The sequence below is a fragment of the Microbacterium sp. ARD31 genome, assembly GCF_031844425.1.
This window is the reverse complement of sequence record NZ_JAUZVE010000015.1, coordinates 1-171,027: the sequence shown is the minus strand read 5'-3', so window position 1 is coordinate 171,027 and position 171,027 is coordinate 1. Positions and strand designations below refer to the sequence as shown.

General features: G+C 68.5%; 129 protein-coding genes. 76 read left to right on the top strand and 53 right to left on the bottom strand.

What is annotated here, in order from left to right:
* Window positions 1-70: 70 nt before the first annotated feature.
* From Q9S36_RS27950 to Q9S36_RS27925, 6 genes are read left to right on the top strand one after another with little or no spacing between them, the layout of a single operon-like run.
* Window positions 71-1,786 (top strand): IlvD/Edd family dehydratase, encoded by a 1,716-nt coding sequence (locus Q9S36_RS27950; RefSeq protein ID WP_311288110.1) that lies wholly within the window; start codon window positions 71-73, stop codon window positions 1,784-1,786.
* Window positions 1,773-4,607 (top strand): FAD-binding and (Fe-S)-binding domain-containing protein, encoded by a 2,835-nt coding sequence (locus Q9S36_RS27945; protein WP_311288109.1) that lies wholly within the window; start codon window positions 1,773-1,775, stop codon window positions 4,605-4,607. Before Q9S36_RS27950 ends, Q9S36_RS27945 begins: the two co-directional genes overlap by 14 nt.
* Window positions 4,604-5,539, top strand: a complete 936-nt coding sequence (locus Q9S36_RS27940; protein WP_311288108.1) for an SMP-30/gluconolactonase/LRE family protein — start codon at window positions 4,604-4,606, stop codon at window positions 5,537-5,539. Before Q9S36_RS27945 ends, Q9S36_RS27940 begins: the two co-directional genes overlap by 4 nt.
* Window positions 5,536-6,396, top strand: a complete 861-nt coding sequence (locus Q9S36_RS27935) for a fumarylacetoacetate hydrolase family protein (protein ID WP_311288107.1) — start codon at window positions 5,536-5,538, stop codon at window positions 6,394-6,396. Before Q9S36_RS27940 ends, Q9S36_RS27935 begins: the two co-directional genes overlap by 4 nt.
* A complete protein-coding gene (locus Q9S36_RS27930; RefSeq protein ID WP_311288106.1) occupies window positions 6,393-7,400 on the top strand; it encodes an alcohol dehydrogenase catalytic domain-containing protein in 1,008 nt (335 codons plus the stop codon). The genes Q9S36_RS27935 and Q9S36_RS27930 overlap by 4 nt, the downstream gene beginning before the upstream one ends.
* A gap of 46 nt (window positions 7,401-7,446) precedes the next feature.
* Window positions 7,447-8,187: an SDR family oxidoreductase gene (locus Q9S36_RS27925; RefSeq protein ID WP_311288105.1), complete on the top strand. Its 741-nt coding sequence runs from the start codon at window positions 7,447-7,449 to the stop codon at window positions 8,185-8,187.
* A gap of 31 nt (window positions 8,188-8,218) precedes the next feature.
* On the opposite strand, the gene Q9S36_RS27920 is transcribed toward Q9S36_RS27925, so the two are convergent.
* Window positions 8,219-8,803, bottom strand: coding sequence for a TetR/AcrR family transcriptional regulator (locus Q9S36_RS27920; protein ID WP_311288104.1), 585 nt, complete (start codon window positions 8,801-8,803; stop codon window positions 8,219-8,221).
* Between the two features lie 109 nt (window positions 8,804-8,912).
* Here Q9S36_RS27920 and Q9S36_RS27915 point away from each other — a divergent pair, with 109 nt between their 5' ends.
* The 11 genes from Q9S36_RS27915 to Q9S36_RS27865 all read left to right on the top strand — a co-directional run bounded on the left by Q9S36_RS27915 (window position 8,913) and on the right by Q9S36_RS27865 (window position 28,478).
* Entirely contained in the window at window positions 8,913-10,208 is a 1,296-nt protein-coding gene (locus tag Q9S36_RS27915; RefSeq protein ID WP_311288103.1) for an MFS transporter, read from the top strand.
* Between the two features lie 4 nt (window positions 10,209-10,212).
* Window positions 10,213-12,660, top strand: coding sequence for a glycoside hydrolase family 2 TIM barrel-domain containing protein (locus Q9S36_RS27910; protein WP_311288102.1), 2,448 nt, complete (start codon window positions 10,213-10,215; stop codon window positions 12,658-12,660).
* Window positions 12,657-14,393 (top strand): family 43 glycosylhydrolase, encoded by a 1,737-nt coding sequence (locus tag Q9S36_RS27905; protein ID WP_311288101.1) that lies wholly within the window; start codon window positions 12,657-12,659, stop codon window positions 14,391-14,393. Before Q9S36_RS27910 ends, Q9S36_RS27905 begins: the two co-directional genes overlap by 4 nt.
* Before the next feature lie 86 nt (window positions 14,394-14,479).
* Window positions 14,480-16,150, top strand: a complete 1,671-nt coding sequence (locus tag Q9S36_RS27900) for a family 43 glycosylhydrolase (protein ID WP_311288100.1) — start codon at window positions 14,480-14,482, stop codon at window positions 16,148-16,150.
* Window positions 16,138-18,288, top strand: coding sequence for a glycoside hydrolase family 3 C-terminal domain-containing protein (locus Q9S36_RS27895; protein ID WP_311288099.1), 2,151 nt, complete (start codon window positions 16,138-16,140; stop codon window positions 18,286-18,288). The genes Q9S36_RS27900 and Q9S36_RS27895 overlap by 13 nt, the downstream gene beginning before the upstream one ends.
* Before the next feature lie 82 nt (window positions 18,289-18,370).
* Window positions 18,371-19,048 (top strand): GDSL-type esterase/lipase family protein, encoded by a 678-nt coding sequence (locus Q9S36_RS27890; protein WP_311288114.1) that lies wholly within the window; start codon window positions 18,371-18,373, stop codon window positions 19,046-19,048.
* Window positions 19,045-21,723, top strand: coding sequence for a family 78 glycoside hydrolase catalytic domain (locus Q9S36_RS27885; protein WP_311288098.1), 2,679 nt, complete (start codon window positions 19,045-19,047; stop codon window positions 21,721-21,723). The genes Q9S36_RS27890 and Q9S36_RS27885 overlap by 4 nt, the downstream gene beginning before the upstream one ends.
* Window positions 21,720-24,206 (top strand): glycoside hydrolase family 2 TIM barrel-domain containing protein, encoded by a 2,487-nt coding sequence (locus tag Q9S36_RS27880; protein ID WP_311288097.1) that lies wholly within the window; start codon window positions 21,720-21,722, stop codon window positions 24,204-24,206. Before Q9S36_RS27885 ends, Q9S36_RS27880 begins: the two co-directional genes overlap by 4 nt.
* Window positions 24,207-24,214: 8 nt before the next feature.
* Window positions 24,215-25,039 (top strand): SDR family oxidoreductase, encoded by an 825-nt coding sequence (locus Q9S36_RS27875; RefSeq protein WP_311288096.1) that lies wholly within the window; start codon window positions 24,215-24,217, stop codon window positions 25,037-25,039.
* Between the two features lie 57 nt (window positions 25,040-25,096).
* A complete protein-coding gene (locus Q9S36_RS27870) occupies window positions 25,097-25,855 on the top strand; it encodes an SDR family oxidoreductase (protein ID WP_311288095.1) in 759 nt (252 codons plus the stop codon).
* Between the two features lie 115 nt (window positions 25,856-25,970).
* Complete coding sequence (locus Q9S36_RS27865; protein ID WP_311288094.1) at window positions 25,971-28,478, top strand: glycoside hydrolase family 2 TIM barrel-domain containing protein; 2,508 nt, start codon at window positions 25,971-25,973, stop codon at window positions 28,476-28,478.
* Between the two features lie 120 nt (window positions 28,479-28,598).
* Here Q9S36_RS27865 and Q9S36_RS27860 read toward each other — a convergent pair whose 3' ends face one another.
* Together Q9S36_RS27860 and Q9S36_RS27855 are read right to left on the bottom strand one after the other, a co-directional pair.
* Window positions 28,599-29,279, bottom strand: a complete 681-nt coding sequence (locus tag Q9S36_RS27860; protein WP_311288093.1) for a TetR/AcrR family transcriptional regulator C-terminal domain-containing protein — start codon at window positions 29,277-29,279, stop codon at window positions 28,599-28,601.
* Between the two features lie 57 nt (window positions 29,280-29,336).
* A complete protein-coding gene (locus tag Q9S36_RS27855) occupies window positions 29,337-31,121 on the bottom strand; it encodes a glycoside hydrolase family 3 N-terminal domain-containing protein (RefSeq protein ID WP_311288092.1) in 1,785 nt (594 codons plus the stop codon).
* Window positions 31,122-31,239: 118 nt separating this feature from the next.
* On the opposite strand from Q9S36_RS27855, the gene Q9S36_RS27850 reads away from it, so the two are divergent.
* Window positions 31,240-32,529: an MFS transporter gene (locus Q9S36_RS27850; protein WP_311288091.1), complete on the top strand. Its 1,290-nt coding sequence runs from the start codon at window positions 31,240-31,242 to the stop codon at window positions 32,527-32,529.
* 34 nt (window positions 32,530-32,563) lie between these two features.
* Complete coding sequence (locus Q9S36_RS27845; RefSeq protein ID WP_311288090.1) at window positions 32,564-33,544, top strand: Gfo/Idh/MocA family oxidoreductase; 981 nt, start codon at window positions 32,564-32,566, stop codon at window positions 33,542-33,544.
* A gap of 141 nt (window positions 33,545-33,685) precedes the next feature.
* Here Q9S36_RS27845 and Q9S36_RS27840 read toward each other — a convergent pair whose 3' ends face one another.
* From Q9S36_RS27840 to Q9S36_RS27830, 3 genes are all read right to left on the bottom strand, one after another.
* The gene (locus Q9S36_RS27840; RefSeq protein WP_311288089.1) at window positions 33,686-34,507 is read right to left on the bottom strand and encodes an SDR family NAD(P)-dependent oxidoreductase; all 822 of its coding nucleotides are present in this window, start codon (window positions 34,505-34,507) and stop codon (window positions 33,686-33,688) included.
* A 56-nt stretch (window positions 34,508-34,563) separates the two neighbouring features.
* Window positions 34,564-35,652: a CE1758 family FMN-dependent luciferase-like monooxygenase gene (locus Q9S36_RS27835; protein ID WP_311288088.1), complete on the bottom strand. Its 1,089-nt coding sequence runs from the start codon at window positions 35,650-35,652 to the stop codon at window positions 34,564-34,566.
* Between the two features lie 74 nt (window positions 35,653-35,726).
* Window positions 35,727-36,236 carry a MarR family winged helix-turn-helix transcriptional regulator gene (locus Q9S36_RS27830; RefSeq protein ID WP_311288087.1) on the bottom strand — a complete coding sequence of 170 codons (510 nt, stop codon included), beginning with the start codon at window positions 36,234-36,236 and terminating at the stop codon, window positions 35,727-35,729.
* A gap of 192 nt (window positions 36,237-36,428) precedes the next feature.
* Here Q9S36_RS27830 and Q9S36_RS27825 point away from each other — a divergent pair, with 192 nt between their 5' ends.
* The 3 genes from Q9S36_RS27825 to ppsA all read left to right on the top strand — a co-directional run bounded on the left by Q9S36_RS27825 (window position 36,429) and on the right by ppsA (window position 41,078).
* Entirely contained in the window at window positions 36,429-37,499 is a 1,071-nt protein-coding gene (locus tag Q9S36_RS27825) for an alkene reductase (RefSeq protein ID WP_311288086.1), read from the top strand.
* A 306-nt stretch (window positions 37,500-37,805) separates the two neighbouring features.
* A complete protein-coding gene (locus Q9S36_RS27820) occupies window positions 37,806-38,648 on the top strand; it encodes a pyruvate, water dikinase regulatory protein (RefSeq protein WP_311288085.1) in 843 nt (280 codons plus the stop codon).
* Between the two features lie 48 nt (window positions 38,649-38,696).
* Complete coding sequence (ppsA, locus tag Q9S36_RS27815; protein ID WP_311288084.1) at window positions 38,697-41,078, top strand: phosphoenolpyruvate synthase; 2,382 nt, start codon at window positions 38,697-38,699, stop codon at window positions 41,076-41,078.
* 72 nt (window positions 41,079-41,150) lie between these two features.
* Here the strand turns inward: ppsA and Q9S36_RS27810 are convergent, their stop codons facing one another.
* From Q9S36_RS27810 to Q9S36_RS27795, 4 genes are all read right to left on the bottom strand, one after another.
* Entirely contained in the window at window positions 41,151-41,972 is an 822-nt protein-coding gene (locus tag Q9S36_RS27810) for an SDR family oxidoreductase (protein ID WP_311288083.1), read from the bottom strand.
* A 54-nt stretch (window positions 41,973-42,026) separates the two neighbouring features.
* On the bottom strand, window positions 42,027-42,512 hold the full coding sequence (locus Q9S36_RS27805) for a hypothetical protein (RefSeq protein WP_311288113.1): 486 nt from the start codon (window positions 42,510-42,512) through the stop codon (window positions 42,027-42,029).
* Window positions 42,513-42,615: 103 nt separating this feature from the next.
* Complete coding sequence (locus Q9S36_RS27800; RefSeq protein WP_311288082.1) at window positions 42,616-42,972, bottom strand: LLM class flavin-dependent oxidoreductase; 357 nt, start codon at window positions 42,970-42,972, stop codon at window positions 42,616-42,618.
* A gap of 82 nt (window positions 42,973-43,054) precedes the next feature.
* Window positions 43,055-43,681 carry an isochorismatase family protein gene (locus Q9S36_RS27795; protein WP_311288081.1) on the bottom strand — a complete coding sequence of 209 codons (627 nt, stop codon included), beginning with the start codon at window positions 43,679-43,681 and terminating at the stop codon, window positions 43,055-43,057.
* 93 nt (window positions 43,682-43,774) lie between these two features.
* Between Q9S36_RS27795 and Q9S36_RS27790 the strand changes: the two genes are divergently transcribed.
* The 7 genes from Q9S36_RS27790 to Q9S36_RS27760 all read left to right on the top strand — a co-directional run bounded on the left by Q9S36_RS27790 (window position 43,775) and on the right by Q9S36_RS27760 (window position 49,853).
* Window positions 43,775-44,137, top strand: coding sequence for a helix-turn-helix domain-containing protein (locus Q9S36_RS27790; protein ID WP_311288080.1), 363 nt, complete (start codon window positions 43,775-43,777; stop codon window positions 44,135-44,137).
* A gap of 226 nt (window positions 44,138-44,363) precedes the next feature.
* Window positions 44,364-45,380, top strand: coding sequence for a sugar ABC transporter substrate-binding protein (locus tag Q9S36_RS27785; RefSeq protein ID WP_311288079.1), 1,017 nt, complete (start codon window positions 44,364-44,366; stop codon window positions 45,378-45,380).
* Complete coding sequence (locus Q9S36_RS27780) at window positions 45,377-45,799, top strand: nuclear transport factor 2 family protein (protein WP_311288078.1); 423 nt, start codon at window positions 45,377-45,379, stop codon at window positions 45,797-45,799. The genes Q9S36_RS27785 and Q9S36_RS27780 overlap by 4 nt, the downstream gene beginning before the upstream one ends.
* Window positions 45,796-46,653: a nuclear transport factor 2 family protein gene (locus tag Q9S36_RS27775; RefSeq protein ID WP_311288077.1), complete on the top strand. Its 858-nt coding sequence runs from the start codon at window positions 45,796-45,798 to the stop codon at window positions 46,651-46,653. The genes Q9S36_RS27780 and Q9S36_RS27775 overlap by 4 nt, the downstream gene beginning before the upstream one ends.
* A gap of 62 nt (window positions 46,654-46,715) precedes the next feature.
* A complete protein-coding gene (locus Q9S36_RS27770; protein ID WP_311288076.1) occupies window positions 46,716-47,663 on the top strand; it encodes an ABC transporter permease in 948 nt (315 codons plus the stop codon).
* 11 nt (window positions 47,664-47,674) lie between these two features.
* Window positions 47,675-49,186 (top strand): sugar ABC transporter ATP-binding protein, encoded by a 1,512-nt coding sequence (locus tag Q9S36_RS27765; RefSeq protein ID WP_311288075.1) that lies wholly within the window; start codon window positions 47,675-47,677, stop codon window positions 49,184-49,186.
* 10 nt (window positions 49,187-49,196) lie between these two features.
* Window positions 49,197-49,853: a TetR/AcrR family transcriptional regulator gene (locus tag Q9S36_RS27760; RefSeq protein WP_311288074.1), complete on the top strand. Its 657-nt coding sequence runs from the start codon at window positions 49,197-49,199 to the stop codon at window positions 49,851-49,853.
* On the opposite strand, the gene Q9S36_RS27755 is transcribed toward Q9S36_RS27760, so the two are convergent.
* From Q9S36_RS27755 to Q9S36_RS27745, 3 genes are all read right to left on the bottom strand, one after another.
* Window positions 49,838-50,458 (bottom strand): TetR/AcrR family transcriptional regulator, encoded by a 621-nt coding sequence (locus tag Q9S36_RS27755; RefSeq protein WP_311288073.1) that lies wholly within the window; start codon window positions 50,456-50,458, stop codon window positions 49,838-49,840. The two genes, Q9S36_RS27760 and Q9S36_RS27755, sit on opposite strands and share 16 nt — an antisense overlap.
* Window positions 50,459-50,590: 132 nt before the next feature.
* Entirely contained in the window at window positions 50,591-50,959 is a 369-nt protein-coding gene (locus Q9S36_RS27750; protein WP_311288072.1) for a nuclear transport factor 2 family protein, read from the bottom strand.
* Between the two features lie 175 nt (window positions 50,960-51,134).
* Window positions 51,135-51,887 (bottom strand): GntR family transcriptional regulator, encoded by a 753-nt coding sequence (locus Q9S36_RS27745; protein ID WP_311288071.1) that lies wholly within the window; start codon window positions 51,885-51,887, stop codon window positions 51,135-51,137.
* A gap of 280 nt (window positions 51,888-52,167) precedes the next feature.
* On the opposite strand from Q9S36_RS27745, the gene Q9S36_RS27740 reads away from it, so the two are divergent.
* The 5 genes from Q9S36_RS27740 (at window position 52,168) to Q9S36_RS27720 (ending at window position 57,865) form a co-directional block, all read left to right on the top strand.
* Entirely contained in the window at window positions 52,168-53,187 is a 1,020-nt protein-coding gene (locus Q9S36_RS27740) for an ABC transporter permease (protein WP_311288070.1), read from the top strand.
* A gap of 73 nt (window positions 53,188-53,260) precedes the next feature.
* Window positions 53,261-54,379 (top strand): sugar ABC transporter substrate-binding protein, encoded by a 1,119-nt coding sequence (locus Q9S36_RS27735; RefSeq protein ID WP_311288069.1) that lies wholly within the window; start codon window positions 53,261-53,263, stop codon window positions 54,377-54,379.
* A gap of 38 nt (window positions 54,380-54,417) precedes the next feature.
* The gene (locus Q9S36_RS27730; protein WP_311288068.1) at window positions 54,418-55,527 is read left to right on the top strand and encodes a substrate-binding domain-containing protein; all 1,110 of its coding nucleotides are present in this window, start codon (window positions 54,418-54,420) and stop codon (window positions 55,525-55,527) included.
* Window positions 55,524-57,071 (top strand): sugar ABC transporter ATP-binding protein, encoded by a 1,548-nt coding sequence (locus Q9S36_RS27725; protein WP_311288067.1) that lies wholly within the window; start codon window positions 55,524-55,526, stop codon window positions 57,069-57,071. Before Q9S36_RS27730 ends, Q9S36_RS27725 begins: the two co-directional genes overlap by 4 nt.
* A gap of 44 nt (window positions 57,072-57,115) precedes the next feature.
* Window positions 57,116-57,865 carry an SDR family oxidoreductase gene (locus Q9S36_RS27720; RefSeq protein ID WP_311288066.1) on the top strand — a complete coding sequence of 250 codons (750 nt, stop codon included), beginning with the start codon at window positions 57,116-57,118 and terminating at the stop codon, window positions 57,863-57,865.
* Between the two features lie 52 nt (window positions 57,866-57,917).
* On the opposite strand, the gene Q9S36_RS27715 is transcribed toward Q9S36_RS27720, so the two are convergent.
* Window positions 57,918-58,733: a TIM barrel protein gene (locus Q9S36_RS27715; RefSeq protein ID WP_311288065.1), complete on the bottom strand. Its 816-nt coding sequence runs from the start codon at window positions 58,731-58,733 to the stop codon at window positions 57,918-57,920.
* Window positions 58,734-59,079: 346 nt separating this feature from the next.
* Here Q9S36_RS27715 and Q9S36_RS27710 point away from each other — a divergent pair, with 346 nt between their 5' ends.
* Genes Q9S36_RS27710 through Q9S36_RS27700 form a run of 3 tightly spaced genes read left to right on the top strand, consistent with a single transcriptional unit; the run spans window position 59,080 to window position 61,325 of the window.
* Window positions 59,080-59,892, top strand: a complete 813-nt coding sequence (locus Q9S36_RS27710; RefSeq protein ID WP_311288064.1) for an SDR family NAD(P)-dependent oxidoreductase — start codon at window positions 59,080-59,082, stop codon at window positions 59,890-59,892.
* Window positions 59,893-59,918: 26 nt separating this feature from the next.
* The gene (locus Q9S36_RS27705; protein ID WP_311288063.1) at window positions 59,919-60,809 is read left to right on the top strand and encodes a fumarylacetoacetate hydrolase family protein; all 891 of its coding nucleotides are present in this window, start codon (window positions 59,919-59,921) and stop codon (window positions 60,807-60,809) included.
* A gap of 57 nt (window positions 60,810-60,866) precedes the next feature.
* Entirely contained in the window at window positions 60,867-61,325 is a 459-nt protein-coding gene (locus Q9S36_RS27700; protein ID WP_311288062.1) for an SRPBCC family protein, read from the top strand.
* A gap of 14 nt (window positions 61,326-61,339) precedes the next feature.
* Here the strand turns inward: Q9S36_RS27700 and Q9S36_RS27695 are convergent, their stop codons facing one another.
* The 5 genes from Q9S36_RS27695 to Q9S36_RS27675 are packed head-to-tail and all read right to left on the bottom strand — an operon-like array spanning window position 61,340 to window position 65,085.
* Entirely contained in the window at window positions 61,340-61,957 is a 618-nt protein-coding gene (locus tag Q9S36_RS27695; protein WP_311288061.1) for a flavin reductase family protein, read from the bottom strand.
* Complete coding sequence (locus tag Q9S36_RS27690; RefSeq protein ID WP_311288060.1) at window positions 61,944-62,390, bottom strand: MarR family transcriptional regulator; 447 nt, start codon at window positions 62,388-62,390, stop codon at window positions 61,944-61,946. The genes Q9S36_RS27695 and Q9S36_RS27690 overlap by 14 nt, the downstream gene beginning before the upstream one ends.
* A 16-nt stretch (window positions 62,391-62,406) precedes the next feature.
* A complete protein-coding gene (locus Q9S36_RS27685) occupies window positions 62,407-63,162 on the bottom strand; it encodes a maleylpyruvate isomerase family mycothiol-dependent enzyme (RefSeq protein ID WP_311288059.1) in 756 nt (251 codons plus the stop codon).
* 4 nt (window positions 63,163-63,166) lie between these two features.
* Window positions 63,167-64,003, bottom strand: a complete 837-nt coding sequence (locus tag Q9S36_RS27680) for a fumarylacetoacetate hydrolase family protein (RefSeq protein WP_311288058.1) — start codon at window positions 64,001-64,003, stop codon at window positions 63,167-63,169.
* Entirely contained in the window at window positions 64,003-65,085 is a 1,083-nt protein-coding gene (locus Q9S36_RS27675; RefSeq protein ID WP_311288057.1) for a cupin domain-containing protein, read from the bottom strand. Before Q9S36_RS27675 ends, Q9S36_RS27680 begins: the two co-directional genes overlap by 1 nt.
* A gap of 182 nt (window positions 65,086-65,267) precedes the next feature.
* Between Q9S36_RS27675 and Q9S36_RS27670 the strand changes: the two genes are divergently transcribed.
* The 4 genes from Q9S36_RS27670 to Q9S36_RS27655 are packed head-to-tail and all read left to right on the top strand — an operon-like array spanning window position 65,268 to window position 71,386.
* Window positions 65,268-66,719: an FAD-dependent monooxygenase gene (locus Q9S36_RS27670; RefSeq protein WP_311288056.1), complete on the top strand. Its 1,452-nt coding sequence runs from the start codon at window positions 65,268-65,270 to the stop codon at window positions 66,717-66,719.
* Complete coding sequence (locus Q9S36_RS27665) at window positions 66,716-68,749, top strand: acetate--CoA ligase family protein (protein ID WP_311288055.1); 2,034 nt, start codon at window positions 66,716-66,718, stop codon at window positions 68,747-68,749. Before Q9S36_RS27670 ends, Q9S36_RS27665 begins: the two co-directional genes overlap by 4 nt.
* Window positions 68,746-70,428: an AMP-binding protein gene (locus tag Q9S36_RS27660; protein WP_311288054.1), complete on the top strand. Its 1,683-nt coding sequence runs from the start codon at window positions 68,746-68,748 to the stop codon at window positions 70,426-70,428. The genes Q9S36_RS27665 and Q9S36_RS27660 overlap by 4 nt, the downstream gene beginning before the upstream one ends.
* Window positions 70,429-70,471: 43 nt before the next feature.
* Complete coding sequence (locus tag Q9S36_RS27655) at window positions 70,472-71,386, top strand: VOC family protein (protein WP_311288053.1); 915 nt, start codon at window positions 70,472-70,474, stop codon at window positions 71,384-71,386.
* A 9-nt stretch (window positions 71,387-71,395) separates the two neighbouring features.
* Here the strand turns inward: Q9S36_RS27655 and Q9S36_RS27650 are convergent, their stop codons facing one another.
* Window positions 71,396-72,295 (bottom strand): GntR family transcriptional regulator, encoded by a 900-nt coding sequence (locus tag Q9S36_RS27650; RefSeq protein WP_311288052.1) that lies wholly within the window; start codon window positions 72,293-72,295, stop codon window positions 71,396-71,398.
* A gap of 56 nt (window positions 72,296-72,351) precedes the next feature.
* Here Q9S36_RS27650 and Q9S36_RS27645 point away from each other — a divergent pair, with 56 nt between their 5' ends.
* Window positions 72,352-73,098, top strand: coding sequence for a cupin domain-containing protein (locus tag Q9S36_RS27645; protein ID WP_311288051.1), 747 nt, complete (start codon window positions 72,352-72,354; stop codon window positions 73,096-73,098).
* A gap of 40 nt (window positions 73,099-73,138) precedes the next feature.
* Here the strand turns inward: Q9S36_RS27645 and Q9S36_RS27640 are convergent, their stop codons facing one another.
* Entirely contained in the window at window positions 73,139-73,921 is a 783-nt protein-coding gene (locus Q9S36_RS27640) for an IclR family transcriptional regulator (RefSeq protein WP_311288050.1), read from the bottom strand.
* Window positions 73,922-73,986: 65 nt separating this feature from the next.
* On the opposite strand from Q9S36_RS27640, the gene Q9S36_RS27635 reads away from it, so the two are divergent.
* The 6 genes from Q9S36_RS27635 to Q9S36_RS27610 all read left to right on the top strand — a co-directional run bounded on the left by Q9S36_RS27635 (window position 73,987) and on the right by Q9S36_RS27610 (window position 79,544).
* The gene (locus Q9S36_RS27635; protein ID WP_311288049.1) at window positions 73,987-74,787 is read left to right on the top strand and encodes a fumarylacetoacetate hydrolase family protein; all 801 of its coding nucleotides are present in this window, start codon (window positions 73,987-73,989) and stop codon (window positions 74,785-74,787) included.
* On the top strand, window positions 74,784-75,680 hold the full coding sequence (locus Q9S36_RS27630; RefSeq protein WP_311288048.1) for an acetaldehyde dehydrogenase (acetylating): 897 nt from the start codon (window positions 74,784-74,786) through the stop codon (window positions 75,678-75,680). The genes Q9S36_RS27635 and Q9S36_RS27630 overlap by 4 nt, the downstream gene beginning before the upstream one ends.
* Window positions 75,677-76,714, top strand: a complete 1,038-nt coding sequence (dmpG, locus tag Q9S36_RS27625) for a 4-hydroxy-2-oxovalerate aldolase (RefSeq protein ID WP_311288047.1) — start codon at window positions 75,677-75,679, stop codon at window positions 76,712-76,714. The genes Q9S36_RS27630 and dmpG overlap by 4 nt, the downstream gene beginning before the upstream one ends.
* On the top strand, window positions 76,711-77,511 hold the full coding sequence (locus tag Q9S36_RS27620; protein ID WP_311288046.1) for a fumarylacetoacetate hydrolase family protein: 801 nt from the start codon (window positions 76,711-76,713) through the stop codon (window positions 77,509-77,511). Before dmpG ends, Q9S36_RS27620 begins: the two co-directional genes overlap by 4 nt.
* Window positions 77,508-79,007, top strand: a complete 1,500-nt coding sequence (locus Q9S36_RS27615; protein WP_311288045.1) for an aldehyde dehydrogenase — start codon at window positions 77,508-77,510, stop codon at window positions 79,005-79,007. Before Q9S36_RS27620 ends, Q9S36_RS27615 begins: the two co-directional genes overlap by 4 nt.
* A 75-nt stretch (window positions 79,008-79,082) precedes the next feature.
* Entirely contained in the window at window positions 79,083-79,544 is a 462-nt protein-coding gene (locus Q9S36_RS27610) for an SRPBCC family protein (RefSeq protein ID WP_311288044.1), read from the top strand.
* 55 nt (window positions 79,545-79,599) lie between these two features.
* On the opposite strand, the gene Q9S36_RS27605 is transcribed toward Q9S36_RS27610, so the two are convergent.
* From Q9S36_RS27605 to Q9S36_RS27595, 3 genes are read right to left on the bottom strand one after another with little or no spacing between them, the layout of a single operon-like run.
* Complete coding sequence (locus Q9S36_RS27605) at window positions 79,600-79,797, bottom strand: tautomerase family protein (RefSeq protein WP_311288043.1); 198 nt, start codon at window positions 79,795-79,797, stop codon at window positions 79,600-79,602.
* On the bottom strand, window positions 79,797-80,702 hold the full coding sequence (locus Q9S36_RS27600) for a VOC family protein (RefSeq protein WP_311288042.1): 906 nt from the start codon (window positions 80,700-80,702) through the stop codon (window positions 79,797-79,799). Before Q9S36_RS27600 ends, Q9S36_RS27605 begins: the two co-directional genes overlap by 1 nt.
* Entirely contained in the window at window positions 80,699-81,400 is a 702-nt protein-coding gene (locus Q9S36_RS27595) for a class II aldolase/adducin family protein (RefSeq protein ID WP_311288041.1), read from the bottom strand. Before Q9S36_RS27595 ends, Q9S36_RS27600 begins: the two co-directional genes overlap by 4 nt.
* A 63-nt stretch (window positions 81,401-81,463) precedes the next feature.
* Here Q9S36_RS27595 and Q9S36_RS27590 point away from each other — a divergent pair, with 63 nt between their 5' ends.
* Window positions 81,464-82,069 carry a PadR family transcriptional regulator gene (locus Q9S36_RS27590; protein ID WP_311288040.1) on the top strand — a complete coding sequence of 202 codons (606 nt, stop codon included), beginning with the start codon at window positions 81,464-81,466 and terminating at the stop codon, window positions 82,067-82,069.
* Window positions 82,070-82,105: 36 nt separating this feature from the next.
* Here the strand turns inward: Q9S36_RS27590 and Q9S36_RS27585 are convergent, their stop codons facing one another.
* From Q9S36_RS27585 to Q9S36_RS27570, 4 genes are all read right to left on the bottom strand, one after another.
* Complete coding sequence (locus Q9S36_RS27585; protein WP_311288039.1) at window positions 82,106-82,864, bottom strand: SDR family NAD(P)-dependent oxidoreductase; 759 nt, start codon at window positions 82,862-82,864, stop codon at window positions 82,106-82,108.
* 40 nt (window positions 82,865-82,904) lie between these two features.
* Window positions 82,905-83,627: an SDR family oxidoreductase gene (locus Q9S36_RS27580; RefSeq protein ID WP_311288038.1), complete on the bottom strand. Its 723-nt coding sequence runs from the start codon at window positions 83,625-83,627 to the stop codon at window positions 82,905-82,907.
* A complete protein-coding gene (locus Q9S36_RS27575) occupies window positions 83,624-84,976 on the bottom strand; it encodes a nuclear transport factor 2 family protein (protein WP_311288037.1) in 1,353 nt (450 codons plus the stop codon). The genes Q9S36_RS27580 and Q9S36_RS27575 overlap by 4 nt, the downstream gene beginning before the upstream one ends.
* An 87-nt stretch (window positions 84,977-85,063) precedes the next feature.
* Window positions 85,064-85,384 carry an antibiotic biosynthesis monooxygenase gene (locus Q9S36_RS27570; RefSeq protein WP_311288036.1) on the bottom strand — a complete coding sequence of 107 codons (321 nt, stop codon included), beginning with the start codon at window positions 85,382-85,384 and terminating at the stop codon, window positions 85,064-85,066.
* Window positions 85,385-85,568: 184 nt separating this feature from the next.
* Here Q9S36_RS27570 and Q9S36_RS27565 point away from each other — a divergent pair, with 184 nt between their 5' ends.
* On the top strand, window positions 85,569-86,354 hold the full coding sequence (locus tag Q9S36_RS27565; RefSeq protein WP_311288035.1) for an IclR family transcriptional regulator: 786 nt from the start codon (window positions 85,569-85,571) through the stop codon (window positions 86,352-86,354).
* A 15-nt stretch (window positions 86,355-86,369) separates the two neighbouring features.
* Here the strand turns inward: Q9S36_RS27565 and Q9S36_RS27560 are convergent, their stop codons facing one another.
* The 4 genes from Q9S36_RS27560 to Q9S36_RS27545 are packed head-to-tail and all read right to left on the bottom strand — an operon-like array spanning window position 86,370 to window position 91,045.
* Window positions 86,370-87,290, bottom strand: a complete 921-nt coding sequence (locus tag Q9S36_RS27560) for a dioxygenase (protein WP_311288034.1) — start codon at window positions 87,288-87,290, stop codon at window positions 86,370-86,372.
* Complete coding sequence (locus tag Q9S36_RS27555; protein WP_311288033.1) at window positions 87,290-88,360, bottom strand: maleylacetate reductase; 1,071 nt, start codon at window positions 88,358-88,360, stop codon at window positions 87,290-87,292. The genes Q9S36_RS27560 and Q9S36_RS27555 overlap by 1 nt, the downstream gene beginning before the upstream one ends.
* 16 nt (window positions 88,361-88,376) lie before the next feature.
* Window positions 88,377-89,375, bottom strand: a complete 999-nt coding sequence (locus Q9S36_RS27550; protein WP_311288032.1) for an amidohydrolase family protein — start codon at window positions 89,373-89,375, stop codon at window positions 88,377-88,379.
* Window positions 89,372-91,045, bottom strand: coding sequence for a bifunctional 3-(3-hydroxy-phenyl)propionate/3-hydroxycinnamic acid hydroxylase (locus Q9S36_RS27545; RefSeq protein ID WP_311288031.1), 1,674 nt, complete (start codon window positions 91,043-91,045; stop codon window positions 89,372-89,374). Before Q9S36_RS27545 ends, Q9S36_RS27550 begins: the two co-directional genes overlap by 4 nt.
* A gap of 83 nt (window positions 91,046-91,128) precedes the next feature.
* On the opposite strand from Q9S36_RS27545, the gene Q9S36_RS27540 reads away from it, so the two are divergent.
* Entirely contained in the window at window positions 91,129-91,566 is a 438-nt protein-coding gene (locus Q9S36_RS27540) for a RidA family protein (protein WP_311288030.1), read from the top strand.
* A 15-nt stretch (window positions 91,567-91,581) separates the two neighbouring features.
* Here Q9S36_RS27540 and Q9S36_RS27535 read toward each other — a convergent pair whose 3' ends face one another.
* Together Q9S36_RS27535 and Q9S36_RS27530 are read right to left on the bottom strand one after the other, a co-directional pair.
* Complete coding sequence (locus Q9S36_RS27535; protein WP_311288029.1) at window positions 91,582-92,481, bottom strand: ABC transporter substrate-binding protein; 900 nt, start codon at window positions 92,479-92,481, stop codon at window positions 91,582-91,584.
* A complete protein-coding gene (locus Q9S36_RS27530; RefSeq protein ID WP_311288028.1) occupies window positions 92,478-93,389 on the bottom strand; it encodes a fumarylacetoacetate hydrolase family protein in 912 nt (303 codons plus the stop codon). Before Q9S36_RS27530 ends, Q9S36_RS27535 begins: the two co-directional genes overlap by 4 nt.
* Window positions 93,390-93,495: 106 nt before the next feature.
* Here Q9S36_RS27530 and Q9S36_RS27525 point away from each other — a divergent pair, with 106 nt between their 5' ends.
* Window positions 93,496-94,230, top strand: coding sequence for a GntR family transcriptional regulator (locus tag Q9S36_RS27525; protein ID WP_311288027.1), 735 nt, complete (start codon window positions 93,496-93,498; stop codon window positions 94,228-94,230).
* A 23-nt stretch (window positions 94,231-94,253) separates the two neighbouring features.
* On the opposite strand, the gene Q9S36_RS27520 is transcribed toward Q9S36_RS27525, so the two are convergent.
* The 5 genes from Q9S36_RS27520 to Q9S36_RS27500 form a co-directional block, all read right to left on the bottom strand.
* Entirely contained in the window at window positions 94,254-95,795 is a 1,542-nt protein-coding gene (locus tag Q9S36_RS27520) for an aldehyde dehydrogenase family protein (protein WP_311288026.1), read from the bottom strand.
* Between the two features lie 43 nt (window positions 95,796-95,838).
* Complete coding sequence (locus Q9S36_RS27515) at window positions 95,839-96,594, bottom strand: sulfite exporter TauE/SafE family protein (protein ID WP_311288025.1); 756 nt, start codon at window positions 96,592-96,594, stop codon at window positions 95,839-95,841.
* A gap of 2 nt (window positions 96,595-96,596) precedes the next feature.
* A complete protein-coding gene (locus Q9S36_RS27510; protein ID WP_311288023.1) occupies window positions 96,597-97,373 on the bottom strand; it encodes an ABC transporter ATP-binding protein in 777 nt (258 codons plus the stop codon).
* The gene (locus Q9S36_RS27505; RefSeq protein ID WP_311288022.1) at window positions 97,370-98,098 is read right to left on the bottom strand and encodes an ABC transporter permease subunit; all 729 of its coding nucleotides are present in this window, start codon (window positions 98,096-98,098) and stop codon (window positions 97,370-97,372) included. Before Q9S36_RS27505 ends, Q9S36_RS27510 begins: the two co-directional genes overlap by 4 nt.
* A 131-nt stretch (window positions 98,099-98,229) precedes the next feature.
* A complete protein-coding gene (locus Q9S36_RS27500) occupies window positions 98,230-99,123 on the bottom strand; it encodes an ABC transporter substrate-binding protein (protein WP_311288021.1) in 894 nt (297 codons plus the stop codon).
* A gap of 306 nt (window positions 99,124-99,429) precedes the next feature.
* On the opposite strand from Q9S36_RS27500, the gene Q9S36_RS27495 reads away from it, so the two are divergent.
* The 4 genes from Q9S36_RS27495 (at window position 99,430) to Q9S36_RS27480 (ending at window position 104,151) form a co-directional block, all read left to right on the top strand.
* The gene (locus tag Q9S36_RS27495) at window positions 99,430-101,196 is read left to right on the top strand and encodes a CocE/NonD family hydrolase (RefSeq protein ID WP_311288020.1); all 1,767 of its coding nucleotides are present in this window, start codon (window positions 99,430-99,432) and stop codon (window positions 101,194-101,196) included.
* Between the two features lie 99 nt (window positions 101,197-101,295).
* Entirely contained in the window at window positions 101,296-102,216 is a 921-nt protein-coding gene (locus Q9S36_RS27490; protein WP_311288019.1) for a VOC family protein, read from the top strand.
* A gap of 19 nt (window positions 102,217-102,235) precedes the next feature.
* Window positions 102,236-103,327, top strand: coding sequence for a zinc-binding dehydrogenase (locus Q9S36_RS27485; protein ID WP_311288018.1), 1,092 nt, complete (start codon window positions 102,236-102,238; stop codon window positions 103,325-103,327).
* Window positions 103,328-103,407: 80 nt separating this feature from the next.
* Window positions 103,408-104,151 (top strand): GntR family transcriptional regulator, encoded by a 744-nt coding sequence (locus Q9S36_RS27480; protein WP_311288017.1) that lies wholly within the window; start codon window positions 103,408-103,410, stop codon window positions 104,149-104,151.
* 11 nt (window positions 104,152-104,162) lie between these two features.
* Here the strand turns inward: Q9S36_RS27480 and Q9S36_RS27475 are convergent, their stop codons facing one another.
* The 3 genes from Q9S36_RS27475 to Q9S36_RS27465 are packed head-to-tail and all read right to left on the bottom strand — an operon-like array spanning window position 104,163 to window position 107,238.
* Entirely contained in the window at window positions 104,163-105,482 is a 1,320-nt protein-coding gene (locus Q9S36_RS27475; protein WP_311288016.1) for a sugar ABC transporter substrate-binding protein, read from the bottom strand.
* 18 nt (window positions 105,483-105,500) lie between these two features.
* Window positions 105,501-106,322: a carbohydrate ABC transporter permease gene (locus Q9S36_RS27470; protein WP_311288015.1), complete on the bottom strand. Its 822-nt coding sequence runs from the start codon at window positions 106,320-106,322 to the stop codon at window positions 105,501-105,503.
* Window positions 106,323-106,335: 13 nt separating this feature from the next.
* The gene (locus tag Q9S36_RS27465) at window positions 106,336-107,238 is read right to left on the bottom strand and encodes a sugar ABC transporter permease (protein ID WP_311288014.1); all 903 of its coding nucleotides are present in this window, start codon (window positions 107,236-107,238) and stop codon (window positions 106,336-106,338) included.
* A 1,042-nt stretch (window positions 107,239-108,280) separates the two neighbouring features.
* Between Q9S36_RS27465 and Q9S36_RS27460 the strand changes: the two genes are divergently transcribed.
* From Q9S36_RS27460 to Q9S36_RS27450, 3 genes are all read left to right on the top strand, one after another.
* Window positions 108,281-108,550, top strand: coding sequence for a hypothetical protein (locus tag Q9S36_RS27460; protein ID WP_251453674.1), 270 nt, complete (start codon window positions 108,281-108,283; stop codon window positions 108,548-108,550).
* Between the two features lie 65 nt (window positions 108,551-108,615).
* The gene (locus Q9S36_RS27455; RefSeq protein WP_311288013.1) at window positions 108,616-108,969 is read left to right on the top strand and encodes a TraR/DksA C4-type zinc finger protein; all 354 of its coding nucleotides are present in this window, start codon (window positions 108,616-108,618) and stop codon (window positions 108,967-108,969) included.
* Between the two features lie 154 nt (window positions 108,970-109,123).
* Window positions 109,124-109,396, top strand: coding sequence for a GlsB/YeaQ/YmgE family stress response membrane protein (locus Q9S36_RS27450; RefSeq protein WP_311288012.1), 273 nt, complete (start codon window positions 109,124-109,126; stop codon window positions 109,394-109,396).
* 22 nt (window positions 109,397-109,418) lie between these two features.
* Here the strand turns inward: Q9S36_RS27450 and Q9S36_RS27445 are convergent, their stop codons facing one another.
* From Q9S36_RS27445 to Q9S36_RS27440, 3 genes are read right to left on the bottom strand one after another with little or no spacing between them, the layout of a single operon-like run.
* Window positions 109,419-109,811: a DUF5996 family protein gene (locus Q9S36_RS27445; RefSeq protein WP_311288112.1), complete on the bottom strand. Its 393-nt coding sequence runs from the start codon at window positions 109,809-109,811 to the stop codon at window positions 109,419-109,421.
* Window positions 109,751-110,164, bottom strand: a complete 414-nt coding sequence (locus tag Q9S36_RS51670; RefSeq protein WP_396653856.1) for a DUF5996 family protein — start codon at window positions 110,162-110,164, stop codon at window positions 109,751-109,753. The genes Q9S36_RS27445 and Q9S36_RS51670 overlap by 61 nt, the downstream gene beginning before the upstream one ends.
* The gene (locus Q9S36_RS27440) at window positions 110,161-110,619 is read right to left on the bottom strand and encodes an NUDIX domain-containing protein (protein ID WP_311288011.1); all 459 of its coding nucleotides are present in this window, start codon (window positions 110,617-110,619) and stop codon (window positions 110,161-110,163) included. The genes Q9S36_RS51670 and Q9S36_RS27440 overlap by 4 nt, the downstream gene beginning before the upstream one ends.
* Window positions 110,620-110,737: 118 nt before the next feature.
* Between Q9S36_RS27440 and Q9S36_RS27435 the strand changes: the two genes are divergently transcribed.
* Both Q9S36_RS27435 and Q9S36_RS27430 read left to right on the top strand, forming a co-directional pair.
* Window positions 110,738-112,219 carry an SDR family NAD(P)-dependent oxidoreductase gene (locus tag Q9S36_RS27435; RefSeq protein WP_311288010.1) on the top strand — a complete coding sequence of 494 codons (1,482 nt, stop codon included), beginning with the start codon at window positions 110,738-110,740 and terminating at the stop codon, window positions 112,217-112,219.
* On the top strand, window positions 112,213-112,431 hold the full coding sequence (locus Q9S36_RS27430) for a hypothetical protein (protein WP_311288009.1): 219 nt from the start codon (window positions 112,213-112,215) through the stop codon (window positions 112,429-112,431). Before Q9S36_RS27435 ends, Q9S36_RS27430 begins: the two co-directional genes overlap by 7 nt.
* A gap of 9 nt (window positions 112,432-112,440) precedes the next feature.
* Here Q9S36_RS27430 and Q9S36_RS27425 read toward each other — a convergent pair whose 3' ends face one another.
* The 5 genes from Q9S36_RS27425 to Q9S36_RS27405 all read right to left on the bottom strand — a co-directional run bounded on the left by Q9S36_RS27425 (window position 112,441) and on the right by Q9S36_RS27405 (window position 118,199).
* Window positions 112,441-112,617 carry a hypothetical protein gene (locus tag Q9S36_RS27425; protein WP_251453663.1) on the bottom strand — a complete coding sequence of 59 codons (177 nt, stop codon included), beginning with the start codon at window positions 112,615-112,617 and terminating at the stop codon, window positions 112,441-112,443.
* A 71-nt stretch (window positions 112,618-112,688) separates the two neighbouring features.
* Window positions 112,689-114,932 (bottom strand): glycoside hydrolase family 3 N-terminal domain-containing protein, encoded by a 2,244-nt coding sequence (locus tag Q9S36_RS27420; RefSeq protein ID WP_311288111.1) that lies wholly within the window; start codon window positions 114,930-114,932, stop codon window positions 112,689-112,691.
* Window positions 114,933-114,995: 63 nt separating this feature from the next.
* The gene (locus Q9S36_RS27415; RefSeq protein ID WP_311288008.1) at window positions 114,996-115,889 is read right to left on the bottom strand and encodes a carbohydrate ABC transporter permease; all 894 of its coding nucleotides are present in this window, start codon (window positions 115,887-115,889) and stop codon (window positions 114,996-114,998) included.
* A complete protein-coding gene (locus Q9S36_RS27410) occupies window positions 115,886-116,905 on the bottom strand; it encodes a sugar ABC transporter permease (protein WP_311288007.1) in 1,020 nt (339 codons plus the stop codon). Before Q9S36_RS27410 ends, Q9S36_RS27415 begins: the two co-directional genes overlap by 4 nt.
* Window positions 116,906-116,915: 10 nt before the next feature.
* Entirely contained in the window at window positions 116,916-118,199 is a 1,284-nt protein-coding gene (locus tag Q9S36_RS27405; RefSeq protein WP_311288006.1) for an extracellular solute-binding protein, read from the bottom strand.
* Window positions 118,200-118,329: 130 nt separating this feature from the next.
* On the opposite strand from Q9S36_RS27405, the gene Q9S36_RS27400 reads away from it, so the two are divergent.
* The 4 genes from Q9S36_RS27400 (at window position 118,330) to Q9S36_RS27385 (ending at window position 122,440) form a co-directional block, all read left to right on the top strand.
* Window positions 118,330-119,334 carry a LacI family DNA-binding transcriptional regulator gene (locus tag Q9S36_RS27400; RefSeq protein ID WP_311288005.1) on the top strand — a complete coding sequence of 335 codons (1,005 nt, stop codon included), beginning with the start codon at window positions 118,330-118,332 and terminating at the stop codon, window positions 119,332-119,334.
* Window positions 119,335-119,475: 141 nt separating this feature from the next.
* On the top strand, window positions 119,476-120,675 hold the full coding sequence (locus tag Q9S36_RS27395) for a Gfo/Idh/MocA family oxidoreductase (protein WP_311288004.1): 1,200 nt from the start codon (window positions 119,476-119,478) through the stop codon (window positions 120,673-120,675).
* Entirely contained in the window at window positions 120,672-121,382 is a 711-nt protein-coding gene (locus Q9S36_RS27390; protein ID WP_311288003.1) for a ThuA domain-containing protein, read from the top strand. Before Q9S36_RS27395 ends, Q9S36_RS27390 begins: the two co-directional genes overlap by 4 nt.
* Entirely contained in the window at window positions 121,352-122,440 is a 1,089-nt protein-coding gene (locus Q9S36_RS27385) for a Gfo/Idh/MocA family oxidoreductase (RefSeq protein WP_311288002.1), read from the top strand. Before Q9S36_RS27390 ends, Q9S36_RS27385 begins: the two co-directional genes overlap by 31 nt.
* A 13-nt stretch (window positions 122,441-122,453) precedes the next feature.
* Here Q9S36_RS27385 and Q9S36_RS27380 read toward each other — a convergent pair whose 3' ends face one another.
* Complete coding sequence (locus tag Q9S36_RS27380) at window positions 122,454-122,969, bottom strand: O-acetyl-ADP-ribose deacetylase (RefSeq protein ID WP_311288001.1); 516 nt, start codon at window positions 122,967-122,969, stop codon at window positions 122,454-122,456.
* Between the two features lie 242 nt (window positions 122,970-123,211).
* Between Q9S36_RS27380 and Q9S36_RS27375 the strand changes: the two genes are divergently transcribed.
* The 4 genes from Q9S36_RS27375 to Q9S36_RS27360 all read left to right on the top strand — a co-directional run bounded on the left by Q9S36_RS27375 (window position 123,212) and on the right by Q9S36_RS27360 (window position 125,867).
* On the top strand, window positions 123,212-124,009 hold the full coding sequence (locus tag Q9S36_RS27375) for a sulfurtransferase (protein WP_396653857.1): 798 nt from the start codon (window positions 123,212-123,214) through the stop codon (window positions 124,007-124,009).
* 118 nt (window positions 124,010-124,127) lie between these two features.
* Complete coding sequence (locus tag Q9S36_RS27370) at window positions 124,128-124,901, top strand: hypothetical protein (RefSeq protein ID WP_311287999.1); 774 nt, start codon at window positions 124,128-124,130, stop codon at window positions 124,899-124,901.
* Window positions 124,882-125,295: a phage holin family protein gene (locus Q9S36_RS27365; protein ID WP_311287998.1), complete on the top strand. Its 414-nt coding sequence runs from the start codon at window positions 124,882-124,884 to the stop codon at window positions 125,293-125,295. Before Q9S36_RS27370 ends, Q9S36_RS27365 begins: the two co-directional genes overlap by 20 nt.
* Window positions 125,292-125,867, top strand: coding sequence for a DUF3618 domain-containing protein (locus Q9S36_RS27360; protein ID WP_311287997.1), 576 nt, complete (start codon window positions 125,292-125,294; stop codon window positions 125,865-125,867). The genes Q9S36_RS27365 and Q9S36_RS27360 overlap by 4 nt, the downstream gene beginning before the upstream one ends.
* A gap of 70 nt (window positions 125,868-125,937) precedes the next feature.
* Here Q9S36_RS27360 and Q9S36_RS27355 read toward each other — a convergent pair whose 3' ends face one another.
* Window positions 125,938-126,273, bottom strand: coding sequence for a hypothetical protein (locus Q9S36_RS27355; protein WP_311287996.1), 336 nt, complete (start codon window positions 126,271-126,273; stop codon window positions 125,938-125,940).
* 175 nt (window positions 126,274-126,448) lie between these two features.
* Between Q9S36_RS27355 and Q9S36_RS27350 the strand changes: the two genes are divergently transcribed.
* From Q9S36_RS27350 to Q9S36_RS27330, 5 genes are all read left to right on the top strand, one after another.
* Window positions 126,449-127,630, top strand: a complete 1,182-nt coding sequence (locus tag Q9S36_RS27350; RefSeq protein WP_311287995.1) for a zinc-dependent alcohol dehydrogenase — start codon at window positions 126,449-126,451, stop codon at window positions 127,628-127,630.
* 124 nt (window positions 127,631-127,754) lie between these two features.
* The gene (locus Q9S36_RS27345; protein ID WP_311287994.1) at window positions 127,755-128,081 is read left to right on the top strand and encodes an ATP-dependent DNA ligase; all 327 of its coding nucleotides are present in this window, start codon (window positions 127,755-127,757) and stop codon (window positions 128,079-128,081) included.
* Window positions 128,078-128,341, top strand: coding sequence for a hypothetical protein (locus Q9S36_RS27340; RefSeq protein ID WP_311287993.1), 264 nt, complete (start codon window positions 128,078-128,080; stop codon window positions 128,339-128,341). The genes Q9S36_RS27345 and Q9S36_RS27340 overlap by 4 nt, the downstream gene beginning before the upstream one ends.
* Window positions 128,342-128,360: 19 nt before the next feature.
* Window positions 128,361-129,644: a right-handed parallel beta-helix repeat-containing protein gene (locus tag Q9S36_RS27335; RefSeq protein ID WP_311287992.1), complete on the top strand. Its 1,284-nt coding sequence runs from the start codon at window positions 128,361-128,363 to the stop codon at window positions 129,642-129,644.
* A 159-nt stretch (window positions 129,645-129,803) separates the two neighbouring features.
* A complete protein-coding gene (locus Q9S36_RS27330; protein ID WP_311287991.1) occupies window positions 129,804-168,320 on the top strand; it encodes an FG-GAP-like repeat-containing protein in 38,517 nt (12,838 codons plus the stop codon).
* Window positions 168,321-168,402: 82 nt separating this feature from the next.
* On the opposite strand, the gene Q9S36_RS27325 is transcribed toward Q9S36_RS27330, so the two are convergent.
* A complete protein-coding gene (locus Q9S36_RS27325; RefSeq protein ID WP_311287989.1) occupies window positions 168,403-169,632 on the bottom strand; it encodes an aminotransferase class I/II-fold pyridoxal phosphate-dependent enzyme in 1,230 nt (409 codons plus the stop codon).
* A gap of 113 nt (window positions 169,633-169,745) precedes the next feature.
* Here Q9S36_RS27325 and Q9S36_RS27320 point away from each other — a divergent pair, with 113 nt between their 5' ends.
* Both Q9S36_RS27320 and Q9S36_RS27315 read left to right on the top strand, forming a co-directional pair.
* Window positions 169,746-170,237 carry an Lrp/AsnC family transcriptional regulator gene (locus Q9S36_RS27320; RefSeq protein WP_311287988.1) on the top strand — a complete coding sequence of 164 codons (492 nt, stop codon included), beginning with the start codon at window positions 169,746-169,748 and terminating at the stop codon, window positions 170,235-170,237.
* Window positions 170,238-170,325: 88 nt separating this feature from the next.
* Window positions 170,326-170,712: a PPOX class F420-dependent oxidoreductase gene (locus Q9S36_RS27315; protein ID WP_311287987.1), complete on the top strand. Its 387-nt coding sequence runs from the start codon at window positions 170,326-170,328 to the stop codon at window positions 170,710-170,712.
* Window positions 170,713-171,027: the final 315 nt, after the last annotated feature.

Below are 171,027 nucleotides of genomic sequence, written 5' to 3'. Positions count from 1 at the left end.
GTCGGTGCATTAAACCAGCGTATCCATTCGGCTCAGGGCCGCCGAAACCACTCCGATCGAGGGACCGACAATGACGACGCTCCGCAGTTCCGAGTGGTACGACGGTGACGATCGCAACGCCTACATCCACCGCGCATGGATGCGCCGAGGCGTCCCCGACTCGGCGTTCACCGGCCGCCCGCAGATCGCGATCGCCAACACGGCATCCGATCTCACGCCCTGCAACTCGCATCTGAACGAGGTCGCCCAGTCCGTGAAGAACGGCATCTACGAAGCGGGCGGCATCCCCCTCGAGCTGCCGGTGGTCTCACTGGGGGAGACGCAGGTCCGCCCGACGGCGATGCTGTGGCGCAACATGGCTGCGATGGCGACGGAGGAAATGCTCCGCGCCAATCCGATCGACGGCGTGGTGCTGCTCGGCGGGTGCGACAAGACGATCCCGTCCCTGCTGATGGCTGCGGCATCCGTCGACCTTCCCGCTGTCGTGGTGCCCGGGGGTCCGATGCTCACGGGACACTTCCGCAACGAAGCTCTCGGGTGCGGCACCGACGTGTGGCGCCTGAGTGAGGAGGTCCGCGCCGGCACGCTGAGCGAGGCGATGTTCCTGAAGTCGGAGTCGTCGATGATCCGCTCCAAGGGTCACTGCAACACGATGGGCACCGCGTCCACCATGGCGCTCGTCGCCGAGGCGCTGGGCACCGTCGTTCCAGGGCTGGCCGGAACGCCCGCTCCCGACGCACGCCTGCTCGAGGCGGCCCATGTCACCGGAGCACTCGCCGTGCAGCTGGTGGCCGACGACCGTCGGCCGTCGACGTTCCTGACGAAGGCGAACTTCCACAACGCGATCGTTGCGCTCGCCGCGATCGGCGGATCGACGAACGCCGTGGTGCACCTCCTGGCGATCGCCGGTCGCCTCGGCATCGACCTGACGATCGACGACTTCGACCGGATCGGTGCCGAGGTCCCACTGCTGGTGAACCTGCAACCGGCCGGCCGATATCTGATGGACGACCTCTTCCGCGCCGGCGGGTTCCTCGCCGTGATGCGCGAAGTGCGCGACCTCCTCGACCCGACCGCGTTGACGATCACGGGCAAGCCGTTCGTCGGCTACCTCGACGACGCCCGCATCTGGGATGCCGACGTGATCACTCCGCGCGACTCGCCGCTGCTGCCCGCGGCAGGAATCAGCGTCCTCCGCGGCTCGCTGGCGCCCGGAGGAGCGATCATCAAGCCGGCGGCCGCGTCACCGCACCTCCTCAAGCACCGAGGCCGGGCCGTGGTCTTCGACTCCATCGAGGACTTCCACGCCCGGATCGACGACCCCGACCTCGACATCGACGAGACCAGCATCCTGGTGCTGCGCGGCTGCGGGCCAAAGGGATACCCGGGGATGCCGGAAGTGTCGAACATGCCCCTGCCTACCAAGCTGCTCGAGCGCGGCGTGCGCGACATGGTCCGCATCTGCGACGGCCGCATGTCGGGGACCGCGTACGGGACCGTCATCCTGCACGTCACGCCGGAGGCGGCCGCGGGCGGCCCTCTCGCGCTGGTCCAGACCGGCGACTGGATCAGTGTCGACGTTCGCGCGGGCCGGCTGGACCTCGATGTCCCGGCAGACGAGCTCGCGACCCGCACCCCGAACGCGGCGACCGTCGACGGATATGCGAACCCGCGCCGCGGATGGGAGCGGCTCTACGTCGACCACGTCCTCCAGGCCGACCAGGGCGCCGACCTGGACTTCCTCGTCGGATCCACCGGATCGAAGGTCGCTCGTGAGTCCCACTGACACGCTGGTCGCGCCGGACGTGTCGCTGATCACCGCGCTCGAGCAGAGCGGAGCGCACGTCGGCACTCGCGCCACCGACCGTCTGGCCGGCGCCCACGACGCCTCCCACTACCTGCTGACCCCGCAGGCGGTCGCGACTGCTCGCGGCATCGACGACGTCTCTCGCATCATGGCGGCCACGCGGGCCGCAGGGGTGCCGATGACCTTCCGCTCGGGCGGAACGAGCCTCTCGGGACAGGCGGGCACCGACGGGATCCTGGTCGACACCCGGAAGGGCTTCCGGCGCATCGATGTGCTCGAAGGCGGGATGCTGGTGCGCAGTCAGCCCGGTGCAACCGTGCGCGCTGTCAACGTGCGCCTGGCACGGCACGGTCGCAAGCTCGGCCCGGACCCCGCCAGCGAGATCGCCTGCACCATCGGGGGAGTGGTGGCGAACAATTCCAGCGGGATGTCGTGCGGCACCCACGCGAACACGTACCGGACGCTCGAGTCCGCGCTGCTCGTCCTTCCCACCGGAACCGTCGTCGACACCGGAGCGCCGGGCGCCGACCAGTTTCTGCGCGAGCGGGAGCCCGCCCTCCACGAAGGGCTCGAGCGGCTGCGCGACCGTGTGCGCGGCAACCCCGACTCCGTCGCGACGCTGCACCGACTGCACGCCATCAAGAACACGATGGGGTACGGGCTGAACTCCTTCCTCGACCACACCGAGCCGGTGAAGATCCTCGAGCACCTCGTGGTCGGCTCCGAGGGCACCCTCGCGTTCGTCGCCGAAGCCACCTTCCGCACCCTCCCCCTGCTCACACACGTCGCCACGGGTCTGCTCGTGTTCGAGACCCTCGCCGACGCGACGGCATCACTGCCGGCGCTCGTCACGGCCGGGTTCGCGGCGATCGAATTGATGGATGCCGCATCCCTGCGCGTCGCTCAACGCGACCCAGAGGCGACCAGTGATCTCGTCGACCTCACCGTCGTCGGCCACGCAGCACTGCTCGTCGAGTATCAGGAGGAGTCGCTCGAAGCTCTCGACGCCCGGATCGCGGAAGCCCCCGGAGTGTTCGCGTCGCTTCCTCTTGCCAGTCCCGCCGTCCTCTCCACCGATGCCGCGATCCGTGCGCACCTGTGGCACATCCGAAAGGGCCTGTTCACGGCCGTCGCCGGCGCTCGTCCGTCCGGGACGACGGCACTGCTGGAAGACATCGCCGTGCCCGTGGACCGGCTCAATGAGACGTGCACGCGGCTGATCGCGCTCTTCGATCGGCACGGCTATGAGGGCAGCGTCATCTTCGGGCACGCCAAGGACGGCAACATCCACTTCCTCATCAACGAGCGCTTCGACGACACCGCCAACCTCACCCGCTATGAAGCCTTCACCGACGACATGGTCGATCTGGTGCTGTCGCAGGGCGGGACGCTCAAGGCCGAGCACGGCACGGGGCGCATCATGGCGCCGTTCGTGCAGCGGCAGTACGGGGCCGAGCTCTACGACGTGATGTGGGAGGTGAAGCGACTTCTCGATCCCGAGATGCTGCTCAACCCCGGCGTTCTTCTCACGGACGACCCGAAGGCGCACACCCGCAACCTCAAGACCGCGCCGACCGTCGAGTCCGAGGTGGACCGCTGCGTCGAATGCGGCTACTGCGAACCCGTCTGCCCGTCCAAGGACATCACGCTCACGCCGCGTGAGCGGATCGTGCTGCGGCGCGAGATGCAGTCCGCCCGCGATCGCGGAGATGAGGACCTCGCCCGCACGCTGGAGAAGGAGTACGGGTACGACGGGGTGCAGACCTGCGCCGTGGACGGCATGTGCCAGACCGCCTGCCCGGTGCTCATCAACACCGGCGACCTCGTCCGCCGACTCCGCGCCGAGAACCAGAACGCCATCATGCAAGCCGGCTGGAAGGCAGCCGCGCACGGGTGGGATGCCGTCAGCAGCATCGGCGGAGTCGCGCTGTCGCTCGCCGACGCCGTGCCGACCGCGCTGCCCGCGTTCGCGACAAAGGTCGGCCGCGGCATCCTCGGCACCGATACCGTGCCGCAGTACACCGCCGATCTTCCCGGCGGCGGCAAGCGTCGAAAGACCATCGCCGCCGCGGAACCTCGCGCGATCTACTTCTCCTCCTGCACCACCACCATGTTCGGGCCGGTGGAGGGCGACGGCGTCTCCGAGTCGTTCCTGCGGCTGTGCGAGCGCGCCGGGGTCGAGATCGCGACACCCGACGATCTGCCGTCGCTGTGCTGCGGAACCCCCTGGAAGTCCAAGGGCCTCACCGACGGATACGCGGTGATGAAAGCCAAAGTGACGGCATCGCTGCTCGGCGCGACCGACGGCGGCCGGCTCCCCGTCGTCTGCGATGCGTCCTCCTGCACGGAGGGCCTGGAGATCCTCCTGGACGCGGCGAAGGCCCACGAAATCCGGGTGGTCGACGCGGTCGCATTCGTCGACGAGCACGTCCTGCCGCATCTCCCGGTCGGCGAGAAGGCCCGGTCCGTGACGCTGCACCCCACCTGCTCGTCCACGCATCTCGGCATCAACCCGGCACTCAACCGCGTCGCCGCCGCCGCAGCCGAAACGGTCGTGATCCCCGAGGACTGGGGATGCTGCGCCTTCGCCGGCGACAGGGGAATGCTCCACCCCGAGTTGACTGCATCCGCCACCGCGAAAGAGGCGGCAGATGTCGCGGATGCCGCCTCCGACGCCCACGCCTCCGTCAACCGCACCTGCGAACTCGGGATGACCAGGGCGACCGGAAACGACTACCAGCACATCCTTCAGCTGCTGGACGCCGCAGTGAACCGCACGCCCACGAGAGGGACCCGATGAGACCGTTCGCACACATCCCGACGATCGGCACCCCCCGGGTGGCCACGGGCGTCCCGCACTTCCTCGGCGAAGGACCCACGTGGGATCCGGTCCGTGGAGAACTGCTCTGGGTGGACATCATGGCGGGCGACGTCTATCGCGGGCGATTCGCGTACGGCGGCGGCATCCAGATCGAAGAGCGCATCGCGTTCCCCGACACCGCGGGAGCCGTCGCGATCTCACGTGCGGGAGAAATGGTGGTGGCGGGCACCCACCGGCTCTACTTCCGCGCCGTCGACGGCACTGTCACCGCAGGGCCCGAAGTCATCGGCGGTGACGAGCGGCGGTTCAACGACGGCAAGCCCGACCCTGCCGGTCGCTTCGTCGTGGGGACCAAGGGGCCGACGTCCGAGGAACAGCTCGTCCGGTTCGAGACCGACTCCCGAGTCACCGTCCTCGACGACGACCTCAGTCTCTCGAACGGACTCGCCTGGACACGGGACGGGCGGCTCCTCTACAGCGTCGACACGCTCACCCGCCGCATCTTCGTGCGGGACTACGACCCGGAGAGCGGCAAGGCGGGCGCGCGGAGGCTCTTCAGCGAGCTGCCTGGCGACGGCTACCCCGATGGCATCACGACCGACGCCGACGATCACCTCTGGGTCGCCGTGTGGGGCGGGGGGTGCGTGGTGCGCTACTCGCCGGCCGGCGAACCGGTCGGACGCATCGACGTGCCCGCTCCGCATGTGTCGTGCGTCACGTTCGCAGGTCCCGACCTCGACACGCTCGTGATCACCACCGCCACCGAGAACCTCACCGACGAGCAGCTGGTCCAGTATCCGCTCGCGGGACTCCTGTTCACCATCAGACCCGGTGTCAGGGGCAACCACCCCCACCTCTGGGCGGGCGCCGCTTCGCGCCTGGCCCCCACCTCCCTGGAAGGAACAGAATGAAGCTTCTGCGAATCGGCGCACCCGGCGCCGAGAAGCCCGCCGCGCTCGTCGAGGACGGGCAGTACGTCGACCTGTCCGATGTCGTCACCGATTTCGACGAGGCATTCTTCGGATCGGGCGGCCTCGGACGCATCGCCCCGATCGTCGCCGAGCGCGCCGCGAACGGTGACGCCCGGCCCCTCGGCGACAAGCGGGTCGGGGCTCCCATCGCCCGTCCTCACCAGATCATCTGCGTCGGCCTGAACTACGCCGACCACGCCGCCGAGAGCGGACAGGCCGTCCCGGACGAGCCCATCCTCTTCACCAAGTCGCCCAACACCCTCATCGGCCCTGACGACGACGTCCGCATCCCGCGCGGCTCGACCAAGCCCGACTGGGAGGTCGAGCTCGGAATCGTGATCGGCGCCCGCACCAGCTACCTCGACTCGATCGAGGACGCCCGCGACCACATCGCCGGCTTCGTTCTCGTCAACGACGTCAGCGAACGGGCCTTCCAGATGGAGCGCGGCGGGCAGTGGCTCAAGGGCAAATCGGCCGAGACCTTCAACCCGGCCGGTCCGTGGCTCGTCACGCAGGATGAGATCGACGACGTCCTCGCGCTGGACATGTGGCTGGACGTCAACGGCGTCCGCCGGCAGACCGGCTCGACCTCGACGATGATCTTCGACCCCCACTTCCTCGTCCACTACATCAGCCAGTTCATGGTCCTCGAGCCCGGTGATCTGATCAACACCGGCACACCCCCCGGAGTCGGTCTCGGCTTCAAGCCGCCGATCTGGCTGCAGGAGGGTGACGTCATGACGCTGGGGATCACCGGGCTCGGCGAGCAGCGTCAGACGGTGATCGGTCCTCGATGAGAGCCCTGGTCATCACGGGTCCCCATCACGCGGAGGTCCAGGACGTCGCGCCGCCGCAGGCAGCCGCGGGCGAGGTCGTCATCGACGTCGGGCGCGCGGGCATCTGCGGCACCGACACCGAGTTCTTCACCGGCGAGATGCAGTATCTGCACACCCGTCACGCCGAGTATCCGATCCGGATCGGCCACGAGTGGATGGGGAGGGTCAGCGCGATCGGAGACGGCGTGGACCCGGGCTGGCTCGGCGCACGCGTCACCGGCGACACGATGCTCGGCTGCGGTGTGTGCAACCGGTGCCGTCAGGGGCTGCAGCACGTGTGCGAATTCCGCTTCGAGGTCGGGATCCGCGGCGGCAGGCCCGGCGCTCTGGCAGAGCAGCTCGCGATGCCGGTCACGGCGCTGCTCCGCCTCCCCGACAGTGTCGATGACGCCGCAGGTGCCATGGTCGAGCCCGGCGGAAACGCCTACCGGTCGGTCCAGGCGGCGAACCTGAAGCCGGGGGACAGATGCCTGGTCCTCGGTCCGGGAACCATCGGCCTGCTCTGCGCCATGTTCGCCCGAGCAGCCGGCGCCGAGGTGCATCTCCTCGGTCGCAGCGAACGCTCACTGGCCTTCGCCCGCACTCTCGGATTCGACGGTGTGTGGAGCGAGGCCGATCTCCCCGACCTCCCCTGGGACGCAGTGATCGAAGCCTCGAACGCCCCGCACCTCCCCGCGAAGGCGGTTGCCCTCGTCGAGCCCGGCAAGCGGGTCGTGTACGTGGGGCTGGCCGGCACTCCCAGCCTCGTGGACACTCGTGACATCGCGCTGAAGGATGTCACTGCCGTCGGCATCCTGAGCGCTTCGCCCGGTCTCGCGGGAACGGTCGCCACGTACGCGGACGGCCTGGTCGATCCGCGGCCGCTCGTCGCGGCGACGGTCTCGCTCGAGGAGCTTCCCGCCGTCCTCGCCGGGAGCCGGCCCGATGGTGCCGGACCCGGACCGAAGTTCCACGTCGCCCCCTGACCCCACCACCCCCGACACTCACACCCCGCAGATCTGAGGAGAACTGATGACCGACCTCACCGGCCTGACCGCCGTCGTCACCGGCGGAGCGAGCGGCATCGGCGCCGCCACCGCCCTGGAGCTCAAAGGACGGGGCGCGCGCGTCGCGATCGTCGACCGGAGCATCCCCGACTCCGTCGAGGGGATCTTCGCCGCGACGGCGGACATCACGAATGACGACGATGTCCGGGCCGCGATCGCCGAGATCGCCGCCGCCTACGGCGGCATCGACATCCTCATCAACAACGCCGGCATCGGCGCCGCCGGAGACATCGCCGAGAACGACGACGCCGAATGGCATCGCGTCTACGACGTCAACGTCGTCGGCATCGCCCGGATGACCCGCGCGGCACTGCCTCACCTGCGGGCATCCGACAACGCGGCCATCGTCAACACGGCATCCGTCGCGGGCACGTCGGGACTGCGGAACCGCGCCCTGTACAGCGCGACGAAGGGTGCCGTGGTCGCGCTGACCTACGCGATGGCCGCGGACCACCTCGCAGACGGCATCCGCGTCAACGCCATCGCGCCCGGTACCGCCGATACTCCGTGGGTGCAGCGACTCCTCGCCGCGTCCGACGCCCCGGAGGAGACGGCCGCGAACCTCCGCGCTCGGCAGCCGATGGGTCGCCTGGTCACCGCCGAGGAGATCGCCTTCGCGATCGCCAACCTCGCATCCCCCCGAGCGGCATCGACGACCGGCACCGTCCTCACCGTCGACGGCGGCCTGACGACCCTGCGGGTCTGACCCGCCTGCAACGGAGGCGTGTCGCGGCCGTTCAGACGAAGAAGCGGTCGCAGTAGCTCTCCCAGATCGCGAGCGGATCGAGGTCGGGATCGTGGCGCCAGCTCAGTTCCAGGCCGTCCCAGAACGCCAGGAACTCGGCGGCTGCCAACGCGGGATCGTCCTTCCATTCGAGGAAGCGCGCGACTTCCCCTCTCGCCACGCGCGACCTCATCGCGAAGTACTCGTGGGCAGGGTGGTCGGGGGAGAGTGCTTCGGCCGAGAGGATCGAGTAGAGCCGCACGAACTCGTGGCGCTCCAAGTTGTGCTGGAACACGCGAGTGAAGCGCTCGCGGGCCGCGCGAGGTCCCGTCGGGGCTTCCTGTGCGGGCTGCGCGGCGTAGAACTCGTAGTCCTGCTCCTCCCGCTTCTGGAGCACGGCGAACAGCAGGTCGTTCATCGACGGGAAATGGTGCAGCACCGAGGACTTCTGGATGCCGCATGCTTTCGCGATGTCGGACAGTGACACGGCATTGAATCCACCCACTGAGATCAGCTGGAACGCCTCGCTGAGGATCTGCTCGCGCCGATCCTCCGCCTTCATCCGGGGAATCGGTGCGCGTGTATCTGTCATCGCCATGCGTTCATTCTACCGATCGGTAGACAAATAGCCAGGATGTTGGTATCTTCTAATCGACCGAGTGGTCGAATAGCGCACGAAGCAGTCCGCTTCACCCGACGAAAGCTGGATGACGATGTCCACAGAGATCCCCGAGCCTGCAGCTCACCCCGGAATCCTCGACGAGCCCACGAGCACGATCGGAACCGTCCGGTCACGAACCGGGACGAAGCGCCTCGGGCTGGGCTTCATGATCATCGGACTCGTCTGGGTCTTCGCGAACAGCATCGCGAACGGCCTCCCCCTTCAAGCCAAGATCGCGATCCTCGCGCCTGACGACAAGGTCTTCGTCCTCGCGATCTTCACCGCTATCGGTGGTGTGCTGACGACACTCGCACTCTTCTTCTGGGGCGCGATCTCCGATCTCACGCGCAGCCGCCTCGGCAAGCGCACACCGTGGATCATCCTGGGCGCAGTGAGTGGGTCTGTCGGCCTGGTTCTCCTGGGTGTGGCCGACAACATCGGCACGTTGATCGTCGCCTTCATCGGCTATCAGCTGGTCTTCAGCGCCCTGCCCGCCGCGGTGCTCGCGATCTTCCCCGATCGAATCCCCCGCGAGAAGCGCGGAACCGCGTCGGCGATCTACGGCGGCGCGCAGGTGCTGGGCGGCGCGGTCGCCAACATCATCGCCTCGCAGTTCCTCTCGGCCCCGACCATCCTCTTCTACATCGCATCGGGGGTGCTGCTCGCGGGCGGACTCCTGTTCGTCGCGGTCGCCCCGGACTTCTCGAGCAAGGACGAACCGCGTGCCAAGCTCGACATGCGGGGCCTCGCGGACTCGTTCCGGTTCCCCAAGAACGCTCCTGACTTCTACTGGGCGTTCGCGGGGCGGTTCACGCTTCTGCTCGGGCTCTACATGGTGCAGAACTTCTCGCTCTACATCCTCACCGACTACATCGGGCTCACGACCGAGGAGGCAGAGCCCGTCGTCCTCTACTCCGGCCTGGCGAGCCTTGTCACGATCCTGATCGGCATCTCGCTGGCCGGCCCGATCTCCGACAAGATCAAGCGACGCCGGGTGCCCATCTTCGTCGCCTCGCTCTTCTTCGGTGTCGCCGTACTGCTGCCGCTGGTCTGGCCGACGCCGACGTCGATGGTCATCTTCGCAGCCCTTTCGGGCCTCGGTCTGGGCGCATTCCTCGCGGTGGACACCGCGCTCATGACGGAGGTTCTTCCCAACGAGGAGAGCCGAGGCAAGGACCTCGGCATCCTCAACACGGCCAACACCGTTCCCGGCATCATTGCTCCGCTCGCTACGGCCGGAATCATCGGCCTCGGCTTCGGGTACCCGCCCGTCTTCATCATCTCGCTCGTCGTGATCCTGTTCGGCGCGTTCAGCATCTTCAAGATCAAGTCGGTCCGATAGAGCAATGGCAACCGCACCTTTCACCCGCGGCTGGGAGCTTCGACGCGAGCGGGACGTCGAGTACACCCGCGTCGACCTCCCTCACGACGCGATGATCGGTGAGCGGCGCAGCGCCGGTGAATCGTCCTGGGCGCATGGCGCTTACTTTCCAGGAGGCACGTACCGATACCGCAAGGTGTGGACACCCGGATCTGAGATCACCGGCAAGGAGGTCGCGCTTCGCTTCGAGGGGATCTACCGTCGCTCCCGCGTGATGTTGGATGGCCGAGCGGTCGGCGGCTCGCCCAGCGGCTACCGCGAGTTCGAGGTCCGGCTCGATCCGCACCTGCGAGAGGGCGTCGAGCACACGATCGAGGTCGCGGTCGACAACGCCCAGACCCCCAATGCGCGGTGGTACACGGGATCGGGAATCTATCGGCCGGTCTGGCTGGAGGTGCGCGACCGCGTTCATCTCGTCGAAGGTGGACTGGCGGTACGCACCCGGCTCGCCGGGTCGACGGCGATCGTCGAGATCGACGCGGCGATCGCCAACCCTGACGGCGAGTCTGTCGACGTCGTCGTCACCCTCCGCCGCGACCGCGACGTGGTGGGAGAGCGCGGCGCGGTCACGGGTGGCGCGACGGCCGCAGTCGACCTGAGCGTTCCCGACGCCGCCGTGTGGTCAGCGGAGTCGCCGTCACTCTACGACTTGGAGGTCGTCCTCTCGGTCGACGGCGTCGAACGTGATCGGACTTCACGGCGGATCGGTCTGCGCACCGTCGTCGCCGATACGCGCCGTGGGCTCCTCGTCAACGGGACGTCCGTCATCCTGCGGGGGGCGAACATCCACCACGACAGCGGCGTGCTCGGGGCGGCGACGTTTCCGGCCGCCGAGCGCCGCCGCATCCGCATCCTGAAGGACGCCGGCTTCAACGCCATCCGCAGCGCGCACAACCCGGCGTCACGCGCTCTGCTCGACGCGTGCGACGAGCTCGGCATGTACGTCATGGACGAGGCCTTCGACGGCTGGTACGACCACAAGACAGAGCATGACGACGCCGACCTGTTCGAGGACAGCTGGCGTGACGACCTCGGCTCGATGGTCGCGAAGGATCGGTGCCATCCCAGCGTGATCATGTATTCGGTCGGCAACGAGAACGGCGAGGCGTTCTCGCCACGCGGTCGTCGCACGGCTGCGGCGATGGCTGCTGAGCTGCGTCGCCTCGATCCGTCGCGTCTGACAACGATCGGCGTCAACCTCGTCGGCGCGGCATTCGCTGGGCTGGCGAAAAGCCACGAGAAGGAGCTTGACGAGCGCGTCGCCAAAGCCGCACCCGACATGACGAGCACCGCTCTCAACGTCATCTCCAACCGCTTCGGCTTCCTCATGAGCCGCTTCCCCAAGCTGCGCGGCGCCGACCGAGCGACGAGCGAGCTGTTCACTCATTTCGACGTGGCCGGTTACAACTATGGAACAGCACGCTACGAGATCGACGCCGTCGCGCATCCCGACCGGCTCGTCATCGGCACCGAGACGATGCCGGGCGACCTCGCGCGCAACTACGCCCTCTCCAAGAGACTCCCGACGGTGATCGGCGACTTCGTCTGGGCGGGCTGGGACTACATGGGCGAGGCAGGAGGCGGCGCGTGGGCTTACGGCACGCGCACCGCGCCGTTCCTCAAGCCCTACCCGCAGCTGACATCGCAGATGGGCATCTTCGACATCACCGGCGTCCCGGGAGCTGCCATCCGACTCGCTCAGGCTGCCTGGGGGATGCTCGCCGCACCCGCCATCGCGGTGCGCCCGCTCGACGTGACCCCGGGGCCCATCGCGCGATCCTCGTGGCGATCGACCGACGCCATCGAAAGCTGGTCCTGGGCGGGTCACGAGGGCGAACGCGTCGAAATCGAGATCTACAGCGACGATGACGAGGTCGAGGTTCTCATCGAGGGACGCAGCCTTGGCAGGGTCGTCGCGGGAGAGACGAACGGCTTCCTTGCGCGGTTCCGCGGCTATTTCGAGCGCGGAACCATCGAGGCGATCGGCTACCGCGAAGGGAGGGGGGTATCGCGGTCGCAACTCCGTACCGCCGGTCCGGCTCGCCTGCGACTGATCGCCGAGAGCGAGCTCGAGATCGTCGGCGACGTGGTCTTCGTGCGGCTGGAGCTCGCCGATGACGACGGCGTCGTGGATGCCGCCGCATCCGACACCATCGTGGTCCGGGTCGACGGCCCGGCGGTCGTCGCGGGCTTCGGGAGCGGGGCGCCAGCCACCGAGGAGTCGTTCACCGATCTCGTCCACTCCACCTACCGCGGTCGCGCACTGCTCGCCCTGCGCAGCACCGGTGACACCGGAGCGGTGACGCTCACCGCGAGCACACGCACTCACGGCGACGCCCGCCTCACTCTCAGCCCCCTTGATTCCTCACGCGACCTGCGCGTCTTCGCCTACTCGGAAGGCTCCCACTCATGACTGCTGTCATCTGCAACCCGATCGACCTCCCGTACCGGTTCCAGGAGCTCACGATCGGTCCCTTCTATCGCCGCGTCGTCCGCGAAGGCGCCGACCCGTCCGTCATCCACTACCGGGGGCGGTTCTACCTGTTCGTGTCGATGTCGGGCGGGTTCTGGCACTCGACAGATCTGAAGAACTGGGACTTCGTCGCCACCCCGACCCTGCCGAACTACGACTACGCGCCCGACGTGCGCATCATCGACGATCAGATGGTCGTCTGCGCATCGCACCCGACGAAGACGGGCAACTTCTTCCGCACGAGCGATCCGCTGGGCGGGCAGTGGGAGGAGATCAAGGGCGCCCTCAAGATCTGGGACCCCAACCTCTTCCAGGACGACGACGGACGGGTCTACCTCTACTGGGGATGCTCCGACAAGACCCCGATCCAGGGCGTCGAACTCGACCGCACGACCTTCCAGCCCATCGGCGACCCGGTCGCGTTCATCCAAGGCGACAACAAGACCCACGGCTGGGAGCGCCGCGGCAGGGACTTCAACCCCGACAACGACAAGCGGTCGATCTTCCTCAAGCCGTTCGTCAGCGCGAACCCGTTCATCGAGGGCGCGTGGATGACCAAGCACAACGGCCGCTACTACCTGCAGTACTCCGCACCCGGCACCGAGCTGCACACCTACAGCGACGGCTACTACACCGCCGACTCGCCGCTCGGCCCCTTCACCTATGCCCCGAGCTCACCCTTCTCATCCAAGCCGGGCGGATTCATGCCCGCCGCCGGCCACGGCTCGACGTTCCAGGACGAGCACGGCAACTGGTGGCACATCGCGACGATGCGCATCTCGAAGGCGTTCATGTTCGAGCGCCGCATCGGCTTCTTCCCCGCCGGCTTCGACGACGACGGCGTGCTCTTCTGCAACCAGGAGTTCGCGGACTACCCGATGACGATCCCTGACGGACCGGCCGACCCGTGGTCGCTGTCGGCGAAGGCCATGCTGCTCAACCCGGGTGCGCCGACGATCGCCTCGTCATCCGATCCCGAGCACGGTCCCGAGCTCGCCGTCGACGAGGACGCCACGACCTGGTGGGTCGCGGCCGACGCGAACCCCGGTCAATGGGTGCAGACCGAACTGACCGCAGGCTCCACGATCAGCTCTATCCAGGTGAACATCGCCGAGCACGAGCTGCAGCCGACCGTGAAGCGGTCGCGCAAGGAGACGACGATGACGGCGCTGTGGCAGCGTCACATCAATCAGACCGAACCGGCGACCCCGTTCGTCGTACAGGTCTCGAACGACCGCAGCGACTGGACGACCCTGTACGATTCGCGAGCCACCGGCGAGAGCCGCTCGCACGTCTTCATCGAACTCGACGAACCCGCCGAGTACCGCTACGTCCGAGTGACGGGTTACGCCCAGCCCTACGGCGGTCGGTTCGCTGTCAGCGGCCTCCGGGTGTTCGGGCACGGCAACGGCGAGGCCCCTGCCGCCGTGACCGCGAAGGCACTGCGCACCGGTCCGATGGACGCGCGGGTCAGCTGGACGGCCGTCCCCGGCGTGCAGGGGTACAACCTGCGCTACGGGACCGCTGCCGACAAGCTCTACTCCAGCTGGCAGCTCGACGCGCGCACGTCGCACGACCTCGGCGCTCTGAATGCCGGCCAGGAGTACTGGGTCGCCGTCGACTCGTTCAACGAGAACGGCATCACACGCGGCGAGGCGGTGCGCGTGCAATGAGCGCCCTCGTAGGCAATCCGCTGGATCTTTCGTACCGCCTTCAGAGCCTCGGAGTCGGTCCGTTCCCCCGCACGATCATGCGGGAGATGGCTGACCCATCTCTGGTTGAGTTCAAGGGGCGCTACTACCTCTTCCCGTCGGTGTCGGGTGGGTTCTGGTATTCGGACGATCTGATCGGCTGGGAGTTCCACGCCACCCCCGAGCTGCCCGTCTACGACTACGCGCCGGACGTGCAGGAGATCGACGGGCACCTCGTCTTCTGCGCATCCCTCGTAAGGGGGACGTGCGACTTCTACCGCACCGCCGACCCGCTATCGGGCGTGTGGGAGCGAATCCCGGGCTCCTTCGCCTTCTTCGACCCGTGCCTCTTCCAAGACGACGACGGCCGCGTCTACCTTTACTGGGGCTCATCGGGCAAGAAGCCCGTCATGGGCCAGGAGCTCGACCGCGAGACCTTCCGCCCGATCGGCGAGCCGGTGGAGATCGTGCGCGGTCAGCCGAAGGTCCACGGCTGGGAGCGATTCGGCACCGATTGGGATCCGTCCGCGCAGGCCAAGGTCCAGACCCTCATCCAGGGTGACACCTATATGGAAGGCGCCTGGATGACGAAGCACGACGGGGTCTTCTACCTTCAGTACTCATCCACCGGCACCCAGATCAACACCTACAGCGACGGCTACTACACGGCTCGCTCGCCCCTCGGTCCCTTCGACTACTCGCCGTACTCGCCCTTCTCGTCCAACCCGGCGGGCTTCTTCACCGCCGCCGGACACGGGGCAACCGTCCAGGACCGCCACGGGAACTGGTGGCACACCGCGACCATGCGCATCTCGAAGAGGCACATGTTCGAGCGCCGGATCGGGCTGTGGCCGGCCGGATTCGACGAGGACGGGGTGCTCTTCTGCAATCAGGAGTTCGCCGACTACCCGCTCCACATGCCGGACGGTCCGGCCGACCCATGGTCGCTCACCGCACGCGAGATGCTGCTGTCGTGGCGTCGCCCTGTGGCGGCCTCGTCGTCGCATCCGAAGCATCCCGCAACTCTCGCCGTCGAAGAGGACGTCCGCACCTGCTGGGTACCGGCCACGAGCGCTCCCGGCCAGTGGATCTCCGTCGAGCTGGCAGAAGGATCGACGGTGTCGTCGATCCAGATCAATGTCGCCGACCACGATGTGAAGCCGCCTCGCCACGATCGCTCTGCGACGGGCAAGACTCTGATCTGGCGCCGGCACATCGACCTCGGCGAACCGCCTGTCGAGGTGCTGGTCGAGGGATCACTGGATGCCGTGACCTGGGAGACTCTCTACGACTCCCGCGCGACGAGCCTCAGCCGCACTCATCTCTTCGTCGAACTGGACTCCCCGCGAGTACTGCGGCACGTGCGGGTGACCGGCTTCGCCCAGCCCTACGGATCGACATTCGCCGTCAGCGGTTTGCGCGTCTTCGGTCAGGGAGACGGGACGCCCCCCGCAGCGGTCTTTCCGACGGCGCACCGGGTCGGTCCGATGAACGCGGACATCCGCTGGCAGGCGATCGCCGGCGCGGACGGCTACAACGTCCGATACGGCCTGGCTGCCGACAAGCTCTACCACAGCTGGCTCGTGCGCGACGCGCACGAACTCGACCTCGCTTCGCTCAACACCGGACACGAGTACTGGGTCGCTGTCGACTCATTCAACGCGAACGGCATCACGCGCGGCACGCCCGTGCAAGTGGCTGCCGAACCCTCAGAAAGGACACTGACATGGACCAGATGACGAAGGTTCGCACGTTCCCCGACGCCATCCGCGCGGTGCGTGCCAATGAGACCACCGTCGAGGCCGCCGTCGAGGAGCTGCTCGCCGAGCTCACCGACGGCGAGCTGCTCGGTCTGCTGGACGGAGACATCACCGTACGGTCGATGACAAAGCTCCCGGGCATGATCAAGTCCGGTGCGGTAGGGGCGGCACAGATCCCCCGGATCGGCTTCCCGGGCGTGCAATTCACGGACGGTCCCCGCGGCGTCGTGATCGAAGGCTCCACGGCGTTCCCCGTGAGCATGGCGCGCGCTGCGACGTGGGACCCCGACCTCGAGCGGGAGGTCGGCCACGCGATGGGACTTGAAGGTCGCGCGCAGGGCGCCAATTACTCGGGCGCGGTGTGCATCAACCTCCTTCGTCACCCCTCATGGGGCCGTGCGCAGGAATCCTACGGCGAAGATCCTGTCCTCACCGGGCGCATGGGAGTCGGCCTGACGCTGGGCCTTCGCCCGAACGTGATGGCGTGCGTGAAGCACTTCGCACTCAACTCCATGGAAAACGCCCGCTTCAGGGTCGACGTCCGGGTCGACGACCACGCACTGCACGAGGTCTACCTGCCGCACTTCAAGGCCGTGATCGATGCCGGCGCCGAAACGGTCATGAGCGCCTACAACTCCGTGAACGGCAAGTTCATGGATGTCAACAAGGTGCTCCTGACGGACGTCCTGCGCGACGAGTGGGGGTTCGAGGGCTTCGTGACGAGCGACTGGGTGTTCGGCACCCACGATGGACTCGAAAGCCTCGAAGCAGGTCTCGACATCGAGATGCCCCTTTCGCTGCTGCGTGCACGGGAGCTGCCCAAGGCGCTCAAGGACGGTCGGCTGGATCGCGAGACCGTCCTCACCTCGGCGCGCCGCATCGTCGGCACCATCCTCCGTCACGCCGCGACCCGTGACGAAGCCGAACCCAGCCGCAGCGTCGTCGCTTCGGCCGAGCATCGCGCGCTCGCCCGCAAGGTTGCGGAGCGCTCAATGGTGCTGTTGAAGAACGACCCGGTCGGAGGCGTCCCCGTACTCCCCTTCAGCCCGACCATCACACGGCTGGCCGTCATCGGCGCGCTCGCTGATCAGTCCAACATGGGCGACCGCGGCTCGTCGCTCGTTCACCCGCCGAGCAGTGTCACGCCGCTCGCCGGACTGCACGAGGCGCTCCCCGACATCGATATCGAGTACGCCGACGGCTCCGACCTGACCGCGGCCGCGGCGGCGGCGCGACGCGCAGACGCCGTTGTCGTGGTCGTCGGCATGGACCACGACGACGAGGGTGAACGTATCGAGAACGACGACATCGACATCAGCTTCCTCGGCTTCCCGTTCACCCTCGCGCCGGTCCGCTGGCTGCTGAAGAAGATGCCCCGCAAGAACACCAGTCAGTTCGGCCGCGGGGGCGACCGTGAGTCTCTCACGCTCCACCCCGGCGATGAGCGTCTTGTCGCGGCCATCGCAGCCGCGAACCCGCGCACGACAGTCGTCCTGATCGGCGGCAGCGCCATCATCGTCGAGGCATGGCGGCAGAAGGTGCCAGCGATCGTCCACGCCTGGTACCCGGGAATGGAGGGCGGCCGCGCCCTCGCCAACGTGCTGACCGGCGCGGTCGAGCCCGGCGGACGGCTCCCGGTGGCCGTTCCGACGGATGCCGCACACCTGCCGTTCTTCGACGCCGAAGCCCGCACGATCGTCTACGACGCGTCGTGGGGGCAGCGGAAGCTCGACCAGGACGGCCACGCCGCAGCCTTCCCCTTCGGGTTCGGACTCGGCTACACGACGTTCGAGATTGAGCTGATCGACCACTCCGCTGCCGAGGAGAACGGCACTGCCCGAGTACGGGTCCGCAACACCGGCGAACGGCTCGGCTCGACCGTCGCGCAGGTGTATGCGGTCGATACGGCCGCCAAGCGGGTCGTTCCGCAGCTCGTTGGCTTCCGCCGCGTCGAGCTCGCACCCGGCGCCGAAGCCGTCGTCGACGTGCACCTCGACCTGACACCCACGCGCGAGCGGGATCCGCAGACGCGGGTGTGGTCTCGCCGACCCGGGACCTGGGCGGTCGTCGCCGATGCACACAGCCCGAGCAGCACTGCCGGCGCACGGCGCCTGTGAACGGAGGAGAGAAATGTCGTCGTATCCCGTGAACTCCCGGAGAGTGGCATCCGTCGCCCGGTATCCCGCCCGCGTGAACCCCATGCGAAACGCCGGCCGTCGTCTTCTGCGCTCCGCGATCGGACCGCTCCTGAATCCCGTCCAGCGCGCCCGCCAGACACAGCTGGCGCTGCTGCCGAACCTGCCGGGGCGCGTCGTGATGCTCGGAGACAGCATCACGGAAGGCGGCGTGTGGAACGAGCTGCTTCCCGACGTGCCGGCGATCAACAGGGGAGTGGGCGGCGAGACTGCCGCGCAGGTGCTCGCGCGCCTCGACCTCGTCATCAATGCCCCGCGCGCGGTGTTCCTGCTCGTCGGGACCAACGACATCGCCTCCGGTCTGCCGACGGCGCGGATCCTCGACGACGTGTCGCGCATCCTGGCCGGGATCGAGACGCGGGCGCCCGGCACCCCTGTCGTCGTGCAGAGCATCATGCCCCGGGCTCTGTCATACCGAGAGGAAGTCCTCTTCGTCAACGCACGGCTCGTCGAGCTCGTCCGCCGCGCGGGCGCCCACATCAGCTACCTCGATCTGTGGCCCGCCCTGGCCGACGCCGACGGCGCGCTGCGCGCCGAGTTCACCGAAGACAGGCTTCACCTCAATGGCGACGGGTACGCCGCATGGCTCGACGTGCTCCGGCCGGCCGTCGAGCTGGCGATTGCCGACGTCACTCCCGCCGCAGGTCAGGGACGTTCAGCAAGGAGGCGCGGCACCGCATGAACCGACCGACCCCCCACTCCTTGAAGACCGACCTGCGCACGGCGCCGCTCGGCATCGACTCCGCGCAGCCTGAATTCTCTTGGCTCATCGACGATGAGGCGTCCGGGTTCGTCCAGGACGGCTACGAGCTGGAGCTGTCGGACTCGAGGCAGTTCTCCGCTGATTCCGTCCAGTGGCGATCCGGGCGAGTGAACTCGTCGCGTCCGTTCGGGGCACGGTACGAAGGCCCTGCGCTCGCGTCGGCGACGATGTACTCCTGGCGCGTGAAGGTCCACTCCGGCACCGCTGCGTCTGAGTGGAGCGCGCCCGCGACCTTCGAAACCGGCCTGCTCAAGGCATCCGACTGGACAGCCGGGTGGATCACGGAAGCGCCCCGCACCAAGAACAGCGCCCCGCGCACGCAGTACTTCCGTCGGCAGATCGAACTGCCAGGCGGCGTGACGCGCGCCAGAATCTACGCGAGCGCGCTCGGCTGGTACCGGCTGTACGTGAATGGCGCCGACCAGACCGGTCCGGACCTCGTTCCCCGATGGACGTCGCTGGACGACGTCGTCGAATACCAGGTCTACGACGTCACCGACGCCCTCGTCGAGGGACGCAATGTCCTGGGCGTTGTCGTTGCAGAGGGCAGATTTCGGGGAGCCCTCGGCACGTTCAACAAGGCCGCGGTCTACGGCGACCGCCTAGCGACGATCGTTCAGCTCGCCGTCGAGTACGCCGACGGCACGACCAGAACCTATGGCACCGACACCTCGTGGGATGTCGGCACCGGACGCATCGTGATCGCAGACCCGAAGAAGGGCGAGCGCATCGACACGACCATCCCCGAGATCGACTGGCTGGCTGATGACGCGCCAGCGGGATTTGCTCCCGCTCATCGCATGCCACCGCACCCTCGTCGGCTCATCGCGGAGGAGGTCGAGCGGGTGACCCAGGTCGGCACGTTCTCGGCCACCGTGTCGCGCACCCCCTCGGGCGCCCAGCTGCTGGACTTCGGACAGAACTTCAACGGATACGCCCGCATCCGTCTCACCGGCCCGGCAGGACGCACCGCCGTCATCCGCTACAGCGAAGTGCTCACCCCCGACGGCGAACTCGAGATGGACTACCTCGAGTACGCCGACTCGAAGGACTGGTTCCAGCGCGACGAGGTCATCCTCGACGGCCAGCCGTTCGACTACACGCCCTCGTTCACGATCCGCGGATTCCGCTACGCCACGGTCGAGGGCGTGGACGACGACCTGACGCCCGACGATGTCCTCGGCATCGAACTGTCCACCCCGCTGCCCGTGATCGGCGAATTCCGCGCATCCGACCCGCGGCTCGAGCAGATGGTCCGCACCACCATGGCATCGCTCCGCGCCAACTTCTCCGACACCGCCACCGACTGCCCCACGCGCGAGCGCACCGGATGGACGGGCGACGTCCAGGTATTCGCACCCACCGCCGCGATCATGGTCGACTCCGACGCATTCCTCCGCCGCTACCTGCGCAACCTCGCCCTCGAGCAGGACCCCGACGGTCGCCTGCCGAACTGGATCCCGAGCGAGACCTCCGACTTCAGCTGGGCCCTCCGGGACCGCGCCCTGAGCTTCGTGCGCTCGTCCGTGGGGTGGGGGGATGCCGCGGTCCTCGTGCCGTGGACGCTCTACCAGTACTACGGCGACGAAGAAGTGCTGCGCCGTCAATGGGACAGTGCAAAGGCCTGGGTCGAGCAACTTGAGCGCCGCGCACGCAAGAGCGGCCTCTCGCGCCGGTTCGGCAAGCGCGTCGGCCGCCTCGAGAAGTACATCGTCGACACCGGGTACCACTACGGCGAGTGGCTCCGGCCGGGGGAGAACCCCGCGAACACCTTCCGCGACAACGTCCTGCGGCCACCGGCGGCGCTCGCCACGGCGTACTACGCACTGTCGAGCGGAGTGCTCGCACAGATGGCCGACGTCCTCGGCGACGACAAGGAAGCGGTTCGCTGGACCGAGACCTCCCATCGCGTACGAGAAGCGTGGCGCGCAGCGTTCGTCACCCACAACGGCGGGCGGATCGCCGACGATCGCCAAGACGACTACGTTCGCGGACTCACGTTCGACCTTCTCCTCCCACAACAGAGGCCGGCGGCGGCTGCCCGGCTGGCGGAACTGGTCACCGAGGCGGACGACCACCTGGGCACCGGCTTCCTGAGCACCCCGCTGCTCCTGCAGGCGCTGTCCGAGAACGGTCACGCGGACGTCGCCTACCGACTCCTCCTCCAGGAGACGGCGCCATCCTGGCTCGGCCAGCTCAACCGGGGTGCGACCACCTGGTGGGAGACCTGGGAGGGCTACGAGGAGAACGGCCACGCGAAGGTCTCGCACGACCACTACACCTTCGGGTCCGTGACCCGCTGGCTTCACGAGCACGTCGCAGGATTGCGTCCGCTCGAACCCGCGTACCGCCGGTTCCTCGCCGCGCCGGTCATCGGCGGCGGGCTCACCTCCGCGTCGAGCGCCGTCGATACTCCCTACGGTCGAGCCGCCAGCTCCTGGAAGATCGCGCGTGGCCGGATTCACCTCGCGGTCACGGTGCCCGCAGGCACGACGGCGGAGGTGCGGATCGGTGACCGCGTCGAGCAGGTCGGGGCGGGACAGCACGAGTTCAGCGCGCTCGCCGACTCGCCTCTCATCGGAACGAAGCGGTGAAGGTCGAACTGAACGCGGGCTGGACCGTCGAGCGCGCGGGGGAGGAGCCCACCCCGGTCACCCTTCCGCACGACGCGATGATCCACGAGCGACGCGACCGGAAGGCCCCCGCAGGGCCGGCTTCGGGGTTCTACCCCGGCGGTGCCTACATTTACCGCACGACGATCACCGCGCCCGCTGAGTGGTCGGACAAGCACGTGTCAGTGGTGTTCGAGGGCGCCCAGCGCAACAGCACGGTGCACCTCAACGGCCACGTGGTCGGTGGACGCCCGTCCGGGTACGCCGAGTTCTCCGTCGATCTCGACAAGCACCTGAGATTCAGTGAGGACAACGATCTCGAAGTCGTCGTCGACAACTCCCTGCAGCCCAACACGCGCTGGTACAGCGGGTCGGGGCTCTACCGACGAGTGTGGCTGCAGGTCGAGGGGACGACACGCTTCGCGGAAGACGGCATCCGATTCCGTACGGTCTCGGCGGGCATCCCCGCTCGCGCCGAGGTGGAGATCACGGCCCTCGACGACGCCGGCCTTCCCTTCGCGGTCGAGGTCGAGCTCCGCGCAGGCGAAATGACGGTCGCACGCGGGGGCGCCGAGGCATCCTCCAACGATCCCGTCGTCGTCGCGATCGACGTCGAGTCCCCGAAGCTGTGGTCGGCCGAACATCCGCACCTCTACGACCTCGTCATCCGCGCGACCCGCGACGGCTCGACGCTCGCTGAGCATCGCGAACGCGTCGGCATCCGCATCGTGACAGCCGACGCTCGACGCGGACTGCTCGTGAACGGCGTATCGACACTGTTGCGCGGCGGCTGCCTCCACCACGACAACGGGGTGCTGGGAGCAGCGACGTTCCGCGACGCCGAGTTCCGGCGGGTGCGCATCCTTAAAGAGGTCGGCTTCAACGCCATCCGCGCCGGTCACACCCCACTCAGCCGCGACGTCCTCGACGCCTGCGACGAGCTCGGCATGTTCGTGATGGACGAGCTGACCGACGTGTGGTTCAAACCCAAGGGGCAGTTCGATTCGGGGCGGGACTTCCGCACCTGGTGGCGTCGCGACCTGGAATCCATGATCGCGAAAGACCGCAACCACGCGAGCGTCATCCTCTACTCGATCGGCAACGAGAACGGTGAGACCGCCACCGAGGAGGGCATCGCCGTCGGTCGAGAGATGGTCGCCGCATGTCACGACCTCGACCCCACCCGTCTGGTCACCGCAGGGGTCAATCCCTTCCTGAACGCGCTCGCCAGCGCGGGAATCGGTCTGTTGAACATGGGGGGCGACGAGGACCAGGATCCTTCGACGATCGAGGTGAAGACGGTCAATGATGCGCCGAAGCTCGCCAGCAGCACCCTGATCAACCAGCTCATGAACGTTCTGAACGAACGCATCCTCAGCTATCCCCGGCTGCCGCGATTCGATTCGTCGACGAAGGGCATCTTCGCCGAGTTGGATGTCGCCGGCTACAACTACGGCGTGGGCCAGTACGAACTGCACTCCCAGCGTTATCCGGATCGCGTGATGGTCGGGACGGAGACCAACCCGAAGGACGTCGTCCGCAATTGGAACCTCGTGCGCAAGCACCCGTATCTCATCGGCGACTTCATGTGGACGGGCTGGGACTACCTGGGCGAGGCCGGAATCGGCTCGTATACCTACGGCAAGGACCGCGTCGGGCTCATCAAGCCGTTCCCGTGGTTGACCGCCGACTGCGGCGCAGTCGACCTGATCGGAAACGTCACCGCCGCGGGCCTGCTCGCGCAAGCGGCGTGGGGGAGGACCGAGCCCGCCATCGTCTCGCGACCGCCGCAGTACGTCGGGCTCAAGAAGGTCCCGACCAACTGGCGCGGCACCGATGCCATCGCCACCTGGTCGTGGACGGGGTATGAGGGCAAGCCCACGGAAGTGCTGGTGTACTCAGCTGCCGAGTCTGTCGAGCTGTTCGTCAATGGGCGTTCGCTCGGCCGTCGGCCGGCTGGAGCAGAGCACGGATGTACCGCCGTCTTCCCGGTGACCTACGAGCCGGGCGAACTCGTCGCTGTCGCATATGAAGGCCACTTCGAAGTCGGGCGCACCGTCCTGCGCAGCGCTGGATCCGGCATCCGTCTCCGCCTTTCAACCGACCGCGAAGAGCTTCAGGGCGGCGAGCAGGATCTGGCATTCGTCCGAGTGCAGCTGACGGATGATGACGGCATCGTCGTGCCGTGGAGCGGCGTCGCACTGACAGCGACAGTGTCGGGGGTCGGTTCGCTCGCCGGATTCGGCAGCGCCGACCCCAAGCCGGCGTACGGCTTCGTCAGCGGATTCAACGCCACATTCCACGGCGAGGCGCTCGCGGTGGTGCGAGCCGGAGTCGACGCCGGTGAGGTGACGCTCACCGTGGCCTCGGACGGCTTCGGTGAGGAGACGATCACGCTCGCCGTGGACTCGCCGAGCGCTCAGCGATCACGTCCGCACGCACTCACATCGATCTCTGAACCTTAAGGAATCCCATGCAGACAGCAGTCATAACCGGCGGAGCCGGGGGAATGGGTCTGGCAACGGCCAAGATCCTCGGCCGTGATCACCGGGTCGTCCTCGCCGATCTCGGGCGGGAGCGCATCGACGCGGCGGTGGAGGAGTTGAAGGCGCTCGGACTGAGCGCGAGCGGGTTCGTCAGCGACATCACCGACCGCCGCTCCGTGGAGGCGATGCTCGATGCCGCAGAGGCGGGCGGCCACCATGTCCGCGCGCTGGTGCACACGGCGGGGATCAGCCCTCAGATGGGGACGGCCGACCGCGTGGCGCGGATCAACGGCACCGGCACCGTCAATGTGACTCAGGCCTACCTTGCCCGCGTCGAAGAGGGGGATGCGCTCGTGAACGTCGCGTCCGTCGCCGGCCACGGATTGCCCAAGCCGCTGGTGCCGTCTCGCGCGTTCCGCGTCGCCGAATCCGACCCCGCCGCGTTCGAACGAGCGATCGTCAGTCGGTCGCGCGTTCTGGGCAAGAAGCTGCACTCCGGACTGGCGTACTCGATGAGCAAGACGTTCGTGATCTGGTATTCGAAGCAGCAGGCGGGTGCGTTCGGTGCCCGCGGAGCGCGGATCCTGTCGGTCTCACCGGGCAGCTTCGACACCGCGATGGGGCGGCTGGAGTCCGACCACGGCGCGGCTGACCTGCTGAAGGTCTCGGCCATCAAACGTTTCGGCAAGCCTGAGGAGATCGCCGCGGTTCTCGCGTTCGCCGCGAGCGAGGCGCCCGGCTATCTCACCGGCACCGACATCCTCGTCGACGGCGGTACCCGCGCAGGCCAGGTGTTCGCCAAGCGTCGCTGACGACCACCGCGATCTCTTCTAGACGTACTTCACACGAACCAGGAAAAGGAACTCAAAATGGGAACTCTCAACGGCAAGTCTGCAATCGTCACCGGCGCGGGCGGAGGCATCGGTCGAGGCGTCGCTCTCGCCCTCGCCAAAGAAGGCGCGAACGTGACCGTGGTGGATCTCAATGGCGACGGCGCCGACGAGACGGTCGCCCTGCTCACAGGCCTGGGAGCGGACGCGCTGGCGGTTCACGCCGACATTCGCGATTCGGCTCAGGTGGACGCGGCGGTCTCTGCGGCTGTCGACCGGTTCGGGACCGTCGACATCCTCGTGAACAACGCGATGGGCGCCCGCGGGCAGGTCGCCTTCGAGGACATCACCGACGACGACCTCGACCTCGCTTTCGGCACCGGACCGATCGCCACGGTCTACTTCATGCGCGCGGCCTTCCCGTATCTGAAGAACGGCTACGGCCGCGTGATCAACTTCCGCTCCGGAGCGGAGATGATCCCGCTCGGCGGAATGGGCTCGTACATCGCAGCCAAGGGTGCGATCGGCGGCATCACTCGCGTCGCCGCGCGGGAGTGGGGCGTGCACGGCATCACGGTGAACAGCATCGCGCCTTCGGCCATGACTGCCGCGGCCAAGGGCTACTTCGATGCGAACCCCGACAAGCTCAAGGAGGTTCTGTCGACTCAGTCGTTGCAGCGCTTCGGCGACGGCGAAGCGGATGCCGGACGCGCAGTGGTCTATCTCGCCGGCCCCGACGCCTCGTACGTCACCGGGACGACCATCTCCGTCGACGGCGGCGGGGCGTTCTACTCCTGAGGAGGGCTCCGGCTGGGCCGGCGTGGTTCGGTCGGCGCGAGCACACTTCTCCGAAGTCGCCACCGTCTTCCGGCCGCCGACCGATGATCGGCTTCTCTCTAGCGAAAGCACCCTCATGTTGCGTGAACCCTTCAACGACGACTGGTATGTCGCGAAGCTGAGCCCTGAACCTACCGGCGTTCACATCGGACCTGTCTCCGTGCCCTACGACGCGATGATGTTCGAGCAGCGCGACCCCGACACTGTCGGTGGCCATACCACCGGATACTTCCCCGGAGGCGTCTACCGATACCTGAAGACCTTCCGGCCGACTGAGGGCTGGCGTGGCAAGTCAGTGCTGGTCGAATTCGAAGGCATCTTTCACCGATCCGAAGTTCGGCTGAACGGGCAACTGATCGGTGGGAGACCGTCCGGATACACGCTCTTCCACGTCGAACTCGCCGACCACCTCGAATTCGGTGTGGACAACATCCTCGAGGTCGTTGCCCGCAACGACGATCAGCCCAACTCACGCTGGTACACCGGTAGCGGCATCTATCGGCCGGTCAACCTCGTGATCGGCGGGCCCGTCCGCATCACGCCGACCGGGTTGAGGGTGTCAACCGTGTCCGTTGAGGCTGGGGCGGCCGTCGTGGAAATCTCCACGGAGGTCGTGAACTCCCAGTCCTCGTCGCGGACCGTGACGTTGTCCGCACGAGTGAACGACCCTCTCGGCGACGCCGTGACAATCGACGAGCGAGAGGTCGACCTTGCAGGTGGCGGAACGACTTCGGTGACGCAGACGATTCACGTCGCTGACGCGGACTTGTGGTCGCCCGACCACCCAGCCCTCTACCTCGCCCACATGGAAGTCCGCGCCGACGGCGAGGTGCTCGACACCGACACCGTGCTCTTCGGCATCCGCACCGTCTCGATCGACTCGAAGAAGGGGCTCTGCATCAACGGGGTCCCCACGAAACTGCGGGGCGCCGCCATCCACCACGACAACGGCGTCATCGGCGCGCACACGCTGGAAGCGGCCGAGGAACGACGCGTGCGGATTCTCAAGGAAAGCGGCTACAACGCGATTCGCAGCGCCCATAACCCGATCTCGACTGCACTGCTGCGCGCGTGCGACAGACACGGGATGCTGGTGATGGACGAACTCACCGACTCGTGGTGGCGGCCGATGATGCCGTACGACTACGGTCGCGACTTCCCGGAATGGTGGGAACGTGACCTCGCCGCGATGATCGCGAAGGACTTCAACCACCCATCGGTGATCCTGTACTCGCTCGGCAACGAGATCCCGGAGACGGGCAGTGCCGCCGGTGTCGAGCAGAGCAAGAAGATGGTCGCGCTCGTTCGCGAATTGGATGCCACTCGCTTCACAACGAACGCGATCAACGGCTTCGTCAATCTTCTCGCCCCGCAGAACGACAAGAAGCTCGCAGAGAAGGAGAAGAAGGCCGACGAGAAAGACAGAGACAAAGGCGAGGGCAACGCCGTCCTCATCGCCAACCTGCTCGTGGGCGCCATCGAGAAGGTGATGCACATGGTTGCGCGCTTGCCCGCTGTGGACAAGAAGACCCGCGATATCTTCGACACCCTCGACGTCGCCGGCTACAACTACATGCACCGCCGGTATGAAATGGACGGACGGGCCTATCCGGAGCGCGTCATCGTCGGTACGGAGACGCAGCCGTCGCAGACCGCCGAGATCTGGCGGGATATCGAGCACCTCCCGCACGTGATCGGTGACTTCGTATGGACCGGGTGGGACTACATCGGCGAAGTCGGAATCGCGTCCCCTCGTTACAACGACAGGCGTCGGCTCTACCTGCCCTACCCGGGGCTCCTCGCCGGTGAACCCATCATCGACATCACCGGACACCGGCAGACCCAGTCCTACGTCAACCAGATCATCTGGCACCAGACCCGAGGCCCACACATCGCCGTCCGCCCCGTCAACCACTCCGGCAAGAAGCGCGTCAAAGGTGGCTGGCGCGTCTCGGACTCCATCCGCAGCTGGAGTTGGGAAGGCCTGGAAGGCACACCCGCGACTGTCGAGGTCTACGCAGACGCCGCTCGCGTCGAGCTGCTCCTCAACGGTCAGCAGGTCGGATCGCACACGCTGGATATCCAAGACCACTGGCGCGCCACCTTCACCATCCCCTACATGCCTGGCCAGCTCACCTCTATCGCCTACGCCGCGGACGGATCGGAGATCGGCCGGGACACTCTCGCCAGCGCAGGAGACTCCCTGCAACTGAGAGCGAAGGCGGAAGTCAGTGACCTCCGGGCGGACGGCGCAGACCTGGCGTATATCCCGATCGAACTCACCGACGACGCCGGCACCATCCGACCCCTCGCCGACCGCGAAATCACCGTCACCGTGTCTGGTGCGGGCAGCCTGCTCGGCCTCGGAAGCGCCAACCCGACCACCGAGGAAGGATTCGCGAGCAACCGACACGCCACTTACTACGGACGTGCCCTTGCCGTCATCCGCGCAGCCCTCACGCCAGGGGACATCATTGTCGCCGTGCGCGCCGAAGGCTGCGAAGAAGTCATCGTGACCATCCCCGCGCGGAACGCGGGCACCCCCACAGCCAGCAGGGCGAGTGGGTTCCCCGTTCGACGGTGATCCGCACCCTCCGTCAACCAGCGTGCCCGGCCCCGGCCGGTGGGGTCAAGCGAACGGGTCACGATGGATGATGCACGTCTGCACCGGGGTCAGGCTCGACCGTGGCCGGCGAGCGAGGACTCAGGAACCGGCGAGCAGTCGCTCGAGCCCGTACACCAGGATCTTGAGGTCGAACTCGAACTGCTGCTCGCTGCCGAACTCGTCCCAGTCGACGTCATTGAGCTGCTTCAGCACCGTGTACTCGCCCTCGGCAGTCTGTTCGAGAAGCTCGCCCAGGAAGATCCGCTGCGGATGCGCGCCCTGCTCCTGACGGAGGATCGCGTCTCGCGCCGAGGACAGGCTGAATTCCGCGGCCAATCCGAGAGCCCGCGCAGCCGTCGGCACATCGAAGCCCGCCGCAACCAATGCTTCCAGCGCCGTCTCGGCGGGCCCGATGCTCAGCAGATCTTCTCGACCGTCGAAGGGAACGTAATTCATCCACGCTCCGGCTGCGATAACTGATCTGCGCGTGTGCGACGCAAAGGTGCGTACGGCTTCCCGCCAGTCTTCGGACCGCTCGAAGGGCGTGTCAGTCAGGTTCGACTTGAGCGTGTCGACGGCTGCAAGGCGGAGGAGCTCTTCGCGGTCGCCGACGTGATAGTGAAGGGTCTTCCTCGGGATGCCCAACTCGTCGGCCAGGCTCTGCATCGTGAGGGTCTCGGGATCGAGTCCGCGGGCGGCGGTGACGATCTGGTCGCGATCGATAACGCGAGGCCGCCCGCGCCCGCGACGCACTACGCCGCGCTCCTCAGTGTCCGTCACGATCATCCATTCCGCTGCGGGTGGAGTGCGCACAGCTGTGCGCACTCCACCCGCGCTTCAGTATCGCAGTCCGTGGCCGAACCGGAACGTCGGGTCGGCGGTGTCGAACGGCACGTCGGTGCGGCTGGCGAGGACCGCGTCCATGGAACTGGGAAGGTCGAACGGCAGGTTGCCTTCGGGCGCGCCGTCGCCGAACAGCACCTCGACAAGGGCCCGGTCGCCGATGCCGTAGTTCGCAATGACCGCGTTGGCCTCGGTCGCCAGCCGCCCGAGGACAGCCGGGCGCTCCAGATGGATGTCGATCACCGTCGGCACCGCCTGACAGATGACGGCGATCCGGTCCTGCTCGTCCTCGGTGAACTCCAGCGTGCCCTGGTGGAACGCGTCCTGCAGATCATCGCCGGTGGGGGTCCACGGCGTCTTCAGCCGGAGGATCGCGACATCGGCCTCTGCGGGCGTCCCCACAACGGCGCCGTAACCCTCGAGCGCATCCGCGCCGAGGCCCTCGACGTAGACGCGGACATCGCGGCGCAGGGGCAGCGTCGGGCTGCCATCGACTGTCGGCTCGTTGGTCAGCAGCGTCAGCGCGCGCTGCTGGGCCTGCCGCCCGGCCTCGACGAAGTCCGCGCGTCCCACGATGGAGGCCGCGGCATCCTCATCGACGAACGGGTTCTCGAACAGGCCCAGCGAGAACTTGACTCGCAGCACGCGGCGCACGGACTGGTCGATCCGGTCCTCGGTGATGCGGCCCTGTCGCACGAGGCCCACCAGGAGATCGGTGCAGTCCTCGCCGCCGAGCTGGTCCACGCCGGCGTCGAAGAGCTTGACGATGCGCTCCTCACGCGACAGGTGCTCGACACCCCAGCCCTTCGCCTTGCCGATCTCTCCCATTCCCGGGGTGTCCGTCAGCAGCGTGAAGTCGGTGCAGACGAGGCCGTCGTACCCGAGCTGGTTGCGCAGGATCCCCGTGATGACCGACTTGTTGAAGTTGAATCCGACCTCTTCGTGCTCCGTGCCGACCGGCATTCCGTAGTACGGCATGATCTGCGGCGCCCCGGCTGCGATCGCGGCGCGGAACGGCTCGAGGTGGTAGTCGAAGTTGTCGCCCGGGTAGACCTGCTCGCGACCGAACGGGAAGTGCGCGTCGATGCCGTCCTTCTGGGGGCCGCCGCCGGGGAAGTGCTTCGGCATGGTCGCCACCGAGGTCGACCCCAGGGACTCGCCCTGGAAGCCGCGGATGTAGGCGGCGACCAGCCGGGACGTGAGGTCGGCGTCCTCGCCGAAGGTCGAGCTGATGCGCCCCCACCGAGGCTCGGTCGACAGATCGATCTGCGGGTGCAGAGCCGAGCGGAGGCCTACCGCGGTGTACTCCTGGCGGGCGATGTCGCCGAACTTCTCGACGAGTTCCTCCGAGCCGATCGCCGCGAGACCGGTCGGTTCCGGCCAGACCGAGAACGCGCCGAGGAACAGAACCGCGAGAGGGTTGTCGGTGAAGTGGTTGCGCGGGTCGGTGGACAGCGTGACCGGAATTCCCAGAGGGCTCTCAGCAGCCATCCGCTGCAGGATGTTGGACCACTCGGCAAAAGCCCGGGGATCAGTGGCGCCGAACGCCGCGAAGTGATTCATACGGCGCTCCGTGATGAGCACGCGGGGGGCAGGCAGCGGCACATACGGGTTCGTGCCCTCGAGGTCGCCGGCAGACACCATCGTGTGGAACAGCACGCCGGCTTTGTCTTCCAAGGTCATCCGCGAGAGCAGGTCCTCGACCCGCCTCTCCACGGGTACCTGCACATCCTGATAGGGGAACGCGCTGGTGGCGGTGGTCGTGTCTTGAGTCGTCATTGTCTCTCCAGGTCCGGGTGCATACGCACGATCTTGCTTTTTCGCCGGGCGGCGGATACAGTTCTAGCACATTCTGGCCGCGCGGCCAATAAACTCCATCAAAGAAGATGAGGACCCGATGAGCACTCCTGTCATCCCTAACGAGCCGCCGCTTGCGGACGTGCCCACACCCGAGGCTGTGTCCCCACGTCAGACGCTGAAGGCCCTGCACCTGCGCGGACTCTTTGCGACCATGGCCACGACGACCCTGCTGCTGGGCACTTTCTGGGCTGCTTGCCAAGGCATCTTCATCGCTCTCCAGGTCCAGCGGATCGATCCCGAGAATCAGATCACCAACCTGGCGCTGGTCGTGGGAGTCTCATCCCTCGTCGCGATGGTCACAGCACCGATCGCCGGAACCCTCTCTGATAGGACTCGCACGCGCATCGGCGGACGCGCGCCCTGGATCCTGGCCGGCTCGGCAGCCACCGTGATCGCGGCGATCGTCCTCGCAAGTGCGCAATCCATCCCGCAGATCGTCCTCGGATGGTCGCTGGTGCAGCTGTCCACCAACTTCATCCTCACCCCCGTCAATGCCCACGTCCCCGATCGGGTACCTGTCGCGCGGAGAGGCATCTTCTCGGCCGCTCTCGGCCTCGGGGCCCTGGTGGGGTCCGTCCTCGGTCAGGCTGTCGGAGCTGCCTTCGCCGAGATCATCGGAGTGGGCTACATCGCGATCGCGGTTCTGCTGGCGGTCTCCTCGGTGGTGTTCGCGCTCGTGAACCGTCGCTCGAATATCGGCGAGCCTCGTCAGCCCGTGAGCGTCAAAAGCGTGCTCTCGACCTTCTGGGTGAATCCCGTGAAGTACCCCAACTTCGCCCTCGTCTTCTCGGCGCGGTTCCTGCTGTTCGTCGGATACTTCGCGGTACAGGCCTACCTGCTCTACCTCCTCCAGGATTACATCGGGGTCGGTGACGACGCCGCGGCAACCGTCCCGCTCGTGGGCCTGGTCGGCCTCGTCGGGATGATCGTTTCGACGCCCGTCGCCGGGTGGCTCACCGACCGCATCGGTCGCAGCAAAGTCATCATCTACATCACGTCGGGAATCCTCGCTGCCGGCCTTCTCGTACCACTGTTCCTGCCGACCGTGCCTGGAATGATGATTTACTCGTTCGTGGCCGGTCTGGGATTCGGCGCCTACCAGTCGGTCGACTTCGTGCTCGTGACGCAGGTTCTTCCTTCCCACGAAGAGGCGGGTAAAGACCTGGGGGTGATCAACCTCACGACCACACTTCCGCAGACGATCGGCATCGGAATCGCCAGCGTCATCGTGGGAGTGTCCGGAGGCTTCGCCACGCTCTTCCCGTTCGCCGCGCTCGCCGTCATCATCGGTGCGTGCCTGGTCATCCCCGTCCGCAACGTTCGATAGCGTCCGACACCAGGCCCAGCGAAAGGAACCGCGTATGGTGCTGCGAATCGGTGTGCTCGGTGCGGCTCGCATCAACGTAGCGGCCCTGCTGGGCCCGGCCACTCGCACGGACGGCGTCGACGTGACCGCCATCGCGGCCCGGGATCCGGATCGCGCGGCGAAGTACGCTCGACGCCACCGAATTCCTCGCGTGCTCGACAGCTACGAACGCGTGATCGACGATCCTCTCATCGATGCCGTCTACATTCCGCTGCCGGCCGCCCTACACGGCGCATGGACGCGGAGAGCGATTGCTGCCGGCAAACACGTTCTGGTGGAGAAGCCGTTCACTGCGAACGGAGATGAGGCGGCCGAGGTTGCGAAGTCTGCCGTCGGATCGGGCCTCGTAGTCATGGAGGCGCACCACACCTCGTTTCACCCGTTCACAGCGCGACTGCGCGCTCTCGTGAAGTCAGGACTGCTCGGCGAAGTCCGCTCTGCATCTGGTTGGTTCCACGCGCCCATCCCGCCAGGTAGGGACATCCGCTGGAATGCCGGCCTCGGGGGTGGAGCGATGATGGATGTCGGATGCTACCCCCTTCGGATGATCAGGGACCTCATCGGGGAGCCGACTGTCATCACAGCATCCGCGTTGCAACGTGACTCGGTCGACCGGCGGATGACCGCGACCTACGATGTAGCCGGAATCAATGCCACCGTCGACTGCGGGATCTGGTCTTCGGCGGGCGTGGGAGGCGGTTTCTCGGTCGTCGGCTCGAAGGGCAGGTTGCGAGTTCGCTCGCCGTACCATCCGCAACTCCTCGGCAAAGTGCTTGTCGAAGGTCCCGAGGTTCATCTGCGGGAGTCTGCTGATCGGAAGAGCTCCTACCGCTATCAGCTCGAGGCTTTCAGAGACGCGGTTCACGCCGGCGGTGCGGGGAACCTCGAGCAGGCCGTGGCAACGATGCGATCGATCGACGAGACGTACCGAGCGGCCGGCATGCGACCGCGCGTGCCGCAGTCATCGCGCGGCTGAGCGGCGTCCTGGGTTCCCCTGGGCCGAATGACGCGGCCGCTGTGGCGATCGACCGCATGCGGGATCGAGCGCCCCATCAAAAGCGAGAAACGGGGTGCGACGACGGGCCTCGTCGCACCCCGTTGGCATGTGATGCCGCGGTCAGGCCGCGGCCGCCGCCTTCTTCGCGAGGCGGCTGGTCTCTTCGTCGTCGCGCCAGCCGGCGGTAGCCCCGCCGTCGACGCTGAAGTTCTGCCCGGTGACCCAGCTGGACTCGTCGGACGCGAGGTAGAGCGCCATGTGGGCGATATCGTCCGGTGTGCCGGCGCGCTGGATGAGGGCGCGGCCGATCTGCCACGCCTTCCCTTCGGCGTCGACCGCGCGGTCGGTCGCCGGTGTGGCGATGAACCCGGGAGATATGGAGTTCGCACGGATGCCGTGCGCGGCGCCTTCGGCAGCTAGCGCGCGAGTCATGGAGATGACACCGCCCTTCGCTGCAGCGTGTGCGACCTGAGCGAGCGGTTCGATGCCGCGCAGCGCGGAGTACGATCCGACGTTGATGAGCGAACCGCCGTTCTCGCCCAGCAGCGGCCACGCAGCGCTGGTGGTGTGGAACACGATGTCGAGTTCCACGCTCATCACGTGACGCCACAGCGCGAAGTCCATCTGCGCGAACGGGGCGAAGCCGAAGCCTGCGGCGTTGTTGTAGAGCACGTCGAGCCCGCCGAGCTGCGCGGCGCCGTCGCGCACCCAGCCTGCAGAGGCGTCGGGGTCCGAGAGGTCGACCGTGGTGCCGGTGACGTCGAAGCCCTCGGCACGAAGCTCGGCGGCGGTGGCTTCGGCGGCGCCATCGCGCACGTCGCACCCGATGACCCGGGCGCCCTCCCCGGCGAACAGACGTTGAGCGGCCGCTCCCTGCCCGCCTCCGGTGCCGGTGATGAGGACGCGCTTGCCGGACAGGCGGCCGGACGCTGGTGTGGACATCTTTACCTTCTTCTCTGTATTCGGTTCGCCGCGCTCAGGCTCGGGCGCGGACGTGTTCAGTCGAGAGTCGGCTGAAGGTCTTTCGAGGCGGCTCTCACCCGGTCTGTGTGCAGCAGCGGCACAGCAGGGGGGAGACTGGACGTCATCTCACGGCGGAGTGTCGGCAGGACCTCGGTCGCAAGGAGCTCGAGCTGCTCGGTGGCGATGACAGGCGGCATCCCACCCGAATCAAGGTTGAACAACAGCCGCGCGAGCGGGCCGGCGTAGTCACGGTAGGAGAGGATCTTGTCGATCACTTCCTGTGGGCTGCCGACCGCGAGAGGCGTCACGCGCATGTACTCGGGGACGGAGTATCCGCCCATCGTCGGGCTGTCCGCGACGTAGGTGCTGTACTCGGCGATGGCGTCCTGGGACCGCGGCCGGATGAACGCCTGCGCGCCGAGCCCGACGACGGCCTGCTCGGCGGCACCGTGGCCGTAGTGCTCGAACCTCTCGCGGTACAGCCGCACCATCCGCTCGGTGTGTGCGGGGGGAGCGAAGATGTGGTTCGAGAAGAATCCGTCGCCGTAGTAGGCGGCCTGCTCTGCGATCTCGGGCGTGCGCACGGACCCGTGCCAGACGAACGGGGGAGTCTCGTCGAGCGGGCGCGGCACGGAGGTGAACCCGGTGAGGGCTGTGCGGTGCGTGCCCGTCCAGTCGATGTTCTCCTCGGTCCACAGTCGTCGCAGCAGTGCGTAGTTCTCGATCGATAGCGGCACGCCCTCGCGGACGTCCTTTCCGAACCACGGGTACACCGGTCCGGTGTTGCCGCGGCCGAGCATCAGGTCGGCGCGTCCGCGAGACAGGTGCTGCAGTGTCGCGAAGTCCTCCGCGATCTTCACCGGGTCGTTGGTCGTGATCAGGGTCGTCGCCGTGGAGAGCAGGATGCTCGACGTGCGCGCGGCGATAAAGCCCAGCAGCGTGGTCTGCGACGACGTCACGAACGGGAGATTGTGGTGCTCGCCGATCGCGTAGACGTCGTAGCCGGCCGATTCTGCGGCGACCGCCTGGTCGACCATCTGTGCGAGGCGCGCGGCGTCATCGAGGATGTGCCCGGTGAGGGGATCGGGGCGTCGATCCCCGATGCTGAAGATGCCGATCTGCATGACAGAGGTGCCTTTCCCGCGGCGGTCGCCGCGAACGGGGGAGTGGAGGAAGTCGGCGCTCGGCGCCGACATGTTCAGCCGGCGATGCCGCTGCTGCCTGTGGCCGCCGAGAGGCTGGACTCGACGCGGGACAGGAGGGCGAGCAGTTGCTTCTGCTCGACTTCCGAGAGCCCCTGGGTCGAACCCGCTTCGAGTTCTGCCCATGCGTTCTCGACACCGGCCCGCAGAGCGAGGCTGGCCGCCGTCGGCTCGACGATCGTCACCCGACCGTCCGTTTCACAGGGCCTGCGGCGCACGAAGCCGGCGTTCTCGAGACGCTGCACGGTGCGGGTCATGGTCGCCGCATCGGAGTCCAGCAGGCGTGCGAGTTCGCCCTGACGCTGCGGGCCGCGGTCCCAGAGGTGCATCATGACGAGCTCCTGCGCAGGGTGCAGACCCACACGACGCAGCAGTTGTCCCGCGTACATCTTGTGCAGCCGGGTGACCCGGAAGATGGCGTGGCTGATCGGACCGGTGCTGGCCGACGCGGGCACCGGAATGCTCGGTCCAGCCGTGGGCGCCGCTTCGGGGGCATCGGTGGTCATGTCAGCTCCTCGCATAACTTGTTCGAACAGTGATAAGCGTACTGCTATTCCCGAGTCCGCGTTGCGGCTCCCAAAAGGTCTCGACTGTGGCGAGGGAATGCACTGTGCGGTCAGTTAGTTGTTCGAACATGTAAAGTCTATCGGGGCGGTGCTCCAGACGCCGTCCACACGCAACGGAAGTGAAGACACGAAATGACGAAGGCATTCACGCCATACGACCTGGCCGGCATCGCGCTCGGCAACCGCATCGCCATGGCGCCCATGACCCGCAGCCGTGCGACCGAACCCGAGGCCGAGGCGACGAGCCTGATGGCCGAGTACTACGCGCAGCGGGCGAGCGCCGGGCTGATCATCACCGAGGGCACCCAGCCCTCGATCGTCGGCAAGGGGTACACCAACACGCCCGGACTGCACAGTCCGGAGCAGGCCGAGTCGTGGCGTGCCGTCACGACTGCCGTCCACCGTGAAGGCGGCACGATCTTCGCCCAGCTCATGCACACCGGTCGCGTCGGGCACCCGGTCCTCCTGCCCGACGGGCTCACTCCGGTCGGTCCCTCACCGGTCGCCGCGCGCGGTCAGGTCTACACGCACGACGGCATGAAGGAGTTCGTCGAGCCCCGCGAGCTCACCGTCGAAGAGATCGGCCAGACCATCCAGGACTTCGCCGCGGCGGCGCGATTCGCCGTCGATGCCGGATTCGACGGAGTCGAGATCCACGGCGCGAACGGCTATCTGATCCACCAGTTCCTGGCGCCGAACGCGAACCGCCGCAGCGACGAGTGGGGAGGCGACGTGGAGGGGCGTATCCGCTTCGCCGTCGCGGTGGCATCGGCGGTGGCGGCGGCCATCGGGCCGGATCGTGTGGGTTTCCGGATCTCGCCCGGCGCAGGGTTCAACGACATCGAAGACGATCCCGACCTGCTCGCGACCTACGGGACGCTCGTCGACCGCCTTTCAGAGCTGGAGCTGGCTTACCTCCACGTCATGGAGGGTCCGCACCGCGACCTGACGGCCGCACTTCGTGAAGCCTGGCCCCACACGCTGATCCTCAACCCGTTCACCGGCTCGGAGCCCACCGGTCCGGCCGCGCTGGAACTGGTCGACGACGGTCTCGCCGACGTCATTGCGTACGGCGCGATGTTCCTCGCGAACCCCGACCTGCCCGCGCGACTGGAGACCGGCGCACCCCTCAACAGCCCTGACCGGGCATCGTTCTACGGCGGCGACCACCGCGGATACACCGACTACCCGACGCTCGTCTGACGACGCGTCCGTCCGCGACGGACACCGGGTCGACGCTGCATTCCGTCGTCGCAGCGTCGACCCGCTGTCACATCCGCCAGTCGTCCGCTCTGCGCCGACCGAGCTGCGCTGGACGGAACGACTGTGCGTGGGCCGGACGGCGTCGCATCGTTCGATCCCTGCTCCACTGAGCGGAACCGCTCTTGCGCAAGAGTAAAGAGTCGAGGAATTTAAACACGGAATCGATCCGAAATAGCCCGCGAGTTTGCCTAGCGTGAGGACACGTGCCGCAGCCGTGCGCACTCGACACCCATGGAGCGCGAAACGATGACCTCGACGTCCACCCCATCCGGCCAGACCGCCGGCCTGCGGTCGGCCTACTTCGTCTCGGACAGCACAGGGATCACCGCGGAAACGCTCGGAAGCGCCCTGCTCGCGAACTTCCCAGGAATCCGGTTCGAACGGCACACGATCCCGTTCGTCGACACCGCCGCCGGCGCTCAGAACGTCGTGGCGGACATCGAGCGGTCGGCGCGGGACGCGGCGCCCCCGCTCGTCTTCGTCACCGTGAAGTCCACCGAGCTCCTGGCAATCCTCTCGCGCTCGACCGCGGTCATCATCGACCTGCTTGGCGGCCACCTCCGCGAGCTGGAGGCCGCGCTGGGCAGCACCGCCTCGGAGCAACTAGGTCAGTTCCATGCTGTGGGCGACATCACGCGATACTTCGCACGGATGCGTGCGGTCGAGTATGCGATCGAGCATGACGACGGACAGAGCATGCGTGCGCTCGACATCGCCGACGTCATCATCGTCGCCCCGTCACGGTGCGGGAAGACTCCCACGACGATGTACCTCGCGCTGCAGTACGGGCTCCTCGTGGCCAACTATCCGCTGACCGACGATGACTACCCGTCAGACGGGCTTCCGGCAACCGTCGCCTCTCACGCCGACAAGTGCTTCGGATTGACCACGACGCCGCTCCGCCTCAGTCAGGTGCGGCATGAGCGGCGGCCCAACTCGACCTACGCGAGCCTGGCCCAGTGCACGCTCGAGCTCCGCCGCGCTGAGGATCTCTATCGCCGCAACCGGGTGCCGTTCCTCAACTCCTCCACGAAGTCCGTGGAGGAGATGTCGGCCGTCATCATGCAGTCGATGCGTCTGCGCAGTTGACGCTCGGCCGGTGTCGCCCCTCCACCTCCACACACAGATCGGGATGCTATGACGAACACACTTTGGTTCCATGAGATCGGCATGGACGATGTCGCCCGTGTTGGCGGAAAGAACGCATCGCTGGGCGAGATGGTGTCCAACCTCTCCAGCGCCGGCGTGATGGTGCCGGGTGGCTTCGCCACCACGGCTGACGCCTACCGCGACTTTCTCGCCGCGGACGGCCTGTACGACCGTATCCGCTCCGCGGCGGAGGTGCTGGACGTATCGGACGTCGCGGAGTTGGCGAGGGTGGGTGCGAACATCCGTGAGTGGATCGAGCAGCAGCCGTTCCCCGCGGCGCTCGAGGCCGACATCCGCGACGCCTACGAGACGCTGGTCGGCAGCGACCCGCAGCCGGACACGGTGTCGTGGGCGGTGCGTTCCAGTGCGACCGCGGAGGACCTTCCCGACGCGTCGTTCGCCGGCCAGCAGGAGACGTTCCTGAACATCAGCGGCATCGACAACATCCTTGCTGCGATCCGAGGCGTGTTCGCCTCGCTCTACAACGACCGCGCCATCGCATACCGGGTGCACCACGGGTTCGACCACCACGAAGTCGCCCTCTCAGCAGGGGTGCAGCGGATGGTGCGTTCGGACGTCGGTGCGTCAGGCGTGCTGTTCACCGTTGACACCGAGTCGGGCTTCGACCGAGCCGTCTTCATCACGAGCTCCTACGGGCTCGGGGAGGCGGTCGTACAGGGCGCGGTGAACCCCGACGAGTTCTACGCCTACAAGCCTGCACTGCGGGAGCGCCGGCCGGCCATCCTGAAGCGGTCGGTCGGCGAGAAGGCGGTGAAGATGGTCTACGCCGACGAGACGCACATCGGTGCGAGCACGGTTTTCACCGACGTCGATGCGGCAGATCGTGCCCGGTTCAGCATCACGGACGACGACGTGGAGGAGCTGGGTCGGCAGGCGCTGATCATCGAGGACCACTATCGCCGCCCGATGGACATCGAGTGGGGCAAGGACGGCGTCGACGGCAAGCTGTACATCCTCCAGGCGCGACCGGAGACGGTGGTCTCGCGGGCCGACGCGCGTGTGATGCGGCGTTACGTGCTCGAACACGCCGGGACGGTGCTGGCGGTCGGTCGAGCGATCGGCCAGAAGATCGGCGCTGGTCCCGTGCGGGTCATGACGTCGTTGGACCAGATGGAGCTCTTCCGTCCAGGCGACGTGCTCGTCGCCGACATGACCGATCCTGACTGGGAGCCCATCATGAAACGGGCATCGGCGATCGTGACGAATCGTGGCGGCCGAACGTGCCATGCCGCGATCATCGCACGGGAGCTGGGCATCCCCGCTGTCGTGGGAACGGGTGACGCCACGCACCTGTTGGCTGACGGCCAGGACGTCACCGTCTCGTGTGCGGAGGGCGACAGCGGCTTCGTGTACGACGGCATCCTCCCGTTCGAAGAGCTCGTGACGAGACTGGACGAGATGCCCCCCAGCCCCACGAAGATCATGCTCAACGTCGGCACGCCTGATCAGGCCTTCGCCTTCTCCCGTCTGCCGCACCATGGCGTCGGTCTTGCACGGCTCGAGTTCGTGATCAACCGGCAGATCGGCATCCATCCCCGCGCGCTCCTGGACTTCGATACGCTGCCCTCGCCGCTTCGTGACGAGGTGGCAGATCGCATCGCGGCATACCCCTCGCCCCGCGACTACTTCGTTCGACGTGTGGCCGAGGGGGTGTCGATGATCGCCGCAGCGTTCGCTCCCGAGCCGGTCATCGTGCGCCTGTCGGACTTCAAGTCCAACGAGTACGCCAACCTCCTGGGAGGAGGAGAGTACGAGCCGCACGAGGAGAATCCGATGCTCGGATATCGCGGTGCCTCGCGCTACATCTCGACCGACTTCCGCGAATGCTTCGACATGGAATGCGAGGCGCTTCGGTACGTCCGCGACGAGATGGGGCTCACCAACGTCGAACTCATGGTGCCGTTCGTCCGCACGGTCGGCGAGGCTCGCGCGGTGATCGATCTGCTCGCCGAGAACGGTCTGCGGCGCGGTGAGAACGGCCTCCGCGTGGTGATGATGTGCGAGCTTCCGTCGAACGCGGTGCTCGCCGACGAGTTCCTGGAGTTCTTCGACGGCTTCTCGATCGGGTCCAACGACATGACCCAGCTCACCCTCGGCCTCGACCGGGATTCCGGGCTCGTCGCTGCCACGTTCGACGAGCGTGATCCGGCCGTGCGCAAGATGCTGTCGCTGGCGATCACCGCATGCCGACGGGCCGGCAAGTACGTCGGCATCTGTGGTCAAGGCCCGAGCGACCACCCCGACCTGGCCGAGTGGCTCGTCGACGAGGGGATCGAATCGATGTCACTCAATCCCGACACGGTCGTCGAGACGTGGCTGAGGCTGTCCACCCGCACGGCGATGGTGTGAGGCGCAGCCCCTGAGGGAGCAACGCGGTGCGACGGCGGACCCCGTCGCACCGCGTTGGGAATGACGCCGCAGTCAGGCCGCGGCGGCCGCCTTCGCTGCGAAGCGACTGGTCTCGTCATCGTCGCGCCACCCGGCCGTTGCACCGCCGTCGATGCTGAAGTTCTGGCCGGTGACCCAACTGGATTCGTCGGACGCGAGGTAGAGCGCCATGTGAGCGATGTCGTCCGGCGTTCCGGCGCGCCTGATGAGGGCACGGCCGACCTGCCACGCCCGGCCTTCGTCGTCGACCGCGCGATCCGTCGCAGGGGTGGCGATGAACCCGGGGGAGATGGAGTTCGCGCGGATGCCGAGGGCAGCGCCTTCCGCCGCCAGGGCGCGCGTCATCGAGATCACACCGCCCTTCGCTGCGGCGTGCGCGACCTGCGCGAGGGGCTCGATGCCGCGCAGCGCGGAGTACGACCCGACGTTGATGAGCGATCCGCCGTTCTCGCCCAGGAGCGGCCATGCAGCACTCGTCGTATGGAAGACGATGTCGAGTTCGACGCTCATGACGTGACGCCAGAGAGCGAAGTCCATCTGCGAGAACGGCGCGAAGCCGAACCCGGCGGCGTTGTTGTACAGCACGTCGAGTCCGCCGAGCCGCCTGCTTCCTTCCCGCACCCATGCTGCCGACGCGCCGGGGTCGGACAGGTCGACGGTCGAGCCGGTGACGTCCAAGCCCTGGGCGTGAAGTTCGGCCGCCGTCGCCTCGGCGGCGCCCTCGCGTACGTCGCATCCCACGACGCGGGCGCCCTCCGCGGCGAACAGGCGCTGAGCCGCCGCTCCCTGTCCGCCTCCGGTGCCGGTGATGATGATGCGCTTCCCGGACAGGCGGCCGGACGCTGACGTAGACATCGTTACCTTCTTCTCTCTTTCGGATCGCCGCGCCACGTCGAGGTGCGGCCGTGTTCAGTCGAGCGTCGGCTGAAGGCTCAGCGAAGCTGCGCGGACTCGCTCGGCGTGAGTGATCGGCACGGCCGGCGGATCTGTCGGGGTCATCTCCCGCCGCAATGTCGGAAGGACCTCCGTCGCGAGCAGCTGGAGCTGCTCGGACGCGATAGCCGGCGGCATCCCACCCGAATCGATGTTGAACAGCAGGCGCTGGATCGTGCCCGCGTAGTCGCGATAGGTGAGGATCTTGTCGATGACCTCCTGTGGGCTGCCGACCGCCAGCGGGGTCGCCTTCATGTACTCGGGGACGGAATAGCCCCCCATCGTCGGGCTGCTTCCCATCAGCCGGGTGTACTCCGAGATCGCGTCCTGCGATCTCGTGCGCACGAACGCCTGTGCGCCGAGGCCGACGACGGCATCGGCTGCGGCGCCGTGGCCGTAATGCTCGAAACGCTCGCGGTAGAGCCGCACCATGCGTTCGGTGTGCGCCGGTGGAGCGAAGATGTGATTGGAGAAGAAGCCGTCGCCGTAGTAGGCGGCCTGGTCGGCGATCTCCGGTGTGCGCGGCGTCCGCGACGCCCTCGCGAACGTCCTTCCCGAACCAGGGTTAGACAGGGCCGGTGTTGCCGCGGCCGAGCATGAGGTCGGAGCGTCCCTGTGAGAGGTGCTGAAGGGTCGCGAAGTCCTCGGCGATCTTCACCGGGTCGTTCGTTGTGATGAGCGTGGTGGCAGTGGAGAGCAGTATGCGCGACGTGCGCGCGGCGATGAAGCTCAGCAGCGTGGTCTGCGCGGACGTGACGAAGGGGAGGTTGTGGTGCTCGCCGATGGCGAAGACGTCGTAGCCCGCTGACTCCGCAGAGACTGCCTCCTCCACCATCTGCTCGAGCCTCGCCGCGTCATCGAGGGTGCGGCCGGTGAGGGGATCCGGGCGTCGATCGCCGATGCTGAAGATGCCGATCTGCATGGCTGTGCTGCCTTTCTTGCGCGCAGGGTGCGCTTCGGTACGGTCCGTCGCCGGGCGGGGTGGACCGCCCGGCGACGAGGGTCTACTGCTGGACGTAGGTGACGAGCGATCCGTAGAACGGGATCGCGTGCGATGCGTACACGGCGGCGAGGCCGTCGCCGCCGGGCTGGCGCCAATCGCGCTGGAGTTCCGCCGCCACCGCGACCGTGCTGTTCAGGGTGACACCGGCCGCTTCCATCCGCGACGCAGCGGCCTGAGATGCGAGAGGGCTCCAGGTGCCGGAGGCATCCAGGACGGCGTGCACCTGGTAGCCGGCGGCGATGCCGGACAGAGCAGCGAACGCGACGCATACGTCCGTGCTGATGCCGGCGATCACGAGCTGGTCGCGCCCGGTGGCCTTGACGGCCGAAGCGAACTCCTCGTTGTCGAATGCGTCGATCTCGCCCGGGCGACGGACCACCGCGACATCCGGCAGCTCGTGCGCGAGCTCGGAGAGGAGGGCGCCGTTGGGTCCCTGCTCGGCGCTGGTGGTCACGACGACCGGCAGACCATAGACCTTCGCGAACTTGGCGAGCGCGACGACGTTGCGGCGCAACTGCTCCTGGTCCTGATCGTGGACGCCGAGCAGCAGGCCGACCTGATGGTCGACGAGGACGAGTGCGGTGCGCTCGCGCTCGAGGCGGTTGTCCGGGTAGTGAGTGGAGGTCATGGACGGCCCTTCCGTGGATCAGGTTACTTTCTGTAACCAACAATCAGGTTACTCGATGTAACCAGAAATGCAAACCTGCGGTAATCTGGGCTCGTGAACAGCAACCTGCCCTTGCATACGTGCGAGTACACCGAGGAGGTGTTCCGCCTGCTCGGCAAGCGGTGGATGGGGCTGTTGATCGACCTGCTGCTCCAGCGGCCGGCGCGGTTCAGCGAGTTGCGCGACGCGCTGCCGCAGCTGTCGAACCGCGTCCTCACCGAACGGCTCGGCGAGCTGCAGGAGGCGGGGATCGCCTGCCGCGAAACCAGTGGGCGCGGCGGGGCGACCGTGACCTATTGCCTGACGGAGAAGGGGCGCGGACTCGGCCCCGCCATGGCTGCGCTGCGGATCTGGGCGGGGGCGGACGAAGCCGATCCGAGGTTCCACGAGGCGTGGGCGGAGCCCGTCTCGAACTGACCGGCGCGCGCATGGATGCGTGCGGCGTACTCGAACGGCGCCGGTTGGCACTGAGCCTCCGCATCCTCGAGTGCGGGCTCTGCGCGTGCCGGGTGCGCGCGCAGCGGTGACCGCGAGTGCGATCCGTCTGCGGGCCGCTCGTTCCCCGTGAGTGTCGACGCTCTCACGAACCTCTTGACTGGAACACTTTGTCCCATTAATAATCTCGGTACAGAGTGTTCCAATTATGCCAACGATGGCGGAGCACGGCGAAAGGAACCGAGCAATGAGGCTATGGACCGCTACCGCCCTCGTCGGCGTGCTGCTTCTCACCGGATGCGCTGCCACGAGCGCCGACCCGAGTGGAGAAGGCGAACCCGAACCTGACACCGAGCCGACCACGTACGGGTTCTCGGCTCCGGGTGTGACTTCCCCGGCCGCCCAGCAGTTCCTCGCGGGGATCGAGTGCTACGCCGCGGCGAACGGCGACGGCGAAGTCACGGTCGCCGACTCGGGGCTGGACATCACCAAGCAGATCGCAGATGTCCAGGCGTTCATGGCGCAGGGCAAGGACGTGGTGGTGCTGCTGCCGTTCGACACATCGCAGGTCGCGTCCGTCGTGGCGGAGGCTGAGGCGCGGGGCACATCGATCGTCGAGATCATGAACCCCGCATCCGACGCCCCCGGCAGCGTGTCGACCGACCCGTCGGCGTACGGCGTGCAGGCGGCCGAGTACCTGGACGAGCTCTATCCAGAAGGTTCGGAGGTCGCGGTCATCGGCGGTCCCGCCATCCCGCTGATCGAGGCTCTCCTCGGCGGATTCATCGACGCGGCGGCCGAGAACGGCATCACGATCGTGGAGACGGTCAACGCGACCAAGTTCACCGTGGACGAGGGGCAGGCCGTCGGCAATGCGATCCTCGTGAAGAACCCGGACATCGATGCCATCTTCTCCTTCGACGAGACGCTCGCGATCGGCGCGGGACTCGCCGCCGAAGGGCGCGGGCGAGACGATCTCACCACGATCGGCCAGGGCGGTTCGCCCGAATCGATCCAGGCGATCAAGGACGGAAACCTCTCGGCCAGCTGGAGCAGCGAGAACGTCCTCGGCGGATACCTCGCCGCGGAGATCGGGGCTCGTCTGGCGCGCGGGGAGCAGGTCGAGCCGACGATCGTCGACTGGGTCCGCTTCGACGCCGAGAACGCGGCCGACTGGCTCCCGAACGAGCAGAAGTGCGCGCAGATCATCGAGGACCAGGGATGAGCGCGCCCGCTGCTCCGGTCGCCGACGAGGGCCGCATCCGGCGTCTCGTCGAACGCGTCAACGCCGGCAAGGGAGACAACGGCGCTCTGCGCGAGGTCATGTCGCCGGACGTCGTGCTCCATGCGGAGGGAATCAGTCCGCTCGGCGGTACGCATCGGGGGCTCGACCAAGCGCTGTCTCGATTTCCGATCCTCTTCGACCTCTCCGGCGGCACGCTCGTGCTCGAGCCGCTCGAGTTCGTCGTCGACGATCACTTCGCGCTCTTCCTGCAGCGCGCCACGGCCACGCGGGGCAGCGCACGACTGGACCATGTCATCACGGTGATCTGGCGATTCCGGGGCGGTCAGGTGGTGGAGATGTGGGACCACTTCGCGGATGTCGATGAATGGGACCGATTCTGGACGGAGGCGCCGAGATGACGACGACGCACCCGCTCGGGCTGGCTGTCCGGTCCGCGATCAACAAAGTCGCCTATGCCGGAGACTTCACGGAGATGGAAGCCCTCGTCGCCGAGGACGCCGTGCTCTACGCGCACTGCGGGGGAGCGATGGGCGGCATCCACCGCGGACGCGACAACTGCCTGAACAACTTCAAGAACCTCTCGGCGTTCGTGAACGGCTCGCTCCGTCTCGACGTTGTCGAGATCATGGCGGACGACTCGTTCGTCGTCATGCTCAACAGCGCCACCGCCCGCCGAGAGCGCGAGCTGCTGACCGAAGAGATCGAGATCGTCGACATCGACCAGATGATCGCGGTGATCTGGCGTTTCGAGAATGGCCAGTGCGTCGAGTTCTTCGACCACTTCTCGGATCCCGAGAGCTGGGATGCGTTCTGGCGATTCGACCGCATGCCGGACCGAAGCGACCGGGCCGACAGCGACCTGACTCGTGAGCAGGTGCGCGACCTCGTGGAGCGGATGTCGAACACCGGCGAGGATGAGCTTCTTCGGAGCGTGTTCACCGCTCACGTCGTGTCGTCGGTCGACGGGAGAAGCCCGATCGGGGGGGTTGCGATCGGACCGGACGCGGTGCTGCGCGGGCTCGCGCAACTGCGCGAACTCGCCGACGGAACGTTGCGCGTAACGGCGGAGACCGTTCTCGTCGCGGCGAATCTCGTCACGTTCTTCGCGCGGGTCACGGCCACGCGCAACGGACGCTCGATCGAGCAGGTGCTCAACACGACCTGGCGGTTCGACCGCGGTCGCGTGGCGGAGGTCTTCGTGCACTTCGCCGATGTCACCGCGTGGGACGCCTTCTGGAGGGCGGACGGATGACCGTCGCTTCGACCGCGGCACAACCTCCGGCACCGCCCTCGCGGCGGCGCCCAGTCCGCACCATGCTGCGGGAGGCCCCGCCGTGGACCGGTGTCGGAGTCGTTCTGCTGGTGACGGTCGTGCTGCTGTCGGTCTTCCAGGAGAAGTTCCTCACGTACGTCAACATCATGGACATCCTCGGCAACAGCGCCGCGACCATGCTTCTCGCCCTCGGGTCGACCTACCTGCTGCTCACGGGTCTCATCGACCTGAGCATCGGCTCGCTCGTCGGGCTCGGTTCGATGCTCCTGGTCGGCATGATGGCAACCGGGATGCCGGTGGTGCTGTCTCTCACGGCGACGCTGGTGCTCATCACCGCCGTGTCCGTCGGATTCACCGGCATGCTCATCGTGAAAGCGGGGATGTCCTTCTTCGTCGTGGGGCTGGGTGCGATGGCGCTCCTGCGCGCGATCGCCCAGATCCCCACGAGCGGACTCAGCGTGCCCCTTACGGGCAAGGTCGGCGCTGAAACGGTGATCTGGCTCGGCTCCGGGAGGGTGCTCGGCATCCCGGTCTCCGCCATCATCGCGACCGCTGCGGTCCTGGCCTCACTCGTCGTGCTCTCCCACACGACGTTCGGACGATCTCTGTTCGCGATCGGGAGCAATCGCGACGCGGCGCGGCTGAGTGGAATCCCGGTGGATCGCGCGCTCCTGGCCGCATTCGCCGTGAACGGCGCGCTGGTCGTGATCGCGGCGGTGCTCGTGACCGGACGGTCACAGATCGCTTCGCCCGAGTTCGGCGTAGGGATCGAACTGGGGGTCATCGCGGCGGTGCTGCTGGGCGGCACGTCCTTTCAGGGAGGCTCGGCGACGATCGTGGGGACCGTCATCGGCGTCCTGTTCATCGGCGTGCTCAACAACGGGCTCATCCTGCTCGGAGTCCCGGTTTTCTGGCAAGGCGTGGTGACCGGCGGCGTCCTGCTCGTCGCCGTCGGAATCGATCGCCTGAGAGCTCGTGGGACATCGTGACGAGACTGGATATGCGTGGCATCTCGAAGAGCTTCGGGAAGGTCAAGGCGCTCACCGGCGTCGACCTTGTCATCCGGCCCGGCGAGATCCATGCCCTTGTCGGAGAGAACGGGTCGGGCAAGAGCACGCTGCTCAAGATCCTCGCCGGCCAGCTCAAGCCCGACACGGGCGGGATCTCGGTCGACGGTCAGACCATTCGGTTGGGCGACCCACGGCGGCACCTGCTGGCCGGGATCGGAGTCGTCTTCCAGAACGCCCAGGTGTGCGACACGCTCAAGCTGGACGAGAACCTCTTTCTCGGCCGGCTCCCGACCCGCTGGGGATTCGTCGACTGGCGAGCGCTGCGGCGAGCCTCGACTGACGTGCTGACCGCTGCAGGACTGCCTCTCGAACCCGGAATCCCGGTCGGCCTCCTCTCGGGCGAGTCGCGTCAGCTCACCGAGGTTGCGCGGGTCCTTGCGCGCGATTGCTCGATCGTGGCACTGGACGAGACGACCGCGGCGATGACGCCGGACAGGGTGGAACAGCTGTTCGCCAGCATGCGGGAGGTCCGCGATCGCGGGGGGAGTGTGATCTTCGTGTCCCACCGACTGGAGGAGACCTTCGCTCTCGCCGATCGGATCACCGTCCTCCGTGACGGCGCATCGGTCGCGACGCTGGCCGCGCGGGAGACGGATGCCGATGAGCTCATCCGCCTGATGGTCGGTCGGCCCCTCGAGGACGCCGCACCGCGCACGCGCACTCCCACCGCTGACACGCTTCTGTCCATCCGCGGACTCACCGCCGGGGCGATCCGGACGCCGATCGACCTCGACGTGCGCGCCGGCGAGATCGTCGGCGTCGCCGGCCTGACGGGCAGCGGGCGCACGAGTCTGCTCGAGGGCATCTTCGGTGCTCGTCGGCGAGAAGGCGAGGTGCGCGTCGGAGGCGAGGCTGTCGCTCCGTCGCCGAGATCCTCGATCCGGGCGGGGATCGGCTTCGTGCCGGCGGATAGACGCGCGCACGGGCTCGCTCTCGCCCGCAGTGTTCGGTTCAACGCCTCGCTGGTGCTGCTGGGCACACGACGGCTGCTCAGCCGACCCTCGGCCGCCGCGGAGCGCGGCGTGGTCGCATTGCTGTTCGGCCGTCTGGGGCTGAAGGCCCGCGACGAGTGGACGGAAGTCCGGACACTCTCGGGCGGCAATCAGCAGAAGGTGGTCCTCGGCCGTTGGCTCGCGAGGAACAGCGACATCCTCCTGATGGACGAGCCCACGCGGGCCATCGACGAGCGGACCAAGCGGCAGATCTACGATGCGATCACCGGTCTGGCCGACGAGGGCAAGAGCATCCTCGTCTCGTCGTCCGAGCTCCCCGAACTGATAGGCCTCTGCGACCGGATCCTCGTCCTGCACGAGGGGATGCTGGTGAAGGAGGTCGCGCGCGGTGCCAGTCAGGAAGACATCGCTCGCGCGATGGTCGCCTTCAATGCGCCGATCGATGCGCTCGATCCGCGCGTCGCCGATGCCCCGCCGGAACGCGGATAGGGACGAGAGGGTGCCGGAGTCGATGTCTCCTCTTCCCCCAGGCGACGGCACGTCGGCCGCAAAGGAATCGGGGCGAGCGGCGCGGGCCGCAGTGGTTCAGCGGCGCGCGCAGGCGCGACGCACGAAGAGTCAGGACATCGCGCTCGAGGCGGCGAGGGCGCTTCTGGTGTACAGCGGATCGAGGTCGGTCACGCATGCCGCGGTCGCCGAAGCGAGCGGCCTCGGGCGCACCACCATCTACCGGCATTGGCCCGAGCCGGCCGACCTGCTGTACGACACGATCGACAACGAGCTTCCCTCGACGGTGCTCCCGCACACCGGCGATGTGAGGGTCGATCTGCTCATGGAGATGATGCAGGTACGTGACCGGCTGCAGAGCGTCGAGTCATCGCGCCTCGTCATGGCGATCATCGAACGCGCTGTGCACGATCCCGTGTTCGCCTCGCTCCGCGAGCGCTGGCATCGCGCGGGCACAGAAGGCACGCGGATCGTGCTGGCTCGAGCACGGCACGAGGGGATCATCCACTTCCCTTCCGACCTGCAAGAAGGTGTGGAAGAGCTTGCCGGCCCTCTGATCGTGCGCTCCGTCTTCGCGGGGCGCGACGTCTCCGCGGACTACGTCGAGCACATCGTCGACCGCTTCCTGCGCCGTTACCGATCGACGTGAGCGATCGGGTGCCGGTGCTGGGCGAGGAACCGGTCGACGCATGTTGCCACGTAGTCGTCGGTCACGGGCACGGCGGCGAAGAACCCGCGTAGCACCATCGGTCCCGCCAGCTGGTCGACCGCTTCCTGCATGTCGAGGTCGTGGTCCAGGATCCCCGAGGCCATTGCTTCCTGGATCAGGGCTCGCACGCCGCTCGTCCCGGCGAGATGCCAGCGCACCCGTAGCTCGGCGAACTGATCGTTCACTGCGGCCCGCTCGATGACGGCGAGGATCATCCTCGCCGTCGGCGGATCGTTGATGCGGTCGGCCAGGCGCATCAATTCGGCCAAGAGGTCGGATCGGAGATCGCCGGTGGTCTGCAGACTCGCCGACGTGAGCTGGCTCTCGAGCAGATCATGCAGGAGATCCGCCTGCTCCGGCCAGAACCGGTACAGGGTTGTGCGGCCGAAGCCACTCCGCTCGGATACCGCAAGATGGGTGACCGCGTCCCACCCTCGTTCGCTCAGCAGCGACCTCGCCGCTTCGAGCGCCTTGGCCCGATTGCGGTGCGGTCGTGGATCCGGCTTGCGTGCGAGAGATGCCTCCGCCCCGTCTGCCGCACTCATGGAGTGACTCTATCAAGGCGGTCGTGGGCGTCGCGGGGGCGTGCGAGCGCGCCGTCGACGACTGAGCCCCGGCATCCGCTGCGAACATCGGATGCCGGGGCCGGTCGATCGCCGGTGAACGGCGGCGGTGGATCAGGCGTATACGGGCGCCAGGTCGAAGAACACGCGGTAGTCGGTGAACAGGCCGTCGGGTCCGCGGTCCCAGATCGAGACGACGGGGATCGACACGGTCTTTCCGTCAAGGCGGTCGTACGCGACGTCGAGCTCGATGACTGTCGTATCGCCGCTCTGCCACTCGTTCTTGACGGTGTGGTGCAGTGCCTTGATCGTGGTGAAGAATCCTTCCACGCCGGCCTGGATCTGCGCCGGTCCCACCATCGCCTCCCCGTTGCCGAAGACGAGCGTGCCGTCCTCGGCGAAGAGCTCGGCGAAGCGTGGGACCTCGAGCGAGTCGACGCGTTCCCACACGTCGGTGGTGAAGTCGCTGACGGTTGTGGACATGATGACCTCCTTGTCATGAATGATTCGGGTTGAACACTCGACAGTCACGGTAGTCGGGGCGAAGTGTGTACACAAGTGTTTTCTCTTCGATCGTCGTCCGTGACGACTACCGCATATTGCGGAGAGGGCACGCGAGGGGACTCGGCAGGCGGTCGCGTCGCGGCAAGTGGATGCACTAAATCGATCCACGGCGGGGATCCCTGACCATCGCGAGCGCATGCCGGATCGCACGCCCGTCGTTGCCGCCGGCGACGTCCGCCAGCACGGTGATGCTCGTGTGAGCCAGGTGGTCCGCGATGCGAGTGCCCGACTTGGCGACGTTGCCTTCGACGATCGCGTCAAGGATGTCGGCGTGCTCGCGATGCGCGATGGCGAATGACTGAGGATGCCAGAGCTGATAGAGGCGGAGGTAGCGTTCGCTGCGCTGGGCGTAGGAGTCGATGACCCGCACGATCGGCTCATCCGCTCTCGCCACGCACACGCGGTGGAAGCGTCGATGGGCCGACATCCACCCCTCGAGGTCTTCGTCGAGTTGCGCGCGCTCCATCGTGTCGAGCGCGGCCAGGGCGCGGGTCCGCTCCGACGAGGCGAGGCGCCCCGCCGTGAGGCGTGCTCCGAGAGCCTCCAGCGTGATCCGCACGCTGTAGAGCTGATCCAGTTCGTCTCCGTCGAGAGCCCGCACTCGAGCGCGCTGATCGACCGCCGTGTCGATCAGACCCTCCTCTTGGAGCATCCGGAAGGCCTCGCGCATCGGAGTGCGGCTCACCCCGAAGATGCGCGCGAGCTGGGCCTGCTTGAGCACAGTGCCCGGTGGGAGGTGGTTCTCGAAGACCAGGCGGCGCAAGTGCAGGTGCAGGTCCACGCTGACGCGGCGCGGGTCGGTGAAGACCGGGGGCGGAAGCAACTCCAGGGCGTCGATCGTCGACATGGAACCCGTCTCTCTTCATCGCTCGTCCTTCGGCGCAGGGGTGCCGTAGTGTGTGCGCACTCTTTCGCGGAATGCGAGCCAAGGAGCCGCATCGATCCCCGATTCGACAGCCGCTGGAGCTCCGATTCTCTCCGCCTTTCGGGGAGTTGAAGGGGCTAGTCGCGGATCACGCTTGACATGCTTGCCACGAGGTGTGCACACTTGTGGCGTGCATCGTCGCACGATTCGACGGAATGGACAACCACACGAACGGCGCTCGTACCGTTCCGAAAGGCACGCAATGACGCGACAGCTCAGCGAGGCTGACGACCCCACCGCTGCGATCCAGGACCTCCCGACGTCGAAGCCGCGGCGCCGCAATCCGTTCGTCGCGATCGACGAGCTGCGCGTGGCATCCGTGCTCGCCGTGATCGTGATCGTGGTCTCGGTCTTCCATCCGCAGTTCCTCTCGATCGGCTCGATCGCCAACATCACGCAGCAGGCGTCGTTCTTCGGGATCATGGCCCTCGGCATGGTGTTCCTCATGTCGATGGGCGAACTCGACCTCTCCGTCGGTGGCAACTTCGCCTTCTGCGCGATGATCACCGCGATGATGGCAGCCGGCGGCGTCAACCTGTGGCTCGCGGCACTCATCGCGATCCTGGTCGGTGCGATCCTCGGCGCCATCAACGCCCTGCTCTCGAATGCCCTCGGAGTGCCGATGATCGTCATCACACTCGGAACGCTCGCGAGCTATCGCGGGATGGCGCTCATCGTCAACGGCGCTCAATCGGCAACAGGTGGCGACCGCAACGACCCGTTCTTCACGGTGCTCGGCGGCAGTCTCTTCGGCATTCCGGCGCTGTCGGTCGCGCTCGTGGTCCTCACGATCGTCCTGACGATCCTGTACCGGCTGTCGTCGTTCGGCTTCGCCGTGCGGGCCATCGGCTCGAACCTTCACGCGGCCCGCCTTAGCGGCTACCGGGTGTCGCTGATCAAGGTGCAGACCTCGAGTCTCCTCGGCGCACTGTGCGGGATCTCGGGCGTGCTTTCGTTCGCCTTCTTCGGCGCGAGCGATCCTGCCGTCGGAACAGGATACGAACTGCTCGTCATCGCGGCGGCAGTCATCGGCGGCACGGCGCTGACCGGCGGCCGGGGAACTGTGCCCGGCGCCATGCTCGGAGCGATCGTGGTCAGCGTCATCAGTGGAGCGCTCACCGCGTTCGGAGTCTCCGTCAACTACGCCGCGTTCGTCACCGGCATCGTGATCATCGGCGCGGTGGCACTCGATTCCGCGCTGCGGCGCCGCCCTCGGAGCTGACTTCGGACGCCGATGTCCGGCAGTCATCGTGCGTCGAACCCGACGGCCACGAACCGCATCGATCGATGAAGACATGGGAGAAGAAATGAGAACCACACGCACAGCAGCAGTGGTCGTTGGAGCGCTGGTCATCGGAGCCCTCGCCGGGTGCTCCAACTCCGGAGGCACGGGCGCCAGCTCCGCACCTGAGACCAACGGTCCACTCGCCATGGTCGGCCTTTACAACCTGCCGTACGTCAACTCGGTGGCCGAGGGTGCCCGCGACGCGGCGGACGCGGTGGGCTCCCAATTCACCCAGTACGGCCCGCAGGGACTGGACCCCAACAAGGCGATCAGCGACTTCCAGAACGCGGTGGCTGCCGGCGCGGAGGGTGTGCTTGCGATGGCGTACCCGGGCGACCTGTGGAAGGCGCCGATCGACCGTGCGGTGGATCAGGGAGTGACCGTCGTCACGGCAGACAACTACTCGTACGGATCCAAGGCGACCGCTCACGTCGGTGCTCCCAAGGTGGCGATGGGCGCGGGCCTCGCGGACGAGTTCATCAAGAGTCTGCCCGCGGATGCATCCGGCGTGATCGTCCCCGCCATCTGCGTCGCAGGTCTGGAAGTGATCATGGCGCCGCTCGAGGGCTTCAAGGCCCGGATCGAGGAGGAGTTGCCCGACGTGGAAGTCCTCGACCTCGAAGTGACGGCCGGAGACCCTGCAGGTAATTTCGCCGCGTGGCAGCGCATTGTCGCGAAGTACCCCGACGCGCTCGGCTTCGTCGGCGCTTGCGACGTCGACCTGCCGAACCTTGTGAAGATCAAGGAAACGACCGACGACCCGTTCCTCGTGGGAGTCACCGCCGGCGGCGACGACCCGGTAGCGGTGCAGGCGCTGGAGAGCGGCCTCATCGTCGGTGTCGTGACGCAGCGCCCGTGGCTCCAGGGCTATGTCGGGATGACCCTCATCGCCGGTAACGCATTCGAGGGCAAGGAACTGCCCACCGGTTGGATCAACACCGGCTACGACATCGTCACCGCCGACAACGTCGATGAGATCGTCGAGATCCTCCAGGATCCCGACGCAGCCAAGGCCTACTACGGAGCGCTGGGTGACGAGATCGTCGCGAATGCCGACGACCTCGCGCACGACCCTTCGACCTATCAGTACGACATCGCATCCATCGACGAGCCGAATCCCGCGCCGTGAGGCACGCGTTCGCAAGTCACAACCAAGGAGGCAGCAGGATGAAGCACAGGTATATGACTGTGGCGGCGATCGCCGCAGTGGCAGCCCTCGGTCTCAGCGGGTGCACCGCCGGCGGTACCGGTGGAGCGACCGGCGAAGGTGACGAGAACAAGGGTCCGCTGGCCATGATCGGTCTCTATAACGCGCCCTACCCGAACAACATGGCTGAAGGCGCCCGCGACGCGGCGGACGCCGAGGGTGTCGAGTTCACCCAGTACGGACCGCAGGGCCTGGATCCCAACAAGGCGATCACCGACTTTCAGAACGCGATCGCTGCGGGCGCCAAGGGCGTGCTCGTACACGCGTACCCCGGCGACCTGTGGCGCGCGCCGATCGACCGCGCCGTCGATCAGGGGATCGTGGTAGCGACCGCCGACGTGTACTCGGAGGGATCCAAGGCGGTCACGGAGGTCGGTGCGCCGAAGGTTGCGATGGGGGCCGGTCTCGCCGACCTCTATATCGAGCAGCTCCCTGCCGACGCGGAAGGCGTCATCATCCCGGGTATCTGCGTAGCGGGACTCGAGGTGCTCATCGCGCCGCTGAACGGCTTCCGGGAGCGGATCGAGGCTGAACTCCCCGGTGTCACGGTGCCCGAGCCCGAGGTGACCGCCGGTGACCCCGCTGGCAACTTCGCCGCGTGGCAGCGAATCATCGCAAAGTACCCTGACGCGCTCGGATTCGTCGGAGCGTGCGACGTGGACGTGCCGAACCTCATCAAGGTGAAGGAGAGCAGTGGGGACAGCTACCTCATCGGCGCCACGGCCGGCGGCGACGACCCCGGCGCGGTGGAGGCCATCGGTGGCGGCCTGATGGTCGGTGCTGTGACGCAGCGGTCATGGTTGCAGGGCTACGTGGGCACCAAGCTCATCGCGAACTCGGCGTTCCGGGGCGACCCGATGCCGGTGGGCTGGGTCAACACGGGCTACGACATCGTGACGGCGGAGAACCTCGAGGAGATCGTGACGATCCTGCAAGATCCGGATGCCGCGAAGGACGCCTACCAGGCACTGGGCGACGAGATCGTCGCCGATGTCGAGAACCTCGTGCACAGCGACGTGACGTATCAGTACGACCTGTCCTCGGTCGACGAGACGAATCCGCAGCCGTGACCGACCTGGCCGACGCGTCGAGCGGCTCGCGCAGCGGGGAGGCTTCCCCTCCCCGCTGCGCGGTGCGCGGCCTCGGACGCACATACGGGGGGATCACGGCGCTGGACGACGTCACCATCGAGTTCGCGGCGGGGAGCGTGCACGCGATTCTGGGTGAGAACGGCGCCGGCAAGTCGACCCTGATGAAGATCCTCGCGGGGGCGGAGAGTGCGGACGCCGGTGTCGTCGAGGTGGACGGGGCGGAGGTGCACTTCTCGTCCGTGCGCGATGCGAATGCCCAGGGTGTGGCGATCGTTTTCCAAGAGCTTTCGCTGTTCCCCGAGCTGGACGTGCTGGCCAACCTCTTCGCCAACCGGGAGATCACGCAGGCAGGATTCATCCGTCGCCGTCGAATGGCGGCCAGGGCGCGCCCGGTGCTCAAGGAGCTCGGACTGGACGTGCGCCTCGACGAACTCGTCAGCGCGCTTCCTCTTCATGAGCGGCAGCTTCTGGAGATCGCCAAGGCTCTGCTGACCAACGTGCGCGTGCTCGTCCTGGACGAGCCGTCCTCGTCGCTGAGCGCGAACGAGACGGCGAGGCTCCTCTCGGTGGTACGCGAGCTGAAGAACCGCGGGGTGACGGTGCTGCTGGTGTCGCACCGGCTGGAGGAGATCGCGGCCATCGCCGACACCGTCACCGTGCTGCGAAACGGCAGGCTGGTCAAGACCGTCCCGATGGACAGCACCGACATGGCCACACTCGTCGCGGACATGATCGGCCGCGCACCCGGTGAGCTCCCCTTCCTCGCCATGAACGAGATCGCGGACGATGCTCCGCGACTGACGCTCTCCGGTGTGTCGACCAATCGGCTGCAGGACGTCACCCTGGAGGCGCGGCAGGGCGAGATCCTGGGCCTCGCCGGGCTCGAGGATGCCGGAGTCCAGGAGGTCCTCACCGCGATCTACGGCGGCATCGCCGCCACATCGGGCAGCATGACCTTCCCCGACGGCAACGGGCAGCCCCGCTCCATGCGCGAGGCGGTGCGTCGCGGCATCGCCCTGGTGCCGGCGGACCGCAGGCGTGACGGCCTCATGCTGCAGGATTCTGTCCTGGAGAACGTCTCGAGCGTGCGGGCAGGCGTGACAGGCGGCTACCGATTCTGGTTGCGCAAACGTGAGATGCGCGCGCGCGCCGACGAGACGCTGGCCCGGCTCCGCGTGAAGTTCGGACGGCGCGACGATGCGGTGGGAACGCTCTCCGGTGGCAACCAGCAGAAGATCGTCCTCGGCAAGTGGCTGCAGGTGGAGCCATCCGTGCTTCTGCTCGACGACCCCACGCGAGGCGTCGACCTTGGGGCAAAGCTCGAGATCTACGAGGTGATCAAGCAGCAGACCGACCAGGGGAAGCTGGTGATCTTCTCCTCCAGCGAGCTCGAAGAGTATCGCCACCTGTGCCGGCGGGTCATCATCTTCCGGCGCGGGCGGATCGCGCGGACCCTGGTGGGCGCAGAGGTCTCGGAGCACAACATCCTTCAAGCGATGAATCTAGATCCGGTGTCTGGCTGAGCCAGGCATCACGACGCGCGCACGCGCAGAAAGTAGAGGGACAGATGACCAGGATTGCCCAGGAGGGTCGCGTCGCCGTCGTCACCGGTGGTGGAACAGGCCTCGGCCAGGCGTTCTCGCGACGTCTCGCGGAGGACGGCTACATCGTGGCCGTCGCCGACATCGGTGACACGACCAAGACCGTCGCCCTCATCGAAGAAGCGGGAGGCACGGCCGCGGGCTTCACATGCGATGTGAGCTCGCTCGAGTCCACCCGCGCGTTCGGGGAAGCCGTGCAGCAGGCGTTCGGTCGCGTCGACGTACTCGTCAACAACGCGGGGATCTACCCTGCGACGGCGCTGCTCGACATGGAGTTCGATGAATGGCGCAAGGTGCTGAGCGTCAACGCCGACAGCGTGTTCCTGATGACCAAGGTCGTGCTGCCGGGAATGGTCGAGCGCGGATGGGGGCGCATCATCAGCATCGCGTCGACCACCTTCCATTCCGGGATCCCGTTCAACACGCACTACACGGCCAGCAAGGGAGCCGTGATCGGGTTCACCCGTTCGCTGGCGGCCGAGGTGGGAGAGAACGGCGTGACGGTGAACGCGCTCGCGCCGGGCCTCGTGCGCACCGCGACCACCGAGGCGGGACCGCAGGCGGCGCTGTTCGACATGCTGGCGGGACAGCAGTCGATCAAGCGGACCGAGGAGCCAGCCGATCTCGTCGGGGCGGTGTCGTTCTTCGCCTCCGACGATTCCGCGTTCATCACCGGTCAGACACTCCTGGTCGACGGCGGGTGGATGCGGGCCTGACGGAAGGCGGAGTGGCAGAGGAGTTCGTCTGCCACTCCGCCCGGCCCGGGCGTTACGCGCCGAACAGTTCCCTTGTCGAGTTCGCAAGGATGTCGCGCAGTGCCTCGGCTTCGAGAGAGTCGTTCGCGGAGGAGAAGTATTCGGGCCCCACCTTGTGGAGACCGTCGATGACGGCGAGCGTGTCCAAGATCTCTTGAACGGGAAACTCACCCATCCCGAGGGGAAGTCTCATCTCGAGGCAATCGTCGAACCAGCTCCCCGTCTGGAGCGAGAGCGATGCATCGGCGAGCTGAACGGAGGTGATGCGATCACCCGGAACGGTTCGCAGCATCTCCAGCGAGGATCCGGAATGCATGAAGTGCCAGAAGTCGAAGACGATCCCGCTGTTGGAACGGTCAGCGCCGCTCACGATCTCCCACGCGGAAGCGAGGTCGGGGATCGCCCAGTCGAGCGGGATGAACTCGAGCTCGACGACGATGCCGAGCTCCGCAGCGTCGTCGCACAGCGCGGCGAAGTCCTCCGTCAACTCTTCGATCCCGATACTGCCCTGTGGCGCGATCGTCATCGCTGTGATCGACGACGCCCCGATCTCGACGGCGAGATCGAGGAACGCTCGCGGCGGAGTATCGAAGTACTCGATGTTCGCGGTGGTGGGGTCCGTCGCAGCAGGACGCCACGACCGAGGCCAGGTCGCGAGCGGGTCGAGGTGGCTGAGAGCAACGTTCGCATCCGCCGCGCGTGCGAGAAGCTCACGGAGCGCCCCCCCCGACGCCGTCCAGGCGCCGATGTCGGCCGGCGTGACGCTCAGGCGGCGGAATCCCGCCGCTGCCGTGACGTCGATCTGCTGAGGGAGTGCGAGCGCCCGCACGCTGCCGTTCCACATGATCGATTCCTCTCGGGGAATCGGCCGCTGAAGAGTGTGAGCCATGGCAGAATCCTCTCAGTCCGTCCATAACTGTATCCACTTAACGATGGGTTTAGAAGAGTCATGCACTCGATGCTCGCCCTCTTTCTCGTTCAGGTCGCCCGGAAAACAGCCATTCAGAGGGACAAGCAGTCGGACGATGTCCGCGAGGAGCGGATATTCGCTCTAGACTTCTCTCGCCAAAGTGTGTTTACTTGGCGTGGGCGCTACCCGGCGTCACCTACACGATGAAGTGGACTCGAACGCCCGCCGCAGCGGGAAAGTTCGAGCCGGGAAAGGACCGGTCGACATGGCGGACAAGACCCGAAAGGGACGGCTCGAGGGCAAGCGCGTCCTCATCACCGGAACCGGTGGCGGACAGGGCGAGGCGGCGCAGCGTCTCTTCGCCGAAGAAGGCGCGCGCATCGTCGGATGCGATCTGAAGGGCGGCGCCGAGCGCACCGCCGCGGTCCTGCGCGACGAGGGTTACGACGTCGTCGGCCACACCGTCGACCTCAGCAGCAACAGCGAGGCGACCGCGTGGGTGAAGGAGGGTGTGGCGAGCCTCGGGGGCATCGACGTGCTCTACAACAACGCTGCCGGATTCGGATTCGCGCCGTTCGCGAACATGAGCCTGGACCTCTGGCGCCATGTGATGTCGGTCGAACTGGATCTCGTCTTCCACACGACCAGCGCCGCCTGGCCGCTTCTCTGCGAGAACGGCGGTTCGCTCATCAGCACCGCGTCGTATTCGGGTCTGCGTGGGATCGAGCCGCTCGGCCAGGTCGCGCACGCGGCTGCCAAGGGCGGTGTCATCGCCATGACGCGCGCGCTCGCCGCGGAGGGCGCGCGCTATGGCGTGCGCTGCAACACGATCGCGCCGGGTTTCGTCGCGTCTCCGGCCACGGATGCCGCGGTCGACCCGCTGGGCCGCGCGTGGCAGCTGAACAACCACCTCATCCAGCGCCCGGGCACCGGCGACGACATCGCCTACATGGCGCTCTACCTCGCCTCCGATGAGTCGTCGTGGGTGACAGGCCAGAACTACAGCGTCGATGGCGGTGCGACGGCCGGCTGGCGCGACGATGCCGAGGCCGACCGGATCCGCGAGCTCTACTCGTAGGCCGCTGGCAGGAGGAGGAGGATTTCATGGCGACGCAACCGTGGTCTCTTGTGCAGTACCAGGATTCGCCTGGCGGTGAGCTGCGCGCCGGAGTCGAAGCTGAAGGAGTCGTTTACGCGCTGCCTGAAGGCTTCGCCCCCACGACCATCGAAATCCTCCGCTCCTGGCGCCGCAGCGAAGCCGCGCTGCGGGCGCTGGAGGTGTCGGACCTGGCGGAGGTGCCGGCGGCGCGCTTGGGCGCTCCCATCACCTTCCCGCCGAAGATCCTCTGTGCCGGGGCGAACTACTACGACCACGCGGCGGAGATGGGTACCGCCGTGCCCGACCCGACGGCGCGACCGTTCTTCTTCCTCAAGCCTCCCACCACGACCGTCATCGGCCCTGACGCCGGCATCCCGATGCCGTCGGGGGTCGATGCGGGCCTCGACTGGGAGGTAGAGCTCGGTGTCGTCATCGCCGACCGGGTGAAGAACGTCACGGAAGCAGATGCGCTCGCGCACGTGGCCGGCTATCTCGTTGCGAACGACATCTCTGCCCGAGGAATCTTCCCCCGGCCAGATGCCGTGATGGCGCCGTTCGCATGGGACTGGTTCCTCCATAAGGCCCTCGACGGGTTCTGCCCGACGGGACCCGGCCTGGTGCCGAGTTGGTTCGTGCCCGATCCTGCCGACCTCGCCATCAGTCTCAGTGTGAACGGGGTGATGAAACAGCAGTCTTCAACCGGCAACCTCGTGATCGGGATCGCCAGGCTCATCTCGGAGGCGAGCCGGTTCGTCACCCTCGAGCCTGGGGACCTCATTCTCACGGGCACGCCGGCCGGCGTCGGCATGCCGCGGAAGGACTTCCTCTCGATCGGCGACCACATGGTCGCCGAGATCGAGGGACTCGGGTCGCTCCGGACGACCGTGGTGGCCTGAGGCCGCGCGCTCGATCCGAAGCCAAGCTAGGACTATCTCACGAAAGGCGGAAGCAACATGATCGAAGTAAGCAGGACCCTTCCAGTGAATGACGGTGCGGACGTCGAACTGACCGTCGATGAGGTGTGGGACGGGCTTGTCGAGAAGGCGGCCAACCCATTGCCCTATGTCAAGAGCATCACCGAGTGCACCGTCGTGGACCGCTTCGACGGCGGCCTGGTGCGCGACATCATCCATGTGGGGCAGCCGGTCCGCGAAGTGGTGACGTTCTATCCGAAGAGGCGGGTGCACTTCGTGCGCACGCACGGCACTGCCCGAGGCACCATCGACAATGAGATCGGGCATGACGCTGACGGCGGGCTGGAGCTCACGTTCACGTTCCGGATCGTCGTGGACGGTGTCGAGGACGGCAGCCCGCAGGAAGCCGGATTCGCGGAGGGCATGGAGGCGGACTATCTCGATGCGGTCCGTACGACTCTCGCGGCCTGCCGGGCGAGACGCGTCGGAGCGCAGTAGCCGCGTAGCGGGCCTCAGCCTCCGGGCAGGGGGTCGAGCGTCGTCATCGGTCCCAGTCGCGCGTACGTCGGTCCGGCGAGACGCGCGATCGGATCGAGCAGCTGCGTGTCGATGCGCCTCCCACGCATCACGGCGTCGTCGATGCGCCATCCGACCACGGTTCCGACCACGAAGTCGCCGCCGGTCGCGCTGAACGCGATGGTTCGGTCGTACGAGCACTCCATGCTGATCGGAGCATCTGCGAGCGAGGGGACGCGGACAAGGCGCGACGGCACGAGACGCAGGCCGAGTTCGTCGGCTTCGCTGCGATCGGGCGGGAAACCCTCGGAGCTGGCGTGGAGCTGATCGAGTTGCGATGCCGTGGCGATGTTCACGACGTATTCGCCGTCGCGCTCGATGTTGCGCAGCGTGTCCTTGACGCCCGACTCTCGCCGGTTCACGGTGAACCCGAGCATCGCGGGATACTGACTGACCCAGGTGAAGGAGCTGAACGGAGCGAGATTCACCGGCCCGGGGGTGATCCCGGAGGTGACCCACGCGATCGGGCGGGGTACCACCGAGCCGACCAGCAGCCGATAGGTCTCGCGGGGATCCAACGCGCCGGCGTCGATGAACACGTCAGCGCCCCACATCTTTCGCCGTGTCTCCGAGAAGGCTGCGAAGGAGGACACGGAGCTCGGCACGATCTCGTCGTTCGAGATGGTCGGTCAGCAGGCTCTCCACACGCTGTGCTCCTCGGCGAAGCCGCGTGAGTTCCTCTTCTCCGGCTTCGGTGAGCCACAGCGTGTTGCGTCTCCGATCGCCGGCGTGCGGACGCCTGTCGATGAGCCCTCTCCGGTCCAGTCGGGCCGCAAGGTCGGCGATCGTCGATCTGTCCAGATCCAGTTCGTCGCCCAACTCGCGTTGACTTGCCCCCGGATGTCGCTCCAGCACGGCGAGCACGCCGTACTGGACGCTCGAGATCTCGGCCGAGACCTCCCGCGTCCAGAGGGCGACGTGCACCTGCTGCGCACGGCGGAGCAGAAAGCCGGTGAACCTCATCGGCTCCGCTTGCTCGGTGTCCATCTCACGCCCCGCGATCTCACAGCCATTGGGGGGCGGGCGGCGGCGGCGTGCCGCCGGCCGTGATCACGCCCCGCGAGGACCGGCCGATCCCCCACCCGACCAAGTCTGCCGCACGCCCGCGGACGACGAGCGGCGGCAAGTCCTCCTCGTCGACGTCGATCCGATACGTCGCCGGGCGGTCGACAGGTTCGAGCACGACATCGCGATCACCGGGCTTCCGCTTGCGCCGCCACACCTTGATGAGGTCGTCGAGCAGCAGCGTGTGCAGTTCGGCAGGAAAGTCGTGCACGCTGCCGCCGTTGCGCAGATCGACGGCGTGTATCCAGACTTCCCGGGTCCGCATCCACACGGTCTCGGACGCGGGTACGAGTCTTCCCTGCGCGGTTCGGACCTGATGCGACCAAGCCTCCTCCGGCAGATCCCGCCACTCCACATTCAAGTGGACGGCGGCATGGGCGGCGAGATTGCGCAGAGCGTCGACCGGGAGGGTCGCCCCGAACTCGATCTCCTCGCCGCGCTGCTGGTCCGAGTCGTACATCGGGGTCTCCACGCCCGTCCTCGCCCACTCGACGAGCCGTGCGACTGCGCGGGCGTTGAATCCCACGTGTGCCACGAGATGCCGGCGAGTCCATCCCGGGAGGAGCGACGGTGCGTCGAATTCGTCGTCGCGCAGCTCGTTCAGCCGTCGCGCCCAGTACGCCTGGCCACGGCGCATGAGGAGCAGACCGGCGGCGAGGTCAGGGTCGGTGACGTTGTCGGTGCGGGCTCCCATGAGGTCACCCGCCGGCGACGACCGTGTTGCGCAGCGTGCCGATGCCCTCGATCGCCGTCTCGAGCACCGCGCCGGGCGTCAGATAGCGCGGGGGCTTGCGAGCGTGGCCCACACCGCCGGGGGTGCCGCTGGCGATCACGTCGCCGGGCCTGAGCGTGAAGATCTGCGAGATGTAGGACACGAGCCTGGCGGGTCCGAACACGAGATCGTCGGTCGGCGTCTGCTGCACCCGCTCGCCGTCGACGGTGCTGCTCAGGATGCCGCCGAGCTCGAACTCGTCGGTGGTGACGAGCAGCGGACCGAACGGCGCGGTGGCTTCGAACGTCTTGCCCTGGAACCATTCGGGGCTGCGGTACTGGTAGTCGCGCATGGTCACGTCGTTCATGATCGAGTACCCCGCGATGGCGGCTGCCGCGTCGACCTCGTCGAGGTTTCGTGCGGTCGCGCCGATGACGATCGCGAGCTCCGCCTCCCAGTCGACCGCGTCCGGGGCGACGGCGGGCAGCACGATCGGGTCGTATGGTCCCAGGAGTGCTTCCGGATACTTGGCGAAGAGGGTCGGGTACTCGGGGAGTTCCCGGCCCATCTCGAGGATGTGGTTGCGGTAGTTGAGGCCGACGCACACGATCTTGGCCGGCTCGGGGACGACCGGCGCCCACTCGGCGTCGGCGATGCCGGCCACCGGGCGACGCGCTCCGTCCGCTACCCGTGCGCGCTCGCGCCAGGCGGGGTCGCTGAGCAGAGCGCCGACGTCGGTGACGTCGCTGATCTCGACGGCGGTGTCGCCGTCGATGCGGACGGCGATCGTGCCGGAGGTTGTTCGCAGTGTTGCCAGTCGCATCAGATGTCGTCCTTGCCGGGAATGAAGGTGCGGGTGAAACCGAGCCGGTCGATGATCGGCCCGTCGTTGAAACGGAAGAGGTCGAAGTCGGTGTCCGCGCGAAGCGACCAGGGCACCCAGCTGGGAACGACGAACAGATCGCCCTTTTCGAGACGATGTTCGCTCCCGCCGAGGAGGACGGAGCCACTGCCCTCGAACACCTGCCACACCGATGAGCCCACCTCGTGTCGCAGGGCGGTCTCGAAGCCCGCCCGGATGCGATGGAACTCGCACCGGATCGTGGGCATCACATCGCCGCCGGTGGTCGGGTTGGTGTAGCGGATGGCGGCGTGGCCCTGCTCGACGGTGGCGGGGTAGCCCTCATCCTCGAGGGCGAGCTGCTCGCGCAGCGCTGCGTCGGTGAACTCCCAGCGATACGCGCTCAGTGGGGAGCTGACCTTGGCGTCCAAGCCTGAGAGCGGACGCAGGCCGGGGTGAGCCCACAGGCGCTCTGCGCGCGACGTCTGCGGGGATGCCTCATCGGTCACACGCTCCGATCCGTACTCGAAGAACCCCACATCGGTGTAGCTCGAGAAGGGGATGTCGAGGCCGTCGATCCATGCCATCGGGTTCGGAGTGTCGTTGTGATGTCCGTGGAAGTTCCATCCGGGCGTCAGCAGCAGGTCGCCGCGGCTCATTCGCACAGGATCGCCATTCACGACTGTCCACACTCCTTCGCCCTCGACGACGAATCGGAATGCATTCTGACTGTGTCGGTGCTCGGGGGCAGTCTCATGACCTCCGAGGTACTGGATGGCGCACCACAGGGTCGGCGTCGCGTATGCGGTGCCTGGCAACCCAGGATTCATCAGCCCGATCGCTCGCCGTTCGCCGCCCCGGCCGACGGGCACGAGCTCGCCCGACCGTTCCGCGATGTCGAAGAGGGTGTTCCACTTCCAGACATGAGGGACCGCTCGTGGAGCGGGAACCAGCGGCATGAGGTCGTCGCGCTGGGTCCAGAGCGGGGCCATGCTGTTCGCGTCGAAATCTCGATACAACTGCTCGAGCTCCGGCGTGTCGGCTGTTCCGTCCATCTGCTGCATCGCAGTCCTCCTCGAGTTGCCGCACGTGGTGCGAGGCGATCGGAGCGTATACTCAGTGCCCCAACGATATCAACACCTTGCCACGAACGCCAAGTATGTGTATACACTTAATGGCGAGAGGAGCATCAATGAAGATCGCATGTGTAGGGGGCGGCCCGGGTGGCCTGTTCTTCTCCCTCCTGATGAAGAGGATCCGACCCGAGTGGGAGGTCGTGCTCTTCGAGCGCAACCGGGCCACCGACGCGTTCGGGTTCGGCGTCGTCTTCTCCGACGCGACGCTTCGCGCGATCGATGCCGCAGACCCCCTCCTCTCCCGCGCGCTCGGAGACCACGGCGTCCACTGGGACGCCATCGAGGTCCGCGCCAAGGGTGAAGCCTCGACATTCGGCGGGAATGGTATGGCTGCCATCCATCGTCGGGTGCTGCTGCAGATCCTGCAGGAGGCCGCAGCGAGCGCTGAGGTGGATCTGCGGTTCGAGACCACCGTCTCTTCGCTCGCAGAGCTCGACGGATTCGACGTCGTCGTCGCCGCGGACGGGGCGAACTCGTTCGTTCGCGAACAGCTGCTGCCCCAGCTCGGTCACCACGTGGAGACGGCGACCGCGAAATTCATCTGGTTCGGCACGACCTACATGTTCGACGGCCTCACCTTCGTGCACGCCAAGAACGAGCACGGACACTTCGCCGTCCACGCCTACCCGATCAGCGACTCGATCAGCACCTTCATCGTCGAGACGGACGAAGACACGTGGCGCCGCGCGGGTCTGGACGAGTTCGACGTCACCGCCCCGCCCGGACCCAGTGATGAGAAGACCCGCGCGTACCTCACCGAACTGTTCGCACCGTTCATCGACGGCGGCGAGCTCATCGGCAACAGCTCTCGGTGGGCGAACTTCCGCACGCGACGCACCGACTCCTGGCACTCCGGCAACGTCGCGTTCCTCGGCGACGCGGTGCACACGGCGCACTTCAGCGTCGGGTCCGGCACCAAGATGGCGATGGAGGACGCGATCGCTCTCGCTGAGGCACTGGCCGAATCCCCGGATGACCTCGATTCGGCGTTCTCGCGCTACGAAGGCGCACGCCAACCGTCTGTCGCCCGGATCCAGGAGGCCGCCCGACCGAGCCTCGCATGGTGGGAACGGTTCGGCGAGTATTACGAGGCCTTCGACCCGTGGCAGTTCGCCTTCCACTTCTTCTCTCGGAGCATCGCGATCGACAAGCTCCGTCAGCGTGATCCGCGATTCGTCGACATCGCCGAACAGAGCTGGTTGCGCGCGAACGGGGCACCCGTCCTGCACACTCCGCTCGAAGTAGCCGGACGCACGTTGTCGGGTCGGCGCCTCGTGGTGCGCGGCCGGGCCCTCGTGAACCCGGCATCCGGTGTGGAGATCGGCTGGGACGAAGGGACGGTCATCGAGCCCGGTGCGACCGCGCCGGTCGACGATGGGACGGCATTCGTGCTCGTCCGCGGGGGCGATGAGGGCCATCGGATTCAGCTCGCGGAGGATATCCGGCTTCGCCGAGGCGTCCCGACGGTGATCGAGCTCGATTCCGCATCGGATGCCGCGGTGGAGACCCTCGTGCTCTCCGGGCGCGTGGACGCCGTCGCCGTCAAGGAGGGTGAGGCGTGAGCGACCTTTCAGCGGCGTTCGCACCCCGCGGGATCGTCGTCGTCGGTGCATCCGCGCAGCCGGGCAAGCTCGGCACCGCCATGGCGAACGCCCTCGCGGGCGCCCGCGCGCCGGTGGCGCTGGTGAACAGCCGCGGCGGCGAGGGATTCTTCACGAGTGTGGCCGATGCCGTCGATGCCATCGGCATCCGAGGAGGCACCGCCGACCTGCTCGTCTCGTGCGTACCCGCGGCGGCGACACCCGAAGTGGTCCGCGCGGCAGGTGCGGCAGGCATTCGTGCAGCACTCGTGTGCGCGGGAGGGTTCGCGGAAATCGGCGGCGAAGGAGAGCGGTTGCAGAGCGAGGTGGCTCGTGCGGCGTCGGAGACCGGGATCCGAGTGATCGGTCCCAACACCTCGGGATTCTTCCGTCCGTCCGAGCTCTTGAGCGCCAGCTTCGTCCCCGGGGTGGGAGACCTCGCTCCCGGATCGGTCGCCGTCGTCGCCTCCAGCGGCGGGGTCAATCACATGCTCTCGTTCCGCCTCGCACTGGCAGGCGTGGGGATCAGCCTCGGTGTGGGCGTGGGCGCCGGATTCGACGTCACGCACGCTGATGTTCTTCGCTTCCTCGCCGACGATGAAGAGACGGCCGCTGTCGCCCTGCACGTGGAGAGCGTCGACGACGGTGCCGCACTCCTGGATGCCGTGCGTGCCGTCGCCGGTCGGAAACCGGTCGTCGCCCTCGTCGTCGGGCGACGGGAGGAATCGGCGTTCGCGCAGTCCCACACCGGCTCGCTTGCGACGTCCTGGAGGACGGCGCGCTCCGCGCTCGCACACGCCGGTGCCGTCGTGGTGGATTCGGTCGAGCAGCTGATCACCGCCGTCGCCGCGCTCTCTCGCGTGCGCATCGACCCCACGGCGGACGCCGGGGTCGGCCTCATCACCGCGCAGGCCGGTCCCGGGTTGATCATCGACGATGCCGCTGTCGCGGGAGGCTGGAGCCTGCCGACGCTGAGCGAGGGCACGCAGACCGCGCTCGCGGGGCTGCTTCCACCGCTCACGTTCCAGGCCAACCCGGTCGACACCGGCCGGCCGGCGGAGTCCTTCCCGGCGGTGCTCAACGCCGTCGCCCAGGATCCGGCGATCGACCTGCTCGCGGTGTACGCGCTCGCCGAGGCGGTGGTGGATCTGCCCGGAGCGGTCGTCGAGTCGGGCACGACCACCCCCGTGATCCTCGCGACAGACGGCCCGCGCGAGCAGATCGAGCGCGCGCAGGCGCGCGCGAGTGAGCTCGGTCACCCCCTGGTCAGCGGGCCGACCGCACTCGCCTGGGCCGTCGAGGCAGTCATCTCCGATGCGCGCGCACGCCACCGCCACGGGGGAACCGTCGTCACCGACGCACCCGTCGTCGAGCGTGGCACGTGGGACGAGAAGCAGGCGAAGGAGCTTCTCGAGCGGATCGGCATCCGCACCCCCGCAGCCCGTGTCGTCACCGATCTCGCCGGCGCGCTGGCCGCGCGTGAGGAGCTGCACGGTGGGATCGCGGCGAAGATCCTGGACGCGTCGATCCTGCACAAGACGGAAATCGGCGGAGTGCACCTCGGCATCCGCGATGAGCAAGCCATGGTCGATGCTGTCGCCGCGCTGGGCCGCATCGGGGCAGAGAGGATCCTCGTTGAGCAGATGGCGGATGCCGGCGTCGACCTCGTGGTCTCCGCCCGCCGCGATCCGGTCTTCGGCCCCATCGTCCTGCTCGGTATCGGCGGCACCGCGGCCGAGGCGATCGCCGATGTCGCGATCCGCACGGCACCTCTGACCGTCGGCGCTGCCCAATCGATGATCGATGATCTGCACGCGCGCGACCTCCTGCACGGCTGGCGCGGGGGACCGGCGGTGGATACGGCTGCTCTGGGCGGGACCATCGCTGCGCTCGGCGCACTCCTGGTGAAGAATCCCTCGATCGATGAGATCGAGATCAACCCCTTGCGGATCACGCACGACGGGCTCGTCGCCCTTGACGCCGTGATCATCCCCGCGACGAAGGAGCAATGATGCCACGTCCGACGACGGATGGGTTCGTCCCCTGGCCCATCGCTGATGCGGATCGCTTCCGTGCCAGCGGGTACTGGGAGGATCGCTCCCTCTTCGCCCACTTCGCCGATGCGGCCGCGGGGCGCCCCGACGACATCGCCGTCGTCGACGCCGAGGTGCGACTGTCGTACGGTGAGCTGCTCGCGCGTGTCGAGGCCGCTGCGGCGCGATTGCTGGCGCTCGGACTCCGCATGGACGACAGAGTGCTGATCCAGCTGCCGAACTCGTGGGAGTTCATCGCCTTCACCCTGGCCTGCTTCCGCGCGGGGGTCGTGCCGGTGATGGCGCTCCCGGCCCATCGCGAGCACGAACTGGAGTACCTCGCGGAGCTGTCGGAAAGCGTCGCCTTCGTTGTTCCCGCGACGCATCGGGACTTCGATCACGAATCGCTGGCCGCGACCATCGCCGATCAGGTGGCCAGCCTGCAGCATGTCATCGTGCTCGGCGAGCCCGCGCGGGCGGACAGCGTCCGTCTCGACGATCTGCTCGCCCGCACCGAAACCGGAGCGGTGGTGGCGCCGCCGCAGCCTGCGGGGGATGCCATCGCGTGCTTCCTGCTGTCGGGGGGAACGACGGGGCTTCCCAAGCTGATCGCCCGCACCCACAACGATTACGCGTACAACGTGCGCGTCACCTCTGAGGTGGCCGGACTCACCGCCGACTCCGTCTATCTCATCTCGCTGCCGGCCAGCCACAACTTCCCGCTGGCGTGCCCCGGCTTCCTCGGAGCTCTGTTCGCGGGAGGTCGAGTGGTGAGCATCGCCTCGCCCGAGCCGCGCCGCGCGTTCGAGGCGATCGCGCGCGAGCGAGTCACCGTCACCGCTGCGGTCCCGGCTGTCGTGCAGCGCTGGATCGAGTACCAGGAGCAGGAGCACACGGACCAGCTCACGAGCCTTCGCTCGATCCAGGTCGGCGGCTCGCGCATCGCCGACGAGGTCGGGGCGAAAGTGGGGGAGGTCCTCGGCGCGACGCTGCAGCAGGTGTTCGGAATGGCAGAGGGGCTGATCAACATGACCCGTCTGGACGACGACGTCGAGGTCATCGTCGGCACTCAGGGGCGCCCCTGCTCAACGGCAGATGAGGTGAAGATCGTCGATGAGTCCGGCGAGGAACTCCCGCCGGGGGCCACCGGCGTTCTCCTGACGCGCGGCCCCTACACGCCGCGAGGCTACTTCCGCGCGCCCGAGCACAACGCCAAGGCGTTCACGCCGGACGGGTGGTACATAAGTGGCGACATCGTGGAGCTGCGTGCTGACGGAAACATGATCGTCCAGGGCCGCGACAAGGACATGATCAATCGCGGCGGGGAGAAGATCTCGGGGGAGGAGATCGAGAACCTCGTCTACCGGCATCCACAGGTGGCGCTGGCCGCGGCAGTCGCCATGCCCGACGCGCTCCTCGGGGAACGGGTCTGCGTGTACGTGACGCTGCGCGACGATGCGACGCTCGACCTGGAAGAGGTGCGCGAGGCCATGCGTCGAGCAGGAGTGGCCGCGTTCAAACACCCCGAGCGCCTGGTCGTCGTCGACGACATTCCGCTCACGAAGGTGGGAAAGATCGACAAGAAGACCCTTCGCGCGGACATCGCCGGGCGGATAGAGGAAGAAGCCGCTCGAGAGGGCTCGAGCGCTGCCGGATGATGCGCCCCTGGGAAGCGCACGACACAAGGAAGTGAGACACACCATGCCTGCACCCATCCCGCCGACCGCGACGCCCGCGACCGTGTCGAAGCTCGGCTACGTCGGGTTCGAGACGCCGGATGTCGATCGGATGGTCGACTACTACACCAAGATCCTCGACTTCGTGGTGGTGGAGCAGTCCGCCGACGAGGCCTACCTGACGACGAACTTCGACCACCATGCAGTGGTCGTAAAGAAGGGAGGCGTGAAGCCCCGCAGCTTCGTGGGATACGAGGTGTTCGGCGAGCTGTCCGATGTCGCTGACAAGCTCCGTGCGGTCGGCCTCACGGTCGACCGCCGCAGCGATATCGCTCCTTCGACCCCGGACGTGCTCGTTCTCGAGGAGCCGACCACGGGCGTTCCCATCCATCTGTACGACCAGCAGTCCGGCAGCGGCGTAGACGGCTACACCCCCATTCGCCCGACCAAGCTCGGTCATGTCGCGGCCTTCGTCGACGCGCTGGGGCCGTTGCAGGACTTCTACCAGGATCTGCTGGGGTTCCGATGGTCCGACACCATCGGCGACTTCTTCGTGTTCCTCCGCTGCAATTCGGACCACCACGCAGCGAACTTCATGGCATCGAAGAAGCTTTCCGGGCTCCACCACATCGCCTACGAGATGCGCGACCTCAATCATCTGCAGACGATGCTCGACCACCTCGCTCGCAACGACTACCGTCTCGACTGGGGTCCCGGACGTCATGGCGCCGGACACAACATCTTCACCTACCACAAGGATCCGGATGGCAACAACATCGAGCTGTTCACGCAGCTGGACGTCATCCACGACGAAGCGAAGGGCTACTGGGAGCCTCGCCCCTGGCACAACGAGTTCCCGCAGTATCCGAAGACGTGGGAGGTCGACGCCGTCGCCGTGAACAGTTGGGGCCCGATCAACCCGGCGCTCATCGACCACTGATCCCTGGGATCAGCGCGAGGGCGGGACGATCGTTTTCGGCAGTCGCGCCCTCGCCAGAGCCAGCGCCTGGGACACGGCGAACCCATCGCCATTCGGCGAGAGATCGCGCAACACGGAAAGGCTCGTGCGCGCGAGGTGATTGGCCATCCGGGAGGCGGCGGCATCCCGGTCGCCCTCGACGATGGCATCGAGGATCGCTTCGTGCTCATCGTGAGCGATCGAGAACGACTGAGGATGCCACACCTGATAAAGGCGCAAGTAGCGCTCGGTCCGTTCTGAGTAGGAGTCGATGACGCGCAGCAGCGGCTCGTCAGCGCGCGAGACGCACACCCCGTGGAACGCACGGTGCGCATGCACCCAGGCGTCCATGTCTGCGACGTCGCGGGCTTCGTCCATACGACGCAGATGCTCCTTCGCCTGCTCGATCTCGGTGTCGCTGATGCTTCCCGCCGTGAGTCGCGTGCCGAAGGACTCGAGCAGGATGCGGACGCTGTACAGCTGATCGACCTCGTTGACGTCGAGATGTCGCACGGTGGCGCGCTGGTTCGTGTCGGCCTCGATGAGACCTTCTTCCTGCAGCATCCGGAACGCCTCTCGCGTGGGAGTCCGGCTGACGCCGAACACGCGGGCGAGCTGCGCCTGCTTGAGCACTTGGCCCGGCGGGATCCGTGCGTCGATGATGAGGCGCCGCAGATGGTCGTGCAACTCGACGCTCACATGACGCGGGTTCGTGAACGTGGGCGCAGGAAGATTCTCGATCGCGTCGAACTCCCGGCCTGGCATAAACCGATGGTACGTGCATGCGCGCTGAGATCGATGCACATCGAAGCCAATGTCTTCAGAGGTGTCTACACATAGACGTGTCCAATGGAGTAGATCGACGCGAAATTGAGCGAAATCGGCGATCACCCGTTAGAGTAGGAAGCGCAAGTGTATCCCGTAATCAATGACGAAGCGGAGAGTTCATGATCATCACCTCCCCGGAACGTTCCGATGCGTCAGGCCGGGCCACCATCCACGCCGACGGTGCCGTCCGCACGTACAACCTCGTCAATGCCGAGGCCGAACGGGCCAGCGGCCGCATCGACGTCATCGATGTCGACGGCGGCGCCTCGCATCGCCTCGACCTCGGCGGACACGAGTCCGCGGTCGTCGTCGTCGGGGGCAGCGGTGCGCTCGCTGACGATTCGGGAAGGTCCGTGATCTCGGAGGGGAGTTTCGCGCAGCTTCCGGCGGGCCGCATCGCGGCACTGCACGCGGATGCCGGCGGGCTGCGCGTCCTCCTGATCACCGGTGGCCACGTCGCCGAGGGAGGGGCGGTTCGTCGTGTCGGGCGCATCGGCGAGGTCGAGGACAATCCCTTCCATGATCCCGACGCCGGCTTCCTGCACATGAGCGCGCGGTGGCTCATCGACAGCGACCACGGAGGCTCGCGCACGTTCACCCTCGGTCAGAGCACGTTCGCGGGTGAGCGAGGGAGCCATGAACTGCACCGCCATCCTGGCGGACAGGAATTCTTCTACATCCTGGAAGGCGAGGGTGTGCAGCTCGTGGACGACGGTGAACCGGCGCCGATGGGTGCGGGCGACCTCGTGTTCGTACCGCGCAGCGAATGGCATGGATTCCGCAACACCGGGTCGTCCGAACTGCGCGCGATCTTCGGGTACCTGGGGGCGGAGAGCCTGGAAGCAGGCGGATACGAACTGCCCTGACCCGGCTCCGCACCGGACGCGGATGGGATGCGGGCGCGCGTCAGAGGCGCAGCCCCGGACGGCGCGCAACCTCGCGGGCGATCGCGAGCGCGGCGGTGTGCACCGCCAGGCCCACACGCCGAACGTCGAAGTCGGCATCCCATCCCGCCGCCGAGATCGCCGCGAGCGGCTCTCCGGACGCGCCGCGAATGCATGCGGCTGCGCACGCGATGCCGGCGCCGCTCTCCTCTCGCTCATATGCGATCCCGGTCGAGCGAACGCGGGCGAGCTCTCGGTACAGCCGGGCGGGGTCGGTGACCGTCCGCGGTCCGACGCTGGTCAGACCCGCTGCGATCATGTCGTCCAGCACGTGAGGATCGGAGTAGGCGAGCAGAGCCTTGCCGACACCAGTCGCATGGGCCGGCATCCGACCCCCGACCCGACTCGGGAGGCGCGGTGTGCCGCGGGCGGGGAGGATCTCGATGTACACGACCTCACCGCGCTCCAGCACCGCCAGGTGCACCGTCAGATTGACGGCGTTGCGAAGATCCGACATGGATGCCAGCGCAACCTTCCGCAGATCGCGCGGGCGGGCCGCAGTCTCGCCCAGCTCGAACACGCGCAGTCCGAGGCGAACCCCCGTGCCGCTTCGTTCGAGGAACTGGAACGCGACGAGTTCCTGCACGATACGCGACGTGCTGGACTTCGCGAGGCCGGCGCCGCGAGCGATCTCGGACACGCCGAGCACCGGGTTCTCCGCGGTGAAGGTGCCGAGAATAGCCGCGACTCGTCCGACCATCGACAGCGTCGCCTCGTGGTCACCGTTCCGCTCAGTGGATCGCATTCTGTGAGTATGCATGCGCGAGCGCTCATAATCCAGTAGGCCGAGAAGATCACGATGGAGTCGATGTGGAACAGACGCTGTACGCCACGCTGGGGGATTCGCTGCTCGAATCCGGACGGACCCGCACGCCGATCCCGGCCCTCACCGCGCAGCACCCGGACCTGACGGTCGAGGACGCCTACCGCGTTCAGCTGCATCAGGTCGACAGTTGGATCGCTCAGGGTCGTCGCGTGATCGGATTCAAGGTCGGTCTGACCAGCAAGGCCATGCAGCGCATGCTCAAGGTCGATTCTCCCGACTTCGGCCACCTCTTCGACGACATGCTCCTCGATCCCGTGCAGCCGATCGACATCGATCGGTTCATCTCGCCGCGCATCGAACCGGAGATCTCGTTCGTGTTGAAGCGCGACCTGACCGGGCCGGGCCTCACCGTCGTAGATGCCATCGCGGCGATCGACTATGCCGTCGCATCGATCGAGGTGATCGACTCCCGCATCGCGGACTGGAAGATCGGCCTCGCCGACACCATCGCCGATAACGCCTCCTCAGGCGCGCTCATCCTCGGGACCCGCTCCATTCGGCTCGACGAAGTCGACCTCAGTCTCCTCGGCTCCGTGGTGACCAAGAACGGCACGGTGGTCTCCACCGGCGCGGGGGGCGCAGTCCTCGGCCACCCGGTCAACGGTCTGCTCTGGCTCGCCAACCAGCTGGGCACGCTCGGGCGGTCGCTTCCGTCGGGTTCGATCATCATGGCCGGGTCGATGTCGGGCGCCGTGCCCGTCGCGCCCGGTGACCGGATCACTGCGACGTTCGCCCGCCTGGGTACCGTCAGCGCCCGCTTCGCCTCGGACAAGGAGACCTCATGACCCGCAGCGCCGCCATCGTCGGTTCGGGCAACATCGGCACCGACCTGCTCATCAAGCTCCTTCGCAGCGAGGTCCTCGACGTGCATTCGTTCGTAGGGATCGATCCCGCGTCTGACGGGCTCGCTCGCGCGGCGGGTCTCGGCGTGCGAACAAGCGCGGGCGGCGTCGACTGGCTTCTCGACCAGCCTGACCTCCCCGACTTCGTGTTCGAGGCGACGAGCGCGGGCGCGCACGCGGCGAACGCCGCGCGCTACGCCGAGGCGGGCATCGTGGCGATCGACCTGACCCCTGCCGCGGTCGGGCCGTTCGTGTGCCCCGCCGTGAACCTCGACGAGCACATCGGTGCGCCGAACCTCAACATGATCACGTGCGGCGGGCAGGCGACCATTCCGATCGTGCATGCGGTATCGAGCGTCGCGCGCGTGCCCTACGCCGAGATCGTGGCATCCATCTCCTCCCGTTCTGCAGGACCCGGTACCCGCGCGAACATCGACGAGTTCACCGAGACCACGTCCCACGCGATCGAGCAGGTCGGCGGTGCCGAGCGCGGCAAGGCGATCATCATCCTCAACCCGGTCAAGCCCGACATGATCATGCGCGACACGGTGTTCTGCTCGCTCGAGCCCGGGGCCGACCAGGGTGCGATCGCCGCATCCATCCATGCACGCGTCGCTGAGGTCCAGAAGTACGTACCGGGATACCGGCTGCGCAGCGAACCCCAGTTCGACGAGCCCAACGAGTTGTGGAACGGAATGGGTCGCGTCGCTGTCTTCCTCGAGGTCACCGGGAACGGCGACTACCTGCCACCGTGGGCCGGCAACCTCGACATCATGACCGCGGCGGCCATGCGGGTCGGAGAACTGCTCGCCACGTCGGGAAAGGTGATGGCATGACGTTCGACTATTCCGGGGCTCAGACGCTCCCCTCGGTGCGCATCACCGACACGACGCTGCGCGACGGCAGTCACGCCGTCCGGCATCGTTTCACCGAGCAGCAGGTGCGCGAGGTCGCCGGCGCCCTCGACCGCGCCGGCGTACAGGTGATCGAAGTCACCCACGGCGACGGACTGAGCGGCTCGTCGTTCAACTACGGGTTCAGCCTCGTGCGAGACATCGACCTCGTCGCGGCCGCCGCCGAGGAGGTCGAGCGTGCTCGCATCGCCGTGCTGATGCTCCCCGGCCTCGGCACGGTGGCGGACCTTCGCGAAGCCCACGACGCCGGAGCCCGGGTGGCGCGGGTGGCGACTCACTGCACCGAGGCCGACGTCTCGATCCAGCATTTCCAGGCGGCGCGCGCACTCGGCATGGAGACCGTCGGCTTCCTGATGCTCTCGCATCGGATCGAGCCGGCCGAGCTCGCCGCGCAGGCCCGGATCATGGCCGATGCCGGCTGCCAGTGCGTCTACGTCGTCGACTCTGCCGGCGCGCTCATGCCCCACACCGCCGCCCCCCGCGTCGCCGCGCTCGTACAGGAGCTCGGCGACGACGCGCAGGTCGGATTCCACGGCCACCAGAACCTGTCGCTGGGCATCGCCAACTCGATCGCCGCCTACGAGGCGGGTGCTCGTCAGATCGACGGCACTCTGTGCGCACTCGGCGCGGGTGCAGGCAACTCCCCGAGCGAGGTGCTGACGGCCGTCTTCAGCGGACTCGGCGTGCCCACCGGAATCGACGAGGAGTTGATGCTCGCGGCGGCGGAAGAAGTGCTGCGACCCCTGATCTCGCGGATGCCGGTGGCAGACCGCGCTTCGATCGTGCAAGGCAGGTACGGGGTGTACAACTCCTTCCTGCTCCACGCGGAGCGGGCCGCTGATCGCTATGGCGTGCCGGCGTACCAGATCCTGCGGCGCGTCGGCGAAGCCGGCTACGTCGGCGGCCAGGAGGACATGATCATCGACGTCGCGATCGAACTGGCGGCCGCACGATGACTCTCGACGCTGAGGCCATCGATCAGGTCGCGCAGGAGCTTCTGGACCGGGAGACGGAGCGTCGCGACGGCGGGCGAGTAACTGAGAGCTTCCCCGGACTCGACATCGACAGCGCGTACCGCGTGCAGCACGAACTCCTCGCTCGAAAGGTCGCCGCGGGCGAGACGGTCATCGGCGTGAAGCTCGGTCTGACCTCACGAGCCAAGCAGATCCGGATGGGGATCGATTCCCCACTGACCGCGGTCCTGACGGACGCGATGGTGATCCCCAACGGCGAACCGCTCCTCGCGTCGGAGCTCATCCACCCTCGCGTCGAGCCCGAGATCGCCTTCGTGATGCGTGAGCGTCTCGAAGGCCCGGGGGTGACCGCGGCGACGGCGCTCGCGGCCGTGGCGAGCGTCCACGCCGGACTCGAGGTCATCGACAGTCGCTTCGCTGACTTCTCGTTCGCGCTGCCCGACGTCGTGGCCGACAATGCCTCCAGCGCGCGGTTCGTCGTCAGCCCTTACGGCGTCGACCCCTCGACGTTGGATCTGTGGCTCGAAGCGGCCGTTCTCGCCCTCAACGGCGAGGTCGTCGATTCCGCCACCGGCGCCGCGGTCCAGGGGCACCCCGCCGAGGCGCTCGCCCTCGCCGCCAACGATCTCGCCTCGCGCGGCGGGGCGATCGAGGCCGGATCCATCGTGCTGACCGGCGGCATGACGGATGCCGTCGCCGTTGCGCCGGGCGATGAGATCCTCGTCCGCTTCACTCATCTCGGCTCCATCACGCTGCCAATCGGAGAAGGTGCATCATGACCACCCCCACGACCGCGAACATCCCGGCGGGTACGACGTCCACGGACGACTCGCTGCCCCTCATCGGCCACATCATCGACGGCGAAGAGGTTCAGTCCGAGAGCGGCAGGGTCTTCCCCAGCATCGATCCGTACACCCGTCAGCCCTGGGCGCAGATCGCACTGGGCACGAGTGTGGAGGCCGGACTCGCGGTAGCCGCGGCCCGTCGCGCCTTCGACGAAGGGCCGTGGCCGCGAATGAGCGCAGGTGCCCGGCGCAAGATCATCCATCGCTTCGCCGACCTCATCGAGGAGCACGGCGACGAGCTCGCCATGGCCGACACGCGAGACATGGGCAAGCCGATCACCCAGAGCCGCGGAAACGATGTGCCGCGAACGGCGCTCAACTTCCGCTTCTTCGCCGATCACGCCGCGCTCACGCCCGCCGAGGTCCTGCCGATGGATTCGGGACACCACACGTACACGAGATTCGACCCTGCGGGCGTCGTCGTCGCGATCGCTCCCTGGAACTTCCCGATGATGCTGGAGAGCTGGAAAGTGGCGCCCGCACTCGCGTGGGGCAACACCGTCGTGCTCAAGCCGGCCGAGGACTCGCCGGTGTCCGCCACGATCATGGCGCGCCTTGCTCTGGAAGCCGGCATCCCGCCCGGAGTCTTCAACGTGGTGCACGGCTATGGACCCGACTCGGTCGGAGAGGCGCTCACTTCGAACCCCGACGTGGATCGGATCACGTTCACGGGCGAGTCGGGCACCGGGCGCATCATCGCGCGGGCAGCCTCCTACAACCTCGTGCCCGTCAGCCTCGAACTCGGCGGCAAGGGAGCCAACGTCGTGTTCGCCGATGCCGATCTCGACAACGCCATCGATTGGTCTATCCGCGCGATCTTCACCAATACCGGCCAGGTGTGTCTCGCCGGCAGCCGGATCTACGTCGAGCGGCCGCTCGTCGAGGAGTTCGTGGCGCGCTTCACCGCTGCGGCGGAGGCGATGGTCGTCGGTGACCCCAAGGATCCGGCGACCCAGATCGGGCCGCTCTCCAGCGGGGTGCATTACACGAAGGTTCGCGGCTACTTCGACACGATCGCCGACTCCCACGGTACCCGGCTCAGCGGCGAACTGCGTGACGGCTGGTTCGTGACCCCGACGATCATCGTCGAGCCGGACCGCGACTCCGCCCACCAGCGCGAGGAGATCTTCGGTCCGATCGTGACCATCACTCCCTTCGACTCCGAAGACGACGTGATCGGGGAGGTCAACGACAGCCCGTACGGCCTCAACGCGATGCTGTTCACCGAGAACCTCACGCGCGCGCACCGTGTGGCCGGCGCGCTCGTGGTGGGCACGGTGTGGGTGAACTGCTTCTTCATCCGCGATCTGCGTGCTCCCTTCGGTGGGGCGAAGGCATCCGGCGTGGGACGCGAAGGCGGCAACTTCAGCCGGGAGTTCTTCACAGAGCCCAAGGCCGTCGTCATGCAGATGGTCCCGCCGGCTCACTGAGCCGGGAGCAGATCCCGCGACCCACCGCCTCCGTCGCCACACCCCGCCGAAACACATACCATCCAAGGAGGAATCGTGATCTTCGTTACGCACTCACTTCCCGTCAACAGCGCAGACGGCCCCGTGCTCAGCCGCTCAGACGTATGGGACGGCCTCGTCCTCAAGGCGAACAACGCCCTGCCTTTCGTTCCGTCGATGACGGAGTGCGTCGTCACGGCCCGGCTGAGCGACACGGTCTTCGACCGCGACATCGTTCTGCGTGGTCAGCCGCACACCGAGCGCATCACATTGCAGGAGCCCCAGCGCGTGGTCTTCACGCGCATCGCCGGCCCCGTGCTCGGAACCATCGCGAATGAGATCGAAGGGGACGACGACGATCTGCACCTCCGGTTCAGCTTCGCCCTCGTGGTCACCGGCGTCGAGCCGGGATCTTCGGAGGAGAAGGAGTACGCGGACGGGATGACGGCTGACTACCTGAGGGCCGTCGCGTCGACGCTTGACGCCATGCGCAAGGTCGCCGAGGGCGCCGAGTCCTAGAACGTGAGAAGAGGATGCCGTCGTCCGGTGAGACACGGCATCCTCTTCACGCGTGTCAGCGGGCCGCGGCCTTCTCGGCGAGGGTCTCGCCGCCGGACAGCCATTGCGTGGTCGGAACCTGATTGATCAGCACGCGCACGCTCGCGGGAGGAGCGTCGATCGCACGGACGACGGCTTCGTGGACCTCGGCCATGAGGGATCGGATCTCCGCGTCGCTGCGGCCCTCGGCGATCGAGATCTGGACGAGCGGCATCATGCCTCCTGTCGCGCCGTGGCGGGGTTCAGCGGCCGGCGGATCTGGTACTGGGTCTGTGCGCGCTGGGTCGGCCCGCCCCACATGTCGATCGACTTCGGGTGGTCCGGGTCGAAGTAGCGGGGCACCCAGTTGTCGTCCTCGATGCGGCGCACACCGTACGAGTACTCGTAGGTGAGTCCCTCCGGTCCCTTGAAGTAGAGGAAGATCGCGGTGGACTGCGGGTGACGCCCGGGGCCCTGCTCGATCTCGACGCCCTGCTCGAGCAGGAAGTTCCAGCTGCGCATGACGTCGTCGATGCTCTCCACCTGGAAGTTGATGTGGCACAGCCCGGGTTCGGCGCCCTGGAAGACGGCCATCTTGTGGTGGACGGGGTCGAAGCGCATCAGTGCGGCCTTGTCGCCGATCCAGTCGCTGATCTTGATGTTGAAGAGGGTGCTCCACCACTCGTAGGCGGCGCGCACATCCGGCGCGTCCACGCACAGGTGTCCGAACTCGGTGATGCCCGCTCGACGGGTGAACTGCGGCGGATTCGCGTCGGTGTGCTGGTCGACCGCGAGGTCGAAGCGGTTGCCCCAGGGGTCGTCGAAGCTGATGAACTCGCGCACCCGCCGTGAGTACGCCTCCTCGGCGGTGCCGCGGACCGTCTGGACGCCGGCGAGGTTCAGCTCGATCTCGGCCTGGTTGAGCGCGGCGCTGTCGAGCACGGTGAGTCCCGAAGACAGCACCCCGGCCTCGCCCTCCACGAAGGCGAGGCAGTGGTGGCGGTGGTCGGCGCGCAGATAGTGGACGCCGTCCTCGACGCCCTGGTACTCCATGCCGACGATGTTCGTCGCGAATCCCACTGCCTCGGCGGCGTTCGCAGTGCCGGAGCGGACGTAGGCGATGTCCACAAGCTCGATCATCGTTGATCCCCTTTCTGATCATTTTCCGGTCGATCCCCGTGCGAGCGCACGAGGAAGTCGTAGATGCGCGGGAGCAGCTCGGCATCACGCTCACGCCACCAGTCCTGCTCACCCTCTGCAAGGGGGGCTGCCGAGGTTGGTGCATGGAGCGACAGGTCGGCGCTGCGATCCAGCAGCCACATGCGTGCGACAGCCGCCCCCAGGTCGTGGCCACGGGTCACTGCCCCGTTGCCGCGCAGCACGATTGCGGGGGCATCGCCCATCAGATGGGCGACCGTCTCAGCGGCCGCGGCATCGCGCACGAGGCGCGAATCGTCGTACGTCGCGACGGTCGGGCCGAGCAGCGCACCCTGCCCGTCGAGAGGTCGGATGCTGCGCCCCGCGGTGGTGGCACGGGCGACGTTGCGCGGCTGGGCGCGGCAGATCGCACCCACGTGAGAGTCGGCGCGCGCGATCGCGATATGGATCCATGCTTCCTTCGGCACGCCGGCAGGGAGATCGTCGGCGTCGAGCGACAGCGTGACCACGTCGGCGGGAGTCTGGAAGGCGAGGGGGATCGGCGCCGTGATCAGCAGCGAGCTTCCCCGCCGCACCGAGACATGGCCGAACGCATCCGACAGCCCCGCCCCTGCGACCACGCGCGCGGCGCGGACGAGCTCTGTGCGTGCGTCCGCATCGGCGCTGGGCTTCTCTGCCATAGGTCTAACGGTACCGGTATGAATAGAAATGTCAATGATGAACCGTCGGTCTAGGATGGCCACATGTCTCTGACTCACGCCATTCTCGGCGTCCTGGAAGCGCGGCCGATGAGCGGCTATGACCTCGTGCGCTTCTTCGACACCACGGCGCGGTGGGTCTGGTCGGCACCGCAAAGTCAGATCTATCCCCTCCTGAAGAAGCTCGAGGGAGAGAAGTGGATCGCCGGCGAGGATCAGGTGCGCGGGGAACGGGCTCGGCGCACCTTCTCGCTGACAGAGGACGGACTCGTCGAGCTCCAGCGCTGGCTGGGGGAACCGCACTCCGAGCCAGGAGTGCGCGACGCCCTGCTGCTCAAGGCGCTCTTCTTCGACCTCTCTAACCCGGGCGACGCTCGCGCAGTGCTCGAAGGACACATCGAGGAGCTCGAGAAGCGCGCCGGGCAATGGGCCGCGCACCGCGCGCGCCTTCTCGCCAGGGATACCCCGCTGCTGCGCGAGCGGCTCGGCCACCGTCCCCCCGAGGACCATGAGCGGATCGCAGCACTCAAGGCGCACGTCTTCACGTACTTGATCGACTCCGCACGCCGTCGCATCGAATGGTGCCGTGAGACCATCGCGATTCTCGAGCCGGCCGCGGTGTCCGATGTGGCCGGATCCCGCGCATCCTGAACCGCGACGGAGGGATCCGGCCACCTCGATCCATCGCTATCCCGCGGCGGTCCACCCCAGGCGCAGGCCCCCATCGACCACGATCGAGGAGCCCTGGACATAGCCCGCTTCGTCACTGGCGAGGTAGAGCGCGGCGGCAGCGACCTCGTCGACGGTGCCGACTCGTGCCGAGGGGATGGTCGCGAGTGTGAAGGCGAGTGCCATCGGGTTACCCGTGATCCCGGCTGTCGCGGGCGTCTCAATGACCCCTGGGCGGATCTCGTTGAACGTGATCCGGGACTGCGCGTACTCCAGCGCCCACGAGGTGGTCAGAGCCTCGATTCCGAAGTTCGCCGCACGGTAGGCGGCGGCGGCCGGATAGGGCTTGGTGTTCGCAGACACGGTGATCACTCGTCCCCACCCCGCTTCGCGCATCGAGGGAATCGCCGCGGTGGTCGTGTAGAAGGCGCCCTTCAGCTTGGTGGACAGGACGGCATCCCAGCGGTCCTCCGAGTAGTCCTCGGACGGGCCGATGTCGAACACTCCCGCCACATTGACGAGGATGTCGACCCGGCCGTGGCTCTCGATCGTCTGCGCGATCAGGTTGCGACAGTCCGCGACGCGACTCACATCGGCGGCGATGTAGTCGGCTCCTATGCTCGCGGCTGCGGTCCGGCCGCGCTCGGCGTCCCTCGCGCCGATCACGACTCGAGCTCCGTGCTCGGCGAGACGTCGGGCGATCTCGAAGCCGATGCCTGAGCTGCCGCCGGTCACTACGGCCGTCCTGCCCGTGAACGCACCTTGATCGTTCGTCATACTGTTCTCCTTTGAACTGCTGATTCTCGGTGTGGCGTGCTCAGACGAGCGCGCCGTTGACGCGGAGGGTCTGGCCGCTCACCCACTCGGCGTCCTCGCTCACCAGGTAGGCGACGGCCGCTGCGATCTCATCGGGCCGGCCGAGGCGTCCGAAGGGCGACATCCCCTCCATCGCTTCACGCATGTGGCCGGAGGTCGCGCGGAAGCCCTCGGTGTCGGTCGCGCCGGCCGCGATCGCGTTGACTGTGATGCCCAGCGGGCCGAACTCCTTGGCCGCGATCGTGGTGAGGGCCTCCGTCGCGAGCTTGGCGGGAGTTCCGAGTGCGGTCATCGGCAGAAGCATCGAGGTGAGGCTCGTCGAGATGAAGACGATGCGACCTCCCGGTGTCATCACTTTGGCCGCTTCCTGCATCATCACGAACGGCACGACGACGTTGAGAGTCAGGTTGTCGACGAATTCCTGTGGTGCGATCGCGGCGAACGGCCGCGCCTCCCCGACGCCGACGTTGTTGACGAGGACATCGAGCGAACCGAGGTGGTCGGCGACGTGCGGCACCAGCGCGGTCATCGCGTCGAGGTCGTGCGCATCGATTCGCAGCGGCAGCGCCCGGCGACCCGCCGAGGTGATCTCGGCGACCGCGGCGTCGGCCGCCGCCGAGTCCTGCAGGTAGGTGAAGGCGACGTCGAAGCCACTCTCGGCAAGTCGCTTCACCACAGCCCGTCCGATTCCGCGGGAGCCACCCGTAACCAGCGCGGCGCTCATCGGGCGTCTCCGCCCGGGAGTGCCCAGAACGCGTCCCACGCGCCCACATCGGCGAAGTGATCCCACATCTCTACAGCTCGTCCATCGACGAAGCGCCAGATGACGCAGATCATCTGCGACAGATCGTGGCCGTTGCGCTCGGCGGTGGCGCGATTGAGCATCACGAGAAAGTGCTCGTTCGCGACGATCTCGGTGATCTCGAGCGCCAGACTGCCGCCGGCGATCCTGGTCAGGTTCGGGAAGTTTCCCAGAACGTTGTCGCGACCGTGGTGGTCTCCGCCGAGCGGGCTGGTGCCGTCGGCGTGCAGCACCGCATCCTCGGCCATCATCGCCCGCAGCAGGCTGAGGTCGAGGTCATCGCTGGCGGCCGCGACAGCCGACTTCATCTGCGCAATGAGCGGATGAACGTCTCCGTCCTCGTCCTGCTGCCAGTCACGGAAGCCCTCGGAGTCTTCGAGGAACGTCCACACCTCGGCGATGGTGCCGTCCGCGTTCATGCGGTGGATCTGCGACTCGTTGCCCGAGATGACGCGGCCGTCGGGCCGTGCAGCGCGGTAGGTGAGGTGGGACATCACATAGTGGCCATCGCCGACGATGCTCTGCACCTGGTGACGGGCGCTGTCGTCGGAGCGCGACAGATGCAGACGGATGACGTCCATCACGGCCTCTCGCCCGCGGAGGGCCTCGCCGGGCTGTGCGTGGTCGCCGTGCCAGACGACGTCTGGCGCGTACCGCGCGGCGATCGCATCCAGATCCCGGGCGGTGAATGCCTCGTAGTGGCGACGGAGCAGGTCGACGTTCGGATGGGGGGTGAAGGACGCCGCGTCACCGCCCTTGTGCCCAGCCAGGGAGTAGCCGATCCCCGCGAGGAACTCGGCCGTGTCGGAGAGGAACCAGAACTCCTTGATCTTGCCGTCCTCGAAGCGGATCGTGCCCGCTTCGGTGAAGCTGAAGGTGCGTCCCGTCGCGGGGACACCGAAGAAGTCACCCGTGTGGCGGGCGGTCACCGTCCAGTGGCCTGACACGATGTCGCCGTCGGCGATTAGGACGTGATCGTGGTGGCTCCAGTCCCCGAAGGCGGCCCGCATCGCGCGAGCACCCTCTACGAGACCCTCGATCTTGCTCAGTTCGCCGGCCTGGAGCTGCATCGGAGCGATGTCTCCGATCGCGGCGAGCGCCCCGAGCGCGCTGACGAGTCCCGCACGATCGACCCGGAAGTCCGGATCCAAGAGCAGATCGGGGACGCTTTCGTCCGCTCCGTCGACGAACAGCTGTTGGAAAGCGACGAGCTTCTGGGGATTGGAGAGTTGTGTGATCGCGACGGCTTCGTCGCCGTGGGTGAGGGTCATGGAGTGAGATTACCATTGTTGGAACAAATTGTTCCAAATACTTTTCTTTCCGCTCATGCCCTGGTCAGGCGGTGTATTCGTGGCGACTTACGACTTCGGGCTGCGGCCTTCGATGACCGCGACAACCTCATACGCGTGCGGATTCGCCGTTGCGATCCGCTGCACGCGCGCCATGTGCGCGCGGTAGCGCTCGTCGTGAGTGAGTGCCGAGTGGGCATTCGCCCAGGAGTCGCCGTCCGCCCACTGGATGTAGTTGACGACACGCGTGCCGTCGAGGCTCCTGTGGATGCTTCCGCGGACGAATCCCGGCATCGCGCTCGCGATCTCAGTGATGCCGGTCACCTCGATCGCGACGAGCTCAGCCTGGTCGGCCGCATCGACGATGAACGGGTTGATCATCGTCGTCATTCCGTCGGCGCCGACGTGAATGGGGATTGTTGCTTCAGGCATCCTGTGCTCCCTGGGCTCTTGTTGCACTATTTATGAAACAGTATGAACCATAAACATCGTCCTCTTGCACGGCGTGCGAGTCGGAGGCTCCACCGCTCCTAGGCTGGTACCGCGGACGAGCGCGGAGCGGAGGGACGGCGCCATGGGGCAGGAGCCCGATCTGAGGCAGGGAATCCAGTCCGTGGAGGTCGCGATGCGCGTCCTCGAAGCCATCGAAGATGCCGGCATCCCCCTCACTCCTGGCGAGATCGCAGCCCGGACCGGCTCGCAGCCGAGCACCGTCCACCGATATCTTGTGAGCCTGGTGAGAGTGGGCCTCGCGTCACGCGCGCCCGTGTCGGGGCGGTACGACCTCGGCCCCGCAGCGCGTCGGCTCGGCAGCGAGGCTCTCCGCCGCACCAACGAAGTCGCCGTCGCATCGGAGCACACCGTCGAGCTGCGCGATGCCACCGGACACTCCGTCAACATCTCGGTCTGGTCGCCGGAAGGGCCGATCGTCGCCCGCTGGGAGTACGGCCGTTATGCGCTGCCCCTGACGGTCCGAGTGGGGGCCACGCTCCCGTTACTCGGGTCGTCGGCGGGGATGGTGTTCCTTGCCTCACTCCCATCGACGATGACCAGGGCTGCGCTGGAGCGCGCACGGTCAGACGCGATGCAGCCGCCATCGGACGCGCAGATCGAGGCAGCGGTCGGCGCGGTGCGCGCGAACGGCGTCGCTGTGACGACAGGGGGAGTGATTCCCGGCGTTTCATCCGTGAGCGCCCCGGCGTTCTCCGCTTCGGACAACCTGCCGGTCTGTATCTCGGTCGTGATGCCGGGTCAGGTGCTGAGCGACCGCGAGACCGCACGTGTGACGCGGCGACTGCTGGCAACGACGTCCCACATCTCGTCCGACCTGGGGTGGATCACCTCCGACCCGGTCAGCTGAGCGGCGGCCCATCGCTCAGGGCTCCTGGCGCATCAGATCGGCGTAGTCGGTCGCCTCGCCGACCGCGAGCACGATGTCGAACCTCGTGCTCGCCCACGGTGCCCCGCCCAGATCCCGTCCGTCGGGCGTCGGCGCGCCAGCGGAATGATGGATCCAGTCGTAGATCAGGCTGTCCTGCACGCCGAACACGGAGTCGCTCTCGAGCAGCACGTCCCCCCGTACGAAGATGTGCGTGACGAGCGTTCGATAGCCCGGTGCGGTCACCATGAAATGCAGGTGCGCCGCGCGGTACGGGCTCCGACCGGTCGCTGTCAGAAGATCGCCGACGGGTCCGTCGTCGGGAATCGGGTAGGGCGTGGGGAAGAGACCCCAGAACCGGTACGCACCGCGCTCATCCGCGAACATGTGCGCCCGGCCGTAGACGGCATACTCATCGTGCTGGACGTCGTAGAGACCCTCCTCGTCCGCCTCCCATACCTCGATGCGCGCGCCCGGTATGGGCACGCCGTGGGTATCCGTCACGGTTCCCTCGACCCAGGCGGGTTCCCCTGCGGCGCCGCCCGAAAGGTCTCCACCGAGGTCGATGCGCGGGGAGTCGTTGAGGAAGAACGGCCCGAACACGGTCGGCTCCGTCGCGTCGCCCTCGGCCGGGTTGCCCACGATCACCGTCTGCATCGAGATGCCCAGGACGTCCGAGAGGAGCACGAACTCCTGTCGCGTCTCGGTGGTGATGTGCCCGGTGCGGGTCAGGAAGTCGATCACCCGCGCCCACTCGCTCTCCGTCAGGCGGACTCGGCGTATGTAGTCGTGCAGCGACGTCGTCAGTTCTTCCAGCAGGTGCTTGAGCCGCGGGTCGGGCGTGGCGGCGAAAGACGCACGGACGCGTTCGACCAGCGCGTCCTCGCGCGCCGCCTGCTCGCGAACGATATGCGACATCACGAGTCCTCCTCGATGGGTGCGCCTGCCCACGCGGCGCGGATGATCGATTCGATGTCGGCGACCAGGACGGGCCGGGGATTCGTCGTGGGCACGGACTCGAAAGCCTGCTGGGCGGCTTCGGGGATGTCGGACTCCGCGAGGCCGAGCTCTGCGAGGGAGCCGGCGATGCCGAGTTCAACCCGGAGGCGATACAGGCCCAGCCCTGCCGGCAGGCCGCCCAGCGCTCCCGACACTCGGCGTGCGGCATCCGGCGCCGCGGGTTCGTTGAAGGCCACCACATACGGCAGCACGATCGCGTGCGTCTCGGCATGCGACAGGTTGAACGCGCCGCCGAGCACGTGACAGATCTTGTGGTGCATGCCGCTTCCCGCCGAGGCGAAGGCCACAGCCGCGAGGTAGGCGCCGTACAGAGCGCGCTCCCGCGCGTCGAGGTCGTCGGGGTCTTGGGCCAGAGCCCGCAGCCCGGGGATGAGCGCGGCGATGCTCTCGGTGCCGACGGCGCGATTGATGGGATCGGCACGGGGAGCCCAGAATCCGTCGACGGCGTGCGCGAGTGCGTTCATCCCGCTTGCGGCCGCAAGCGCCCCCGGCAACGAGGCCGACAGCGCGGCGTCGTAGACGATCACGCGAGGAAGGACCACGTCGTCGACACCGGTGACCTTGCGCCCTCCCTCGGTCTGCCCCCATACGTTGGTGGCTTCGGAGCCCGCGAACGTCGTGGGCACCGCGATGATTGGAAGCCCCGTGTCGCGTGCGACCACCTTCGCCAAACCCGTCGCCGATCCGCCGCCGATCGTCAGGATCGCGTCGGCGCGGGCGCTCACGGCGAGGTCGGTGGCGGCGCGCGCCCTGTCGACAGGGACGTGCTGGACGATCTCATCGATCGTCGCCGCCGGCGCGATCCGCTCCGCGATGGCGTTGCGGATCTCGGCGGCGGAGCCGTCGGCGATGAGCAGCACCCGCTCGGCGGCGAGGTCGCCGACGGCCGAGACGGCGTGATCGGTTGCCAGCCCGGTACCGAACAGCACACGCTGCCCCAGCGAGATGTGATCGAAGATGATGCTCATCGTGGGCTCGATCCGGTCATCGGGGGCCGTCGCCGAGTTTGAACAGCTTCACGGAGTTCGTCCGACCGATCTTGCGGCGATCAGCGTCGGAGATCGCCGCGCTGTCGAACCACACGGCGGCATGATCGATGTTCTCGAAGGGCCAGTCGGTGGCGAACAGGATGCGGTCGGAGCCGAGCTCCAGGACGGCATCGATGAGACTCTGCGTGCGGAAGTTGCCGGAGGTGGTGATCCAGAAGTTCTCGGCGAAGTAGTCCACGAACTTCCGCCGCGCGGGGTAGCGGTGCGGTGCTTCGACCCAGCGGTTGCGGTGGTCGACGCGGTAGAGCATCGCGGGGATGCCTTCGCCCATATGCCCGATGACGATGTCGAGGCCCGGATGCTCGTCGAACAGACCGCTCGCGATCAGACGCAGCGCATGCACCGCGGTCTCCTGCGCGAAACCCCACGTGGGGCCGAGCAGCCACGGGTGGCCCTCATAGATTCGGGCGTCCTGCGGGAGCGGGTTGCGCGGATGAAGGTAGAAGGGGACGTCGAGCCGTTCCACCTCGGCCCAGAAGCCGCGGTATTGCGGGAGGTCGTAATAGAGAGGAAGCTGCCCATCGCCCTGCTGCTCGTCCTGGGAGAAGCCGTTCACCAGCGCGCCCACGAAGCCCAGGTCGGTCACCGCGCGGTGCAGTTCGGCACTCGCGGCATCCGGATCCTGCAGGGGAAGCGCGGCGAATGCCCGGAACCGATCGGGGCGCCTCGCGACCTCCTCGGCCAGCACGTCGTTCGCGATGCGGGCGAGTTCCACCGCCTTCGCCCGATCGGGGATCGCCTGCACGGCGGGGGCGTTGAGCGAGAGCACGCACACCTCGATGCCGTGCTCATCCATCAGGCGCAGGCGCTGCTCGTGGATGTCGAGCAGACGAGCTTCGAGGATCTTCCAGTGGTCGTCCGGAACGAAGCCGGCCGAGTCCTGCAGTGTCTGCGGGATGGCGAAGTGCTCTTCGAGCGCGATCTTGCCGTTCATCGTGTCTGAACTCCGTTCCAGTCTTCGATATCGAGGGTCGTCAGAGCGCTCTCGACGAGGTCGGCGAGCTCTTGCGGGGAGTGCGCGAGTCCGTAGATGTAGCTGTCCGGCCGCACCAGCGCGGCGATGGCTCCCGTCTGTCGGAAGAAGCGGGTGAACGACCCCGCTGTGTCCGAGTACTCGGCCGGTGCGAACATCGAAGTGATCGCGAAAACCGCCTCGTTGCCGCCCAGCCGATGGAAGGCATCGAGCGCTTCGGGATGCACGGCGGCGAGCGCGGCCTGCTCCGAGGCGACGATGAGCCAGCCGGTACCGGCCAGATCGTCGAAGAGCGCTGTGCCCCGCGCGGTCGAGACCAGGCCCTGCGGGAGCAGGGCGCCGTGGTTGTCGATCATGCCTCCGGTGAGGCCCGGATAGATCAGCTTGTCGGGCTTTGCGTTCGCTCGTCGCGCGGCGATCATCCGCGCGTCACGGGCCGCTGCCCTTTCGACGTCGCGCTCCGTCTGGACCCGTCCGAGTTCGACGGCGCGCTCCGTGATGAACCGCACGTGCGGCTCGCGCTCGGGCTGGTAGGTGTCCAGCAGGTCGTCGGGCGCGCCGTCGAGGACCATGCCGAGCTTCCATGCCAGGTTGCGCGCATCGCGGATGCCGGACACCATGCCCTGCGCGAGGAACGGAGGCATCTGATGGGCGGCATCGCCGGCGAGCGCGATGCGCCCGCGGCGCCACCTGTCAACGATGAGCGACGAGAACGTGTAGTTGGCGACGCGGATGAGGTCAGCCTGCTCGCGTCGGAGGAACGCGGCGACCTTCGACCAGACGTAGGCCGGGTCGGTCACCTCCTCGCGGGTCTGACCCGACTCGAGTCGGAACGAGAACCGATGGTGCCCCGGCCCGATGTTGACGATGGCGATCGGGCCGTGCGGATTGCAGACCTGTTGGAACGTCGGCAGTCCCCGCACCTCGTGCCGTAGGGCGAAATCGCAGACGAGCCAGTTCTCAGAGAAGCCGTAGTCATCCCAGCTCGACCCGAGGTGAGTCCGGACGAATCCGTTCCCGCCGTCGGCGCCGACGAGGAATCGTGAGGCGACCTCGAACGACGATCCGTCGGCTCGGTGCGCCGTCGCGATGACCCCTTCGGCATCCTCCGTGATCGCCGTCACCGCGGCGCCGTGGATCACCTCGACCGACGGCATGGACGAGATGAGTTCGTCCAGGGTGGACTCGAGATGCGGCTGATACATCATGTACTGCGCGGGCCAGCCGTTGCGCCCGGGGTTGTCGTACTCGATGTCGAGGAGAACCTCGCCGCCGCCGTTCGTCCAGACGTATCCCGCCTGCACGTTCGTGCCCGGCAGCAGCTTCTCGGCGATCCCCAGCTTCTGGAAGGTGCGCATGGTTTCGTCGTCGAACGCCGCCGCACGGGGAAGGTTGTAGAGCTCGTCATATCGCTCGAGGACGACCACGCGGCGGCCCTGAAGGCCCAGTAGTGCGGCGAGCGTCATCCCCGTGGGCCCGTACCCCACGACGATCACGTCTGCGGAGGGCATAGGCGACTCCTTCGTGACCTTTTCCGGCGACCTCGACGATAAAGGTCGTGGTTGCACAATATCAAACCGATTGCACCACTGCGAATGGACGATACGCGTTCCACCCGGTGGAACGTACACGTGCCACCGGCGAATTCCGGTGGCATGCTTTCCGCGCGCACGATGCCGTGCGCGAGGCGAACACGGAAAGGCAGAGGCGGATCATGACCGATTCCTTCGAGATCCAGCGTCACAACCACAACAAGGGGTGGAGTCAGGGCTTCTTCACCGACGTCATCACCGTCCAGGGGCCGGCGAAGTTCATCTACATCTCCGGCATCGCGGCAGAGGCGGATGTCGCGACCCCCGCGGAGATGCACACTCAGGCCATCGGAGACTTCGCCGAGCAGACGCGGATCGCGTACGCCAAACTCAAAGCCCTGCTGGCCGCCCACGGCGCGACGTTTCACGACGTCGTGCGGATGACCACGTATGTCCTCGATCGGGCCAACGTCTACGTCTACCACGAGGTCCAGCACGAGGCGCTGGAGGGGGCGCCGCCTCCGCCTCACACCTTCCTCCAGGTCGCCTCGCTCGCGATGCCCGACATGCTCGTCGAGGTCGAGGTCACCGCCGCGGTGCCGGCAGACCGGGTGCCCTGAGCCGGGCGGCCGGCGTCAGGCGAGGAGCGCGATCCGGAGGTCTTCCAGGGACCCGGGGTCGTGCGCCGTCTCGAAGCCGCCGAAGCGCGCGCGCAACGTCAGAACGTTGCGCGCCGCCTCGGGGGAGATCGCGGTCGAGCGCGCGACTCCGAGCTCGCCGAGCTCTGCAGCGAGGATCGCCTCCGCCTGCACGTGAGTGACCCCGCGCGCGGACGAGATGAGGGCGACGACGTCGGACCTGTTACCGGCCGACAGCGTGTAGTCGAGCGCTTCCTCGTAGGCGTCGCGGAACGCGTGCGCCGCGCCGCGATTGTCGGCATACCACCCGGCACTGAGCGCGAGCACCGAGCCGAGGTAGGGGTCGATGAGATCCTTCGACGTCGCGAGCGGCACGAGTCCCTGCTGTGCACCGAGCACCTCGAAACCGTTGCTCAGCAACGACGCTTCCGCGTCGCCGGCGAGCAGCGCTTGCATCCGAGTGACGACCCCGCCATGGCTGGCGACCTCGTAGTCATCTTCCCCCAGACCCGCCCGCTCGAGCAGCCCGAACAGCACGAACGCGAATCCGGTCGTGCGGGAGTCGACCGATACGGTGCGGCCGCGAAGCGCGGCGACATCCTCGACACCCGGTACGGAGGTCAGCGTCAGATTCATCCCGGCATCGAGTGCGAAAAGGGCGCGGACGTCGAGTCGCCTGCCCACCGCGTTGCCCGCGTTCGAGTGGTAGCTCGCGACGTTGTCGAACGCAGTCTGGAGGAGCTGATAGCGGCCCGACGCGAAGTCGCGGAACTGCTCGTCGGAGGATGTCACGCGGCTCCAGGTCACATCGAGGCCTCGCGCTGCGAACAGGTCCCGTGCGGAAGCCACGAGGAAGGGGGCGGTGAGCCCGAACACCCCCATCTCGAGACCGATCACTCCTGCGCCTTCGTGGCCGCCGGGACCATCGTGTTCACCAGACGCCCCAGTCCCGCGATCTCCACCGTGAGGACATCGCCCGCCGAGAGGAACTCCTTGCGCGGCATCCCGACACCGGCAGGGGTACCCGTGAGGATGATGTCACCCGGCTCGAGGGTGACGAGCTGGCTTGCGGCGGAGATGAGGGCGGCCACGCTCGCGACCAGGTTCTTGGTGTTCGACTGCTGCTTCACCACGTCGTTGACGGTCAGCGTGATGTCGAGATCGTTCACATCCTCGATCAGCCACTGCGGCACGAGTCCCGGACCGATCGGGCAGAATCCGTCGAGTCCCTTGTGGCCGATCCAGTCGAATGCGAACGGAGCGGCGACCGGGTCCGTGCGCGGGAACAGACCGCGAGCCGAGATGTCGTTCGCGTTGAGGTATCCCGCGACGTGGTCGAGTGCCTCCTCGGCCGAGATCTCCTTGACGCGGTCGGCGATGACCACGCCGAGCTCGGCCTCCCAGTCGACATCCGCCGACGTGGAGCGCGGCATCTCGATCTCTGCGCCGCTTCCCACGATCGTCGTGGTGGGAGGCTTGAGAAAGAAGAACGGCGTGGCGTGCGGATCCGGCACGGCGGTGCCCATCTCGGCCGCGTGGTCGTAGTAGTTCGCGCCGGCGCAGATGACCTTGCGCGGATAGGTGATCGGCGCGATCAGGGTCGCGCCGTCGACGAGCGGAAGCGCCGACGGGTCGAGCGCGCGCAGTTCGTCCTCGAGCGCGCGCCATTCGTCCAGGAGCGCCGCGATCGACGCCGGCCAGCCCTGCGGCGCCGCGTGGATGCCGTCGGCTGCGCTGACGCCGACGCGCGCATCGGCGCCGCCTGCGGTGGTGTACTGCACAAGTGCCCATGTGGGATCGGTCATCGGATCTTCCTCCTGCATATGTCGTGGTCCAAGTGTCTACACTTGGGGTGGTTCAAGACTAGGGTGAATTCCGGGCGATGGAGCCCGCAGTAGTCGAGAGGATCGCATGAGCGCTGACATCCTGCCATTGCCGGTGTTCGACGATCCGCGTCGCGTGAGCCTGGATCTTCGCGATCACGTGCGCCGCCTCATCATCGACGAGCTGCTCCCGGCGGGGACCATCCTGAAGCAGGCCGAGCTCGCGCGCGCGTTCGGGGTGAGCCGCACACCCATGCGAGAGGCCTTTCGGATGCTCCTCGAGGAGGGCTTGATCGACGCCGAGACCAACCAGCGGGCTCGGGTGCGAGAGCTCGACCCGGGGGAGCTCGACCAGCTCTACGGTGTGCGCATCGCACTCGAGTCTCTCGGGGCGCGCATCACCGCTGGGCGTGTCACGGCGCGCGAGGCCGACGAGGCGCGCGAGATGCTGGCGGCGATGAAGTCGGCGTTCGCCCAAGGTGACAAGCCCGCCTGGGTGGACGCACACCGCCGATTCCATCGGCTGTGCGTCGCGCGGGCGGACGAGCCGCTCGCGCGCGTCATCCGGTCCTACTCCGAGCGCACCGAGCGGTACGTGCGCCTTCACCAGGTGCTCCACCCGAACTCCTACGCCGGCGCGCAGGCCGACCACGAGGGGATCCTCGACGCGCTCCTGGCGGGCGATCGCGACCTGGCAGGAATGAGGATGGCGCACCATCTCGCCACGACCAGCCTCACCGTTCTTCGCGACGTGTCTCCGGATGCCTCGGGCGTCACCATCGCGGAGGCGCTGCAGATGGCCGCCCGGTCTGCGAGGTCCTGACCGGGCGCTCGCCTCTGCGCGAATCACGTGCCGCTCCGGAGCGCGGCGAGGATACGGGAGGACGCCACCCACTGCGGCACCTCCGTCCTGCCCGACACATAGCGGATGTTCTTGGACCTCGTGAACTCGCGAAGAGTCTCAGCCGCGCCTTCGCGCCCGAACCCACTGTCCTTGACACCGCCGAACGGAGATCCCAGCAGCGAGGCGCGGAAGTAGTTGTTCACGAAGACCATCCCCGCCTCGAGCCGGAGCGCGACCCGCCGCCCGCGGGCCGCATCGGAGGTGAACACCGCTGCAGTCAGGCCGAAGGCGGTGCCGTTCGCGATCTCGACGGCTTCGTCTTCCGTGGCGAAGCGCATGAGCACGGCGACGGGACCGAAGATCTCCTCCTGCGCGATCCGCATGTCCGCAGTGACGTCGCCGAACAGCGTGGGTGCGACCCAATGTCCGCCCGCGAGGTGCTCGTCCGTCGGCGTGCGGCCCTGGGCGATCAGCGTGGCCCGTTCGGCCGCGGCGACCGCGAGATAGCCCTCGACGCGCGCGCGCTGACGGGCGTCGACCATCGGGCCGATGTCCGTCGCCTCGTCGAGCCCATCTCCCACCCTCAGCAGCTCGGTCGCGCGGGCGAACTTGGCGGCGAACTCGTCGTACACGTCCTGGTGGAGCAGGATGCGGCTGGTCGCCGTGCACGCCTCGCCCTGATTGAAGAAGGAGCCCTCCACCGCAGCAGCCACCGTCAGCTCGATGTCCGCGTCGGGGAAGACGACGAGGGCATTCTTCCCGCCCAGCTCCATTGTCGAGGGCACGAGGTTGCGCGCGGCGCTCGCCATCACCTTGCGACCGGTGTCGGGGGCGCCGGTGAAAGTGATCCGATCGACATCCTGGTGCGAGGCCAGCGCGATGCCGGCCTCCATTCCGGCGACCGCGTTGACGACGCCGGGCGGCAGCACGGAGTTGACCAGTTCCACCATCCGCAGCACGGTGAGCGGCGCCTGCTCGCCTGGCTTGAGGACGATGGTGTTGCCCGCAGCGATCGCCGGGGCGGTCTTGGCGGCGAAGTGTATCGGCGGCCAATTGAACGGGAGGATCGCGCCGACGACGCCATACGGTTCCGGGAGGACGTGCGCCTCGATCGACCCCTGATCGATGACCTCGCCCGTGAGCGTCTCGGCGAGCCCGGCGAAGAGGTGGAAGGTCGCGATCGCGTACCCCACATCGAACCGGAGGGCGTCGCGTCGCGGTTTTCCGTTCTCGAGTGACTCGATCACGGCGAGTTCCTCTGCGTGCTCGGCGAGAAGCGCCGAGATACGGCGCAGGTGGTCGCCCCGGACGCGCGGACTCAGCTCCCGCCAGGGCCCGAGCGCTGAGCGCGCGTCTGCGACGGCTGCGTCGACCGATGCCGCCGTCCCGGACCCCACGGTGGCCAGGACGGCGCCGGTCGCGGGGTTGTGCACCTCGAACGGCGCCGCGTCGTCCTTCGGGTGCCACGCGCCGTACCGGAACGTGCCCCAGGGCGCCATGTCCGCGAGCACACGCCCGGCGTCACGTTCTGTGCTGTCGCTCATTTCCCTGTCTCCTCTTCATGGACCCTGCCACGGCCGGATCCCGCTACGAACCCACCGACTGCACGGCGGTGGCGATGCCCTTGATCAGGGCGCCGGTCGCGCCGACGTAGGCGATGACGACCACGATCGTGCGCGCTGTGCCGGCGGGCACGACCCGCGCCGCGAAATCTCCCGCGATCAGCCCCACGACAAGCGCCGCAACGAGCGCCACCCACATCCACCCCGGGATGTCCGGCCATGCCTGCGGAGCGATGACGGACTTGCTGATGATCGAGCCGGCCGCGATCGTGATGAGGTACGGCTGCATGGTCGCCGCGAAACTGCGCTGCGCCCACCCGCTGAGCACCGCGTACGCGGTGACCGCCGGCGCGCCCGCGCCGACGGCGGAGTTCATGAACCCGGAGGCGAACCCCGCAGTCAATCGCTGGCCGGGTCCGTCCCATGAGCGGCCGGTGCGACGCAGCAGCAGCGCCGTGGTGAGCGCGACGAGCAGGACCACCCCGATCGTGATCTCGACCACGGATCGCGGCGGGATGACGAGCATGAGCGTCCCCGGCACGATTCCGATCAGGGCCGGCGGAACGAGCCACGCGTACCGGCGCCATTCGATGTCGCGCCCCGTGCGCGTCCACACCGCGATCGCACCGAGCGCGCCGCAGATGTTCACCACGATGACCGCGGTCATCGGGCCGTACCCGAGCAGGAGGAACGGCGCGACCACGAGCGCGAAGCCCATCCCCGTGATCCGTTGACTGATCGCGCCCAACACCACCGCGGGCAGGATCGGCACGAACTCCACCGCTAGGTCGTCCGGCCGGTCAGCTCATCGATCGCCTCGGTCGATCCGAACAGGTGGACGATCTCCTCATGGAGCCGGGTGAACCCGGCCGAGGAGACATCGATCGGCTTCGGCAGATCGACGGACTTGTCCGCGAGCAGCACTGTCGGCTTCGGGGAGAAGACGACCACGCGATTGCCGACGATGATCGCTTCATCGACGTCATGGGTGACGAAGATGATCGTGAGTCCCGTGTTCTTCCAGACCGAGACGATCTCCTGGCGAAGCTGACGGCGCGTCTGCACGTCCAGCGCGCTGAACGGCTCATCCATCAGCAGCACCTTGGGCCGCACCGCGAGGGCCCTGGCGATGGCAACGCGCTGCTGCTCGCCACCCGAGAGCTGATGTGCGGGACGGTCCGCGAGGTGCGCGATGCCGATCGTCTCCATCGATTCCATCGCCCGCAGCCGACGCTGTTTGCGGTTCAGTCTGATTCCTCGCAACTGCAGGCCGAGTTCGATGTTGCCGATTGCCGAGCGCCAGGGGACCAGCCGCGGAGCCTGGAACACGTACGCGAGCTGGCTCCACGCGGTGGACGTCGGCTCGCCGAGCACGGTGACCTCGCCACCTGCGGGCTCGAGCAGCTCGCCGACGATCCGGAGCATGGTCGACTTGCCGCAGCCGCTCGGCCCGAGGAAGCAGGTGAAGTCACCTTGGCGGATGCTGAGGTCGAGATCGTCGATGACCGTGCTGGCCCCGTACTGAACTCGAAGGTCTGTGAAGGTGACCGCGTCGGTCATCGGGCTACTCCCGTTCCAGAACGCCTCGCGAACATCCTCGCCAGGGGATCGAAGACGAGTCGTTCGGTGACGGTGACGATGATGAGCACGACGATGATGGTCGCGAACACCATCGGGGTGTCGAAAGACTGCCGCGCACGGTTCATGACAAGTCCCAGGCCGGCTTGCGCGCCGAAGAATTCGGCGATCAGCGCGACCTTCCAGCCCACGCTGAACGAGAGGCGCACAGCGGCGAGGATGTAGGGGATGAGCATCGGCGCCTGGATCCTCCACAGGATCTTCGTGTTCGACCGAGTGAAGCTCTTGCCCATCTCCTGCAGTCCTGGATCCAGCGAGCGCAGTCCCTCCCAGATGTTCACCATGCAGAACGGGATCAGGATCAACGTCACGACGAAGATGACCGCGAAGTTCCCGACCCCGAACCACACGACGCCGAGGATCGCCCATCCCAGAGCGGGGACGCTGTTGAGGAAGGGGAGGAGGACTGCGCCCACCAGCGTCTCGGAGATCGGGAGCACCCGGGTCAGGAACACGGCGAAGGACCCGATGATCAGCGCGAACAAGACGGCAGCGAAGATGCGGATCAATGAGGTCCATGTGTGGTAGGCGTCGGGACCGATCAGCAGGCTCACGACGTCGTTCAGCACTGCCCCGGGTTCCGGAAGGTCGGCGGGGCTGGCGTACGGAGCCGCCAGCCACCACCAGACCAACAGGAGGACCGGCACGAGGACCGCGAGTATCAGGCCGCTCCGTCTCCCCTTTCGCCGCTTTCGGGCGGGTGGGACGTTCGGTGTGGCTGTCGCCAGTGTCTCCGTGACTGTCACGATGCAGAGCCTTCTGTATGCGGCGAGTCGAACTAGTTGCCGGGAATGACGGTGATCTCGTCGACGTCCGGGTACACGGGGATGAATCCCTGGTCAGCGGCGAGCTTGTAGAACTCGTCCGCGTACCCGAGCCACTCGTCGTCCACCACGCCGCCGTACATGTAGTGCGAGTCGTCCCACCAGTAGTCGATGAATTCGACCGGCACTCCGCTGGTCGCCGAGATCTCCTCGGCGAAGTCGGCGTGGTTCTCCTCCGCGTACGCCACGGACTCGGCGTACATGCGCTGGAACTCGTTGACGCACTCCAGGTTGGCGTCGACGAACTCGCCGTTGGCCACCACCGCGACACCGATCGGCCAAGCCCCGTTGGCGATCTCCTTGAAGTCCTGGTCGATCGCGGCGATCTTGGTCAGTTCGGGATCGTTGGACGCGTTCCAGCCGCCCTGGTGCCACATCAGCGCGGCGTCGATATCGCCCGACTTCAGCGCGTTGAGCGTCGTGGGCGGGTCCAGCTCCACCCACGAGACCGCGCCGCCTTCGAGGGCCGCGTCGAGGTCGTACTTATCGGCGAGGACGAGTTGTGCCTCGAGCGTCCCGGTCGACCCGAAGCTCGGTGTCGCGAGCGTGTGTCCCGTCAGATCGGCAGGCGACGAGATGTCGGAGTCCTCGCGGGTGTAGATCGCCAAGCCGCCTCCCGAGTGCGCGAGAGCGTACGCGACGACCCGGAGGTCGAGGCCACCGTTCTCCCGCGCGAGCACCACTCCGTTGAGGGACGTCTGGGTGTAGTTGAACTGGTCTGTGCCGCTCGCCTGGATCAGCGCGGGGATCTGAAGGTAGTTGACCTCGATTCCGGGGACGATGTCGGACTCGACCAGTCCGTTCTCGATCGCGTAGAACGCCGAACGCTGCGAGTCGTCGTCCAGCACGGCAACGGTTGCCGTGTCGCATGCCGCTGTTCCCTCGGCCTCCTCGCTCCCGGACGGCTCCGCGGCGCCTGCGCATCCGCTCAGTAGCGCAAGAGTCCCCATCATGGCGACTGCCCCGTACAGTGTCTTCCTGCTCACGCTGTTCTGCCCTCCGTTAGGCCTGCTCCACGCGTTGCGCGGGGCCGGCGAATTTCGACTTTGAAATTGGGAGCCAACAGTACATACACTTTAGGAATTCCTGCAACCATTCGTTCCACTGTCGGACAGAACCGTTCGCGGTCCGCGGCACCAGTCGAAGGAGACGGCGTGGAGCACATCGAGATCGTTCCCATCGACGGCGGAACGATGATCGCCGAGTGGGACGTGCCGATCCGCTTGTCGGACGGGACCGTCTTGCGGGCGGATGTCTTCCGCCCTGACGACGACCAGCCTCATCCCGTGCTCATGACCCATGGGCCGTACGGCAAGTGGCTGTCGTTCGCCCAGGGCTTTCCTGGAATGTGGAACGTCCTTGAGCAGCGGCACCCGGAGGCGCTCGCAGGATCGAGCAACCGATACCAGGTATGGGAGACGCCCGACCCCGAGAAGTGGGTGCCGCACGGGTACGCCTGCGTCCGGGTCGACTCCCGCGGGTCGGGGCGTTCGCCCGGCCGGGTCGACATCTTCTCGGAGGTGGAGACTCGCGACTTCGCCGAGTGCATCGAATGGGCGGGCACCCAGCCCTGGAGCTCCGGACGCGTGGGATTGAGCGGCGTGTCGTACTACGCGATGAACCAGTGGCAGGTCGCCGCGCTCGCGCCGCCGCATCTCGCCGCGATCTGCCCGTGGGAGGGGGCGTCCGACTACTACCGCGAGTTCATCCGGCACGGCGGCATATTGAGCACGTTCTACCGAGATTGGTACGACGCCACCGTCATCCGCACCCAGCACGGCTTGGGCCAGTCGGGGGAGGTCAGCGCCATCAACGGCGAGCTCGTCTCCGGTCCGGAGACCCTCACCCCCGCACAGCTCGAGGCGAACCGACCGTCCCACCTGACGGACCTGCACGAGCACCGTCTGGTCGACGACTACCACCGCGCGCGCTCGCCGCGACTGGAAGACATCACGGTCCCTGTGCTGTCGGCCGCCAACTGGGCCCACCACCTGCACACCCGCGGCAACTTCGAGGGATATCTGCGAGCGGGCTCATCCGAGAAATGGCTCGAGGTCCACGGTCTGGAGCACTGGGTGGAGTACTACACGCCGTATGGCGTGGAGCTGCAGCGGCAGTTCTTCGACTACTACCTGCACGGCAAGGACAACGGATGGCCCGAGCGCGCCCCGGTCGTGCTGAATGTGCGCCATGTCGACGGTTCATTCTCGTCCCGCGACGAGGAGGCATGGCCGATACCGCGCACGCGTTGGACGCGGCTGTCGCTGGACGCCGGGGGCTCCTCGCTCGTCCCCGATGGAACCGCCGAGCCGGGTGTCGTCGAGGTGACCCGCGATCGGCCTGCGACGTTCGTCCTCGCTGCCCAAGACACCGCGATCGAGCTCACCGGACCGCTCAGCGCGCGCCTCTCCGTGTCAGCTCAGGCGGAAGACGTCGACGTGTTCTTGACGCTTCGCGTGATCGATCCCTCCGGAGTCGATGTAGCCCTGCGGAGTGCGCTGGATCCGGCGGGGGTGATTACGGCCGGATGGCTTCGGGCTTCCCATCGGAGCCTCGATCCCGACCGAAGCACCCCGGAGCGCCCCTACCATCCTCACGATCGAGAGGTGCCTCTCGAGCCGGGAGAGATCACCGAGCTCGAGGTCGAGATCTGGCCGACGAGCATCGTCATCCCTCCGGGCTACCGGCTCGCGCTGACCGTCACCGCGACCGACTTCGCCTTCCCCGGCGATGGCCCCTGGCCGCACTTGTACGGCATTCCGATGCGCGGCAACGGCATCTTCCTGCACGACGATCCGCGCGATCGGCCCGAGGGCGCGGGCAGCTTCCGAGTGCATACCGGAGGCGAGCATGCGTCGAGCCTCCTCGTGCCCATAGTCCCCGACGAGGACGGCGCTCGATCCGAGGTGCGGTTCCACTGAGCGGTCCGGCCATTGGCCGCGACCTGGGCAGGTGCATACAGTGAGGGATGCTGGGCGCGGTCACTCGCGACCCGTACAACGCCGTACCCAAGGAGTCCGATGGAAACGCCATACCCCACCCCCGCGGACACGCCCGTCCGCGTGTCGAAGCTCGGCTACGTCGAGTTCCAGACGCCCGACGTCGATCGACTGACCAACTACTACACGAAGGTGCTCGACTTCGTCGCGGTGGAGCAGGACCAGTCCGAGGCGTACCTCACGACCAGCTTCGATCACCATGCGGTGGTCCTCAAGAAGGCCGCCGACTCCAAGGCACGTACGGTCGTGGGCTACGAGATCTTCGAGGAACTCAGCGACGCCCAGCGCCGGCTGACGGCGGCCGGATACTCCGTCGAGCGTCGCAGCGACATCGCTCCGTCCACTCCCGATGTGCTGGTGCTCGCCGAGCCGCTCACCGGCAGCACGATCCACCTCTATGACGCGCAGAGCACCAGCGGTGTCGAGGGGTACACCCCGATCCGGCCCAGCAAGCTCGGGCACGTCGCATCCTTCGTTCCCGATCTCGGCCCCGTGCAGGACTTCTACCAGGGCCTGCTCGGCTTCCGCTGGTCCGACATGATCGGCGACTTCTTCGTGTTCCTTCGCTGCAACTCGGATCACCACGCAGCCAACTTCATGGCGTCCAAGAAGTTCGAGGGAATGCACCACATCGCGTACGAGATGCGTGACCTCAACCACCTGCAGACGATGCTCGACCATCTCGCGAAGAACGACTTCCGCCTGCATTGGGGCCCAGGACGACACGGCGCCGGACACAACCTCTTCACGTACCACAAGGACCCTGACGGCAACAACATCGAGCTCTTCACGCAGCTGGATGTCATCACCGACGAGGCCAAGGGCTACTTCGAGCCGCGACCGTGGCACGAGGACTACCCGCAGTACCCGAAGACGTGGGAGGTCGATCTCGTCGCGGTGAACGCGTGGGGTCCGATTGAACACTCGATGATCGAGCACTGATCGCGAGGGGATGATTGTGATGGACAAAGAAGTTCAGTGGCCGAGCGTGGACGGTGGCGTCCCGAGTGAGATGCACGCGACCGCGTTCGCGGAGTTCGGCGGGCCGGAGGTACTCAAGGACATCGTGGTGCCGACCCCGCAGCCGGGTCGGGGCGAGGTGCTGGTCAAGGTGGCCGCCGTGAGCGTGGGGCGACTGCTCGACCTCATCGCGCGATCGGGTAAGCACCCCTACGCGACGTTCGAGCTCCCGCACATCCTGGGCGCCGACCATGCCGGAACGATCGCCGCGGTCGGCGAGGGCGTGGACAACGTCGTCGTCGGCGACCACGTCGCCGGGTTCCATGTGATCTTTCCCGTCGAGGACGAATACACGCGGTCGGGATACGGCGACCTCTCGCCGTCGGTCAAGATCATCGGCACGCACGTCCCCGGCGCAGACGGGGAGTACGTCGTCGTACCGGCGGTGAACGTCCGTGTCGTTCCGGAGGGGATCGGTCCCGTGATGGCGGCGTCGATCATCGGCGTCGGTCCGGTTGCGATGAATCAGTTCGAGCGCGCAGGAGGCGTCGGCGCCGGGTCGAACGTCATCGTGCAAGGGGCGACCAGTGGACTGGGCGCCACCACGGCGATGCTCGCGAAGCACCTCGGCGCGACAGTCGTCGTGACTTCACGACACGAGAGCAAGCGCGAGCGGCTGCGTGAGCTCGGCTTCGAGCACGTGTTCGACGCGATCGACGAGGATTTCGCCGACCGGGCCCGTGAGGCGTTCGGCGGCGACGGCGCGCATGTCGTGGTCGACAACCTGGGTGCCCCGCTGATCTGGGAGCACGGGTTTGCGGCGCTGCGACCGGGAGGCGCCATGGTGTCGTCTGGAGCATTCCTCGGCCACGTGGTGCCGCTCAATCTGCAGCGCGCCTACACGCAGGGCATGCGCGTGATCGGCGTGCGCACGGGAACTCTGGGGACAGTCGACCGCGTCTGGGCCGAAGCGGAGCGTGGATACCGCACCGTCGTGGATGCGACTTTTCCCATCGAGAACGCACCCGATGCGCACCGGTTCGTCGAGCGGGCGGGCAATGTGGGGCGCGTTGTGATGACACGCACTCACTGACTGGATTGGGCGGCGGGCGCGAGTTACCGCGGATCGGCGGTAGCGTCAAGTAGCATTCGGCGAGGAGAGAGGCTTCGTCCATGCCAACGATCGACATGCTCGGCTCGCTGCCGCCGCCCGTCTTCACGGACCCGCGGCGCGTCAGCATCGACCTCCACATGCACCTGCGTCAGCTCATTTTCGAGAACCAGTTGCCCCCCGGAGCGGTGCTGAAGCAGGCGCAGCTCGCGCGCGTCTTCGGTGTCAGCCGCACTCCCATGCGTGAAGCGTTCAGGATGCTGCAGGAGGAGGGCCTGATCGACGTCGAGGTCGATCAGCGAGCGAAAGTGCGAGAGCTGGACGGCGAGGAACTCGATCAGCTCTACAGCGTGCGCATCGCCCTCGAAGCGCTCGGCGCAAGGATGACTGCCGGGCGCTTGACCGAAGAAGAACAGGCCCTGGCCCGACGTCGTCTCGGTGAGATGGACGAGGCGCAGGACTCAGGCGATATGGTTCGGTGGATGGAGGCCCATCGCTCCTTCCATCGGGTGTGCATATCGCGCGCCGACGAGCCGCTGCTCCGAGTCGCCGAGTCCTACGCCCGCCGCAGCGAGCGCTATCTCCGGCTCTATCAACTCTGGCACCCGCAGTCCTTCTCGGTGGCGCACGGCGAGCACGACGGGATCCTCGACGCGATCATCGAGGGAAACGTCGCAAAGGCGGGGACCCGAATGGCGACGCACCTGGCGCACACGAGTCTCACTGTGCTCCGTGATGTCGCGGGCCGCTCCGATGGCACAGCGACCCAGCACGCACTCGCGATGGCGCGCGACCCACGCCGCTGAGCTTGGTCCGCTCAGCGCGGGTCGAGCGCAGCGTTAGCGGCGGCTTGCGCATCGCGCAGACCGATGTCGACGCCCACGCGGCCAACGAAGACCTCGTTGAGGATCGGGCGATAGGCAGTCTCGGCGGCGGAGTAACGCGCTCCCGAGGGGGCTTGGATCGTGCCGTTTTCGAGAACGTCGAGCATCGGCGAGATATCGACGCCTTTGCTCCTCCAGTACTCGAAGTAGGCGGACTGCGCGGCCGTCACCGCGGGAAGGCCGCTGCCGTCGGCGCCGATCTCCCTGCTCCCTTCCGGGCTCGCGATCCACTCGAGCAGGCGCCGTTGAGAATCCGGGTCGTCGCTGTCTGCACTTGCGGCTGCGACGACGCCGTTCGTGACGCTGATGGCGCCCGCAGGCCCCGCGGGCAGAGGCGCGATGCCCCACTCGAAATCTGCGGACTCGACCACGTTGGCCAGGTTGTACGCGCCGGTCTGGAACAGCGCGAGACGTCCCTGCAGGAAGAGATCACGTGCACGGTCGCCACCTGTCGGAGGGTTGGTGTCCGACGCCGGCGGGGCGACGTTGTAGTCATTGATCAGGTTCACGACGTACTGGATCGATTCTCTTCCGGCTTCGCTGTCGAAGGCGAATCGGTCACCGATCTGCCACGCCGCGTCGTTGGAGCCGAGAAACTGCAAGATGATCGCGTTCAGATCGTTCGAGGCGTTGTACCCGTAGTGAGCGACGCTTGTCGCGTCGAACCCGGCGTCGTCCGGCGTCCGCCCATCCACGTCGGCCGTCAGTCGCGTGGCCACGGATCGCAGGGTGTCCTCTGTGGTGGTCGGGTCCCACGCGAGCGCCTCGACTTCCCTGACAGACACGCCGGCTGCAGCAAGAAGGTCGGCGTTGTAGATGATTCCGATCCCCGGGTCGGTGAGCTGCGGGACCCCCCAGAGGCCTCCATCGAGCGTGTACTGGGCGACGACGTCCGGCTCCCATGCCTCCTCAGCGGCAGGGGAGAGCAACTCGCGGATGTCGATCAGGTGATCGCTCTCGGCGTACATGGCGAAGTTCGCCGCGTTGGTCCAGAACACGTCATCGACGGTCCCGGAAGCAACGTCGGCCCGCAGTTGCGTCCAGTAGTCCGCCCAAGGGATGACGACGATGTCGACGTCGATCCCGGTTCTTGCGGTGAACTCCGCAAACGATTGGCGGTACGCATCAGCCACCTGCGGGTCCCACAGCCTGAAGGAGATGGTCGGGGTCTGCGAGCCGGCAGCGCAGCCTGTCATGGCCGAGAGCACCAGAGTCGCCGACAGCGCGAACGCTGCGCATCGAATCGTCTTCATCGCCGGCCTCATCCGTCTTCAGCGGAGCGCTTCTGCCGCAACCGCGTGGACCAGCTGACGCTCCGACAGTGCGAATGCGCCCAGCGCAGGCAAGAGCGCCATTGTGGTGCCTGCAAGCACCAAGCCCCAGTTCTGATCGTATTGGGTCCGAAGTCCACTCACCGCGACGGTGACAACCGGCCACGTCGACCCCGATATCAGTCGTGGCCAGAGGAAGGCATTCCACTGCCCGATCGCGGTGATGAGCGCCACGATCGCGAGGGCGGGGCGCGAGAGCGGGACGACGATGCGGCAGAGCACCTGCGTCATGGTGGCGCCGTCGAGGCGCGCTGCATCGATCAACTCGTCGGGGATGGCGCGAAAGTACTGCCGCAGCAGAAACACCGCGAACGGCGAAGCCAGCAGAAACGGGATCACAATTCCCCAGAAAGTGTCCTTGAGACCCAATCGCGTCATCGCGAGGAAGACCGGAACAATCGTGACGACCGGAGGGACCAGGTAGGTCAAGAGCATGGCGCCGAAGAGGATCTCCCGGCCGGGAATCTGAATCTTGGCGAAGACGAAGGCGGCGGCAGCCGACGTGGCCACCTGGGTGACGGTGAGCAGGGCAGCAGCTGCCACGGTGACAAGCGCGGCCACTCCGAACGGTGTCCCGCGGAGGACTTCGCCGAAGTTCGCCATGGTCCAATCGCTGGGCACCAAGGCGACTCCGTCGCGCTCGAGTGTGGTCTGAGGGGTGAGGGCCACGGCGACGCTCAGGCTCAATGGAGCCAGCGTTGCCGCGGATGCGGCGAGGAGCAGGGCGACGACACCAAAGCGCGCGAGGGTGGTGCGACGCACCCTCCGAAGAGGCTCAGCGCGGTGCATGTTCACCTCGCACCCGGTACATTGCGCGCTGGAAGAGCACGACCAGTCCAAGCAGCAGAAGCAGCACCAGGGATCCCGCCGCGGCGCGGCCGATATCGAATGCTTCGAATGCGGTGGTGTATAGCCACAGCGAGACGGTGGTCGTGCTTGCGGCGGGTCCGCCGCCGGTGAGCGCGAACACCTGATCGTAGATGGCCGCCACGCGGACCACTCCCGTCACTGAGACGAAGACCAGCACCGGTCGAATCAGCGGTAGCTGAATACTCCACAGTGTGCGCAGAGGCCCGGCTCCATCGATCCTTGCTGCGTCGATGAGCGCAGGGGGGACGGTGAGTAGACCCGCGACGAAGAACAGAGCCACGTATCCCGCCTCGCTCCACACGATCACGCACGCGACGACGATCGGTGCGAGCGCCGGGTCGACGAGCCATTCGACCCGGTGCCCGGTGAGCACGCTCAACAGGCCATCCGAGGGGGAGAAGATCCATCGCCAGATGACACCGACAACCAACGGCGCAACGAGCCAGGGCAGCAGGATGATTCCCCGCACCACGCGCCGAAGGGAACCACCGGTGGCGAGCATGAGGGCAAGCCCGATGCCGATGAGGATCTCGGCGGGGACGATCAACACGGCGAGCTGCGCAGTAACCCCGAGCGAATGCAGGAACGCGGGATCTGTGATGACGGACTGGAAGTTGTCGACGCCGACCCACTGCGGAGCGGCGATCAAGTCCCAGCGCTGTGTTGCGAGCCAGGCTAAGCAGATCAGCGGAAGCGTGAAGAACAGGAGGATGCCCACGGCGCTCGGCGCGAGAAGAACGTAGCCGGAGACCTGATCAGTGAGCGAGCGGCGAGCCAGTTTGTGTGACGGCCCGACTGCAGCGGTCATGGTCACTCTCCTGTCATGGCATCACACACCGCAGCCGCACCATCCGCGCAATGTGTGTACACATGAGACTACCGATTGCGAGGAGGGTCGAGGCAAGGGTGATCCAGGAACTGCCCAGCATTATCCGCACTCGGGTGGAGCTAGGGGCGTTCCCGGTCGGTCCGGTCATCTACCCCGCAGAGCCACCCAGCCGCCGATTGCTGGCCGGCCACGAGTGGTGGGAACAGAGTGGGAACAATTGCCGCGAATTCTGTGTGACTCGATGCAGTGTTTGAGAGATCGAGCCGCTGATTTCGCGCGGTTCTGTGACCTCAGGTGATCCTTGTGACCTGGTCCGGTATGGGTTCAAATCTCACCGTCATTGGGCTGGACGGCGGTGCTTGCTCGGGCGACGGTATGCGCGCGAAAATCTCTTGTGACGGCAACGTGAAAGGAGGGCATAGCTATGCCGTTCCGGACCATCGAGACCCTCGAGTCATGGGTCGCGGAGTTCGAAGCGAAGAACTCGGCGGGCGCAAGCGTCATTCGCGTCATCCCCCAGGATGGCGATGGCGGCGCTGACACCGGCCTCGTCGGGATGCGACTCCCGAACTCGCCGACCGAGATCGACATCGAGCCGCCCACTCGGCGTGGTGAGGAGTGGGTGGTGACTTTCGAAACCCCGCGAGGACCACGTTCGGCTGGGAGCCGTCGCGGTTCAGATGATCGCCGTCGAGATGACCGAGCTCGCCAAACTCTGCGCGTTCCTACAGCAGAAGTCAGACGAGTTCATGAGGAACCCCGAGAGCGGTGCGCACCCATTACCTAGGGGAGCGCAGCACGCTCCTCGTGCCTGGTTCGGCGATGCTCGTCCGGTCGCCGCGTGGGAACGATTTGAGAAGACTTGAGGCCGATCCGGCACACCGAGGCCTATCGACGAAACCTCGAGATCCGCGGAATCGCGCGTGCGCACTTCGAACCTCATCTGCGAAATGTCCCAGAGTGGGAGTTCAAATCCCTCCGTCTCCGCCAAAAAATGCCTGATCATGAGAGTATTGGTGCCATGTCAGACGCTGTCGCACGCCGCACGAACAAGACTGCCTGGGCCGCCTTCTGGGTCGCGCTGGCAGGCCTCGTCCTCATGCCCATCCCGCTGTTCATCGGGCTCATCGTGGGTGGTGGCCTGTCGATCATCGCCGCCGTCCTCGCCGTGATCGCGTTGCTCAAAGGTCTCGCGCGCAGCGGCAAGGGCATCGCCCCCGTCGTCTTCGCCGGGATCTTCATCGCGCTCACCTGGGGTGGCATCTCCATCGGCGGCGGCGTCATCTGGTAACGACGCCCGAACCCGGACTCGCACGCGGCCCGCGCCTTCCAGGGACGCCGTAGGCTCGACCGATCATGGACACGCCCGAGCTGATCCTCCAGCAGCGTCGACGAGACGTCGACAGCCGTGTCGAGTCTCTGAACGCCGGGATGGCCGCGCTTCGAGTCGACCGCGCAGCTGACTCCGCGGACGACGAGCACGACCCCGAGGGCGTCACGCTCTCTGCGGAATGGTCGAGACTCGAGGGTCTCCGAGAAGCAGCGCTGGTCGAGCGCGCCGAGATCGACGCGGCACTCTCACGTGTCGGCGATGGCACCTACGGCGTTTGCGAGGACTGCGGGCGCGGCATCCCCTCGGGTCGACTCGACGCCCGCCCGACGGCGACGCGGTGCGTGGACTGTGCGGCGAGAGCAGAGTCGCGCCGGTAGACCCCAACCGCGGTGCGCGCACGGGGCCGCGGGATCTTACCGCTCATGGACCGCCCGCGGTAGGGCGGTCGGCGGCGGGAACCGCGCTGTTAGGTTGATCTGCACTCGACCGGTGGGCGGAGATTCATCCGGCCACCCCAACCAAGGAGGCAACATGTTGTGGACCATTCTCGGACTCATCCTCGTCGGCCTCATCGCCGGTTTCATCGCTCGTGCCGTCATCCCCGGCAAGCAGAGCATGGGCATCCTCATGACGATCGTCCTCGGAATCGTGGGCTCGTTCGTCGGCGGATTCCTCGGCTTCCTGATCTTCCGCGCCGACCCGATGGGCGGCTTCCTGCAGCCTGCCGGCATCATCGGCTCGATCATCGGCGCGATCATCGTGCTCGGCATCTACGTCATGGCGACGCGCCGCCGCACCACCTGATCCCCGGTTCGCCGCGGCCGCGTCAGCGCGCCGCGGCGAACGGATCCGTGGCGCCGTCCACGCACGCGTGGCGAGCGAGGTCCCACCCGGCCAGTTCCGCGCCCGCGCGATAGGCCGCCTCCCAGAAGTTCAGCACCGCCGATCTCGGATCGGCGGTGCTTTTCGCTGTCTCGAGGGGATAGATCGCCAGATGCGACGCACCGCGATCGAGCCACTCGGCGCCGTCCGGCAGCGCCCGGTCCGCGACGCCGTCGGGTTCGGGTGAGACATACGCGTAGAAGGCCGGGTACGGCACCGACGGGTCGCCGAACCAGAACCCGAAGCTGATCACCTCGCGCGAGTACGCCTCGCGCGTCACCGGGTCGGTCGTCGGCTCATGCTCGATGATCGCGTCCGAGAACCTCGTCGCGGCGATGTCGAAGGTGTGCCAGAAGTGATGAACCGGACTCGTCTTGCCTGCGAAGCGACCAGTGCGGCGTGGAACGAAGCCACGCTCTGCCCTTCGAGCGGGAAAGACCTGCGCGAACCCTCCGTCGTCGCGATCACGGCACGATGCTCGATGAAGTCCAGGTCGATGGCGAAGACGGGGTTCGAGCCCATCGGGCGCGTCGTGATGCCCGACCCGGTGACGTGGAAGGGCACGTTCCACCAGTGGTTGCGCCGGGGGCTGTGAGCGAGTCGCACTTTCCCGACGATCTGCGCGAAACGGTGCAGCGTCTCCTTCGTCGGCAGCCACTGCTCGTAGGGCAGGTCGACTCGCAGGCTCACGCGTGCTCCTCCGACGACGCGTGGCGTCGCTCGTGGGGGGTGTGAGGCAGGAAGTGCTCGCGGGCGAGCGGCGCGATCTCGACGTGGTCGACGTCGGCGCGGCTGACCCACCGCATCTCGGCGATCTCCGCTCCGATCGCCGGCTGCTGCACGCCGATGTCCGCGGCGAAGACATCCGCCACCACGACGTGTCCCGGTTCGTTCGCGGCGGCTGCCGTGAACAACCCGAGCGCCCGCAGGTCATCCGGGGCGACGGCCACGCCGAGCTCTTCCGCCAGCTCCCGGCTGAGGGTCTGGCTCGGCGACTCGCCGGGCTCCGGTTTGCCGCCCGGCTGCATGAACGCCGTCGTCCCGGCCTTGCGCACCACCAGCAGACGGCCTTCGGCATCGGTGATCACGGCCGCCGAGACATGGATGCTGCGCTGCGGCGCCGGGGCAGGAGTTCCGCTCTTCACGCTGGCACGCTAACAAGTCCTGGGCGCACCGAGGCCCGCTGACCGTCGGCTGCCGATCGGTCGCGCTGGTCGTCCACGCTGCCAGGCGGCGTCCATCCGGCTCGACGTAGAATCGCGTGTGCCTCCCGAGACCTCGCCTTCGTCCACCCTGCCGCCCAGCGGCATCGATCCGGACGAACTCGCCATCACCTTGAAGGTGCTGGACGGGATGGCAGGCCTCGACGAGACGCACCCCGACTTCGTCGCTGTGCGGCAGGCGACCGCGAAGATGTTCAAGGCGGTCAAGAAGGTCCGCCGGCGTGAGATCCGCGAGGCCATCGCGAGCGCCGACCGTGCGGTGGTCGCCGCCACCGCAACCGGTGCACCGGACCGCATCGACGACGAGACGCGCGGCATCCCCATCAGCACCGCCACGACCGCACCGACCGCGGGAACGCTGCTCAAGGCCCGCGGCTGCTACATCTGCAAGCAGCCCTACACCGTCGTCGACGCGTTCTACCATCAGCTCTGCCCCGCCTGCGCGGCGCTCAGCCACGCCAAACGCGAGGCGCGCACCGATCTGACCGGCAAGCGGGCGCTGCTGACCGGCGGACGGGCGAAGATCGGCATGTACATCGCGCTGCGCCTGCTGCGCGACGGCGCCCACACCACCATCACCACACGCTTCCCCCGCGACGCGGTGCGCCGCTTCAGCAGCCTTCCCGATGCTCCCGAGTGGATCGACCGGCTCAAGATCGTCGGCATCGACCTGCGCGACCCCGCTCAGGTCATCGGGCTCGCCGACGACGTCGCCGCCGCCGGGACCCTCGACATCCTCATCAACAACGCGACGCAGACGGTGCGGCGATCGCCGGGCGCGTATCAGCCGCTCGTCGACGCCGAGCTCGCGCCGCTGCCGGACGGGCCTCTGCCGGAACTGGTCACCTTCGGGCACACCAACGACCAGCATCCTCAGGCGCTCGAGCGCTCGGTGACGGCGCATCCGATCCTCGCCGCGGCGGCCGCTCGCGCCGAGGAGCTCACGGAGCAGGCGATGGCTGCGGGATCGAGCTCGCTCGAGCGGCTCGCCGCGGGCACGGCGATCGACGCCGGCGGTCTCGTCCCCGACCTCGACCACGTGAACTCGTGGACGCAGCGCGTGGACGAGGTGGATCCGCTCGAGATGCTCGAGGTGCAGCTCGCCAACACGACCGCGCCCTTCCTGTTGGTGTCGAAGCTGCGATCGTCGCTGGCGGCGAGTCCCGCGCGACGCACGTACGTGGTGAACGTCAGCGCCATGGAGGGCGTCTTCGGTCGCGGCTACAAGGGCCCCGGCCACCCGCACACCAACATGGCCAAGGCCGCGGTCAACATGCTCACCCGCACGAGCGCGCGCGAGATGTTCGAGACCGACCGCATCCTCATGACCAGCGTCGACACCGGCTGGATCACCGACGAGCGCCCGCACCCCACCAAGGTGCGACTGGCCGAAGAAGGCTTCCACGCTCCGCTGGATCTCGTCGACGGCGCCGCGCGCGTGTACGACCCGATCGTGCGAGGCGAAGCGGGCGAGGACCTGTTCGGTGTCTTCTTGAAGGACTACGCGCCCGGGTCATGGTGAACCTGCCCGCCCCTGGACGCCGCGTCGTGGTGCGCTACCTGCTGCCCACCGGCCAGGCGACAGACGCGCTCGGCGAACTCGTCAGCGCCGACGAGACGACGGTCGTCGTCGACGGCAAGCGAGGTGTCGAGCACATCGGGGTGAGCGACATCATCGCCGCGAAGGAAGTGCCGCCGCCGCCCGCGCCGCGCACCCGGCGCACCGCCGGCTGATCGGTCGGATCAGTCGGTGTCGTCCGTGCCGCCCGGGCGGACGGGCGCGTCGTCTCGGATGTCGATGCGGGTCACCCCGTCGTGCTCGGTCACCTCGATGCGCGGTGCGGCGTCCTCCTCCCGCGCGTCGGGCGCGGAGAGCAGCTGATCGCGCCGCTTCTCGTCGTCTGTCATCCCTGTCGACATGGCCCGCCCTTCCGGTCCCACGCACGCTATCGCGGAGACGATCCCCGGGTCACGGGCCTTGACAACCGGCGTCAGGCGGGGGGAGCGGCGTGCTCGGTGACCGAGACGAACCGGCCGTCCGCGACGGTGACGTTGTGCACGCCACCGGTGAGCTCGACCGTTGTGGACGTCTCTCTGGTCGCGCAGTCCGGCCCGACCCACAGTTCGATGCGGCCGGGCTCGACGATGCGGATGCCGTCGCGTCCGGTGAAGGCGAGACGCGCGGTCGGCACATCGAACTCGACGATGCGCTCCTCGCCCCCGTCCAGTTCGAGGCGGTGATAGCCGACCAGTTGCGCGACGGGACGCGTGATGCTCGCGTGCACGTCACGGGCGTAGAGCTGGACGACGTCGGCGCCGGCACGGTCTCCGGTGTTGCGCACGCGCACGGTGACGCCGAAGCGTCCCGAGGTCGGCGTCGCGGCATCCGTCGTGAGTCCCGTGCGCGCGAACGTCGTGAAGGACAGCCCGTGTCCGAACGGCAGTGCGGGGGTGGTGTCGGCGCTGGTGATGTCGGACGGACCGCCGAGCACCGGATGCAGGTAGCTGTACGGCTGCGCGCCCGCGGAGCGGGGCAGCGACACCGGGAGTCGACCGGAAGGCGACGTGCGCCCCGACAGGATGCCCGCGATCGCCGCCCCGCCCTCCTCCCCGGGGAAGAAGGCCTGTAGCACCGCGCTGACCCGGCCGTCCAGGGCCCAGTCGATCGCGTACGGCCGACCGGACAGGACGACCAGCACCACCGGCGTGCCGGTCGCGGCGACGGACTCGACCAGCTCTCGCTGGCGACCCGGCAGTTCGAGGTCGGCGACGTCGTTGCCCTCGCCGACGGTGCCCCGGCCGAACAGTCCGGCGCGGTCGCCCACCACCACGACGGCGACGTCGGCATCGGATGCCGCGGCCACGGCCGCGTCGAGGAGCGACGTGTCGCCGCTGTCGGCCTCGTCCTCGACCTCGCACCCGCGCGCGGCCGTGATCTCGACCCCGGGGAACTCCTGGGCGAGGGCTTCATGCACGGTCGGCGAGGCGAATCCCTGCGCGACCTCGGGGTGATGTGCCATGACGTGGTTCACGAACGAGTAGCAGCCGAAGAGCGCCTCGGCCGCGTCGGCGTTGGGGCCGATCACCGCCACCCGGCCGGGTGAGCGCAACGGCAGCGTGCCGTCGTTGCTCAGCAGCACCACCGACTTCTCGGCGAGCTCGCGTGCAACGGCCCGATGGGCGGGGGAGTCGAGGTCGATCGACGCGGGAGGCGCGTCGAAGGTCTCATCCAGCAGGCCCAGCTCCTCCTTCTGCGCCAGGACGCGCCGCACGGCCGCGTCCACCGCGCGTTCGTCGACCAGGCCCGCCCGCACCTTCTCGGCGAGCGGCTCGAGGTAGGCGTCTCCTGTTGGCAGTTCCACGTCGATCCCGGCCGCGAGGGCCAGTGCCGCGGCTTCGCCGAGGTCGGCCGCCACGGCGTGCATCGTGTGCAGGAACGCCACCGAGAAGTAGTCCGAGACGACGACGCCGTCGAACCCCCACTCGTCGCGGAGGATGCCGGTGAGAACGGCGGGGTCCGCGGCCACCGGCATCCCGTCAATCTCGGCATAGGAGTTCATGACCGAGCGCGCGCCGCCGTCGCGCACGGCCATCTCGAACGGCGGCAGCAGCACGTCTCGGATCTCGCGGGGTCCGGCGTGGACCGGCGCGTGGTTGCGTCCCGCCTGCGACGCGGAGTAGCCGACGAAGTGCTTCAGGGTGGCGTGCACCCCGGCGGACTGAAGCCCGCGCACGTACGCCGTCCCGATCGTCCCGACGACGTAGGGGTCTTCGGCGATGCACTCGTCGACGCGCCCCCATCGCGGGTCGCGCACGACGTCCAGCACCGGAGCGAGGGACTGATGGATGCCGAGCGCCCGCATCGACTCGCCGATGAGACCCGCCATCCGTTCGACCAGCTCGGGGTCGAAGGCGGCTCCCCAGGCCAACGGCGTCGGGAAGGTCGCCGCCTGCCACGCCGCGAGACCCGTGAGGCTCTCTTCATGGACGAGGGCGGGGATGCCCAGCCTGGTCTCGGACCGCAGACGACGCTGCTCGCTCCACAGCCACGCGGCGCGCTCCACCGGGTCGACCGGCCGGGTGCCGTACACCCGCGTGAGGTGCCCGAGGCCATGGATGCTCGCGTCCTCGTAGCGCGCTGAGGTGGCCATCTCTCCCTGCATGGGCGCGACGACGTCGTCGCCCTGGTCGACCCAGAAGCCGACCAGCTGGGCGAGCTTCTCTTCGAGGGTCATGCGCGCGAGCAGGGATTCGACGCGCGCGGAATCGACGATGGTCACGGTTCTCCTTGAGAGGGGTCAGCCTTTGACGGCGCCGGTCAGGCCGCCGACGATCCGGCGCTCGAACAGGCTGAAGAAGACGAGGGCGGGGATCATCGACAACGACGTGAACGCGAGCACCCGTGCGGTGTCGACGGAGTACTGCGACGAGAACGCCTGCACGCCGAGGGGCAGTGTGAACACCGCCTCGTTGTTGAGCACGAAGAGCGGCAGCAGGTAGCTGTTCCAGCTGCCGATGAATGCCAGGATGCCGGTGGTGATCACTCCGGGCATGGCGAGCGGGATCACCATGCGCCAGAAGAATCCCAGCCGCGAGGCCCCGTCGATGAACGCGGCCTCCTCGATCTCGTCGGGGATCGCCCGCAGGAACGGCACCAGGATGATGATCGTCGTGGGGAGGGCGAACGCGATCTGCGGGAGGATCACACCCGGCAGCGAGTTCATGAGGCCGAGGTTGCGGATCACGATGTACAGCGGGGTGATCGCCACGGTGATGGGGAACATCAGGCCCGCCGCGAACAGCGCGTACAGCGCTCCACGACCCTTGAAGCGGTAGCGGGCGAGTACGTAGCTGGCCATGAGACCCAGCACGACGGCCCCGGCCGTGGTCGCGATCGCGGCGATGGCGGAGTTCAGCACCTGCCGCCAGAACATGTCGCCGCCGAGGACCACGAGGTAGTTCTCGACGTTCCACGGGTTCGGCAGCCCGGCGGGGTCTGTGGTGATCTGCGCGTTCGTGCGGAACCCGCCGAGGATGATGTACGCCACCGGCACGAGCAGGAGGGCGATGACGACGAGGGCGACGAAGTAGACCAGCGGGTTGCCCCAGGGCAGCTTCTCGCGCGGGGTGCGCCGCGGAGGGCGCTGCTCGTCGGCAGGGGCGGTGGTGATGACAGCGGTCGCAGTGCTCATCGGCGCTTTCCTCCCGTCAGCGCGCCTTCCGTATCGCGTCGCAGCACGAAACGCTGGTAGAGCAGCGCGACCACGAGCGAGATGAGGAAGATCACGACGGCGACGGCGTTTCCGTATCCGTAGTTGCCGGCGTTGCGGCCCTCCGAGACCATGTACGTCGCCATAGTGGAGGTGCCCGCCGTCGAGGCCACGTACTGGCCCCAGATGATGTAGACCAGGTCGAACAGCTGCAGCGAGCCGATGATCGACAGGAACGCCCAGATCCGCAGCGTCGGGCCGAGAAGCGGGATGGTGATCCGCCACTGGGTCTGCCAGAAGGACGCGCCGTCGATGGCAGCCGCTTCCGAGAGCTCCTCGGGGATGCCCTGGAGTCCCGCGAGGAAGAGGATCACCGCGAAGCCGATGTACTTCCACGTGATGATGACCATCAGCGTCCAGATCGCCAGGTTCGGGTCGGCGAGCCAGTCCTGCTGGATGCCACTGAGGCTCATCTGATCGAGGAAGCCGTTCAGGGCTCCGTTCTGCTGGAGCATGAGACTCCAGCCGACTCCGACCACGACTTCGGCGATCACGTAGGGCACGAAGATCAGCACGCGGATGACCGACTGCCCGCGCATGCGCCGGTTCAGCAGCAGTGCCAGCAGCAGTGCTGCCGGGCCCTGCAGGACGAGCGACATGACGACGATGAAGGCGTTGTGGCTCAGCGCCGCGTGGAACGCGGGGTCCTGCAGGATCAGCAGGTAGTTGTTGAAGCCGACGAAGTTCGTCGGCACGCCGTAGCCCTGCCAGTTGAAGAAGCCGTAGTAGGCGGCGGCGACGACGGGGAAGATCACGAAGCCGAGGAAGACCAGGAGGGCGGGGCCCACCAGCAGGGCGACCTCCAGTCGGCCGCCCCATCCCAGACCCTTCCGACGCCGCCGCACCGAGGGGGGCGACGCGGTGACGCCGCCCCCCTCGTGCTGCGCGAGCTCGGCGGGAGTGGAGGTCTCCGTCAGCGAGTTCTCGCGGACACGCATGCGAGTGGTCCTATCCCTTCGCCGCGGCGGTGTTGACGGCCTCGACCAGCTGGTCGGGCCCGCTGTTGCCGGCGAGAAGGTCGACGACCGCCACGTTCAGGGCGTTGCCGACATTCAGGCCGTAGACCGTGTCGAGCCACTGCGACACGTAGGGCGCGGCGTTGTAGGCCTCGAGGATCTGCTGGAGGTACGGCTCGGTGACCGCTTCCTGCGCGACCGTGTTGACCGGGGGAGCGTTGAAGGCCGCGTAGTAGTTCTCCTGCACGTCCGACGTGGCGAGGTAGTTCAGGAAGTCGACGCACGCGTCGGGTGCGTCGACCGAGCACGAGTAGCCGTCCACGCCACCGAGGATCGAGCCGGGCTCGCCCTCGCCACCGGGGACCTCCGGGAACGGGAACCAGCCGAGGTCGGGCAGCGGCTCCTGATCGGGCGTGAGCGACGCGATGACGCCCGGGTTCCAGGCGCCCATGAGTTCCATGGCCGCCTGGCGGTTGGCGAGGAGTCCGGCGGATGATCCGGCGCCCTGCTGCGCGGAGGTGGTGAGGAATCCGTCGTTGTACGGCTCGGTCTCGGCGAAGCTCTGGAGGTTCTCCGCCGCCTCCAGCCAGCACGGGTCCTCGAAGTTCATCTCGGCGGCGGCGTCGGCCATGGTCTCCGGGCTGCAGGCGCGCAGCGCGAAGAAGTAGTACCAGTGCGCGGCGGGCCAGGCGTCCTTGCCGCCCAGGGCGATCGGGGCGACGTCGGTGGCCTTCAGGGCCTCGACAGCGTCCTCGAGCTCGTCGATCGTGGCCGGGGTCTCCTCGATCCCCGCCTCGTCGAAGAGGTCCTGGCTGTAGAAGATGCCGCCCGGGAGCACGGCCACCGGCATCGCGTAAACGCTGCCGTCGATCGTGTTGGCCCGGAACGAGCCCTCGGGGATCTCGCTGGTGGCGGTGTCGGACAGCACGTCTGTGAGGTCCTTGAGCTGACCGGCCTCGACCATCGCGGCCATCTTGCCCCCGCCGCGCTGCAGGAAGATGTCGGGCGCATCGCCGGAGTTCAGCGCGGTCTGCAGCTTGCCGTCGAGCTCTTCGTTCTGCAGCGACTGGATCTCGATCGTGACGTCGGGGTTCTCGGCCTCGAAATCGGCCACCGTCTGCTCCCAGAACTCCTGCCCCGGTCCGGTCGTGGAGTTATGCCAGAGGGTCATGCTCTGGCCGTCCGCGCTGTCGCCGGACCCGCCCGCGCAACCGCTCAGGGCGAGTGCGCCGATCGCCAACGTCGCCGATGCGACGAGGATCTTCTTCGCGTTCATGTGATTCAACCTTCTCCTCTTCGAGTGGACACCTGGGCGCTGCTGCGCGCCTTGCTCGGACGAGTGTCACCCGCTCCGTCGATGTCGTCAAACGTTTTCGAAATCCTTTTCCATGACTACACTCACCGTCATGGGACGCCGACCGACCATCCACGACGTCGCCGCCGAAGCGGGCGTTTCTGTGTCGACCGTGTCGAAGGCGGTCAACGGACGGTACGGCATCGCCGCCGACACCGTGCAGCGCGTGCTCGACGTCGTGGAGCGGCTCGGATACGAGTCCAGCCTCGTCGCCAGCAGCATGCGATCGTTCCGCACCGGGGTCATCGGCGTGCTGGTCGCCGACTTCGAGCCGTTCAGCGCAGAGATCCTCAAGGGCGTCGCACAGGCGCTGCACTCCACCCGCTACGACCTGCTGGCCTACAGCGGCTCTCGGCAGGCCGACAGCACGGGGTGGGAGCGGCGCTCGCTCAGCCGGCTCAGCGGCACGCTCATCGACGGAGCGATCATGGTCACTCCCACCGTCGTCAGCGCATCCGTCGACGTGCCGATCGTCGCCATCGACCCCCACACCGGTCGAGCAGACCTTCCGACCGTCGAGTCCGACAGCTACCACGGTGCTCTCGACGCGATGGAGTACCTCCTCGGTCTCGGCCACCGCCGGATCGGATTCCTGGCCGGACGGCCCGACCTGCGTTCGGCTGCCGCGCGGGACGCGGGCTATCGGAAGTCGTTGCGGGATGCGGGGATCGAGATCGATCCCGCTCTCGTGCGCAACGGCATGTACCTGCTCGAGACCGCGCGCGACGAGGCCCGCGTGATGCTCTCGAATCCGCGCCGGCCGTCGGCGGTGTTCTGCGCCAACGACATGTCGGCGATCGCCTTGATGGAGGTCGCGGGCGAGCTGGGCATCCGGGTTCCCGAGGACCTGTCGGTGGTCGGATTCGACGACGTCCCCGAGGCCGCGCGGGTCTCACCCGGCCTCACGACGGTCCGTCAGCCGATGCGGCGCCTCGGTGCGCTCGCGGCGGAATACGTGACGGGGCTCCTCGCCGGCGAGCAGCCCCCGTCGCTGCACGTGCAGCTGCCGACAAAGCTCGTCGTGCGCGGATCCACGGGTCCACCGCCGGTCAGCTGACGCGCCCGGTCGACCCGCGCACGACTGAGTTCGTGGGTCACGACCTATATTGCGCAAATTTCTGCGTGACAACGAGCTCGGATGGCATCGTGATGACCCGGCGTGCACCGGAGTCGTCGTGCGCCGAGAGAGGATCCGACGATGCCCGCCACCCTGCGCGTCGCCCTGATCGGGCCCGGCTTCATGGGACGGATGCACGCCCACGCGTGGCGCACCGCCCCGCGCTTCTTCGACCTGCCGGTCACGCCCGAGCTGGTCGTCCTCGCCGGACGCGATGCCGAACGCACGGCTGCAGCCGCGGCATCCTACGGCGTGCCGGAGTCCACAGATGATTGGCGGACGGTCATCGATCGCTCCGACATCGACGTCGTCGACATCTGCTCGCCCGGCGACACGCACGCGGAGATCGCCCTGGCGGCGCTCGCGGCCGGCAAGCACGTGCTGTGCGAGAAGCCGCTGGCCAACAGCGTCGCGGACGCCGAGCGCATGGTGGCCGCCGCCGAGCAGGCGTCGTCCGCGGGAGCGGTCAGCATGTGCGGCTTCAGCTACCGCCGCACCCCCGCCCTCGCCCTCGCACGACGCCTCGTCGAGGACGGGCGCATCGGGCGGATCCGGCACGTGCGGGCCCAGTACCTGCAGGACTGGCTGAGCGATCCCGAGGCCCCCTTCACCTGGCGGCTCGACCGCGAGCGCGCCGGCTCGGGCACCCTCGGCGACATCGGCGCCCACAGCATCGACACCGCGCAGTGGCTCACCGGCGAGGACATCATGCGGGTCTCGGCGGCGCTGCGCACCTTCGTGCCGACTCGCCCGGTGCGCGGCGAATCGGTGGGCCTCGGGGGCCGCGCCCGCGAGGACGCCCCGCACGAGCGGGTGACCGTCGACGACGCCGCCGCGTTCACGGCATCGTTCGCATCGGGGGCGCTGGGCGTCTTCGAGGCGACGCGCATGGCGACCGGGCACCGCAACTCCAACCGCATCGAGATCAACGGCGACCGCGGGTCGATCGCATTCGACTTCCGCGAGATGAACGAGCTCGAGTTCTACGACGCCGCCGATCCCGCCGGTGAGCAGGGCTTCCGCAGGATCCAGGTGAACGAGCCCGAACAGCCGTATGCCGGGGCGTGGTGGCCGGCAGGTCACGGGCTCGGCTACGAGCACCTCTTCACCCACCAGGTCGTCGACTTCGTACGCGCGATCGGCGGCGGCGAGACCGCGGCCCCCACGTTCGCCGACGCAGCGCGGGTGCAGCGGGTCCTCGCGGCGGTCGAAGACAGCGCGGCGAACGACAGCGCGGCCGTCGACGTCGCGCCCGCATCGATCGAAGGAGCACCCGCATGAGCACGCCACAGGCACTCGTCGTCCGCGGCGGCTGGGACGGGCACCGACCCGTCGAGGCGACCGACATGTACATCCCGTTCCTCGAGGCATCCGGGTTCACCGTCAGAGTCGAGGAATCCAACGAGGTCTACGCCGACGAGGCGGCGATGGCGGCGACCGACCTCATCCTGCAGTGCGTCACGATGTCCGAGATCTCGCGGGAGGCCTTCGCGGGTCTGCGCGGAGCCGTCGAGCGCGGCACGGGACTCGCAGGCTGGCACGGGGGCATCGCCGACTCGTACCGCAACACCTCCGACTACCTCCAGCTGATCGGCGGCCAATTCGCCACGCACCCGTCGAAGCATCCCGACCAGTGCGGCAACGGAGAATCCGACAACTACCTGCCCTACACCGTCGAGCTCACCGACTTCGGCCGCTCGCACGAGATCACCGCGGGGCTCGACGACTTCACGCTCGACACCGAGCAGTACTGGGTGCTGCACGACGACCTCATCGACGTGCTCGCGACCACCACCCACCCGGTGCAGCCGTACCACCCGTGGCACCGGCCGATCGTGTCGCCGGCGGTATGGACGCGCGAATGGGGAGCAGGGCGCATCTTCGTCGCCACCCCGGGCCACAGCCTCGACGTCCTCGCCGACGCGAACGTCCGCACCATCATCGAAAGGGGACTGCTGTGGGCAAGCCGCACGGCATCGGCATCGTAGGCCTCGGAGTCATCTCGCGGGCGTACCTCGACACGCTCGCGGGGCACCCCGAGCTGCAGATCGTCGCCGCCGCCGACCTCGACCGCTCGCGCGCCGAGGCGCTGGCCGCCGAGATCCCCGGATGCCGCGCCCTCACCGTCGCGGAACTGGTGGCGGATCCCGCGGTGCAGACCGTGGTGAACCTCACCATCCCGGCTGCGCACGCCGAGGTCGCGATCGCCGCGCTCGAGCACGGCAAGAACGTCTACGGAGAGAAGCCGCTCGCGGCGACCTTCGACGACGCGCGCGCGATGCTCGAAGCGGCGAACGGGTCCTGGGTGGGGGGTGCGCCCGACACCGTCCTCGGAACCGGTGTGCAGACCGCGAGATCGGCGATCGACGCCGGCGCGATCGGCCGTCCCGTGTCGGCCGTGGCGACGTGGGTCTCGGGGGGCCACGAGTCCTGGCACCCGCATCCGGACTTCTACTATCGCGAGGGCGGCGGACCCCTGCTCGACATGGGCCCGTACTATCTCACCTCGCTCGTGCATCTGCTCGGCCCCGTCGCCCGGGTCTCGGGCGCGTCCTCCCGCACCCGCGACACCCGCCGCATCGGCTCCGGGCCCCGCGCCGGCGAGATCATCCCCGTCGAGGTGGACACCCACGTGACGGGCATTCTCGAGCACGTCGGGGGAGCCCTGTCGACCGTCACCTTCAGCTTCGACGCCGGCGCGTCGACCGCCGCGCCGATCGAGGTGCACGGCGAGGCAGGGTCGCTGCAGGTACCGGATCCGAACAACTTCGACGGAGAGGTGCGGGTGCGTGCCCGCGGAGCGGACGAGTGGACCGTGCGCCCGACCGATGCCGGCTACGAGGACGCCGGGCGCGGCATCGGCGTGATCGACTTCGTGCGCACCGGCGCCGGGCGGGCGGACGGCGGACTTGCGCTGCACGTGCTCGACATCATGCTGAGTCTGCTGGCCTCGGCGCGAGAAGGTCGACGCATCGAGCTCGAGACGTCGGCGGAGCGCCCCTCGCTCGTGCCGTTGACGCCGGCGTCCGAGTGGCGAGCACGCTGACCCGTACCCCCGATCACACGGGGTGGCCGCGCCGCTCCAGCACCGCCCGGATCTCGCTGTGCGCGGCCACGTCGTAGGCGACCAGACGAGCTTCTTCGACACGGGTTGCTGTCGCGGCGATGGTGTCGACCGCTGTCTCGATCGCGATGTCACGTGGCCACCCGTAGACGCCGGCGCCGACGAGGGGGAATGCGACGGATGCCGCACCGACCTCGTCCGCGACCTCGAGCACGCGGCGATAGCAGCTCTCGAGCAGAGCGCGGTCGCGCTCGCCGGCGCTGTAGTTCGGACCCACGGTGTGGATGACCCAGCGGGCGGTGAGGTCGCCGGCGGCCGTCCACCCGGCATCCCCCGTCGCCAGTCCGCGAGGGAACCGCTCGACGCACTCGCGCAGCAGCGCCGGGCCCGCCGCGCGGTGGATGGCTCCGTCGACGCCTCCTCCTCCGCGCATACGGGTGTTCGCCGCGTTCACGAGGGCGTCGACCTGCTGCTGGGTGATGTCCCCTCGGACGACCGTGATCCGTGCCATGGCGCGCCTCGCCTCCCCGTCGGCCGCCGTGTGACGGCCCGCAGGCACGCAAGCTATCGCCGCGCCCGACGAGGGTCAACCCCGGTGCGCGCCGGGGATGCGGGCGGCATGCTGGGCGCCGCCTCGGTGCGCGATCGCGGCCGGGCATGCTGTCATGAGGGGAAACGCCATCGTCCCTGACAGCCGACCCGCGGAGAGCCGTGACCGACATCCTCATCACCGCTGACGACCTCGCCGAGCTCATGGTCGAGGAGCCGCGCCTGCGGATTCTCGACGTGCGATGGCGGCTGGACCGACCCGATGGGCGACCCGCCTACGTCGAAGGCCACATACCGGGCGCGGTCTACGTCGACCTCGATGCCGAGCTCGCCGGGCACGGCGCGCCGACCGATGGACGGCATCCGCTTCCGGCCGTCGAAAAGCTTCAAGCCGCCGCCCGCCGATGGGGTCTGCACGGGGACGACACGGTCGTGGTCTACGACGACCTGGGTTCCATGTCGGCGGCGCGCGCGTGGTGGCTTCTCGCGGACGCCGGAGCACCCGACGTCCGCATCCTGGACGGCGGTCTGCAGGCGTGGGCTCGGTCGGGCCGTCCCCTCGAGTCGGGCATCGTCGTACCCGCCGCGGGATCGGTCGTCCTCACGGCCGGGCGGCTTGCGCGCGCGTCGATCGACGAGGCGGCGGCGCTCGGCGCAGCCGGCCTCCTCATCGATGTGCGGGCCGCCGAGCGCTACCGCGGCGAGGTCGAGCCGATCGATCCTCGGGCGGGTCACATCCCCGGGGCGCTCAACCTGCCGACGACCGGGAACATCGGCGCCGACGGGTGTTTCGTCAGCCCGGACGTCATCCGCGCGCGCGTGGTGGCGGCGGGCATCGCACCCGGCTCCGAGGTCGGCGTGTACTGCGGCTCGGGAGTGACGGCCGCCCATGCGTTCGCCGCGCTCTCGATCGCCGGATTCGCGCCGCGACTGTATGCCGGATCGTGGAGCCAGTGGTCGAACCACACGGACCGTCCGGTCGCCGTCGGCGCCGCGCCGTAGCGGTCCTACGCGCGATAACCCAGCGGGACCCCTTTGGCAAGGGGGGCGGTGATTCCCGCAGACCGCGTCTAGGAATGCCCCTACCGGCCCCACCGGCCGGTTCTCGAAAGGGGCAGAAATGTCGAACAACCACGATGCATACGCGTCGAGTGGACCGGGCGCCGTGCCCACAGACGCCGGCAAGGTCGAGACGGCCAAGCACGAGGCCTCGGACTTGGCGCACACCACGGCCGACAAGGCCGGCGGTGTGGTCGACACCGCGAAAGAGGAGGCGTCGGTCGTTGCCGGCGAGGCCAAGGACCAGGTGCGTGACCTGTATGCGCAGGCCAAGCACGAACTGAGCGACCAGGCCCGCACCCAGCAGCAGCGTCTCGCGAGCGGGATGCGCTCGACGAGCGACGAGCTGCAGTCCATGGCCGCCGGTTCGACGACCTCCGGCCTCGCCACCGACCTCGTCCGGCAGGCCTCCACACGGTTGGCCGGCATGTCGGCATGGCTGGGCGAACGAGAGCCCGCAGCCGTGCTCGACGAAGTCAAGCGGTTCGCCCGTCGCAAGCCGGGTACTTTCATCCTCGCCGCAGCGGTCACCGGCATCATCGTCGGCAGACTCACCCGCGCGCTGGCCTCGTCGGCAGCCGATGAGAAGAAAGCCGCCGAGGCCCGGGCGAACGCCGCCGGACCGGTGGCGACTCCGGCCGCTGCGGCGACGTCCGCGAGCGCGGTGCCTGCCGCCGGAGCGGTCCCACCTACGGGCGTGATGCCGCCGACGAGGACGGCGACGGGCGTCGCCTCGGGAGGCAGGGCTGAGGAGACGCCGATCTATTCGCAGTCGTCGTCGGACCTCACCGGAGACGCGCCGACGGAGGATGGCTATGTCCGACCCAACCCCTAGCGAGCAGAGGGCGGCGACCACGTCGCTCGGTGACCTCGTCGGAGAGGTGAGCCGCGACCTCTCGACGCTCATGCGCCAGGAGGTCGCCCTCGCCAAGGCCGAGCTGAAGCAATCGGCGACAACGGCCGCGAAGGCGGGCGGCGCCCTCGGCGCCGCGGGCTATGCCGCGCTCATGGCGATCTTCTTCCTGTCGGTCGCACTGTGGTGGGCGCTGTCCACCCAGATGGGCGGCGGATGGGCGGCGGTCGTCGTCGCGGTCATCTGGGCGCTCATCGCGCTCGTGCTGTGGCTGGTCGGCAGGTCGCAGCTCAAGAAGGTGCAGGGTCTGCCGCAGACCGCCGAGACAGTCAGAGAAATACCGGAAACGCTGAAAAGAAACGAGGAGAACCGATGAGCGATTCACCGGATGCCATCCGTCACAACATCGAGCAGACCCGGCGAGAGTTGGGCAGCGACGTCGACGCGCTCGCCGACAAGGTCTCGCCGTCCAAGATGGTGGAACGTCAGACCAACAGGGTCAAAGGCGCGATCGGCTCGGTCCGCGACCGCGTGATGGGAGCGGCGGACGATGCGGGTTCGTCGATCTCGCACGCCGGCTCATCGGCGGCGTCGAACGTCGGCGATCTGAAGGATCGAGCCGTGACCAAAGCCGAAGGCAATCCCCTGGCGGTCGGTCTCATCGCGTTCGGGGCCGGTCTGCTCCTGTCGTCGCTGATCCCGGCATCCGATCGTGAGAAGGAGGTCGCCGACAAGGTGAAGGAGCAGGCGCAGCCCCTCGTCGATGAGGTGTCGGGGGTTGCCAAGGAGGTCGGCGAGCACCTTCGCGAGCCCGCTCGCGAAGCCGCGACCGCTGTGAAGGATGCCGCAACCGAATCCGTCGAACATGTGAAGACCGAAGCCGCGACAGCAGCTGACGACGTGAAGACCCAGGCGAAGGGGGCGGGCCAGAACGTCAGCGGTCACTGACTCGAGGAACGGCGAAGGGGCACCCACCGACCGGTGGGTGCCCCTTCGCCGTTCCCGCAGCCCGTCGGCTTCAGTCCAGGTCGGTGTCGGGAACGAGCCACTGCTCGCCGCGATCGGGGCCGGCCTCGGGATGACGCAGGCGCCGTGCGCGCATCCGGAGGTCCTGGACGACTGCTTCGTCCACCTCCACTTCGTCGCCGGCGACGTCGGCGGGCGTGCTGTAGAGCTGGCTCGCGGGCCCGAGCAGCATCTCGGCCATCACGACGTCGCCCCGCTGATCGAGGATGGGCACGACGACGACGTCCGACGTGTGGGAGTCCGCCAGCGCCGAGGCGTAGGTCAGAAGGGCGTTCGCGACATCGTCCGTCGTGAGGAGGGTATCGCCGGTGTAGTGCAACTGCTGCATGCGGCAATGATCCGGTCGCACGAGCGGTGCGTCGTGGGGGTTGCGCAAGCGTGTGAACCGTGCCTATTGTGCGCCGTCCGGGGTCGACCTCCCGGCGCACCGTTCGATGTCCCTCGCCAGCGGGGCGATGTCAACCCCCTTCTCTCGAGAGGCTCGCCCTCGCATCGTTCCGGATATGAGAGCGGTGACCTGGCAGGGAAGAAGACACGTCGAGGTGCAGGACGTCCCCGACCCGCGCATCGAAGAGCCCACAGACGCGATCATCCGCGTCACCTCCACGGCGATCTGCGGGTCGGACCTCCACCTGTACGAGGTCTTCGGGCCCTTCCTCGACGCGGGGGACATCCTGGGCCATGAAGCGATGGGCGTCGTCGAGGCGGTCGGCTCCGACGTCTCCCGGCTGCGTCCCGGTCAGCGCGTCGTCGTTCCGTTCAACATCGCGTGCGGCACGTGCTTCATGTGTCTTCGGGGCCTCCAGTCGCAGTGCGAGACGACGCAGAACGACCTCTACGGCACCGGCGCCTCCCTCTTCGGCTACACGAAGCTGTACGGCCAGGTGCCCGGCGGCCAGGCCGAGGCGCTGCGCGTCCCCTTCGCCGACTACAACACCATCCCCGTCGAAGACGACCTGCCCGACGAGCGGTATCTGTTCCTCAGCGACATCCTCCCCACGGCCTGGCAGGCGGTCGAGTACGCCGACGTGCCGGAGAAGGACGGGACCGTCGTGGTCCTCGGGTTGGGGCCCGTCGGACAGTTCGCCTCGCGGATCGCCGTGCAGCGAGGGCATCGCGTCATCGCGATCGATCCCGTGCCCGAACGTCGCGAGATGGCGGCGCGCCACGGCGTCGAAGCGTGGGAAGGCGACGACGATGTCGCGCGCGTCATCGCCCGCACCCAGGGCCGCGGTGCCGACGCCGTCATCGATGCCGTCGGACTCGAAGCGCACGGGAGCCCCTTCGCCCACGCCGCGCACATGATCACCGGCATGCTCCCCGACGCGGTCGCGCGCCCCGTCATGGAGCACTCCGGCGTCGATCGGCTCGCAGCGCTCCACGCCGCCATCGAGATGGTCCGGCGCGGCGGAACGGTCTCGATCAGCGGCGTCTACGCAGGCGACGCCGACGTCCTGCCGATGAAGACGATGTTCGACAAGCAGCTGACCCTGCGGATGGGGCAGTGCAACGTCAAGCGGTGGATCCCCGACCTGCTGCCACTCGCCCGCGACGAAGCGGACCCCCTCGGAATCGAGGATCTCATCACGCATCGCGGCGGTCTCGACATCGCCCCCGACATGTACGACCTGTTCCAGAAGAAGTCCGGCGGCTGCGTGAAGGTGGTTCTCACCCCGACGACATGATTCCTTCGTCTTCGACGATGTCAACCCTGTTGGACGATCGAGCATGCGGTGACACGGTAGACAGGACGTCGGTCGTCAGGACCGTCAGCTCCGCGGGGCTCCCCCGCCGTCTCGGAGGAACACAATGGGCAAGTTCATCTACGAAGCCACCGTCAAGGTGGATTTCGAGGACCGCACGCTCGCGCATCTGCAGCTCGTGATCGGGACCAAGCTGCGTCGCGGCGAAGCCTTTCACTTCACATGGAAGGACGACGCGAGCATCGGGGACGGACGCACGACGGTGTGGGTCCACCCGCGGTGCTCCCTCGTCTACAAGTACTACGGCAGTCGCCGGCCCCAGCTGAACATGGCGTGGGTCGATGCGTTGGCATACACCGCGAACTCTCCGGCCGGCCTCTACGTCGTGCCGGAGCCGGCCGTGATGACCCAGCCCGAAGAGGTGGAGGCATGAAGCGGATCGACGTCATCTACGGAGGCGAGCATTACAGCGTCGGAGGTCGAGACTTCGACGAGCTGAAGCGCGAGATCGCCGATGGTGTGACACGGGGAGTGCACTGGCTGCTCGTGAACGACGGCGAGGGGGCCCCGCGGCCCGCCCACCTTCTCATCTCGCCCGGTGTTCCGATCGCGGTGATCCCCATTCCCGACGACGCCCCCGAGGTCGCGGGTAGGTCGATGTGGGATTCGGACGGTCGCGAGATCCGGCTATGACGAGCGCTATGCTCCGCGTGTGAACCTCGCCCGCGCTGTCGCCCTCATCGCGGTCATCGGCGTGCTCACCGGGTGCGGTCCGCAACCATCCGCAGATCCGACGCAGGCCGGCATCCCGGAAGAGATTCTCGAACAGGCATGTACCGATGCCGTGTCCGGCATCGTCGACGCCGTAGCGGAGTTGGCCGCCGGGTACGAGCCGGATGCCGCGGGCGAGCCGCCGACGACGCCGGATGACGGCGGGCCGGAGGCGGAGGACGAGGATCCCCTCACCGCCGCGGTGACCGACGCACGCCGCGCCCGCGACCGGCTGAATTGCGATCGCGAAGCCTTCGCCGCGGAGCTCGCCGACGGACTCGGCGCGATCGCGCCGTCGACCCCGGTCGCCGAGGCGGTGTGGCGTCGCGCCTCCGCCTCGATCCTCGGCACGGTCGAGCAGGAGGCGGGGGAGCGCGCGCTCACCCCGACGGACGACCTGCGAGACGCCCTCGCGCGTTCAGCCGAGGGGACCACCATCGTGCTGCCCCCTGGCACCATCGACCTCGACAGCACCCTCGTCCTGCTCACCGCCGTGACGCTTCGGGGGTCGGACCTCGACGCGACCGTGCTGCGCACGCGTGCGACGGACGCCGCCGTCATCGTCGCCACCGGCGGGCTCGTGCGTCTGGAGAACCTCACGCTCGAGCTCGTCGGCGATGACCCCGCTTCGGGGCTGGTCGCCGGGCCATCGGCATCCGTCGCCCTGTCGAACGTGCGGATCGCGGGAGCTCGGGCGGATGAAGGCGGCGCCGGCGGCGCAGGCGTTTACATGTCGGCGCAGGGCGACGAGGGCTCCGGCCGCGGGACGACGCTCGAAGTCACCGACTCGGTGTTCGCCCGCAACGGCTGGGCGGGCGTCGCGGTGGCGGGCGGGCATCGCGTGAGCATCGAGGGGTCGACGTTCGCCGACAACGGCGAGGTCGGCTTGCTGTTCCTCGACGAGGCCGGCGGATCGGTCGGCTCGAGCAGTTTCCGCGACAACCGCGTAGGGCTCGCCGCGACGGGATCCGCAGATCCGTCGTGGGCGGACAACGCCATCTCGGGTGGCGACGTCGGCGTCCAGGTCGATGCGGACGCCGCGCCGGCCATCGACGGACTCCGCGTCAGCGGAACCTCATCGGCGGCCGTGATCTTCGGGGGATCGTCGGGCGGATTCCTCGGCGACGCGACCTGCGCTGCGAGCCCCTACGGGATCGTGATCTCGGATGCCGCCGCGCCCACGCTGGGTGCGAACGAGTGTCAGCTGGCCCGCGGCGGATCCTAAACCCCGAGGTGGTTCGGTCGCCTAACGACACGGCGACGCAGTATTTCGCACAGCCTCTGTACAGGTTCGCCATGAGGTGCAATACTCACGGCTGTCGTCCGCGCGGGGGGACCGGCCAACACGGCTGGTCAATGCGCGGGCTCGGGCTTGGGGGCACGGGTGCCGATTCGGGATTACAGGGGACGCAGCGCAGCGCGCCGCGTCCGTTTCGCCGATGGGCCGCGCCCGTCGACGAACCTGTGGCGCCGCGGCACCGCTGCGCTCGCGACGATCGTCGCAGCGGCGATGGTCGTCACTCTGGGGGCCGTCCCGGCGGCTGCCGACGCCCCGGCCCCGTCGGTGCCCGTGTCGCGTCCCGCGCCGCTCGCGCCGGCGCCGGAGCCCCAGACCATCGAACCCGGATCGACCGTCATCCATCTGCGCGACGCGGAGATCCTCATCGTCCCCACCCTGCCGCGGGACGAAGCGCGTGCCGAGATCGACGCCGTCTTCGCGGCTGAGGCCGCGCGACTGCGCGCGCTCGCCGAGCAGCAGGCGCGGGTCCAGCAGCAGCAGTCCGAGCAGGTGACGTACGTGCAGCAGGTGCGCCAGCAGCAGGATGCCGCCCGTGCCGCTGCGCAGAAGGCCGCTGAAGCGCAGGCGAAGGCCAATGCGCAGCTGCAGGCGGCGCTCGAGGCGCTGGCGAAGGCGCTCTCGACCAGCCAGTGCACGACGGTCGGCGGAACCAACGGCCAGCCCGCATCGATCTCGTGCCCGATGGCCGGTGGCGATGCCACCATCTCGGGCGACGACGGTGTGGGAGTCACCACTCCCGCGCCCTCGACCCCCGGCGGGTCCACGACGGGCGGGACGACGACGGGCGGGTCCACGACGGGCGGGACGACGACGGGCGGGTCCACGACGGACACCGCCGCGGGGCCCGGGGGAGACGCGGAGGCCATGACCGCGGCGTCGCTGCCGGAAGACCCGATCGGCCCCGACCAGCTGCTCGACGGCGGCACGCTCGGATCGGCCGTCGCCCAGGCGACCTCGGAGTGGGCCGCAGCCGGTGCCGACGTGTCGGGGATCTCGGCATCGGTCGCCGCCCTGCCGGGCGCAACGCTGGGTCACGCCTCCGGGCGCACGATCGTCATCGACGACGACGCCGCCGGATGGGGCTGGGGCCGCATGGACCTGCTCACCGTCGTCCGCCACGAGATCGGCCACGCGCTCGGCGCCGGCCACGGCGGCGGGCTGATGGACGAGACCCTCACGCCCGGTGAGAGCTGGGGCGTGGACGCATCCGTGCTTCCGGCACCGGCCCCGGCTCCGGACCCCGAACCGCAGCCCGAACCCGAACCGCAGCCCGAGCCCGAGCCCGAGCCCGCCCCGTCCGAACCGCAGTCCGATCCCGCTGGGGCCGACGATTCCGAGGCCGCCGACGCTCCGGCATCCGAGACCGCGGACGGGTCCCCGGCCGACGAAGCCGAAACCGCCGCCGACGTCACCGCGGAAGCCACGTCTGAAGTCACCCCGGAGCAGGGTGAGTCCCCGGCACTCGACGGCTTCCAGACCACCTCCGCACCGGAAGAGTCGGCGGCACCGCTCGCTTCGGTGCCCGACGCCGCGCCCACCGCATCGGCGGCCGGATGGGTGGTAGCCGACCGCACCGCCACCCTGACCCTCTCGGCCGCGCGAGCCGAGGCCGGCTCGCTCCGACTCATGGCAGGCAAGGTCGTCTTCACCCCGAAGTCGGGAGAAGCCCTGAGCGTCGACGCATCGGGCCTCGAGCGCGTCGTCGTGCAGGGCACCGACGGCTCGGCCTTCACCGTCGACCTCACCGGCATCGCCGGTCTCGCACTCGCCATCCGCGGCGTGGCCGAGACCCTGCGGGTCACCGGTCTCGCCGGGCCGGCTCGACTCGTCGGCGACGACGGGCGGCTGACGCTCGACACCCTCGTGGCGAGCCTCAGCTTCCTCGCGCCGCGGCTGGCCGCTCTCATCGAGAGCACCGGGGCGGTCTCGCTCGCCGGCGCCCTCGAGCTGCCGGGCGCCGACCTCACGGTCCGGGGTCGCAGCGTCACTGTCGAGGGGGGAACCCGCATCGACACCGGCTCGGCTGCCCTGACTCTGATGGCGCAGGACCTCCGCACAGGGGTGGCGGACGCCGCGGCATCCGTCACCGTCTCGGGATCGACGCTGACCGCGGGAACCGTCACCCTGTCGGCGTCCTCGGCGAACACCACCAGCGCGCGGGCGACGTCGACGGCGACGGTCTCGTTCGTGGATTCCCACGTCCTCGCGAGCGGCGACGTCACCCTCCGAAGCGATTCCGCCGCCGACCTCGTCGCGACCGGATCGTCGGCGGTGGCCAAGGGCTCCTCGGTCGCCGTCACCCGGATCGGCGGATCGTCGTCGATCGACACCTCGGGCGTCGTGCGCATCGAGGCGCGCAACCGGGCCACCGGCTCCGCCTCGGCAGGAAGCGACATCGGCGTCGCGCTCGCCGAGGTCGACCTCACACGTCTCACCCACGCCGTCATCGACGGCGACCAGCACATCGGCGCCGCCGAGATCCTCATCCTCGCCGCCGCGACCGGGACGATCGACGTCACCGCCCGCGGCGCGCGGGGTGCGACCTCCGGCGCTTCCGGCGACCTCGCCGCTGTCGCGCTGGCGGCGAACCCCGATGCGCAGTCGGTCGCGATCGGACGGGCATTCGTCGAGACCGTCGCGCACCTCGCCGCCGATGCGACTCTCGAGGTCGGCCCGGCCGACCTGCACCTGACGTCCGAGTCCGACTTCGCCGCGACCTCCCGCGCCCTCGGCGCCGGCGGGGTCGCCGCCCTCATCGTCCGCGACGTCGCCGGCAGTGCGCTCCGAGACGGGGCCGCGCTCTCGGGAGCCGACGATGTGACCCTCGCGGCCACCACCCGGCACTCCGCGCTGGCGGACGGGGGAGCAGGCTGGGCCCTCGTCTCGTCGACCGCCGACACGTCGTCCGCCGCCGCGCCGGGCGCGCCCCTCACCGCAACCGGCCACCTCAGCCTCACCGCCACCCAGCGCGCCTCGGCACGCGCCACCGGCGCCGGCGCTGCACTGGTCCTGGGGACGCATCGTGTGCACGTCGTCCTCGAGCGCGCCGTCGTCGTCGCCGGTGACGTGCGGATGGTGTCGACCGGCACCTCCACGACGGCGGCCACCGCCGCCCCCGCCGCCACACCGCTTCGTTCGGTCGCGGCGCCCGTGCGGCTGCTCGCCGCACTCGGCGCGGCGGAGACGGGTGCCGCGGCCGCCGCTCTGACCGCGACCGTCGCCGGCGTGGAGGTGCGGGGCCTCGCGGCGACCGTGCTCCCCGCGACGAGCACCGTCGGCCTCGGAACCGGACTCGCCCTCGACGACGCGCCGCTGCGCAGCGGGGGCACCGTGGAGCTCACCGCCCTCGCCACGGGATCGAACACCACGGGGCGCGGACTCGACCTCGCCGTCGACCAGGTCGTCATCGTTCCGCTGCACACTCGCAGTGCCGTCGTCGCGGTCAACGCCCCCGTCTTCGCCGGCGACGACGTGCACATCCAGGCGGGCCGCGGTCCTCCGGCTGCGACAGACCAGTCCATCCCCACCTCCGCCATCCGCCTCACCGCCACCGTCGCCCTGCAGAACCCGGGCGCATCCCTCACCCTCGACGAGGGGACCCTCCCTCAGAAGCCGGCGATCACGCCGCCTGCCGGAGCGATCCTCGTCTCCGCCGCCACCGGCGGAACCCTCGCCTTCCGCGGCGCGACCCTCACCTTCGCCCCCGGATCCCTCCCCGCCGACGCCTGGGTCACGATCACCGCCCGCGAAAGCGGCGTCGCGGGACTGCTCACCACGTCGGCGATCTACGACCTGCGCGCGTACGACGCCCGCACCGGCGCCGAGATCACCACCTTCCGCATCGCCCCCGTCCTCACCATCGCCGTCGATGACGCCGTGCAGGGGGCGCGGATCTGGTACGTCGCACCGAACGGTGCGCTCCAGGCCATCGCCACGACGTACGACGCCCGCACCGGCACCCTCACCGCGGCGCTCCCGCACTTCTCGGACTACGTCGCGGGGTCGCCGCTCGCCGGCCTCCTCGGACTCATCGTCCAGCAGCTGCAGGCGTACCTCGCGAACGCCTCCTTCACCGAGAACCTCGGCGACCTGGCCCTCGGCGATGCGCTGACGCTCACCGACATCACCCTGTCGATCGGATCGCTCTCGGCCGGGCCGTCGTACAGCGGCACGGCGACGATCTCGGCAGGCCTCGCGCTGGCCCTCACGGTCGGCGCCCTGTCGATCACGGCGACGGCGGCTGTGTCGGGGACCTACACGCTGACCGAGGGCGCCACCCTCGATGCCGGGTCGCTGCTCATCACCGCCGGCGCGGTGTCGCCTGACACCGACTTCGGCATCTCGATCCGTTCCGGCGGCACCGAGATCGCCGAGCTCCGCGCGACCGCCGCCACCCTCAGCCAGTCCGGTTCCGATCTCACACTCACCGCCGCCGGCGTGAGCGCCACGATCGGCGGCCAGGTCCAGATCACCGGCGGCTCGCTCTCGCTGGTCTCCCGCGACGACACCGGCGACGTCGACCTCCGCGTCACCGGCGGCACCGTCGGCTTCACCGCCGGCGGGTCCGGGCTCGCGCTCACGGCGGCGGTCCTCACGTACGACGGCACCGCGGGACTCGCCGTCTCGGCGGACGTGGCGATCACCGTCGGCACCGCCACGCTGACCGGAGCGGTGCGGCTCACCCGGCAGGATGCGGTCACCACCCTCGCGATCACGGGGCTCCGGGCCACGATCGGCGAGGGCACCGATCAGGTCGTCGCCCTCAGCGAGGGCACCGGCGATCTGGTCCTCGCCGCCGCCGGAGTCACCGGAACGCTCGCGGCCACCGTCGTCGCCACCGGCATCGTGGACGCGACCTTCGCCGGACGCATCGAGATCGACACCGTCGCCGGGCGGACCGCGATCGCCGCGGTGGCACGCAACCTCGAGCTCGACCTCGGCGACGGGCTCCGCGTCTCGGATGCGGTGGTCGCGCTCTACGTCGAGACCACGAGCGGGGGCACCGACGTCGCCGTCGACGCTCGCGGAACGGTCTCGCTCACCGGCTGGAACGCCATCTCCCTCACCGGCGACTTCCGGGCACGCATCAACGGGTTCGCCACCGCGATCGACGAGACCGTGGCCTTCGCAGACGGGTCCGGCGACGTCACGATCGCGTTCACCGATGAGGAGGTCGCCGGCGCGAGCGACCCGTTCACCGCCTTCAGCGGAACCGGACTGACCATCGTCGTGCTCGGCCAGACGCTGACGGGCGACCTCGCGTTCGCCCGCACGACCGCCGGCTACGCCGTGACCGCGTCCGACCTCGCCCTCGTCTTCGGGGGCGCGACCCCGGTCGCGCAGTTCACGGGCGGCTCGGGCACCCTGACCTGGACCCGCACGACCGGCGCGACGGTGGCCACCCTCGCCGGCACCTTGACGGTCGCCGTGCCCGGCTTCGCGTTCTCGGGCGGCCTCGACCTCGAGGTCGACACCACCGCGGGCGCTTCGCACCTGCGCGTGACGGGATCCACGGTGGAGCTCCTGCTCGCCGGCCAGTCCGTGACCTTCGACGAGATCACGGTCGCGCGGACAAGCGTCGCCGGCGTCACGCGCACCGAGATCACGGTGAGCGGCGGCGCGTTCGCGTTCTCGGAAGCCGCGTCCGATCTCCTCGCCGTCGACAACGTGACGGGCTCGCTCGTGATCAGCGCCTCGGGGGTCGCAGGCCGGCTGTCGGCCACCGTGTCCTCCGACATCACCGGATTCACCTTCGCGTCCGGCGTGACCGTCGCGGTCAACACCGGCAGCGCCGCGGTCGGGGCGATCCCCGCCGGGCCGTACCTGCGCGTCGAGGCGCTCGGCACCGTCATCACGGTGGGCGGTCAGACCCTCGCCGTCGACGTCGCGTTCGAGCGCGGTGTGGATGCCGCCGGCGCCACCGTCGTTCGGGCGGCGCTCACCGGCGGAAGACTCACCTTCACCGCCGGGTCCACCACGATCCTCGCGGTGAGCGGGGCCACCGGCGCCCTCGTGGTCACCACCGCCGGCCTCGCCGCACGCATCAGCGGACTCGTCACGCTCGCCCTGCCGGGCGTCGGCTTCACCGGCGCGCTGGCGGTCGAGGTCAACACCACGGGCGCGGCTGTGGACACCACCGTCAACGTCGGCGGCGCCGACGTGGCGCTCGTCCTCCCCGCCGGCGGCGGAAGCTACCTGCGGGTGGCCGGCTCGGACATCGTGCTCGAGATCGCGGGACAGCGCCTCACCGGCACCGTGGTCGTCACCCGGGATGCCACCGCCACCACCATCGCGGTCACGCAGGGCTCGCTCGTGTTCGGCGACGGCGTCGCCACCCTGACCGGCATCACCGCGACGCTGACCGCCGGCGCATCCGGGATCTGGGGCACCTTCAGCGGGGCCCCCGCTCTCGCCGTCCCCGGCGTGAGCATCACCGCCGCAAGCCTCACCGTCGAGATCAACACGGATGCCGCCTCGGCGCACGACGGCATCGCCGCCGGCACGATCCGCGTCGGCGCCACGAGCCTGACCGTCCGCGTGGCAGGCATCGACATCGCCGGCACCGTCTGGTTCGCGCGCACCGTCACCTCCGGTGCGGTGTCGTACCGCGTCGACGTTTCGGGCGGCAGCATCGACCTCGGCCCCAGCGCGACGCCCTATGTCGAAGTCCGGGCCATCACCGGCAGCCTCCTCATCACGGCGGCCGGCATCGCCGGCAGCGTCACCGCTAGCGCCGACCTGACCGTGCCCGACCTCGTCTCGGTCACCGGGACGACAGTCACGGTCGCCGTCAACACCACGCCCGGTCCCCTCGACCCGGGCACCGGCGTCCTGCCGGCCGGGCCGTACCTGCGCATCGAGGTCGATGGGCTCACGGCCACCATCGCCGGCGCCGGCACGATCTCGGGCTCCTTCGCCTTCACCCGGTCCACGGATGCCGCAGGAGCGGTCGAGATCGTCGTGGCCATGACCGGCGTCGACGTGACACTCGACGGAGACGCCGACCCGTCGCTGTACGACGGCGAAGGCGCCTTCCTCATCCGCAGCGGAGGGGTCGCCGGATTCCTGTCGGGAGCCATCTCCCTCGGCGGTGACGCGGTCGCTGTCGACGGCTCGGTGCTGCTGCAGGTGAACACCACGGCCGACGCCATCGACACCGTCCTCACCGTCGGCGGCACCCGCATCGTCTTCACGCTGCCGGCACCCGCGCCCGGCGGCATCGTCTTCAGCCTCTCCGCGTCCGACCTCACCCTCACCATCGGAGACTTCGTCACCATCGAGGGCAACATCACCTTCAGCGACACCGTGATCGGGGGCGTTCCCGTCCGGGTCGTGGCCGCCACGGGCGTCACCATCTTCCTCGGCCGCGGTCCGGCCTTCCTCAGTTCGGGAGCGCTCAATCCCCTCGCGGTGGGCGTGCTGCTGACCGGCGCGACCATCGGACTCGTCGAGACCGCATCCGGACATGCCCTGGTGGCCACCGGCACCGTCAGCCTCGTCGGCGTCGCGGGTGTGACCCTCACCGGCACCACCAGCGTGCGCGTCAACACGACCGGGCAGGCGGTGAACCAGACCATCGAGATCCCCGGAAGCACCGAGCCGGGCGTCGCGGTGACCTTCGCGACGGGCGACGCCGTCACCGAGTTCGCCGTCACCGGCGCGATGCTCGCGTTCGGCGGTCAAACGCTGAGCGGCGACTTCCGCTTCGACCGGTCCGGAGGCGACCTCGCCCTCTCGGTCGACAACGGCTCCGTGGTCTTCGGCGACGCCGTGCAGATCGGCGAGATCACCGGCGACCTCCTCGTCCGCGCCGACGGCATCGCCGGTGTCCTGAACGCCACCGTGACGATCGCCGCCCTGGGCATCGACGACGTCGAGGCCGACGTCGCCGTCAACACCGCCCCGGCGTCGGTCACGGTCGACAGCACCTCGCTCCCCGCCGGACCCTACGTCCGGGTCGCGCTCACCGGTCTCGACCTGGCGTTCCTCGGACAGACGATCCGCGCCGACATCGCCGTGGAGCGTACCTCCGTCGGCGGTGTCACCACGACGGTGATCGGTCTCGCCAACGCCTCGCTCTTCATCGGCGACGACGGCGGCACGCCGGGGGCCGAGGCCGCGGACGTCAGCGACGACATCGGTGTGCGACTGAGCGCCGGCTCCGGCATCCTCGTCGTCACCGCCACGGGGCTGGCGGGACGCATCGACGGCACCGTCTCGGTCCGTCTCGGCGCGGACGCCTCCCTGAGCGGTTCCCTTTCGCTCGCACTCAACACCACCGCCGCCCGTGTGACGGCATCCGTTCTCGTCGGCACCGCCACGCGATCGCTCGATCTGGCCGCCGGTCCGTTCATCCGCTTCGAGGGAACCGGCCTCACCCTGACGGTGAATGGCCAGTCACTGGCCGCGAACGTCGCGATCGAGCAGGTCACCGCGCTCGACCCCGCCACGGGCATCCCCGACGCGGGCCGGTCGGTGCTGCGGATCGCCGCGACGAGCGTGCAGCTGAGCCTCGCCGGGGGAGCGGTCAGCCTCTCGGACGGCGCCGCGCTCCTCCTCGTCAGCGACGCCGGCGTCGCCGGTCGCATCACCGGCAGCGTCGCTTTCGCGGTACCGCAGGTCAGCCTCACCGGCGACCTCGTCGTCGAGATCAGCACCGTGGTCACCGACATCGACGAGACGTTCCAGGTCGGCGGCGAGACCCTCGAACTCGTGCTGCCCGAAGGCCCCTACGTGCGGATCGCCGGAACCGGCATCGTCCTCACCATCGCGGGCCAGCAGCTCACCGCCGACGTCGAGATCGTCGATGACGCCGGCGCCACCGAGATCACCCTGCGCAACGCGCGTCTCGTCCTGGGCGGGGCCGCTCCCATCGTCGAGCTCGCCCAGCAGGCGGGTTCCACGGCCACGATCGTCCTGGCCCCCGCCGGCACCTATGGTGCCATCGCCGTCGACGTGATCGTCACCGTTCCCGGTATCGCGGTCACCGGCGCGGTCACGATCGCCTTCAACACCACCGCAACGGAGCAGACCGTGGCGGGCTGGACGACGCCGCTGCCCGCAGGCGTGGTCCGCGTGGGCGGCGAGAACCTCCAGATCACCGTCCTCGGGCAGACCCTCACCGGCGACCTCGTCTTCGAGCGCGTCGCCACCGGCACCGGCGCCACCGTCGTCCGCATCGGCCTCGCCGATGTCACGCTCACTCTCGGGCCCCTGACGGCGACGAACGGCACAGGCCTCTTCGTCCTCGACGGCTCGGGCATCGCCGGGTCGCTGACGGTGAGCATCGCCGTCGCCGACGGTGCACCGTTCACCCTGGCGGGTGCCCTCGAACTGCAGGTCAACACGACCGGCGCCGCCGTCAGCCAGACGATCCAGGTGGGCGACGGCACGGTCGCTCTCGCCCTGCCGGCCGGGCCGTACCTGCGGCTGGCAGGCACCGGAGTCGTGCTGACAATGCTCGGACAGGCCATCACCGCCGACGTGGCGTTCGAGCGCGCGACGTCCTACGGTGCCGACGGCGTCCCCGGCGGCACCGACGACACCACCCTCACCCGCATCGCGCTCGCGCGGGTGCAGCTGGCGCTCACCGCCGGTGCCGCGCGGCTCAGCCTCACCGGCGGCGAGGCCCTGTTCGTGCTGCCGGGCACCGGCGGGCTTGCCGGGCGCGTCAGCGGCACGGTCGCCCTGTCGGGAGTGCCCGGCGTCGTCCTCACCGGCACCCTCGCGCTCGAGATCAACACCACCGCCGCGAGGGTGACCGAGACGGTGCGGGTCGGCGACGGCACCGTGACCGTGGACCTCCCGGCCGGCGGCGCCGGCGGCTACCTGCGCATCGCCGGAACCGGCGTCGCGATCGGGGTGGCGGGCCAGACCCTCTCGGGCGACATCGAGATCGTCAAGGATGCCGGGGTCCTCACCCTCACGATCACCGACGGTGTCGTCCGCTTCGGCACTCCGAGTGCGCCGCTGGTGAGCGCCACTCAGATCTCGGGCGCCTTCCGACTCACCGGCACCGGCATGGCGGGGTCGGTCTCGGCGGTCCTCGCCGTCACCGTTCCCGGCCTCGCGGTCTCGGGCGCCGTCGCGGTGCAGATCAACTCCGGCGCCGCCGACGTCACCCTCGACCCGGGCGGCCCGGACGAGACCGTCGTCCGTCCCGGGTTCAAGGTCGAGGTCACCGCCGCGAGCCTCACCGTCGCCGGACAGACGCTCGGCGCGGACCGCATCCTCATCAGCCGCACACCCTCGGGTGAGACGGCGCTCGCGGTGACCAACCTCACCCTCCGGCTGGGGACCTTCGTCGACATCACCGCCGCCCACGCCTGGTCCGGTGCCATGCTCGTCTCCTCGCGCGGGGTCGCGGCGAGCTTCACCGGCAGCACCACCGGGATCTTCACGCTGCCCGGCATCACGATCGGCGGCGACGTCGAGTTCGCCGTCAACACCACCTCCGCAGCCGTCCGCCGCACCGACCTCGGCATCGACGTTCCGGCCGGGCCCTTCCTCCACGTCGCGATCACCGGCGGCGTCCTCGGCGTCACCGGCGGACCCGCCTTCTCGGGCGACTTCCTGCTGAGCCGCTCGCGGACACCGGGCGTCACGACGCTCTCGGGCACGTTCACCGGGGGCCTCGTCGTCGCCACCGGCGACGTGAACGGCGACGGCCGCGCCGACCTGCTGACCGCCACCGCCACCGGGGCGGCGCTCCACCTCGGAACCGGCGCACCCGGCATCCCCGTCTCGCTGTCCGACGTCTTCACGGCGACTCCCGCCGCGACCTTCACCGCCGGCAGCGGCACGACCACCGCCCTCGCGCTGGCGAACGTCCGCGGCTCCGCCCTCCTCGACGTCATCGTCGTCCGGGGGACGACATCGGCGGTGTACGAGAATCTCGGCGGCTCCTTCGCCGCGGGGATCACGCTGAACACCGCCGGCGCCACCGCGGTGGCCGTCGCCGACGTCGACGGCGACGCACGGACCGACATCGTCGTCGGCGCGACGACCGGAGCGCTCGTCTTCCGCGCGACCCCCACCGGGTTCGCCGCCGCACCGTCGCTGACCCTCGCCCACACCGGCACGGTGTCGGTGCTGCTCTCCGACCTCACGGGCGACGACCTCCCGGACCTCGTGGTCGTCAACGCCGGTGCCCCGCACGCGGTGTACGTCAACGCCGGCGGCTCGGGGGCCGCCTGGACCGCGTACACCGCGCCTCTCACCCTCGCCAACACGGCGGCGGCGACGGACGCGGCCGTCGGCGACGTCGACGGCGACGGCTTCCGCGATCTCGTCGTCACCATGAACGGCGCCCCGGTGCAGGTGCACCGCAACGCCGGATTCACCACGACGGGCGGCGTGAGCACCTGGGGCGGACTGTCGCCCGCCGCACCGGTCTCGTCGGCTTCGCCGGTCGCCGACGCGATCGCGCTGGCCGACATGGACGGCGACGGGCGCCTCGACATCGTCCTGGCCACCACCGCGGGCGTGCTCCTCCAGCTGAACCGAGGCGCCGGCGTCGGTGGCGAATGGCTCGGCTTCCGGTCGGCGGTCACGCTGAGTGCGGTGGCCGGCACCGCGCTGGCCGTCGGTCGCTTCGACGCCGGCGACGACCTCGACATCGTCCTCGCGACCGCCGGCGGCGTCCGCTACCTCGCCGGCGCGCCGTCGAGCGTCACCACGATCGCCTTCGCCGACGTCTCGGTCTCACTCGTCCCCGAAGGCGAGACCAGCGCGGTCGGCATCACCGACGGCACCGGTGCGTTCCTCCTGACCGCGAACGGCATCGCCGGCTTCTTCTCTGGCGCCGTGGCGGTCGCCGGCGGTGGTCTGGACGCCGACGCCACCCTCTCGGTGCGCTACAACGGCACTCCCGATGCCATCGACCAGACCATCCTCGTCGGCGGGATCGCCGTCCCGCTGCTGTTCACCGCCGCCGAGGTCGCCGACGCGTCCGGTGCGTACGTGGCCGTCAGCGTCTCGGGGTCGATCAAGCTCGGCGACTTCGTGGAGATCATCGGAACCATCAGCTTCGCGGGCGCCGAGGTCACCGTCTCGGACCTCACGGTCTTCGTCGGCCAGGGTCCCGGGTTCATCGACGGCGGGGCCGTCAACCCCTTCGCCACCGGCCTGTACCTCACCGGCGTCAACGGCTACGCCAAGGGCACCGCCGGCAGCCGCGTGGTGGCCATCTCGGGCACGGTCGCGCTCGTCGGCATCCCCGGGGTCACCCTCGGCGGCACCGCATGGGTGTACTACAACGAGACGACCAGCGAGCAGGTCCTCGGCTCGGGCGACGACGCGGTGACCGTCGCCGAAGGCGCGGCGGGCGCACCTCACATCCTGGTGATCGGCGACCTGGTCCTCGGCGTCGCCGGGCAGGAGCTCACCGGCACCTTCGCGATCGAGACGCTCGCCGGCGGCGGACTGCGCATCCGCTTCGGCTCGTCCGCGCGCGACGGCGGAGCCCCCCTCACCCTGAGCCTCGGCGACGGCGTGGCCGTCGCGACCATCGCGGCCGGAGAGCTCGAGCTCACCCCGACCGGTCTGGCCACCGTGCTCACCGCGACGCTGACGCTCAACGCCGGCGACCAGTTCGCCCTCACCGGCGACGTCCGGCTGCAGCTGAACACCGCCACCACCCCGCGCACGGTGCAGGGCGTCGTCCTGCCCGCCGGGTCCGTGCGGGTCCAGGTCGGCACGCTCGCCATGCCCGCGGCTCTGACCGTGGCCGGGCAGAGCCTCGGCGGCGTCTTCGTCTTCTCGCAGGTGCGCGGACCCGTCGCCGCGGGGGCTCCCGCAGGCACCCCGGCACCCACGACGACCGTGCTGATCGCCTCCGCACTCACCCTGCAGCTCGGCACCGCCACCGCCGGGGTCCGCCTCACGGACGGCTCGGCGGTCTTCGTGATGACCGCCGACGGCATCGCCGGCCGCGTCGGCGGAACCGTCACCTTCGTCGTCCCGGGCGACGCGGTGCGCTTCAGCGGGACCTTCACCATCGCCGTCAACTCCGGCCCCGCAGTGAACCGCACGTTCGAGCTCGACGGCGCCACGGTCGAAATCGCCCTCCCCGCCGGACCGTACCTTCGCGTCGACGGCACCGACGTGGCCATCCTCGTCGCCGGTCAGCGCCTCTCGGGCTCCTTCTCGTTCGAGCAGTCCGGCAGCGGCCTCACGGCGACGACGGTGATCACCGTCACCGGCGCCCGGGCGTCGTTCGGCGACGGGACCCGCGAGTTCGTCGCCCTCACCGGCGGCACGGGAGAGTTCACCCTGGCCGCGGGCGGAATCCACGGCGAGATCGCGGGCACTGTCGCGGTGACGCTGCCGGGCATCGAGGTGACGGGCGACTTCGCCGTCAGCGTCGACACGCGCGGCGGGCTCACTCCCACCTTCTCGATCCAGGGGACCGGCATCACCGTCGACATCGGCGGGTTCCTCCTCACCGAGGGGGAGATCGGATTCACCCAGCGCACCACGGCCGCGGGCGTGCGGATCATCGACATCGAGGTCGCCGCGACGGCGGACTTCGGCGACCCCATCGGTGAACTGACGCTCGACGGAACCCTGCAGATCGGCCTGGCGGGTCTGGCCGGCATCCTCGAGATCACGGATGCGACCATCTCGCTCGGCGGGTCGATCACGGTCGGCGCGGACGCGCTGCGTCTCGAGATCAACCGCTCCGGGCAGGCGGTGATCCTCTCGGATGCCGCAGCCACGCGCCTCGAGGCCGGACCGTATCTGCGGATCGTGGGCGAGGGCATCCTCCTCGACCTCGGCGACATCTCGCTGACGGCGTCGGTGTCGTTCCAGCAGACCAGCAACGCCGCCGGCGTCACCCGCACCGTCATCGCGATCTCCGGCGGACGGGTCGCCCTCGGCGAGGACGACCCGCTGCTCACCGGCGTCGACGGACTCATCGTCCTCGCTCCCGCGGGCATGGCGATGTCGCTGGCCGGAACGCTCGACCTCGGGAGCCTGCTGCCTGCCGGCGTCACCATCAGCGGCTCCTTCTTCCTCACGATGAACGGCACGGGAGCCCAGGTCACCGAGGCCGTCACCCTCGGGGGTCGCACCGTCTCGCTGAACCTCACGGCCGGCACGTACGTGCGCGTGGGCGGGCGCGGGATCGTGCTCGCGATCGCGGGGCAGTCCCTGACCGGCGACATCTCGTTCGAACGCTCGGGCACCACCACCACGATCGTCCTGGCCGATGTCTCGCTGCGGATCGGCAGCGGGGGCACCGACATCCTCACCCTCACCGGGGGAGCGGGCACGCTCACTCTGGCCACCGCAGGCATGTCGGGGACGATCTCGGGCACCGTCGCCCTCACGGTGCCCGGCGTGAGCGCCTCGGCCACGATGCAGCTGACGGTCGACACCGCGACCTCGCTGTTCTCGATCACCGCGACCGGTCTGGCGCTGGACGTGGCAGGTCAGCAGCTCCGCGGCAACTTCACCTTCGAGCAGGCCGGCGCCGGCACCGCGCGCGTCGTGAAGGTGTCGGCGACGGCCGTGTCGATCTTCCTCGGCGACGCCAAGGGCCCCGGCGACGCGGACGACGTCGGGGTTCGGCTGACGAACGGCACCGGTGCCTTCCTTCTCACCGCAACCGGCATGGCGATCGACGTGTCCGCGTCGGTGGCCCTCGTCGGGCTCTCCGGCATCCCCTTCTCCCTCGGGTCGGGCCTGGCCGTGCGTCTGCAGGTGAACACCGCACCGACCGCGGTGAACACCACCGTCGGCGCGCTGACCGTGAACCTGCCGGCCGGCCGCTTCGTGAAGGTCTCGGTCACGGGCGCCATCACGGTCTTCGAGCAGACGATCTCGGGCACCTTCCAGTTCGAGCAGGTCCGCGGATCGGGTCCCGACGGTCGCGCCGGCACCACGGACGACGTGAACGTGCTGCGCATCGCCGCCACGAACGTCGCGCTGTTCGTCGGCGACGACGGCGGGACCACGGTCGACCAGACCGACGACGTCGGGCTGCGCCTCTCCGGCGGAACCGCGCTCCTGCTCCTCACGGGCGAGGGATTCGGCGGCTCCATCTCGGCGACCGCGTCGATCCGCCTCGGCGCAGGGCTCCAGGCATCCGCCACCGTCGGCGTCGACATCAGCAACATGCGGCGGACGGTCGCGGGCAAGCTCGTCCCCGTCGCCGTGAGCGAGCAGTTCGTCGTCGGCGGCGACACCTTCACCCTGGCGCTGCCGGCGGGACCGTACCTGAAGGTGTCGGTGACCGGCCTCGCCCTCACCATCGCCGGCCAGCAGCTGACCGCCGACGTGTCGTACGAGAAGGTCACCCACATCGGGGCCGACCTGACGCTCGCCACCGGCGACGACGTCACCACCCAGCGCATCCGCTTCGCCAAGGTCGGGCTGCGGCTGGGCACCGGCGACCGCGACGTGGTCATCGTGCGCGACGGCTCGGGCGCGTTCGACATCATCGGCAAGACCTCGACGACCGCCGGCGGCATCGCCGGACGACTCGAGGCCACGATCGAGCTGCTGATCCCCGGCGTCAGCTTCGAGGGCACCCTCCAGGTGCAGATCAACACCCTGGCCGCCACGCGCGCCGTCAACGGGGTCGACATCGCCCCAGGCATCGCCGTGGCGGGCCTCGACATCGCCCTCGAAGTGGCAGGTCAGCGCCTCACCGGCGACTTCGCGTTCGCCAAGAACAGCACGACCGGCGAGATCACGATCGCGCTCGCCGACGTGCGGCTGGAACTCGGCGACGGCACCCGCACCTATGTGACCGTCACCGTCGCCTCGGGCACCATTCTCGTCACCCGCAGCGGCATCGCCGCCGCGTTCGTGGCCGGCATCGCACTCAACCCCGACGTGGTGCCGGACGTCACCATCGACGCCGACGTCATCGTCAAGATCAACAACACCACCGCCGACGTCTCGCGCGACGTGGTGATCGGCGGCGCGACCCAGACCATCACGATCGCCCGCAACACGATGCTGGTGCAGGTGGGTCTTCCCGGCGACCCCGCCGAGATCGTGATTCTCGACCAGACGCTCCGCGGCGTCGTGATGTTCGAGCAGCGCAGGACGGCGACCGGAGCGAAGATCGTCCGTCTGGCCTTCACCGAGGTCGAGATCTTCCTCGGCGACGACGGCGGAGACGGCATCGACGCCGACGGCGATGCCACACCCAACGACGTCGGGCTCTACCTCTCCGGCGGCAACGGCGCGTTCCTCATCACCCCCACCGGCATGGCGGGCGAGATCGCCGGGGATGTCGACCTGCGCGGGCTCCCCATCACCATCACCGCGCAGCTCACCCTGCAGCTGAACACCCTCCAGGTAGCCGGTCAGGGCGTGACCGTGAGCGAGATCCTCGCCTTCGCCGGCGTGAGCGTCGCCACCACCGCCGACGGCACCGCCGGAACCCCCGAGGTCCAGACGATCACGGTCGGCGTCCCCAGCGGCACGTTCACCCTCGCGATCGACGCGAACCGCAACGGCACGATCGAGCAGAGCGAGATCAGCGCCCCGCTCGCCTTCGACGCCTCGGCCGCCGTCGTCGACGCCGCCGTCGAGGGACTGCTCGACACGGATGCCGCAACCGACCGCGTCGGCGTCGTCAAGGTGGGGAACGTCTACACCGTCACGTGGAAGACCAACGGCAACCAGGTGGTCCTGCAGCCGAACGTCCGCGTCCTCACGCTGCCCAAGGGACCGTTCCTGCGGGTCGCCGCCGAGAACATCGCCGTCGCCATCTCGGGTGTCACCATCACCGCGGACTTCGCCTTCGAGCGCATCGGCAGCGGGGCCACCGCGGTATCGAAGATCGCCCTGGCGAACGTGACCCTCAGCGAGACCGCGAGCATCGGCGGCACCAACCCCGGCATCGTCTCGGGCAGCGGCTTCCTGGTCGTCTTCCCACCGCTTGCGACCACCGACGCCGACCCGGCGACGGTGACCACCACCGGCGGCGTCGCCGGCATCATCACCGGTACCGCCAAGACCGCCGCGGGATCCTTCGCGCTCAACGCGTCGGTCGGCTTCACCATCAACACCACGGGTGTCGCGGTCGAGCAGTCCATCCTGCTCGGCGGCGAGACCCTCACCATCGACCTGCCCGCCACCCCGACCTTCCGCTTCATCGTCCAAGACCTCGACTTCAGCTTCGGGGACGTCCTCGAGATCCGCGCCGGCGAGTTCGCCATCAGCGGCGACACGTTCTCGGGATCGGGTCTGGAGATCTTCATCGGCTCGGGCCCGTCCAAGCTCCCCGGCGGCGGCGCCAACCCCGACGCGATCGGCGTGCTCATCCGCAACGCCACCGTGGAGTTCATCCGCGGCGCGACGGCCGCCGACGGCTGGGCGCTGCGCGCCACCGGCACGATCGCCTTCCTCGGTCTCGACGGGCTGGACATCTCGGGGACCGTGTCGTTCCAGGTCAGCACCGCCACCTCGGGATCCTTCGCCCTCCCGACCGTCGGCACGATGAGCGGCCCGATCGCCGCCGGTGCGTTCTCGTTCGCGGTGACCGGAGTCGTCATCGCCGCCGGCCCCGTCACCCTGGGCGGCTCGCTGCGGGTCAACCGTCAGCCGAACGGCACGCTCGACCTCGCGCTCTTCGACGCCAAGATCCTCGTCACCGCCGGCGGCCGCAACATCGCCAGCCTCGCCGGCTTCGCGACGTTCTCGGTCTCGCCCCAGACCGGCTTCCAGCTGGGCACCTTCAGGGTCACGTCGTTCGCGATCGCCCCCACCACCGCGCCCACGTTCGCGAGCTCGACCACCCCGCCCGCGATCGTGAGCGGCGACCTGGCCGCACCGCTGCGCGGCGCCGTGCTCACCGGGCCCGTCACCACGATCGACGTCACCTTCACCCCGTCGGAGGGTCTGATCGACACCGCGTCCGTCACGACCGGCGCCCCGGCGATCGAGGTCACCGCGGCCGGCGTGAGCGGGACCTGGACCGTGGGCACCCCGGCGCCGGTGGCGGGCAAAGCCAACACCTGGCGCTACACCGTCAGCGCGCCGGGTGGCGCCGTGCTGCCGACGACGACGATCGTGACGGTGCGCTTCGTCGACGGCGCCGTCACGACCGCCGGCGGGGCTGCCCTTCTGGTCGCCGAGAGCGAGACGTTCTACCTCTTCAGCCCGACCGCGCCCGGGCAGAAGCCCGGTCCGGTCGCCTCCCTCGTCACCCCGAGCATCAGCCAGACCCAGCTCAACGCGCAGGGCTACATCGACGTGGTGTACACCTCCGTGCCGGCGACCGCCGGCGACGTCGCCGCGCCGATCATCAAGAGCACGCTCGAGACCGTCGCCCCGTTCCGGCTGTCGGGCCTGCTGGGCGACGTCGCCCTCGACAGCAACGGCACCCCGATCCTGCTCGGTGCCCCGCTGCTCATCGCCGGTGCCGCGGCGGGGGCCACGAGCGTCACGTACCGCTACTTCCTGAAGGACAAGAACCCGAACAACACCCTGGGCCTGTTCACCGGCACGGGATCGATCACCCTGACGATGACGCCGGGCGCGGTGGCCGCCGGTGCGGCGGGCACGACACCCGCGTACAACGGGGTGCAGGCCCTCGCGCTCGCCGTCACGGCCGGCACGGTCGGCGAGCGCACCGAGGGTGGGCCGATCGCGCTCGGACCGCTCACCCTGCAGGGCCCGACGGTCGGCCTCGGCGGGTTCGGGTTCTCGGACGGCAAAGTCCTCGTCTCGGTCATCGTCGGGGTGCAGCGGGCGTCCCTCGCCTTCGGCGGCAACCCGACCACGGGTGCCGCCTCCACCGCGCAGACCAACTCCGGCGTCACGGTCGACCTGATCGGCATCCAGGGGTCGTTCGAGCTCGCCGTCGACGTCTTCGGACTCCTCGGCGGCACCGTCGACATCGGCCTCACCGGCAAGTGGGGACTGCAGGTCGCCGCGCTCGACGCCCAGATCCCGAACGTCGCCCGGCTGCAGGCCACCGGCATCCGGGTGAACTACGATCCCAACGCTCCGGCCGACCAGGAGCTCGTGCGCATCAACACCGCCACGATCACCTTCCCCTCGTTCGGCATCACCGGCTCGCTGCGGCCCTACGACCCCGCCGCGTCGTCGAACATCACCGCCAACAACGACCAGACGCTCGGCCTCGGCGTGATCCCGGGCCTCACCGTCTACGGCGACGGCTTCAAACTCGGCACTGCCGAGCTCGCCTACGGACTGCCCCCCACCACCGGCACCCCCGACGCGGCCAACGCCCTGACTCCGTCGACCCCGGACCGCACCATCAGCTTCGGTGGGATCCTCGAACTCGACGACATCCGCATCGGCGTCTCGGGTCTCGAGGTTCGCTTCCCGGCCGCCGGGGCTCCCAGCACCGCCACCGCCGGCTTCACCGGCGTCATCTTCGTCGCCTCCGGCGGCGCCAGACTCTTCCCGGGCAAGGCCTTCGGCGCCACGCTCACCGACCGCACGACAGCCGACGACCGTCGTCCCGACGGCACGCCCGACGACGAGGCGTTCCGCATCGCGCTCACCTTCAGCGAGGGGAGGGTCGACGCGTTCCAGCTCACCGTCGACACCCTCGAGATCCGCCTCGGCACCTACGTCACACTCACCGCTCGCGACTTCCGGCTCGACACCGGCGCGACCGGCTCCGAGATCATGGTGCAGTTCCAGGCGGTGGGCGCGAAGGTCACGATCGGCTCGCTCGCGATCGCCGGTGAGGGCCGCAACTTCGCCATCCTCGGCGACGGCTCGTTCAAGGCCCTGCCCGGGTTCGGCGTCTTCCTGTCGGTAGGCTCCGCGACCGGCGACTCGTTCAAGTGGCCGACGTTCCTGCCGGTGCGCATCGATGCGATCGGCATCCAGTGGGACGACGTCGAGAACGCGCCCGAGGACTTCGTGCTCATCCTGTCGGCCAGCGTCACCGGCATCCAGGGGCTTGCCGGGCTGCAGATCACCGGCGCCGTGCAGGGAATCCGCATTCAGCCCTCGCTGCTGCTCGAGGGCAAGTTCCCGATCATCGGCATCGACTCCATCGGCGTCACCGTCAAGGGCAAGATGTTCGGCGGCGATGTCTCCGCGGGTCTCGTCGGCGGCATCCTCAAGCTCGACTCGGCGTACAACGTCATCGGCGTGTTCGACACCACCACCCCGGTCGCGCAGCGCGTGTTCTACCTCGGCCTCGAGGGCACCATCTCGATCGCGGGGCTCGCCGGATTCGGGATCCGTCTGGGGCTCTCCGAGCTCGGTCCGCTGCAGGTGTACCTCAGCGTGAACGTCCCCGGCGGCATCCTGCTCGAGCCGAACTCCGGACTGTCGATCAACGACTTCGCCGGCGGCGTCGAGTTCTTCAAGACCCTGCCGTCGATCGAGGACCCCTTCGCGCTGCGCTCCTCGGCGTTCCAGCTGCCCACGGTCCTCACCGCCGACCAGTGGCTGCTCGGACTCCAGCAGCAGGTCGCCCTGCAGGCCAAGGCGATCGCGCAGAACCCCGGCCAGAGCGGGTTCGCCGCCGCGTTCACATCGCCCATGGTGATCACCGGCTCGGCGAAGATCTTCTCGATCTACACGTCGCAGGCGGTCTTCAACGGGCAGGTGATCATCAAGATCTCGACCGACGGCAAGATCCTCATCGTCGGAAAGCTCAACTTCGCCGCCGACAACATCTCGATCAGCGGGCGTCTCTACGCCGATCTCTCCAAGGTCGCCAGCGGCAACGTCACCATCCTGTTCCTCGCCGACTTCCCCGACCAGGTGCGCCTGCTCACCCTCTACGGCAAGCTCAAGATGGGCTTCCGCAATTCCTCCGGCAACGAGGTCACGTTCGACGTCGTCGAAGGACTCGACCCGATCGCCACCGGCACCGCGCCGACGGTGGGGCTCGGCTCGCCGACCACGAACGGCGGCTCGGTGGACGTCGGCGTCGTCAACGGCGCGAACGGGTCGGTCAAGCACATCGATGTGTCGTACACGCCGCCGGCCGGGGCCAGCCTCGACATCGCCGGCATCCTCGACAACGGCCAGGAGTTCACGCTCTGGCTCGGCGGCACCCAGCGCACCACCATCACCGGGCGACCCGTCCCGATCGTGGCCGTGACGACCGACAGCGGCATGGTGTTCGTCGAGCTGCGCACCGACGCGACGGGCGCCTACTACACCCTCGACGGCGACCGCGTCGATGTCGTGCTCGTCGCCGACCTGGACGCCGGCGCCGACCTCCTCGAGACCGCCGTGCGGATCACCGGCACCACCCGGTTCCGCTACGCCATCGGCACCGCCGCCCTCGGGATGGGCCGGTGGGAGCTGCGCTTCGCGGCGGGAGCGGTCGAGAACGCCGACCTCACCACCGAATCGGGCACGACCGCCGGCGCCGCCAGTGCCGCCACCACGCTGTCGTTCACCGTGGTCGGCGCGACGGCCACCGTCACCAACCCGACCCCCAACGCCTCCGTCGACATCAACGTCATCAACGGCCGCGCGTGGATCCAGGTCACCTTCACCAACCCGACCATGTTCGCCATCGACCCCGCCTCGATCACCGACCTGGCCCCGGAGTTCCAGCTGTCGGGCGCCGGTCTCGGCACGATCCGCCTCGACGGGACGCAGGCGCCCCAGCTCCTCTCGAGCACCGCCACGACCGCGACGTACCGCTACTGGCTCACCGGCCGTTTCGCCACCACCGGCGCCGTCAACCTCACCTTCCTCGCCGGCAGCTGGTCGTACCTGCTCACCCTCACCGGGCCTCTGGTCATCACCGACGAACCGGGCGAGACCGGAGCCGGCAGTGTCGGCATCCGATTCCCCTCGGCGGGGCAGCTGGGCATCCCGGCCGGTTTCACCATCGACCCGGCCTCGGTCATCCAGCGGCTGTCGGGGCTCAGCTTCGGCACCGCCGGCGGGTGGGCGCTCACCCTCGACCCCACCGTGCCGATCACCGCCACCGAGACCCCGGGCGAGTTCCGGCTCCCCGTCGTCGTCACCGCCGTGGGCACCGCCGGCGCCCTCACCGCCGCCCTCACGGCTTCGGTGCTCGGATACCGCGGCCCCGTCACCGCGGGCGCACAGGCCGGCCAGACCCTGACCGTCACGCCGACGGCCTTCCTCGACGTCGACTTCGACGCGACGGTCGGCGGCAGCCCCCTCGACCTCGCCTCGATCCTCGATCTGGCGCCGGAGTTCGAGCTCTACGGCGAGGGCCTGGGGTCCATCTCGATCGACTCCGCGCGGGCGCCCGTGCAGGTCGCCGGGGCACCCTCGGGCAAGATCCGCTTCCGCTTCTGGCTCACCGGCGAGTACGACGCGGGACTGTCGGTCACCCTCACCCGCCTCGCCGGCTCGTGGTCGTACCAGCAGAGCGTCACCCCGACCGCGCCGAGCATCAGTGCTCCCGGCTCGAGCCTGGTGTGGAGCACCGATCTGGTGATCAGCTTCCCGGATGCCGCCACGGCCGGCCTGCCCGCCGGCTACGCCGTCGACCCGGCATCGGTCATCGAGCGCCTCGGCGCGCTGGCCTTCACCGCCGCCGCATCCGGCTGGACGGTCGTGCTCGACACGTCGCGCGCGATCCGCGCGGGAACCGTGACCGGCCAGTTCCTCATCCCCGTCCTCGTCGAACGCGAGACGGCCGCGCAGGCGTCGTCCGCCGTCACGATCGGCGCCGTGGACGTCTCGTACGCGGCGACGGCCGCACCGGCATCCGACACCCCGTTCACCGCACCGGGACGCGACTACATCGATGTGCCGTTCACGGCCCCGACCGGGCTGCGCTTCGACCCCGCGACGCTGCTCGACCTCGACGAGTTCACCCTCGAGGTCGTGCGCGACGGCTCCGCCCTGACGATCACCGTCACCGGCGCCACGATCCTCGTCGACGCCGACGGCGTGGTGTGGGTCCGCTACCAGCTGTCGGCCCCGCTGCTGCCGGGCGACGAGGTCGAGGTGGTCTTCGCTTCGGCCGGGTGGAGCTACACGCAGGCGGACGGAACGACCGCGTACACCGGCGCCACCCCGACCGCGGGCACCCAGCCCGGTGTCCCCACCCCGGTCACCATCAGCCAGCGCACGATGTCGTACCTCGACGTGACCTTCACCCCGCCGGCGTCCATCAACGGTGAGACCTTCACCATCCTTCCGGGATCCGTCACCGGAGACGAGTTCACCCTCGCCGGGCCCGGCGCGGGCGGCATCCAGATCATCGGTGTCGTGCACCTCGGCGGCAACACGTGGCGCTACCTCCTCAACGGCAGCTTCGCCCCCGGCCGTGTCGACATCATCTTCGACCTGACCGCCTTCGACGTCAGCCCCGCCCGCGCGCCACCGGCCGGCACCACCCTCACTCAGTCCTTCCACGTCGTCGGGGCCACCGCGGATGCCGTCCGCACCACCCCCGACAACCCGGCCACGACCGACGTCGACGAGTCGAAGACGACTCCGCTGTCGGGAGCCACCATCGGCCGCGACCTCCTGAACGCTCTGAAGTACCTCGAGATCCGCTTCCGCGGCTCGGACGGCTTCGGCATCGACCACAGCACGATCGACGGCAACGAGATCGAATTCCGCGACGCGTCGGGCGCCCTCATCGCCCTCTCTGCTCCGGTCCGCGTCGGCACGAGCGACATCTACCGCTACTCCTTCAGCGCCACGCTCGCCGCCGGTGCCTACACGATCACCTTCCTCGCCGGCCGGTTCGCCGACCTCGGCGGCCGCCTGAACTCCGCCGAGACCGAGACCCTCACCCTCACCTCCCCGACCGCCGTCGTGACCGATCCGACACCCGGCTCGGTGGTCGACGTGAAGGAGCTCGCCGGACGCGGCTGGATCGACATCACCTTCGGCGCCTTCGGCGGCTTCGCGATCGACCGCGCCTCGATCACCGATGCCGGTGGCGAGATTACGATCACGGCGAACGGCGTGGAGCTCGTGGTCCTGGGTTCGCCCATGCTGGTGGCCGGCAGCACGTACCGCTACTTCTTCTCGGGCCACCTGGCCGGTGCGCTGGTCGTCGCCTTCGTCGACGGCAGCTGGCAGAACACCCAGGGCACGCTGTTCGCGGCAGCGAGCCACGCCGGTGACGCCACCGCCGAGTCCGACCTGTCGTGGGCGACCATCGGTCCCCGGACGTGGGTCGGGGTCCGGCTCACCCCCACCTCCGGCGCCGACGTCGACACCACCACGCTCGGCTCGAACGACCTCTCGTTCTCCGGCGGCGGCACACAGGCGCTCGTCTTCTCGGGCGTGCAGTACGCCGGCGGCCTGGCGATGTACTCGTACACGCTCGCGACGACGCTCACCGCGGGGACCGTCACCGTCACCTTCGCCGCGGGCGCGTGGGCCGACACGGCGGGCAACCTCGCCGCGGGCAGCACCCACACCTTCCGGCTCATCGAGCAGGGGACCAGCTTCTTCATCGAGCTGTCGGGCGGCATCCTGCTGCAGGCAGGCGACTTCCTCGACGAGCCGCTCATGCACATCAAGGCGCAGGTCATCCTCGAGATCGACTACACCCGCCTGGTGTTCATCCTCACCTTCGCCGGACAGCTCGACGTGTACGGCCTGGGCACGCTGGGATCCACTGCCGGACGATTCGTCCTCGCCATCGGCGACGAGACGACCAACCCGATGTACCCGGTGCCGCAGTTCTGGGGCGTGGCGTCGATCGAGACCAACTTCGAGGCACTGCGGCCCTACGGTCTGCAGCTGAGCGGCTCTGCGCAGCTGCGCATCAACCTCACGAACGAGGTCAAGACCGAGCAGCTCACGCTCACCGGGGTGGGCCCCGGCGGCACCGACCTCACCGAAGAGTTCGTCCTGCAGCCGTTCAGCTTCGGCTTCCAGATCGTCGGACAGGCGATCGTCGCTCCCGGCGGCAACGAGCTGATGCGGATCCAGGGCGGGCTGTACCTGAACATCTCGGCGAACCCCCCGACGCCGTCGATGGAGATCTTCCTCACCGGACGCCTGTCGTTCGGGTCCGGGTCCGCGCAGCTCGAGTACGGCTCGGTCACCGGCGTCCTGATGATCTCGACCCGCACCGACGGCGGCGCGATCCCGGGTGTCGCGGGCAGCATCCGCGTCTCGACCGGTGTCGGAATCGGCCTTCCGAACGTGGGATCGCTGTTCTCGGCCACCGGGTCGGTGAACGTCATCTTCAACACGACCCTCGCCGACCAGACGTTCGTCGTGCCCAACGCCTTCCTGCCGCTCCTGCTGCCCGGCCAGGCTCCGGTGTTCTTCATCCCCAAGTCGCCTCCGGGCATCGACGGCCAGCCCGACCCCGCAGCGCCCGCGGGCGGCAGCATCTACGTCGTCGCCAGCATCCAGGCCGAGCTCACGATCGGCGGGGCCTTCACCCTCACCGGATTCATCGGGATCACCGCCGCCATCGACCCGTCCGGCACCGCCTACCTCAAGATCGACGGCATGGTGGGGACCACGATCCCCTACCTCGGCTCGCTGACGGGTGCGCTGAACCTCGCGGTGTACGTCGGAGCCCAGACCGGCGTGGTCGGGCGCGTGCAGCTGACGCTCGGCGCGAACGCGATCCCCGGGGTCTCCCTCAACGGCCAGTTCCTCCTCGAGATCAACACCTTCAGCTCGTCGCGGCAGATCCGCACCTTCGTGGTCGACACGCAGACCGTCAACGGAGCCCCGGTGTTCGGCGGATTCCAGCGCCAGAACGGCCAGCTCGTCGTCGCCAACCAGACGATCGGGGTCGTCGCGGGCTTCCGCCTCGAGATGTACGGCTCGCTGCGGGTGCTCAACGTCCTCGAGATCACCGGACACGTCGTGCTCACGATCGGCGCCGGCCAGCTCTCGCTCGTCGTCAACGGCCGGGCCGCGCTCGAGCCCTTCGGCGACCTCACGATCGTCGACTCCGGATTCTCCATCACCAGCCGCGGCGTCGTCGCGCGCTTCGCGATCGCCCTCGACGCCGGGTTCGGCGAAGACATCGGCATCGGATTCTCGGTGAGCGCGCTGCTGCAGCTGAACACCACGGGCGCCTCGGCGGTCATCGGCAGCACGACGGTCGCCCCCGGATTCCTCCTCCGCCTCGACGGCACCCTCAACTTCCTCGGGTTCGCGCGCGGCGCGGGCTTCGCCGAGATCCGCATCGCCACCGGCGCGTTCGAGATGCGCTTCGGCGTCTCGTTCGACCTCGCGGGGCTCCGCTTCAGCGCCAACGGCGTGGCAGGCGTGTACGACGACGGCTTCGTGATGTCGGTGGCCGTCAGCGCCTCGGCGGACGCGTTCGTCTTCAGCTTGAGCGCGACCGGCACGCTTCGGATCAACACCGTCGGCGAACGCCGTGCGGGCGTCGACCCCGGCTTCAAGCTGCAGCTGACCGGATCGGTGACGCTGCTGAAGCTGTTCAGCTTCAACGCCGGCTTCACGATCGAGGTCGGCAAGACCAGCGCCACCGACACGTCCTACGCCGCCGGAGACTGGTACCTCGACGCCTACGCCTCGCTCTCGTTCTTCGGCTTCAACTTCTCGGGCACGATCTTCCTCAACTCCGACGGCAACTTCAGCCTCGTCCTGTCTGGCCGGATGCAGCTCGGCGGAAGCTTCATGGGCATCCGCGGCAGCTTCTCGCTCGAGGTCTCGTTCCTCTCGCATGAGCAGGACGGCATCGTCTGGTACACCCTCTTCATCGGCGGCTCCGCCAGCGTCGAGGTCTACTTCGACTTCAAGCTCTTCGAGATCAGCCTCGGCGTCGGACTCGACCTCGCCGTCACCGCCGACTCCCGGACCGCCGACTCCAACGGCGACGTCCCGCTCAACTTCCGCGTCACCGTCCGCTTCAAGGTCCTGGGCTCCTGGTACTCCCGCTCCGCGACCATCCAGATCGGCACCGTCCGCTTCCCGGTGGTGCCGTACCTCGCCGGCAACAACGTCACCTACACGGGCGTCAACACCTTCAAGAGCCTCCGCGAGTGGAAGAGCACCGACCGCGACCTGTACCTCAACGTCGGCGCCGCCGCCCAGCGCACGGCCCGGAGCGTCTCGAGCGCCGTCACCGCCGAAACGGTCTACATCGAGCAGATCGGCAACCTCAGCGGGGGACTGGCGACCATCAAGGTCACCGCCTTCGGCCACTCCCGCACGTACGCCAACGTCCAGCGCATCTACGGCTACTTCGGCGACGGCGTCGACAACCTCGTCATCGACCCGAGCGTGCAGATCCCTGTCACCATCGACGGCGGCACCGAAGCCGACACGATCCTGCTGCAGGGCTCCGGAACGGGATCGGTGCTCAGCGGAGGCGACGGCAACGACGTCATCACCGTGGCGGGCTCCGCGACCGCCACCGTCCACGGCGGCGCCGGCGCCGACATCCTCCGCCACACCGGCACGGGCACCGTGACCCTCAACGGCGACGGCGGCAACGACCAGCTGTTCGGCAACCTGATCACCGACGTGCTCAACGGCGGTGACGACGACGACACCCTGTCGGGGCTCGCCCGCACCTACAGCGGCGGTGCCGGAGACGACACCATCCTCGCCACCGCGGCCGTCTTCACCTCGGGCGCCACTCAGGTCGTCGACGGCGGCAGCGGCACCGACCGGCTCACCCTCGTGCTCGGCGGCGGCTCCGACCTGCTGACCATCAGCAACCCTTCGTCCGAGCTCCTCCGCCACACCCTGAACGGCCTCACCCGCGAGACGTACGACATCGAACAGCTGGTCATCGAGGCGGGCGCCGGGTCCGACCAGATCATCCTCAGCGACATCACCGCCAACGCGTCCGGCATCTCGTCGATCGAGATCGCCCTCGGCACCGGCGGCACCGACATCGTCACCGTGCTCGGCTCGGGCTCGGCCGACGCCTTCGTCGTCACCACCGACGGCGCCCGCACCCGCGTGGAGCGCACGACGGCGGCGGGCTACAACGTGTGGATCGGCGGCGGCGTGCGCGCACAGGGCGACGCGCTCGTCATCGACGGTCGTGACGGTGCGGACTCGCTCTCCGCCGCCGGGGTCACCGCCGACCAGCTGGCGCTCACCCTCATCGGCGGCCTCGGCGCCGACACCCTCGTCGGCTCGCGCTTCGACGACATCCTCGACTCGGGCGCCGGCGACGACATCGTCACCGGCGGGCTCGGACGAGACACCTTCCGGGATGCCGGGGGCGTCGACACTCTCGTCGAGACCTTCTCGGGCGTCGACTTCGGCCTCTACGACAACCTGTTCGTCGTCGGTCTGGTCGTCGGCACCGACTTCGGCGTCGGCTCGATCGCCGAGGACCTGGGCGACATCTTCGAGATCGCCCGGCTGACCGCGTCGGGGTCGGCCGCGACGACCTTCCTGGTCGGCGACGCCGACGGCTCGGTGCTCGTCGCCGGCGTCCGCCGCACGTCCGACCCGTGGACCGGGACCGCCTACCTCGACGGCGGCGCCGGCGACGACCTCGTCCGCGTCGAGCTGACCCGCTCCACCGGCCTCGCGGTCCACATCGACGACTCCGCCGGCACCGACCGCCTCGACGTCCGCGGGTCCACCGCACCCGACGACCTCATGATCGACATCGTCTCTTCGCCGCCGGCCGGCACCGAGTCCAACCGCATCCGACGGGTGTCCTTCGACGGCGCCGGCACGATGACGACGCTCGGCACCATCACCCACGCCGGCGTCGAACTGGTCGAGATCCGCACGCTCACCGGCGGCGACCGCGTCGCCGTCCGCGCCATCGCGGTCGAGCACCGCATCTCCACCGGCGAGCACACCGACCGCATCGCCGTCGGCTCGAGGGCGGCGGGCGTCGGCACCACCAACACGACGTGGACGAACACCAGGGGCGACGTCAACTCCATCTCGGCCCTCCTCGTCGTCGACGGCGGCTCGGGCCCGGGTACCAGCACGGGAGCCGACCTTCTCTCGATCGACGACACCCTCGACACCCTGGCGAACACGGGTGCGCTGACCTTCGAGTGGATCACCGGCCTCGGCATGAGCACCGGCATCCGCTACACCGGCCTCGAGCAGCTCACGATCGACCTCGGGTCGGGCGGCGACACCTTCACGATCCACTCGACCCACACCGGCTCGACGGTGCTCACCACCCACGACGGCGGCGACACCGTCATCGTCCGCAGCACCTCGGGAGTCACCACCGTGGCCACCGGGGCGGGCACCGACACCATCCGCATCAGCTCGACCGCGAACGGCATCGGGGGTGTCCTCACCGGCATCGCCGCACCGTTGACGATCACCGGCGGCGCGGGCAGCGACACGCTCTACGTCGACGACGCCGCCACGGTGCTCGACCGCATCGGCGTCGTCACGGGGGCGACGATCTCGGGTCTCGGCATGACGGGCGGGTCGCCCACGCCGAACCTGGTGCAGGTCGTGACCGTCCGCGGCGCCGTCGACGGCCGTTTCACCCTGACCGTCGCCGGCGTCGGCACGACGACGCAGCTGGCCTTCGACGCGACCGCCGCACAGGTGCAGGCGGCGTTGGCGTCGCTGGTGGGCGCGGGCAACGTCGTCGCGACCAAGGCGGGCGACCGCTGGACCATCGCGTGGACGGGCGCGCTCGCCGGTGCCGCGGGCTGGGCGCGTACGCTCACGATCGGCGCGGTCGCCGGCCGCCCGCTGGTGCCGGGCTCGGGCGGCGCGGTCAGCACCGGGGTGCTGGTCATGACCGACGGTCGAATCGCCTACGACGAGGTCGAGGCGCTCGACCTCACCCTCGGCTCGGGTTCGGACGTGCTGAACATCGACGGAACCCACGCCGGCACGACGACCGTCAATGCGGCCGAAGGCGACGACCGCGTCTTCGTCGAAGCGCTCTCGGGCACCGCCACCGTCCGCGGACAGGGCGGCGACGACTGGCTCGTCGTCAACGCCGCGCCCGGCCCCGTCGGGGTCAACCCCATGGCCGGGCAGACGCTCAACCTCGACGGCGGCGCCGACTCCGACTACTTCCTCATCGACCTCTTCGGCGTCGGCAGCAGCCGCATCAACACCCTCGACATCCTCGACGGCGGCTCGAACGTGCTCGTCGTGAACGGCACCGCCGCGAACGACACCTTCCTGATGCGGCGCAACACCACCCGCGCCCTCATCGCGGCGCTGTCGCAGCCGGGTGCGATCGCGGGCCAGTTCGGCGCGGTCGAGAAGGTCAGCTACGGGCAGGAGATCACGGGCGGCGTCGTCATCAACGGCCGGGCCGGCGACGACACCTTCGCCTTCGACGACACCGCGTCGGTCGTGGTCGCCAACGGCGACTCCGGGAACGACCGGTTCCGCTTCGGACAGCTCTACACCGCCTACGCCGGCGATGCCGAATTCCCGGCATCCGCGTTCTTCTCCTCCACGCGCGGCAAGCTGACCCGGGGCGTCTCGTTCACCGCCTCGGTCTTCGGCGGCACGGGCGACGACGTGTTCGAGGTCTTCCGCAACGTCGCCACCCTGAACCTGTACGGCGACGCCGGCGACGACACCTTCGTCATCCGCTCCTTCGTCGGCGAATCCGAGCTCGCCGCCGTCGACGCCGGCGAAGGCCGCAACTTCATCCAGTACGCCGCCAACGCCCCGGTCAACATCGACGGCGGGTCGGGATACGACCTCGTCGTGATCATCGGCACCGAGTTCAACGACACCTTCGTCATCACCGCGAACGGCGTCTACGGCGCGGGCCGGGTCGTCCGGTACACCAACGTCGAGAAGGTCTCGATCTACGGCATGGAGGGCAACGACGTCTTCCACGTCCTCTCGACGAACCCCGCCATCGAGCTGTCGATCTTCGGCGGCCTCGGCTCCGACCGCGTGGAGGTGGGCAGCGCCGCTCCCGCCGTCCAGGCCGACGACCTTCTCGGGCACACCGGCCTCGTGCGCCACTCCGTCGAGAGCACCGTCGCCAACAGCGCATGGGCGCTCATCCCGGTCGACGGCATCGCCACCGAGATCATGGACAACGACGAGCCCACCGTCGTGATCGCCCCCGTCGGCGGCTCGCTCGTCCTCCGCGAAGACGGCCCCCACGGTGCGGTCACGGTCCGGCTCACCCACGCGCCCGCCTCGGCGGTGCAGGTGACGCTCGTCGGCCCGGCCATCGACCCGACGTCGACGAGCCGCAGCCGCTACATCGAGCTGTCCGTCGACGGCGGCGCCACCTGGCAGACCTCGGTCACCCTGAGCTTCGGCGCAGGCGACACCGGCCAGCGCACGGTCCTCGTCCGCGCCATCGACGACCTGTCGTCCGAGGGGGAGTGGCTGTCTCCCATCGACGCGATCGTCACCGGCGGCGCCTACGCCGGTGCGCTCGTCGCCACGACGTTCGTCCGCGTCCTCGACGACGACGCCCCCGCTGTGCCCATCACCGTCCCGGACGGCGGCATCCGCGTCATCGAACGCTCCGGCGCCACCGGCGGCACGACCGCGACCTACGAGGTCCGCATCACCTCGGCACCGCTCGGCACCGTGAACGTGCGGGTCACCGCCCCGACCGGGCTGAAGATCTCGACGAACGGCGTCGACTGGGTCTCGACGCTCGTGCTCGCCTTCACCACCGCCGGAGCCCGGATCATCCACGTCAAGGCCGTCGACGACACCGCGGTCGAGGGCCAGCACGTGCAGGCCATCACCGCCGTCATCGAATCGGTCGACCGCCGCACCGGCACGGTCGCCGGCGCCGGCGGAGTCCCGAGCGAGTTCGTCTTCGCCGGGCTCACCGCCGCGCCCGGGTCGCTGAAGGGTCACCTCATCCGCATCGTCACCGGTGCCGGAGCCGGACAGACCGCCCGCATCTGGGACAACACCGCCACCACCATCGAGATCGAGGGCGAGTGGGATGTCGCCCCGACGCCGGGGGATGCATTCGTCATCACCGGCTACACCGCGCCGATCGTCCAGAACGAGATCGTCGGCACGGTCACCGCGATCTCGGCCGACCAGCGCACCGTCACCCTCGGCGGAGTGGTCCTGCCCACCGCGAACGGCGGACTCAGCGGCGCGCTGCTGCGCATCGTCGGCGCCAACGGCACCGCGACCTACCGGACGATCGCGACGAACACCGCCACCACCATCACCGTCTTCGACCCGTGGGGAACGGGCACCTTCACCCTCGGCGTGACCCAGGTCTACGTCGCCGAGATCCCCGGCGAGATCGTGGAGCGCGTCAACGTCCTCGTCCACGACGGCGACACCGCGGGTGTCGTCATCACGCCCATCGGCGGCGACATCCGCCTCGTCGAGGGCGCCACCGGCGACCAGTTCGGCGCGGAGGCCGCCTACACCGTGCGGCTCACCCGCGCACCGGCATCGGGTGAGACCGTCACGGTCACCCTCGACGCGATCCCGTCGTTCACCCTCGACATAGGCGGCCCCGACTGCGGCCTGCCGAACGGGTGCCGCGAGGTGCAGCTGGAGTTCTGGAACGGCGCGGCCTGGGTGGCGCAGCTCGAACTGACCTTCACATCCGCGAACTGGATGACCGATCGGGTCGTCCGGGTCCGCGCGATCGACGACGTCCGCATCGACGGCGGCGACGTGCAGGAGTTCGCCGACGCGGCCCGCCGGGTCCACCTGATCCAGGGTCCGCTGTACCTCTCGGGCGGCGACGACCCGAACCCGCCCGTCACGCTCGAGCTCGACGGCTACCTGCCCATCGTGCTGCCGGGCGAGAGCTCGTCGAGCCCGCTCCCGGTCACCGCGAGCACCGCCGACGCGATCGAGACCGCGCAGGTGGACGTCCTCATCGTCCACAACGAGGACAGCCCGGCGAACGACACCGGCGTGCTGACCCGCGACCGCATCACGGGGCTCGGCATGGCCGGGGACTACTCGCTCGCCGGCCGCCCCGTGCTCGGCGGAATCCGCTACGCCGGCTTCGAGGACCTCACGATCCTGCTCGGCTACGGCGACGACGTCTTCGTCGTGGAGAACACCCACGCCGGGACCACGACCATCCACGCCGGCCCCGGCGACGACACCGTCACGGTCCGCACCGTCGACGGTCACACCCGCATCGTCGGTGGTCCGGCCGGCTCGGCGGCTCCGCTGTTCGGCAACACGGACGACGACGTCTTCCACGTCGGCACCGCCGGCGCGGTGCTCGACCTGCTCCGGGCCCTCCTCGTGCTCGACGGCGGCGTCGGGAACGACACCGCACACCTGTACGACCACGGCGACGGCGACGACAACCTCGGGTGGCTCACGCAGGACACCCTGACCGGCCTCGACATGACGCCGCGCACCGGCGTCGACGAACTCGGCCGCCCGCTCGACCGGCTCTACGCCGTCACCCCGCGCGGCGCGAGCTTCACGATCCTCCTCTCTCAGATCCGCAACGGCGTGGCCACCGGCATCGGCGCCGTCACCTTCGCCGCGAACACGTCCGCCGCCGACGTGCAGGAGGCCCTGCAGCGCCTGCTCTTCCCGACCACGCCCGGCGCCGACCCCGGTGTGTCGATGAGCTGCGGCGACGCGGACGCGACCCAGTGCGCCGCCAGCGTCTACGTCTGGCTGGTGGGCGGCACCTACCTCATCGGCTTCCGCGGCGAGGTCAACGAGAGCACCGCCTCACCGGTGCTCATCCAGCTCGCCGCGCTCGGCGCCGGCACAGCGGATGCCGCAGCCGACGCGGGGGCGACGTCCGGCATCCGCTATCACGGCCTCGAGACCCTCAACCTGTCGCTCGGCGCGGGCCATGATGTGCTCAACGTCCGCGGCACGCTGCCCGTGACGAACGTGGCCTTCGGCCCCGGTGACGACCGCGTGTACATCTCCTCGCGGGCCGACGTCGGACGCACCGAGCGTCCCACCTTCCTCGCCGGCGATCTCGACCGCATCGCGGGCACCCTGAACCTGAACCTCGGCGCCGGTCGTCACACTCTGCTGCTGAGCGACGAGGGCGCCACCGCAGGCGACACCGACGTCCTCATCACCGACGTCGCCGCAGCGGCGCGGGCGGTGGACGCCGCGCTGTCGGCCACCGGAGAGATCTTCGTCACGGGACTCGCTCCGGCGGGCATCTCGTGGCGCGCCGATGCCGGCGGCACCTTCGCCGACGGCATCCGGATCTGGACCGGCGGGCTCGCCGACACGATCACGATCGACGGCACCCACACCCGCACCGGCGTGCGCACCACCACGTGGCTGAACACCGGTCTCGGCGACGACACCGTCACCGTCGACCTGCAGGCGGGTGAGGACGGCTTCTTCGTCCTCAACACGCAGGGTCCGAACGACAACGTGCTCGGGCTCGGCGCCGACCTCGACGACGGTGACGAGCCCATCCGGGCCGACACCGTGGCCACCATCACGGTGACCCGCGGCGGGTCGACCTGGACGCTCGACCCGAGCCGATACGTCGTCTCGACCACGCTCGACACCGCGGGGCTGTTCGACGCCCTCCGTCCCGGCGACCTCGTGCGCGTGACCCTGCATCTGACCACCTGGACGGTCCAGACCGCCGGATCGTACGACCTCGGCGCGACCGGCGACCTCGTCGGTTACCGCGTGTGGGTCAACGGGCGGATGCTGGCGGCCTCCGAGATCGCGCAGGCCGGCGGCCTCCTCACCTTCGCCGCGCCGGCGCAGCGCGACGGGTCGGCCGCGCACGTCGTGGTCGAGGTGACGCGGAGCGCCCTCCGCACCTACACGATGCCGGCGCTCGGGGCGATCCTCCCCTCGGGCACGACCGACGACGACGTGGTCGAGGGACAGACCTCGACGCTGCCCCTCATCGTCTTCGGCGGCATCGGCGCCGACCAGCTCCACGGCGGCACCGGCGGCGACATCGTCTTCGGCGACCGCGGCATCGTCGAATGGGTCGACGCGGACGGTGTCGTGGTCGCCCGCTCCGGCACCGGCGGCCCCGACGACATCACCGACGGCGCCGTCCGCCCCGTCGGCCTCATCACCACCGTCGACCCGACGATCGGCTCGGCGGACGTCATCACCACCGGCATCGGCGCCGACGTCATCCTCGGCGGCGCCGGCGGAGACGTCATCGCCGCCGACCGCGGCCAGACCGCGGGCGCTCCCGACGTGCGCAACGTCGTCCTCGGCGACCACGGTCGCTTCATCGCCGCGAGCGGCGCGGTCTCGCCGACGTGGGGCGGGACGCCGATCGGCGCGGGTCGCATCGAGACCACCGACCCGGCACTCGGCGGCGCGGACGCCATCCGCACCGGCGCCGACCGCGATCTCGTGCTGGGCGGTGCCGCCGGTGACACCGTCTTCGCCGGCGACGGAGCCGACATCGTGCTCGGCGACCACGGCTACCTCGTCCTGGCCGTGCGCTCGGGTGCGCTGCACGCGCTCACCGTCGCGATCACCGACAACGCGGTCGGCGGTGCCGACACCATCCGCGGCGAGGGCGGCGAGGACCTGCTCATCGGCGGCACCGGAGCCGACCGCATCGACGGCGGCACCGGCCGCGACCTGATCTTCGGCGACAACGTCTCGCTCGATCGGTCCGCGAGCTTCGGCGATCACACCAGCCCCCGGTTCCGCACGCTGACCGGCGCGCAGATCTACAGCACCGCGCTCACCACCGCCGGTCAGGCGCTCGTCACCGACGGGGCACGCAACGACCCGGCCGGGGCGACCGCCTGGAGCGACTTCCGCATCACCCTGCTCGACCACGCTGCGACCACGCCGACGAACCGCTACGGCGCCGACCGCATCGCCGGCGGCGCGGCCGACGACATCATCTTCGGCCAGCTCGGCGACGACGTGATCGAGGGCGACGGCTCCATCGACAACACCGTCAGCGCACACCGCACCGCGGCCGGCGATCTCGTCCTGACGCCCTCGGTCGCGGCGGCGAGCGACGGCGACGACTACATCGAGGGCGGCGGCGGATCCGACGTGATCTTCGGCAACCTCGGTCGCGACGACATCATCGGCGGCAGCTCCGAGCTGTTCTCGCTCGTCACGCCGGCCCAGCGCCCCGACGGTGCCGACCTGATCTTCGGCGGCGCCGGCACCGCGGTGGGACGCAACGACGACACCTCGGGTCACGCCCGCGACTCCGACAACATCGTCGGCGACAACGGCAACATCCTGCGCCTGGTCACCGTGACGTCGACGGGGGCGACCCAGTACCGCACCTTCGCCTACGACACCTACGGCGAGACCGTGCGGCTGCTGCCGCGCGCGGTCCAACTGCTGGACTACACGCCCGGCGGGCCCGACTTCTCCGGCTCCGCGTCCGCCGACATCGGGGCAGCGGACGAGATCCACGGCGAGGCCGGCGACGACACCGTCTACGCAGGGCGCGGCGACGACGTCATCTTCGGCGACGCCGGGGACGACGACCTCATCGGCGGCTGGGGCCACGACTGGATCTCGGGCGGCACCGGCGTCGACGGCATCCTCGGCGACGACGGGCGCATCTTCACCAGCCGCAACGGCACCGCCGAACCGCTGAACGGCGTGACGACCGCCGACGTCCAGGTCGAGATCGCCACCCCCGGACGCGTGCAGATCGCCGTGCTGTTCCCGAACGGCAGGCTCACCAAGCGCGTCGATCTCACCCCGTTCGCCGTCAACGGCGACCACCTCGACACCCTCTACCGCGCGCTCCACGCCAACGACGTCCTCTTCGGCGGCTGGGACGGCGACTTCATCCACGGCGGCTCCGGCGACGACGCGATCTCGGGCGCCGAGGCCCTGCCCGTCGGCTACGGCGTGGGCGGCGTCCGCAGCGACTTCGCCCGCCCGTTCAACGACGGCTCGCTCCTCGGGTTCGACACCACCAGCGGCGAGTTCGCGCTCTACGACGAGTACGCGCCGATGCGGAAGATCCTCGTCGGCAGCGGCGAGTGGTTCCTGAACTTCGGGCACACCGAGGGCCGCCCGGACGCGGGTGCGCTCTCTGACGGCGACGACGTGCTCTTCGGCGACCACGGCAACGACTGGGTGGTCGGCGGCACCGGTCGAGACACGCTGTGGGGCGGCTGGGGCAACGACCTGCTCAACGCCGACGACGTGCTGACGACCAACGGCGGCGAGAACGACCGGCCCGACACCCACACCTCGTACGAGGACCGCGCGTTCGGCGGCGCCGGTCTCGACGTCCTCATCGGCAACACCGGCGGCGACCGTCTCATCGACTGGGTGGGCGAGTTCAACAGCTACCTCGTGCCCTTCGCCCCGTTCGGCCTCGGCACGGTGAGCCGGCAGGTGATGCCGGGTCTGTACGACTTCCTGTACCGCCTCTCGGCCGCGCAGGGCGCCGACTTCACGATCGCGCAGCTGTCGGGCGACTTCTACGCCCCGCGTAACGGTGAGCCCTACGGCGAGATCGGTCTGATCGTCCAGCAGGACGACTACTGGCAGGACCAGACCGGCGGGCCCCGCGACCCGCAGCCCGGCAACGTGCCCGGCGGCAAGCGGGATGTGCTCCGCTCGGCCTCGTTCAGCAGTGGCAACGCCGAAGCGTTCTTCGCCGACTCGGGCGTCTTCGCCGTGAGCGGCGGATCGCTCACCGTCACCGCGACCTCGACCTCGGGCGACGCGGCCGCGGTGTACTACATCGATCAGTACCTGCCGATCTACTACGAGCTGCACGCGCAGGTGAACCTCACCAAGCCCACGGGCGGGTGGAAGGCCAACGCGTACGTCATCTTCGACTACTTCGCACCCGACGACTTCAAGTTCGCCGGCGTCGACCAGTCCACCAACAAGCTGGTCATGGGTCGCCGCACCGCCGCCGGCTGGATCGTCGACGTGCAGACATCGGTCTCGGGCGGCGTGAAGTACAACACCTGGTACTCGATGCTCGTCGCCGTCAACGGCACCACGGTGACGGTACTGCTGAACGGCAGGGCCGCCTTCACGCACACGTTCGCCCCCCGGATGCTGGACGGCGTCGCCGTGGGACTCAACAAGGGCTTCGTCGGCGTCGGCTCCAGCCAGGCACGAGGCGTGTTCGACAACATCTCTGTCCAGGTGCTGCCTCCGCAGATCACGCTCGACGTGACAGAGGGATTCGACGACGGAGCGGGGCTGGTGAGCGACACCGTCGGGGGCACGTGGACGGCGTCGCAGGGGGTGCTCACCGGTTCCGCTCCGGTATCAGGGCCGTCCGCGATCGCGCTCGCCGACGTCGGCGCCGCCCTCGCCGCGAACGCCTACCTGGAGCTCACCGCCGCCATCACCCTGCAGGCGGGCGCGCGCGCCGGCATCGTGTACGACTACTACAACGCCGGGGACTACAAGTTCATCGTGCTCGACCTCGCGGCCCAGGCCGTCCTGTTCGGGCACGTCGCCGGCGGACGCACCGTCATCGACCAGACCGTGAGCCGCGCGCTGGCGGCGGGCGTCCGCTACGAGATGCTCGTCACCATCAAGGGCGCGTCGGTCTCGCTGATGCTGGGCGGGGCGTTCATCGCCTCGCGCGCCTACAACGCCGCGCTGGCCGACGGTCGCTTCGGACTCGTTGTCGCATCGGGCACCGCACGCTTCGACAGCCTCCGGGTGCGCACGGACGGGTATGCGCCGCCAGAGACCCAGACGGCGCTCGCCGCTTCCGAACCGGCGCCGGCAACCGACCCGGCGCCGGAGCCTGCGCCCGAGCCGGCGCCCGAGCCGGCGCCCGAGCCCGAGCCCGAGCCCGAGCCTGCGCCCGAGCCCGCGCCGGAACCTGCGCCCGCGCCCACTCCGCCGGGCCGCGGCAAGAAATAGGCCTCGCCGCTCTCCACAGCAGGAAGCTCCGGGATGGGAAGATCCGCGGACCGACCTCGGGGTGTGACACCTGCCGGGGGTCTCAGCGCGCTGCGGTCGTCGCGAGCGGTTCCCGAGAGTCCGGCTCGGCAGGCGCGGGGAACGACTCGAGCGCCTGCGCGAGATCGGCGATCAGGTCGTCGGTGTCTTCGAGACCGATCGACAGGCGGACGATGTCGTCGCTCGGTTTCGCGTCGGCCGCGACAGGTCGATGGGTCAACGCGGCGGGATGCTGGATGAGCGAGTCGATGCCGCCGAGCGAGACCGCGTGCGTGAACAGACGCACGCCCGTCGTGACGCTGCTCGCTGCCGCGAAGCCTCCGCGCAGACGGATCGCGATCATCGCGCCCGTGCCGCGCATCTGCCGGTGCAGCAGGCCCCGGGGATCGCCGTCGAGTCCCGGGTAGTAGACGTCCGAGACCGAGGGGTGGGTGCGCAGCCACTGCGCGACCCGCTGCGCGGACGACTGCTGGGCGCGCACCCGCAACGGGAGAGTGGCGATCCCGCGGTGCAGCAGATACGCCCCCAGCGGGTGCAGGATGCCGCCCGTGACGGCCCGCACCCGGCGCAGCGCCTCGGCCCACTCCTCCGAACACGCCACGACACCCGCGATCGCGTCGCCGTGCCCGCCGATGTACTTGGTCGCGCTGTGCAACGACATCGCGGCGCCCAGATCGAGCGGGTTCTGCAGGACCGGCGTGGCGAACGTGTTGTCCACGAGCACCGGGACGCCATCGCTCTGAGCGACCACCGCGGCGATGTCCACCAGTTCGAGAGTGGGATTCGCCGGCGTCTCGATGATGACCAGGGCGGTGTCGCGGCGCACCGTTGCCGCCACGTCGCCTTCGTCGCAGTACGAGATCTCCGTGCCGAGCAAGCCCGAGGCGAGGAGGTGATCCGTGCCGCCGTAGAGGGGCCGTACCGCGACGATGTGGCGGCCGCGACCGGCGGAGGTCGCGGCGAGGACGGCGGCGGTGACCGCGGCCATACCCGAGGCGAACGCCACGGCGGCGTCGGCGTGCTCGAGCTCGGCGAGCGCCGACTCGAAGCGCGCGACGGTGGGATTCCACAGCCGCGCGTACACGAATCCGCCGTCGGGCAGCGGACGTCCACCGGTCGCCATCGATTCGTAGGAGTCGCCCCCTCTGTCGATGTCGGGGAGGGGGTTGGTGGTCGACAGGTCTATCGGGGGCGCGTGCACGCCGAGACCGGCGAGATCCTCGCGTCCGGCGTGGACGGCGGTGCTGTCGAGTCCCCAAGATGATGAGCGCATCTCTCCAGGGTGCGCGTTCCGACAGGGTCAGGCGAGCTATTCTGCTGACAGAGCAGCATTCACGGCATCGAGTTGTCGAAACGCGCTCTCTATTCGAGATCGAGGAGCCCGCCTTGTCGAAATCGCAATCACCCGCTCCCGTCGCCCTCGACGACCTCGACCGTGCGCTGCTGCACGCCGTGGCGACCGACGGCGAGGTGACCAACAAAGAGCTCGCGGCGCAGCTGGGTATCGCCGAGTCGACGTGCGCGTACCGGCGGCGCCTGCTGCGGGAGCGGGGGGTGATCGGCAGGGCCCGCACCGTCGTCGACCCTGCCGCACTCGGGTTCCCGCTGCAGGCGGTGGTGACCGTGCGGCTGGGGAGCCACAGCAAGGAGCTGGTCGAGGACTTCTACGACGCGATCGTCCGCACGCCACGCGTGCTGCAGGTGTTCCATGTGGCGGGCAGCGCGGACTTCCTCGTGCACGTCGCCGTCGAGAGCCCCGAGATGCTCCGCGACATGGTGCTCGAGCACATCACCGTCCACCGAGGTGTTCGGCAGACCGAGACGCAGCTGGCCTTCGACGTACGGCAGGGTGTCGGAGTGACCGGCCCCGAGACATGAGACGAGATGCCGCGGCGCACTGACCGGCGTCGGGGCCGCTGACGGTGGGAGCGCGCGACCCTCGAGGGAGGGCGCATACGATGTCGACGTGAAGCATCTGTCAGACGAGGGACAGCGGTTCGTCGAGGATCGCCACCTGGCGACGCTTTCGACGATCGGGCCGTCAGGGCTCATCCACGCGGTCGCCGTCGGCTTCACCCTCGACGACGGAATCGTGCGCGTGATCACCAGCGACGGTACGCAGAAGGTGCGCAACGTCGAGCGGGACGGCCGCGCCACCGTGGCCCAGGTCGACGGAGCACGGTGGCTGACTCTCGCGGGACGCGCCGTGATCGAGCGCGATGCCGACGCCGTCGCACGCGCAGAGGCCCTCTACGCCGCCCGCTACCGCCCGCCGCGGGTGAACCCGAGACGGGTCGTGATCCGGCTCACGCCGGAGCGGATGCTGGGCTCCGCGGGGTTGATCGAGGGCTGAATCGGCGCGACACGCCCGGGATGCGCCGCGGATTCGTCACGGCGCGGATCCCCGCGTACAGTTACATGTGTTCGCCCCAAAGGGAGAGCGGAGAGGCCAAGGCCCCGCCCCCTCAAGCGGAGAACCACCCCCCTTCGAACAGGATGACCGGCGTGCCGGAAGCCTGCAGATGGAGGTTCCCCTGTGCGCAGGATCGGCTCGCGAGAGTCGAGACGACGTGCGAACGCCACGGCGTGTCGATTTGACAAGCGGCGGCGCGGGGATAAGATAGTGAAGTTGCCCTCCTGGGCTGGTCGTGAGGCTGGTTGGGGGGAG

Bases quoted from the DNA above. Each gene is read 5' to 3' on its own strand.
- Q9S36_RS27830 (WP_311288087.1), bottom strand. From the start codon at position 36,236: ATGACCACCGATGCCCCCGAAGCGGCGCCCACGGCTGGACCGAGCATT.
- Q9S36_RS27460 (WP_251453674.1), top strand. From the start codon at position 108,281: ATGTCAGACGCTGTCGCACGCCGCACGAACAAGACTGCCTGGGCCGCC.
- Q9S36_RS27405 (WP_311288006.1), bottom strand. From the start codon at position 118,199: ATGAACGCGAAGAAGATCCTCGTCGCATCGGCGACGTTGGCGATCGGC.
- Q9S36_RS27705 (WP_311288063.1), top strand. From the start codon at position 59,919: ATGGCGACGCAACCGTGGTCTCTTGTGCAGTACCAGGATTCGCCTGGC.
- Q9S36_RS27800 (WP_311288082.1), bottom strand. From the start codon at position 42,972: ATGCAGATCGGCATCTTCAGCATCGGCGATCGACGCCCGGATCCCCTC.
- Q9S36_RS27420 (WP_311288111.1), bottom strand. From the start codon at position 114,932: ATGACCCTCGAAGAGAAGCTCGCCCAGCTGGTCGGCTTCTGGGTCGAC.
- Q9S36_RS27950 (WP_311288110.1), top strand. From the start codon at position 71: ATGACGACGCTCCGCAGTTCCGAGTGGTACGACGGTGACGATCGCAAC.
- Q9S36_RS27855 (WP_311288092.1), bottom strand. From the start codon at position 31,121: ATGACGACTCAAGACACGACCACCGCCACCAGCGCGTTCCCCTATCAG.
- Q9S36_RS27590 (WP_311288040.1), top strand. From the start codon at position 81,464: ATGTCTCTGACTCACGCCATTCTCGGCGTCCTGGAAGCGCGGCCGATG.
- Q9S36_RS27795 (WP_311288081.1), bottom strand. From the start codon at position 43,681: ATGACCTCCACTCACTACCCGGACAACCGCCTCGAGCGCGAGCGCACC.
- Q9S36_RS27475 (WP_311288016.1), bottom strand. From the start codon at position 105,482: ATGAAGACGATTCGATGCGCAGCGTTCGCGCTGTCGGCGACTCTGGTG.
- Q9S36_RS27730 (WP_311288068.1), top strand. From the start codon at position 54,418: ATGAAGCACAGGTATATGACTGTGGCGGCGATCGCCGCAGTGGCAGCC.
- Q9S36_RS27370 (WP_311287999.1), top strand. From the start codon at position 124,128: ATGTCGAACAACCACGATGCATACGCGTCGAGTGGACCGGGCGCCGTG.
- Q9S36_RS27895 (WP_311288099.1), top strand. From the start codon at position 16,138: ATGGACCAGATGACGAAGGTTCGCACGTTCCCCGACGCCATCCGCGCG.
- Q9S36_RS27550 (WP_311288032.1), bottom strand. From the start codon at position 89,375: ATGAACGGCAAGATCGCGCTCGAAGAGCACTTCGCCATCCCGCAGACA.
- Q9S36_RS27775 (WP_311288077.1), top strand. From the start codon at position 45,796: ATGACGACGACGCACCCGCTCGGGCTGGCTGTCCGGTCCGCGATCAAC.
- Q9S36_RS27380 (WP_311288001.1), bottom strand. From the start codon at position 122,969: ATGGCACGGATCACGGTCGTCCGAGGGGACATCACCCAGCAGCAGGTC.
- Q9S36_RS27400 (WP_311288005.1), top strand. From the start codon at position 118,330: ATGGGACGCCGACCGACCATCCACGACGTCGCCGCCGAAGCGGGCGTT.
- Q9S36_RS27490 (WP_311288019.1), top strand. From the start codon at position 101,296: ATGGAAACGCCATACCCCACCCCCGCGGACACGCCCGTCCGCGTGTCG.
- Q9S36_RS27415 (WP_311288008.1), bottom strand. From the start codon at position 115,889: ATGAGCACTGCGACCGCTGTCATCACCACCGCCCCTGCCGACGAGCAG.
- Q9S36_RS27510 (WP_311288023.1), bottom strand. From the start codon at position 97,373: ATGACCGACGCGGTCACCTTCACAGACCTTCGAGTTCAGTACGGGGCC.
- Q9S36_RS27660 (WP_311288054.1), top strand. From the start codon at position 68,746: ATGATGCCACGTCCGACGACGGATGGGTTCGTCCCCTGGCCCATCGCT.
- Q9S36_RS27710 (WP_311288064.1), top strand. From the start codon at position 59,080: ATGGCGGACAAGACCCGAAAGGGACGGCTCGAGGGCAAGCGCGTCCTC.
- Q9S36_RS27700 (WP_311288062.1), top strand. From the start codon at position 60,867: ATGATCGAAGTAAGCAGGACCCTTCCAGTGAATGACGGTGCGGACGTC.
- Q9S36_RS27770 (WP_311288076.1), top strand. From the start codon at position 46,716: ATGCTGCGGGAGGCCCCGCCGTGGACCGGTGTCGGAGTCGTTCTGCTG.
- Q9S36_RS27735 (WP_311288069.1), top strand. From the start codon at position 53,261: ATGGGAGAAGAAATGAGAACCACACGCACAGCAGCAGTGGTCGTTGGA.
- Q9S36_RS27480 (WP_311288017.1), top strand. From the start codon at position 103,408: ATGCCAACGATCGACATGCTCGGCTCGCTGCCGCCGCCCGTCTTCACG.
- Q9S36_RS27745 (WP_311288071.1), bottom strand. From the start codon at position 51,887: ATGTCGACGATCGACGCCCTGGAGTTGCTTCCGCCCCCGGTCTTCACC.
- Q9S36_RS27765 (WP_311288075.1), top strand. From the start codon at position 47,675: ATGCGTGGCATCTCGAAGAGCTTCGGGAAGGTCAAGGCGCTCACCGGC.
- Q9S36_RS27615 (WP_311288045.1), top strand. From the start codon at position 77,508: ATGACCACCCCCACGACCGCGAACATCCCGGCGGGTACGACGTCCACG.
- Q9S36_RS27530 (WP_311288028.1), bottom strand. From the start codon at position 93,389: ATGACCGATCCCACATGGGCACTTGTGCAGTACACCACCGCAGGCGGC.
- Q9S36_RS27540 (WP_311288030.1), top strand. From the start codon at position 91,129: ATGACCGATTCCTTCGAGATCCAGCGTCACAACCACAACAAGGGGTGG.
- Q9S36_RS27605 (WP_311288043.1), bottom strand. From the start codon at position 79,797: ATGCCGCTCGTCCAGATCTCGATCGCCGAGGGCCGCAGCGACGCGGAG.
- Q9S36_RS27670 (WP_311288056.1), top strand. From the start codon at position 65,268: ATGAAGAGGATCCGACCCGAGTGGGAGGTCGTGCTCTTCGAGCGCAAC.
- Q9S36_RS27455 (WP_311288013.1), top strand. From the start codon at position 108,616: ATGGACACGCCCGAGCTGATCCTCCAGCAGCGTCGACGAGACGTCGAC.
- Q9S36_RS27620 (WP_311288046.1), top strand. From the start codon at position 76,711: ATGACTCTCGACGCTGAGGCCATCGATCAGGTCGCGCAGGAGCTTCTG.
- Q9S36_RS27840 (WP_311288089.1), bottom strand. From the start codon at position 34,507: ATGTCCACACCAGCGTCCGGCCGCCTGTCCGGCAAGCGCGTCCTCATC.
- Q9S36_RS27390 (WP_311288003.1), top strand. From the start codon at position 120,672: ATGAGCACGCCACAGGCACTCGTCGTCCGCGGCGGCTGGGACGGGCAC.
- Q9S36_RS27555 (WP_311288033.1), bottom strand. From the start codon at position 88,360: ATGAGCATCATCTTCGATCACATCTCGCTGGGGCAGCGTGTGCTGTTC.
- Q9S36_RS27720 (WP_311288066.1), top strand. From the start codon at position 57,116: ATGACCAGGATTGCCCAGGAGGGTCGCGTCGCCGTCGTCACCGGTGGT.
- Q9S36_RS27360 (WP_311287997.1), top strand. From the start codon at position 125,292: ATGAGCGATTCACCGGATGCCATCCGTCACAACATCGAGCAGACCCGG.
- Q9S36_RS27450 (WP_311288012.1), top strand. From the start codon at position 109,124: ATGTTGTGGACCATTCTCGGACTCATCCTCGTCGGCCTCATCGCCGGT.
- Q9S36_RS27785 (WP_311288079.1), top strand. From the start codon at position 44,364: ATGCCAACGATGGCGGAGCACGGCGAAAGGAACCGAGCAATGAGGCTA.
- Q9S36_RS27325 (WP_311287989.1), bottom strand. From the start codon at position 169,632: ATGCGCTCATCATCTTGGGGACTCGACAGCACCGCCGTCCACGCCGGA.
- Q9S36_RS27485 (WP_311288018.1), top strand. From the start codon at position 102,236: ATGGACAAAGAAGTTCAGTGGCCGAGCGTGGACGGTGGCGTCCCGAGT.
- Q9S36_RS27565 (WP_311288035.1), top strand. From the start codon at position 85,569: ATGGGGCAGGAGCCCGATCTGAGGCAGGGAATCCAGTCCGTGGAGGTC.
- Q9S36_RS27865 (WP_311288094.1), top strand. From the start codon at position 25,971: ATGTTGCGTGAACCCTTCAACGACGACTGGTATGTCGCGAAGCTGAGC.
- Q9S36_RS27925 (WP_311288105.1), top strand. From the start codon at position 7,447: ATGACCGACCTCACCGGCCTGACCGCCGTCGTCACCGGCGGAGCGAGC.
- Q9S36_RS27345 (WP_311287994.1), top strand. From the start codon at position 127,755: ATGGGCAAGTTCATCTACGAAGCCACCGTCAAGGTGGATTTCGAGGAC.
- Q9S36_RS27885 (WP_311288098.1), top strand. From the start codon at position 19,045: ATGAACCGACCGACCCCCCACTCCTTGAAGACCGACCTGCGCACGGCG.
- Q9S36_RS27910 (WP_311288102.1), top strand. From the start codon at position 10,213: ATGGCAACCGCACCTTTCACCCGCGGCTGGGAGCTTCGACGCGAGCGG.
- Q9S36_RS27695 (WP_311288061.1), bottom strand. From the start codon at position 61,957: ATGTGGGGCGCTGACGTGTTCATCGACGCCGGCGCGTTGGATCCCCGC.
- Q9S36_RS27580 (WP_311288038.1), bottom strand. From the start codon at position 83,627: ATGAGCGCCGCGCTGGTTACGGGTGGCTCCCGCGGAATCGGACGGGCT.
- Q9S36_RS27750 (WP_311288072.1), bottom strand. From the start codon at position 50,959: ATGTCCACAACCGTCAGCGACTTCACCACCGACGTGTGGGAACGCGTC.
- Q9S36_RS27755 (WP_311288073.1), bottom strand. From the start codon at position 50,458: ATGAGTGCGGCAGACGGGGCGGAGGCATCTCTCGCACGCAAGCCGGAT.
- Q9S36_RS27675 (WP_311288057.1), bottom strand. From the start codon at position 65,085: ATGCAGCAGATGGACGGAACAGCCGACACGCCGGAGCTCGAGCAGTTG.
- Q9S36_RS27350 (WP_311287995.1), top strand. From the start codon at position 126,449: ATGAGAGCGGTGACCTGGCAGGGAAGAAGACACGTCGAGGTGCAGGAC.
- Q9S36_RS27935 (WP_311288107.1), top strand. From the start codon at position 5,536: ATGAAGCTTCTGCGAATCGGCGCACCCGGCGCCGAGAAGCCCGCCGCG.
- Q9S36_RS27920 (WP_311288104.1), bottom strand. From the start codon at position 8,803: ATGGCGATGACAGATACACGCGCACCGATTCCCCGGATGAAGGCGGAG.
- Q9S36_RS27600 (WP_311288042.1), bottom strand. From the start codon at position 80,702: ATGATCGAGCTTGTGGACATCGCCTACGTCCGCTCCGGCACTGCGAAC.
- Q9S36_RS27870 (WP_311288095.1), top strand. From the start codon at position 25,097: ATGGGAACTCTCAACGGCAAGTCTGCAATCGTCACCGGCGCGGGCGGA.
- Q9S36_RS27375 (WP_396653857.1), top strand. From the start codon at position 123,212: ATGGTCGAGGAGCCGCGCCTGCGGATTCTCGACGTGCGATGGCGGCTG.
- Q9S36_RS27850 (WP_311288091.1), top strand. From the start codon at position 31,240: ATGAGCACTCCTGTCATCCCTAACGAGCCGCCGCTTGCGGACGTGCCC.
- Q9S36_RS27570 (WP_311288036.1), bottom strand. From the start codon at position 85,384: ATGACGACGATGATCAACCCGTTCATCGTCGATGCGGCCGACCAGGCT.
- Q9S36_RS27365 (WP_311287998.1), top strand. From the start codon at position 124,882: ATGTCCGACCCAACCCCTAGCGAGCAGAGGGCGGCGACCACGTCGCTC.
- Q9S36_RS27825 (WP_311288086.1), top strand. From the start codon at position 36,429: ATGACGAAGGCATTCACGCCATACGACCTGGCCGGCATCGCGCTCGGC.
- Q9S36_RS27890 (WP_311288114.1), top strand. From the start codon at position 18,371: ATGCGAAACGCCGGCCGTCGTCTTCTGCGCTCCGCGATCGGACCGCTC.
- Q9S36_RS27575 (WP_311288037.1), bottom strand. From the start codon at position 84,976: ATGACCCTCACCCACGGCGACGAAGCCGTCGCGATCACACAACTCTCC.
- Q9S36_RS27655 (WP_311288053.1), top strand. From the start codon at position 70,472: ATGCCTGCACCCATCCCGCCGACCGCGACGCCCGCGACCGTGTCGAAG.
- Q9S36_RS27640 (WP_311288050.1), bottom strand. From the start codon at position 73,921: ATGCGATCCACTGAGCGGAACGGTGACCACGAGGCGACGCTGTCGATG.
- Q9S36_RS27835 (WP_311288088.1), bottom strand. From the start codon at position 35,652: ATGCAGATCGGCATCTTCAGCATCGGGGATCGACGCCCCGATCCCCTC.
- Q9S36_RS27900 (WP_311288100.1), top strand. From the start codon at position 14,480: ATGGCTGACCCATCTCTGGTTGAGTTCAAGGGGCGCTACTACCTCTTC.
- Q9S36_RS27395 (WP_311288004.1), top strand. From the start codon at position 119,476: ATGCCCGCCACCCTGCGCGTCGCCCTGATCGGGCCCGGCTTCATGGGA.
- ppsA (WP_311288084.1), top strand. From the start codon at position 38,697: ATGACGAACACACTTTGGTTCCATGAGATCGGCATGGACGATGTCGCC.
- Q9S36_RS27410 (WP_311288007.1), bottom strand. From the start codon at position 116,905: ATGCGTGTCCGCGAGAACTCGCTGACGGAGACCTCCACTCCCGCCGAG.
- Q9S36_RS27465 (WP_311288014.1), bottom strand. From the start codon at position 107,238: ATGACCGCTGCAGTCGGGCCGTCACACAAACTGGCTCGCCGCTCGCTC.
- Q9S36_RS27740 (WP_311288070.1), top strand. From the start codon at position 52,168: ATGACGCGACAGCTCAGCGAGGCTGACGACCCCACCGCTGCGATCCAG.
- Q9S36_RS27585 (WP_311288039.1), bottom strand. From the start codon at position 82,864: ATGACGAACGATCAAGGTGCGTTCACGGGCAGGACGGCCGTAGTGACC.
- Q9S36_RS27680 (WP_311288058.1), bottom strand. From the start codon at position 64,003: ATGCGACTGGCAACACTGCGAACAACCTCCGGCACGATCGCCGTCCGC.
- Q9S36_RS27810 (WP_311288083.1), bottom strand. From the start codon at position 41,972: ATGTCTACGTCAGCGTCCGGCCGCCTGTCCGGGAAGCGCATCATCATC.
- Q9S36_RS27560 (WP_311288034.1), bottom strand. From the start codon at position 87,290: ATGTCGCATATCGTTCGCGAGCAGGCGGCGCGCGAGGACGCGCTGGTC.
- Q9S36_RS27690 (WP_311288060.1), bottom strand. From the start codon at position 62,390: ATGGACACCGAGCAAGCGGAGCCGATGAGGTTCACCGGCTTTCTGCTC.
- Q9S36_RS27430 (WP_311288009.1), top strand. From the start codon at position 112,213: ATGGTGAACCTGCCCGCCCCTGGACGCCGCGTCGTGGTGCGCTACCTG.
- Q9S36_RS27875 (WP_311288096.1), top strand. From the start codon at position 24,215: ATGCAGACAGCAGTCATAACCGGCGGAGCCGGGGGAATGGGTCTGGCA.
- Q9S36_RS27940 (WP_311288108.1), top strand. From the start codon at position 4,604: ATGAGACCGTTCGCACACATCCCGACGATCGGCACCCCCCGGGTGGCC.
- Q9S36_RS27520 (WP_311288026.1), bottom strand. From the start codon at position 95,795: ATGAGCGACAGCACAGAACGTGACGCCGGGCGTGTGCTCGCGGACATG.
- Q9S36_RS27425 (WP_251453663.1), bottom strand. From the start codon at position 112,617: ATGTCGACAGGGATGACAGACGACGAGAAGCGGCGCGATCAGCTGCTC.
- Q9S36_RS27915 (WP_311288103.1), top strand. From the start codon at position 8,913: ATGACGATGTCCACAGAGATCCCCGAGCCTGCAGCTCACCCCGGAATC.
- Q9S36_RS27355 (WP_311287996.1), bottom strand. From the start codon at position 126,273: ATGCAGCAGTTGCACTACACCGGCGATACCCTCCTCACGACGGACGAT.
- Q9S36_RS27645 (WP_311288051.1), top strand. From the start codon at position 72,352: ATGATCATCACCTCCCCGGAACGTTCCGATGCGTCAGGCCGGGCCACC.
- Q9S36_RS27595 (WP_311288041.1), bottom strand. From the start codon at position 81,400: ATGGCAGAGAAGCCCAGCGCCGATGCGGACGCACGCACAGAGCTCGTC.
- Q9S36_RS27685 (WP_311288059.1), bottom strand. From the start codon at position 63,162: ATGGGAGCCCGCACCGACAACGTCACCGACCCTGACCTCGCCGCCGGT.
- Q9S36_RS27930 (WP_311288106.1), top strand. From the start codon at position 6,393: ATGAGAGCCCTGGTCATCACGGGTCCCCATCACGCGGAGGTCCAGGAC.
- Q9S36_RS27845 (WP_311288090.1), top strand. From the start codon at position 32,564: ATGGTGCTGCGAATCGGTGTGCTCGGTGCGGCTCGCATCAACGTAGCG.
- Q9S36_RS27905 (WP_311288101.1), top strand. From the start codon at position 12,657: ATGACTGCTGTCATCTGCAACCCGATCGACCTCCCGTACCGGTTCCAG.
- dmpG (WP_311288047.1), top strand. From the start codon at position 75,677: ATGACGTTCGACTATTCCGGGGCTCAGACGCTCCCCTCGGTGCGCATC.
- Q9S36_RS27525 (WP_311288027.1), top strand. From the start codon at position 93,496: ATGAGCGCTGACATCCTGCCATTGCCGGTGTTCGACGATCCGCGTCGC.
- Q9S36_RS27820 (WP_311288085.1), top strand. From the start codon at position 37,806: ATGACCTCGACGTCCACCCCATCCGGCCAGACCGCCGGCCTGCGGTCG.
- Q9S36_RS27630 (WP_311288048.1), top strand. From the start codon at position 74,784: ATGACCCGCAGCGCCGCCATCGTCGGTTCGGGCAACATCGGCACCGAC.
- Q9S36_RS27340 (WP_311287993.1), top strand. From the start codon at position 128,078: ATGAAGCGGATCGACGTCATCTACGGAGGCGAGCATTACAGCGTCGGA.
- Q9S36_RS27780 (WP_311288078.1), top strand. From the start codon at position 45,377: ATGAGCGCGCCCGCTGCTCCGGTCGCCGACGAGGGCCGCATCCGGCGT.